The sequence below is a fragment of the Flavobacterium sediminilitoris genome (assembly GCF_023008245.1).
Lineage (GTDB): Bacteria > Bacteroidota > Bacteroidia > Flavobacteriales > Flavobacteriaceae > Flavobacterium > Flavobacterium sediminilitoris.
The window spans coordinates 1,730,145-1,960,830 of sequence record NZ_CP090145.1; the positions used below are offsets into that span (position 1 = coordinate 1,730,145).

Sequence of the window (230,686 nt, forward strand, 5' to 3'; positions counted from 1 at the left end):
AAATAGCACAATCAAATGTTGATATCGCGAAAAAAGATCTTTCTATTGCTCGTTCAGGATATTTACCAACGTTAAATGGATTTGTAGGATATAATACAAGATGGTCAGAAAGTACACCGTTTAGTTTTACAGATCAATTATCATTATTTGATGGTACTTCTATAGGACTACAATTAAGTGTGCCTATTTTAAGTGGATTCTCTACAAGAGGAAGAGTTCAACGCTCGAAAGTAAATAAAGAAAGAACAGAAATTCAATTAAAACAAGCCGAATTAGATTTAGAAAGAAATGTTTACCAAGCTTATAATGATGTTATTAATGCTAAGAAATCATTTGAAGCAGCTCAAAAAACATTAGAAGCAAGAAAGTTAGCATACGATTTTGCAAAAGAAAGATTTGAAGTCGGATTAATGAATTCATTTGATTTTTCGCAATCTTCAATTACATTAGAAAACGCACAATCAGAAGTATTAAGAACAAAATACGATTACATATTTAGAACCAAAATTTTAGAATTTTATTTCGGAATCCCATTAATTCAAAAATAATCAATCATGTCAAAGAAATCAATATATATATTATTAGCAACAGTAATAGGTTTAATTATAGTGTTGTTTGCTTTAAAGAAAGCAGGAGTTGTAGGAAATACTGATGACAGTAAAGAAGTTGAAATAGCTAAAGTAGACCAAATGGAAATTGTAGAAACAGTTTCTGCAACTGGGAAAATTCAACCAGAAATTGAAGTTAAAATATCTTCTGAAGTTTCAGGAGAAATTATTGAATTACCAATAAAAGAAGGTCAACAAGTTAAAAAAGGAGATTTATTAGTAAAAATAAATCCAGATATTTATGTTTCAGGTGTAAATAGAACAGCTGCTTCATTATCTACTACAAAAGCAGGTTTAAGCCAGGCAGAAGCTCAAGTAAAAGAGTCAAAAGCAAATTACGATAGAAATAAAAAATTATTTGATAAAGGAGTAATCTCAAAATCAGAATGGGATAAAATTGTTTCTGCTTATGAAGTAGCACTAGCAAATAAACAATCTGCTTACTTTAATGTCCAAAGCGCTTCTGCTACATTAACTGAAGCTAGAGATAATCTAGGAAGAACTACTATATATGCTCCAGCAGATGGAACTATTTCATTGCTATCTGTAGAGCTAGGAGAAAGAGTTTTAGGAACACAGCAAATGGCTGGAACAGAAATTTTACGTGTGGCTAATTTAAATAATATGGAAGTTGAAGTAGATGTTAACGAAAATGATATTGTAAAAGTTACAGTAGGAGATTCTGCAAAAATTGAAGTAGATGCCTATTTGAAAAAAGAATTTAAAGGAATTGTAACGAGTATTTCAAATTCTGCAAGTTCTGCATTAACAGCAGATCAGGTGACTAATTTTAAAGTGAAAATAAGAATTTTAAAAGAATCATATCAAGATTTACTAGAAGGAAAAGGACCAAATTACTCTCCTTTTCGTCCAGGAATGACTGCTACAGTCGATATTATTACAAATAAAAAAACAAATGTAATAGGTGTGCCAATTAGTGCCGTAGTGATTAAAGAAGATACTACTTCTGTAAAAAAAGATATAGTTGCTGAACTTGAAAAAGAAGACAAGCAAAACAAAGGAACATATAAACCAGATCAAAAATTTGAATGTGTTTTTGTAAAAGTTGGAGATAAAGCAAAATTAAGAGTAGTAAAAACAGGAATTCAAGATGATACTAATATTGAAATTAAAGAAGGACTGAAAAAAGGAGAAGAGATTATTACAGGACCTTATTTGATGGTTTCAAAAGAGTTAGAGACAAACGATAAAGTAAAAATAGCAGCAGAAGATAAAAAAGACAAAAAGAAATAAAAATACGTTAATTGGGTTATTTTTTTAAAAAGGGCGTGAATCTTATTCGCGTCTTTTTTTGTGGGATTAAGTTTTAAAACATTGTATTTTTGCAATCATATAATTTTATTCATGTCAGTATTATTAAACATAGAAACAGCAACTAAAAATTGTTCAGTTTCAATAGCAAGAGAAGGTAAAACTATTTTATGTAGAGAAATTGCTGAAGAAAATTTTTCTCATGCAGAAAAATTACATGTTTTCATTGAAGAAATTCTACAGGAAAGCAATTTGTCTTTTAAAGATTTAAAAGCAGTAGCTGTAAGTCAAGGTCCTGGTTCTTATACTGGATTGAGAATAGGAGTTTCTTCTGCAAAAGGCTTTTGTTATGCTTTAAATTTGCCAATGATTGCTATTGATACCTTAGAACTTTTAGCAAGAAAAATTTCTATAAATGAAGGGATTATTATTCCTATGATTGATGCTAGAAGAATGGAAGTGTATACTGCATTTTTTGATAAAAACTACATAAAAATAAGACAAATAGAAGCTGAAGTTATTAATGAAGAATCATATAAAGAAATTAATTCAACGATTCATTTAGTAGGTGATGGAATAATGAAATTCAAAGAAACATTAGTTCAGGATAAATTTATTTTTCATCATGATGTTGTATTTCCTTCGGCAAATGAAATGAGTTATTTGTCATTTGAAAAGTACAAAAAAAGCGACTTTGTAAATGTCGCTTATTTTGAACCTTATTATTTAAAAGATTTTGTCTTAAATAAATAAAAAAGTATTATTTCTTTTTAATTTCTACTTGATGTGGATATGGAATTTCAATACCAGCAGCATCAAAAGCAACTTTACAGTCTTCAAGTGTTTGACTATGAACAGAGAAATAGTTTTCTGAATTTGTCCATGGTCTTACAGCAAGATTTATAGAGCTATCTGCAAGTTCCCAAACTAAAATTGTAGGCGCAGGATTCTTTAAAACCATTGAGTTTTTATTTAAAACATCTAGAATAACATCTTTCACTTGTTTTAAATCTGAATTATAATCTACACCAATCATTAAATCAACTCTTCTAATTCCTTCTTGAGTGTAATTTTTAATAACACCATTTGATAAAGCTCCATTAGGAATATACACTGTTTGATTGTTTCCAGTTAATAACTTTGTGTTAAAAATTTGAATTTCTTTTACAGATCCTATTTCTCCTTGCGCTTCAATTACATCGTCTAGTTTAAATGGTTTAAAAAGGATAATTAAAATTCCTCCTGCAAAATTAGAAAGAGATCCTTGAAGTGCTAAACCAACAGCTAAACCTGCTGCTCCTAATATAGCAACAAAAGAAGATGTAGGGACTCCAAGATTTGAAATTACCGTTATAAAAACTAAAATACGTAATGTCCAAAAGACGAAATTACCTATGAAATTTGAAAGAGTAGTATCTATTTCTCGTTTAACTAATATACGTTTTAGGGTTTTTGTAATAATACTTGTCAGCCAAAGTCCTACAAATAATATGATAATGGCCGTAATTACTTTTGGAGAATATTCAATTATAATGTTTTTAATAATAGTTGCATATTCTTCTACTTTTTCGCTAGTCATTTTTACTTTATTTTTATGATTTTTATTGTATTCAAGAAAAGTTTTTTTTAAGAGTGTAAAGATAAAGAAGTCTTTTGCGTTATCAAACCTATTTCAATAAATGTAAAAGAAGTGTTTCTTGTTTGTTTGGTTTTTTATAAGAATAAATAGTAATTATGTTTAAAATAAAAAAGCGTTCAATCGAACGCTTAGGAATAATTAAATGATTAGCTAATTATTCAATTTCAAAAGTAACTTTCAAATTAACTCTAAATTCTGTTACTTCATTATTTTTTACACTTGCACTTTGATCTTGTACATACACGGATCTAATATTTTTTAAAGACTGAGAAGCTTTAGCTACAGCTTTTCTCGTTGCATCTTCCCAACTTTTTTCTGAACTTGATAAAACTTCAATAACTTTTAATACTGCCATAATATATTGTTTTTATGTTAGATTATAAAGTTAATTAAAAAATAGAGATATTCCAAGAAGAGATTGTTTGCCAAATATTTATTTAGTATTAAAATTTAAAGAAATTTTTAAAACACATTATTTAAATAAAAAAGAAAAGCTTAAAGAATAAGGGGTTTGTAACTTTGTTAATCCTTGTTAAAATCCAATTGATAACATTAAATTAACGTTGGGTTAGCTAAAATATGACAACTTTGCATCGTTTTAAAAGTTAAGAATATGGAACAAATTTATGTGATAATGCTTGTGGCATTAGGAATTCTTGCAATTATTGATTTAGCTGTAGGAGTTAGTAATGATGCGGTTAATTTTTTAAACTCTGCTATAGGTTCAAAAGCCGTTTCACTTAGAACAATTCTTATTGTCGCAAGTATTGGAATTGCTGTAGGAGCTGTGTTTTCAAGTGGAATGATGGAAGTGGCAAGAAAAGGAATATTTATGCCAAGTGAATTTTATTTTAATGAAATTATGATAATTTTCATGGCAGTTATGATAACAGATATCTTACTTTTAGATTTCTTTAATACGCTAGGAATGCCTACATCAACAACAGTATCGGTTGTTTTTGAATTATTAGGATCGGCAGTTGTTATTTCAGTAATTAAAATATTAAATAATGGAGATTCATTAGGTATAATTGGAAAATACATTAATACAGAGAAAGCAACAGAGATAATTATAGGAATTCTATTATCTGTTGTTATTTCTTTTTCAATAGGAGCCATTGTACAATATATTTCTCGTTTATTACTTACATTTAATTATGAAAAGAAAGCAAAATGGGTTGGAGCTATTTTTGGAGGAATAGCATTAGCGGCAATATCATATTTCATTATAATCAAAGGATTAAAAGGAACAGAATTTTACGAAAAAATTAAACCTATAATTAAAGATAAAACATTTTTAGTACTTTTAGTTAGTGCTGCTTTTTGGACACTTTTTTCTTTTGTTATTATTCAAGGATTCAAAAAAAATATCTACAAATTAGTAATTATAGTAGGAACATTTGCATTAGCATTAGCTTTTGCAGGAAACGACTTAGTTAATTTTATTGGTGTGCCTATTGCAGCTTGGCAGTCTTATGGAGCTTGGGTAGATTCAGGAGCTCCTGCAACTGGATTTGCAATGAGTGTTTTGGCAGAAAAGGTAGCAACTCCTACATTATTATTGATGATTGCAGGTGGAATAATGGTAATAACACTTTGGATTTCTAAAAAATCGATGAATGTTTTAGAAACAGAGCAAAATTTGTCACGTCAAGGAGAAGGTTCTGAAAAATATTCTTCAAATATAATATCTAGAGGTATAGTTAGAGGTGCAGTTATCTTAAGTAATGGTATCAGCTTTCTAATTCCTAAGTCAGTTCAAGCAACTATAGATGGAAGATTTCTAGCTGCTGAATATAAAGGAAAAAGAAGTGAACAACCTATGTTTGATATGGTTAGAGCATCTATTAATTTAGTTGTAGCAGCAGTTTTAATTTCTATAGCAACATCTATGAAATTACCATTATCTACTACATACGTAACTTTTATGGTAGCAATGGGAACTTCATTTGCAGATAGAGCTTGGGATAGAGAAAGTGCTGTTTATAGAATTGCAGGTGTCCTAAATGTTATAGGAGGTTGGTTTTTTACTGCATTTGCAGCATTTATTTCTGCAGGAATAGTAGCATATTTATTATATGTTGGAGAAATCTATGCATTTTTTGGGTTAATGATTCTTGTAGCGGTCTTGTTTTATAGAAGTAATCAAGTTCATAAAGCAAAAATGACTGAAAAAGAAGAAATTAAAAAACTGAATAAAGAAGATATCGTTAGTATTCATGAAGTAATAAATGAAAGTTCAGATCAAATTTCTAAAATTGTAAGTAAGACTAATAAGATTTATAGTGCAATTGTAGCAGGATTAAGTTTACAAGACTTACCATCTTTGAAAGAAAATAAAAAATCAGTTAAGAAATTAGAAAAGCAAGTAGATGAATTAAAGAATAATGTTTATTATTTCATTAAGAATTTAGATGAAACTTCAGTGGAAGCAAGTAAATTCTATGTATTGACATTAGGACATTTACAAGACATTGTGCAGTCTATTAGTTATATTTCTCAAAGTAGTCATTCACATATAAATAATAATCATAAACAATTAAAGTTTAATCAAATTAGAGATTTAAAAACAGTTGAATTAGAAATATTAGAATTGTTTAAGGATATTGAAGATATCTTTAACTCAAAAAACTTTAGTAGTATTGATAGAGCTTTAACAGAAAGAAAGAAAGTTTTAGAAACGATTTCTGATTTAATTCAAAAGCAAATAACAAGAATTAGAACAATTGAAAATAGTCCTAAAAACAGTAAATTATATTTCGGGTTATTATTAGAAACAAATGATTTAGTAAAAGCAACAATGAATTTATTAGAACTTTTTAAAGAGTTTAATGAATATGTTGAGAAAAAATAGAACTCGTTTAGAGACTAACAAAAAAGGGATTCAATTGAATCCCTTTTTTGTTAGTCTCAATTAAAATTATTATCTTTTACAATTATTTAACTTAACGTTAGCTTAACATTTTATTTAAGAAATTGTAACAAATTTGCCCGATTTTTAATTTACAATAATTATGGAACAAGTTTATGTTATTATGCTTATTGCATTAGCGCTTTTAGCTATTGTCGATTTGATGGTAGGAGTGAGTAATGATGCGGTAAATTTCTTAAATTCAGCAATTGGATCTAAAGCAGTTTCGTTTAAAACAATCATGATTGTCGCTAGTATTGGAGTTGCGGTTGGAGCGCTATATTCTAATGGAATGATGGAAGTAGCAAGAAGTGGAATTTTTACGCCAAGAATGTTTAGTTTTAATGATGTCATAATGATTTTCCTAGCAGTTATGATAACAGACGTATTATTACTCGATGTATTTAATACATTTGGATTGCCTACATCAACAACTGTTTCCATTATTTTCTCTTTATTAGGTGCTTCAGTTTTTATTGCAATATCAAAAATTTATGTAACAAATGGAGATATTAGTTCTTTAGGAAGCTATATAAATACAAAAAAGGCTACAGAAATAGTGTATAGTATATTATTATCTGTTCTACTTTCATTTGTTTTAGGAGCCATTGTACAGTATATTTCTCGTTTATTATTTACGTTTCATATAGAAAGAAGATATCGCTTTTTTGGAGCTATTTTCGGAGGGTTTGCATTGACCGCTATTTCTTTCTTTATCTTAATAAAAGGATTAAAATCGGTTACATTTATTTCTAGTGAAACAAAAGATTTTATAAAAGGGAATCAATTAATGATTATTGGGTATTGTTTTGTTTTTTGGACAATAATGTCTCAAATTGTTATGAGTGTCATAAAGTTTAATATTTTTAAACTTATTATAATAGTTGGGACTTTTGGTTTAGCATTAGCTTTTGCAGGAAATGATTTAGTAAATTTCATAGGAGTTCCGATTGCTGCTTTTCAATCGTATGAAATGTATGCTGAAGCGGGACAAGTTCTTAATGCCAAAGAATTTATGATGATAGGGTTAGAAGGAGAAAATCTTCCCGCTCCATTCATATTTTTAGCATTAGCAGGAGCAATTATGATTTATACATTATGGACTTCCAAAAAAGCAAGAAATGTAATTGAAACAGAACAAAACTTATCAAGACAAGGAGAAGGCTCAGAGAAATATAATGCCAATACATTGTCTAGATATATAGTTAGAGGAGCAATGTATATGGGAGGATTAATAAATTTTATTCTACCTAAAAGTATTCAAATTAGTATTGATAAACAGTTTGTTCTACCAGAATATACTGGGAAAAGAAATGAACAACCTATGTTTGATATGGTTAGAGCATCTGTGAATTTAATTGTCGCTGCCGTGCTTATCTCTTTAGGAACTTCAATGAAATTACCTCTTTCAACGACTTACGTAACCTTTATGGTGGCAATGGGTACTTCATTTGCAGATAGAGCTTGGGATAGAGAAAGTGCAGTTTATAGAATAGCAGGGGTTTTAAATGTTATTGGAGGATGGTTTTTTACTGCCATAGCAGCATTTATTGCATCAGGAATTATAGCATATATCTTATATGTAGGAGAAGTTTTTGCTTTTTTTGCTTTTATGATTATTGTTGCTTTGTTCTTTTATAGAAGTAATCAAAAACATAAGAAAAAAATAAAAGAAGAAGAGGTTATAAATGAATTGAAGCGAGAAGATATCGTTACAATTCATGAAGTAATAAACGAGAGTTCTTCTCAGATTTCTAAAATTATTTCAAAAACAAATACTGTTTATAGTAGTATTATTTCAGGACTTAGTTTACAAGATTTACCATCACTTAAAGAAAGTAAGAAAACAGTTAAAAAATTAGAAAAGCAAGTAGATGAACTAAAAAGTAATGTATACTACTTTATTAAAAACTTAGACGAAACGTCTGTTGAAGCTAGTAGATTTTATATTTTAACATTAGGATATCTACAAGATATTGTGCAATCTATTACTTACATTTCTCAAAGTAGCCATTCACATATAAATAACAATCATAAGCAATTGAAATTTAATCAGGTTAGAGATTTAAAAACGATTGAACTAGAGATATTAGAACTTTTTAAAGATATTGAAGGTATTTTTAATTCTAAAAACTTTAATAGTATCGATAGAGCGTTATCAGAAAGGAAAAAAGTTTTAGAAACAATTTCAGATCTAATTCAAAAGCAAATAACAAGAATTAGAACAATTGAAAATAGTCCTAAAAACAGTAAATTATATTTTGGGTTATTATTAGAAACAAATGATTTAGTAAAGGCAACGATGCAATTATTAGAATTGTTTAAGGAATTCAATTTATATGTTTCAGAGAAGAAATAATAGATTTTAAATAATAAAAAAGAGCTTTTTAAAGCTCTTTTTTATTTTGAATTGTAGCAGAATTATGCGTTTATTGCTTCAACTATGATTTCATTATCATTAAGCATTTGACGAAGCATATTTTCAATTCCATTTTTTAGTGTAAAAGTTGAAGAAGGGCAACCACTACATGCACCTTGTAAAATAACTTTAACTCTTTTAGAATTATCATCGTAAGATTCAAACATAATATTTCCTCCATCACCTTGAACAGCAGGCTTAATATATTCTTCAAGAATATTTATAATTTGTTGAGAAGTTACATCAAGTTTGTCAAAATAATCTTCTTGCTGTTTTGTATGAGTTTCTGTTTTTTTAATTAACGACTCGTCAACAACAATGTTTCCGTTTTCAATATATTCTTTTATGAAAGAACGCAATTCCATTGTTATTTCATTCCAATCTGCAATTTCATATTTAGAAACAGAGATATAATTTTCATCAATAAAGACTTCTTTAACGTATGAAAATTTAAATAATTCTTTTGCAAGTGGAGAGGCTAAAGTGTCATCAATATTTTTACATTCTAACAATGTTTTTGTTAGAAGTTTGTTGCATACAAATTTTTGTACAGCAGGATTTGGAGTTGTTTCTGCATAAATTGTAACAGGTGTTTTCTTAGTAGAATTTTCCTCAGCTTTAATAATTTCACCTCCATTATTAATAAATTCCTCAATTTGTTGAGCTACTTCATCTTGTACATCTGGCCATTCAACTATTGAGAATTTTTCTATTGCAATAAAATTGCCAGAAATGTAGACTGTTTTTACAAATGGTAAATAAAATAATTGCATTGCTAAAGGTGAATTTTTAGTTTCATCAATATTTTTGTATTCAAAATTTTGACCTCTAGTAATTTGATTTTCCAGTTCAAATTTAAGTATTGAAGGATTGTTGGTGTTTTTTATCGATATTTTTAACATTATAACGTGCTTTTTGCAAAGATACGAACAAATTATTTTTGATTATATATATTTGTTTTTTAACAAAAATTTAATTAGAAAACAGAACTTGAAAAAGAGTTGTCTTATTGATCTAAAGTTCATGTTTTTATAAATAATAATTGTTAATTTATTAAGTGTTTGATTTAGTGCTTTTAACCTGTTTTTTTATTTTAGTTTTAATTTTTTTAAAATTTAGCTTTTGGCAATTAAAGATGATTTTAAATAAGCTTTTGATAAAATTTTATTATACTAATTTCATTTTTTGCTTAGAATAACTATTGAAATAGAGATTCTTTGAATATTATATGCTTAGATGATAAAACTTTCGCAAAAATTTATATCTTTGGCCGGTATGGTAAAATAACAAGGTGAAGAAGTTCACTAACTTATACCGTAGTAATAAATATGTTATATCGGAGTAGTTTTAGATGATAATATATCATCCAGAATATGAAGAAAACTAACAAAACAAAATATTTAAAGCGCATTTTTCATTAAAACGATAACCTACAATGAATTTAAAAAAAAGTTATTTAATTATAGTGTTGTTTCTAACACAATTATCTTTCTCTCAAGAAGGAGTTGCAGTTTATTCAGATTATTTGTCTGATAATTATTATTTAATTCATCCATCAATGGCAGGAGCTGCTAATTGTGGAAAAATACGTTTGACTGGACGTCAACAATGGTTTGGACAAGATGATGCACCTTCTTTGCAAACTGTAAGTTTTAATACATCAGTCGATGAAGATGGTAAATCTGGTATTGGTGCCATAATTTTTAATGATAAAAATGGGTACCATTCACAAAGAGGAGCAAAACTAACTTATGCTCACCATTTAAGATTTTCTAGAGGAACTACAGATTTAAATCAATTATCTTTTGGTTTAAGTGCTGCTTTTGTTCAAAGTCAATTAGATGAAACAGAATTTGTAAATCAACCATTTGATCCGTTTGTTTTTGGAGGAATTTATCAAAAAGATTCATATTTCAATGTTGATTTAGGAGTTTCATATCACTATTTAGATTTCTTTACTCATTTTACAGTTAAAAATTTCTTAGCAAATAGAAGAGAGATTTATACTGAAGGAATTGAATCTGATAACTTAAGAAAGTTATTATGGAGTGCAGGAGCAGTTTTTGGAGATGAAGATAGGTTATTATGGGAACCATCTTTTATGTTTCAATATACACAAGAAACTACTGAAAAAGCAATTGACCTAAACTTAAAAGTTTATAAAGGAATGGATTTTGGTAGAATATGGGGTGGATTATCATATAGAAGAAGCTTTGATGGGGCTGAATATCTTAACGGAAGTGCTATTGATGAACAAAAATTACAATATATAACGCCAATTTTAGGGGTAAACTATAAACAATTTATGTTCTCATATACATATTCTCATATCATTGGAGATATTAAATTTGATACAGGAGGATTTCACCAGTTAACACTAGGTTTAGATATATTCTGTAAAGCTAAAGAGTGGGATTGTAATTGTCCTGCCGTTAACTAAGAAATTAGAAAAAAATTATACATTTGTGTCCCGATTATGTCGGGACATTTTTATATACAAAAGTTATGATAATAAAAGAAGTGAGAGGGAAATATCCTCAAATACCAGAAGATTGCTTTATTGCAGATAATGCAACTATTGTTGGAGATGTTATTTTAGGAGAGAAATGTAGTGTTTGGTTTAATGCAGTAATTAGAGGTGATGTAAATGCTATTACAATAGGGAATAAAGTTAATATTCAAGATGGGGCAGTTATTCATTGTACATATCAAAAACATCCTACAGTAATAGGAAATAATGTGTCAATTGGACACAATGCTATAGTTCATGGTTGTGAGGTTAAGGACAATGTTCTTATAGGTATGGGAGCAATTGTTATGGATAATTGTATAATTGAAAGTAATTCAATTGTAGCAGCAGGGTCAGTTGTAACACAAAATACAACTGTTGAATCAGGAACTATATATGCAGGAATTCCAGCAAAGAAGGTTAAGGATTTAAATAAAAGTGATTTTGCTGGAGAAATAGAACGTATTTCTAATAATTACGTAATGTATTCAGGTTGGTTTAAAGAAGATTAGAAAGCTTTTTTAGTTGTTGTCATCACAACTAATCATTTAAGAGTTAGAATGTATAAAGATTTGTACTAACAAGTTTTCTAGTTTAAAAATCTTTCTGAATAATATTTTTAGTGTCTTTTAAAATTTCTTTAAGAACATCTGGATTTGTATTCGTATAAAAAAAATGACTACTTTTTTTATTTCCAGTATTTAATAAGTTGTATTGGTTTAAAACATTTCTAGTTTGTTTTGCAACAGCTTCACCAGAATCAATGATTTTAATGTGGCTAGGGAGTATTTTTTTTATCTGTGGAATAAGATAAGGGTAGTGGCTACAACCTAGCACTAAATAGTCTATATTTTGCTCTATCATTGGATTTAAATAGCTTTCTAGTAGTTCTGTCATTTCAACAGAATCTATGGCTCCATTTTCAATGAGTTGGACTAATCCATGACCTATTTGCTCAATAATTTTTACATTAGGATAGCTTAGTAGTTTTTCATGGAATAATTCACTAGTTAATGTTCCTTTCGTAGCAAGAATACCAATTATATCTGTTTTAGACAGATTAGCAGCAGGCTTAATCGCAGGTTCTATTCCAATAAAAGGGACGTCATATTTTGCTCTTAATTCTTTAATTGCATTTGTTGTTGCAGTATTACAAGCTACAACAATTAATTTACAATCGTAATTAAGAAGGACTTCAGTGTTTTTATATGATAAATCTATGATTTCTTCCTTTGATTTAAAACCATAAGGAGCATTTTTGCTATCTGCTAAATAAATTGTGTTTTCATTAGGTAAAAGTAAATGAATCTCTTTCCAGATAGATGTTCCACCTATTCCAGAATCAAAAAGGCCTATAGCATTTTCGTTTATCATAAAACAAAAATATAAAAAAAACTGCTCAAAATTTCTAATTGAGCAGTTTAATGTTTTATTTATTTTAGGTTAATTAGAAACCTAATTCTTTTTTAACATCGTTTAATAAATCAGTTCCTTTAGCAACTAATAAACCACTACCTTCAGTAGCATCTAATACATATTCAAACCCTTTAGCTGTAGCTACTTTTTGAATAGCAGTTTGTGCTTTTTCCATAATAGGTTTTAATAAGTCTAGCTCTTTTTGTTGTAATTCTTTAGTAGCTGTTTGTTGATACTGTTGGATACGTTGCCCCATTTCTTGCATTTCTTTTGAGCGAGTTTCATTTACAGCCTCAGTTGCAGTTCCGTTTTCAGCTTCACGTTGGTATTTTTCAAGTTTTCCTTGGTATTCTTGTACCATAGTTTTATACTCTTTGTCGTATGTTTCCTGAATTTTTTGTAATTGCGTTTGAGCAGTTTTCATTTCAGGCATATTTGTCATTAAAGCTTTTACGTCAATATGTGCTAATTTTGACTGTGCAGATACTTGTGCTGAAATAAAAAGTACTAATGCAATAGCTAAAGTTTTTAAATGTTTCATTTTTAATTTTTAATTTAATTTTGGTTATTACTCTCCTTCGTTTTCTTTTTTATTTTCTTTTTTTCTTTGTTCTTCTAATTTGGCCTTTTTAGCAGCTTCTCTTTCTGCAATAATTTTTTTTCTTTTTTCTTCAATAGCTTTTCTGCGTTCTTCGGCAGTTGAAGCAGTTGTAGTCGTCGTTTTGGGTGTTTCTACTTTTTCTCCTGTTTTTGATTCTTCAGTTTTATCTTCTGTAGTATCCTTTTCAATTACTGTGCCACTTTTTTCAGCTTCTTTTTCATCAATCACTTTTTGCCTTTTTTCTTGGGCTGCTTTTTTACGATCTTCTATTAGTTTTTCTCTGGCTGCTTTTCTTTCTTCTAAAAGTTTTTCTCTAGCTGCTTTCTTCTCATCTAATACTTTTTGTCTTTCAGCAAGTGCAGGATTTTCATCTTGTAAATCTTCAATTGCTTCTTTTGCATCTTGAGCTTTCTGCTGTTTTTTAGTTAGTTGTTCTCTTTTTTCAGCACGCATAATTACTCTAACAACCTGATCGCTTATATCATGTCTTTTATTTGCAAATAGAATAGTTAAGTCTGATGATTTATCTAATATAAAATCGTAGTTTTTTTGCTCTGCAATGTCTTGAATAGCTGTGAAAACTTGATCTTGAATAGGTTTAACTAAAATTGATTTTTGAATGATTAAATCACCTCTTGCTCCAAAACGTTTTTCTTGATAGTCGAAAAGATCTTTTTCTTGAAATGCAATTTCTTCTTCACGTTCTTCAATAAGTTCTTTTGTCAATAAAACTTTTTCTGAGGCTAAGCTTTCTTTTAATTTATTAATTTCATTTTTTCGTGCTTCGATATCTTCTTTCCATTTTGAGGCCTTTTGTTCTAGTTGATTTTTAGCTTCTGCATAGTCAGGAGCTTTCTCTAGAATATATTCCATGTCGATATATCCAATTCTAACACTTGCCGTTTGTGAAAAACCGCTAAAGCAAGTAAATAATAATGTAACAAATAATAATTTTTTCATCTGTTTGTCTAATTTTAGTTTATATTTTCAGATGTAACCCAAAAAACTGTCCGAAAGATAAGAAATGTTTTTATAAGTTTGATTTTCATCTGTGTATTTTAAACTAAACGTTAAATGTACTAGAATTGTTGTCCAATAATAAAATGTGTTTGCCAACCACTCTTTGTTGATTGTCCTGGAACAGCATCAAACCCATGTGCAAAATCAATTCCTAATAAACCAAATGCAGGCATGAATACACGAAGGCCAAATCCTGCTGCACGTTGCATTTTAAAAGGGTTGTAGGCTTTGAAATCATCAAATGCAGCACCAGCTTCCAAGAATGTTAATCCGTAAATTGTGGCAGCTTGTTTTAATGTTATAGGGTATCTTAATTCTAATGAAAATTTATTATAAATTGTTCCTCCATCTACAGATGATAATGAGTTGTTAGGATAACCTCTTAATTGAATGGTTTCTCTACCATCTAATGAGTAATTTGCTAAACCATCTCCACCAAGGTAGAAACGCTCAAATGGAACTAATCCTCTTTCTTGGTTATATGCACCCATGTATCCAAATTCTCCTAATGAACGTAGTACTAATTTGTCATAAATACGAGTATACCAATCTGCTTTGAATTTTATTTTGTAATATTCTAACCAGTTATATCTTTTTTGATCATATTTTGCTACATCTAAATCAGCATCACTTGCACTAACTTTTTCATAAATTCCAGAATTAGCCGAAGTCTGCGCTATATAATCACCCTCTTGTACAATTTCACCATTTGAATTTGTTTGAGTTTGAATTCCACTTCCTGATTTGTATCTTAATTTGTATTCATCAGACTCTTTTAAGTCTCCATAATCGATTCCGTTAAATAGAGAATATGGAAGTGTAAATCTACCAGAAACACTAAATTCAGAACCATATGTTGGATAAATTGGGTTTAAACCTTTACTGTTTCTACTTAATCCAACTGTGTAAGCAAAGTTTCTTGAAGACCCATTTCCAAATGTAAATAATCCAGTGTTGTAATTGTTTAAGTCATAATATTGAAATGATAAACTTTGTGATAATACAAAATAATCATCCGGTACACTTAATTGTTTTGCAATTCCAACAGATAATGATGTAATATTGAAACTTTGATCACGAGTTACATCTCTTGTTTGGTAGTTGTATAAGAATTGTTTACTATGTGATAAGGAAGTAGAGAAACTTACTGGTTTTCTTCCTCCAAACCATGGCTCAGAAAAAGATAAACTATACGTTTGGAAATATGAACTACCTTGTAAACGTAATGCCATTTTTTGTCCATCTCCCATAGGAAGTGGTTTGTAAGAATCTTTTTTGAATATGTTTTTTGCTGAGAAGTTATTGAAAGACAATCCTAGTGTTCCAATAAATCCACCACCACCATAACCACCTTGTAATTCTATTTGGCTAGCTCCTTTTTCAACGACATTATATTCGATGTCTACGGTTCCTGATTGAGCATCAACATTTTTAAAATCGGGTCTTATTGCTTCAGGGTCAAAGAATCCAAGTTGACCAATCTCTCTCACAGAACGGATTAAATCTTCTTTGCTATATTTTTGACCTGGTTTTGTTCTTAATTCTCTGTAGATTACATGGTCATTTGTTCTATCATTACCAACAACTGTAATTTTATTGAAATAAGCTATAGGTCCTTCAGTAATTCTAATTTCAAAATCAATAGTATCATTTGAAGTTTTTACTTCAACTGGATTAATACTTGAAAATAAATAACCATTGTTTTGGTATAAGTTTGTTAAATCTTCGGCATCAGGATTACTATTGTCTGCTATTCTTTTTTGTAACAATACGCCATTATAAACATCACCTTTTTTAATTCCTAAAATTCTTGATAATTGTTGGTCTGTATAAACGGTGTTTCCTAAATATCTAATATTTCCAAAGTAATATTTTTTTCCTTCTTCGAGATTAACTTTTATGTTAATTAAATTATCTTCTTTATTATACGTTATACTGTCAGAAATTATTCGAGCATCTCTAAACCCTTTTTCTTTGTATTTATCAATTACAGTTACTAAGTCTTCTTTGTATTTTTCTTTGATGTATTTTGAAGCTTTAAAAATACGTATAGGGTTTTTCTGCTTGGTGTTTTTAAAGGCTTTTCTTAATTTAGAATCAGATAATTGTGAGTTTCCTTCAAAATCAATGCTCTTTATTTTTACTTTATCACCTTTATCAATATTAACAAGCATTTTTACTTCTGTTTCAGTTGAATCTGGAGTAGTGCTTATGAATACTTTAGTGTTGTAAAAACCGTCTTTTTTGTATTTATTTTCAATGTAATTTTTAGTTGTTGTTATAAGGTTTTCGTTAACGATTTTTCCTTTTTTAAGGTCAATTTCTTTGATTAAATCTTCCGATTTTCCTTTTTTAATCCCTTGTATTTTGATGTCAGATAATCTTGGAGATTCTATTAGATTTAATTCTAAGAAAATACTGTCTCCTTTAATGTTGTCTACATAGAAGTTCACATCATTGAAGAGACCAAGTTTCCATAGTTTTTTTATAGCAGAACTAATATCTTCTCCAGGAACTAATATTTTTTGACCTTTTTCAAGTCCTGAAAAAGTAACAACTGTTTGTTCGCTATATTTACTTTTTCCAGTTACGTTAACACCTCCTAAGATGTATTCTTTTCCGTTTTCTAATTTTGTTTCTTGAGCAACTAACTTTGTACTACTACCTATAATTATAAAGGTGAAAAGTAATTGTAAACCTTTTTTTAACATTGTTTTTTTATGAAATTTGTTCACTTGTTTTTCCAAATCGTCTTTCTCTACTTTGATAACTTTTAATGGCTTCCATTAGATCTTCATCTGTGAAATCAGGCCATAATACATCTGTAAAATAAAATTCTGCGTATGCAATTTGCCAAAGTAAGAAATTACTTATTCTATGTTCACCACTTGTACGTATTACCAAATCTACATCTGGTAAATTATGCGTGTAAAGATGCTCATTAATAATTGATTCGTCAATAGCGTCATTAGAAATTATATTATTTTTAACTTTATCTGAAATTTTTTTAACAGCCTGAATGAGTTCTTCTCTAGCTCCGTAACTTAAAGCTAAAGTCAATGTCATTCTAGTGTTTTCAGATGTTTTTTGTATTACTTCGTTTAATTCTTTTTGAACTTTGGATGGAAGATTTGTTAAATTTCCAACCGCATTTAAACGGATATTATTTTTCTCTAAAGTCTTTAATTCTTTCTTTAAAGAAGAAATTAAGAGTCTCATTAGAGTGTCAACTTCTAATTTTGGTCTGTTCCAGTTTTCTGTTGAAAAGGCATAAAGTGTTAAATGCTTAATACCTAGTTTGGCACAAGACTCAACGGTTGTTTTAACCGATTTTGTCCCATTTTCATGTCCTAATGAACGTAATAAACCTTTTTGTTTTGCCCATCTACCATTTCCATCCATTATAATAGCTAAATGGTTTGGTAGATTATTTATGTTTATTTTTGTTTCTATACTCATAGTTAATTTGCACAAAAACATGGGTTTTCCCCAAATGTATAAGTTAATGTTATTCCTGAAAAAACATACCAATCTTTACTGTTTAAGTTTCCGAATTGAAATGATCTTAAATTATTGTTTCTAGGGTTGCTCCCATCTAAATTGTCAGTAAAAGAGTATCGAGCTCCTATTTCTGCTCCAAGTATAAAATTTTGAAATAATCTGGTTTTTAAACCAACAATCATTGGAATAGCAAACTGACTATGTCTGTAGTCAAGTTTATCTGTTTTGTTAACGATGTAATTTTCGTTATATATAAAATAGTTTATACCTGTAGAAACATAGGGAGTCATTGCCCAATCAAGTTGGTGCAAATCAAAATCGAAGAAATTAAATTCTAACCCAATAGAAAATTCGTCTACATTATTTTCAAAGTCATTACCTCTTAAATTTCTACCAGGAACATCGCTGTCTAAATCATTTGATCCTAGTTCTCCATGTATATATGAAAAACGCCAAGAATGTCTAGGGCTTCTATTCCATTTATATATAATACCAAATGCCGGTTTGTTAGGCGATATATAATCCGTTGGACCAACATCTCCAATGTAATTAGATCCACTAACAAAAACACCTAATTCATTAATTTGTGCATTGATAGCTAATGAACTAAATAATAGGAATATGTATATAAAATTATGTCTCATTTTTGAAAATAGTTTGCAAATATAACAATATAGATTTCTTTACCATGTTTAAATAGAAATTTTATTCCTAAATATAATGGTTTAATACAAACGCAAAAAAAAGTTAAAAGTTATGTTTTGTAAATTAATTTCTTCTGTCTTCACCCCAAAGTAGTTTTTTTCTTATTGTTTTTAAAAAGCCTTCTTCAGAAAATTCAATCATATTTATTTCAAAAGGAGTTTTTTTAATTTTTAGAAGTGTTTCATTTGTTACTGATGTAATTCTAGAATCAAGAGAGACTAAATACTGTTCTTCTCTTCCAGAGACTTTTAATTCAATTTCAGTGTCATCGGGAATTACTAATGGTCTTGCGTTTAAGTTGTGTGGAGCAATAGGTGTAATAACAAGGCTTTTTACTTCAGGAGTTAATACAGGTCCACCGCAACTTAAAGAATAACCTGTTGATCCTGTTGGAGTTGATATGATTAATCCGTCTGCCCAATATGATGTTAAATATTCTCCATTTAAATATGTGTCAATTGTAATCATAGAAGTAGTATCTTTTCTGGAGACTGTAACCTCGTTTAAAGCAAAATTTAAATCAACTAAATCAGGATTTCTGGGTGTACATGTTAAACTTAGAAGGCTTCTTTTTGAAATAGTATATTCCTTAGATAATATTTTAAGTAGTAAAGGTTCAATGTTTTTAATTTGCACAGTTGCTAAAAAACCAAGCCTTCCAGTGTTGATTCCAACAATAGGTATTTTTTTGTTACGAACATATGTTACCGCTCTTAATATTGTTCCATCTCCACCAATGCTGATAAGTGCTTCAATATTATCTTCTAATTCGTCATGATTAGCATATGTATTGCATTTGTTCTTCAAAGAAGTTGTTATACTGTTGAAAAATTGTTCCTCAATGATAATGTCTACATTGTTGTCAATTAAGACTTGTAAAACTTTTTCAATAATCTCGTCTGTGGCGGATTGATAATATTGGCCAAATATTGCAATTTTCATAATGTTTCCTTTTTTGATGTTGACAATTTGGTTATATATTTAAATACTTATCAAGATAATCAGAACGGTCTTTTAAATTTTTTAAGTAAGTGTCTTCTTGATGCTCTGATATTATTTCATATTCATATCTACGAAATGTTTGTATAATATCGTTTAATCCGCCTAAGTTGATTTTTAAAGTAAATTCTATAAAGTTGTTGTCAATTTTAGAAATGAAAAGACCTAAAAGTTTTGCATTATTGCTTTCTACAATTTGAGCAATTTGACTCATAGAGAAATTATTTGCTTCTTTTCTTATTATTAAAAGGTTTCCTGTTTCTTTTAAAAATGGAGTTTCATGGAAAAATTTAATAACATCTTCCAATTCATAATAACCAATATATTTATTTTGATCATTTAAAACAGGTAGAATATTTGTTTCGTTTTTTGCAAATTCTTCTAATACATCTAGCCAAATCATCTCAGAACGCACATAAAAGCGTTTGAAATCATGACGGTTATCGCCTATTGAGGCGTTAGAGCTTAATGTTTCAGAATCATCTTTAGTTATGCATCCAATGTATATACTGTCTTCAGTTACAGGAAAATGAGTATATGGGAATTCAGAAAACAACTCTTGAGCATCGATAATCTTTTCTTCACTCTTTAACGGTTTTATGTCGTTGTTTAAAAAGTCAATTAATGAGTTCATTGTGTATATTAAGCTTATTTTTAATGCAAAATAATCAAAAATAGGTTATCAAAGCTATTTATACTTTGTATTTTTGTAAAGTTAATAAAAAAGAGAATGACAAAGTTATCAGTAAATATCAATAAAATAGCAACTCTAAGGAATTCTAGAGGAGGTAATGTGCCAAACTTGTTAGTGGTTGCAACCGATGTACAACGTTTTGGAGCAGAAGGAATAACAATACATCCAAGGCCAGACGAAAGACATATCCGTTATCAAGATGCTAGAGATTTAAAACCAATAGTTTATACAGAATATAATATTGAAGGAAATCCAGTGAAGAAATTTATGGATTTAGTTTTAGAAGTTAAGCCAACTCAAGTTACTTTAGTTCCAGATGCGGACGATGCATTAACTTCAAATGCAGGATGGAATACTATAAAACATAAAGATTTTTTGGTTGAAGTGATTTCGGAATTTAAAAGAAATAATATAAGAACGTCAATTTTTATTGATCCAGTTGTTGAGATGATTGATGGTGCAAAAAATACAGGAGCAGATAGAATTGAATTATATACAGAAGAATTTGCGCATCAATATTCATTAGGAAATGAAAAAGGTATTGAGGCTTATGTGAAAGCCGCTTTGAGGGCAAATGAATTAGGGTTAGGAATTAATGCAGGGCATGATTTGAGTTTGGATAATATTAAATTTTTTAAAGATAATATCCCAAATTTATTAGAAGTATCTATTGGTCATGCTTTAATTTCGGAATCTTTATATTTAGGTATTGAAAATGTAGTAAATATGTATCTTCAAAAATTGAAATAATGATTTTTTCTAAAATAGAAGGAGAAGGAAAACCGTTTTTGATAATTCACGGTTTTTTAGGAATGTCTGACAATTGGAAAACACTAGGTGTTCAGTTTGCAGAACAAGGTTTTCAGGTACATTTGTTAGATATGAGAAATCATGGAAGAAGCTTTCATTCAGATGATTTTAACTATCAGTTAATGGCAAAGGATGTATTGGAATATTGCAACTTTCATCAATTGAAAGATGCTGTTTTGTTAGGACATTCAATGGGAGGAAAAGTTGCTATGGAATTTGCCTGTTTGTATCCAGAATACGTTAATAAGTTTATTGTGGCAGATATAGGACCGAAATATTACGCACCACATCATCAAGATATCTTGGCAGGATTGAGTGCAATTGATTTTGAAACAAAACCAACAAGAGGTGAAGTAGATGAAATATTGTCAAAATATATATCCGATTTTGGAACAAGACAGTTTTTACTAAAAAATCTATATTGGAAAGAACAAGGACAGTTAGCATTTCGCTTTAATTTGAAAGCACTAATTGCTAATATTGTAGAAATTGGAAAGCCTCTTTTCGATGCTGCAAAATTTGAAAAAGAAGTGTTATTCATAAGAGGAGGGAATTCTAAATATATTTTAGATGAAGATGTTCCTTTGATTGAGAATCAGTTCCCAAGTATGAAATTAAGGACTATTGATAACGCAGGTCATTGGTTGCATGCTGAACAGCCAAAAGCATTTTATGATTATGTTATCGAATTTATTAAATAAAATAAAAATATTATGCATTCATAATATTTTTGGATAAAAAATTGTAGATTCCATATTTTATTATAATTTTGAAAGATAGATGATAATAAAATCAAAGAAAACTAACACATTTTAAATTATGAGAAAATTACTTTCTTTAACATTAATGGCTTTAGCGAGCTCAACTGCTTTTGCGGGCGGTTATAGAGTAAGTATTCAAGGTCAAAAGCAATTAGCTATGGGACATACAGGTGTTGCTGTAGTGAATAGTGCTGAGGTTGCTTTTTTTAACCCAGCAGGTATGGCATACTTAGACAAAAAGTTTAACTTGTCAGTAGGAGCAAATGCTTTGTTCTCAAAAACTAGATTTCAAAATTCAGAATATAATTGGACAGCTAGTAGTGATAATGTTGGAACTCCTTTTAATGTTTATGCAACATATAAATTAAACGATTGGTTAACGGCTGGTTTAGCAATTTATACACCTTATGGAAGTGCTGTAGAATGGGATCAAGATTGGCAAGGAGCACATTTAGTAAATAATATTGATTTACAAGCAATATTTATTCAACCTTCGATATCTATAAGAGTTGGAGAGCACTTTAGTATTGGTGGTGGACCAATTTATGCAACAGGATCGGTTAATTTTAATAGAAATCTTCAGCCTGCTGGTGGATTTTTAGGAAATGCAGATGTAACTATCGATGGTACAGGTATTTCTGCATGGGGATATAATGTTGGTATGATGTTTAACCCAACAGAAGATATTAGATTAGGATTAAACTACCGTTCAGAGATCACAATGGAAGCTCGTGATGGGGATGCTACTTTTGCAGATGTTCCAGCGGTGGCTCAAGGTATCTTTTCAAATACAAAATTTGATGCTGATTTACCTTTGCCTGCTGAATTAACAGTGGGATTCTCTTATAAAGTAACTGATAAGTGGTTGGTTGCATTTGATTATAATTACGCTTTATGGAGTGCTTATAAATCATTAGATGTTGATTTTGAAAAACCAGAAATTCCAGATTCACATAATCCTAGAAATTACAAAAATTCTAGTACATATAGATTTGGTACTCAGTATATGGCTAATGATAAATTTACTTTTAGAGCAGGGTATTATATAGATGAAAGTCCAGTTCAAGATGGTTATTTTGCTCCTGAAACACCAAGAAATGATTCAATGGGATTCACAGGTGGATTAACGTATCAGTTTACTAACAAATTAGGAGTTGATTTATCATTCTTATATTTACATTTTGACGAAATTGATAATTCTTACGATTATTATCCTGATGGAAGTACTTTTGGAGGTACTTATAAATCATCGGTTTTTTCTCCAGGAATAGGTGTAACATATAATTTCTAACCTTAAACAAAATGAAAATGAAAAATAAATTTATATATTTAGCTATTCTGGCGGTTGGTTTTACATCATGTGAACCAGAATTTGAAAATGATGTAGATGCAGATTATACTTCAGGTGAAGCAGATTTCTCTTCTTATGTTGCTATTGGAAATTCTTTAACTGCTGGTTATATGGATGGAACAGTTTATAAAAGTGGTCAAATGAACTCTTTTCCTAATTTATTGGCGCAAAAATTTGCTTTAGTAGGTGGTGGTGCTTTTACTCAACCGTCTTATGAAGATGATGTTAATAATTTAGGAGGATTTGTTTTAGGAGGAAATCCTATAGTTGTAGGTGGAGTTAATCAATTTAAAACAAGATTGGTTATCGATGCTTCTGAAGGAAGACCTGAAAATATAAACGGAACGTCTACTGTAGAAATTTCTGATTTGCAAGCAACGGCTTATAATAATATGGGAATTCCTGGAGCAAAATCGTTTCATTTAGGAGTTCCTGGATATGGAAATATCGCAGGTGTAGCCTTAGGTCAAGCTAATCCATATTTTGTTAGACATGCAACTTCTGCGAGTGCAACTGTTCTAGGAGATGCAATGACTAAAAATCCAACTTTCTTTACAAACTGGATTGGAGCAAATGATGTGTTATCTTATGCTACAAATGGTGGAGCACAAGCTGACGGAATGACTGCTGCAATTGATAATAATGAAACTAATAATACTAATCCAACAACTTATGGAGGAAATGATATTACACATGTAGGTGTTTTTGCAAGTGTATATACAGGGATAATAAATACTTTGACTTCAAGTGGAGCAAAAGGAGTGGTAGCAACAATTCCAAGTGTAACATCTATTCCTTATTTTACTACCGTACCTTACGCACCTTTGACAGCTCAAGGACTGGGTAAGCCTTTAGTTCCTCCTGGAAGTGATTTAGCAACTCAAATTGCAGCAGGGACAGCAGTAATAAATCAATTGAATGCTCAATTGTATGGACCTTTAGATGGAATTTTTACTGCATATGGAGAGCCAAATAGACTTAATCTTTTATCAACGACTTCTGCTAGTCCAATATTGATTTATGATGTTGATGCAACTGATAGATCAAATGAAATTACAGCAGCTTTGACTTCTACTTTTGGTCCTGCTCTTGCGGCTGAAATAGGGCAAGCTTTTGGAAAAGCACGTCAAACTACAGCTAATGATTTGCTTGTTTTGCCAGCTTCTTCTGTAATTGGTACTCCAAATACAAATGCTTCTGGAAATTTAGCAGGATTAAATTTAAATTTAAACGGTGTGTCATATCCGATTGCAAATAGATGGGTGTTAACAGCTAATGAAAAAGCAAAAGTAGCTAGTGCAATAACAGGATATAATAATGCAATTGTGTCTATTGCGGCTTCTAAAAATTTAGCAGTTGCAGATATGAATGCAATTTTAGGACAATTAGTTACAGGTCTTAGAGTAAGTTCAGGGCAAATTTATACAGCAAATTATTTCAGTGGTTCTGCAACTGAAGGTGGTGTTTTATTCTCGTTAGATGGAGTGCATCCTAATGCTCGTGGTTACGCAGTTATAACTAACGAAATTATTAAAGTAATAAACCAACATTATGGTTCAAGACTTCCGTTATATTATGTTTCTAGTTTTAATGGGATTAATATAGTTCCTGTGAATTAAATAAAGTATAAAATTAGAATTAAAAATATTTTATAAAAAGTTTATTTTTGATAATAATGAGCCCAATATTTTATTGGGTTCATTTTATTTGATTTAGATTCTAAAATTGTTGTTAAAATAATAATTTCATTCGGTAAGTTTTTTTTATATTTTTATTTTAGGACGAGTCAAAGACGGTGATACTCCCTATCAACCCCGTATATACCCCTTATCAAAGTCGTAGTTGTGGTACCCTATGGCTTATTTTCTTTTGAGGTTTTTAGTGAAAAATAAAAAAATCACAAAAATGAGATGAAAAGAATTTTACTTATGAAGAGGCTAATTTTTTTGTGAAATAGCATTGCTAATAATGAAACCACCAGTCCAAGCATTTTGAAAGTTGAAACCACCAGTAATGGCATCAATGTTTATAATTTCACCAGCAAAAAAAAGATTAGGAAATAATTTGCTTTCCATTGATTTAAAATTAACTTCTTTTAAATCAATTCCTCCAGCAGTTACAAACTCTTCTTTAAAAGTACTTTTTCCATTTACTTGAAATTGACCATTAGTTAATTGCTCAGCTAAAGAGATTAATTGTTTTTTGGAAATATCAGCCCATTTTTGTTCGTTCATTATTCCAGAAGCATGGGTTAAACTATCCCACAATCGTTTTGGAAAGTCAAAAGGACAAAATTTTGAAATTAGTTTTTTATTATGGGTTTCTTTTAATCCTTTTAGATCTTCTAAACATTCTTCAAATGTTATATCGTTTAACCAATTTACCTGAAGTATAAATTGATACTTTTTATCAAATAATGTTCTGGCTCCCCATGCAGAAAGTCTTAAAATACCAGGGCCACTCATGCCCCAATGTGTAATTAATAATGGGCCAGAGGATTTTAAATTAGTTCCTTTTACTTTTACAGAAGCTAGAGCAGAAACACCCATTAAATCCTTTATTCGTGAATCTTTAATGTTAAAAGTAAATAAAGAAGGTACAGGTGGAATAATAGTATGCCCCATTTGTTCTATTATGTCCCATATTTTAGGATTACTTCCAGTTGTCATCACAATTTTTTCACATAGAAATACATCATGATTCGTTTCAACTTTCCAATAATCATCATGCTTGAAAATAGATTGCATACTTTGATTTGTAAGTATATCAATGTTTAATGTTTTGGTTGCATTTAAAAAACAATCAATTATAGTCTGAGAAGAATCTGTAATAGGGAACATTCTTCCATCTTCTTCAATTTTTAATGACACTCCATGCTTTTCAAACCATTCTATTGTGTCGCCAGAACAAAATTGATGAAATGGTCCTTTTAATTCTCGCTCTCCTCTAGGGTAAAACTTTACTAACTCATTGGGAATAAAACAAGCATGGGTTACATTACATCGTCCTCCACCAGAAACGCGAACTTTAGAAAGAACCTCTTTTCCTCTTTCTAAAATGGCTATTTTTAAAAAAGGATTTTTCTCAGCAATGTTTATGGCTGTAAAGAATCCTGCTGCACCACCACCAACAATTATAATATCGTATTTTGTATTCATTTGAGCAAAAGTTATTTTGAAAAGGAAATGGTTCGTTATATTCTATCTGGAAAATCAGAAATGATACCGTCAATGTTGTATTTTTTAACATGTTCAATATCTTCAATTTCATTAACCGTCCAAGTATTAATTTTTAATCCTTTTTCTTTTGCAAAATTACAATTATCTAGGGTTAATAATGAAAAATGAGGATGAATATAATCAGCTTTAAATTCAATTGCCCAGTCTATTGCTTGCTCTACACTAGTTTGCGTTAAAATAGCAAGTGGTATGTTTTTATTTTGAGTACTAAATTTTGAGAGTTCATCATATTGAAAACTTGAAATAATGAAATTCGAATAGTGCCAATTTTTGTTTTTTGTATATAATTCAACTAAATTTAAAACAGCTTTAGCAGTATCGTGTCCTTTTAATTCAATATTGACATTGCATCGTCGATCTATAAAATCTAATACCTCTATTAGCGTTGGAATTTTAAATTTTTCATTAATTCTTAGCTTTTTGAGTTCTTCTAGCGATGATTTAGAAATTTCACCTTTTCCATTTGTTAATCGTTCTAATGTAAAATCGTGAAAGACGATTAATTCTCCTGTTTTGCATACATGTACATCGAGCTCAATAGCATCAACATTTAAATCGATTGCTTTTTGAAATGATTCTAATGTGTTTTCAACAGTGTATCCTTTTGCACCTCTATGTCCTATTTTTTGCATATTCAAATGTATAAAAAAAGCACGAAAACTATTAAATAGGATTCGTGCCTTATTAAAATAAAATAAGTTTTACTCTAAAATCAAGAATTGCCATGGCTCTAGCTTTATCTTTCCTCCCTTATTAATTGTTATTGTATTGTTGTGATATAGATCTTTAAAAGCACCATTAATATCTATTGTAAATTCCTGAATATTATTTGATAGATTACCAATAAATAGTATTTTTTCATTGTTTTTTTCGCGCTCAAAGGCTAAAATTTCTTCACTTAAAGAGGCGTTTATTTTTTTATATGAAGCGCTCTTTTTTCCTCCATTGAGTGCTGTTTTTTCAGTTTTTATTTTCCCTAATTTCGTAAAAATGTCCCAATTTTTTCCTTTTATTTTTGGAATGGAATCTTTTTCAAAGAATTTTAAACGATGATTTAAATCATATTCGTCACCACTATAAATTAAAGGCATTCCTGGTGTTAGATAAGAAAGTGCAATCATAAGTTCTGAAGCATCTCCTAATCGCTCATTTAGAGTTCCGTTCCAAGAATTTTCATCATGATTGTCTACAAAATTCATTAAAATGTCATCAGATTCATAGTCATTCACTCTTTTTTCAATATAAGCATCCCAATTTTTCACGTTGTTTTCTCCTTGCGCTATTTTATTCATAACATGATGTCCGTCCCAAGCATAACACATATCAAATAAATTGTCTTTTAATAATTCTGGTTCCCAAGCTTCGGCTAACATAAAAATTGACTTTTCTTTACGCAATTGAGGAATGGATTTTTGCCAAAAAGAGGTAGGAACCGAACCTGCAACATCGCAACGAAATCCATCTATGTTTTCATTTTTCAACCAATATTTCATGTCTTCTGTCATTGCTTTTTGTAGCCCTTCATTTGAATAATCTAAATCGGCAACATCAGTCCAATCTGTTCCTTCAGGGTGTGTGATTTCACCTTTATTATTTTTGGTGTAAAATTCGGGATGCTCTTTTAACCAAATATGATCCCAACCAGTGTGATTAGGAACCCAGTCTAATATTACATAAATCCCGTTTTCATGTGCGGTTTTGACTAATTCTCTAAAATCTTCTATGGTTCCAAATTCAGGATTAATAGCTTTGAAATCGGATACGGCATAATAGCTTCCTAAATATTTTTTTTGTTCATTTTCTGGCATTTCTGATGCAAACTTGCTGTTTTCTCCACCTGTAGCTTTTCTTTTTGTTTCAGAAATTGGAAAAATAGGCATAAGCCAAATAATTTTTACACCTAATTCTTTTAATTGAGGAATGTCTTTTGTGAATTGTGTAAAAGTTCCTTCAGGAGAATATTGTCGAATATTTGCTTCATATATTATTGCATTTTCAGTTATTTCTGGCGAAAATTGGGCAAACTCTTTAACTTCTTCGATTATTGGTTTTTCAACTACTTTATTGTCTTTCTTGCAACTAAATAAAAAAGCAAGAAAGAATGTTGATACAATTATTTTTTTCATTTGGTTCTATTTTATGGTTCTATTTTTTCTAGTAATACGATATTGAAATCAGTGTTTAATAGTGCTTTTCCATTTTTTATTTTGGTAACCTTACCTGAATAGGCATCTTTTACTGTTTCTCCATTTTTAAATATTGATCCTACAGAAATTTCTTTTTCTCCTTTTGGGATATCTAAAACAATAATTACCTCATCTTTAAAATTTTCTTTAACGTAAATTCTGCTAAATGTATAAGGAATTACTGTTATTAGTTCATGTTTTCCTGCTCCAATTGATGGGTGATTCTTTCTAAATTGACCTAGTTTTTGATAATGTGTTAGAATTTCTTTTGTTTTAAGATTAGTCTCAATATCATTCCAATTCATAAAAGAACGTAATGTTGCGTCTCCTGTAGTACCTAATATTTCTAGTGAGCGAGCTGTTTCATCTCCATAATAGATTTGAGAAATTCCTGGAGTTAATAAGAGTTTTGTTCCAGCTTCAATACTTTTTTCTCTTTTTTTGTCAAACGGTTCTCCATCATCATGAGAGCTGGTGTAATTCATTATACTAAACCCTTTTAAGTCAGAATGCAAAATGTTAGAATAGTTTGAAAAAATTTCTTCATAGGGTTTTTGAGCATCTGTTTTAAAATCAAAATTGATTAAGCTGTTAAAACCATTCGAAAAATAATCTACTTTTTTATCTCCAAAATCATAAAGTTTTTTGCCTTTTATTCCGTAACCATATACTTCACCAACTAAAAAAAAGGAGTTATTATCTAGTACTTTTGTTGGGTTTTTTTGTTTAAATAAATCAAATTTAGATTGACATACTTTAGAAAAATCAGTCCAAACATCTTCATAAGTATGTTTTACAGTATCTACCCTGTAACCATCAATTCCAAAATCTACAATGTAATCAGAAAGCCATTTCATGATGTAATATTTTGGCGCTCTTGGATAACCTGTTTCGTTGAAAAAAGCATCTAATTCTGCCATTTCTTGCTCGTATCGTCCTTCCTTTTTCCATTTTTCCATTAATATAGAAGGCAATGCTACAGATTCGGTATTTTCTGTTAAAACATCAGGTAAGTTTTCAACCAAAGTGCAATTAATATAGTTGTTATATGAATCATAAGTACATTTTGGAATTGTTCGTACCCAATCGTTCGGATAAACTTCATCTATGTCGGTTACAGGACCAGTATGGTTGATAACAGCATCTAATACTATTCGAATTCCTTTGGCGTGTGCTTTTTCTACTAATTCAGATAAATCATCTTTTGTGCCAAAATTAGGATCTAAAGCAGTCCAGTCTTTTGTCCAATAGCCATGAAACCCATAAGTATCTCCAGAACCTTCATTAACGGAACCGTGGATTTGTTCTACTATTGGAGTCATCCAAATAGCATTAATTCCTAAATCGGTAAAGTAGCCTTCTTCTATTTTTTGTATTATTCCGCGAATGTCACCTCCTTCAAAACCACGTAATTTGCTAGTAGGTTTATTTCTATTTAAAGTGTTGTCATTTAATGTATCACCGTTATTGAATCTATCTGTTAAAAGAAAATAGACATTAGCAGCTTCCCAAACAAATGGAGTTTCTGTTTTTGGAACTACTTTTTTATCAATACAGCTTAAAAAAGAGATGAATAAAGTTAATAATAGAATGTTCTTTTTCATTTTAAAATTGTATTTCAATTTGAACTTTTTTATCGTGTTTTAGTTTTGTTCTGATTTCTAAAATATCAAGAGTAGAATTCCATTTGTATTTTGCTTTTTTTCCGTTTATTCTTAAGCTTTTAGGTTTTTTGAAAATAGCATGAATTTTTAAAGAAATTTCTTTGCTTGTATTTGGAATAAATTCGTAATCCGATTCTAGTTTAATGTCTAGTTTTTCTTCTTTAAACTTACTTCTAAAGGTTATTTTTTCAAATTCTCTATTTTCAATTGTATTTGCAGAATTGCCATTATCATTAAATAGTTTTCCCGAAGAACCTTTCATCGTGTCATCAAAATAGAAATGTAAATCAAATTGATTTAAGCTGTAATCATTTGTGGTTTGAACCAGTTTTGCCATTGGAATAAAACTACCACCACGAACAAATGTTGGAATATTATTTTCATTCAGTTCTACGGTTTGTGTTGTTCCGCCTTCATATTTTTTTCCTGTGTAGAAATCATACCAATTAGCTGTTTTAGGAAAATAAATGTCTTTTGTTTTTTGACTTGCTTCTATGATAGGGTAAATAAGGAAGTCATTTCCCCATAGATAACCATCAGATTTAGTTAATAAGCTAGTATTATCTTCTTCTTCAAAGAATAATGGGCGCATTAAAGGTTTTCCAGTTTGTGTATTTTCAAATGCTAAATTGTAATTATAAGGAAGTAATTGATAGCGTAACTCAATAGCTTGTTTTGCTAAATTTTTTGTTTTATCACTTCTAAAAACAGGTTCAGAAGGAACATCTTCTTGTGCATGTGGACGAAAAATAGGATTGAAAACACCATATTGTAGCCAACGAATATATAATTCATCATCTAAATTAGCCCCCGCAAAACCACCTAAGTCAGAATGCATATAAGCTAAACCTTGCATTCCCATTTGTAATGCAATTTCAGTTTGACCAGATAAACCGCCCCAAGTTCGATTAACGTCTCCGCTCCACGGAATCATGCCATAACGTTGAGAACCTGCTGCACCAGCTCTCATTAAAATAAAAGGTCTTTCATTAGGGAAATCTTTTTGATAACCTTCATAAATAAGTTTTGCCCATTCGTGTCCATAAATATTATGCACCTCATCTGCTTTTCCTGCAATTGTATTAGCATAAGAAGGAAAAACTTCGGGTTCACCTAAATCGCCCCAAATTCCAACTATACCTTTATGATGTAGATCTTTGTAAATATTCCAAAACCACTCTTTTCCTTCAGGTTTAAAAACATCAATAAGACTAGTATTCCCAAAATAAAAGTCCCAAATTGCTGGAGAACCATCTGAATTTATGGTTAGAATGTTTTTGTTTTTAGTCTCTTCCCATTTTTTAGAAGTTGTTAAAATAAAAGGTTCTGTTACAGTAATAGTTTTGATACCTCGTTTATGAAAATCGGATACCATTTTTTCAAAGTTTGGGAAGCTATCTCTAAAAACTTCCAAATTTCCCATAGTTCCTTTAATTTCTTTTCCAAACCAGTATAAATCTAGTATTATAGCATCTACAGGAATTTTTTCGTCTTTGAATTTTTGAATGACTTTTTTTGCTTCTGTTTCAGAATGATAACCAAATCGTGAAGAGAAATTTCCTAATGCCCAGCGAGGTGGCAAAGGTTGTCTACCTGTTAGTAAAGTGTAATTAGAAATTAAGTCTTCCCAATTGTCGCCTACAATGATTTGATAAGTCTTTTTGCCAGAAATGGCTTCATAAGTTAAAGTGTTATTTTTTTGACTATCTAAATCAAGATAACCAATAGGAGCATTGTCAAAATGAACCATGTATTTTTTTGATGAAATAACAATTGGTAAGGTAAAATTCATTAATTCAGACTTACTTTCATAACCATAATGAGCTCTATTGTATAATTGTAAACGATTTCCTCTTCGGTTCATGCCCAAAACACGTGCTCCACCACCATATAAAATTTCATCAGAAGTCAGGTTAAAATCGAGTGTTTCTACCGAATCTTTTTTAATGTAACCGTTTTTTTCAGAAAGGATAAGCTGTTTGTTGTTGTAATAAAAAATTTGAAAAGGTGATTTATGAACTTGAATTTGAATGTTTTTTGTAGTTAGCTCAAATGATTCTTGAGATTCGGAAACTTTTGAATGTGTATTTTCTGGTTTAAGAATTACACTATGAGAAATAGGATTGTATTTTTCGTTTTTAGGTATAAATGAGGTTTCAATTGTTGAATTGTTTAGTATGGTAATTTTATATTCTCCATCAGATACTTCAATGTTTAATCCGTTTTTTGTCCATTCATGATTTAAGTATTCTCTATTTTTATTTTGACTAAAAATGTAGGTTGTGAAAAGTAAAAAGAAAACTATTTTTTTCATGGTGTTAATTTTAAAAAACCTGTCTGATTGCCCAATCAGACAGGTTGATTATTATATTTTAACTAAATTATTAGGCTCAACTAAAATTTCTTTGTCAAAAACAAACACTTTAATTGGAGTTTTACCTTCTAATGAAAATTGAGTTTCATGTTGAGTAACTTCAACTTTAATAATTTGGTTTCTAAAGTTAATTTTGAATGAATAGGCTTTCCATTGTGAAGGAATTCTTGGTTCAAAATGAAGCGTATTATTTTTAATTCTCATTCCTCCAAAACCTTCAACAATACTCATCCAGGTTCCAGCCATAGAAGTTATATGTAATCCTTCATGAACTTCTTTGTTATAATCATCTAAATCTAAACGTGATGTTCTTAAATAAAATGTATAGGCTTGTTCCATTCTTCCTAGAACAGCAGCTTGAATAGAGTGAACACAAGGAGAAAGTGAACTTTCATGAACAGTGAATGGTTCGTAAAAATCAAAATGTTTTTCTAATTGCTCTTTAGTAAAATGATCTTCAAAGAAATAAAATCCTTGTAAAGTATCTGCTTGTTTTATATATGGAGAACGCAAAATTCTATCCCAAGACCATTTTTGATTAATCGGTCGTTGTGTTTTGTCTAAATCAGCAACTTTAACAAGTTCTTTATCTAAGAAACCATCTTGTTGTAAAAACACATTGTGCTCCTCGGAGTATGGAAAATACATGTTGTTTGCAACTTGTTTCCAAGAGTCTAATTCGGTTTTAGTTAGATTTACTTTATTAACAATTCGATTGTAATCTGAATTATAATCTGAATTTACTTTTTCAATTTGTTCGTAAGTATAATCAATACACCATTTTGCAATATAGTTTGTGTACCAATTATTATTTACGTTGTTTTCATATTCATTTGGTCCAGTAACACCTAAAATTACATACTGATTTTTTTGAGTTGAGAAAGTAGCTCTTTGATGCCAAAAACGAGCAATCCCAATTAGCACTTCAAGTCCTTTTTCTGGAATATAAGAGTAATCTCCTGTGAAACGATAGTAGTTGAATATTGCAAATGCAATGGCTCCATTTCTATGAATCTCTTCAAAAGTAATTTCCCATTCGTTATGACATTCTTCTCCATTCATTGTTACCATTGGATATAGAGCAGCACCGTTTTTAAAACCTAGGTTTTTTTCAGCATTTTCAATTGCTTTATCTAATTGATTGTAACGATATTCTAATAAATTTCTAGCTACGGTTTGATCTTTGGTAGCCATATAGAACGGAATACAATAAGCCTCTGTGTCCCAATAAGTAGAACCACCATATTTTTCTCCTGTGAATCCTTTTGGACCAATATTTAAACGAGAATCTTTTCCTAAATAAGTTTGATTTAATTGGAAGATATTAAAGCGAATGCCTTGTTGAGCTTTTACATCACCATCAATAGTAATGTCGCTCATTTCCCATATTTTTGCCCAAGCTTCTTTTTGCAGTTCTAGTAATGCATTAAAACCTAATGTTGTTCCTTTTTCTAAAACTTGCTTTGCTGCCTTGATTAATTCGTTTTCATTATGGTTTGTTGAAACAGTATATCCTCCTAGTTTTTCAATAGCAACCGTCTGATTTTTTGGAGCAGCTATTTCGTATATAAATGAAATGTCTGATTCTCCTTTTTTAACATTAGTTGGTTCTATGTTTGCTTTTATATTGTCTATTAGGATATTATTTTTCATAAATGTAGCAACACTAAACTTTGTTTTTAGAGTTCGTGCTACAATAAAAGCTTCATTATTTTCACTCTCAATATCTAATGTTTCCCAGAATTTTTCTTCCCAGTTGGTGTCTTCATTTTCAATTCCAGCATCGAGATAAGGTTTAAATATTATTTTAGCATCTGAATTTATAGGCGTAACCTCATATTTTATAGCACCTAATTCATCAATGTCTAAAGAAAGAAAGCGAAGTGTTTTTACTTTTATTTCAGTTTTGTTTTTTAGAATTACATTGAAAGTTCGGCTATACCAACCTTCTTTCATGTTTAATTCTCTACGGAAATTTTTAATTTCGCAAGTTGCTAAATCTAAATCTTCACCATTTATTACTACATTAATTCCAATCCAGTTTGGAGCATTTAATACTTTAGCAAAATATTGAGGATATCCGTTTTTCCACCAACCTACTTTTGTTTTGTCAGGATAATATACTCCTGCAATATAACTACCTTGAAAGGTGTTACCAGAATATTGTTCTTCAAAATTGGCACGTTGTCCCATAGCACCATTACCAATACTAAATAAACTTTCTGATGATTTTACTTTATCGATTTCAAATCCTTCTTCAATAATCGACCAATTATTTGGCACAATATAATCCTGATTCATTTTTATCTATTCACTAAGTTGTCTATAAAATTTATATCTATATGAGTAAAATCGGGAAACACAAATTGTGCTTCGTGTAATACTCTTTTGTCTCCAATCCCTATGCTAATCATGTTTGCAATATTTGCAGCTTGAATTCCAGCTAAAGAATCTTCAAAGACGATGCAGTTTATAGGATTGTTATTCATTTTTTTTGCTCCTTGAAGAAAAACTTCAGGATCTGGTTTTGCATTGGAAACATCATTTCCATCTACAATAGCATCAAAATAATGAATGATGTTTGTTTTTTCTAAAATAGGTCGTGCGTTTTTGCTTGCACTTCCTAATACGATATCTTGGTTGTTTTCTTTTAAAAAATTAAGAACCGATATAACGCCGGGTAATATTTCACTTTCATCTATTTCATTGATATAGGATAGATATTCGGTGTTTTTTTGAACAAGCCAAATGTCTTTCTCTTCCTGAGATGCTTTGATGTTTCCTAAATTTAAAATCAATTCTAATGATTTTACTCGGCTTACACCTTTTAGTTCTTCGTTATGTTCGGGCGTAAATTCAATTCCTAATTGACTTGCTAATCGTTGCCAAGCTAAAAAATGATATTTTGCAGTATCAACAATAACACCATCTAGGTCGAATATGAATGTTTTTTTATTCATTTTTTTATTCAATTTGAAAACTAATTGCTTTTTTTTCTGTAATTAAAAAGTTGCATAATCCTGCAAGTATTAATGAAGCTCCTGCTAATGTCATAGGTGCTATTGCAGTATTTCCAAATATTTTGGATACATAGTTTATTCCTCCTAAGGCTGCAATAATTTGTGGTATTACAATAAACATATTAAATAACCCCATCATCATTCCCATTTTCTTTTCATTAACAGAACTTGAAAGCATAGCGTAAGGCATGGATAAAATACTTCCCCATGAAATTCCAATAAGTATAAATGATATATTTAAGTAGAAAGGGTTTTCAATATATTTCATTATAATAAAACCAATTCCTCCAAGTATTAAGGAAAACATGTGAATGTATTTTCTGTTTATCCTAAATCTGGAAGTATAAAAAGTTAGTAATAATGCAAACCCCATAGAAGAAAGACCATAAATTCCCATAGCAGAACCTACTGAATCAGCTGCTGTTTGATATTTGGCTCCAGCTTCATTAAATTGTGCTAATTGAGAAGAATCTTCTAAATTGTAGTTTTTTTCTATTGGTGCTGGTGCTTTAAAAACATGTTCTGTTAATGAAGGAGTAGCTAAACTCCACATTGTAAAGAAAGCAAACCAACTGAAGAATTGTATGATGCCTAGTTTCTTCATTGTAGATGGCATTTCTTTAATAGAGACGAACAAATCTTTAATAAAACGAGAATCTTCTTTTTCTTTTTTAAATTCTTCTAAGTCTTCGGGAGGATATTCTTTGGTGGTAAAAATAGTGTACAAAATACTGACCAAAAAAACAAAACCTCCAATGGCAAATGCAATTTTAACGGACATGGGAATAATTCCTGGAGCAGCTTCATTGCTAATACCTAATGTTGTCATTAACCAAGGTAGATTACTTGCAATCCATGTTCCAATTCCTATAATTAAGGTTTGCATTACAAAACCATAAGATCTTTGAGAATCGGGAAGTTTATCAGCGACTAAAGCTCTAAATGGTTCCATACTTATATTGATAGAAGCATCTAAAATCCATAGAAAGCCTGCTGCAATCCATAGTGCGGGAGAATAGGGAACAAAAAATAGTGTTATGGAAGATAAAATTGCCCCTAGCAAAAAATAAGGTTTTCTTCTTCCTAATCTAGAATGCCAAGTATTATCACTTAAATAGCCAATGATTGGTTGAACAATTAGCCCTGTTAAAGGTGCAGCAATCCATAAAAGAGGAATCGCATCTTTCTCAGCTCCAAGTGTTTGAAAAATTCTAGACATAAACCCTCCTTGAAGGGCAAAACCAAATTGTATTCCTAAAAAACCGAAACTCATGTTCCAAATTTCCCAGAAACTTAATTTACGCTTTTCCATGTATCGTAATGTGTTAATTTAGTACTTACGATAAGCGTTTAGCTTATCAAAACTTTGTTTTTTAGAAGTGAAATACAAGCTTTGATATAGTACAAATATAGTTTTTATTTTAAATTAAAAATTTTTTATTCCACTTTTTTTATGTTGAAATATATTTTTTTAAAATTTTAAAATATTGATTTTAAGGTGTTTATGGTAAACTATTACGTTTTCGTAGATTCTCTTTTTATAAGATTAGTTTCTATTACTTCAGTACGATAACGCTCGTCTTCTTCCTCATTTTCTAATCTTTCAATAAGCATTTCTGCTGCTTTTCTTCCCATTTTAACACCGTTTTGACTAACTGTTGTTATGGTTGGAGTTGAAAATTTAGAAATAATTCCATCTGTAAATGCAATAACCGACATGTCTTCAGGAATTTTAATTCCTTTTTTCAAAGCTGCTTTTATAGCAACTACAGCAAACAATTCATTTACTGCAAAAATGGCATCTATTTTATTTTCATTAAGTAATGGGTCAATTATATTAGAACAGTTTTCTATATCTTCAATTTTTACAATTAAATCATTATTAATTTCAATTGCATTATCTTCTAAAGCCTTTAAATAGCCATCTGTTCTTAATTTTCCAACACTTACATAATCTACAGTAGTAATTAAGGCTATTTTTTTTCTCTTTTCTTCAATTAAGAAACTTACAGCTTGATAAGCAGCAAGTGAATCATCAATAATAACTTTGTCTGTAAGTATTTCGTTTGCAATTCTATCAAACATAACAATAGGCATTCCTTGGTTGATTACCTCTTGTAAGTGATGAAAATCTTTTTTTTGTTGCGTTTCTTTTGATAAAGACATAATAAAGCCATCAGTACTTCCATTTGCTAGCATTTCTAAATTGATAACTTCCTTGTCAAAAGACTCATCAGATAAGCAAACAATTACATTGTATCCTTGTTCGTTTGCGACTTGTTCAATTCCACTAATAACAGTAGCAAAAAAATGATGTACAATTTCAGGAATTATAATTCCAATAGTTTTTGTTTTTCTATTTTTTAAACTTAATGCAATATTATTGGGTTTGTAATTATATAATTTTGCAAATGCTTGAACTTTTAACCTTGTGTCTTCACTTATTTCAGAGCTGTTTTTCAAAGATTTAGAGACTGTTGAAATGGAAACATCTAATTCTTTTGCTATTTGTTTTAAGGTTACTTTTCGTTTCATGCAATTTTAACTAAAATTCAATATTTTTAATAAAAGTACTTTTATTTTTCTAGTATCGCAATTTTAACACTAATTTCTGCTTGTTTTAATAAAGTTTTCAACACGAAAACGTTTTCGGTAAGTGTTTGGGAAAGGTTTATTTTTTTAAACCACTTTTTTACATAAATTTAACATTAGAAGTGATTTATAAGCATAATAATTTTAAAGTTTAACCTAAATAAAATGTATGAAAACATTACAAAAAAAGTTATTATTTTTCATGCTTATCTTACCCATAGGAATGTTTGCACAAAACATTTTAAAAGGAACTGTAATAGAAAGTACGACACAGCAGCCATTGCCTAGTGTGAATATAGCAGTAGAAGGTAATAGTACTGGAACGGCTACAGATTTTGACGGAAATTTTACACTATCTAATCTAAACAAAGGAGATAAAATAATTTTTACTTATCTCGGTTTTGTAAAACAGACTATACTATATAACGGACAAAAAGAGATTACAGTATATTTAGTTGAGGATACAAATCAACTAGAAGGGATAGTAGTAATTGGTTATGGAACTGTTAAGAAAAAAGATGCTACAGGAGCTGTAACTACATTAAAAGCCAGTGAGTTTAATAAAGGAACAGTAGTTACTGCTGAAAATTTATTAAATGGTCGTGTAGCTGGTTTAACGGTGAATACAAGTGGTGCACCAGGATCAGGTTCGGAAATTAGAATTAGAGGAGGATCTTCTTTATTTGCTTCAAATGATCCATTAATTGTGATAGACGGATTGCCAATTGAGAATAGTTCAAATACAGGTTCTACATCAATATTAGCAGGATTAAATCCAAGCGATATTGAATCGTTTACCGTTTTAAAAGATGCTTCTGCAACTGCCATATACGGATCAAGAGCATCAAATGGAGTTATTATTATTACAACTAAAAAAGGAGGAAAAGAACTGAATGTTGATTATAACGTTCAATATGCCACAGGAAAATTAGTGAAAAAAGTAAGTGTTTTTTCTGCTGATGAGTTTAGAGATGTTGTAACTGCTCAATTTCCAGAAGGAGTAGGACTATTAGGAAATGCAAATACAGATTGGCAGGAAGAGATTTATAGAAAGACAGATTTTATAGATAATAATATTTCTGTGAGAGGAAATCTTTTTAATAAAATTCCTTCAAGATTATCATTGGGAAATACATATCAAGAAGGATTAAGGCTTACAAATGAGTTTAATAGAAATACCATAGGAGTTGCTTTAAACCCAAGCTTTTTAGATAATCATTTAAAAATTAATGTTTCTGCAAATTATGCAAATGAAAGAAATCGATTTGCTGAGGGTGTTGAGGGTGCAGCATTACGATTTGATCCTACACAACCAGTATATGATGCTAATTCGTATTATGGTGGTTTTTTTGAATATTGGAATCAGGCAACCAATCCTTCTAATGCTGAATTAACACCAAGTGTAGTAAGAAATCCAGTTTCTCAATTGCTGCAAACAAATGATAGAGGAATTAATAATAGATTATTCGGAAATTTTGAAATAGATTATAAATTTCATTTTCTACCAGATTTAAGAGCTGTAATAAATCTTGGATTTGATGAATCAAAAGGAGAGAGAACTAAAATTGTTTCCCGTTTCACAGGATCATCACCAAATAATGATAATAGAACATATGGCGCAAATGAGTTTACTGACGAAAACAGAAAAAATAAATCTTTAGATACTTATTTTAATTATAAAAAACAGTTTAATTCATTGGAAGTTGATGCTACTGCGGGATATTCATATCAAAAATTTGAAGGAAGTAAGTTTACAACTGGAAACATTAATCAACCTAATTATACTAGTGCAATTGCAGATGTTGATACTTTTGCTGATATCGTTTTAATAGGCTTTTTTGGAAGAACAAACTTTACATATAATGATAAATATATTTTAACACTATCTTATAGAAGAGATGGATCTTCTCGTTTCTCTAAAGAAAATAGATGGGGTAATTTTCCAGCCGCAGCTTTTGCATGGAAGTTAAAAGAAGAATTTTTACAAAATTCTAAGTTTGTAACCGATTTAAAATTAAGGTTAGGGTATGGAATTACAGGCCAACAAGATATTAATGACAGGCTTTCTTACCTGCAGCAATATGTGACAGGAAATAATCAATCTCAATATTTCTTTGGTAATCTTCCAAATCCAATAGCTGTTTCAACTCCATATAATCCTAATTTAAAATGGGAAGAAACCACAACATATAATGTTGGGTTTGATTATGGATTATTTAATAATAGAATCACAGGAACAATAGATGCTTTTTATAAAAAATCAGAAGACTTATTAGTAAGATCGGCTTTGCCAGATGGAGGGAATTTTTCAAATAGAGGATTCCAAAATATAGGAGATATGACTATAAAAGGAATTGAATTTGCGATAAACGCTGTTGTTGTTGAAAAAGATAATTTTAAGTGGGATGTTAATTTTAATGCTACAAAATTCGAAAGAAGAATTGATGAATTAGCATTAGATGCAGATATATTTATTGGAGGTATAGGTTCAGGTACTGGTGGAACAGCACAAATATATAGAGAAGGGTTTACTCCATATTCTTATTATGTGTATAAACAATTATATAACACAAATGGACAACCAATTGAAGGAGCTTATGCTGATTTAAATGGAGATGGTATTGTAAATGGAGACGATAGATATATCTATAAAAATCCAGATCCAGATGCTACTTTTGGTTTCGCTTCTTATTTAAATTATAAAAATTTAGATTTCTCATTTAATATGAGAGCAAGTGTAGGAAATAGGATCTATAATGCAGTTAATGCAGGAAGAGCTCAATATGATTTGTTAAACCAACAATCATCTGCATTAGGAAATATTCCTACATCAGTTTACGATACAGGATTTAATACATCAGCCGATGTTATTTTATCAGATATATATATTGAAAACGCATCATTTTTAAGATTAGACAACGTTACAATAGGCTATACTTTTCCTAAATGGTTAGAAGGAAAAGCATCATTAAGATTTTTCACAGGTGTTCAAAATGCATTTGTGATAACGAAATATTCAGGACTAGATCCTGAAATAACGAATAACGGAATAGATAATACCATTTATCCTAGACAAAGATCTTTCTTATTTGGTGCAAACATTAAGTTTTAAAAAAATGATTATGAAAAATAGTAAGTATAATTTAATAACATTAATCTGTTTTTTGTTCCTGTTTATTTCATGTACAAACGACTTAAATGTTACTCCAGAAGATGATGATGTATTTACTGCTGACGAATTTTATTCTCAGCCAGGAGCTTATAAGCAAGCATTAGCAGGTGTTTATGGGAATTTATCTTTAACAGGAACTGGTGGCGCAGAATCTTCTTTTCTAGAAGGGGTTGATGCAGGGACAAGTCAGTATGGAAGATGTCTTTGGTATATGCAAGACTTAACAGCTGATCAAATAATTTGGAGCTATGAAAATGATCCAGGTACAAGAGAACTACAACGAAATATATGGTCTGCGGATAATCCTATTATTTTAGGAATGTTTAGTAGAACAATGGTTGAAGTAGCAATTGCAAATGAGTTTTTAAGACAATCATCTTCAGAAAAATTAAATTCAAGAGGTATAACTGACGGTGTTGAGGTTGCTAATATTAATTTATATAGAAATGAAGTTAGAGTGTTAAGAGCTTTAGCATATTATAATTTAATGGATCTATATGGAAAAGCACCTTTTATTACAGAAGACGATCCTATTAATTTTCAAGGACCAGAATATAATAGACAGCAACTTTTTGATTTTATTGAATCTGAAATTAATGCTGTTTTACCAAATCTAAAAGATCCAAGAACTAATGAATATGGAAGACTAGATAAAGCAGTCGCAAACATGATTTTGGCAAAAATGTATCTTAATGCAGAAGTATATATAGGGCAAAATAGATATGTAGATTGTGTCACAAAATGTAATGACATTATAAACGGAGGATATACCTTAAATACAAATTATTTAAATAATTTTAAAAAAGATAATGATACTTCTCCAGAATTAATTTTTACACTTCAATCTGATGCTATAAATACTCAAAACTATGGGCCAACTACTGTTTTGTGTAATGGACAAGTAGGTTCTATTGAATCAAATGGAGACGACTTCGGAGTAGGTGGTTGGGGAGGAGCAATACGATTAAGAAAACAATTTTCCTTAATTTTTAGTGATCCAATTTTTGATAATGATACTAGAAACACAATTATTTCTGCTAATAGAAGTATTGAAATAACAAATATTGCAGATAAAGACCAAGGATTTGTATTTGGGAAATATTCGAATATCTCGTCAACAGGTGTGTCAGGATCAAATACAACTTTTGTAGATACCGATTTTCCTTTATTTAGATTAGCAGATGTATATTTAATGTATGCTGAATGTGCTGTTAGAGGAGCTTCAAATGCAACAATGACAGATGCAGTTACTTATGTGAATTTGTTAAGAGAAAGAGCAAATAACGGTGCAACTAATGCTAATATTACCAATGCAGATTTGAATTTAGACTTTATTATTGATGAAAGAGCCAGAGAATTATATATGGAATCTCACAGAAGACAAGATTTAATCCGATTTGGAAAATATACAGGAGGAAGTTATAACTGGGTGTGGAAAGGAAATGGTTCTAATGGAATTGCACTTCCAACTCATTTAAAAGTTTTTCCAATTCCTACTGCTTCTTTAGCTTCAAATCCTAATTTGACTCAGAATACAGGGTATTAAAATATCAATTAAAATTATTAAAAATGAAAAATATATTTAAAACATTTATAGCTTTAAGCTTAATTTTAAGTTTGAATGCTTGTGAAGATGAACAAGATTTATTAATTGTAAGTTCTCAATCTGAATCATTTAGAATTGTAACTCCAATTAATAATGAATCTGTAATTTTAAATGAAGGAACTCCTACAAATCCAGGAATTTCTTTGACTTGGGAAGCGGCTACTTTTGGAGTGCCAACTGAAGTTACATATACCGTTCAATTAGCACCAAATGGCTCTGATTTTAGTGATGCTCAAGACTTAGGAACAACAAATAATAAATTTATTTCAATTCCTACTAATCAGCTAAACTTAGCAGCTTTAATTGCAGGAGCAACACCATTTGTTCAAAGTGCTATTGATATTAGAGTTAAGGCATCTGTTGGTACAACTGATGCTGAAACAGTATATTCAGATGCTATTACTTATTTAGTTACAGCTTATGGCTGTTTAGGTCAGTATGCCGTAGGTACTGCAATAACATCAACAACAGGATGGAACTGGTCTTCTCCTTTAAATTTAATATGTAATGACAATGTACTTTCTTCAAGAACTAATTTAGAGAATGGGGCATTTAGATTTTTTACTGTTTCAGGAGATTGGAATTCAGGAAGAAATTATCCATATTATACAGGTTTAGGGTATAAAATTGTGAGTGTACTTGAAAATGCAAATGATAGTGATTCAAATTTTAGTTTTACTGGAACACCTGGAACATATAGAATAAAAATTGATGAAAATCAAAAAACTATATCGATAGCAAACAGTACAGTTAGCTCTGGTATAGAGCCAACATCTCACTGGTTAGTAGGAGCAGCTACACCAGGAGGTTGGAGTTGGGCAGATGATAGTGAAACTGAATTCCCAATTGTTTCAGATGGAATATATGAAGTTCCTGTTGCTCTTACTAATAATGAGACATTCAGAATCTTTTTAGGAAATAATGGTGGAGATAGTTGGGGAGAAGGAAGTAGAAATTTTCCTTGGTATGTTTCAAACGGATATACTATAGATTCAGAATTAGAAAATGCATTTGATGGAGATAGTAATTTTAAATACACAGGACCTACAGAGTTACGTTTGTTTAAAATTAACTCAAATACAAAAACGATCACAATTGAATAATTAGAATAAAAAGAATAGAGCTATATGAATAATATGGCTCTATTTTTAATTATAAGAAATATGAAAAAAATTTACTTACTACTATTTATTGTTGCTAGCTTTTCAGGGTTTTCTCAGATTTCTTGGCAAGGTGGAATTACACCCGAATCAGATCAAGTGGCAACCATTCTTTTCGATAAAGCAGGGACAGGCTTGGCAAGTTATTCAGGAACTATATATGCTCATACAGGAGTTACAGTTGATGATACCCCTTGGCAAAATGTTATTGGAAACTGGGGAGATAATGGAGCTCAACCTTCGTTAACATTAGTGTCAGGAACGATTTATAAATTAGAGATTACACCTTCTATTCAAGATTTTTATAGTGTTGTTTCTGGAACAATTTCAAAAATTAATATTGTTTTTAGAAGCGATTCAGGAACTCAGCAAACAGGAGATTTAGAATTGAATGTTGGAGCTTTTATGTCTAATTTAACAGCGCCAGTACTTAATTCAACAACAATTATAAATTCAGGAGAAAGCTTATTTATAGAAGCTAATAATAATAACGGGAATGCTAATTATAACTTAAAAGCAAATGGTATTTCTATAGATATGGTTAATAATGTTGCTACCTATTCATTTAATCACATTAATATCTTAGAAAATCAAAGTTATGACTTAGAAATTACACAAGGAGCTATTACACAAACAAAATCATTTTCTGTCATCGTAAATCCTTCAACGATTACTGAAGCAATGGCATCTGGATTAGAAAATGGGATTAATTATAATATAACAGACTTTACAAAGGCGACTTTAGTGTTAGAAGCACCAGGAAAAGATTTTATTTATGTAGCAGGAAGTTTTAATAATTGGCAGCCTGATGCATCTTATGCAATGAAAAAAGATCCTGTTTCAGAGAAGTTTTGGTTAGAAATAACAGGATTAATTTCAGAACAAATAGAGACATATCAATATTGGGTAGTAGATGAAACTCCTATTGCGAATTCTCCTGCTTTGGTTAAAGTTGCGGATCCATGTTCAACATTAGTACTATCACCTTATGATGATCCTTGGATTTCATCAACTTCTTTTCCTAATTTACCAACATATCCAGTTGGGCAAGAACGAGAAGTAACAGTTCTTCAAACAGGACAAACTCCTTATAATTGGCAAGTAACAAACTTCAATAAACCAAATAAAGATAATTTGGTAGTTTATGAATTATTGGTTCGTGATTTTGATGCAAATAGAAACTTTCAAGATGTAATCGATAGGATAGATTATCTTAAAAATCTAGGTATTAATGCCATTGAATTAATGCCTGTGATGGAATTTGAAGGCAATGAAAGTTGGGGATACAATACTTCTTTTCATATGGCATTAGATAAATTTTATGGAACAAAAGATAAATTAAAAGAATTAATTGATTTATGCCATCAAAATGATATTGCCGTTATTCTAGATATTGCTTTTAATCATGCATTTGGAAGAAATCCTATGGTTAGAATGTGGATGAATGATCCAGATGGTGATGGTTGGGGAAATCCAAGCACAGAAAATCCTTATTTTAATACAATTGCAACACATAGTTATAGTGTAGGTGAAGACTTTGATCATTCCTCTACATTTACTAGGGATTATGTAAAACAAACACTTAAATATTGGATAAATGAATTTAAAATTGATGGTTTTAGATGGGATTTAACTAAAGGGTTTACTCAGAATGCTACAGGAAGTGATGCTTTAACAAATCAATTTCAACAAGATAGAGTAGATGTATTGAAAGAGTATGTAGATTATTCTTGGAGTATAGATGATACTCATTATGCTATTTTTGAACATTTAGGGTCAGATGGAGAAGAACAAGAATGGGCAAACTATAGAATAGCAGAAGATAAAGGTATTATGATGTGGGGAGAACTATTTAGTTCTTATAAACAATTAGCAATGGGATATGCTTCAAATGCAAGTATTTCTAGAATGGGACATGTGAGTAGAGGATTCACAGGAAAAAGATTAATCGGATACTCAGAAAGTCACGACAAAGATAGATTAATGTATGAAGCTGTTACTTATGGTGAAGCAAGTGGAAATGCTCCTGTAAATGGGAATCTAAATAATGCATTAAATAGAATGGGAGCAATAGGAGCTACTAGTATTTTAATTCCTGGGCCAAAAATGCTTTGGCATTTTCAAGAATTAGGAATGGATGATTCTATTTATACTTGTTCAAATGGTAGTGTTAATTCCGAATCCGATGCTATTTCAGGAAATTGTAAATTGGATACAAAACCGCAACCACAATGGGCGGAAGATTGGTTAGCAGATCCAATTAGGAGTACTATTTATCAAAAATATGCTAGACTAATTAATTTGAAAAAAAGTGAAGCTGTGTTTAATGGGGAATATGCTATAAGTCCTGAAGCGGGTGATAATTTAAAACAACGAATTTATATTTATGACAATTCAATTCCTGCAACTGAATTAAAAAATGTTGTTATTTTGGCTAATTTTTCAGTATCAGACGCTAGTATAATTCCAGACTTTCCTTTTACAGGGACTTGGTATGATTTAATGGATGATACTCCTTATGTTGTAACAAATGCAACAACTCCAATTACAATTCCTGCGGGACAGTTTCGAATATTTGGGAATCAGTCTAGCGTTTTGTCATCAAGTAATTTCGAAGTAGAACAAAGTTTAGTGATTTATCCTAATCCTACTAAAAACACAGTTTCAGTATCATCTGAAATTGAGAAAATGGAAGTTTATACTCTTTCAGGACAATTAATAAAACGTTTTGAAAATATTTCGGTAAATAAAGAGTTGAATATCCAAGAATTACAACAAGGAATGTATTTAATAAAAGCTTTTTATAATGCCACTAATTTTGTAACAAGAAAAATAGTAAAAGAATAAACTTAAGTTTAGTACTTTTAAAAAAAGTAGAGTTCTGTTATACTATAAAAGCTTTTTTAAAGTTATAATAAAATGAAGAAGTATATTTTAATTTTAATAAGTATAGCCTTTGTAGCTTGTAAATCAGGGGTAAATACAGACTTTAGAGATGACTTTAGAGGAGTAAATGATGCAGAAAAAAAAGAATTCTTAAAAAAGAATAACGGATTATCGGAAGAGAGAAGTATTCTCTTATTGACTCAAGGATTTAAAGGTGAAAAGATTATAGTAAAACAAAAAGATAAAAACATTTATTCATCTTATCCTATAACAAACCTTAATACTCGAATTGCTGATTATCTTAGTTTTAATAATCAAAGCGATATAATAGTTTATGATAACTATACGAAACAGGAAATAGTAATAGGAACTAAAAATGCAAAAAAATATAAATTTATCTATTTAAAAAAAGAGTATAAAGGAGAAGTAGTAAAATTTAAAATTACATTTAGTAATACATTACGTCCTCTAGAGTAAGTGTTTATTTTGTAAATAAGTACTATCTTTTTATAAAAAACGATTTCAATTTAGAAATGCGTAAAAAAAAACAGACAGTTACAGAATCTCTAGGATTATTTCTTAGAGATTTTTTTATTTAAAAAATCAATTATTATGAGCTTTTGTATAAATAAAAAAAGCTGAACAGTGTTCAGCTTTTTGTGCGGGTAAAAGGACTCGAACCTTCACACCTTTCGGCACCAGATCCTAAGTCTGGCGTGTCTACCAATTTCACCATACCCGCATGGGTTATAATGTGGGTGCAAATATAATTATTTTTTAATACAATCAAAAAGGTTAGAAGTAATTTATTTATTTTTTTTGAAAGATTTTTTCTGGTATTACAGATAAATAAAAAGAGCTAGTAATTTACTAGCTCTTTTTATTTATCTAACGTCTTGATTAAGAATTAAATCTAAATATAAATTGATCTTGTTTTTAAGTTCTTTTCTATGTGAAATAAAATCTAAGAATCCATGTTCTAAAAGAAATTCAGATGTTTGAAAACCATCTGGCAGGTCTTTTCCTGTTGTGTCTTTTACAACACGTGGTCCAGCAAATCCAATAAGGGCTCCTGGTTCTGCAATATTGATGTCGCCTAACATTGCATAAGATGCAGTTGTTCCTCCTGTTGTAGGATCAGTACATAAAGAAATGTAAGGAATTTGTGCATCTGCTAATTGTGCTAGTTTTACAGATGTTTTGGCTAATTGCATTAATGAATATGCAGCTTCCATCATACGTGCTCCACCAGATTTTGAAATCATTACAAAAGGTATCTTATTTTGAATAGCATAATCAACACCTCTAGCTATTTTTTCACCAACAACAGCTCCCATTGAACCACCAATAAAGGCAAAATCCATACAAGAAACAACTAAGTCTTTTCCTTTTGATTTTCCAACAGCAGTTCTAACAGCATCTTTTAATTTCGTTTTTTCCATAGCATCTTTTAAACGATCGCTATATTTTTTAGTATCTTGAAATTTAAGAGGGTCTTTAGATGTCATTTTTGCATCTAGTTCTTTGAATTCATTATTGTCAAACAAAATTTCGAAGTACTCTGCACTACCAATTCTTACATGGAAATCATCTTCAGGACTTACCCAAAGATTTTTAGCTAATTCTTCAGTGTCAATAATTTTCCCAGTTGGAGATTTATACCATAATCCTTTTGGTACATCTTTTTTATCTTCCGTTGGGGTTTGTATCCCTTTTTCTTTTCTTTTAAACCAAGCCATATTTTTAATGTTAGCAGTAAAAAAACCAGAAATTAAATTTAGAATTAAATTTAATTTCTGGTTTTTAAATTATTATAAAGTATTTACGTTATTTAGGTCTTCGAATGCTTTTTCTAAGCGTTTATTGAAAGTCATTTCACCTTCTCTAATCCATTTTCTAGGATCATAATATTTTTTATTAGGTATTTCAGATCCTTCTGGATTTCCTATTTGGGTTTTTAAATAATCAACTTTTGATACTACATATTCCCTAACTCCTTCTGTAAATGCAAATTGTAAATCAGTGTCGATGTTCATTTTTATTACACCATAAGTAATAGCTTCTCTTATTTCTTCAATTGTAGAACCACTTCCTCCATGAAAAACAAAATCAACTGGGTTGGCTTCTGTTTTGTATTTATTTTGAACAAACTCTTGTGAGTTTTTTAATATTTTTGGAGTTAATTTTACATTTCCTGGCTTGTATACACCATGAACATTTCCGAATGCAGCAGCTATGGTGAAACGAGGACTAACTTTCATTAATTCTTCATAAGCATAAGCTACTTCTTCAGGTTGGGTATATAATTTTGAACTATCTACATCAGAATTATCTACACCATCTTCTTCTCCACCAGTAATTCCTAATTCTATTTCTAATGTCATACCCATTCTACTCATTCGCTCTAGGTATTTCTTAGAAATTTCTATGTTTTCTTCAATTGGTTCTTCAGATAAATCAATCATGTGAGAACTGAATAAAGGTTTTCCAGTTTCTGCAAAATGTTTTTCAGAGGCATCTAATAATCCATCAATCCACGGTAATAGATTTTTTGCACAATGATCAGTATGAAGTATTACAGTTGCTCCATAAGCTTCTGCTAATTCGTGTATGTGTTTTGCTCCAGCTACGCCTCCTAAAATAGCCGCTTTTTGATTTTCGTTCGAAAGTCCTTTTCCTGCATTGAATAATGCACCTCCGTTAGAAAACTGGATAATTACAGGTGCTTTTAATTTTGCAGCGGTTTCAAGAACACCGTTAATAGTACTTGATCCTGTAACGTTTACAGCAGGTAGTGCAAATCCTTTTTCTTTCGCAAAACGAAATATTTCTTGTACCTGATCTCCAGTTGCGACACCAGGTTTTATGTTGTGGCTCATAGTTGGTTATTTTTTAATAATGCTACAAAAATAATAATTTAAAAAATTAGAATGGATAATTAATTCCAAAATTTAAAACTGTTCTGCTAAAGTTGATGTCTCTAAACCATCTTTGACTCATTTCTTTTGCAGGATTGTATGTTTTATAGCCTAAGTCAATTCTAAAAACAAAAAAATCAAAATCATAACGAAACCCGATTCCTGTGCCTAAAGCTATGTCTTGAAGTGATTTTATCCCATTAAATGTGTATGATTTATCTTCTACGTTGTCAAAAATGTTCCAAATATTACCAGCATCAGCAAATAAAGCACCATTTACTTTTCCAAAGATATTAAAACGATATTCTACACTTGCTGCAATTTTTAGGTTAGCTTCATTGAAATCATTTATACCACCACTGCTTCCAGGACCAAGACTGTAAGCTTGCCAACCTCTATTGTCATTTGAACCTCCAGCAAAATAACTTCTTGAGAAAGGAATTGAGTTTGCATTTCCATAAGGAACAGCTAGTCCGCCAAAAGTTCTAAAAGCAATAATATTTTTTTTGCCTAAGCTCCAGTGTTTTATAAGATCAAATTCTCCTTTTACATATTGAGCATATTCAATTCCAAAAACAGTATTATTTCCATTATCATTTAAAGGTTCATTTTTCCTTTTTGCTAATAATGATATAGCATTTCCAGCGGTTTCTAATTTTGCTTTGAATGCATAAAATGTGTTGTCTAGAAATCCTTTTCGAGTATTTTTACTAAAAGTGAAAGCACTTGAGACAATAAGGTTGTTTTCAATTAAACGTTTTCTTCTTTCTCCAATACTTCTTATAGATTGATAATCTTGTTGGTCACTCGTTAATGCTGTTTGGTTGTTAACTACTTCATCGATAAATGTAATGGCTCCTGGGAAAGTAAGATCGCCATATTCATCTAAGTTATTAGGATTAGTATTATAGATTTGAGCTAGATTATTTAATCGATTGTAAGAAGAGTTGTAAACATTAAAATAATTGTCGATATTTAAATTTCGTACAAATTGTATATTGATCAAATCAAAACGAATAGTTGTGTTGTCTTTTGGTAGCCAATTATAATTGATTATACCAGTGAAATTTTCTTTGTCTAAACCGATATTTTTCTGATTTGTTAATCCAAAACTCATTTGAGTAGTAGGTAACATTTCCTTTTTTATCAGTCTTGTGGTGTTTATAGGAAAGAAAATTCTAGGAAAAGTAAGTTTAGCATCTACACCGTATTCAGAGATGTTGAAAAAAGTATCGTTAGGATTTGCTAAATCTTTTGAAGATCCAATGTTTCCACGTGTTGTAATTTCAAGTGTTTCTGCTCTTCTGAATAAATTTCTGAATGTAAGTGAAAGATTTCCTGTAATACCAAAATCTTGTATGTTTGAATGAGTAAAATCTATAGATGCATTTAAGTTTTTCTTTTTTAAAGGAGATAAATAAATGTTAGCAATTAGTTTGTTTGAACCACCAGATAAAGTATCTTCTATGTATTCAATATTAGGAAAGTTAAATACTTTTAAGTTACTTAATGATCGTGATGTTAATGATCGGTCAAGATCACTAAAAAGTTTTCCTTTTTCAATGAAAATAGCATCAGTAATCGCTTTTGGTTTATAGTTTAGTTTGCCGTTACTGTAAATGTTGTAATTGTTATAAGAAACACTATCGGTTATTTTATTAGTTTCTCTGGAATTGTTATTAGTGTATATATTAACCTGATTTATTTTGTAAATTTTAAAAGGTGTTTTAGCAAGCGTGTCTTCTCTTTTTATTTTTCTATCTTCAATATCATATACAACATCTACTTTTTTATCTCTTTCATTTGTAATAATGTCATATCTTACATGATTGATTTGAAAATGATAAACACCATTATTTCTGAAATAGTTAGTAAGTCTTGCTCTTTCTAGATCAAAGTTGTTTCCGTTAAATTTATCTCCAGATTTTAAAAAAGAACTAGACTGAATATTAGTAAATAAACTGTCGATTTCAGGAGTTTCTATTCGTCTTGAAATGCTATCTATATATGATGGTTCTCCAGTGATAATATTATAGGTTACTTTTGCCTTTTTTACACCAACAGAATCAATTTTTGCACTTATTTCAGTATTAAAAAAGCCTTGATTTTCATAGTATCCTTTGAGTTTGTTTTTTGTACTATTGATTTTTATTTTATTTATAATTACTGGAGCTTCACCTGTTTTTTTTAAAAATCTACTTAATCCAGAAACAAGAAATGATTGACTTAGTCGATCTACTTGTTTGTTTGAGATAAGTTTGGCTAAATTTTCTCTACGATTGGGTTTTCGGTTTAACCAGTCATAATATAAAGAGTCAGGATTGTCTTTCGCTAAATTGTAAAGGCCAAGTCTAAGTGGAAAACCAAGAAGCTTCCCATTTGGTTTTTGACTTAAAAGATTTTCTATTCTTTCATTTTTTACAATTGTATCATTGGCTAAAATGATGTTTTTAGTCAATAATTGTCCATCTTCAGGAACTTTTTTTACTATAGAACAAGAGTAAAAAATGGTTCCAGTTAAGAATATTAGTGTTATTTTTGGAAAAAGTTTTTTCAAGGTAATAAAAAATAGTTAGTCAAAAATACAATTTTTATGGTTAGTAAAAACCAAATTAAACTTATTACAAGTTTACAGCAAAAAAAATATAGAAAACAGCATCAATTATTCTTTGCAGAAGGTAAAAAAGTAATTCAAGAACTACTAGAAGCTAATTATGAATTGGAAGCTTTGTTTTCTACAGATGATATATTTTCATACGTTGATAAAAGCAAAAGTCATACCATTACAGATGCTGAATTAAAAAAAATTAGTGCATTAACAACTCCAAATAATTGTTTGGCACTTTTCAGAATTCCATTAGAGAAAAAAGGTACACTTTCAGGATTAATTGTTGCATTAGATGATATTCGAGATCCAGGTAATTTAGGTACAATTATTAGGCTTTGTGATTGGTTTGGAATTGAAACTTTAATTTGTTCTGAAGAAACAGTAGATATTTATAATCCTAAAGTTGTACAGGCTACTATGGGCTCTATAAGTAGAGTTAAAGTTGTTTATACTGATTTAGAGAGTGTTTTGAAAACAACGGAACTTCCTGTTTTTGGAACTTTTATGGATGGAGATGTTATTTATAATGAACAATTGCCTAATGAAGGTATTATTGTTATGGGTAATGAAGCTAATGGAATAAGTGATTCGATTGAAAAGTTAATAAGCAAAAGAATATCTATTCCAAGATTTGGAAAACTGAAACAAACAGAAAGCTTAAATGTTGCTACCGCTACTGGAATAATTTTAAGCGAATTTAAAAGATGATTTAATGGAAAGTGAAATTAATAAAAATACCTCTTGTTTTCATTTCTTGAATGTTTCCTGTCCACGGACTATCTGGTGTATTGTCTCTTATTAATTCATCATTCATACTAAATACACCTCTTATTGAAGGTGAAAACTTAAAATATTCAAGATAAAGGTCGATTCCAAAGCCTATTTCATAGTTATTAGTCCATTTTTTAACTCTAAAACGGTCATTGAAATTATCATCAGGAGCTTTTGAATTACTACTTAAATTTAAAGAGGCAGAAACACCTCCTAATAAATAGGGTCTGATGTTTCCAGTGCGTTTTGAAGAAAATTTTAAAAGTAAAGGGAAATGGATATAAGTAGATTTTACTTCTCTTAATCGGTCAACTGGGTCTTCAATATTTGGATATATTAAATTTCTTTGAGTGATGTTTAACCCTGGTTCAAAACGTAAATCAATATATTCCATTAAACGAAGGTTTCCTACAAGGCCAACATTGAATCCAATAGTCGTTTCAGATTCAATATCCTTAGTAGGACTTAAATAATCAAATTTGTAATCAAGACTATTGAAACCTAAGTAATATCCCCAATGGATTTTTTGTTTGTCAAAATTTTCAAGATTTATGATCGGATCTTTTCCAAACAAGCCTCCTTGGGCATAACCTAATGTTGTGGTTATTAAGAATAAAATTATATTTTTCTTCATACTATTTTTTAGTGGCATGATAAATTGTTGCAACACCTAATGTTTGAGGTAAGTGTGTTACTTCTATAAACCCAATTTTTCTTAAAATATTGTTTAAAGCTTCTCCAAAAGGAAAAATATTTGCAGAATCAGATAAATATCTATAAGCGGATTTGTCTTTAGAGAAGAGTTTACCTACAAGAGGTAATATGAATTTTGAGTGAAAGGCATATCCCTGTTTGTAAGGGAATTTTGTAGGAACAGAAGTTTCAAGTATTACAAAAATACCATTAGGTTTTAAGACTCTTAAAATTTCAGCTAATCCTTTTTCTAAATTTTCAAAATTTCGAATACCAAAAGCAACAGTGATAGCATCAAAATAATTATCTTCATAAGGAATAGTTTCGCTATCTCCTAAAATCATCTCTATTTTATGATTTAATTTTTTTGCGTCTATTTTCTTTTTTCCTACTTCAAGCATTCCTGCTGAAATATCTAAACCGATAATTTTTTCAGCAGTAGTTTCTGTCATTAAGATCGCTAAGTCACCTGTTCCTGTCGCTATGTCTAAAACAGTTTTTGGGTTTTTATTAGAAACTAGTTTTAAAACTTTTTTGCGCCATTTAATATCTATTCCAAATGAAATTACACGATTCAATCCATCATAATTTTCAGAAATAGAGTCAAACATTTGAGCTACTTGTTCTTTTTTTCCTAGTTCTGAGTCTTTGTATGGAGTTATATTTTTTGGCATTTTTTTTATTTTATGAAGTGCAAAAATACGAATAAAATTCTCATTTTTTAATATACGTTAAATATGTAAAATCAAATGCATGTTTTTCATCTTTTGGATGGGATTCTGTAGCAATAAGATTCCATTCGTTTTTGTCAATTTCTGGAAAGAAAGTATCAGCATCTACTTTGGTGTGAACTCTTGTTAGTTCTATTTTGTCAGCTATTTCCATTGATTGCTTGTAAATCTCTCCACCACCAATTATGAAATTCTCTTGATTTTTTGGGCAGAGATTGATTGCTTTTTTTAGATTATCAACAATTATACATCCTTCTGGAGCGCTATAGTTTTTTTGTCTAGTTATAATAATATGTGTTCTGTTTGGTAATGGTTTAGGGAAACTTTCAAAAGTTTTTCTACCCATAATAATATAATGATTTGTTGTTAAGGCTTTAAATCGTTTGAAATCGTTTGGTAAGTGCCAAACTAATTCATTGTTTTTACCTAAAGCATTATTTTCAGAAGCAGCTGCTATAATAGTGAACATTTTTCTTTGTAATAAATTATGGCTAAAATAGGTTTTTTATTGATATAAGGAAATCTTTATCGTTAAAAAGTGATTCTTTTAAGGGTTTAGTGTTTGATGAATTTTTAAAGATGAGATTTACTGTTTTTATATGATTGAATAAATAATAATGCCTATTTGATTTTCAAAATCAAATAGGCATTATTTATAATTTAGTATAATCTTTTGCTTGATTAACGGTGAAGATTCCAGTTGTATTCTAAAAACGTTAATTTTGTAGAAGAGCTAATATGTGTTGTTGAGTACTTATTTATAAAATCAACAATTGTTACATTTCCAATAAAATCAGTAAAGTACCATTCAAATACTTTAGATAATTGAGAAGTCGCAGTTCCTAAAATATTTTTAGATTGATCGTTTATAAAAAGACTAGTAGCAACGTCTAAATCATATTCAATACTATTCGAAGAATAAGCGCTATTTTTTAAAACTGGAGAAGATATCGCAGTTGAGTATAAAGAAAAATGAATTCTAGGGTCGTTTAAAGGTCTTAATATTTCATGTTCTATATGATCTAGAGAAATTTTTTCGCCATCAAAGTCAATGAAATCCATTTTAAAAGGATCTCTAATGTAATTTATACTTTTAATAGGATAATTTTCGGCTAACAATTTTATAACATTTGCATTGTAAACGTTAATCCAATATGTTTTTACTTCTGCTTCTGACCAACTTTTATTTGGAGAAATTTTAGAAAAATTATAGGTAATATTATTTATGTCTTTAATGTTTTTTAATACTTTGTCGTAGTCTACAACACCTTTAGTAGATACATGTTTTTTTAGGAATTCATCATACTCTGAAAAAGTAATAATTTGACTAAATGCTGTTGAGTTGATAATCAGTAATAACAATAAAATAATTTTCTTCATGGGATTTCTTTAAATATTTTTTTTAATTTAGAAAAACGATTGCAAAAATAGTAAAACTATTTTAGTTTCTACATATCTTTCAATTAAAAATGATTTTCTTTTTTTTAATAAAAGCTTGAAAACCATTTGAGTAAAGTTTTTTTGACAATCAATAAACGGATTAATCAAAAAACGAGCCAGATTTTTTTCAAAGAATAAAAGTATTTTTAAATACTGGAATTTTAAATTTATGTGTATATAGAGAAGTGGTTATTTTTTTTACGTATGTATTTTTATCTTTTGCTTTAAATTAATAATTGATAATTTTTTAACTTTAAAATTATATGTTTTTAAAATAATGATTTTGTTTTTTATTTGATAATTTAGAAGAGAAATATTTTTTAAACAAAACACACAATAGTACTTACTATAAAATACTATTGTGTGAATTAAAAAAGTAGATGTTTAAGAAAGATGCTTTTAATTTATTTGTTTTCAAAGCATTTTTCAATTCTGCTTATACATTCTAGATAGTGATACTTGGTTTCGGTATCTCTTGTTAGGTTTTTTTCAATAGTTAAGTCTGATTTTAGCTGTAATAACTCTCCATATATTAATGATTTTATATCAGATGAAGAAACATTGTAGCTGTGTTTAGCATCATCATTGTATAATGAAATCATTCTTTCTAAATGTAATTTTTGGATGTTTCTTTCTGTGATTGATACTGTTTTTGCGTTGTTTTTCCAAATTCCTTTTCTTATATCAGATAATAAATCTAAGGCTTTATAATTTTCTTTATTAATAAATTCGGCATCCAATAATCTTCCAAGTCTTTCAATGCTAATTAGATTGAATAAATGTCTTGATTGGTAAGAAAGTAATTTTTGATGATATCCGTCAGGAGTAATCTTATTTAAGATAGTAGAGTCAACTAACCAACCTTGGTCTGAAAAAGCATTTTTTAACAACCAATTGACAGCTTCTTTTTGTTTTGCTTTAGGTGTTATTGTGTATACATTTCCATTCTGATTTGGTTTTTTTTCTGTTTCGTTAACTCCTCCAACATAGGTAACAACATGGCCTATATATCTACTCCAAGCAGATAATAATTCTCCGTAAAGTTCCTCTAAGTCTTCATAATTATTTGATATGTCACTAGTCCATTCAGGTAATTTTTTTGCAACAATTTTTAAGTTTTTAATAGCGTAATTACTTGCTAACATAGCATTGTTTCCAATATCCTCTGTTTGGGAATAAGGATCAAAATTACTAGATTGTTTTCCAAACTCATATATTGGATTTCCTGCTTTTTCAAGAATCCATTTGTCTAATGTTTTGATTTCATCTTCTGGTGTTTTTGCATTTGGAATAATTCGATATCCCCAATTTACAGCATAGGTATCATAAGGTCCCATTTGTCTTATATAGCGAACATCTTTGTCACCAGGCTGTGCGATATAATTGAATCTTGCATAATCCATTATACTAGCAGAAATTCCATTGAATTTTGTAAAAGCAGGTTTTCTGTAATCTTCAACATTATATGCGCAACTTGCACTCATATTATGAGGAAACCCTAAAGCATGACCAACTTCATGAGCAATTACCATTTGCATCATTTCGCCCATTTCTTCTTCACTTGTGTGTAATGTTCGTGCAGTTGGGTTTGCGGCACCAGTTTCAATTAAATATCGATTTCTGTATGAACGTAAATGATTGTGATACCAAATAATATCACTTTCTATTATTTCACCAGTTCTTGGGTCTGAAATACTAGGTCCAACAGCATTTCTTGTTGTACTAGCTACATATCGTATTACAGAGTATCTAATATCTTCGGGACTAAAATCAGGATCTTCTTCTTTTGTAGGAGGATCTTTTGCAATAATTGCATTTTTGAAACCAGCAGCTTCAAAAGATTTTTGCCATTCTTCAACTCCTTTTTTTATGTAAGGTCTCAGCTTTTCAGGAGTTGCAGGATCTAAATAATAAATTATGGGTTTAATAGGTTCAACTAATTCTCCTCTTGCATAGGCTTCAGCGTCTTTTGGCTCCAATCTCCATCTTCTAATGTATGTTTTTTTGTCTGATTTTAATTCTTCACTACTATAATCGTATTTGTTTAAAGTGAACCAGCCAACTCGTGAATCAAATAATCGAGGGCGCATAGGTTCTTCTGGTAATAGAATCATAGATTGACTCATTTGAACACTAATGGTTTCTGTATTTGCTAATGTTGAAGGTTTTGAAGCGTTATAAGTAAAGTCTTGTAGAATCTCTATGTTTAAAGGAAATGCTTTAATGTAATTGATAAAACTTCTACTCTCATCTAAATTTTTTACTTTATATGCTTCTCTTATTCCTGAAGATAATCCACTAATGGCTTTTACATCGCTTGAGAAAAATTTAGTTACATCAATTACTATTGCCGTTGAGTCTTTAGAAAAAGACGCAATGTCAAAAGCATATAAAGTGGCGTCGTTATTGTTTGCTTTTACTGAGATATTTATTGGAAGACTATCGTTTGCAATGCTATTTGTTGATTTTACTTTGATTAAAAGTTTATCTTCAAATTTATCCCAAACAATCATTTGAGTGTTCATCTCTGTTCCAGCATTTACATATCCACCACCTAGACCACTAGGAACTTTAGCAAACTTACTGACTAAAAGCATGTCTTTATTTAGTAGGTTATTTGGGATTTCAAAATAATATTTGTCGGTTACTTTGTGAACTTTGAATAGGCCAGAAGTGGTTTTAGCTTCTTTTGTGATAATGTTGTTATAGTCTTTTATTTTTCCTTCTTTTTTCTTTTCAACAGGAACAATCGTTTCTGTTTTTTTGGCTTTTTTCTTTTTCCAAAATTGAGAATAACTGTTATTAAAGGATAATACTATTAAAATTAGAAGTGTAATTTTTTTCATTATAAATAAATAGGTTGTTGATTAGACAGATTTTAGCTAAAAATAGTGTAATTACAAATAATGAGAAAAAGGTTTTACTTTTTTTAAGAAAATAATAACAAGATTTATTGAAGTTTGAAAGTTAAAGGAAGGCTAAATGATACTTGAACAGGTTCATTGTTTATATAGCCAGGGTTAAATTGTGGTAGTTTTTTAATTATAGAGATGCTCTCTAATTGTAAAGAAGGATGAGAATCATAGCAAATGATTGTTTTAATGTTTCCTTCTTTTTCAATGATAAAATAAATAGTTACTTGTCCAGATATATTGTTTTTTAAAGCATAAGATGGATATCTGAAGTTTTTTTTAATATGAGTTAAGATATTTGTGTTGAAGTTTTTTATTGGATCAGTTTCTTGAATAGTGGAATTTTTGAAACTGGGTATTTTTTCAAGACTATTAAAATTGTTAATATTATTTTCTTTTTTGCTAAATAAATCTTCTCTCCATTTAGGAATATCTATATTGTTTTCTAATGTTAAATATAATGTGAATGTTTGATTTTGCATTCCTTCAATAAAAAATGGAGGAATTTTTTTGTAAAGAGCAATAATAGACTTTTTTATATCTTTATTCTGAGTGCTTTCTTTGGTGTGTACTAAGTTCAGTTTTCCTAATGAATCTATTTTTGTGATTATTAAAATTTCACTAGATTTCTCCTTTTTTTGTTTAGCATAGTCGTAAATAATTAAATTTACTATTCGATTTATGTGTGATTGAAAACTTCCTTTTTGAATACTATCAAAATTTGAAAATATTTTTGAATAATCGTCTTCTTGTGAAAATCCAAATGTTGAAACTAATAAAAATAAAAATACAATTTTCTTCATGTTATTAATTTAAATGGCAACAGCTCCTTTGATATGCGGATGCGGATCGTAGCCTTCTAAAGTAAAATCTTCAAAGTTGAAATCGAAAATGTTTTTAATTTCTGGATTTAATTTCATTGTTGGTAAAGGACGACAATCACGAGATAATTGTAATTCTAATTGCTCGATGTGATTGTTGTAAATATGAGCATCTCCAAATGTATGAATGAAATCACCAACTTGTAAGTCGCAAACTTGTGCAACCATCATAGTGAATAAAGCATAAGAAGCAATATTGAAAGGAACTCCTAAGAATATATCAGCACTTCTTTGATATAATTGACAGCTTAATTTTCCATCAGCAACATAAAATTGGAAAAAGGCATGACAAGGTGGTAAGGCTGCTTTTCCATTAGCAACATTTTCTGAGAAAGAGACGGAAGTATTTGGTAAAACACTAGGATTCCATGCAGAAACTAACATTCTTCTGCTGTTTGGATTGTTTTTTAAGGTTTCGATTAATTCGGTAATTTGATCAATTTCTTCACTGTTCCAATTTCTCCATTGATGACCATAAACAGGTCCTAAATCTCCATTTTCATCAGCCCATTCGTCCCAAATTTTAACTCCATTTTCTTTAAGGTAAGAAATGTTAGTGTCTCCTTTTAAAAACCACAATAATTCGTAAATAATTGATTTTAAGTGTAGTTTTTTAGTGGTAACCATTGGAAAACCTTTACTTAAATCGAAACGCATTTGATAACCAAAAACACTAATAGTTCCAGTTCCTGTGCGATCACCTTTTTGATTGCCATTTGTTAATACATGCTTTACTAGGTCGTGATATTGTTGCATTTGAAATTTATAATTTTTTAGAAAGATTACTTTTTCTACTTTGTTTTTATCCTGTATGAATTAAAGTATTTTGCTTGTCCTTGTTGAAATAGATAAAATAACATTGGTAAGCCAAATGAAAGTGTTGCAAGTAAACCAAAAAATAGAATCAATACAATTGATATTAAAATACTTATTAATGAAACAAAAGCAAAGACAGTCATTGAAGGTGTTGCTCTTATTTTATTGATATGTATTTTGTCTTTTTTGTGGCATTCCAAACAAGAATAAGGAATTTCATCTCCTTTTTTCATTTGTAAAGCTCCTCTATCATCTTCCGCTATTTTAATTTTGTTTTCTTTATTGCAGAAATTGCATTTGAAATAATGAATTATAAGCATAATGAAACATTTTATATTTTATCCAATAATCATTCCTGCAATAGTTGCTGATAATAGTGACGCTATACTTCCACCAATTACAGCTTTTAAGCCAAATTCGGATAAAGTTTTTCTTTGGTTAGGAGCTAGCGAACCAATTCCTCCAATTTGAATTCCAATTGAAGCAAAGTTAGCAAAACCGCATAACATATATGTTGCCATGATTACCGATTTTTGATAGGTGAAATGGATGTCATTTGTCACATTTTTTAGTTCTGCTAGTTGAATATATCCTACAAATTCTGAAGCTGCTAATTTAATACCTAATAATTGTCCCATTAACATCATATCTTCTTTTGCGACACCAATTAGCCACATTAAAGGTGAAAAAATTAACCCTAAGATAGTTTCAAGTGAAAATTTAGAATATGGAGTGTTATCAGCAATAACGTTGTTTAGACCAGACCAATCTCCAATCCAGCCAAGCGTATGGTTAATCATAGCAATAAAAGCAATGAAGACTAAAAGCATTGCGGCTACATTTGCAGCTAGTTTTAATCCTTCAGTTGTCCCTGTTGAAATAGCATCTAATATGTTTGATCCAATTTTTTCTTTAGAAACTTCTACATTTGTATTTATACTTTCTGTTTGCGGGTATAATATTTTTGAAATTACTATTGCTCCTGGGGCAGCCATTACAGAAGCGGCAAGTAGGTGTTTTGCAAATTCTAAACGAAGCACAGGATCATTTCCTCCTAAAAATCCAATATATGCAGCTAAAACACCACCAGCAACTGTTGCCATTCCGCCAACCATTACTAATAATATTTCACTTTTATTCATTTTTTCTAAGTAAGCTTTAATCATTAAAGGAGCTTCTGTTTGTCCTAAAAAGATGTTTCCTGCTACCGATAAACTTTCTGCACCTGAAATGTGAAGTAATTTTGTTAGTATTTTAGCTAGTCCTTTTACAACAATTTGAATTATTCCTAGATAAAATAATAAAGATGTTAATGCAGAGAAGAAAATAATTGTTGGTAACACTTGAAATAAGAAGATGAAACCGAAACTTTCAACGTTCATCATTCCTCCCAATAAAAACTCACTACCAGCTCTGGTAAAATCTAGTACTAGTACAAACAAATTTCCGACAAATTCAAAGGCAGATTTAACAAAAGAAACTTTTAATACACCAATTGCTAATATTAATTGTGCAGCTAAGCCTAGACCAACAGTTCTCCAGTTTATAGCCTTTCTGTTTGCGCTAAACAATGCTGCAATACCTAATAATGCTAGCATTCCTAAGACTCCTCTTCCAATACCTGTAGCAGTTAATCCGCTACTTTCAATTAAAGTAGTGCTATTGTTTACAATAGGTGTTTTTACTTTGTTTGATGAAAAGAACGAATAGGCTTTTTCTCCTTTTTTAAGAATAAGAGTAGAGTCGGTTTTTGTATCAATAAGAAATCTCTTCGTTGGTGAATCGGATCCGTTTTCGAAAAGAAATAAAAATTTATCTTGTACTAAATAATCTCCTTTTTGATTAATACTATCAGTAGATAAGTTGAAGTTGTATGTTCCGTTTTTTAATTCAAGGAAATCATTTTTAGAGGTATTTAATTGCCATTTTTTTTCAATTTCTTGAGCATTAACTGTTGAAAATGAAAAAGCAAGTGCAATTAATAAAAATATTCTTTTTAACATTTTTTGCGTGATTAGTTTAAGTTTTAGGATTCTTTCTTAGAGATTTCATCTCTTATTTTAGCTGCTTTTTCATAGTCTTCGTTTTGTACAGCTTCTTCTAATTTGTTGTATAATTCTTGTAAAGAGTAATCAGAATAACTTTCAGTTATAGGCAATGATTGTTCTACGTTTCCAAAAGTTTCTGGAGTTGAAAGAACATCGTCATTAGAATCTTTATTGTCTTCTGTTTCTGCAGGATTGATTTTAAGATATATTCCAGCCTTGTCTAAAATATTTTTATAAGTAAAAATAGGAGCGCTAAATCTTAGAGCTAAAGCTATTGCATCAGATGTTCTAGCGTCAATTATTTCTTCAATTTTGTCTCTCTCGCATATTATACTAGAGAAAAATACGCCATCAACAAGTTTGTGAATGATTACTTGTTTTACTATAATATCAAATCGATCTGCAAAATTTTTGAATAAATCATGAGTTAGCGGACGTGGTGGTTTAATTTCTTTTTCAAGAGCAATAGCTATTGATTGTGCTTCAAATGCACCAATTACTATAGGAAGTTTTCTTTCTCCATCAACCTCGTTTAATATTAGAGCATAAGCTCCATTTTGTGTTTGGCTATATGAAATGCCCTTTATTGTTAATTTTACTAAACTCATTATCTAATTTATATTAAATATCGAGTAAAAAACTCAATACTTAAAGATTATTGTTATATATGGGTCTTTTCTATCTAACCTGATGAAATTAAAATCTAAATAGGAACATCAGATTATACTGAACAACAGGGAAATGGATAGTAGAAAAGTACAATCCATATCGCCCCAAAAATAAAAAAAAGAGCCATCTTAACAAAGATAACTCTAATTTAAATATAATATATTTTTAAACCACTAAAAATTAAGCATTATTTGCTTTGAATTCTTTTAGTTTTTCGATTAGTTTTGGTACAACTTCAAATGCATCACCAACTACTCCGTAATCTGCTACTTTAAAGAAAGGAGCCTCTGCATCAGTGTTGATAACTACTTTTACTTTTGAAGAGTTTATTCCAGCGATATGTTGAATAGCTCCAGAAATACCAACTGCAATATATAAATTTGCGGCTACTGGTTTTCCAGTTTGTCCTACGTGTTCACTATGAGGTCTCCATCCAATATCTGAAACAGGTTTAGAACAAGCAGTTGCTGCTCCTAAAACTGAAGCTAATTCTTCAATCATTCCCCAGTTTTCAGGTCCTTTCATTCCGCGACCAGCAGAAACTACAATTTCAGCATCTGCAATTGTTACCTTGCCAGTAACTTTTTCAATATTTTCTACTTTAATATTAAAATCAGTATCATTTAATGTAGGAGTAAAATCTTCTTCAGAAAGAGATGTTTCAGATTCTACTAGTCCAAAAGAATTTTTTGCAATAGCAATTACTTTAACGTCTGTTGTGATTTCTGTTATATTGAATGCTTTGTTTGAGAAAGCTGTTCTTTTAACTTGAAAAGGTGCTGTACTTAAAGGTAATGCAACAACATTTGATGCGTAACCTGCATCTAATGCTACTGAAACTAGTGGGGCTAAATATAAACTATCTGTTGTAGAACTTAAGATGATTAATTTTGAAGCTTCTTTTTCAGCGGCTTGTTTTATAGTGTCTGAATATGCTTTTGCATTAAATTTTGATAAATTATCATTTGTAACTTTTAACACTTTTGAGACACCGTATTTAGCTAGCTCAGAAGTATTGTTATTATTTATAGTTACTGCTGTTACTGTTGTTCCTAATGAATCTGCTACTTTCTTTGCGTATGAAGCAGCTTCGTATGCTACTTTTTTGAATTTTCCTTCTGCTGATTCAGCATATATTAAAATTGACATTTCTTTAAATTTAAGAGTTAATGATTAAGCTATTAGATTACCTTAGCTTCGTTATGAAGTAAATTTACTAATTCGTCTAAATTATCAGCGCTAACTAGTTTTACTGCCGATTTTGGAGCAGGCTTTTCAAATTTTACAGCTTTAGTTGCGTTGTTGTCATTTGTTGGCTCATTTACTGTTAATGCTTTTGAACGAGCCATCATAATTCCTCTCATGTTAGGAATTCGTAAATCTTTTTCTTCGACTAATCCTTTTTGTCCACCTATAATTAATGGTAGAGAAGTTGAAAGAGTTTCTTTTCCGCCATCAATTTCTCTAATTACCTTAGCATTTGAACCATCAATCTCAAGTCCTGTGCAAGAATTTACAAAATTGTAATTAAGGATTCCTGCCAACATACCTGGAACCATTCCTCCGTTATAGTCTAAAGACTCTTTTCCTGCAATGATAAGATCATAACCTCCTTGCTTTACAACTTCTGCAAGTTGTTTTGCTACAAACATACCGTCTGTTGGGTTTGCGTTTATTCTTATCGCTTCGTCAGCACCTATTGCAAGAGCTTTTCTTAATGTGGCTTCAGCGTCTGTTCCTCCTACATTAACTACGGTTACACTTGCTCCTTGTTGTTCTTTTAATATAACAGCTTTTGTTAAACCGAATTCATCATTAGGATTTATAACGAATTGAACACCATTAGTATCAAATTCTGTATCGTTATTTGTGAAGTTAATTTTTGATGTAGTATCAGGTACATGACTGATGCAAACTAATATTTTCATTATTTATAAATTAAATAGGGTTTATAATTCAAGGTTACGAATTTACTAAAAAAAAAGAATAAATTACTATGCATGCATAATAAATTTAATTTTTTTGTAAATTATGATAAATTGTTAATTTTTATGATTATGAACTAATTATTTTTTTTATATATTTGGAGAGTTCTTAATTAAGAAATTTAGATAACTATAATTTACAAATGAATACTCAAAGCCAAATAAAAACACATTTTGATTTTAAGGTAATCGTCTTTTTTATATTAATTTTTATTTTTTCTTGCGCTCTTTTAGCTTTTCAGAAAGCTAATGAGGTGACTTGTGAAATAACAGATTTTAAAATTGATGCGAATGAATATACTGTAGGAGAATTGATAACTTTTTCTGATGATTCTAAAGGTTCGTTTTCTTGGAGATGGTATTTTGGAGACGGAACAGAGATATCCTATAAATCTAAAATAGGACATGTGTTTACAAAAGCAGGAGCTTATAAAGTGAAGTTGTTAGTTAATAATGTGTGTACTGTTGAGAAAACAATAAAAATTTCTCCAAAAGTTTTAGTTATAAAAGAAAAATTAGAAGTTGATTTTGAAGTGCCAAGTAGAGTGAAACAAGGAGATGTTGTTCAGTTTTCAGATAAAACAATGAATTCTAATAGTTGGGAATGGAGATTTGGAGAAACTGAAACGGTTGATAGCAGAGAAAAAAATCCTAAATATACATTTAATACTATAGGAGTAAAAACAGTATCTCTTGTTGTTAATGATGATAAGAAAAATATTGTATTTAAAGATGTTGTTGTAGTTTCTAGAGACATTAAAAAAACAGAAAAGAAAACAAAAAGGACTGAAGTTAAAAAAATAGATAATTTAGTTAAGCCTTTTACAGAAATAGAAGATGTAAAACCTATTCCTGTAGTTATAAAAACAGTAACAGAAAGTGAATTTACAGAGTTGATGTATTCGATTTCAGAAGATAAAATTTCATTAAGTAATTTTAAAAATAATTTTTGTTTTGATTCACCTCCTTTAATTAAAGTGAATAGTGACAAGAGGTATATGTCTTTAGATCAGTTGTATAAGATGATAAAAAGCAAAGGAATAAAAGTGAGAAAAGTAGTAATAAATAAAGAGAAAGATAAATGTATTGAAACAATACATGTGAGTTTCAAGTTTAGAACATTCTTTTAAAAATAAATAAATAAATCTATATCATAAAAATTATATTATGGCAAACACATTTTCAAATAGCTACGGAATCGGTGGGAACGAGGTAAAAGTAGAAGGACAAGAAAGTATTCTTGAAATTCCACAAAATAGAACATTAATAGCTCAGAAATTAACATTAAATACTCCTGTTAAACCAGAAGTAGTTACAGGGTTAAAAAATATGGATGAAGTTTTTGAACATTTTGACCCAAAAGTAAAAGTTGGGTTTGAGGACGAAAACGGACAAACTATAAGAGAAGAATTGAAATTTAGAAATGTGGGGGATTTTTCAATTAATGGAATTTCACAACAAAGTTCAATTTTGACTGATTTAAAAACAAAGAACGAACAGTATAAAAAAATGATCAAACAATTGAAAACAAATAAAGTTCTAAAATTAGCATTGCAAGATCCAGATGCGAAGAAAGCTATAATAGATACTTTAGAAAATTTAATTTCAGAAATTGATCAATCAGACAAATAAGAAAAGCTATGGCAAATAATGAAAACAATAGTGCTGCATCAAGCATAAATCAAGAGCATAAGGAATTAGAATTACGTTCATTAGAACAGAACCTTGAATCATTTATTCAGTTTGGAGGATTTGATTTATTAGAAGGTTCAATTGAAGGTGTTCAAAATTTAAATCCAGATAGAAAAGCAAGAAAAAATATATTTCTTACAGAGTCAAATAAAAAAGGAGAGCGAGAAACATTAAAAAAGATTTTAAGATTGTGGGCGGATTCTCTAAAAACTTCAGATAATCTAGTAGATTTAGTAAATGATTGTACTGAAAAAGCAGAAGAAGCTGAAAAAACATTAAAGAAAAACCTTAAAATAGCAATTGAAGAAACAAAAGAACTTGAGGAAAACTATAGAAGTATAGCTTTATTTTATAAGAATACAGAAGAAACCAAGTTGAAAAATATTTCAATTGTTAATGCTGAATTAGATCAATTAAGCGATTTAGATAACACAAGGTTTATTGATAATATACAAGAAGAATTAGTGAATGGATTTGATCGTTTAGATTTAAGACAAAATTATTCTTTATTAGTAATTCCAGGGTACTTAGGTTCAAATAAAGTAATTGAAAAGTGGGCTAAGATAGCTTATGATAATAAAGTAATGTTAATTACTGATTTTCAACACTTAGATGAACCGGATGATGTTATGGAAATGTTTGAATCGGCAAATCTATCAGGAGGTGACACGTATCGTTCAAATGTTATGATGGCATGTAACTGGTTAGTAGGTAGAGGAAAACATGATGAAATTGAAGAAGAGGATAACTTATATATTCCACCTTCAATGGCATTAGCAGGAAAGGTATATAATACATTAATGTCTCAAATTACTGCGGGTAAGAAATTTGGAGGTATAAATGAAGTTGATGGTGTTAAATTCGACTTAAAGAAAAGTGAAATTGCTAATTTGGAAAACTTAGGACTTATTCCTATGGTTAATGAATATGGCAAAGTCATGGCATTCTCAGGGAAAACATTATTTAATGGCGATAATTTAGGACTTCAGACTTATTCGGTTGTTCGTGTATTCGATTACATAACGAAGGTTTTAATGGACTTCTTAAATAGAAGAGCTTTTGAAAACTTTAACGCAAAAACAAGAAAAGAAATTTTAAATCAAATTGTGAAATTTCTAGATAATGTTGCTGGTCCAGATAAATTAATTGAAGATTTCGATATTAAAAGATTTGAACAAGATCCAAATCAAAAGGATAGAATTTTCTTAGATATTCGATTAAAACCATACTTTCCTGCTAAGAACTTTTTGATTAAAATGGATGGTCAAAAAGGAGATGAAGGTAATGATTGGGATACTGATTATGCGGAATCTTAAAAAAATCTTAAAAAAATCTTAAAAAATATATATTTACAAAAGTTTTTTTGATATATTTGAAAAAACAAAACAAATAAACATAATAAACATTAATTTTTAATCTTTAAATATTACACTATGTCATTTAAATCAAAACTAAAAGTTGGCGGAAAAGAATTAAACATTTTAGACGCGTCTTATGACTTATTCCAAGAAGTTGATGCTAGCGGAAGACCATCTTCTGTTACTCGTGGAGGAACAATCAATTTAACAGTTGAATCAACAGGTGATTCATTCTTCTTTGAATGGATGACAAATAACTTCGAAAGAAAAGATGGTTCAATTCAGTATGTAAAACGTGATACTGATGCTAAGTTAAAAGAATTAAACTTCAAAGAAGGTTATTTAATTAAATATAAAGAATCTTTTGATGCTACAGGTACTAATCCATTAGTGGAAACTTTCACAATTTCTGCAAAAGAAATTTCTATGGGTGGTGGTGAGCATATTAACGAGTGGGTATAATCCTTTCTTTATAATAATGTAATTTAAAGGGTTAGTAATGCTAACCCTTTATTGTCATTTTTTTTTAATTAATCAAACTTAATAGATATGTCTTTTTTAGCAAAACTTGAGATTGACGGAGAGGTAATGAATGTCTTAGAGTTTCAATTTACTATCGGTCAAGAAATCGATAAAAGTGGGAAACCGTCTGCAGACCCTAATGGAGGAAGATTTAGGGTTATTATAGAATCTACCAAAAGTACAATGTTATTTGATTGGATGGTTAGTAATAATCAAACAAAAAACGGTAAAGTAACTTTTTTTAGAAGAGATGCAGTTTCTAAGATGAGAGAACTTCAATTTAATGATGGATATTGTATAGGTTATGATGAGGTGTTTTTATCTCAAAGTAATTCATCAATGAGCGTTGAAATAATTGTTTCTGCAAAAGAAATAATTATGAACGGATCTAAATTTAGTCGTAATTGGCCATTAAAATTCTAACTGTATAATGGACGAATTAGAAGCTAACTTTTTTTTAGGATTAAGTATCCACTTTGGAGGACCTAAAACTTATATGTCTGGAACAGCTGGAGTAGGAGTAAGTAAGAAATTCGATTTTGTAACACCAGGGATAAATTTAGGAGTTAATTTTTATAATGGCGGTTTAGGTTCTTTACCTAATAGTTCAAATTTTAATATTGATACCGTTATTACTGCTAAACTTACTGCTGGAGGCGGAAAAGGTGATCCAATGACAATTTATCCACTACATCTAAATAGTGGTTCAGGTCTAGAAGATCATTATAAATATTCTGCTACTTTAGGAACTAATTTTATATTTAATAATAATAATAGAAATCAACAAGTAGGTTTTTTACAAGTTAGAGCATATGATTTTAGCTTTCAAACTTATAACGATTTTCAAGGATTCAAAAAAATAGGAATTAGTGATGGGTATGACAGATGGTGGACAGGAGGAGGAAATCTTACTTTTGGAGCAAAAAACAGTGATTATCAATTTGTTATTGCTAGTGATGTTTTTACTGCTGACACTGATGTTGAACCACGCTCAAAATTTATGAGAGATGGTAAATTAGTTAATTCTGATGAGATGAAATTAGATGTGTTTGATAAAAATGTTGCAGCACCTGAAGGTAGTAGTTTTTATCATAAATATTTTGTGCACAAACCTAATATTGCTTCAGAGTTAACACAAGACTATCTAAATGATTATAGAGATGGGGTTACATGGAATAACCAAATGCATGACTTTGAATTGAATCAAGGGAGAACATCATTTAAATTAAGAACACCTCAAGGAGAGTTCGGAGTTAATGGTCTTGGATCAAGTCACATGTGGTCTCAAAATAGTATTCATAACAAGATAAATTTCCATGTTATACCTTCTAGCGCACCAAATTATTGGGAATTTCAATACACACCATTAAATCAACAATTTTAATTGAAAAAATATTCATTCTTACTTTTTCTTATTTTATTGAGTTGTGAGAAGTCATTTTATAACTCTAAAAAGGTAATACCCAAAGAAGAATATAAATATTATAATAAAGATTTTGTTTTACCAAAGTCATCATTGTTGAAAACGAATGGAATTTATATTTCTATTTCAGAAGAAAAATTTGAATATAAAGTTGATAGTTATAAAATAAATTATCCAGATAGGGATCATCCAGCATTAAAAGGAAATATTCCAAATAAGGATACAATAATTTTTTTTGACAGATATTTCTATTACCAATTTACAGATAATGGCTTGTGGAAAGAGTCAGGGGGATATTATAATTTAGAAGATTTAACCGAAAGCATTAAAAAAATAAACACAAGTTTAGACTATAGTGTTTATAAAGTTAAAGGGGATAGTTTATTCTTAGAATCCTATAATTGGTATAGGAAAAAATTCACTTATAGAGATGCAGTAATTATTGCAGATACAATTTTTTCAAGAGATAGAGAGAGTAATAATAAAGAAAATACTGTAAAGTATATTTACTATCCTATTAATCTTTAATGTCTTACTTAGAATATTTTAAAATATTCTGTTTAATCGTTATTAGGTATTTTAAAATAGGTCTTAGTGTTAGAATTACACTGAATGATATTATTAAAATTAATACCAAATGAAAAAAAATGGTTTACAATATTTAATAGTTTTTTTACTTTTTCTTAATTCACATAACTTATCAAGTCAATCTTTAAATGATACATTTGATAATATTTATTTAAAAGAATTGAATTTTGAAAATATAGCACTGAAAGAAAGAATAAAAAACTTTCCTGATGATGCTAAAATGCTTAACTCCAGAATTGCTCAGGAACTTAGAGATAAAGATTACACTTCTGCGTTGCAGCTAACAATCACTTTGGATAGTATTCTTCCAAATAATGCAGATGTTAAAAATTTTAAAGGGAAGATGTATTATAAACTAAATAATATAGATTCAGCACTAACATCTTTTGATGAAGCAATACAATTAGATGGAACAAATAAGTGGTTTTATTTAAATAAAGCAGGTTTGTTATCTGATACAAATATGTATTATAAAGCATTGCAAACTATTGAAGATTTATTAAAAATTGCTCCAAACTGGGGCATTGCATATAATTCAAAGGCTATTTTGTTGTTGTCTTTTAACCAAGATGAAGAAGCAATGTTAAATTATAATATTGCTTTAGAGAAAGAGCCTAAAAGCGCTCAAATTTTAACAAATAGAGGTGATTTATTTCTTAAAATGAGAAATAAAAAACAAGCAATTTTAGATTATAAAAAGGCATTAGAAGTTCAACCAGATTATATACATGCAAAAGAACAGTTAGAGTTACTTTCAAAATAGTTATTACATAAAAGCCTATTCCCTAAAATTTATTAATACATAATTGAATATTATTAACAAAAAATAAGTTAAATCATGGCAATAAGTACACGAATAGTCATCCAAATAGGAGGAGAAACCCTTACGCGATTTTCAAAATTAGTTATTCATCAAAAAGTACATACGCATCATACTTTTTCTTTGTTGCAACCTTTACCCAAAGAGTTTGTAAGTCAGGCAATAGATAAATCACAGAGTTATATAGGTCAATCTATTAAGATAGAGATTCAGCCTACGAGTTTAAAAACGACTTCACCTTTAGTTTTTCATGGTATTATTACAGAATCTCAAATGATTCGTACCTCAGGAGCTTCTGGAGGTATTATAATAAATGGATATAGTCCTACCATTGTTATGGAAGGTACACCAAAAACACAATCTTTTTCAGATGAATCTTTATCAGATATCATCAAAAAAATAACGAGTAGTTATAGTCAAAAAGAACTCCAACCTACAGTTGACGTTAAGAATGATGCTTCGATGCCTTATACAGTTCAATATAGAGAGAGCGATTTTGGATTTGCCTGTAGATTAGCCCAAAAGAGAGGACAATGGTTCTATTATAATGGAGAAGAATTACTATTTGGTTCTCCAAAATCTAAGAATTTCACTTTAGAATATGGAAGATCATTGCATAGTTTTAATATAGAGATGCGTGCAAAGCCATTAGGATTAGAGTATTTAGGATACGATCCAAGTAATGCAGAAACCCAAAAAGCCAATACAACGGAAGTCAATTATCAACCTGAAGGCTATTCAAAAGTAATGTATGAGAGTTCAAAGAAATTGTTTCCAGAGAGTGCAACGATGCTTTATACTCATTCAATAGAAGAAGGAAGTGCTAGAACTCATTTGGTTGATCGAGTAACTACACAGTTACAATCTAGAGCTGCTGATTTAGTAACCGCAAAAGGCGATAGTGATGAAACAGGTTTACGAATAGGAGATGTTATTTCTATCCAAGAGCCTTCATTTTCTATGACTGGTAATTTAATAGATGGATTACAAGAGCAAAATTTCGGAAGTTATATTATAACAGATATTACCCATGTTTGTGAAGAATCAGGTACTTATCACAATAGTTTTCAAGCGGTTCCAGACAGCGTTTTGTCACCACCATATGGTAATGTTCACCATCATCCAACAGCCGATACACAACCCGCAGTAGTAACAGACAACAATGATCCATTAGGGTTAGGTCGTATTCAAGTTAGCTTTGCATGGCAAAAGGAACAAGGGACAACTACACCATGGGTTCGAATGATAAACCCACATGCAGGAGGCGGAAAAGGGATGTATTTCATACCGGAAATAGGAGAAGAGGTTTTAGTAGGATTTGAAGCAGGAAATGCAGAGAAGCCTTTTATACTAGGTGCGATGTATAATGGAAATGAATCGAGTAGTTATGCCACATCAGGGAATGATCAGAAAGTTATTCAAACACGAAGTGGGACTAAGATTATCATGAATGATGCAGAAGGAAGTGTTTTTGTAGAAGACCCAAGTGGTAATACATGGATGATGGATGGTAAAGGTAATATCAGTGTTAATGCTCCTAATGAAATAACATTAAATGCAGGAACAAATATAAATATGACTGCTGGTCAAAATATAGTTTCTTCAGCAGGTGTTAATATGATTGAAACAGTTGGTGTAGATAAATCTTCAACTATAGGAATGATGAACAATACTTTTGTTGGAGGAAGCAGCATGTTAAATGTAGTAGGTGATTTAATGGAATTCATAACAGGTAATTTACAATCAAGCACAGAAAAAGATAGAGTTGTCAGTAGTAAACAAGGTATAACTCAATCGACCGAAGGAGAAGTTGCAAAACATTCTCAAAAAGAGGTGAAGTTAAATAGTACAAAGAAATCGAAATTATACTAAGAAATGGGAAGAATCCGACATGTGGAGGAGCAATAACTAAAGAACAGGAGGAAACGAAATTTACTTCGCTGAAAGTGATATTGTGATTAATGCAGTCGGGAATATAAATATTATGTCAACTAATGGAGTAAGTTTTGGTGAGCCTGATTAAATGAATAAAATTGTCAAAATAATTTATTTTTAGTTACACTAGTTGTTTTTAAGGGTGCTAATATTTGCTATTAATAAAATTGAAGCCAATAAAAATATTGAAACTTACAAGACAGAAATATTTTGAACACAATAAAATTAGATATGAAGTAGGAAAATATAGAGAATTTCCTATGTGAAAATTTTAAATAATGCTGCCTATGAATGGGAAGTAATTAATTTAAGAGGATTATAAAAAGATATTTTTCTTTTAAATACACACTATTAAGGTTTTAAACCTATTAAGAATAAGCCTTGTTGGAAAACATATTTTTACTTATCAATAGGGATGAGTGATATATCAATAGATCAATGTGCGCAATTCAAAAAAAAGACAATTAATGTATGATGAATTTGTTTCTCATCGGTTATTCTCTTTTTCGATTTGGTAATTAATTCAAGTTGTTAGTTGCGAAATAAAAAATTAAAAAAAGATGTTTATTCATATACAATTTATAACGGTTATGTCGATTTACAGGGTTTTCCTGTTGGAGCAGGAATGAAAGTAGTTGAGATTAATAGTTATAGAGAAGATTTATCTTTTTCAAGCAAGTTTGGTTATGTAGATGACGATATAGACGGTGTTAATGATTCTGGTAATACTACTGAAACTTTTGGAGGTAATTATAGAGCATCAGGAACAGAATGTAGAGAAGGGCGTTTGCAATATTGTGAATTAACCTACACAGCAAATGGCGCATTGGAATATTTGAAAGTAGGATATGAATCATTGTCAGAATTTAATAGTAGAAAAGAAAGAGAGAAAAAAATAGTTAAGTAAATTATTGAAAATTAAATATTTTAAAGTGCTTTTAAGTAATTGGATTTATTATTATCAATTAAAACGGGATTAAAATGACACGCACAAGATTAGTAAAAGGGAAAATAACAGAAAGAACAGGTGGTAATGAAATTTACTATGCTGAAGGCGATATTGTTATCAATGCAGGTGAAATGATTAGTATAACTTCTGCTAAAGGAGTGATTTTTGATAATCCAGAGAAAGCACCTAATAATGAACAAACCGAAGTAAGTTTGAAAATTATAAAAGATACTTTTCTCCCACTAGGACTTAAAAATTTTAAAGGAGAAACAGAGAATGATAAAATTAAATTTGAAATTCTGTCAAGAAAAGGAACAGCAAAAGGATTAACTTTCCTTATTAAGCATAATGGAAATACTTTGGTTACAAAAAATATAGATGCGATTGCAGTAGGAGAAAAAGCATTAATTGAGTGGAATGGTTTTTCAGATGCCAAAATATATGATAGTACAGTTTTCAATGAAGGAGAGTTAATAGTTGAGGTAACTGGTGCAGATAATGAAGTAAAAGAAACTATAAACGCGAAGTATAAAAAAGTAAAATGGGTTGATATAAAAATTGATGATAACTCAAAAAATATTGACGTTACATTGAGAGTGAATCTTAAAGATGGTGGAGTTATTGGTGATGGTGTTCCAAAATATACTTTTTCAGACTTAGAGTCAATGGCTCTAGAAGGATTGAAAACATATTGGAGTAGAAATAGAACTAGAACAAGTTTAATTCCTCCAACAGATTTTGTAACAATTAATAATGAAGAATACTTGGTTACAGTAAATGCTCTAAATTCTCAAGAAAATGCAATGGATGATATTAACCTAACATACAATAGTGAAACTAAAAGGATAAGATCAAGCAACCCAGGAAGCGTAACAGGCGTGTTGTCGTTTTTTGCAAATATTTTTGTACCAGAAAGAGTTGTTTTTAATTCCCAGTCTTTTAGTGAAGAACGAGATTTTAAGCTTACAGCAGCTCATGAAATAGGACATGAATTAATAAAAACATTTGGAGGAGAAGGTTATTCTTATGCTCATGAAGGAAGTTCAACGTTATTAACACAACAACAAAAAAATAACCCTCTACCACTTACAGGAGAAAATAATTTAATGGAATATTATAGTGATAGTTACTATGATTTTGATAGAACATTAGCTGCAGAAAAAGATGTGTTAGGACTATTGTGGTGTTCAATTATTAAAATAAAATAGATGAAAAAGATTCCGTTTTTAATGATTATAATATTTTTAACCTCTTCTTGTGTTACAAGATTAAAAACACCTAAAATTGAAGGAAGAGTTTATAATGTAAAAAATGAACCATTGAAAGAAGTAAAAGTATGTTTGAATGATGAATGCGTAAACACAAATGAAAAAGGATATTTCTCTTTTAATAAAAAAACATATAAAGAGTTTGTAATGATTGGAGGAGAAGCACCAGCCGTAATCTATAACCTAAAATTCTCAAAACAAACATATAAAGACACAATAATTAATTATAAAAATTTATTTGGAGGATCAAATGTTGACCTGTTAATAAAATATGATTCAATTATCCTTCATGAAGAATAAACGTGATACGATATAAAAAGAGAGTAATTGCTTTTAAGAACATTAATAAACACTTGTATTTAATAATTTTTTTTAAAAATGACAAGAATTAGACGTGTAGGAGGAACAATAACCGAGAGAACAAGAGGAAACGAAATTTATTATGCCGAAAATGACATTGCTATCAATGCAGTCGGAAATATAAGTGTAACTTCTGGAAAAGGAGTAGTTTTTGGAGAGCCAGAAACTCCACCTGTTTTAAATCAATATTTTGTTAAAGGTTGGTGGTCTTTGGATATAGAGGGAAATAAAAAAATAAAAAGTGCAATTCCAGGAATGACCGTTTATTTTCATCTTGAAACTAAAAATATTCCAAACGATAGTTCCGTTTTTATGACATTATTTGAAGAAGATAATAGTGAAAATGAAGAAACACAAAATGAAGATGATAAAATTACTTTAATTAATTCTTTAACAAAAAAAGAAAGTTTTTCAGAAAAAGTATCGAATAATAAAATTGTAAAAACGATAACATTAAAAAATATAGATTCTTTTATTCAAGATGAAGTTGATAAAGTTTTAGAACTCTATTTTAAATGTAGTTACTTTAATGAAGCAGGGCAATTTCCAATTAGTAATGATGAATACTTAAAAGTGGGGCAAATTATCGTTGATAGATATAAAATACCAGGATTAAATGAAAATGGAACAGATTCTGCCGATGATTTGTGTTACGGGTTTGGAATAAAAAAAGGAGGAAGTATATTTGAAAGTAGTGAAGTAAGTGACTACGTATCAAGATATGAAGAAAATGGATTCGACGAAATTCTAGATGAAAAAATCTCGAATAAAGCAATATTATCGGATAAAAATGGAAAAGCAAAATATAGTGAAGCAGAATGCTATAGTGCTGCATACAATGCAAGAATACCATTTACAAATATTGATATACCTATATCTACAGGATTAGACATAAGAGTTTTTAATAATTTGTCTGATGATGTTTTGTTTTGGGACTTTGAACAAACAGCTTCTTTATATTTTGCTACAGGACTATTAGAAACAAATCTGAAACAGATGATTGCAAAATTTAAAGCTAATGAAGGAGGAATTTATGAAAATGAAATATTAACAAATGCAATAATAGAAAGTGAAGTCACAAAAAAATATTGCAATGATGTAGAAGAATATTTAAAAACTAAAATAAAAGAAAATAGTACAGAATTACAAAAAATAGAAGATAAAAAACCATATCTGGGTAATTATGGTGATATACAGGCAGATAGAGGGAATGAAAATAAAACTTTTACACGACCAATATATAATGTTAATAAAATGGAAGGTTTGACAATTGCATTAAATGACATTTGGGCAACTCAAATAACCATTAAAGAAATGGAAAATGATAATAACAATTATACTTGTAAATATGAAGTTATACTTTGGGATCATTTTGGGTTAGATTTACCAGATATGGAAAAAATATTTAATATTATACCAAGTGTTGGGGAAGCATTTGTAACATGGTTTATTTTACAACATTTAAGAGGATATAAACCATTTATAACAAAAATTAAATTTGAAAAAGAGTTTGAAGGAACTTTCTAACCCTAATTTTATATAATTTGAAAAATGAATAAATTAATAATCATAATAAGTTTTTTTATAATGTCATGTAATCATCAAGAAACATTTATCGATTTAAAAAATCATTCAAGAAAAGGTACTTTTAGTAGAGGAGAAGATAAAGGGAAATTTTTTTATTATCAAAGCGTATTAGTTTCTGGTATTTCGGAGGATTTAGAATCTTTTAAAAATGAATTATTAACGTACCATTCAAAGAAAATAGATTCTGTATTTCAAGATAATAAAACAATACAATTCAGTTCAATTTTTTATAAAAAGAATAGTAAAACATCCTATTTTATTGATAACAGTGATGATCCTGGAGGATTTTCAAGTGAGATTCTGTCAGATTATTATGAAGAATATGGAATAGCAGAAATAATAACCAAAAAAATAGACAATTCGGATAGCTATAAAACAGAAATCAAACTTTCAAAAATGTAGAAATAGTCAAAACGTATAATTTTTAAAACCCAAATTGTTTTTTATATAAATTCCTAAACTTTATATGAAGTCAAAATACAATATTTATAAGCTAAAAGAAAATGACACTTTAATTAATGTTGCAAAAAGATTAGAAAAAACGCCACAAGAAGTAGCTCATTTTCACAATGTTTTTGCTAACCAAGAAAGCTTAATTGGAGTCACTTTTCCAAAAGATTTGCAAGAGTTATATATACCACGTTCAATAAATGAAAAAGAATTAGAACATTTACCAAAAGTAAAATTTAATGGAGGAACTAAATTGGGAATTAAATCATTTAAGAATGTTTTACTATATCAAGTAAAAAATCAAGTATTTTCCCAAAAAAAAATATATAAATATAACTATCAAATAGAAGTTAAATACATAAAAAAAGTAAAAGAGAATTATTGGTTTGAAATAAATAAATTAAACAAGGTAAAAGACAATAAACTAGACGGGAACTTATATAATGTTATCGAAAAAACAGAGGAAGTTTTTTATCCATTGCAACTTTTAATTTCAGAGGAAGGAAATCTAATCGAGATTTATAAACATGAAGAAATAGTAGAAAGATGGCCAAAATTAAAAACATCAATTTTAGAAGAATTTGAAGGAATAGTAATTGAAAATTATCTTTTGTATTATGAGAAAAACATATTTGATAAAGAAAAATTGCAAACATTACTTTTTAAAGACGTTTTTTTAAATACATATTTTAGTCAAGTTTACATTGATTATTCGTCACAGTATAATGTTAAAAGACCATTATATTTTCCTTTAATTTCAAGGATTAAAGACGTTGAATATGAAGTTGAACAAAAGATTGATCCTTATGTCAGTAAAGAAAAACAAATTCATATAGAAATAAATGGACATGTCAATGATAAAAGAGTAAAATTGGATTTCGAATCAAATTTAGACATGCCATTTTTCTCTCGATTTGAAAATTCAAATGAAAAAGTAGAAGGGAAATTTAAAGCAAAATTCAATTTAAATTCAAATAAGTTTTTCATTGAAAAAGCAGAATTAACAAGCGAATTAGAACTAGATAGTATTCAGAAAAATGAAATTTCAATAGAATTAATAAACAATTCTTTAGTTACTAAAACGCCAAAAGAATCATTAAACACGATCGTCAATAAGACATAATATAATAAATTATGAGTCATGAGTGATAAACATATACTAGTACAAGGAGCTACTGTTAAATGCAAATTTAGTGTAGAGCCCAAAACAGATAAATTAAAAGTCTTATCGCATAGTAAACATTATGCTAATGATCAAGATGGTTCCGAGAAATTAATTGGAACAACAAAAGAAATTGGTCAAACTTTGGAAAAGAACACTTTTGGAAAATGTAAATTACAACCTACAAGTAGTGATTATTTACCTTGTAAAGCAGTTATTACAAAATGGAGTAATTTTTATAAAAATGTAACACTGTCTAATAAAGGTCAAATTCTTATAGAAGATAGTAAAGCGACTTGTCCAATAGGAGGTGCAGATTGTATTAGTGTAGTGAATCACGGACAAAAAGGGAATGCCAGTAAGCAAGAAGCAAGAAAAACAGATGATCAAGCTGCAAGTAGTATAAATCCTGTTGCTGATACTAGTGGTTTTAAACAGGAGCAAGAACAAAATCCGGGAACCTACGTAGAGTAATATTTTAAATTATGAAAGGAATCAAGGCAATACAAGGGAAAACACAAGTAGTGACAGGACAATGGGAAAGCTATACTGTTTCAGAATGGCATAGTCAAACACCATTGGCAAGTAGAGTAACATCATCAGTAAAATGGGATATATACTATTTGGAACCTGGAAAACCACCACTTTTAGTCTTGCAAAAATCGGAAGGAAGAGTAAGATTTAGAGAAGAAGCAATAGGAAGAAAATTTCTTATAGTTGCTTATATGTATGAGCCTACATTAAATGATTCAAGTTCAATAGAAATTACAATAATTGGAACAGAGAAAGCAGAAATATTAAAAATAGACCTTACCGATGTTAACGATCAACCAATAAGTGGTCCTTTGGCTTATGGTCAAACAATAAATGCGCATGTTCATACAACAGGAATGCAAGGTGTTTCTTTAATGTTGTCATTATATGAAGATGATGCACAAGGTAGTGGACATAGTTCAGAGAATGATCAAAATCATCTCAAAACAATTACGGCTGAGGTTGGAAGTAACGGTATTGCTTTTGCTCAATTTATGTTAGAACCCGATTTTCAAAGAATTGCAAATGCTTATTTAGCAAAAGGCGATAGTGATGAAGGAGCTTATCATGAATTTTATGTAACAGCTCGTGGTATGGGAGAAATACCAGGATTAACATCTAGTGGTAATGTAAATGTAGCAAATCCACCACAAGAATCACCAGTACCTTCAGAAGATAATACTTCTACGGAAGAGTCAAATAGCGCTGAAACACCAGTAGAAGCAGAACCAGTTAAAAGTGAGCCTGTAACTGTTGATCCAGGAGCTATTGATGTAGAAGTACCAGAAAATAAAACACCAACTACAATAGAAGAAGTAGAAGAGCCAAAATGTGGTGAAGTATATTGTATTAAAAAAGGAGATAAAAATGAACTAATACGAGAGGTAAATATTCGTTTAGCAGGTTTTGGAGGAAATGTTCCTACAGATGAATTTACAGATAGAACCGAGAAAATGATAAAACAGTTTCAAAAGGACTATATGAAAATACCCGAAACAGGTAAGATTTGCGGAAATGTTTTAAGAGCAATTGACGAATTTCAGTCTAAATATAATTTTACTTTTGACGAAATAAAATGCAAATGTGGAACTTGTACTGGTTTTGGAAAAGGGCTGTATTCTGAAGAAAAACAAGATAGTGCTATAGCTGAAAGAAGTAGAAAATATGAATATCCTGGAATACACAGAAGTATGTTGTCTTCAATGAGGTCAGTGATTTTTTATTTAGCTAAAGATGGAAGGTTTTCGCTCAATAAAATTAGCTCAGGATATCGTTGTCATGAAGATAATAAGAATAATAATAGAAGTTCTACAAATCATATGGGAAAAGCACTAGACTTACATTTTAATAAGTCAGGAGTTCGAACTAGAGATAATGATGATGTAGAAACTATTAGGAAAGATATTTTTAATAAATACTTAGGAGCAAAATGGGATTGGAAAGAAAAAAATATCTTTAATTTAGAATCAACTGCAATTGGTGCAACCACATGGGTACATTATGATGTAAGAGAATTTGATTTAGTATATTTAGAAGATACATTTTTTGCTAAAGATATCGCAGGACTTAATGGTAAAAGTATAGTTTTGCTAGCAAATGAATTAGGGTATCAAAATACTTGTATGTGTAATGCAGATGGAAATAATTCTGACAAAGCAGCAGATGGATCTTCTGAAAGGGTTGATCCTAAAGAGTTAACAACATCTGAAGAAGGTATACAGTTTATTAAGGATTGGGAGGATTTTAAAGATATGCCTTATAATGACTCTGAAGGTTATTGTACTATCGGATATGGGCATTTAATAGAGAAAAAGAAATGTGAAGAAATAACAATTCCCGATGAATTTAAAAATGGAATAACTGAAGAAAAAGCTGTTGAATTATTTGAATCAAGACTTGCTGAATTTGAAGAGTCAATACAAAGAGACATCACAGTCCCTCTGTATCAGTATGAATTTGATGCCTTAGTTAGTCTTGTTTTTAATACAGGATCAAATTTTCTAAATATTGGAGGTGCTAATGATGGGGAAACTAAGATAAAGAAAAATATAAATAATAAAGAATATGAAGCTGGTGCAGATGAAATGGCTGATGTGACTAATGGAGGAACATCTGGATTGGTAAAAAGAAGAAATGCGGAAATTAATATGTTTAAAAATAATGTTTATGATTCAACTCATTAATAAAATAAGAATTAGTAGTGTGCTTTTTTTATTACTTTTAGGTTATAGTTGTAAAGAAAAGAAAATTTCAACCAATGAAAATAGTGCAGATTTTGTCACTAAAGATTCTTTTGTAGAGAATGATACGACATCAATAAATAAGATCAATAAAGAAAATAAATATGAGAAATATATTTATTATGATTCTCATTTTCAAAGTGGAGGGAAAACAGATTTTTCGGAAATCTCGAAGGAAGAAGTTATAGAAAAATTTAAAAAAGTTGAGGTGTTAGTATCAGAAGATACAATTTCTATTAATAACTCAAAATCTTTCTATAAGATTGAAGAAATGGACGCAAAGAAATTTTTTGGAAAGGAATATCTCTATAGTTATTATACTAAAGTATATAAGGATTTTTTTGATATAGATATAAAAAATACAGTTAGTTATATAAATTTAGATATAAATAATAATAATGTTTCTCCATTTAAAGATTACTTTATGGAAGGAGGAGATGCTATTTGTTCAAATAATTTGATTTTTTTAAACTACAAAAGATATATTATTTGTTTCAAAAAAGAAGATAATCTTAAAATAATAAATAATCCATCTAACTGCATTGCTAAAAGCAATTTTAAATTGCCATATAGTGTAAAAACTAATATCAAGAATGTAAAATATAATATTCTTAAATGTGATAATATTTTAGGAGTTGAAGACTTTTTATGTAATGAAAAGAACTTACGATATATTGCCTTACCAAATTTAGAGGATGTACAAATAGTTTTAGTTCCAATGGATTGTTCAGATTTTAATTATCGCTATTATTTACTTACAATATTTAATAGTAAGGTTGTTGCTAATGAATATGTTGAAGGAGAATGGTATGAGCCTGGAGATGATAGTTATAAAGAAATTACAAGTTTTAGTATTGATGAAAATTATAATGTAGAAGTGAAAACGAATGCAGTTGAAAATGGTAAGATCACTCTAAAAAATAAAAATAAATTTAAGATTACAAACAAAGGGTTTTTAGAAAAAATGAACTAGTTCTTAAAATCATACATAATGAATGATACAAATATTTTGCAATGACTATTCTACTAAATTGCAATATTTCGTATTTCTAAGGTACTAATTCGGATATGCTATCTGTGTGCTAAGTAATATTTTTTTTAAACTTTAAGCAGCAACAAATCCAAGAACCTACTTAGAATAATATTTTAAATTATGAAAGGAATCAAGGCAATACAAGGGAAAACACAAGTAGTGGCAGGACAATGGGAAAACTATACTGTTTCAGAATGGCATAGTCAAACACCATTGGCAAGTAGAGTAACATCATCAGTAAAATGGGATATATACTATTTGGAACCTGGAAAACCACCACTTTTAGTCTTGCAAAAATCGGAAGGAAGAGTAAGATTTAGAGAAGAAGCAATAGGAAGAAAATTTCTTATAGTTGCTTATATGTATGAGCCTACATTAAATGATTCAAGTTCAATAGAAATTACAATAATTGGAACAGAGAAAGCAGAAATATTAAAAATAGACCTTACCGATGTTAACGATCAACCAATAAGTGGTCCTTTGGCTTATGGTCAAACAATAAATGCGCATGTTCATACAACAGGAATGCAAGGTGTTTCTTTAATGTTGTCATTATATGAAGATGATGCACAAGGTAGTGGACATAGTTCAGAGAATGATCAAAATCATCTCAAAACAATTACGGCTGAGGTTGGAAGTAACGGTATTGCTTTTGCTCAATTTATGTTAGAACCCGATTTTCAAAGAATTGCAAATGCTTATTTAGCAAAAGGCGATAGTGATGAAGGAGCTTATCATGAATTTTATGTAACAGCTCGTGGTATGGGAGAAATACCAGGATTAACATCTAGTGGTAATGTAAATGTAGCAAATCCACCACAAGAATCACCAGTACCTTCAGAAGATAATACTTCTACGGAAGAGTCAAATAGCGCTGAAACACCAGTAGAAGCAGAACCAGTTAAAAGTGAGCCTGTAACTGTTGATCCAGGAGCTATTGATGTAGAAGTACCAGAAAACAAAACACCAACAGTTATTGGAGCGGAAGATGGCTTACTTAATGCTTATTTTGCTAAAAAAGAATATATTGAAAAGACAGATGAAGATGCAGGAACTTATAAGTACACTTTTGGAGGAAATAAAGCAGCTAACAAAACTTCAACTCCACAGGAAAAGGAATCTGTTGCAGATGCTATTTTAAACAAAGCAAAAATAAATGATAAGTTAAAGGCTGAAAAACGATATACCACAAAAGAAGCCATTATTCAGTCTTTAGCAGCAGAAGAATATGGTAAAGATACTCAGGATAATAAAACAGTTGAACTTAAAACGTTTAAATTAGGACCAAAATTAATTCCTATTAATTCAGCACCTTTAGAAGGAAAAGTTTATTTAGTAGTAGAAACAGCAGGATTAGACGGGAAACAAGCTACAATAACAATAAAAGAGAAAGACGGTGTTATAAAAGGGTCACCAGATGCAATTTTACCTGTTTTAGAAATTACAGAAGAGCAAATGGAGGAAACTGAAACTTCAGAAGAAGTACAAGGAACCGAAAAAAATCAATTTACAGTTACTGTAGAAAATGGCATTGGAAAAGTACCAATACAATTACGACCAAAATCAGATGAAGATTTAGAACAATGGAAAGAAAAAATTGCTAAAGGGAAAGAAGATGGAAATTATACTTATACATTTAACAATGAAAACGGAACCGCAATAAATGCAGAAAATAAGGCCAAAATAGCAGAAATTATAGTTGTTAATGCAAAAGAAGGAAAATTTGGAAACCCAAAAATGGAAAGTGGTAAAACAGCTTATAAAGAAGATGTGGAAGCAGTATTAGAGGAGAAAACGTATAATAAAGGAGATACTATAACTTTCTCAACATATAAAAAAGAAACAGAGCAATTATGGTTGGAAGCAGAATGTGCAGGCGAAAATAAAAACCATAAAGGCGAATTTTTGAAAAAAGATGGAGCTTATTTTGTAATAGGTAAAATAAAAGAAATTATTTTTCCTTTATTGATAAAGCCTGAAAATGATACAGGAAAAAAATGGGGAAATAATTATTATTGGGCAGCTAGTCAAGGGGCAAATCAAGCAGCATTTAATTCTAACAGATCAAGAGGAACTAGGAAGCATGCGGGGAGAGATTTGTATACTCTTCCTGAGACACCAGTAGTCGCAATATGTAAAGGTAAGGTGTTAGAAGTAAAAAATTTTTATGCGCAAACACATCAAGTAACTGTACTTCACGAAACAAATGATGGAAGGAAATTCATTATTAGATATGGGGAATTAGCTCCAAGTAGTATAACGGTTAAAGAAGGTGATTCTATAACCCAAGGAAAACAAATTGGAGTAACAGGACATCTTGTAGGTATAACTGTTATAAGTGGAGAAACAGTATATATGCTACATTTTGAACATTATACAGGAGAAAAAGGATATGACTTAACTACTGCTTTATCTACAGGAGATAAACCATTTATGAGAAGAACAGATTTAGTAGATTCTATTGCAATTTTAGAAGAAGGGTATAAAAATACATTTGGAGAAAATTCAGAAAATCAGTTGTTTACAGAAGAAGATGGTAAGGAAGCTATAACAGAATTATATAATAAGTATAAAGATAAAACATGGAGTTGGAAGTGGGAAGGTTCTGAGGAAGAAATTGAAGTATCAGGAAAAGATTTGATAACAATTGTTGAAAAAATGTATAGATTAGAAACTAGTCATTTTAAATCAAAACAATATCAAAATTGTGGTACAGGAGGAATGGAAGCTTTCGGATCTCCTCCTTATTATGGTTGGGACTCAAGTCTTTTTATAGAACAGCCAGTAGGAACTTGGAGTGCTTATGAAGGAAAAGGTTTGAGTGGAGTAGGTGGAAATGCCCAAATTACAACTACTCAAAAAGAGTTTGTTAAATTACCATCAGTATTGGCAGGAATGGAATATAAAGTGAAATACATTATAAAATATAATGGAAATTATGCTCGCTGGTTTAATAAAAATAGTGAAACGGCTCAAAAAGCTTATGTAACGTCACTTAGGGGAATAAGAGCAAGATTTGTTGAAGGATTGTAGAGAGTAATAATAAAAATAAAATAAGATATGGCAAGAATACTTATACTAATCTTTTTAGTTTTTTCTTTTAGTTGTAAAAAAAGAGTTGATAATATTGAGCAAAGCGTTATTAAAAACGGAAGTATTAATAATAAGGTTGATGTTTCAGTAGAAAATGATTCTGTTACATGCGATGAAGTTGTTCGTAAAATTGTTTTTTCAAGTAATTTAAAAAGCATTAAAAATTTTGATGATATTTTTATCAGACTTGAAGAAATTTCAGATGAAAAAATTATAATTAAATTATATATAGAAAACAACCTTTCAGACAATCCAAATGAAAAACAGATTGTAGAAAATGCTATTTCTTGGCTTGAACTGCAACCAAAAACGAATAAACTCTATGATGTTACATTTGATCCTGAGAATCCTGTAGAAATCAATTTTGATACAAAAATCATAAATAAATATAGTTTAGATAAAATCTGTGGAACTAAAACAAGTAAAAGTATCATAATTGATAATAAAGAAGTACAATGTGAAAGCATACAAGGAGACATGATGACTGGAGAAGAATGTGTTTTTTTAAATAGTGATATTAAAGATATATATAAAGGTATTATTGGTAAAAAACTTATAACAGATTGGAAATATCTTTTAAAAGAAATCCCACAACAAAATAAATCTTTAAAAATAAATGAAAATGGACTTATTGAAATAAACTATGAGATTAGTGAAAATAAAGTGGATATTAATTTAGAGTATGAAGGAGGGGTTACTAGTATTATTTTAGAAAAAAAAGGGAAAAATATTAATAGAATTATAATGCAAAGTGCAGATTGAGTTATATTTATTAATTCAAAAAAAAAGAATGTCATAAGAAAGTGTTATTTTCTGCATTTTTGTAGATGAAAGTGAAGAAATATCAGTTTTAATTATGAATTTTACTTTTTATTGAAGCAAATAGTTTAAAATTTAATATTTTTTTTATTAAATTTACCTACTTATACATTTTACAAACAAACAAACAAAATCATGGCAATAAGTACACGAATAGTCATCCAAATAGGAGGAGAAACCCTTACGCGATTTTCAAAATTAGTTATTCATCAAAAAGTACATACGCATCATACTTTTTCTTTGTTGCAACCTTTACCCAAAGAGTTTGTAAGTCAGGCAATAGATAAATCACAGAGTTATATAGGTCAATCTATTAAGATAGAGATTCAGCCTACGAGTTTAAAAACGACTTCACCTTTAGTTTTTCATGGTATTATTACAGAATCTCAAATGATTCGTACCTCAGGAGCTTCTGGAGGTATTATAATAAATGGATATAGTCCTACCATTGTTATGGAAGGTACACCAAAAACACAATCTTTTTCAGATGAATCTTTATCAGATATCATCAAAAAAATAACGAGTAGTTATAGTCAAAAAGAACTCCAACCTACAGTTGACGTTAAGAATGATGCTTCGATGCCTTATACAGTTCAATATAGAGAGAGCGATTTTGGATTTGCCTGTAGATTAGCCCAAAAGAGAGGACAATGGTTCTATTATAATGGAGAAGAATTACTATTTGGTTCTCCAAAATCTAAGAATTTCACTTTAGAATATGGAAGATCATTGCATAGTTTTAATATAGAGATGCGTGCAAAGCCATTAGGATTAGAGTATTTAGGATACGATCCAAGTAATGCAGAAACCCAAAAAGCCAATACAACGGAAGTCAATTATCAACCTGAAGGCTATTCAAAAGTAATGTATGAGAGTTCAAAGAAATTGTTTCCAGAGAGTGCAACGATGCTTTATACTCATTCAATAGAAGAAGGAAGTGCTAGAACTCATTTGGTTGATCGAGTAACTACACAGTTACAATCTAGAGCTGCTGATTTAGTAACCGCAAAAGGCGATAGTGATGAAACAGGTTTACGAATAGGAGATGTTATTTCTATCCAAGAGCCTTCATTTTCTATGACTGGTAATTTAATAGATGGATTACAAGAGCAAAATTTCGGAAGTTATATTATAACAGATATTACCCATGTTTGTGAAGAATCAGGTACTTATCACAATAGTTTTCAAGCGGTTCCAGACAGCGTTTTGTCACCACCATATGGTAATGTTCACCATCATCCAACAGCCGATACACAACCCGCAGTAGTAACAGACAACAATGATCCATTAGGGTTAGGTCGTATTCAAGTTAGCTTTGCATGGCAAAAGGAACAAGGGACAACTACACCATGGGTTCGAATGATAAACCCACATGCAGGAGGCGGAAAAGGGATGTATTTCATACCGGAAATAGGAGAAGAGGTTTTAGTAGGATTTGAAGCAGGAAATGCAGAGAAGCCTTTTATACTAGGTGCGATGTATAATGGAAATGAATCGAGTAGTTATGCCACATCAGGGAATGATCAGAAAGTTATTCAAACACGAAGTGGGACTAAGATTATCATGAATGATGCAGAAGGAAGTGTTTTTGTAGAAGACCCAAGTGGTAATACATGGATGATGGATGGTAAAGGTAATATTAGTGTTAATGCTCCTAAGAATTTTAGTATTGCAGCAGGTGACAATATAAGTATTTCTGCAGGGAAAAACATATCGGTTAGCGCAGGAGAAAATATAGATAATTCAGCTAATGAAAATATAACTACTGTTGCAGGAACTGATATTATTCAAAATGCTACAGGGAATATTGTAGAGTCATCAGATAAGCGAACAGAAATTATAGATAAGAACTTTATACGTCAAGCAGATATTTCTAATGAAATTGCGACAGAAGTTTCTATTTATAGTGAAAAAGAAAATATGACTTTACAGAGTGGCAAAACTGTTGAGTTTAATAGTGCAGAAAAGTCTAAATTATTTTAACAAAACACTATGGCAATTCACAAAAAAGCAAAAAATATAGAAATCATAGTTAAGTCTGATTATAATTTGACTGTAGGAGGAAAGTTAGAAAAGATTACCAGTAAATTTAATGTAGAAGCTACAATTGGAAATTTAAATTTAATCTCTAATAAAAAAATAGTTTCAGATGGTAATAAAGGATAATTTCATAAAATTAATATGTATCGTTCTACTTACTAATGCACTAACTATTTCATGTCAAAATATAAAAATGGAACAAAAATTTGATTGGTCAGCAACATTATCTGCACCAGAGGAATACCCCGTTCAAGTCTATAAAGGGGAAATAATAGCAAAAGATTACTCACAATCTTTAAGCGGTTTTGGAGATATCGATTATGGTTGGGGAGAAGAAGGAGGTACTGTTGTTATGGGGCCAGATTTTAAAAATATTCCAGATAGTTTAGAAATTGCTTGGCATTCATTTGTAGATCAAAAAAATTTTGAAGGAAAATGGGCTTTGCCAAAAGAAGAGATAACTAAACTTTTTGAAGAAGGATTTATAGATGATTTTGCAAATAAAAAATTGACATACACGACATTTGTCGTTGGCTTAGCTCCAAATGGGTTAGTTGTTGTTTGGTTGTCTGGTGCGGGTAATCAAATAGAAGTAGCGCATTTTAAAGCACAAGAGGTATTCGTTAACATAGAAAATATTTCAGATCGAAGTAAACCTATTTTTTCAAAGAAATATAATGATATCGTTTTATCTGAATTAAACGAAAAACACAATACTTTCGAAAGAATTAAGCAAAAAGATTACCCAAAAATAGAGGTGTATGAAAAATACAGAAAAAAGTATTTATGGAAACCATCAATTGTACTACCTCAGGATTGTAAACTAAATAATTTAATATTTCATTTCTATAATGGTGAAATAAATAATACGATTAAAGAAAACTTAGCTTCATTAGACTATAATGAAAAGGCAGTTTTTAAAAAATGTTATTTTCATTGGATAGATAAAAATCAAAAAAGAAGAGGCGCATGGATTGAAGAATTTAATCAGGAAGAACTTTATGATGCTTATGAAGCATTAGGGGAAGAAGCTCAAATAGATCTGATTATAAAAATTATTGAACCAAATACAGTTGTTATTCTTTTGAAAAATAATGATAAAGAGATAGAGATAAAAAAATATAAAAAAACAATTGAATAGTTTTTTTGATACAAACAATTAAAGTAAAAGCATATGTCTATAAATGTAAGTTTTAGTAACTATTCACCACCAGAACCATCTAAAGAGGCTATTAGCTTAAAAATCGGAATTTTTTTTGATGGAACACTTAATAATAAGAATAATACAGAAGAAAGAAAAAATAATTCAGAAGATTTTAAAAAGAATGGAACTAGTAAAAAACAAGATACAAGTTATTACAATGACTGGTCAAATGTAGCTAGATTATGGGAGTTTTTAGATGATCCTAATAAGATTTATATTGAAGGAATAGGAACTGATGACAAAGAAGAAGATTCCACTATGGGATTTGCTTTTGGAACAGGAGCTACTGGAATTAGAGGAAAAGTAAAAAAAGGTTGTGAGAAAATTGTAGAAAAGGTAAAAAAAGAGAAGAATAAAGTAAATGCTCCAAAAATAAACACCTTAACTTTTGATGTTTATGGTTTTAGTAGAGGTGCTGCTGCTGCTAGAAATTTTGTACATGAAATAAGTAAAGCAAAATATAAAGCAAGAAAAAGAATAGTAGGTTCACGTGGTGGTGGATCTGTTCAAAAATTAAATGATGATGGAGAGGTAACAAATAGAGATGATTTTCCTAGAAGAGGACATTTAGGACTTAAATTAGAAGAAGCTGGAATTGAAGTGGATGTTGTACGAGTTCGTTTTTTAGGGATTTATGATACTGTTTCGTCATATTCTAAGAATTTCTCAATTTCTCCAGATTTTGATGATGTAGATGAATTAGGATTAAACAATATTGGTTCAGCAAGTACAGTTGTCCATTATGTTGCAGAAAATGAACACAGAGAGAATTTTTCATTAACAAATACACATGTTGGTGTTCAAAAAACATTTCCAGGTGTACATTCTGATATTGGAGGAAGTTATAATGATGGAGAAGAAATAATTGAAGAAATTGAAACTTCATGGGGTTCAAGAAACAATCTTAATCCTTTAATAGAGCGTTTAATAGATGAAGGTTGGTATAAAAGAAAACAACTCGAAATTACTGGAGGAAATATCTATTGGGCACTTAAAGGAACAAGAGACTTAAAGAAAACATATAGTTACATTCCTTTACATTTTATGGGAGAAAGTAGTAAAAATAAAGAAGTTAATATCAAGACTGATAAACTAGAAAGTTTCTATGATATATCAGAAAGTGAATTGCTTAAAAGAGTAAAAGAAAAGTTGAGAAGCTATGTCTTTGGAAGCGGGAAACAGTATTTATTAGATGATTCTCTTACTCCTCAAGAAAAAACAGATTTGTTACAATTAAGAAATGAATATCTTCACTGGTCAGCAAGAAGAGAAGGTATTGGTATGGATCCTAATAGTAATAGAAAAAGAGTCTATTATTAAAAAATAACATGAAATAATTGAAACCAAAATATAAAAAGTATAAAATAAAAAAAGGAGATACATTACAAAGTATTTCGAAAATATTAGAAAAATCAGAACACGAAGTTAAAAGTTTTCATAATGTATTTTGTGATAATGATAGTTATATAGGAAATCAATTTCCTAGTAATTTAGAAGAACTATATATCTATCCAGAATATAATGAAAAGCAATTGTCTTTAATTCCAAAAGTAACTTTTGAAGGAGCATACAAATTAGGATTAAAACCATCGCAAATAAAAAGCAATTATGGAGTTATGTATACAATAACTTCAGGAGAAGAAACAAATACAGTTAAGTTTGAAACAAGTGTAATCTTTAAAGAACGAACAGCAAAAAACACATATATATATGAAATTGATCGAGTATCAGAAACCTATATAAATGATGAAGAAGCAACAAACTTAGCCGATGAATTAGCAGAAAAAACAAGCAAAGTATTATATCCATTAAAAATAGAAGTAGACAATGAAGGAAAATGGATAGAAATTAATAATTACAATGAAATATATAACAGATGGGAAAAAACAAAAGAAAAAATCCTGTCAGAATATGAAGGAGAATGGGTAGAAAAATACCTAAAAGAGAATCAAGAAACTATTGAAAGTGAAGGGAGATTGCAAACTGCACTATCAAAAGATTGGTTCTTGAATAGTTATTTTGCTTCAATATATGTTTATTACACACATAAATATCAATTTGAAGTAATAAAGCCATTTCCAATATTAGTAAATTGTAATTCAGTTAATTATAAAGTAAAACAAAAAATAAATGAATATTTAGACGAACATAATTTAATCAAAATTGAACAAAATGGGAATCTAGAAGATGAAAGATCAAAAACAGATTTACAAAATGAAATGAATATACCTTATTATGCAACATTATATCCTAATCAAGATATTGCAGAAGGCACATTTAGATCACTCTATTTTTTAAATGGAAAATCAAATTTGATAGAATCATTATTTTTAGAATGTTCAATAAACTTAGATATAGAAAAAAAAATACAAGTAGTTGTATCTCTTTTATAAAGCAATAGTGTGATATAAAAATTGCCTAAATATTTAGAGTTTTGTATATTTAATATTCAAAAAACAAACAAACATGAGCGAAAAACATATTGTGGTGCAAGGAGCCGAATGTCAATGTAAATTCAGCGTAGAACCTAAAATAGATAAACTAAAAGTTCTATCTCAAACCAAGGACTATGCGAATGATAAAGATGCTTCAAAAAAGCTTATTGCAACCGATAAAGAAATTGGTCAAACACTAGAAAAAAATACTTTTGGAAAATGTAAGCTACAACCCACACCTAGTGATTATTTGCCATGTCAAGCCGTAATTACAAAATGGAGCGGTTTCTATGAAAAAGTAACTATGTCTAATCAAGGTAAAATTCTATTAGAAGATAGCAAAGCCACTTGTCCAATTGGAGGACCAGATTGTATTTCTATTACAAAACATGGACAAAAAGCAGAAGGGTCTTCACAAAATGCTAAAAATGCAAATGAAGATGTACAAAGTCAATTAAACCCTATGGTCGACATTAAAAAAATGGATGAGAAACCATTGAAACATGATAATATTGAATACAATTCCAAATAAATATGGCAAAAGGTGTAAAAAAAATTAAATGGACAGGGGAAGGAAAGGTGTTTCAAAAAAAGTCAGATTTATCTTCGAGAATGGTTATACCACCAGATGAGTTTGTTTGGTTTAAAGTAAGTGAATGGATATCTGGAACAACAGAAGAAGATAAGAAAAAAGATATTTCTTGGATATGGCAAGAAAATAATAGAAAAGTGATTATTTGGAAAAGAGTTATACCTTCAAATAAAATTTATGCAATAAAATTACCCAAAAAATTATGTGGGTCTTATAGTTATTATCTTGAAGCAAGCTTGTCAGGTAAGACAGATTCTAATTTAACAGGCTTGTATATAAATGGATTATGTGATAAGAAAGTTATTTCTAGTAAATGGTGTACTTCAAATGATGGTAAAGATGTTAGGAAAACTTATATCTTTTCATATGGAAATATTATTCATTTAAATTTAGAAACAGAAGGTTTAAATGGAGATAAATTAGTAGTTGAAATTTATAATATTCAGAAGCTTAGAAGTAATAAATTAATTTTTACATACACTAATGTAAAAGTTAAGGATGGAGAAATTAATTTAGAAATAAAAAACACCTCAACTTGGCAAGGCTTAATAAGTAATATTCAAGACGAAGAAAAATTTTATATAAAGGTTAAAGATCAAGCATCTGGAAAGTATATTTTAGATAATAGTGGAGATGAAGAACATGCCCGTTTTTTAAGAATTAAAAATAAGTTGGTTGCTAATAATCCTCAACCACCTCAAAATAATACAGCAGTAAAAACGGGTCAACCCAATGTAAAAGCAGTTCGTTATGAACCTTGTAAGTTTGAAACCATTTCCATTACAGAAACACAGAAAAAAGATGGAAAAATAGAACAAATGAAAACTTTAGTTTTCGATAATGGTAAAGGACTCAAAAATGTTATCAATCCAGAAAGAGCAATATCAAAGACAATATTTTTTGGCTTTGATAGCGATGTAATTACAAAAGAAGGAAATGAAAAATTAAACAATACCTTAAATTTTCTATTAGAACATGATCATTCTATAATAACAATTGATGGTTATGCTTGTGTTATTGGAAAAATGCAATATAATAAATCGCTTTCTCAACGAAGAAGTGATGCTGTTAGAAAGTTTTTTATAGATGGAAAACTAGATGAAAGAAGAATTTTTTCAAGTGGGAAAGGAGAAATAAGTGCATCCGATAATAAAAGCGGTGCAGATAATATAAAATACAAAGACGAAAAAATATATCAAGAAGCACGAAGAGTTGATATTTCTTTTAAATATTTTGGACATAGTGCGCAAACAATAATTTATGAAACCATAGCTCCTAGTCATGATAAAGACGTGCTTATAGATATTACTGCTTTCCAAACGAATGCATGCTTCAGAGAAAAAGACAAGCATAAAAAACAAATAAAAGTAACATCTTCCGAATATAAAAATCCATTAGTAAAAGAAGGTAGTTCATTAGCCGTTCCAGTACATTCCGCATTGGCTACATGGAACGTTTCTCCATTGCAATATATTTGGCCAAAATGGAATTTAGTTAAAGGAGCTTCAGGAAACGGTATAGATGCTGCCGAAAACTATAATGTTTTTATACACTCTTGTCGCTATTTTTCAGATGCTAGTCATTCAACTATACAAATTAATGCATATCCAGATATAAAGTGGAAGCTCGAATTCTTTTTAAATTTAACAAATGATTTGAGTGTTAAATGGATGAATATGGATCCTTACGAACACAAGAAACTACAAGAAAGATCAGGAAAAATAGGAGCAGAAAAAAGATGGAAACAAAAAGATGTTTCTTTAGGTTTTAGTCTAAAAGCGAAATGGGATGAAGATAAACAAGAGAAAGAATTCAAGTATGAATATGAAGCAAAGTTCAAAAAAATTTATGACTTATTTGCTTCAATTGGTGCTTTGTCTGATGGTATAACAAATAAAACTAAAGGTAAAGCTAGATCGATTTCTCCTAAAGGAATACCAGTAAGTTTTGCTGTTAAACCACCTAATTTATCACTAACAGGAGATTGGTTTTTAAGTCATCCTAAAGGTGATAATAAAATTGTTGGTACTGATGTAACAATTGGCTTAAATGCAAATCCTTTGATAGGTTTAGAAATTACAATAGATTTATTAGGAGCTATTGTCTTTGCGGCTGGTGCCATAGTTGGTGCTTCACCAGGAGTTACAGAATTATACAAAAAAATTCAAGGTCAGTTAAAAAAAGGTGTAGATTTTGGAGATGATGAAGCAGGTTTTAAAGCGAATGTAGATATTTACATGGATTTGATTATTACAAATGAAATTATAATTGGAACAGAATTTAAATTTAATACAGCTGGAAAAGCCAAAGATTCAAAGTTTAAAATTGAAGCTAAAAACAAGTTAAAAGTTGAATTAAAGGTTGGAATTAAAATTAAAGGAGAAGCGGCAATTGTAATTGTAAAAGTTCAAGCCTACTTTGAAGCATCTGCTAGTGCTGATGCATCTGTCACTTTTGGTCATGGAATCAATTACGATGACAAAGGTTTGTACTATAGGCCTGAATTAGGATTTGACGGTTTAAACGCTAAATATATTGTTTATGTTAGTGCTTCGTTAGCTTTAAAAATAGCCAAAGACAAACATAAAGTTGACGCTAGCAGAGAAGGTAAATACGAAATTGCAAGTGGTGAATATCCAAATGTTATTCCTCCATTTGATGTTATTAAAGAACTAGAGCAACTATTTAAAATGACCGCAAATATTCCATTAATAAAAAATGATTAGTACTATGAACAAATTTTTTTTCATGACCTTTTTTTTTACATTATTATCTTGCAATTCAGAATTAAATCTTGACAATTTAAAATTTGACAGTGATATTTCCACACAAATTAAACAATTAGATAACCTACAAAAAGATAATGACTTAATATATGGTTTAGTTGCATATAGAACTAACGATGTAACTACTATTAATTATTCGGAGATTAAAATTGAAAATAATAAAATCAATAATAATTCTGACAATAGTCTAATAGATTATGAAAGTGAAATCTCTTTTTTAGTTGATAATTTCACCGCTAATAGCCTAAAAGGTTTTATTATTAAAACAGTAGATGAAAACGAAGGTATTCAATTAATTCAAAGTATGAATTCCACATTGGGAAAACCTGTTTTACAAGATGTTTTCAATAACAAAAAGCAAATTCAAAATAAATTTTTATGGGATAATGTAAAAGATAATAAATTGATTTTAATTAAACAGCATACGGAATATTATGATGGTTTTGAAAAGTCCTTTATTTTAACAGAAATGACAGTTGTAAAGAGAGATCTAAAGTTAACACCAGATGATGATAATAATCCAGAAGATATAAAAAAAATTCTAGATGAAAACCCAAAAGCGTTTGAAGTAATTGAAATAATTAAATCAAGTTTTAATAGTAATTAACGATGAAGCAAATATATTATGAAATAGATTGCAGTGCATTAATGTGTTATTTTCAAGTACGCATTAATGATGTTGAAGTCTTCGCGCTAAATGTTGATGGACAAGCCACTATGGATATCCCAATTAATCATGGTATTTTAGAAAGTGGTATTCAAGAAATAGAAGTTAGAGTTACACCTTTAGAAGGTGCTAAAGAATTAGATAAAGAAGCTTATGTTAGATATAGAGTAAATGAATTTGATGTAAGTTCCGGTGATTTTAAATTTATTAAACAGTTTGATAATCATCAAACTACACCTGTTGTTAAAGGAGTTCCGGTGCTTATACATAAAAGTAAATTTGAAGCTAATGTAAACTATAAAATAGATGCTTGGCAAAACGGACAAGATCTTAAAGAGGTTAAGTTTGATTTAAAGAAAAAACTTATGTTTGCTTATAATGCTATTATTTCTGATATTAACAGAGGAGACTATAAAAAATTCCTTAATGCTATTACTAAGCGAGAAACTAATTTTGCAGAAATGATGTATTTAAATGATAGCGAAAAGAATACCAGAATAAAAAAACTTACTGATGATTTTTCTTCGGGTTTTAAAGCCATTCCTGTAAATGAAACAACTGTAGTAGAATATTCAGGTTATGGAAAATTAGTTTCTTTAAAAAGAATTAATGGAATGTCGGTCTTATATTTAATAAATCCTGAAACGGAAGAAGAATTAGTATTACCTATTACATTTTACATCCCTGAAGGTAAAACAGAATTTGAAGTTATTTAATTGTATTATATTACAAATTAAGCAAATAATAAAAATGACTGATTTTAAAAATAAGCTATATTCAATTTATTCGAGAATTTATTGTTGAGGCTCTATATATGTTATATGTTAATGATGTACCACAGTAGTATTGGTATGGAGATGAAACTGCAAATGGAGGCAATGTATTAATTAATGATGCATTGCTTGGGTCTGATAAATATTTTGATATTATAATCAGGTTAATAAATTTATTAGATTAATAGTGATTTGAAACAGCAAAGCTTATTTTTATTTTAGGAAGGTAAAGTTTTGTATATTTAATATTCAAAAAACAAACATGAGCGAAAAACATATTGTGGTGCAAGGAGCCGAATGTCAATGTAAATTCAGCGTAGAACCTAAAATAGATAAACTAAAAGTTCTATCTCAAACCAAGGACTATGCGAATGACAAAGATGCTTCAAAAAAACTTATTGCAACCGATAAAGAAATTGGTCAAACACTAGAAAAAAATACTTTTGGGAAATGTAAACTCCAACCCACACCTAGTGATTATTTACCATGTCAAGCCGTAATTACAAAATGGAGCGGTTTCTATGAAAAAGTAACAATGTCTAATCAAGGTAAAATTCTATTAGAAGATAGCAAAGCCACTTGCCCAATAGGAGGACCAGATTGTATTTCTATTACAAAACATGGACAAAAAGCTGAAGGATCTTCACAAAATGCTAAAAATGCAAATGAAGATGTGCAAAGTCAATTAAACCCCATGGTCGACATTAAAAAAATGGATGAAAAAAAACCCGAAAACCCTAATTTAATAATGAACTAGATTATGAAAGGTATTCAGAAAATTAAATGGTCAGGAAAAGGGAAAATAGAAGTGTCAAAATCTAAACCTAACGTTTCTTTATGTATAGTAGGAAAAAATGATGTTGGTTTTGTAGTTGATAAATGGTTTAGTGAAACAACCGAAGAAGATAAGAAGAAAAATGTTACGTGGATCTTACAAGACAATAAACGTAAAGAAATAAGAAGAATTCAAAAAAGTGCTAAAGAGGAATTTACATTAAACATTCCTAATGCATTATGTGGACCTTATAATTATTATCTTGAAGCTAGTTTTTCTGGTAAAATAGATACTAAAAACAATGTAGGATTACATGTAAACGGATATTGTACACCAAAAATCCTTTCGAGTAAATGGTCTACTTCAAATGACGGAGCAGATGTTCGTAAACAACAATTCAAATACGGGCATTTAGTATATTTAGGGTTAGTAACAGAAGGATTAAATGGGGAAAAAAGTCTTGTTGTAGAAATATATAAAACTATCCAAGGCGGAAATGGATCAAAAGACGATAAATTAGTTACAACTATTACAAGTGTTGATGTAGTTGATGGAGAAATTAATTTAAAAATAGGAAACACAGCAAACTGGTTTGTTCATGCAAAAAAAGATGTTGAAGAGTTTTATATTAAAATTAAAAATACACGAGGTAATTATATATCAGATGGGAAAAGTGACATTCATGCTCGCTTTTTAAGAATGAAAAAAGATCAAGTGACTAAAGCAGTTGAACCATCTACAAATAATACTCCTTTAAAAGTAGGAGAAACAAGCACAGATTTCTTGAAATATGACCCATGTAGATTTGATTCTGTAACTGTCATAGAAAATAAAAAAGATAAAATAATTTTTGATAGCGGTAAAAGTAAAGGATCCAAAAAACCAAGTGACTACTTAATTAAAACTAATGGATATTCTGCAAATACAATAATTTATGAAGTAGTTGGACCTTCCAGTAAAGAAGATTTTAAAATTAATTTAGCTAATTACACAAATAAAGGATGTAGTACTAATCACGCAAAATCAATAAAAGTAAAACACAATAATAATACTTTAAAAAGTATTGAAGGGGATTCTGTTACTTTTCCTATGCAATCTAAATTGGAAAAATTTCATCCACTACCATTTGATTATATTTGGCCAGAAAGTAATAATCCAAATGTGTATCCCGTTTTTTTTAATTCATGTGCTTATTTCTCAAACCTAAATCAAGCAGCGTTATTTGTTACAGTTTATCCAGATATTAAATGGACATTAGAATTTAAATGGAATCATAAACAATCATTTGCTTATACTTATGGTCGCGAGATGCATCCTTATAATATAAAAACGGGTAGAAAGAAGGCGATAGGAGCTATAATGGATGCGGAATTAGCTCGTGAATTTGGCGAAATGGATCAGTCTTTTGAATTATCTTTAGAGGCTGAATGGGATAAAAAGTCAAGAAAATTAGAGATTGGAACTGAATTTGGTGAAAAAATCGCAAAAACTTTAAATGCTTTTGTCAAATTAAAAAAAATTGCTGACTCAATAACAAATTCTCCAGTGAATGGAGGAAAAGTTAGCTTTGAGGTGAAAGCTCCAGTTATAGCTGTTTCTATTCAATGGTTTTTAGAAAAAATAGATGAGGATATAAATAAGATAGGAACAAATATAAAATTAGGAATAGAGACTAAGCCTTTGATTGAGGCGGATTTTAAGATAGATTTATGGCAAATTGTTACAGAGTTTGGAGCAAATGCAGTTTGTCCAGGAGCAGGTAAAGTGATTAATTTTATTTCAAAACACTTAGAAGGTAATATAGGAATTAAATTTGACGTTGTATTTAATGGAAGTATTAATGTGAGTGGAGAAATTAGTGGAAATACTTTAGTTCCCAAAAATACAAAAGGAAAAATTGGAATTGATGGAAAAATACAAGTTACATTAGAACTTAAAGCTTGGGCAAAAGCAGAATATGGAATTGCAGGATTTGACGGGTCTGCAAAAGCAAATGCTAATACATATTTAAGTGCCGGTGTTAAAGCAGAAATAGCAAAAGATGGTGTTGTGGGTTATCCAGAATTAGAATTTGGTGGAATTGTAGCCAAATATGTAGTTATAGCTTCAATTAAATTTGGAGTTTTTAAAGAAACATTTGAAGATAATGGCGAATATGTTATTGTCAAAAAATGCCCTGTTGAATTTAAAAAAGCTTACTTATTAGGCCCTTATTAGTTGATTTTATGAAAAATTTGTTTTTAATGATTTTACTTGTTATGATGAGTTGCCAAGAAGGTGATAAATTTGATTTGTCTAAAATAGATGATAAAACAGAAGTTAGCAAAACTTTAAATAGCTTGAATATTTCGGATGTTCAAACTCAAAATGGATATTGGGAATTAGTAAAAAAAGGAGAGAAAGTAGAAGCAATACTTCAAGATAATGGAAATATATCTACAGTTTATTCTTTAAAAGACGAGCAAGATCAGAAATTATTTAATTTCGATAATTTTAATATTGAAAAAAATACTGGTGGTAAAATAGTAGAAAATAGCAACAAAATAGTATTTGTAAATATAGTATTAGAAAATATAGAAACATTTAATGTGTTAAAGAAACTAAAAGAGAAATTAGGTAATCCAGATCAGATTATTAATGATAGCGTTTTTTATAATGAAGAAGACGATAAAGTAAAATTGGTTTTAAAAAACTATGAAAAAAACGATATAAAGATAAAGAAAGACGAATTTGAAGACGAGTATTTAATTTATCCATTACATTATGTTTGGAACATAAACGGTTATATATATAAATACACATTGTTTATTAATGAAGCGTCATTTAGTAATGATTTAGTAATCATATCAAATAAAGCCTTTAATGAAAAACTAATTTTTGGTTATCATAACCCAAAAGAAGATTCTATATTTAAAAAATATTATAATGAATAATTTTAAAAGCCCATTATATTTAGTTAGTTTTAAATCTGCTATATGTAATTATGAAATTTATATAAATAACTTACCCGCTTATATTCACAAGGAAGGTGGGTCTGTTTCTTCTCAAATACCTATTAATCATTGGATATTAGAGAGCGGTGAACAAGAAATTAAAATAAGAGTTTTACCTTTAAAAGGAGAAATAGCTTTTAGAGAAGATTCTTTTGTTGAAATCAGAGTCTTTTCTTATGATTCATCCACAACTAATTATGAAGATACTGTTGAATCTTTTAATTTCAGCGTAGAAAGTTTATATGATTTAAAAATTCCAGTTGTTGAAAAAAGAGATTTTTTCATTGCAGAAGTACCATTTATATTAAAAAAATGGAATGATTTTGATGAAATTAAGGAAAAAAAAGGAGAAATAATTTCATTTTATAAAGCAATGTATGAATTGTTTAAGGAAAAAGACATTCAAAAGATTTATAACCTTTTAAAGTTTAGATTTGATCAAATTGATGAAGCTACTTATTCAAAAGAATCAGACAATCTTGAAGGACTTTCAAAAATGTTATTTCGTTTGAAAGAAGGTGATTTTGAATTAATAGATTTCCCAATTGAACCTATGTTAACCATATATGATAATAAAAAAGTCTGTAATTTGACAAGAGAAAATAGCGAACCAATATTACTATTTAAAAACAAAAATAACAATGAGTTTTCTTTCCCTTTATTAGTAGGCTTTGAAAAATCAAAACCTATTGTTGTTAGGTAATTAAAGTATATTTATTATGATAACCCCTTTTGGTTATGTTGCTATTGGAGTTTTTTTAATTGCTATTTTTCTAACAATAAAAACAGTAAAAAGAGTCAAAGATACTGGTTGCCTTGCTTATGGCTACAACTTCTTGCTAATTTTTAGTGTGATTTCTATTTTTTTTAGCACTTCATATACAACACTACAGTCTTTAAATGTTTATATTACAGGGACAAGTTATATAGGAAAAATAGTAGATTATAAATCCTATGAAAAAGAATATAAAGATAAGAATGATGATTATAGAATAAAAACATCAACTTTATACATACCAATCATTGAGTTTTTAGATGAGAATAATCAAAAGATGCAATTAGAATCAAGTACACATAGTGGCGATATTCCAAAAATCGGAGAAACCATTACAATTTCACATAATGTAGGTGAAAATTTTGTTCTAGAGCATAGTTTGACAACTTTTCTTTTGTTGATAGCAGGTTTTGCATTTGCATTTGTTTTTGGGTTTCTAACAATTGGAATAATAAAATATGCTTTTGGTTATTCTATGGATAGTTATAAGCAACAATTTGTAAAAGGCTTTTTTATTGGGATTAAAATATGTTTATTGTTATTTACAATAGCTTTTATTCTACCTATTTATAATTATTTAATAGGAAAATCAAATATGCCATTATGGGCTTTTGCTATCTGTGTTATTTCTTTTATTGGGTTAACTATAGTTTGCTATCTTTTCTTTATTAAGAATGGAAGAAATTTAACTATTAGTGATAAAAGGAAAAGCAAACCTGTTCAATAAATCATTCTTGGGAGTCTATAGTCTTATTTTTGGTGATGTATATAAATAGAATGATTAAAAATGTTAAATAAAGTATTTTGAAAATAGTTAATTTATTTTGTTAAAAAAGTAAAAATTAACCATATTTTTTTTATGTATTTGTAGATGAAATTGTTATATTTGAAAGAACAAACAAAGTGAAATTTTGAGTTTCAATAATAACAATTTATTTAAAGATAGATATGGTTTTTGAAATAATAGAAGAAACAAACATTTTAATGAATGGTTTTCAAAAAAAACTGAAAACTAGGTTTAACATAGATTTTTCATTACATAATAAAACGGAAGACGAACGTATTTATATTATCAATAAAGAAAGGATAAATACAATACCAGTTCAAGATAATGCGTTTTTAAAAATACTTGAAGAATTTGAGACCCTCAATTATCCTATAAAAATAAAAACAGATTACAAAGGTCATTTTATGGAAATATATGATCATGAAAACTGGACAATAGAATGGGATAAAAAAGCAGATGAACTAATAGAAGAATTAGGAGATTTAGAGAATGCAAAAGAAATTAAAGCAAATTATTTTGAAATAATCAAAGATCAAGAATTATTTACTAAAAATAAGTTCAAAGAAGCATATTGGAACTTGTTCTTTTTTAATCCACCAATAGATAATGTAAATGTATCCGATATTGGAACAACTTTAGACTGGAATATTAAAGCAATCGGTTCAATTCCATGTGTTGGAAGAACAGCAATATTAAATCCTGGATCCAAAGTAACCATTATAGCTTTTGATTCTACTCAAAGAGTAACACCAAATATTATTGAAGTTTTAAAGCCAAAAATTAAAACAGATGTAAGATGGGATGAACAAAGAGTAAAACTACACACAGAATTACATTTTGATACCATTGAGAAAAAAGTAAAAAAGAAAACTGCTTATTTTAATTTCTCTATTAAAGATGTTGTTTCCTATACAGAGGAAATTATAATTAATTTGAAAAACTAAAATAAAGCAGAAATAAATTAAACATATACAATTCTAAAAGGTACAATGTTTAAGGCTCTTCTTTCAATCATTAATTTTAAGTCTTCACTTAAAAAGCTCCATTCTTCTTCGGTATAATGTTCTTTTTCGGTACGAGTTAAACAAATATCGATAGTAGGAGTGTAGCCAATATTACTATCTAAGCCAGTTTGGATGCCATTTTTTACTTCAATATTATCAATAGCATCACCATAATGGTTTTTACATAAAATAATAATATCTTGTCTTGTAACTACTCGTTGGTTTGAGATAAGATTTTCTCTATATGCATATATTTTTTCAGAATTTGTTAACTCATTTCTACCACCTTGTGTTGTAGAAAGAAGTGTAATAGAATCCTTTTCAAAGTCTGCTCCTTTGAAAACATTAAACTTGCTAAAAGTGCTTATTTTATTTGTCTCTTCACCGTTTGTTGTCCAATATTTAATAAATAATGTTCCTTTTTCTTTTGTTTTCTTTGTATTTAAAACCAAATACGGATTGTTAAGGTTTTGCATGCCTATTTTAGACATTTTAGACTTAAAACGAGCAATAATCTGATTGATTTCTTTTAAATTATTATCAGTAAAATCTTGACCTAATCTTGAAAAAGCAGCAGCTTCATCACGAATCAAATCAATTAAATAATTAATTTCTTCTGCTGCATTTCGCTCATCAAAACGAGCAACTCCTCCAAAACGTAGGTAAGCATAGTTTTCATCTTCTGGCTCTACATTATTAGAAATAACATCAAATTCTTTGTTTCGGTCATTTAATACTGAAAATAACTCAAGAAAGTAATCATTATTTAACTTTAAAGGATAAATGTCTAACAACTCTTTTATATTACCTTGTGTTTCATTTAGTTTTTTGTTAATTACTGGAAAGCAATTGTTTGAACAAAATATATTAGATAATATTTCAGGACCTATAACATTTGGAAATTCTAGGCGTATCCAGATTAGTTCAGGATCAATTTTTATTTTTTCAAGATCTTTTTCTGAAAATAAAGTTTCAAATTCTTTTGGAAAATTGTAGCTATCTTCATCAATAGTAATAGTATCTTTTATTGTGATGAAATTTTTTCGATAAAAATCATTCGTATGCTCCTCTATTTTTTGAATGTGATAGATGTCATGCTGTTTTAAATCATAAACAGTGTTTTTATGTTCCTCCGCTTCATTATAACCTTGAACAGGTGTTAAGAGAGAATCATTAATAAACCACTTAGCTCTAGGTAAAAAATGGAAAAACTTAGTACGTTCTTCAATATTTTTAAGGTAAAAATAAAGCATTAAATCTTTTATAGTTCCTTCTCCTTCATGTTTTAATGCAATCCAAATAGTTCCGTGAGGTGTTTTCTTTTTAAAATCTTTACCTGAAATTATTTCCTTAAATTGATCTTTTATAATTTGATTTACCCCATTAGGTAACACTACGTAAGAAATTTTATTCCTGTTTAATTTTACAGGAATTGTAGGTCCAAAATGATAATTTTTTATAATACTCTCAACAGGATTATACGGATTAACAATTTTCTTTTGATAAAAAAATTGATGATGATTATGAAGCGTTGTTTCGCTTTCTACAGGATAAGCTCTTAAAATCCCTCTAGAAGGAGTCGCTTTTGCAGATGCTGTAGGAGTTAAAATATCAACCAATCTTTCGGTCATTCTTCTTCTACTCGAAAATATTTCATTTGATATTTTTTCAAGCTCTTTTGCACATACATCAAAAAGAAGGTTAACTATTGGATCAAATACATTTTCAAGTTCAACATCATTGTACCCCCATTTTTTGGCAGCACGTTTTAACATTCTATCTTTAATCTGATCTTTTGATAATTGGTTCATTTAGTTGAATTTTATTTAAATGAAAATGGAGCTAAATAATAAGAACTTTTGTAGTAATATGGTTGATTTGTTTGTTTTATAACGCCATATACAACTATGTCTAGTCTTTTCTTTACTCTGATTTTTGTTTCGTAACTTAATGTGTTTTCGTTTACTCCAAGCGTAACTTCAGTAACAATTAATCTTTTCTCGTATTTGCTTACTTTCTCATGAACAGATTCCTTGATTAAATCTTTTAACCTATTTGGATTTGCTAATAAATTGAAGTCAGTTTCCCAAATAATGGTGCCAAACTCCTCGTCATATTTATATTCTCCAAAAATAGTAGAGATAACTACAGAAATAAACTGCGCTAAAGACTCTTCAATAGTTACTTTTGTTGCATCGTCACCATTGCTAAGTTTTTTATAATCGAAAGGTATTTTATAGTAAAGATCCTTCATTAGTTATAGTAAAATTTATTTCTTCATCACTATTTAATGCTACTGTAACGGTATTTCCTTTCACCACTTCGTTTGCAATAATCATTCTAGAAAGAGGTCTTTTTAGCTTGTTTCTTATAGTTCCTTTAATTGGTCTTGCTCCATATTCTGGACTAAAACCTAATAATGCAATCTTTTCCTTGTCTTCTTCTGTTATTTCTAGAGTTATATCTAACTTTTCTAATAGTTGTAGTAACTCTTTTTTAAGATGAATATCAAATATTTTGGCAACGCTTTTCACGTTGATAGGAGCAAAAGGAATTATTTCTGTTAAACGACCTAAAAACTCAGGTCTGAAATATCCAGTCATTAATTGTATTAAATCATTCGATTTTGGAATCACTTCTTTTTCAAATGATTTTACAATATAATCCGATCCTATATTTGAAGTAAATAAAACAACTGAATTTGAGAAATCACCTTCTTTTCCTAATCTATCGTGTAGTTTTCCTTCATCTAAAATTTGCAAGAAAACATCAAAAACAGATTTGTGCGCTTTCTCAATTTCATCAAACAAAACTATTGAATATGGTTTTTGTCTAATTTTATTTACTAATAAACCACCTTCTTCATAACCTACATATCCTGGAGGAGCTCCATATAATAAAGCGGCTGAATGCTCTTCTTTAAATTCAGACATGTCAAGTCTAATAATAGCATTTTCATCACCGAAAAGAAAATCAGCAAGTGATTTCGCTAACTCTGTTTTACCTGTTCCTGTTGGTCCAAGGAAGAAAAAAGATCCAATTGGCTGACCTGGTTTTGTTAAACCAGAGCGAGATTCCATTATAGCATCAGCGACTACTTTTACAGCATGATCTTGACCAATTACTCGTTGCTTTAATGTTTTTTCAATATCTAATAATCGTTCTCTCTCATCTGATTTTACTTTTCCAGCAGGAATTCCTGTTATATCAGAAACAACAATTGATAGATGAGAACCAAGAACTGTGTTTTCTTGTTCTTCCAGTTTTACTAAATCTTTTAGTAAATTATCAATAAAAGAGATTTTTTCTTCACTGTCTTCAATAGTTTTGAAAATGGTGCTGCTCTGATCGGTTTCATTTAATAATTTACCTGTTTTTTGTAATATATCAGTTAGTAGCCACTGTGTTTTTTCTTCTTTTTCTTCAACTTCTGTTATTTCGCTTAGAGTAGCTAGTTGATTTTTTAATTCTGGAATCTCTTTCTTGATTGTTTCTTTAGCAACTTTCAAAGAAGACATCGTTCTATCTATTAAATCTAAAGCAGAATCAGGTAAAGATTTTTCTTTTAAATAGCGTTTAGCTAATCGAATTGCTTCTTTTTGATTTTCATCATCAATATTAAAATTATGATGATCTTGATAAGAGTGAATAATACTAGAAATCATTCTAAAAGCTAAATCTTCATTTGGCTCACTAATTTCTAATGTTTCAAATCGTCTTGATAAAGCATCGTCTTTTGCAAGTGTTTTTCTGAATTTTTCCTGAGTAGTTGCTCCAATAAAAGTAATTACCCCTTTAGATAATTCAGATTTTACAATACTTGCTATTCCAGAACCTTGGTTTGAATCAAAAATTTCGTGAATATCATCAATAAATAATATTGGTTTTTCAAAGTCTTTTAATTCATTAAATATTTTTTGAAGGCGATCTTCTACTTCACCTTTATATGATGCACCAGCAAATAGAGAGCCTATGTTTATTTCATAAATACTGGCATTGTCAAATGCATTTAAAATTGTTTTTGATGCTATTTTTTTGCAAAAGCCATCAATAAGAGCTGTTTTTCCTACACCAGGTTCACCTGTAATAATTACATGTGGTTTTAATTTACGGTTAAGAATCTCAGTTATAGTTTTTAATTCTTCATCTCTTCCTATTATTGCATGACTATCTTTTTTTGTAATCGTTTTTAATCTGTCAACACAATATTTAGAAATAGCATTAGTGTTACTTTTTTGTGTTGAAGATGTTGCTCCTGGTAAATTAATTTCAGCAGTTTTGATTGTTGCTCCAGATTGGTATAAATCAATAATGCTTGATGAACTAATTGGTAAAGATTTTAATTGATCATGTGAAAAACCTACGCCAGGTGTTAATAACGCACTTAAAAGGCAAACAAAATCGGAATTTATTCCTGTTTTTCTTTCAATGTTTTCTGCTTCATCTAGGACAATTGTAGCACTAGAATCTGCTTCAGGAGAATCGGAAGGTTTGTTTGCTTTTGGATATTCACTTATTCTTATATCAGCCCATTCGTCTAGATAAAAAACATCTACACCTTTAGAGTCTAATTCTTTTAAAAAATCAAATTGTTGATTTAAAATTGCTTTCAATAAATGCGCAGCAAAATATCTTGGGTTGAAATTTTCTTTTGCATATTGTTTAGCAACATGTATTATTTGAGAAATTACTTCTGTTGACATTTGATGAGATTTTATTTATTTACTTCTACTAACGATTTCACACATTTCTAATTTTCGTGCTAAATCTTTGTTTTCTTCTTCTAAATCTTTTAAATCATCAGTTAAGTCGTCAATCTCTTTTTTAGAATCATTTATAAGAAATAATTTTTTCTTTGTATTTACGTATGATTTTATTGTAAGAATTACGTTTTCATATAGTTTTGGGTTTACTATTGAATCATTCGGGATTTTTTCTTTTAAATCAACCAATTCATAATTGATAGATTGTTCAATAAATTGGAAACTTTCAGGTGATACATCTAATGAATCTACGAGTTTTCCTATATCCTCAATTCTTTCAGAAAACATTCTGTTAAACGTGAATTGAGTATTCATTTTATCATTTTCATTTTTTAACACGTCATTTTCTTTAAGAGGTAATTTGAAATTAAAGAAAATGGCAGCAATTAAAACGCCAGTTGTTATAAAAAACATTAATAAGAATAACATAAACGCATTGAAACGTTCTTTTTTATTTAAAATATCCATAATATCATATAATTTATTAGTCTGCTAAGAATGTTGGTGAAGAAGGTGCTTCTCTGTCATCATCACTATCACTGCCAAATAAGCCACTTGTTTTTCGATCGTTTTTAAGAATATTTTCGTTAACAAATATTCCTGCATCACGTTTTTTGCCTATATAGTCTAATTGATTCAGTATAGAAAAAAGTTGATCTAACTTAGTCATGAAGTCTTTCGCTTGTTCAATAATAGGATCAATATCGTATGCTTTGTATTTAACATTAATAGTGTCTGTAAACAACCTTTCATAATCTCCACTAGTTATATCTGTCCATTCTGAAAAATAGTTGAATAGCATTTCTTTTCCATCTCCAGAAAAATAATCAAAGCTGTTTTTTATTGTTCTACTTAATGTGATAACATTGTCTAATAACTCAATAGGTTTTAGATTATAATTTATCCATTTGTTTTTACTTATTTGAAGCTCTACAAAGCGTAAGGCTTTATCACAAACATCAAAAACCATATTTGCAATTAAGTTTTCATCTTCATTATTTGTTCTGAATTTTATCTTTCTATTTATTTGAATTGCATAAAATTCAAGTTGTTTGAAGAATAAATCATAGTTTTCAAACAAACTGATTAGACTAGGATGGTTGTTTAAAGTTAAACTAGGAGGAATATAATTTGTGATTATTTCATAGCCACCATCTGTAGATGCTTTAAACTTTGCAATTGGAAATTGTAATGCACCTATATTATTATGGTTTACTTCACTTTCTGCTACACTTGTTAAGTGATATTTAGATAATGCATGAGGAAATCTTGGAGGAACTTCTTCCATGTTTTGCTCGCCTGAAGGAACCCTTGTATATGGATCTACATTTAATAATAAGAAATAATTATTTTCCTTATTGTCAAGATCTTTTAATTCTATTTTTTCTGAAAATTCACCTGTAAAATCTGTGATTTCAATTCGCCCACCAGCAGGAGTTATTGCTTTTAACATTTTAATATTAACACTTAATTCATTATGAGTGTCAATAGAAATGGAATAATTAAAAGGTCTGCTTAAAGGTGTTGATAGTAACCCATAATTAAGCTCATTAACTTCTAGGTTTCTTGCGTCTCTAATTAAATCTTCTACGTTGTCTTGTAATTCAATGAAATGTTTTTTATTGATTTTCATTCCATCAATCCAATTCACTGGGAAATGTTTGATATTTTCTGCCATAATTTGTTTATATACGTTGACAAATGATTGTTGCTCCGTCTTTTATATTGTTTGTATCTATTGCTAATTCTGGGTCAATATATTCTGATGAACTAAACCATTTTGGTTTAGTGTAGAAATACCATCCATAAGGTTGGTTTTTTTCATCCACGAAATTAATTTGACTATTAGGGTTCTTTTCGTTGTAGTCATTTATAAAATAATAGAATAATCTACCGAAATCAATTGCTCTTGGAGCTTTAACCTTAAAATTTATGATTTGATTATCATTGGCTCTTTTTTGGAAAACCAAATTTAGAATAATGATGTTTCTCATTTCAGATATTTTAGGTGAAGGATATTTATCGTTTAAAGGATAAAACCATCGTTTGTGTAATTTTACAGGAATTGATATTGCATATTCGAATAATTTGTAACACAAAGTAGGTAGTATAAAGAATAGTAGTGTGCTTACTATGAAAAAAATGTAGTCACCATCATTGAAATATTTCGAAATAACAACCATAAATGCAGCAATAAATACTGTTGTGTTTATGGAAATTAGTACATCACCTATGAATTTTTTAACTTCAAATTTTTTAAAGTAATCATGGAATACTTTTAAATGTACTATTCCTGCGATACTCATATATACCTGAAAAGAAATGAATCTTTGGTTAAGTGTTGTGTCTTTTAGATTGTAAAGTATAACAGAAAAAATCACAAACACCAAAACTTGTAAAAGAACATATAAAAAGTATTTCTTTTTGCTTTGTCTGAATTTTGGGATTTTCGATCCAATTAATATCATTAAAATTAAACCGAATGATATTATTAGCAATAAATATAATAATTCTGCACCTCCGTTTACGTAATTTAAGTACTTTCTCATTTATAATATAGTTGATATTCCTAGTCTTGATTTATATTGTTTGTCGTCCATTAAGAAAAGTTGATCTTCTTTGTTTAAAATTAAATCAAAATCATATTGAACATGAAAGGGTAAAAATAAATTAAAAAAGTTATTTAAAAAAGAATCCATAACTTCATTTTTAAAGTAATGGTTTAAATTTTCAGAATTTTTTAATGGTCCAATAGTGAAACTATACTTTTTTAAATAGATTTCTTCATTGCTTTCGAGTGTTGTGTTAATTCCCATGATAAAATCATTCGATTCTTCAATATTATCAATAAGACTTTCTAATTGTATGTTCTTAGTTTTATAGGTTACCTTTTCTTCAAGAATTTGTTCCAAAGTATTTACAATTCCATCAATATTTTGATTAGAATTGTCTTTTTGTTGTAAAATAGCATAAAACATTTTTACAACTAAATCATCTGGAATATTTTGTTTGAATACTAATATTGTTTTTATAATATCAACAATTCCATTTGCACTTAAATTAGAAAAAAAATGAGATTCATTTTTTTCTATTGAATGTCTAAATCTGAAAAGCTCATTTTCAATCGGATTAAAAAAGTGTCTAGCTTCTTTCTCTTCTCTTTTTCTGGCTTTAAATTCTTCAACAGGATTGTTCCCTTTATTTGAATTTCTGAAATTATGAGATATACTTTCAGGTAAAACATCATAAAATCCATCTCTACTAATGTCAATATTTAGAATTTCTTTATCGATTAAATCATAAGAAATTGACATTTTGTCTTTACTGAATTTTCGATAAAATAAACCATTTGATCTTAATACGATATTAAGATCATCAACATTATTCTCTAACAATGATTCTAGAAGTAATTCTGCTCTTAGATCAAAAGGGGTTAGTTTTTTCTGGTTGTCTATAAAAGTTTGTTCTTCTGTCATTTTTCGTCTGGAGTTTTTAATCTGCCTGATACTACATAAAATTTTTTCCAGTAATTGCTCTTTAAATCAGAAATAGAAGCTCCTCCTGATAGATTGGCATTAAAAAACTTATTGTTTTTCAAGTAAACTCCAACATGAGTAATGATTCTTTCATCTGTTATTCTAAAGAATACTAAATCACCTTCTTTTAAATGTTTTGTAGACTTAAATAAATGGAATTTTTCATCTAAGCCCATTTCTTCAGCTGTTCTTGGGAGTGAACAGTTGTAGACTTTTTTGAATAAGCGTTGCATTAGCGCAGAACAATCAATTCCAGCTTTTGTTTCGCCACCATATATGTATTTGGTTCCTTCCCATTCTTTTACAAATGAATAAAGTTTCCCATCTAATATTTCATCTTTATTAACGCCTAATTTGTTGGCAAAGTATACTTTATCTTCTTCTGGAAGAGGTTCGTATACAATGTAATTATTCTTGTTTTCTGTGGGTTCATTGTATATGTTATCATCATTATAAGATGAAGAGTTTTTCTTTGAACCACAATTAATTAATAAAGATGAAAAAAAAAGTAAAGCAATTAGTCTCATTTTCATTGTTTGTATTGTTGTTTGTATTTTAGTTTAAAACTAACTACAATAGTATGGGTTTTTATTAAAAAAAACAAGGATTTCGTTATAAATATATTCTGAATAAAAGAATGCTAAGATGATAATTTTAAATAATTAAAAAACTAATAAAAACAAAAAAGTTGCTGGGTGCTATTATGAAAAAGAAAATTCCTATTTTTGAAAAAAAAACATTAAAAAAGCAATTTTAATGTAATTTATTTAGATAATTAATTTAGGAAAGTTTGGTTTTGAACGGATGAAGAAATATTTTGATTTAAAAGTACCCATATTATTTTTGTCAATTTTTTTACTATCTAGTATTGTTCTCATTATTAAAATGAATAGTGGTGATGAGTGTAATATTAAAGAGTTTCAAGTTGATGCGCCTTCATTTAAAGTAGGTGAGTTAATTATTTTTTCAGATGCTTCTAAGAAATCTCATTCTTGGAGATGGTATTTTGGAGATAATACTCAGATTTCTTTTAGATCGAAAGTTGCACACTCATTTATGGAGGAAGGAGAATATTTAGTTAAGCTAATTGTGAATAATGAGTGCACAATTCAAAAAGTAATTACCATTCTGCCTAAAGAAAATTCTTTAGATAAGTCAAAGTTTCCTAAGTTTAGAGTGCCAGGAAATGTTATGCAGGATGAAGAAGTTGAGTTTGTTGATAGAACAGATGGAGCTAAATCATGGGAATGGAGATTTGGAGAAAGTGGGAAAGTAGATTCTTTTGATGAAAAGTGTACTTATGTATTTACTACTCCAGGTAAAAAAGTGGTTTCTTTAGTCGTTAATAACGATTATAAGCATGTTACAATAAAAGAATTGTTTGTTATTCCGAAGAAAAAGGAAGTAGTTAAAGTAGAAAAGTATAAAAGTGTAATACCGTGGAATCCATTTAAAAATGTTCCAGATGCACCACCAGAGGAAGAGAAAGATGATGTTGTAAAAGTAGTAAAAGGTCCAGAAATAGGAGGGACAGATGCTCGTAAATTAGAAGATATCTTAGAGTCAGTAGCTAAAGGGAAAACAAATTATGAGAGTTTCTTGAAACATTTCTGTAAGTACAATTTACCAATAGTAATATATAAGGATGCGAAAACAAGTTCCTTGAAAGAATTTTTCTATGCTGTAAAAAAGAAAGGTGATAAAGTGAAAAATGTTACAATTCAAAAAGATGGAGAAGATTGTATTAGAGTGATTAATATTGATAAAAAACATAAATCATATTTTTAATTTCTTCAGAAAAAATAATGTGTGGTATGCATAGTGAAGAGTGAAATTTAATTATTGATAATAACAATGTATTAATTTTAATTTTTTGCTATTTTTGCCTTTTAATAACGAATATTAAGTAGAATTTCGAAATGGTTGTTTTTAAACGTAAAACATGCATTTTGATTTTAAAGGAAATAGAATGAAAACAATTCAATTTAGAGAAGCAGTTTGTGAAGCAATGAGCGAAGAAATGCGTCGTGATGAATCTATTTATTTAATAGGTGAAGAAGTTGCTGAGTATAATGGAGCATATAAAGCTTCAAAAGGTATGTTAGATGAATTCGGTGCAAAAAGAGTAATTGATGCTCCAATTGCTGAATTAGGTTTTGCGGGTATTGCAGTAGGTTCTGCAATGAATGGAAATAGACCTATTGTTGAATTTATGACATTTAATTTTTCTTTAGTAGGGATTGATCAAATAATCAATAACGCTGCGAAAATGCGTCAAATGTCAGGTGGGCAATTTAATATTCCTATCGTTTTTCGTGGACCAACAGCTTCTGCGGGTCAATTAGCAGCAACACATTCACAAGCTTTTGAAAGTTGGTATGCGAACTGTCCAGGATTAAAAGTAGTTGTTCCGTCAAATGTTTATGATGCAAAAGGGCTTTTAAAATCAGCAATTCGCGATAATGATCCGGTGATTTTCATGGAATCAGAGCAAATGTATGGAGATAAAGGAGAAGTGCCAGAAGGAGAATATACTTTACCTTTAGGTGTTGCAGATGTTAAAAGAGAAGGTACTGATGTAACAATTGTTTCGTTTGGTAAAATTTTAAAAGAAGCATTTATTGCTGCTGATGAATTAGCAAAAGATGGTATTTCTTGTGAAATTATAGATTTAAGAACGGTTAGACCTTTAGATTATGATACTGTTTTAGCTTCAGTTAAGAAGACAAATAGACTAGTGGTTCTAGAAGAGGCATGGCCATTTGCAAGTGTAGCTTCAGAAATCACTTATATGGTTCAGGAAAAGGCATTTGATTACTTAGATGCTCCAATTCAGAGAATTACTACGGCTGATACTCCTGCTCCATATTCACCAGCATTATTGAAAGAATGGTTGCCAAATGCAAACGATGTAGTTAAAGCAGTAAAAAAAGTTATGTATAAATAAATAGAAACTCACTATATTTGAAACTTCATCACTAAATGATGAAGTTTTTTTTGTTTTATAGAATTATTAAATATGTATATTAAAAAAATATTTTATCTGTTTGTTTTTTTTTCCTTTTTAGGAGTAGCTCAAACGAAAGTTGGTGGAAAAGTTGTAGATGAGTTTAATGAACCTATTCCTTTTGCAAACGTAATATTTAAAGACTCAAGAGAAGGAGTTATTACAGATGAAAATGGAAATTTTTATTTTGAATCTAAAGAAAATTATAGCGCTTTAATAGTTTCTTTTATAGGTTTTGAAAAAAAGGAAGTTCCTTTGAAAGCTGGATTAAACTCAAACTTGAAAATAATTCTAAAAGAGGGAACTCAATTAAAAGAAGTGGTTGTTTATTCAGGAAAAACTTCGAAAAAAGACAACCCTGCTTTAGATATACTTCGAAAAATTTGGGAAAGAAGGAGGAAGAATGGGCTTAGAATGTTTGATCAATATCAATATAATAAATATGAAAAAGTAGAATTCGATATGAATACTATTGATAGTGCTTTTATGAATAGTAAAATATTCAAAGGCATGGAGTTTGTTTTTGATAATATGGATACTTCAAGAATTACAGGAAAATCATACTTGCCTATTTTTATAAATGAAGAATTAAGCGAGGTTTATGGTGATAATGTAACTAAAAAAGAAAAAGAAGTTCTAAAAGCAAATAAAAATTCTGGTTTTGGAGATGGGGATGGAGTTAATACTTTTATTAAAGATCTATACGCAGAATACGATATCTATAATAATTATTTAAAATTCTTTGATAAAGACTTCGTAAGTCCGCTTTCAAGAACAGGGATTAATGTTTATAATTATGTACTAAACGATAGTATGTATATTGATAATAAATGGTGTTATAATATTGTTTATTATCCGAGAAGAAAAAATGAATTGACTTTTAAAGGAGATTTTTGGGTTAATGATAGCACCTTTGCTATTAAAAAAATTAATTTAGAAGCAAGTAAGAGTGCGAATATTAACTGGGTTAAAGAAATATACATCGAACAAGAGTTTGATGTTTTAAATGATTCCGTGTTTTTGTTGAAGAGAGACTATATGATGTCTGATTTTAGTTTTTCTAAAAAAGAAGAATCAAAAGGAGTTTATGGAAAGAGAACAACCGTTTTTAAAGATCATAAATTTAATATTCCAAAAGAAGATAAGTTTTATCGAGAGGAAGTGAATTTTTATGATAATACTGTTTTTAATCAAACTGATGAATTTTGGCAAGAAAATAGATTTGAAAGATTGAATGATAATGAGTTGGGGATCTATAAAATGTTAGATACTTTGCAAACGGTTCCTAAATTTAAACGGATTTATAATCTGGCATCTATTTTGGGAAGTGGTTATATACAGTATGGGAATTTCGATTTTGGACCAATATTTTCAACCTTCGGATATAATGATGTAGAAGGAGCGAGAATACGAATAGGAGGAAGAACATATTTTGGACCAAATGATAAATGGAGGATTCAAGGATATACAGCATACGGTTTTAGAGATGATAAAGTAAAATATGGTATTTCAGGAAGATGGATGATTAATCCGAGAAATCGATTTATTTTGTCATTAGGCAATAGAAGGGATGTTGAGCAGATAGGAGTGAGTTTAACTACTTCAAATGATGTTTTAGGAAGGAGTTTTGCCTCGTCTTCTTTGTTTTCTAGTGGAACGAATAATAAGCTTACAAATGTGAATTTGACAACATTAGGAGCAGAAATGGAAATGCTAAAGAATTTTAGTATTCAAACAAATTTCTCTTATAGAACATTGTCTTCTGCTTCAAATGAATTTAGTTTAGATTATTATACCGATTTAACGCAAACTCAGGTTAAAAGTGAAGTTAAGCAAGCAGAACTTAACTTACAGTTAGAATATACACCAGGTAGAAAAACAGTAGGATATGGAGTTGATAGGTTAGAAGTTGATAGTAATTATGCTCGTTTTTTTATAAGTTATAGTAGTGGAATGAAAGGTGTTTTTGATAGTGATTTTGATTATCAAAAACTTCAACTTTACTATAGGCAGCCTGTATTAATAGGTGGTTTCGGAAGATTATTTACTACTTTTGAAACAGGTAAAATTTTTGGAACAGTGCCATTAGGATTGATGGGAGTCGTTCCTGGTAATCAGTCTTATTTTATTATAGAAAATACATATAATCTTTTAGATTATTATGACTTTGTTGCAGATGAGTATGCATCACTTCATTTTGAACATCATTTTAATGGACGATTATTTTCAAGAGTGCCTCTTTTAAGAAAATTAAACCTCAGGGAAATAGTTGGAATTAAAGGAGTTTATGGTAATGTTTCTCAAAACAATAGAACTATTAATGCTTCAGGTTTAAATTATATAGCACCAGAAAATTTATATTGGGAATATCATGCAGGAATAGGAAATATATTTAAAGTACTTCGTATTGATTTTGCATGGAGAGGAAGTTATTTGAATATGCCAGATGCTAGAAAATTTGGAGTTAGAGCTTCGTTTGGTTTTTATTTCTAAAAAAATGGAAGAGTCAATTCAATATCTAATTTCGGTTGATAAGGTCTTGAATCAGCTTTATAAAAAATATGGAGTTCCTTATATTCCTAGTAGACCACAAGGTTTTGTTACGCTATGTAAATTAATTTTAGAGCAGCAAGTTTCTTTATCTTCTGCAAAAGCATGTTTCCTAAAATTGGAATCGTTTTTAGTAGAAATTACACCTAGTACAATTTTTGAGGCAAATGAAGAAGATTTAAAAGCTAATGGGATAAGTCGACAAAAAGTAGTATATCTTAAAGAATTATCAAAAGCAGTTTTAAATAAGCAGTTAAATCTAGATAGTTTTGAATTGAAATCAGCAGATGAAATTCGAAAAGAGTTAATCAAGATTAAAGGAATTGGAAATTGGACAATTGATGTTTACCTTATGTTTTCTCTTCAAAAACAAGATATAATTCCATTGGGAGATATCGCAATTATAAATACAATAAAAGAGTTATATAATTGTTGCTCTTCAGATGATATTTTGATAATCTCACAAAAATGGAAGCCGTATAGAACAATGGCATCTTATTTTTTATGGCATTATTATTTGGAGAAAAGAAATAGAAAGCCATTGGTGTATTAAAAAAATGTTTCTAGTCTTAAAAATAAGGTAATGTTTATTATCTTTGCACTCCCTTATAAAAATAAATAAAAATGACTGCAGATAAAGTTACTACATTTGATGTACTGATTGAAATTCCAAGAGGGAGTAGAAATAAATATGAGTACGATTTCGAGTTAAAAAGAATGCGTTTTGATAGAATGTTATTTTCTTCAATGATGTATCCAGCAGATTATGGATTTATTCCTGAAACATTAGCATTAGATGGAGACCCATTAGATGTTTTAGTTTTAGTTAATGAGCCAACTTTTCCTGGTTGTGTAATGGAAGTTAAACCAATTGGAGTTTTTCATATGGCAGATGATAAAGGACCAGATGAAAAAGTAATTTGTGTTCCAGTTTCTGATCCTATTTGGAATAAATTAAATGATTTAAGTGATGTAAATTCACACTTAATAAAAGAAATTGAACATTTTTTTCAAGTTTATAAAGATTTAGAAAATAAACAAGTTGATGTTGAAGGATGGGGAGATGTTAATGAAGCAAAAGAAATTTTTGTAAAATGTACAAAGCGTTTTCAAGAAATAGAAAATAAACCAGAAGGATTGTTTAGTATTAAATAGTTTTTAAAGAATTTCATAAAAAAGGCAATATTGTTAATCAATATTGCCTTTTTTGTTTATTTTTGTTAAGAACGACAAATTATTTTTAACTAAAACAACCAAAAAATTTTATGGATTCAATAATGATTTACGTGCCAATTATTATGGCAATTATTGGGCTTCTTTTTATGATGTATAAAAGGGCTTGGGTTTTAAAGCAAGATGCAGGAGATGGTAAAATGAAAGAAATTTCAGATTATATATATGAGGGAGCGCTAGCATTTTTAAAGGCAGAATATAGATTATTAACTTTTTTTGTAATTGGAGCAAGTATTGCGTTAGCAGGTATTTCATATATTGTTCCTACAACGCATATATTAATAGTGGTTGCATTTATTTTTGGAGCTATTTTCTCAGCTTTGGCCGGAAATATGGGGATGAAGATAGCAACAAAGACTAATGTTCGTACAACACAAGCAGCCCGTACTAGCTTGCCTCAAGCATTAAAAGTTTCTTTTGGTGGTGGAACAGTTATGGGATTAGGAGTTGCGGGTTTAGCCGTCCTTGGTTTAACAGCATTTTTTATTATTCTTTTTCATGTATTTATGAAAGGAACTTGGACTTCTACTGAAGATATGACAATTGTTTTAGAAACTTTAGCAGGATTCTCTTTAGGAGCAGAGTCAATTGCGTTGTTCGCTCGTGTTGGTGGAGGTATTTACACTAAGGCTGCAGATGTTGGAGCAGATTTAGTTGGTAAAGTAGAGGCTGGTATTCCAGAAGACGATCCTCGTAATCCTGCTACAATTGCAGATAACGTAGGTGATAACGTAGGTGATGTTGCGGGTATGGGAGCTGATTTATTTGGTTCTTATGTAGCAACAGTTTTAGCGGCAATGGTTTTAGGAAATTATGTAATTAAAGATATGGGAGGAAGTATTCAAGATGCTTTTGGAGGAATTGGTCCCATTTTATTACCAATGGCAATTGCAGGTTTCGGAATTTTATTTTCGATTATCGGAACCATGTTAGTCAAAATTAAAAGTGATGATGCTAAAGAAAAACAAGTACAAGGAGCTTTAAATATTGGAAACTGGGTTTCTATTGTTTTAACGCTAATATCGTGTTTTTTCTTGGTGAAATATATGTTGCCTGAAACTATGAAAATGGATTTTTTTGGTGAAGGGTTAAAGGATATTTCTTCAATGCGTGTATTTTATGCAACTATTGTAGGGTTAGTAGTTGGTGGAGTTATTTCTTCAGTTACAGAATATTATACAGGATTAGGGACAAAACCAGTTCTAGCAATCGTGCAAAAATCATCAACTGGTGCAGGAACAAATGTAATAGCAGGTTTAGCAACAGGAATGATTTCTACCTTTCCGACAGTATTGATTTTTGCTGGAGCAATTTGGGCTTCTTATGCATTGGCAGGATTTTATGGAGTTGCTTTAGCTGCTTCTGCAATGATGGCAACTACCGCAATGCAATTAGCAATTGATGCTTTTGGGCCAATCTCGGATAACGCTGGAGGAATTGCTGAAATGAGTGAATTACCAAAAGAAGTTAGAACAAGAACAGATATTTTAGATTCTGTAGGAAATACAACTGCAGCAACAGGGAAAGGATTTGCAATTGCTTCGGCTGCTTTAACTTCATTAGCCTTATTCGCTGCGTATGTAACTTTTACAGGAATTGATGGAATTAACATATTTAAAGCACCGGTTTTAGCTATGTTATTTGTGGGTGGAATGATTCCTGTAGTCTTCTCTGCATTGGCAATGAACTCTGTTGGAAAAGCAGCTATGGATATGGTATATGAAGTACGTCGTCAATTTAAAGAAATTCCAGGAATTATGGAAGGAACTGGAAAACCTGAATATGGTAAATGTGTAGAGATTTCTACAAAGGCAGCTTTACGAGAGATGATGTTACCAGGGATTTTAACAATTGGTTTCCCAATTGCAATTGTATTGTTAGGGAAATTAGTTTATACTGATAACAATCAGTTAATTGCAGAAATGTTAGGAGGATATATGGCAGGTGTTACTGTTTCAGGAGTACTTTGGGCTGTGTTTCAAAATAATGCTGGTGGAGCGTGGGATAATGCTAAAAAATCATTTGAAGCAGGTGTTGAAATTAATGGAGAAATGACATATAAAGGTTCTGATGCTCATAAAGCAGCAGTTACGGGAGATACTGTTGGAGATCCATTTAAAGATACTTCAGGACCATCTATGAATATATTAATTAAATTAACATGTTTAATAGGTTTGGTTATTGCACCTATTTTAGGAGGGCATTCTGTAACTACAGAATTAGGATCATGTTGTCATAAGCACGGTTCAACTGTTGAATGTCATTCTAAAAATGTTGAAGAATGTGAAGCTAAAGGCTGCCTTAACCCTAATTGTAAACACCTACAAGGAGGAGATGCTACTCATGTACATGGACCAAATTGTAATCATAATGTAGAGAAAACTATTATAGATATTGATGTTGTTAAAGAGAAAGATGAAAATGGGATTGTAAAAGCAACAGTAATCGTTAAAAGTAATGTGAATGGAAAAGAACTTATAGAAGAAAAAGTTTTTGAAGGAAGTGAAATAGAAGTTGAAGCCAAGATTGCTGAGCTAGGGAAATAAGAATATTAAAAAGACCGTGTTTTTAAATAAATACGGTCTTTTTAAAAATAATATAGTAAGACTGTAAAAAAAATATTTTTATTTAAATCGCTTATATTTAGTTTGTTGTGTTTTTTATTGATAAAAAAATATTTTTTTATTGTATTTTATTTTTGAAATTTAAAAAAGCTTTCTATATTTGCACTCGCAATCACGAAATGATTGTGACTTACTGGAGAAATGGCAGAGTGGTCGAATGCGGCAGTCTTGAAAACTGTTGACTGTAACAGGTCCGGGGGTTCGAATCCCTCTTTCTCCGCTGAAAAAATCCTAAACGGTAGCAAAACCCTGTAAATCTTATGATTTACGGGTTTTTTTTTTGCAACCATATCAAATTATTCATTAAATCTTATTCTAATCGAGATAAAATCGAGACCCTAAAAAAACCAAAAATTAGGGTCTCGCTAAACTCTCGGAAGTATTGAAAATAGGCGGTTTAATGACTTGTTCAATAGCTTGTTCACTCATCAAACATCTTGTTTGTTTTCAATTAGGAAATTAAATTGAGTAATAATTAATTGGTCACCACAATGAAAACAAAAATTACACTTCACTTTTATGCCAAAAGCACAAAATCCAATGCAAAGGGACTACTTCCTATACCTCCATTACACAAATGATAATAGATAAATATGCAAATAAAAATGCGCCATTAAATCACAAAGCAAATTTATTTTAACATTTTTTTGATAAAAAATAATTTGTTTTGGTTAACTTTGTCATATCATTATTATCAATTAATGAGAAAATCATACTTCATATTACTTTTGTTTTTAGGAATATTTTTAATTCCTTATACTTCTTTTGCATGTGGTAGTGAAAAATATACTTGTGAAAAAGAAGTTTCTTCAATTAAAGTAAAAGAACAAAGCTGTTGTGATAGCAACAGTGATTCTGATGATAACGGATGTGAAGGAAATTGCGGCCATTCAAAATGTGGTTGTTCTTCAACTTGTACAAGTAGCTCTACATCAATAATACTTGCATTCAAAACAAATACTATTTTTAGATTTATAACTTCAAATAAAGTTAATTTTTTCTATAAAATACCTTCTGTTTTAAAGGGTTATTCTTCTATATGGCTTATACCTAAAATAAGCTAAATTCAGAGTTTGACATCCATACTTGTGTCAAATTTATAGTAGTAGCACTACTACTTTTTATAACGTTTATTGATGTTTAAACTATTCATGTTAAACATGTTTGTTTAATTCAATATATCTGTTATTCAATTTAAATTTATTTCAAAAATTAATTCAAAAAATCTTTTTGAACACTAAAATCATATAGAATGAAAAAATCATTATTAAAAATAATAATAGCAATTACGGTATTGTTATCAACCACAATTAATGCACAAACAGAGAACACAAAAACAGAAGAAATAAAAGTTTCTGGAAATTGTGGAATGTGCAAAAAAACAATAGAAAAAGCAGGAAATATCAAAGATGTTGCAACCGTAGTATGGAACAAAGAAACCCAAATGGCAACATTAACTTATGATGAATCTAAAATAAATAAAGAAGAAATTGCAAAACGTATAGCCAAAGCTGGTTATGATACTGAACTTGTTAAAGCAAAAGACGAAGATTATAACAATCTTCCAGGATGTTGTCAATATGACCGCGAGTAATTTTATTTTAGTAAGTTGTAATTAACCTAATTCCTCCAAAGTTCTTCTTTGGAGGAATATTCAAAAAAATGTTTACCAAAATCTTTGATAAATAATTTTTTGTTGGTTGTAAATTTTATATTCATATGTTAAATAAAATAATAAAATATTTCCTAGAAAATAGATTAGTAACTGTACTTATTTTTATAGTTCTAATTTTATGGGGTATTTCTACAGCACCGTTTAATTGGAAAATACCATTTCTTCCTTCTGATTCGGTTGCGGTTGATGCTATTCCTGATATTGGTGAAAATCAGCAAATTGTTTTTACGCAATGGCAAGGTAGGTCGCCTCAAGATATTGAAGACCAAATCTCTTATCCATTAACAACCTATTTATTAGGAATTCCAGGTGTAAAATCAATTAGAAGTAATTCTATTTTTGGTTTTTCAAGTATCTATATCATTTTTGATGATGATATCGAATTTTACTGGTCCAGATCCAGAATATTGGAAAAATTAAACTCACTACCAAATAGTTTATTACCCGAAAATGTAAAACCATCATTAGGTCCAGATGCAACAGCACTAGGGCAAGTATATTGGTACACAATTGAAGGAAGAGATAAAGACGGTAATCCTACTGGTGGATGGGATTTACAAGAAATAAGAACAGCACAAGATTTTTACATTAAATACGGACTAAATGCCGTGCAAGGAGTTTCAGAAGTAGCATCCATTGGTGGTTTTGTAAAAGAGTATCAAATTGATGTTAACCCTGATGCATTGAAAGCATACAATATCAGTTTAATGCAGGTAATGACTGCTGTACAAAAATCGAATAAAGATGTTGGTGCCAAAACAATTGAAATTAACCAAGCCGAGTATTTAGTTAGAGGTTTAGGTTATGTTAAAAAAGTAGAAGATATTGAATTGGCCGTTGTAGCAGTTAAAGACAATGTTCCAATTCGTATAAAAGATATAGGTGTAGTTGCATTAGGACCTGAAACAAGAAGAGGGATTTTAGATAAAGGAGGTGCTGAAGCCGTAGGTGGTGTTGTTATTGCACGATATGGCTCTAATCCATTAGAAGTAATTAATGGTGTAAAATCTAAAATCAATGAAATTGCACCAGGTTTACCTAAAAAAACATTAGCTAATGGTGTTGTAAGCCAATTAACAATTGTTCCTTTTTATGATCGAACAGAATTAATTCAGGAAACAATTGGAACCTTAGAAACAGCTCTTTCGCATGAAGTATTAATCAGTATTATTGTGGTTTTACTTTTAGTTTTAAATTTAAGAGCTTCTTTAATCATTTCCAGCTTATTACCCGTTGGAGTATTAATGACTTTCATTGTAATGCGTTATGCTGGTGTAGATGCTAACGTAGTGGCTTTATCAGGAATTGCTATTGCAATTGGAGTAATGGTAGATGTAGGCGTCGTGTTTGTCGAAAATATTATTCGACATCTCGAAATGCCAGAAAACCATGGTGCAAAAGGCAAAAAATTAATGCAGGTAATTTATGAAGCAACTACCGAAGTTGTTTCAGCTATTACAACTGCCTTAGCAACTACGGTTGTAAGTTTTATTCCTGTATTTGCTATGGAATCTGCCGAAGGAAAATTATTTAGACCTTTAGCATTTACTAAAACATTTGCTTTATTAGGTGCTTTTGTTTTAGGATTAATTATTCTTCCATCTTTAGCTCATTATATTTTTGGGATTGACTACGACAAAAAAAGAGTAAAACGTTTTTGGGCGTATGTATTTATTTCAGGAGGTATATTATTGAGTATTTATTTTAAAATTTGGCTTCCATTAGCTTTAACGTTAATGGGGTTATATGATCTCTTAAATCACAAAATACCTCAAAAATTCCAACGCTATACAAAGCATTTCAATTTAATTATAGTATTATTTATTGTATCCTTTTTCCTTACTGAAGAATGGATGCCTTTAGGTCCTCAGATAAGTGTAATTGGTAATTACCTATTTGTAATCATTTTGTTAGGAATAATATTAGGTGTTCTTTTGTATATAGTAAGTTCCTATGAAAAAGTACTGCGTTGGTGTTTAGAAAATAAAGGTAAATTCATGTTATTACCAATGATAACATTGTTTTTTGGAGTTTTAGTTTGGATAGGATTCGACAGCACTTTTGGCTTTGTTGCTAATGGGTTAGACAAATTAGGTTGGAATATTAGATCCTCTAAAATTTGGTCAGTACCAGCGCATACATTTCCTGGAATTGGTTCCGAATTCATGCCAACACTTAATGAAGGGAGCTATCTTTTAATGCCAACATCTATGCCACATGCTGGTGTAGAACAAAACAGAAAAGTAGTTGGACAACTCGATATGATTCTAAACCACATTCCCGAAGTTGATATGGCAGTTGGGAAATTAGGACGTGTAGAAAGTGCTTTAGACCCTGCTCCAATTTCAATGTATGAAAACGTTATCAATTATAAGCCAGAATATATTTTGGATGCTAACGGACATCGAATGCGATTTAAAACCGATAATAAAGGTCGTTACATTACAAAATCTGGTGATACACTTTCACATGATGAAGCACTAAAACAGGCAATTACTGTAAAAAATTTAATACATGACGAAGATGGTTCTTTCTATAGAAATTGGCGCGATATAATTCAGTCACCCGATGATATCTGGAATGAAATTGTAAAAGCTTCTAAAATACCAGGTGTTACGTCTGCTCCGAAATTACAACCTATCGAAACACGTTTGGTTATGCTTCAAACAGGAATGAGAGCACCTATGGGAATAAAAGTTTTTGGACCCGATTTAAAAACTATTGAAGAATTTGGATTAGAATTAGAAGCCATTATTAAAGAAGTTCCTTCTGTAAAAAGCGAAGCTGTTTTTGCCGATAGAATCGTAGGAAAACCTTATTTACATTTAAATATTGATAGAGAAAGAATTGCTCGATTTGGCTTAAATATAGAAGATGTTCAACAAGCTATTGAAACAGCAATTGGAGGAATGAAAATTTCTTCAACTGTTGAAGGAAGAGAACGCTATCCTATAAGAGTTCGCTATCCTAGAGAATTAAGAGATAGCCCTGAAGCATTAGGAAAAATATTAATAGCTACTCCTACTGGCGCACAGATTCCGTTAGGTCAATTAGTTCAGTTTGAATATAAAAAAGGACCTCAAGCCATTAAAAGTGAAGATACTTTTCTGGTTGGTTTTGTATTATTCGATAAAAATGATGGCTATGCCGAAGTTGATGTAGTAAATGATGCTCAAAAAGCAATTCAAGCTAAAATTGATTCAGGCGAATTGGTAGTGCCTCAAGGTGTAAATTATAAATTTTCAGGAAGTTATGAAAATCAAATAAGAGCAATGAAAAGACTTTCAATTGTAATTCCTATTTGTTTAATCGTTATCTTTTTATTACTTTATTTTCAATTCAAGACTGTTATTGCATCGTCAATCCATTTCTCTGGAGTATTTGTTGCATTTGCAGGAGGATTTATTATGCTCTGGTTATATGGACAAGATTGGTTTATGAATTTTGACGTTGCTGGTGTAAACATGCGGAATTTATTCCAGATGCATCCCATAAATCTAAGTGTAGCTGTTTGGGTAGGTTTCATAGCCTTATTTGGAATTGCTACTGATGATGGAGTAATCATGGGTTCTTATATCCACCAAGTTTTTGAAGAAAAAAATCCACAAACAATACCTGAAGTTCGGGACGCTGTAGTAGAAGCCGGAAAAATGAGAGTTAGACCAGCAGTTATGACAGCTGCAACAACAATTATTGCTTTACTACCCGTTTTAACTTCAACTGGTAAAGGTTCAGATATTATGATTCCTATGGCAATCCCTACATTTGGAGGAATGACTATTCAAATTATGACCATGTTTGTAGTACCTGTATTACAAGCGTTTTGGAGAGAAACAGTAATTAAAAATAAAGAAAAGAGAAATGCGTAAACTAATAATTATATTCATTTTATTTTTTGCTTATAATGCTAAAGGACAATCTTTAAACGATTATTATACTATTGCTGCGGAAAATAATCCAGAATTAAAAGCAAAGTATAAAGAGTTTGAAGCAGCCATGCAAAAAATACCACAAGTTAGCTCTTTGCCCGATCCTAATCTTTCAATGGGGTATTTTATTTCTCCCGTGGAAACAAGACTTGGACCGCAAAATGTTCGATTATCTCTTTCGCAAATGTTTCCTTGGTTTGGTACTTTAAAAGCACAAAAAAATGCAGCAACTTTACTTGCAGAAAGTAAATATCAAGCATTCTTAAATGCTAAAAACCAATTGTTTTCACAAGTAGCCGCTGTATATTATCCATTATATGAATTGCACGGTTTAAAAGAAATTGAACAAGAAAACATTAGAATTTTAGAATCGTACAAAAGCATAACCAATACAAAATTTCAAAATGCTAAAGGAAGTTTAGTAGATGTTCTACGTGTGGATATTATGATAAAAGATGCTCAAACTAATTTAGAAATTTTAAATAAAAAAGAACCAGCATTAACATCTTGGTTCAACAGTATTCTAAATAGAAAGTATGATGAAAAAGTTGTTGTTTCTAAAAAGATAGAAACAATAGAATTACCCATCGAATATCGTAAAGATTCAATAGTTACTAATCCAATACTACAAGAAATTGAATTAAAAAAGCAAGCTTCGGAAGCTACAATTGAAGTAGCTAGAAAACAAGGTTTGCCAAAATTAGGAGTTGGTTTAGATTATGTTTTTGTAGGTACTGGAATGAATAATTTTCCAGATTCGGGTAAAGATGTTATCATGCCTATGGTTACAGTTAGTTTGCCCATTTTTAGAAAAAAATATGACGCAGCAGTTACTGAAGCAAAATTAATGCAGGAAAATTATTCTTTTCAAAAAGAAGCTTATGAAAACAAATTGAACGGAACCTATTACAAACTTGTTTTTGAATTGCAAAAAGAAAGAGACTTGTTAAAATTATATGAAGGACAAGTAATAACACTATCCAAAAGTTTAAGTCTATTATTTGCCTACTACAGTAATGCCAATAAAGATTTTGAAGAAGTATTACGTATGCAACAAGAGCTTTTAAAATATCAAAAATTGCAATTGTCAAGTATAAGTACTTTTCATGTAAAATTAGCAGAATTAGATTATTTAACCGCAAAACAATTTTAATCATGAATATAGATAAAAAAACAAAAATCTTATTAGCAATAACCTTATTAGTTGGGCTACTATTAGGAGCTTTGTTATTTGGTGGAAGCTCTGAAGAAAAAGATGAAAATAAAACAGATGCTTCATCAAAAGCAGAAACATGGACCTGTTCTATGCATCCACAAATTAGACAGCCAGAACCAGGTGATTGTCCTATATGTGGAATGGATTTAATCCCTTTGGAAGCAGGAGATGATGATATAGATCCTGATGCAATTAGCATGTCGGAATCTGCCATGATTATTGCTGGAATCTCTACTTACAAAGTTGGAAATACCGATGGTGTTAAAGAAATTTCACTTAATGGAAAAGTTGAAGTTAATGAAAGAACCGTTTATAGCCAATCATCACATATACCAGGTCGTATCGAAAAAATTCAAGTTTCGTTTGTGGGCGAATATGTAAAAAAAGGTCAAGTAGTTGCGTATATCTATTCTCCTGAATTAGCCAGCACACAACAAGAATTAATTGAAGCATATACCGTAAAAGACATTCAACCTGAATTATTTGAATCGGTAAAAATGAAATTGAAAAATTGGAAAGTTTCTGATGCTACTATTAATACTATTATCTCATCAGGTAAAACCCAAGATAGATTTCCTGTTTATGCCGATGTTTCAGGATATATTATCAAGAAAAATGTTGAGTTAGGCGATTATCTTCAAAAAGGACAAACATTATATGATGTTGCCGATTTATCAACCGTTTGGGTGCTTTTTGAAATTTACGAATCAGACATGAATTGGGTAAAAAAAGGAAATAAAATAGACTATACAATTGCATCATTTCCAGGAGAAAAATTTTCGGGAACAATAACATTTATAGATCCATTTATAAACCCAATAACACGAATTGCAAAAGCAAGAGTTGAGGTAGCTAATTCAGGATTAAAATTCAAACCCGAAATGTTTGCAACAGGTACTTTAAAAACTCAAATAAGTGCAAATAAATCAACATTAAGTGTCCCAAAATCTGCTGTAATGTGGACAGGAAAACGCTCAATTGTATATGTAAAAAATGAAACTGACAAAGGAATAACATTCAAATTACGTGAAGTTACCTTAGGGCCATTATTAGGAAACGATTATATAATTGAAAACGGTTTAGAAATTGGCGAAGAAATAGTAGCAAATGGTACTTTTAATGTTGACGCTGCTGCACAATTAGCTGGAAAACCAAGTATGATGAATATTGAAGGTGGCAAAGTAAATACAGGACACAATCATGGAGATTCACAAATGTCTATGAATGGTGATAAAAAAGTAGTGCTAAAAGAAGATAAAACAGCAATTAGTGCAGAAGCCAAAAAGAGCTTACAACCATTATATAAAGATTATTTTCAATTTAAAGATGCTTTAACAAAAGATGATTTTAATTCGGCTAAAAAAGCTCTTTTAGAATTTGAAAAATCGTTTAATAAAATAAACATGAGCGTATTTAAAGGAGATGCTCATAAAATATGGATGAGTTACCAAGCAGAGTTAAAAAAACAAACATTACACGCTACACACATAAAAAACATTAAAGAATTAAGAATGTCTTTAGAACCAATTTCAAATGTAATGGTAGCAATGACAAAAGCTTTTAACCCTTTAAACGAAACTACTTATGTTCAGTTTTGTCCTATGGCAAATAACGATAAAGGTGCGTTTTGGTTAAGTAAAGAAAATAAAGTAATTAACCCATATTTTGGGGCTTCCATGTTAAAATGTGGAGAAGTAAAAGAAACAATTAATAACAAATAAATTTTAAAAATAATGAAAAAAGTAATAGGAGTTTTAGCAGTAGCTTTATTAAGCTTAACAATTTCTTGTAAAGACAACAAAGGAGAACAAAAAGACGAAATACATAATGAAATGAGTGATAATCATACAACATATGCTTGTCCAATGAAGTGCGAAGGCGATAAAACCTATGATGAAGTAGGTTCATGTCCAAAATGTGGAATGGATTTAGAAGCAGTTGAAGCACACAACCACTCTGAAGCAAATCACGAAGACGGACACGGCCATGGTAATAACGAAAGTACAGAAAGAGCAATTACTCAAAACAGTACAAAAAACACTGCTACATCAGCCATACTTGATGCTTATTTTGAAATCAAAAATGGTTTAGTTGCTGATAGTAAAGAAAAAACAGCAACAGGAGGAAATTCTCTTTTAGATGCTATTTCTAAATTCGATATGTCAAAATTATCGCAAGAAACACATAAAGAATATATGGAAATTCAAGAAAGTGCAAAAGAACATGCAGAGCATATCGTAAAAAGCCCTATTGATCACCAAAGAGAACACTTTGAAGCTTTAAGTACAGATATTACTGATTTAGTAGCACTTCTTGGAACCGATAAAGTTATTTATCAAGATTTTTGTCCTATGGCAAACAACAACAAAGGAGCACATTGGTTAAGCGAAGTAAAAGAAATTAAAAACCCATATTTTGGTTCAAAAATGCTAAAATGTGGAAGTGTAAAAAAGCAAATAAACTAAATGAAAAAATTTAAAATCATAGTATTGATTTTATTGATTGTGTTTGTGGGAATTCAATTTTTTCCCACAAAACGCAATCAAAGTGATAGTGTACCCAATACAGATTTTATGATAGTTAATACTGTGCCAAAAAATATTGATAACCTATTGAAAACAGCTTGTTATGATTGTCACAGTAATAATACATCATATCCGTGGTATAATAAAGTACAACCAGTTGCTTGGTTTTTAGAAAATCATATTGATGAAGGTAAAGCAGAATTAAATTTTAACGAATGGGATAATTATTCAAACAGAAGAAAAAAAAGTAAATTAAAATCAATAGTTAGTCAAATTGAGGAAAACAAAATGCCTCCTAACTCATATAGCTTTATTCACAAAGACGCTGTCCTTTCAAACGAACAAAAACAAGAAATTATAGATTGGATAAATAGTATGTAAAATTATAATTGAATTTATTAAAAAATTTAATAACATGGAAAATCATAAACACCACTAAAAAAACGAACCATTCTAGAATGAAACACGTTCCTATAGGAATGGCAGGTTATAATTACTATCAAATGATGATTAACGATTTTTAAGAAATGCTTTTGGGAAATTTTATTAACCATTCCAATAGCATTTCTATCTCCAATCACACAAGATTTTTTGGGTATGAATTTTTATTTCTCAGAAATTCTTAATGTACTATTTGGTTTAGCAACAATCGTATATTTTTATGGAGAATGACCTTTTCTAAAAGGGTTTTCAGCAGAAATAAAAAATAGTTCTCCTGTATGCAACTAATTTAAAGTTCCTTTGTTGTATTTATTTCTATATTCAATAGGAGTTAATCCTGTTATCTTTTTAAAAATAGTTCGAAAAGCCTTTGAATCAGTATAACCAACATCATACATAACTTCATTTATGTTTTTTCGATTTGTTTCAAAATTTCGTTTCGCAAATTCTATCTTAACTCTATTTATGTATTCTAAAACAGAATTATTAGTAGCTAGTTTAAATCGTCTTTCAAAACTTCGTCTCCCTAATGAAACTAAATGTGCCAGTTCATCAATTGTTATTCTTTCTTGAATATTATTTTCAATAAAATCCTGAGTTTGTTTTATAGCCTCATCAGTATGGTTTTTTTGACCTTGAAACATTGCAAAAGCAGATTGATTTTTTCTATCAATATCAATGGCAAAATATTTAGAGGCTAAAATAGCGGTTTGTCTATCAGTATATTTTTCAACTAAATGCAATAATAAATTCCAATATGAATTAGCTCCTCCACTAGAATAAATACGATGTTCTTCTGTAATAATATTACCATCAACAACTTCTGTTTTTGGAAACATTTCTCGAAACTCGTTTTGAAATCCCCAATGTGTAGAGCATTTTTTACCATCAAGTAATCCTGTTGATGCTAATAAAAAAGCACCTACACATAATGAAGCTATTTCTGCTCCATTTTCATATTGCTCATTTATCCATGGCAATGCTTTTTTATTCATTTTAATAGCACTTTTCATATCACCAAACAATGCAGGAATTACTATTAAATCTGTTTTTTTTACATCTTTTAGTAGTTGAGTAGTTTTCACAGAATAAAGACCATCATTTAATTTAATTTCTTTTTTAAATCCTACAAGTTCTATATTGAATAAAGGTTTTTTACCAGAAACCATCATGAATTGATTTACAGCAGAAAATAAATATTGTGGATCAGCAATGGCTTGTAATACTGACGATTCTGGAACTAAAATACTTACACTTTTCATATAAAATACTTGGAATAAAGGTCTAAAGTACAAATTATATTGACGTAAATATACCTTAAGTTGTCATTTTTGCACATTTTAAAAGTCTTGTTTTTGTTGCAATTTTGTAATGTTACTTAATCCGATATACGATTGCATTTTTGTTTAATTTCATATGAAATGAATATGACACAAATTAATTCTTATTTGACCTTTAATGGAAATTGTCTTGAAGCAATGCAGTTTTATAAAGAATGTTTAGGAGGGAAACTTTTGTATCAGACTATTGGAGATTCTCCTATATCAGAAAAAATACCTAAGCAGATGAAACATTATATTATGCATGCTTCACTTTCAAAAGAAAGATTGTTATTAATGGCTTCAGATATAGTAGATAATGATAAATTAATTAAAGGAAATACTATTTCTCTTTTTTTGAATTGTAGTAGTGAAAAAGAAATTAGAGAGTATTACGAAAAACTTTCTCAAGGTGGAAAATCTAATTATCAGCTAGAATACAATTATTGGGGTGTATTGTTTGGAACTCTTATAGATAAATTTGGAACACATTGGGTACTAAATTATAATAAAAATAGAAGTGAATCTTTTAATTTATAACTTTAATATTAATTTAAAAAACAGAAAAAATGAAATCAAAAAAAACAAACAAAATTATTTTTTGGACAGCAACAATTGTTATTTTCTTATTTGAAGGAGTAATGCCAGCATTAACTTATCAAACAGAATTAGCAAAAGAAGGAATCAGACATTTGGGATATCCTGAATATTTTGGAAGCGCTTTAGTATTGTTTAAAATTTTAGGAGTAATCGCATTAATTATTCCAAAAATACCAAGAAGATTGAAAGAATGGGCTTATGCAGGATTTGTCTTCGATTTTATATTTGCATCAATTAGTCATACTGCTGTAGAAGGTTTTGGATTTGGAACTGTTTTTCCGTTAATTATCTTAGCCGTTTTAATGGTATCTTATGTTTATTATTATAAGATAAATTCTTTTAACTTTAAATCATAAATGTTATGTCATTTCAAACATATTAAAAAAATATTGAGGCTAAAACAGGAAAAATCACCTTCGAGTTATTAAAAATAAAGCAATAGTTCTTTTGGTATTTAATGATTTAAGGTGAAAATATTAAGATCTAATTATCATTTGTGACAATTTGTTTTTATAAATCTTATAAAAAGCACAAGCAAAAAATGAAGCTTTGGCTAATGTTAAAAACACTTTTTACCCAAAATAAATCTATAAAAACCATCATTTTTACTAGGTTGGTTTCATAGTCAATGAATATATTTTTATCTATTAAAATTACAAATTATACTATTCAGACAATAGGTTTTGCTGTCATAATTGGATTGAGGTTGTTCTTCTTTTTTTTTAAAAAAGGAAATAGTATTATTTAGAAACTCTTTTTTTATTTTTTTAATGAAACAAGAAATTATTTTTCTATTTTTAGAATATTAAAAATGACTGTATGAAAAAGTGTTTTTTTTTAGTTTTATTGTATTCTATTTCTTTTTTTTCACAACATAATGACTTAAAAAAAACAGTAAAATTATCAGATAGTTTAGAACATGTTGAAGATTTTACAAAAGCAATCCAACTTTGGCAAAATAATGTAAAAGGAAACCCAACATTAGCTACAAATTATATAAAATACTTCGTATATCTAAAAGAAAAAAAATCCATTTTATCTCTTGATAAATTGCAAAATAACCTTTTAAAGAGTAGTAAAAGAGATACTTTTCAGTCCGATTTATTAATTAAAACATATGTTTTATATTATAATTATTTGTCAGAAAAAGAGAGCTGGGAAAAAGCACTAGAAAAAGCTTTGGAAGGAGTAGAATTAAAAGATTTCAATCTAGCAAGTACAAAAACCAGAATAGAGTATTTATCAAATTTAGGATATATCTATAGACAATGTAAAAACCCATATGAAGCCATTTCTTTTTACAAAAAATCTTTAGACTTAAATATGGCAACTAATGGAGAAAATGCAAACATAGCTAATGATTATAATAATTTAGGAGATGCTTATATAGAGAATTATAATCCTACAAAAGCGAATGAATGTTATAAAAAAGCAATTTCAATCTTAGAAAAAATTACTACAAACAAACCAGAAGATATAGATCAATTACTTATTGGTTATAGAAACCTGATTAGTAATTTGTTAGAATATGGAGCACAAGACGAAGCAAAAAAATACGTAAATAAGATAAATACTCTTTTTTTTAAAAATAAAAAGCAGTTGAATATTCATTCAAAAGAATTGTGTTTTCATGCTAGACAAATGCAAATAGATGGCAATGTTTCTTTTTTTGCAGCAACAGGTAATTTTGAAATGGCCACCAAATATTGTGATAGTTTAAAGACTGAAACATCATTTAAAAAAGAAAATGAAGAAGCAATAGCGTTTCTAACCATGCGATATTACGATGTTGCAGACTTTATGTATGAGTTTGAAGAATATGCTCAAACCGCAGAACGACTTCATCAATTAGAACCCATTATAAATAAATTTAATTTAATCGTTCCTAAAATGTTAGTTAATGCTAAATTAGGTACTTCTTATGAAAAACTAAAGGAGTATAAAAAAGCATTGCATCATATAGAAATTGCAGAACAAATAGTAGATCAACAGCATTTTAATTCTAGTAAATTTTCAATCCAAATTATTAAAGCTATTATCTTAGGTGGAATGAATAAAAATCAAGAAGCAATTGCTATTAGCAAAAACACATTAGAACAATTAGTTTATGAGAAAACAAAGACAAAAATTGCGATTGATCAAATAAAGTTTGAAAATGTATCTGAACTTGCAGATGCTTATTTTATTAATATTTTTGAAAAAGTAGCAGATTTATATGTGAAAAAATTCAAACTATCTAAACAAAAAAAAGACATAGAAATTGCTGAAAACTTATACCAAATTGCTGGAAAATTATTTCAAGAATATTATTTAAAAGGAGAATTTAATGATTATTTAAGTTATTATCATCAAGAAATTGTTGAAGGTATTTTAGAATGTACACTTTTAAATCAAGCTAGTTTTCAACAAAAAATAAAAAACATAAATCTTATAGAACGTAATGCTTCTCAGCATTTACTAAAAGAGTTTGATAAAAAAATAAAAAGAAGAACATCTGAAAATACAACTTCTGTAAATCAAATTAATAATTTAAAGATAGAACTTGAATTTTATAAAAAACAAAATACAACGGTAAAAAGAGAAAAAGATTTTAATTCAAGAAAAATAATAACATTACAAAAAGAAATTGATAAACTAAGTAATAAACTAAGTGAAACGGAGAAAAATTATTCCAAATTTAATACAGCTACATTTGATGTAAATAAAGTGATTTCTAGATTAAAAAAAGAGGAACAATTGCTTAAATATTATGTTTGTAGCAATGTTGTTTATGCGATTATGTTTTCCAACAATTCAATTGAAATAAAGAAAATTGGTGATAAAAAAACAATTGAAAATCAAGTCAAAAAGTATAGTAAAGAAATACACACTATTCAAACCAATTTTAAAAAAAATAGTAATACATTGTATACTCTTTTAATGCCTTTTACTTTTAAAAAGACCATTACTATAATTCCTGATAGTTTCCTAAACTATCTTCCATTTGAAACACTATATAATTATAAAAAAGAGGCTTATGTTATAGAAAATCACTTAGTGTCTTATAATTATTCGTTACCTATGTGGTTGTTGCACCAACAAAATAGGCAAAAAAACTATAATCAGAGTTTGGCTGCGTTCGCTCCATTTTATGATAAACCTTCAAGCAATAATAAAAGAAGTGACTTTAAAGAATTAAAATTTACTACTGTTGAATCTCAACAAATAGCAAATCTTTTTGGAGGTACATTGTTTACAAAAGAAAAGGCTACAAAAGATAATTTCATAAAAGAAATTGAAAATTTTGATATTTTTCATTTATCCATGCATTCTCAACTGTTTGAAGACGATTTTAATAAATCATGTTTAGTGTTCTCTAATGAGGAAAAACTTTATTTTTCAGATTTATACGGCATGCATATTCCAGCTTCAATGGTGGTTTTAAGTGCTTGTGATACTGGAAGTGGTACTTTGAAAAATGGAGAAGGTATTATGAGTATGTCTAGAGCTTTAACGTATGCAGGAGTTAAAAGTGCAGTAGTCAGTTTATGGCAAGTTCCTGATAAAGAAACTTCAGAAATAATGATTTCTTTTTATGAAAATCTTAAAAAAGGACAGGCAAAAGACCAAGCCTTGGCTAATGCAAAAAACACTTTTATTAAAAATAATCCCATGAAAAACCATCCTTTTTATTGGGCAGGTTTCATAGTAAATGGAGATGTTTCACCTATTGTAAACAATTCTTATAATTGGATAATTTACATAAGTATCGGAATACTATTAGTAGCACTACTTTTTATTTTTAGAAAAAAATTATTGCAATTCAGAAAGTAATCTCGTAGCCGCTTCTTTTTGCGGATTATCTGTTTGAGTAAGTTTTTCTAAAAGTTGAGTAGCATCCTTTTTATTTTTTAATTTGAGGTTTGTTAAAGCAGCATACCATCTAAAAAAAGGTGTAAACGTATTTTCTTTAGTATAATCGTGTAAATTTAAAGTAGTAAGAGCTTCCTGGTATTTCTGAGTCTCCATTAAAGACAACGCTTTATAAAATAAAGCATAATCGTCACCATCTTTAGTATAAATTTCCGAAAATAAAACAATCGCTTCTTTATAATCTCCAGAATCATAAGCATAAAATGCATCCGATTTTAGATCTGTATTATTTTCACCTCTTACTGTTGGAGCAATAGTATTAGGATAAGTCTGATAATATTCATTGTAAAGAGAATCGTAATTTGTATTTAAGAAAATAGTCCATATAAAAAAGCCTAATAGAACAGCAAAACTAGCTGCTATATATAACCATTTATAAGATTTTTTAGATTTTTCAAAAGATTGTATTTTTTGTTTTAAAGCCTTTCTTTCATTCAGCGTTATTGCTTTTTTTACATTTTTTTCATACTCAAATACCATAGCAAAATCGTTGTCTTCTGCCAGTAAATTTTGAAAAATAATTTCTTCTTCAGACGACAAAGTGCCTTCAAAATATTTTTCTATGTAACTATACTTTTCCATTTTAATTTTCTTTTGTTAAGTCTTTCAGTTGTTTGAGACATCTAGATTTCTGACTTTTTAATACATCCTTACTACTATAACCAAGTTCTTCTTGAATTTCATCTAAATTTTTTTCTTCATAATAAAAAAGTTGTAATACCTTTTTACATTGTCCTCCTATTTTATTTAGAGCCTTTTGCAATAAAATAATTTGAATGTTATTTTCCTCTTCATTATAATCTTCATCAACATATTCTAGATTTGAAAAATCATCTTTTGAAAACGTTTTTTTCTCTTTTTTTAATTTTTGAAAAATCATAAACTTCCCAATACCAAATAAATAGGTTGAAATACTACTTTGTAGCGCATCAATTTTTCCTTTTTTTGCATTTTCAATTAAAGCAATAACAGCATCTTGATAAATATCAAGAACATCTTCCGAGTTTAAATTATAACGATTAGCGAAAATTAAAAACCCTTTCTTATTCTCATCATAAAGTTTCCGAACTGTTCTTTCGTCTTCCTTTTTTAATAATGCAATTACATGTTCAGGGTTATTCATTGGTGTACTTTTTTTATAGAAGTAAACAAAACTAACTAAAAAAAAGATTTTTTATATACCATGTTTACCTTTTTTAATTCTAAACACTAAATAGAAAATAAAATTTAAAACTATAGAATTATGAAAACAATTATTACAACATTTCTTTTCATACTTACACTATCATTACAAGCTCAAGAAACAGTAGGTGGTAAAGTAGTGAAAAATGCAAAAGATAAAACCTATCAAAAGGGAGAACAAAAAGGAGATGAAACAGTTGATAAAGCATTAAATAAAATAGAAGACGGAATAAGTAATCTTTTTAAAAAGAAAGATAAAAAAGCAAAAAAGAAAAAATCGAAAGATGATTCAGAAGAAATGAGTGAAAATGATAATTCTTCAAGCAGTGGATCAATATCCAAAACGAATCTAAAAAACATAAAAGTGTATTCAAAATTTGATTTTATTCCAGGAGAAAAAATTATTGGATATGACGATTTTTCAACAACTAATATAGGAGATTTTCCTCTAGGTTGGAATACAAATTCATCCGCTGAAGTAGTAACAATAGATGATAGTAATCAAAGATGGTTATTCATTTCAAAAGATGGTTATTTTCAACCTGATTTTGTTAAAGATATGCCAGAAAACTTCACATTAGAGTTTGATGTTTTTACACGTTACCGAAGTAATAATATTTTAGAATATCAATTCTACATTTTACCATCAACAAATCCAAAGAGAGATTTATCAGAAGAGTATTTAAATGACTATTTTCAATTCAAATGGTTAGCATGTGAAGGATCTTCTAGTTTTTATGTAGTGGAAAATGGAGAAACAGTTGGTAAAAATGAAGGCTTCACAGTTAAAGATTTTATTTGTGGTGGAAATGATAAAGAAGAACCTACTCAAGTAAAAATTTCTATTTGGCGACAAAATTCTCGATTAAGAATATATGCAAATGAAAACAAAATATTAGATATTCCTCAAGCCTTTAATTCAAAATCAAAATATAATGTTTTTAAAATAGGAGCCAAATACATGAATTTTTCTGAAAATGAAAATAAAGATGAATTTATGGTCTCAAACATTCGTTATGCAGTAGGTTCACCAGATACTCGTAGCAAATTAATTACAGAAGGGAAATTAGTAACAAGAGGTATTTTATTTGATGTTAATTCAGATGTTATTAAACCTTCTTCTTATGGAGTTCTAAAAGATATAGCTTCTGTTTTAAAAGAAAACCCAACAGTAAATATCAATATTATAGGTCATACAGATAGCGATGGAGATGCCACTTCAAATCTTACACTATCTCAAAATAGAGCTTTGGCAGTGAAAAACATTCTTACATCAGAATTCAAAATTGAAGAAAATAGAATGCAAACAGAAGGAAAAGGAGAAGCAGAACCATCAGATTCTAATAAGACAGCAATGGGAAAAGCAAATAATAGGAGAGTGGAATTTATAAAACTATAAAACATGAAAAAATTAATTTTAGCACTTATTCTAATAAGCGGATTACAAACACAAGGACAATCACCATTGTATTATGGAATGTATACTTCAAAATATGGAGATATGAATTTCTTTGAAGAATATGGACCTGAATATCCAAATAAAAATATCATTTATGGAGATTATGGAACAAAAGGAACAACAGTAGGATTTCTTTTAGGCAATGAGAATATTGGTAAATTTTATAACGGAACTAAAGACGGACAATTTAGGCTAAATATGAGCACGTTAGGTAGTTTGCCAAGTTTTATAGGAACATGGGGTTATACTTCAAATAATGCTAACACGGCTGATAAAAACTATTGGTGGGACGGAAATGCAAAATCTAAAGGAATGCCTTCATGTATTGTAAATGCAGTTTGGAGCGGTAAATGGAATACAAATCACGGATTTATAATCTTAGAGCAAGTAGGTAATAAAGTAACAGGAAAATACGATAATGTTGGAACTATAGATGCTACTTATAATCCTACTACAAGAATATTAAAAGGGACTTTCGTAAACAATGGTAAAAATGGTTTTTTTGAATATTCTTTTGAAGGAAATTCTTTCAAAGGAAAATGGGGATGGACAAATGCATTTACAGGAGGTCAATGGAACGGAACAAAAGCATATAAAACAAATAAAGAAATATTTGAAATAGACTTCATAAAACAATCTTTAGGAGAATGGACTTTCAATTCTATATTAACAGGAGAAAAAATAGCTGCAAAAATTAAAATTGAAGATAGAGGTACAGTTTGTGAACCAAAATTTGTTGCTATTATATCAATGCCTACCCAAGTTTTTTTAGATTTTTCTGTTGAAAACACCTTTACAACCAAAGAATACAATCTTACATTACAAAGAAATAAAGACACAAGTTTACCTAATTATTTCTTTGCAGAAATATCAAGTCCTATTACTCTTCTTGACAAAGGAAAACCTTCTACAACTACAAACACTTATTTGTCGCTTATTCCATTATTCGATAGCAATAATAAAATTATAAACCTAGGAGTAACATTAAATACGAGAACCAAAAATTTAAAAACAAATAATGAAACATCTAGTGTGCCTCATATAAACGTTTTTTTAAAAACAATGAGCAACATAAAGGTTTTAGACTATAGTCAGATTAACAATCAACTATTAAAACAACTACAACTCCCAATTAACAAATAAAAAACATCATGAAAAAAATAGTATTTACATTAATAATTATTTCTTTTTTCTCTTGTAATAAGGCAAAAGAAAGTATGCAAGATGCTGTAACCGGAGCAGTGGAAAAAACTATTGAAAACCAAACAGGAACACAAGTTGAATTACCAGATGCTGAAGATATGGACAACAATGCAGGATTTGTAAATTATAAATCTGAAAAGAAAATATATTTGAAAGGAGATGAGAAAATGCAAGCTACAGTAATCTTTCAAAAAGACAATGATTATTTGGCTATTGCTCTACAACTAACAGGAGAAAAAGGAAAATCATTTATAGCAACTATAAACCATATATCAGAAAGTTTTTCACTTCCATTAAAAGGGAAATTTGCTGTAAGTAACAGATATGATGGCATAAATCCATCCGCAACAATAATGTTTATGGATGTCTCTGAAAATGGAATGATGACATCTGAGTTGCCTTATGAAGGAGAAATCACCATTACAAAACTAACAAAAGATGCTGTAGAATTTAAAATCGAAGGAAAAGGTGGAGACCCATCTGATGTAGATAGTCCAAGCAATTGGAAAGCTATTTCTGGAAATGGGAAAATTACAAATCCAATTATTTTAAGTTACGGAATCGATAAAAACAATGTTTTAAAATAAAATGAAAACAATACTAATAGCATTAACAAGTATTTTTCTGTTTGCCTTTTCGTGCGAAGGCGACAAAAAAACAGAACAATTAAACGGTTTAGAAACTGAAGTAATCGAATCTTTAGAAGCAACAGGTTTAAAAGCCGAAGACTTTAAGGGTAAAATAGATGAATTATTAACATTGGAAATAGCTGCACAAGTTTCAGGTTTACCAGCGACAGAAGCAGAGAAAAAATATTCTAAATTTTCATCTTTAGAAAACTTAAAATACGAATGGAATTCTAATAGAACTAAGAAAGTAGAGTTCATGAAAGGGAAATTTATAGAAGCACCTATAAAAAACACCATCGAATTGAGTTGGGTAAAAAACACCACTTTAGAACAATTTAAACACGATTATCATAATCCAACTGCTGAAGAAATTAAAAAAGCAGAAGAAGCAATGAATAAAAAAATGACAGAGCTAAATGCAGAAGGAAAAACTACAGAAGAACAAGCAGAAACAGCTTCAAATGTTGCAAAAGAATCAATCTCTAAGTTTAAGGTGGAAGAAGTGCCAAATCTTGGTACGTATTCTGTTTTTGTAGATAGTGGTATTATGGGTGTAACAACAAGAGATTTGAAGGTTTTTTACAAAGGATTGTCATTTACAATTAGAGTGGATTTATCTGATGATGTTCAATCTAACGATAAAAAAGCGATTGAAACCGCAAAAATGGTCATTGATCAAAAATTAAAATAGTATGAAGAAAGTAACCTTGTTTTTATTCTTATTCATTGGATTTTATACCAATGCACAATTAGTATTTGAAAACAATAAAACCAATAGTAATACACCTAAGTTTATTGTAAATACTAGTAATAGCACCACACAGTTTTATACTAAAGTAGGAGGAATTCCCAAATTATATTATACTTGGAATAAGGTACCTCAACTTTTCGATGACGCAGACAGAACCAATCGTTACAAAATGACAGTTGTAGAAAATGATAAAATAGCCAAACGCACTTTTGAAATCTATTATTCATTATATAGAGAAACACAAGGATATATAGGATACATTAAACAAACAATTGACTTTCACGATTCCCGACCTACTAAAATTATAGAAGATAATTTTAAATTAAAAAACTAAAGATGAAAAAAACAATTTTAATATTGCTTTTGGTTTTCGCAATAAAATCACAAGCACAATTAGTACAAGGCGAATTAAAAATTAATAACCAAGCAAAAGCAGAACTAATAATAAAAGGAAATAAAGCAGTTAATTTATATGCCGATTTTCGAGAAAATAAATATAAGATCAACTTCATTTTCACAGGAACCGATATTCCATTAAATTCAGATAAAAAAGAAGTAGTTCAGTTTGTTTTCAATACAACAATCAAAAAAGATGGAAAAGTACTAGGAAGTATGAAAAGAACACCAATTCCTTTTTTTCCAGGTGATATGCTTATGCCAGTGGAAACCTTTGATTTTATTTCAATGCTAGCCAATTTACAAACAAATTCTAATGAAAAGGTTTCCGAAATACAATCAGGAAACTATGAGATTATTTTAGAAGCAAAAGGGTTAGGAGTAAAAGGAGAAATTACTCCAGCTAGATTTTTTATAAAGTTATAATGAGAGAATAGTAGTTAAGTTCTTTTTTTTAAAAGCCGTTAAACGTAAAAAAATTAACGGTTTTTTTATATCCCATGTTTACCTTTTTTAAAAAAAGACACTAACAAGAAATTTAAATAAATAATTATGAAAAAATTAGTTTTAATATTCGCGTTAGCAATACTTAACTTTTCTTGTAGCAAAGATGATGAACCAAACGAAGCACCTTCAAAACCTAAACTAGCCACTTTTACACAAAATGATGGAATTGATTATGCGATAACTTACAATGGAGAAACACCTACAGGTATTGAAACTGACGGAGTTAATGGCAATATAATTAACCCAATTATATTTAATACTCTGGGTAATGTCACAAACGTTGGTGCTGAATCCTACTTATACAATGCTAATAATTTAATTAATAGAGTTGTAACAGGAGATAATAACCAAAATTGTGTTTTAGAATATAATGGACAAAACCAATTGGTAAGACAATCAATTAATATTAACGATACAAATAATGATGGAATATACAATTGTATAAGGAATTTTACTTATACAGGAAATAGAGTAACAACAATAACAGAATCATCCACTTTGTATTATTCAGGAGGGCCAACCTATTCTTCAGATAACAAATTTGATTTAAGTTACGATGCTAAAGGAAACATTGTACAACTATTAAAATATGAAAAAAATCTTTCTGGTAATTATGTCGTAACAAGTACTACTTCGTATACCTATGATGACAAACCAAACCCTTGGAAAGAACTTTTGGCAGATAAAATATATAAGAATCAATTTGTCATTTCAAATGCTGCAATTGTTGAAAGTAAGCCTGTAATTGCAATCAGCAATTTTGCCTATTTCAAAATCTTTTACATTAATAACAACAACTTTATTAAAGTAAAGACAGAAAGTAATTTTGGCTCAATATTAGAAAATAATTATGAAAACACTTACAATTCAGAAAACTATATTACTAATATTACAACTGTTACATTATTTAATTCTCAGATAGAAAGGACATTATACAATTCATACTCGTACAATTAAAATTATAAAATTACTAAAATCTTAAAAAATGAAAAAAATAATCACAATTCTTGCTTTATCAATCGTTTTGTTTTCGTGCAGTAAAGATGATGAACCAACTTCTCAACCATTAGTTAAAGTGATTGATAAAATAGACGTCAAAATTACAGCTGGTAATTTTCCTTCCAATACTTATACCACTCAGTTTTCATATAATGAATCTAAAGAAATTTCTAAAATAGAATATCTGCCTAATGGAAATTTACAATATAGTTATACCTATAATTATCAAAATAATATTCCAGTTTCATCAATGTATGAGTTTCCTGGTGGAGGTGATCCAATTTATGAAGTTACTTATGGTTATACAAATGATAAATACACAAGTTATTATGATACGTATTATGATACTACCATTGCTTTTTCTTATAATCAGTCGTTTAATGCATATACAAACACAGAATCAAATAACAGGTATATTTTAAACGAGAATGACGATATTATTTCTAAAACATTAAGTAATATTGGAAATGAGTTTGCGTATAGTTTTGATACTGTAAAGAAAGGTCCTCTTTACAATGTGAAAAATAAAAAATTTATTCCAATACTATGGAATGGAACTTCAAATTCAAAGATGAATGAGCTAACTACTTATCCTATCATTGCAATTTTTGATGATAATTTAGCACAAAACAATCCTTTTGTTAATACTTATGATTCCGATGGATTTGTAACAAAATCTGTTTTTACATTAAGTAATGGAAGCCAAGCCTATGAAATAACATATATCTATAAATCAATATAAAATGGAAAACAAAGAAATTCAAGGAAAAGACATTGCCCTGATAAGTTATTTAACCATTATTGGTTTGGTTATCGCATTTGTAATGAATAATGACAAGAAGTTTGAATTTGCCAAATTTCATATTCGTCAAAGTCTAGGCTTGTTTTTAACCGCAATTGTGTTAAGTTTTATTGCTATAATTCCAATTTTAGGTTGGTTAGTATGGATTTGTGGCATTTTTATTTTGCTTTATATGTGGATAAAAGGTTTGATGAACGCTATTAATGGTAAAGAAGAAGTCATGCCCATTTTAGGAGAAAAATATGCCGAAATATTTAAAAATTTATAAAATGAAAAAATTATTATTTACAATAATAATACTAATTAGTTTGATTGGAAATGCACAAGAAAAAATGTGTGATTCTATAATGAAACAAATGGATTTTGAAATTGAAAATGCTAAAAAAAACAAATTAGATGCAACCATAATACAAGCATTGGAACAATCTAAAAAAGCATTTTACGATCAATATTGTAAAGACAATGTTTTTTACAATCATGGTGGTGCATCCAATGGAAACAACAATAACAATAATGATACTAATAATTCAAATATTTCCATTACTGAAATTAATAATGAGTATGTAAAAACAAAACCTTATAAAGGTGAGCCTTTTTATGGAAAACATAAGATTACTGTAAAAGTAAGTTCTACTGATGCAGAAGGCACTGTTAATACTAATTACAGTTATTATATCAATAAAGAAGGATCACTTATTTTACTAGATAAAAAATGTTTACAAAATGCAGGCATGGATATGATTCCTAATACTGAAGGAGGTACTTTTGAATATTGGTGTATTCGAAACGATGGCATAAGTACTGTTTTTGCCCTTTCCAATACTGGTGAAAAAATGGCAGTAACCACACATATCAAAAATTTTCTTATATCACCTCAAAATAATACTAAACCCACAATAAAAAATCTTAATAAATCGAAAATGATAGCTGGAAATCTATGCAAAGCTTATGAAGTCATTTTTAAAGAATTAGATGCTCCAAAAATGACCTTGTGGATTACTGTAAAACCCATGCTGTTGCAACATGATATTTTACCTTTTACAACTATGTTTACAGCAGATAAATTTGGTTTAACAAATTTTAAAAATCATGGTGTTTTAGAAATAGATATGAAACATAATAACGAAGCCACGTTTTTAAGTGTTACCGAAATAATTCCTTCAAATAAAGCAATATCGTTTAACGGATATACAGAATTCTTTATTGAGTATTAACATTCTAGATGCTTACTTATTAAAAAATGGATACTAATTAAAAAAACTACTATCATGAAAAAAATTACCATATTACTTTTCTTGTTCATTATAAGTAATAACTATAGTCAAGTTGTACCTATTCCAGACCTAGAATTTAAAGGAATTTTATTATCTGCAAACGGACCACTTAATAATATTGCCAAAGATTTAGCTGGAAATCCAGCCACAATTGATACTAATGGCGATAACGAAATTCAGGTTTCAGAAGCCTTACAAATTTCTTTTATATCTACTGTAGGTTTAGGAAATAATATTTTAAGTTTTCAAGGAATTGAATATTTTACAAATTTAGTTGAGTTTCAATCCATTCAAAGTCAAATAACCACAATAGATTTGTCATCAAATGTCAATTTAACAAAACTTGATTTGAGAAGTAATGGATTAACAGCTATAAATCTTGCAAATAATAACAATCTAAATTTTTTAGACTTATCATATACCCAAATTTCTAGTTTAAACATTAGTAACTTAACACAGCTTCGATATTTATATTTTTACAATTTGCCAATATCAACGTTTGATTTTTCATTTTTCCCTCTTTTACAAGAAGTATATTGTACAGGAGTACCTATTGCTGAATTAGATTTTAGTAACAACCCCATTTTCAACTCTCTTATTTGTGGAAGTCCAAGTTTAACATATTTAAACATAAAAAATGGATTCACTAACGCCTCACAAGACATTCAAGTTTCTAATAGTCCAAACTACAAGTATTTATGCTGCGATGAAAATGAGCAATCAAATTTTATAAATAGTTATGCCGTTTTATTTCCTAATTGTAATATAGGAAGCTATTGTTCATTCACCCCAGGCGGAACTTTTTATACTATTACAGGAGAAACCAAATTTGATGCTGATGAAAACGGTTGTGACATTAATGACATAATACTCCCTAATTTAAAATTTGATATAAATAGTAGTAATTCAAATGGCTCTTTTTATGCTAATGCTACAGGTAATTATTCCATTCCACTTCAAGAAGGAAATTATTTTGTGTATCCAAAATTAGAAAATCCTACCTATTACAACATTTCACCATCATCTTTCAATGTTCAATTTCCTTTTGAAGCAAGTCCGTACAATCAAAATTTCTGTATAACACCGAATGGAGTTCACAATGATTTAGAAGTCTCAATTACTAGACTAAAAGCTCCAATTCCAGGTACCGATGTACCTTACAGAATCATTTTTAAGAACAAAGGAAATCAAATACAATCAGGAACCATTACCTTAAACTTTGACGATGCTATTATGGATTTTGTTTCTTCAAACCCTGCCGAAACATCAATTATCACAAATCAATTAACGTGGAATTATACTAATTTAAAACCATTTGAAACAAGAACCATTACATTTATCATGAATCTAAATTCTCCAATGGAAACACCACCAGTTAATACAGGAGACAGAATCGAGTTTAGTGGAAGTATTCAACCAACTAATAATGCTATCAGTGATGATTTTCCAGATGATAATAATATTAATGTAAGTTTTGGAGTCGTAAACTCTGCTGATCCAAATGACATCACATGCTTAGAAGGAAACATAGTTGGTTCAGACAAAATAGGACAATACGTTCATTATATGGTTCGTTTTGAAAACATTGGAACTGCAAATGCAATGAATGTTGTAATTAAAAATCATATTGATACCAATAAATTCGATATTACAACGTTAATACCACTATATAGCAATTATGATTTTATTACGAATCAAAAAAACAATCAATTTGAATTCATTTTTGAAAATATAAATTTACCATTTGACGATGAAAATAATGATGGATATTTAGTATATAAAATAAAACTAAAAAACAATCTTGTGGTAGGAGATACTTTTACAAATCAAGCCAATATCTATTTCGATTTTAATTTTCCAATTGCTACAAATACAGAGTCAACAACAATACAAACCTTAGAAACAGAATCGTTCTTAAACAATAACGAAATAACAATTTATCCAAATCCAACTTCTGGAATGTTAACAATTCAAACAGAAAAAAATATCAATTTCAACATTGAAATATTTGATGTAATGGGTAAAAAAATAGCTCAATTACAAAATCAAGCTATTATTGATATTTCAAACATCAATTCAGGAATGTATATCTTAAAAATGACTGATTTAGAAACAAATCAAGTTATTTCAAAAAAGATTATAAAAAAATAGTGTATGTTTTTTGAAAAAATCCTCATTTGTAGCTTTTACACTTGAGGATTTTTATTTTAAACAGCCCTAAAAACACTTAAAATATAGTTTAAAAATAGAGCACTTAAATAAAGGCCAATATCAAAAATTCCTTTTATGAATAATATTTTTGCACCATATACTAAAGAACAAAAAAAAATGAACGAAAAAATTAATGAGTTAAGGGCTAGATTCTATATAACTACCTTAGAAAACGATACTTTAAAGAAAGAATATGAAGAAAAATATGGCTTTAAATTATTTTGGGGTTTTTGGAATTGTAGATAAAATCAATCACTCAATTTCTCTTTCAATGCTTTAATCTCTTCTTCTAACTTAGCAATATATTTTCGTTGACTTTCTAGCAAATGATCAGGAATAGAATAGATATGGTTTGTTCCTAGATATGTCCCTTTTGAATTATCACGAAAAACAAAAAAATTTGCATCTTCATTTTCATAAATTTCCTCAACAGGCACTTCTAATAGAGTAGCTATTTTTTCCCATTCATTAGTGTTTATTCTTATTTGACCCTTTTCTCTGCGATTGTAGTTCGAAACATCTATACATAAATGTTCAGCCATTTGCTGTTGTGAAAAACCTTTTTGCTTTCTCGACTCAATTAATTTTGTTTTTCCATGAATCAAAATCTATATTGTGAAAATACGCAAAAAAAGCAATACAAATAATCTCTTTTTTTAAAATATCCGAGTACTTCGCAAAGAAGAAAACAAACGGAAAACAAGAAAGGATTTGTTTTTTTTAACATTTATTACAGTTTTAATGTAATAAATCATAAATTTTAACTAAATCCGTTAATTTTCTATCTAACATATAAAATAATCTATAAGTTTGCGCGTTTACAAAATTATAACAAAAATAAAATGAAAGAAAAATCTTTAGTTCTATTGTTTCTATTAATAATTCTATTCTCTTGCAAAAGTACTTATACCAAAATAGGAGATAAAGACGCCAATTATATACCCTATTATCTAAAAGTATATGAAGCGGATAGTTTGTTTATTGTTAAAGATTATAAACGTTCTTATGAGATTTTAGATAGTTTGTTTAAAAAGTACGAACCTATTAATATTTCAGGCTACAAAGAATATGAAACGTATTTAATGGCTTCTTATTTAGTTGAAAAAAATAAAGCGAAAATTGATAAAATTATTCAAAAATCATTTCAAAGATATGGTAGTAATTATATCTTTTTTGAAAATGATACATTATTAAATAAAATTTTAAAAGATTCTAAATTTAATAAAAACGACCTTTCATTATTTTCAGAGAAATATGTTTTAAGTTTAGATTTAAAATTAAGAGATACGGTAGAATTAATGGTTGCTCAAGACAAAGATGTAAGAGGGAAAGGACCAGTTATCGAAGAGAATATTGAAAAGATAAATAGACAAGAAAAGATAAATAGACAAAATGAAAATAGAATTATAACTATTTTCAATAAACATGGCTATCCTAGCGTAAAAAAAATTGGATATTATGAATATAATCAGAAAAATATTGAACTATTAGCTGTTTATTTACATTGTTCACCAACATTTATGGATAGTATTTTATTGCCTAAGTTATATGAATCCTTACGTAAAGGAGAAGCTAATCCCTATAATTATGCAACTGTCTATGATAAATTAAAAATTTATCAAACAGATGAACAATTATATGGAACCTTTCTTGATTATCAAGGACATTCTACACCTTTAATTAATCCTAAAAAAATAGATTCAATTAGAAAAAGTGTTGGTTTAAATAATTTAAATTATCCAAAATGGCGATTGAAAGCCAAATATAATTATGATATGAATATTAACTAAATTTAATATATTATGCAAAAATTAAAATCAATTAAAGAATTTCAGGCAGAAAATCCTGAAGCAACAATGTCTAATTCACAATTAACCTATGGAGGTAGAAATGATGTTTCATTAACTCATCAAGATACGCCAACAGCTGCTAACGACAGTAACTGGAATTGCGGTGATATTACTAGACAAATGATGTGGGATGGTACTCCGTCTGGCGCGCCTTTTACTTTTAATTTAACTCAAGCAATTGATTAAAGTTTTCAAAGACTGTCAAATAAAATGACAGTCTTTTTTAAATTATTTCAACAAATGTTTCATAGAATTAAAATTTTATTAAAAGTTTTAATTCTACAAAATAAAAACCTCTCATGATATTAATCTTATCAAATAGATTTGACACTTCTACAACTATTGTTACTGAGTGGTTAGATTTAGAAAAGATGGACTGGATAAGAATTAATGAAGAAGATCCATTAAATATTCATTTTTTAGGAAGTGACATCAAATTTGAATTAATAAATAATAAATCTTTTTTTCTAAGTGAAATAAAATCATATTGGTATAGAAGAGGTCTATTTAATTTAGCAAATTTTAAACTTTCATCTATAAAGCAGTTTAATAGTTTCCAACAATTTGAAACTAAAAAAATAATAGAATTTATAATGTATAAACTTGATTGTTTGAATAAAATAAACTCATTTAATAATTCTGATGTTAATAAGCTTATTATTTCTGATAAAGCTAGAAAAGTAGGCTTAATAACACCTATAGATTATTTAATATCATTGAAAGATTCTTTTAAAAATTTAGAATCCTATAATAATTCTTTAATTACAAAGTCTGTAAGTGGAGATTGTATGCAAGATTTTCAAAATTTCACAATCTATAACTACACTAAAAAGATCACTCTTAAAGACGTTTCTTCAGATCTTTTTTTTCCTTCTTTAGTTCAGAATTATATAGAAAAAAAGTATGAGATCCGCTCATTCTTTCTTAATAATGAATTCTATTCAATGGCTATTCTTTCTCAAAACAGCAAACAAACTGAAATAGACTTTAGAGATTATAATAAAGAGAAACCAAATAGAACAATACCTTTTAAATTACCTAATTATATTGAGAATAAAATAAAACAACTAATGGACGAATTATCTTTAAATTCAGGATCTATTGATATGATTGTTACTCCTCAAAATGACTTTGTATTTCTAGAAGTAAATCCAATTGGTCAATTTGGAATGACATCTTATCCCTGTAATTATAATATTGAAAAACTTATTGCAAAAACACTAAAATATGACTAAAGAAGAAATTAAAAAATATCTTAAAGATAATAAAGAACTATTTCCCTTGTCATTTTTCGAATTAAAATATAGAGAAAGGTCAATCGAAAATATTAGCAAATATAAAATTGCTGTTTCTGAAAAATATTTTACTGATAATTTTCCAATTTATAAATTCTATAAGCCAATAACTAGATTTTAGATATGTTATTTTTTAAGACTCACACTAACTGCAAAATTTTTAGAGGTTCCAATAGATCAATAATCTTAGATATTCAAAGACAAGATTATACATTAATTCCAAACTCAATGTTTGATATTATTGAATTATTAAATAAAAGAAAATCTATTAATGATATAAAAATGATTTATGGATTAGAAAACGAACAAATAATTGATGAGTACATAGAATTTCTAAATTCAAAAGAATTTGGATTGTATGTTGATTATGAAGAGTTCGATTTTTTTCCTGAAATGAATAATACTTTTGAAATACCATCTAATTTATCAAATTTTGTTATTGAAATAAGTGCATTTAATATTACTAATTTGAAGAAAATTATTAATAGTCTTGAAAATTTGATGTGCAGAAATATTCAATTTATCGCATACGAGGAGTTAGAAATTAATCAAATTAAGAATATTTTAACTTTGACTAAAAATTCAGATTTTATGTCAATTGAACTAATTGTTCATTATTCAGAAGAAATCATTAAATTCATAAAAGATATTGATAAATATAATTTTAGAGTGACTGAATTATTGATACATAATTCGAAAAACAGAAATAAAATTATTGATTTAGCTAGTTTTCCAATAACTTTTTTGGATTATAAAATAAATAACTTTAGTCATTGTGGGAAAATTGGAAATGATTATTTTTCAGTAAACAAAGAAAAAGTTCTAGAATCACTTAACCACAACTCCTGCCTAAACAAAAAAATAGCCATAGATAAAGACGGTAACATAAAAAATTGTCCAGCAATTTCTCAAAGCTTTGGTAACATAAAAAACACCACACTAGAAGAAGCATTGCAACACAAAGACTTTAAAAAATATTGGAACATTACCAAAGATCAAATAGACATTTGCAAAGATTGTGAATTTCGTCATATCTGCACCGATTGCCGTGCTTATATAGAAGATCCCGAAAACCAATATTCCAAACCCCTAAAATGTGGCTATGATCCATATACTAATCAGTGGGAAGAATGGAGTACTAATCCATTAAAACAAAAAGCAATTCAATACTATGGAATGCAAGAACTAATCAGTAAAACAGACTAAAAGAGAAATGTATTTTCTATTTTCTTTGAATGATCTATTTTGTTTATTATAAATTAAATTAGGCTTAATAGTAACTAAGTTTGGTTTAATACGAATTAGATTATGTTTAATAGTAACTAAGTTTGGTTTAATACTAATTAAATTATGTTTAATAGTAATTGAGTTTGGTTTAATGCTAATTAGATTATGTTTAATAGTAATTGAGTTTGGTTTAATGCTAATTAGATTATGCTTAATAGTAATTAAGTTTGATTTAATACTAATTCATTTTTGTTAGTTATTAATCTAATTATGTTTAATAATCTTAGATTAATTAATAAAAATGATATTTTTTTGTAAAAAAATTAACATATATAATCATTTTTGTCAAATTTTTATTTCAAAATGGCACAACATTTGTTTTAATTATTTCGAATGAATTAAATGAATAATAATTTAAAACTGAAAGTTATGGCAAGAAGAAAATTAGCCAGAATATTAGACCTTGAGAAGGCTAATATTCGTTTAGCAGCGGTAAAAAGTATTGATAGCGCATTAGATTTAGGAAGTGACATTACTGTTCCCAATTATGAAGCTGTAATTAATACGTTATCAACAAAATTAAATACTTACAATACTGCTTTAAGTACAATTGATGATTTATATAATGAATGCATCAGTCAAATAGAGATAGTAAAGGACTGGAATGAACGTATTTTAACTGGTGTAGCCACAAAGTATGGAAAAAACAGTTCTCAATATGAGATGGCAGGTGGTAAGAAAAAAAGTGAGCGAAAAAAACCTACTCCCAAAAAATAATTTCTTAAATAACTAAAAGAGACTATTTTAAAAGTAACTGCTTTGTTAGGCTTGTTTTAATTTTTTAAATTATGACACAAGCATAATGAGTTGACAAAGCAAATAAATTATCTTTTTTGAATCTTTAATTTCAAAAAGATAATTTTAATACTTTTAGAATAGTCTCTTGATAATTTTTAGTCTATATCAAAAAAAACATTCATCAAGGCATAGCTTTAGCAGCTTCCATTCGCAAAGCTAATAAATGCTCGCAAGGCCCTTTTCTCAATCCGTTTGCAATAAAATAATCACACTGACAAGAACCACTAATCATACGATTGTCTTTGTCAATTTGGGCTTCCACTGCATAAGTTTGTCTACCGTCTTTAATTTTTGAAGACAGGTGTAGCATATCGCCTTTTACTTCGCCTTTTGCTATGATATTTTGTTGTTTTAGTAATAAATCTGCTTTTTCTTCTTGCGGACTTCCAAAACGGAAAGCATCTACAGATAAAGGCTCTTGCGATAATTCACGTACACGATAAACACCTTTATGCAAATCATAAACCACTCTTCCTGCTTGTGTATAAGCAGCTAAAGAAGAAGATACAATATGAGAATCGAGACCTAATGTTTTGGATAATTGTTCTGGTTGAGCAAACCAATCTTTTTTTAATGCAGTAAAAACTAATTCTTGGGTTTGTTTGTCAACTGTACTACGAGGAGCCATTAAATCAAAATTTCCAGAATGACTCCAGTCATTTGCTGTCCAACCAGATAATCCTAATGTAAAAGTCATATCACCTAAATTGGCAATGAAGAAAGAAGGTAATCCATTTCCTAGAAGATGCACTGTAAAAGTTTTAGCAATAGGTAACAAACGTTCTAAAATATGTAAACGACGTCTTCCCCATATTCTAATGGTTTGATCTTGCGAACCTGTGTAAGGCGAACGGTAAAAAGTGAAAATCTCATTCCAGGGTTCAAACATTACCTGTATAGGCTGTCCAGGTTTCAATATAAAACGAAGCGCACGAGGTCCTTTTTGTTCTTTAAAACGCCTTAAATAAGAACATAAAAGATACATATCTTGCGGATGTAAGTCGAAAGTAACAGCAGGCAAAGTCATAGCCGAGCTTACTTGTAGAAAACCTCTTACCCAAGAATCAGGTAAGTCTATTTTTACTTCTTTGTAAGTTTCTTCATTAGTAGTACTTGCTTCAAATCCGCTAGGATCTATAGAGAATGAAGTTTCTTTATAGTCTCTTATTTTTTGAAATTCATTATAAAGTGATTGTGAATAATCAATATTAGTAGTTCCACAAGCAAACGTATCAATTTGGGTAAACACATTGTAATTACAACTTAGTTTGCCATAAGAAGATTCATCTTGACTAAAACATTCAAAAAAGACTTCATCTGGATGCACCGTAATTACAGGATCTAATACAAACCAAGCATCTCTGTCCTTTTGGTATAAATAGTCAAAATAAGCTTTTTTTGCTTTGTTAAAAGGACCTAACACTTTGTTTTTTTCTTTGTAAACTTCTTGTAATTCTTCTCGTAAAGCAGTTATTCTTTGGCGAGTAGCTTCAATTTGGTTTTCAGCCATATATTCAGAAAGCCAAAGCGATTCTTGTTCTTTTAACCAAGTTTTATATTCCTCACGATCTTTAGGAACAAAACGTAAATCGGAAACCACCACATCATGCAAAGCAGATATAGCTTCACGAAAAGCTATTTTTTTATGTAATTTCCCCACAAAAAAAGTAGGATCGCGTTGTACATCAGGAGCAAAATTCATCCCTACTGAATTAGCATCGGTGTTTACTTTTGAATTTCCTTTGTATTTATAATCAAAAATCATGATGAGTCTAAGAATTAAGAATTAAACAAGAATCCATTTGCGGATAGCAATCTTGTATTTGACTTAAAGCCAATATAAATCGTGCTTTATCTTGCAAAGCAGAAGTAGCTGATAAATAAGAAAACAAACCATTTACATAATGTGCTGCTTTTTCATTTTTTAAAGCTTCTGCTATAAGAAAATCAAGTACACGTTCTTTGGTAATTCTACCTTTGTGTACACGGAATAATACTGAACGGAAATAGAAATCGAGTTGTTCTAATTTTTCAGGAGAATCGGTAGCATATTCTTTTAATAAGTTGGAAACATATAATTGAATTACTTCACTAGGATGTTGAGATAAAGCAATTAGATATTGATGACCCTGCGCTTCTGTAAAATAGCGCATGATTAATTCTTTACCAAACTGCATAACATCGTCACGAACAGAATCTACTAAACTAATAAGTGTTTCTGTAGTCCAATCAGAAGCTTCAAACTGTGTACGGAAAAACTGGAAAGCAAAAGTTCTTGTGTCTTCCCATTTTGAATCAACTAAAGATAAAGCTCTTTCTTTTTCTTTTTTAATTCGTTCAATATTATTTTCATAGTATTGCCATACCCATTGACGAACGGCTAAAAGCTCGCTTTCTGCTAGAGCAATAATTTGTCTTAAAGTAAATGTATTTGTTTTTGGATAAGCATATAACCACAAAGATGCTTCTATTTGTACATCTCTATAATTAGCAAATAAAACCTGAAGTAGATAATTAGGTTCTAAGTATTGTAAATAAACCTTATATGCTTCTAGTTGATTGATAATAAAAGAATGACTGCCTTCAAATGCAGGTTTGCTTATTAATGTTTGCACAATTTGTATCCACGTGCTTTGCAATTGAGAAGCTAAACTAGGTCGTAATCCTAAATTTAAAACGGTTTGAACTACCATTGCAGTATCATGTTGAAGCAATGTTAAAACAGTATTCCAATGCGTTTGTATATCTGTTTCAGAAGCTTTTTGTAATAAATCAAGTCCTATATAACGTACTTCTTGTAGCGGATTTTGGATAAATTCAACACAAAGTGAAATAGGAATGTTTTCATTCGCTTGTGCTTTAAGTGCAATAATTTCACTAGCTAATAAAGCATTCATACCCAATGGAGCTTCAAGTAAATAACTGATGATTTTTGGGTGAAGTGAAGCTAATTGATCTTTAGCTACTATTTTTAAGCGTTGAATGGTTTTTTTAGCTAAAATATTATGTGCAGGAGTATCTGTTAAGAGAATAAGTTTTTGAATGGTTTGCTCTACAATTTCTTTAGTTGTTGCTTCATTGAATCGAATTGCTTCTAACTGTTCTATAATCCAAGTATCTAAGAACTCCTGATTATTAAAAAGTAATGCAATTAGTGCTTCTGCATTTTCTAAATAGAAAGAACGATTAAAACTAATTGTTCTACTTGCCCAAGTTAATGTAGGCTGATGTGATACATTAAGCAACAAAAGCATGTAATTAGGCAGTTTTTCAAATTCCTGTTTTCGATTTTCTAGTGTTTGATATCCTAATTTTTGAGGAATTTCAAAAGGATTTTGTAAAAGCTGAATGATATCTTCAAGAGAAAATCTTTTTTTTATGGCATCATAGTTAGCATGAGCTTGTAATCTATCAAAAGCAAATTGATGGATGAGGTTCATTTTTCCCATCATTAACAATTGAATGTAAGCTTCAGGGTAAGCATCCCAATGTTCTGGATAGAGTTCTGTTCTTTGTGATACTTCTGTTAAAGTAGATTCAGGTTGTGATATGGTTTCAGGAACAATAGTTTCTTTTTTAGAAAAGAAGTTTTTCAATGTACTTAAGAGCCCTTTTTCTTCTTTAGATTCCTTTTTTGTAGCTTTATTTTCTGGATTATAAGGGCGAACATTGTTGACGTTATAATACCATTTGTCACTTATTTCATAAGTTTTGCTATGAATTAATTCTAATTTTGGAGTCAACATTCTAGTAGAGTCATTCCCAAAAAGAATACTCGATAATAAATAAGCTTTTGAGCATTCAGCATATTCAATAGAGGTAAAAAGATATTGTCTTAATTCATAAGAATACATTCCATATTGCTGTGGAGGTTGTTTTATTTTAGCGGTATAATCTGCTTCTGTATATTGAAGAAGTTGATTAATGGCTAGTTTTATATAATCTTTTCCATCTTTTTGTGTTCCTAATTGTATAAGATGAGTTACACTATTTTGTTGGAAATAATATTTTGTATTGTGTGAAAAAGCAACTCTACTATTTTTGCCTCTTAATTCTTTTCCTATATTTAAATATTCACCTATACTATTAATATATTGATGAGTAGGATAACCGTCTGGGTCTAATGATGCCCGACGAGTGTACATAGGTTTTTCTTTTTCTAATCGATAAGAGAGTAGTGCTAGTATTGTATAATCTTTGCGTATTTGAGCTAGTTTATACAATGATCGTATTGTTTTAAAATAAGGAGGAATAAAAGGAATTTGCTCAATAATAGCTTGTATTCCTTTGTTCCATTGCGGATTAAATAGACTTAATAAATAAAAAGCAGAAAAGCCTTCTAAAGCAAGTTTTTGTTCTATTTGCAAGGAATAAAAATGGAATGTAGCATCTGTTTCGCCTTCTTTAATAACTTCTTGTAAGGTTTCAGGTAATAAAGTAAAACATTTTCTTTTTATCTCATTTAAATCTTCACCTTCTTCCATTAATTGAAATAAGCCTTCGTAAGCTAACCAACGAACATGATCCTTTTGTTTAATTTGGAGTGCTGCGGTTTTTAAAAAAGGAATTGCTTCAACTGTTTTTAACTGAATAAAAGCCCATATTGAAGCATATAATTGAAAATCATCACCTTTTGAAGCTAATTTCAAAATATAAGGAGCCGCTTTAGTAATGCCTAATTCTCCTGCTTTCCAAATAACGCGTGACGTTTTCCAAGTGGTTTTGAATGATTGTGTATTTTCAACAGCATCTTGTAAACGAAGTAATATTCGACCTTCTAGTGTATTTTTGTCTAAATGATTTAATACAGGAAGTGGAATATTAATTTCTTCTTCAGTTTGATAACCTTTTGTTCTTTTTTCTTGTTCTAGCTTATTAAATATTTTTTCCGCTTCTTGCTGGTTTACACTTGCGGGTGTTTTAGTTCCTTCTTTTAAGGATGCTCCTCTTCTGCCATATCTGAAGTTAACGAGATATTCACCGTTTGTTAATTTACAAAGGTCTATTTCATATACTTTATCTGAATTTCCTTCTCGGAAGAATAATTTACATTGTTGAATCAGTTTCATAAAATAGAGTATTAAAAATTAGACCACCAATTAGAAGGTGAAGAGGAATTTTCTTTTTCGCTTAGTGTTTCTTCTTTTTTTTGTGTTTCCACAGGTAAAGGAGTTGAACATTTAGTAATAGGTTTGCCATGCTTTACAACAATTTCTTCTAATTTTTTGCGAAAAACAATTGCTTTTTCAGGTTGAACCATGTGAATAAATAAAATATATCCATCAATGGCATTATAAATATTTTTAGCTTTTCCCCATTTTTGATCTTTCCAACCATTGCATGAAATATTATGTAATAATGCTCTAAATTGTCGTAGTCGATTGCGATCTATATTAGGTTTTTCATTGACAACAATTCCTGTTACTTTTTGTTGACGTGATTTTTTCATCAGATGTATTTTATCTGGATGCACTGTGAAATCTTCACTAGTAATAATTTTTTTAGCAAAATAGAGTAGTGCTGCACTATTTTTAGCATTGTTTTCTTCCGATGAAAAAGTTAAATCATCAGCATATCGCGTGTAAGTAAAACCATATCGTTGTGCTAGTCCCTTTAAACGCTTGTCTAATTTATAAGCAATAAGGTTGCTTATAGCTGGACTTGCAGGAGAGCCTTGTGGTAAAATTCTATTTCCAGATTGAACATAATATTTTACACCATCTAATAGTACTTCTTTTGTTTCAGCTTGAGTGCTAATAAGCGCAAAAATACTTGCGATTTGCTCAGAATAACCTAAGGCTTTGAATAATCCTTTTACTCTTTTAAAATGAATGCTAGGGAAAAAATCTTTTAAGTCTATATTGATTACAACTTCTTTGCCTATATGTGATTTTGCATTACTCACTATAGAACGATTGGCAGTGAAACCATGAACTTCTTCTGCCATTGTAATTTTTGACAAAAGAGTATCCAATAACCATTTTTGAAGGTTTTTTAAACCTGTTTTAGGAGCTGATATTTTTCTTTTTCCACCTGATTTTTTTGGAATTTCAAAAGTATAATAGTGACTATTTGTACTTACTTTTCTATGATAGCACCAGTAAGTTAATTTTTTAGTACTAGTTCCTATACTTTCTGCTAAATGCAAAACATTTTCAAAAAAAGGAAGGTTATTTTGAAGAAGTAAATCTTTGTTTGATTCGGTTTGTTGTAGTCCTTTTGAAACGTCATCACCTAAATAAATGATTTCTTTTTCTTGAATTTCTTGCCAACGAGCTGCTTGATCTTGTTTTTTTTGTTCTCTCTTTTGCTTTGTTTCTTCACGTTTCGCTTTTGCTTTTTGCATGCGTTGTTTGTGAATTTCTTTGAGTAACATTTCTTGGTTTTGAAATTTACGTTCTTTTGCAACTAAAGCAGTAAGTTCTTTGTTGAGATTGGCTTCTCTTTGAATAAGAGTTTCTTCTAATGTAGGCTCTCCTTGAGATTTCCAAAATCCCAATCGTTTCATTTCTTCTAGAATATATCCATCTTTTGAACTCTCTTTTATTCGATCATAAAGCTGTTGTCGCGTAAGTTGTTCTGACATATTTATTGTTTTAAAATGAAAAGTCCTATTTTTAAGAGGATTAAAAATAGGACTTAGTTAAAACCTTCGTATTCTCTTAGGACTATATCTATCAACTCCAGAGAAAACGTACTAGTAGTGCATTTTATCTCTCGGAGAAGGCACCGAAAATGCACTACTAGTACGTTTTCTCACCCTAAAGATAGTATGTAGTGATGTGTGAAATACAATTTCTACTTGATGACGAAACATCATCTTTTTCTTTTTAAAAGAAAAGCAAGGTACTTAACCTGTCACAAATATGGTAAGAATTTTTTTATTTTCCAAATAGATAATCGAGATATTTTTCACGATTTTAATACTTTTTTATAATGATATTGAGGAAAATAAGTTATGCCTTTTATAGAATTTAATTTAAAAAAATATTATTACAATATGTTTTTAGTTTCGTGTTCTATCAGCCATTTTTTTCGTTCAATTCCACCACCATATCCTGTCATTTTTCCATCTTTTCCAATTACTCTATGACAAGGAATAATAATAGAAATTCTATTAAAACCATTAGCTGAAGCAACGGCTCTTATTGCTTTTGGATTATTGATTTTCTCGGCTTGTTGCTGATATGTTGTAGTTGTTCCGTATTTAATTTCTTTTAAACAATTCCAAACAGAATTTTGAAAGTCAGTTCCAGGAGTTTCGAGTTTTAGACTGAAAACTTTCCTTTTTCCATCAAAATATTCCGTAATTTCTTTTTTAGCCTGTTTTATATGTTCGTTTTCTCCTGTAATAATAGTAGCATTTAATAATTTTTGTAAATCTTTAAATTCTGTTTCCAGCATTCGCCTATCTACAAATTCTAGGAGACAGATTCCGTTTTCAGTAGCGCAAACAAACATTGGTCCTAAAGGAGTTGTTAATCGGTTAATTAAAATAACATTTTTATGTGTACTTTTTTGAGGTGATTTACCTATTATTTTTTTAAAGGTATAACCAAACCCGCTTAAAGATTCATACCCTGAATCAAAAGCTGTGTTTGTTGTGTTTTTACCTTTTTTTAATTCTTGGTAAGCGTTGTTAATTCTATACATTCTTTGATAAGCCTGAAATGTTATGCCATAATTTTGATTAAACCATCTGCGTATTACTTCTGGACTTATGTTTTTTTGACGAAGTTGATCGTCTGTTATTTTTTCTTTAGGATTTTCTTGAACTAATTTAATAGCTAATGCAATCTGTTCTGGTGCTTCATTCGCATTTTCAGTAGGCTTGCAAATTTTGCAAGGTCTATATCCGTTATCTAGTGCTTCTTTAAATGACGTGTAAAATTCTACATTTTCTAATTTTGGTTTTCTTGCTCTACAAGTAGCAATACAAAAAACAGAAGTAGTTTTTACACCTACAAAAAAGATGCCTACAAAGCGTTGTTCTCTTTTTAACAAAGCATTGTAATATGTTTCTATTTTTTCATTGTCTGTAATTAGCATTTAACAAACGGATTTAAATGATTTCTGGTTGATTACTTCTTGTAATGTTTGCTCAAATTGAGTGTACATTTTATCAAATAAGAAATTACCCATGCTTATTCTTTTTACTCCTAATTGAGTTAGTGTATCAAAATTTGGAAGATTTGGCACACACATTACATTGATTGGTAACTTAGTGTAAGTTACAATTTCTTTTATATCTGCTATGTTTTTAATGCAAGGTATAAAAATTCCATTTGCACCTGCATTTTCATATAATTGAATTCGTTTTTTTGTTTCTTCAATTGCGTTTGAATAATTTAATAAGAAAGTATCGATTCTTACATTGATAAATATTTCAAAATTTTCTTTATGAAGTATTTTTTTTATTTCTGAAAGTGTTCTTGCAAATTCATCTGCATTTAGTAATACTCTGTTGTCTTTAACAATGCTATCTTCTATGTTAATTCCAACAACTCCTATAGCTGCTAATTGTTTAATGTGATTGGCAATTTCTATAGGATTGCGACTGTAACCCGATTCTAAATCTACAGATAGAGGGAGCTTTGTGTTTAGGGCTATTCGTTTTACAAAATATTTTAATTCTGAAAATTCCATTTCTTCTCCATCGTTATATCCTAAGAGTGCTGCAATTGCTGAACTTGAAGTTCCAATGGCTTGAAGGTTTAATCTTTCAGCAATTTTTGCGCTAGATACATCCCAAACATTTCCAATTAATAAAGGTTTGTCTTGATTGTGTAAGTCTTTAAATTTCATCGTATAATTGTTTGAAGCAAAGTTCCGATGATAGTGTTTATTCAGCAACCGAAAAATGGACGAGTATTTTTTTTGCACACAATAATTTGTGCAGGAGTAGTATTTATTTAAGCTGTTTTATATTTCAGTCATTAATTTTTCTAAGCTCCATACTGTTGCAAATTCTTCATTTAGGTTTGCAAGTGTTGTTAAATGGATAATTTCTGAATCATATTTTTCTCCGTTAATTCCTATTCGATCAAATGTAGCTGTTGCATCTGAAATTAAATACGTTTCGTATCCGAAGTTTCCAGCCATTCTGGTTGTTGTTGATACGCAATGATTTGTTGTTATTCCAACAATGACTAAAGTATTAATGTTTAGATTGTCTAATTGTTCTTTTAAATCGGTTCCGATAAAAGCACTATTTACGTTTTTTGTGATTATAGGTTCGTTTTTTAGTGGAGTTACGTGTTCATTGAATTGAAATCCTTCATTTGAGATATGTAATTTAGAATTTAAATTTGTTGAACTATGTCTGATGTGAAATACGGGTAAGTTTAATTTTCGCCATTGATTTAAAATTTGACCGCAAATGGCTTCTGCATTTTTATTATTTCTATTTCCACCCCAATATTCTTCATCTAAGAAAGCTTTTTGTACATCGATTAAGATTAAAGCAGGATTTTTTTTTCGAAGATTCATGTATAGTTTAGCTAGATTAATAATTACACTATGCTTTTAAGTGTATTTTTATTTTCAAATATAGAGAAAATAAACAAAAAACTATGGGAAAGGATTTTAGTTTTGATGTAATGAAAATGAATCATGAAGTATAGTGTTCCTACTACTTTGGTATTGTTAATTTGAATTTTTCGAAGGTTTCTCCGTTGTATTTATATGTGCCATCATTATGTGTTGCAATCCACAGATTCCCTTGATTATCATTATAAATTGCAAATAACAGAATTTCTTTTTCTTCATTTTTAATAGGATACTGAATAAGTTCTTTTCCGTTGTTTTTCCAAATGCCATCATTATAACTAATCATCCATAAATCATTATGATTGTCAATTGTCATTGACATAAAATATAGATTCTTTTTTCTATTGTTTTCAATCCCTTTTTCTCTTTTATAGTTAATTAGATTAGTTTCATTATCTACTGTTTTATCAGGTAAGATTTTGTATTTATAAGTTGAATTGCAAATCCAGAAGTATCCTTCTTTATCTTCTATAATGGAACGAATACCAAATGAACCGCCTTCTGGTGTTTCTGTTAAAAGCTTTTCATACATCCAACTTATTTTTTCTCCGTCAAAACGATAAATGCCTAAACTTGAAGTGCCAAACCAAAGTGTTCCTTTGTGATCTTTGTAGATTGAATAAATGCCATAAGGGTTATAAGAAATATTTGGATATTTTGAATGAAACTCATCTTCAAGCTGGCTTTTAGGAAATTTTAAATGGAATAAATTTTTACCATCATATCGATAAGGACCGTTATTATTCCATCCTATTCTAAACCATAAATCATTTGGTTCAAGTTTCCATTCGTTTTCACCTTCTATTATTTTTAATATTGTAAATTGTTGTCTGTCAAATTTGTTAACACCATCTGGTGTATCAAAAAAGAGATTGCCCCTCTTATCTTCTTGATTTCCTAAAATAGAATAGCTAATTAATCCATCTTTTGAAGTATATAGAATAAGATTTTTTCCATTGTATTTATAAACGCCTTTTTCTTTGCTGCTAAACCAATAGTTGTTGTTTTTGTCTTGATAAATCAGAGTAGCTTTTGAATCGAGTTCATAAACTGTTTTTCCAATGGATTTTTTTTCAAGTTTTAAAGGAGTGGCATTGGTGTTTTTTTGTTCATTACAAGAAGAAAATACTGTTAGAATTGTAAAAAGTATTGACAAGATAAAAGGAGTGTTTATTAAAGTCATTTTAATAAGATTTAAGTTGAACTTAATCATTCCATGGTCCATTTCTAGTTATATTTATGAATGATTTTCCATTGTAACGATAAGCTCCCATAAATCCTACACTCCAAATGCGTCCTTGATTGTCTTCTAAGATTTTAAAAGTAGCATTGTTTGAAAGTCCTTGCTCTGCGTGGAAATGAGTAAAGTTTTCTCCATCATAACGATAAATACCTTCTCCTTTTACATTGAACCAAATGTTTTTGTTTTTATCTTCTGATATGTTCCAGATTTCTTTTCCAGTGATATTTCCTTTTTCTGTTATATTTATAAAAGAATTACCGTTGAAATAACACAATCCATTATGAGTAGTAGCAAACCAAATATTTCCACTTGAATCTTCTATAATAGAATTCACATTATTATTGCACAAACCATCTTTTTCAGAAATATTAGTTAATTTCTCACCATTATATATGTAAGCACCTCCATTAGTACCAAACCATAGTTGCCCTTTACTATCTTCCATGATAGAGTGTACTATTTTACTACTTGTAACACCTCTTGTGTTGTCTGGTTTAGCTTCAGGAATGTAAAAAGGAGTGAATTTTTCTCCATCAAAACGGCTAACTCCTTGTAAAGTGCCTATCCAAATAATTCCATTAGTATCTATTGCCATACTCCTAACATTATTGCTAATTAGTTCTTGTTTCTCTGTGAAATTGGTAAAATAAGTGCCGTCATATTGAGTTATTCCTCCATCATGACCAATCCATAGGTTTCCTAATTGGTCTTCTATTATTACTGTTACAACAATTCTTTTTCCAAGATCATTTTTTATGTCGAAATAAATCAATTCCTCCCCGTTATAACGACAAAGACCGTTTTGAGTACCAAACCAGAAGAAATTATTTTTATCTTGAAATATGGTACGGACTACTCCGCTAATTTGATTTCCTTGTGACTCTTTAACGTGAGGATCTGTTTTGAATTCAGGTAGGGTTTTTGCGGATAAACTAATGCTATTAGCTAATACTTTAGTCTTTTCGGGAAATATTTTCGTTTCTTTTTGCCCATTGCATGATGATGAAATTGAAAAGATTAAAATAAATATAAATGATTTACTTGTTAAAAGGCATTTTTTTATCATACTGCTATATTTTTTATTTATAGTAATTTTTGTGTTTAACTTTACTGTAAATTTAAATAGCGAGATGGGGTAAAATGTAAAAGAAGTGTAAATAATTGTAATTTTTTATAAATTTAAGGCTATTTGTATCTATTTTGTAGTGTCCAATAAATCATCTCATGGTCTCTTTTTGCTTCTATAAAGTTCAACTTTTTTATTAGATTGATAGAACCTGTGTTTTCAATTAAACATTTTGCTGTTATTTCTTTTATGAGTCCTGTTGAAAAAGCCCATTTTATAAGTTCTTTTGTTGCTTCTTCTGCATAACCATTTCTTCTTTCTTCTTCTATTATGCCATATCCAATGTCGATATTTTCTTCTTTATGGTTATATCCTTTAAATCCTAGATCTCCAATTATTTCTAATGTTTCTTTTTTTATAATCATCCAAGATTCAAATCCAGTAGGCGATTCAACTTGTGATAAGTTATTAATTATTTTAGGTAAAGTCTCTATAACATCATTATCGGGCCAACTTTTTCCTCTTTTTAATCCCATGTCAAATAAATTGCTAAAATTTTTATTGATGATGTTTTCGCAAATTTGTATTGTATATGGAATTAAGATTAATCGTTCAGTTGTAAGTTTATCGATTTGTAAGGTTTGTATTTTCAATGTTTTTATACTATTTGTTCTTTCATATAAAGCTAATATTTTTTTTATAGAATGGATAATTTTATATTTAATTTTTTATATTCGTCTTTTAGGTAATCATAGCTCCAAATAAATCAACCATTGCAGTATATTTTATTATTTTTAGGTTTAGCCTTTCTGGTTTTCTTTACTTATAATGTGGCTATAGAGCCTATTTATGCTTTCTTCTTTAGAAGACCTATTTATGTGCATTTTTATCCTTTTCCAAAGAAGTTAAAATTGAGTCAAGTACAAATTTTGCACAATCAATTTGAATTTTATAAAAAATTATCGCCAAAAGAGAAAGTTTACTTTGAGCATAGAGTGGCTACTTTTATAACGCGATATTCTTTTCACGGAAATGAAGGATTAGTTGTGACTGATGAAATGAGAGTTTTAATAGCTGCAACGGCTATTATGCTAACTTTTGGAATGAGAAAGTATCTTTTTTCTGTAATAGATAAAATAGTTATATATCCAGATATTTATTATTCTAAAATGAATGATGCCTATCATAAAGGAGAATTTAACCCTAGAATGAAAGCAATAGTATTTTCATGGAAAGATTTTATGGAAGGATATAATATAAGTAATGATAATTTAAATTTAGGATTACATGAATTTGGGCATGTATTGCATCATCAAGGATTGAAAAATACGGACACTTCTGCTACTATTTTTACTGTTACTTATGAGGAAATAATGGAACAGGTAAAACATCCGCCAAACTATAAAAAACTTATCGCTTCTAATTATTTTAGGATTTATGCCTATACAAATGAGTTTGAATTTATTGCAGTAATATTAGAACACTTTTTTGAAACACCAGATCAATTTAAACAAGAGTTTCCAGAGTTATATGACAAAGTCAAAATAATGATTAATTTTAAAGGCTAAATAATTCTTCCATATTTAGATATAATGATTGTTATTTGAAGTTTTGATATTTAGTATAACAAGGGAAAGTTTACAAAAGAGAAGTGTTGTTATAATTTCATGATTATATTTTTAAATACTAAAATATAACCTTAACTTTATATTCTAGTAAAATTTTGAAATCATGAGAAAGAAAGAACCGATAACAACAATTATGACAAAAGAAGTCATTACGTTAACTGTAACTGATGATTTAACTAAGGCAGAAAACTTATTTAAAAAATATCATATCCGTCATATTCCTGTGGTAAATGGAAATAAGATAATCGGGATATTGAGTTATACAGATTTACTGAGAATTTCATTTGTTGATGCAATAGATGATGAAAGTGGAATTATTGATGCAACAGTTTATAATATGTTTACTGTGGAGCAAGTAATGGCTAAGAATGTGGTTACTATAACGCCAACAACGACTATAAAAGAAGCCGCAGAAATATTAGCTAGTAAAGAATTTCATGCATTACCAGTTGTTGAAGGAAAATTATTAGTAGGAATTGTTACCACAACCGATTTAATAAAGTATTTAATAGAACAATATTAAAAAGTCTGCTAGATATAATTACCTAACAGACTTGATATTTATTATTTACTGATTTCTTTTAAATTTGCTATAGTAGCGATAGGATCATTTGCTCCAAAAACATAACTACCTGCTACTAATACATCAGCACCTGCGTCAGCTAGTTGTTTTGCATTCTGATTTGTTACACCACCATCAATTTCTATTAAGGTATTAGCACCATTTCTAGTGATAATCTCTTTTAATTGTTTAACTTTTTTATATGTATTTTCAATAAATGATTGTCCTCCAAAACCTGGATTTACACTCATAATACATACTAAATCTATATCATTAATAGTATCTTCTAATAGAGAAACATTAGTATGAGGATTAATAGCAACACCTGCTTTCATTCCTTCTGCTTTTATAGCTTGTAATGAACGATGTAAGTGAGTACAAGCTTCATAATGTACGGTTAAGATATCTGCACCTAATTTTTTAAATGTAGAAATATAACGATCAGGATCTACAATCATTAAATGAACGTCAATAGTTTTTTTAGCATGTTTTGTAATAGCTCCTAAAACAGGCATACCAAATGATATATTTGGTACAAAAACACCATCCATAATATCTATATGAAACCAGTCGGCTTCACTTTTGTTAATCATTTCAATGTCACGTTGTAAATTAGCAAAGTCAGCCGCTAAAACTGAAGGAGCAATAAGTGTATTTTTCATTGTGTGTGTTGTTTAATCTGAATTTATTACAGATACTTTTAATTAGTTGTGATGCAAAGATACTTTTTCCTTTAATTGTTTAAAAGTTTATTCTGTATAAAAGTAAAACCTCGGTAATCAGCCGAGGTTTCAATCATCAATCAAAAAACGAACAGTTATTGAAACTGTTGTTGCTTTAAATATTGTTAATTTTAAATTCTTTTTTGTTTCGTAAATTCAAATTTTCAATTTTCTTGAATATAAGAATGAAATTAAAAAAAGATATTGAAAACTATCCTAAATAGGTTTTTAGTATTTTACTTCTAGAAGTATGTTTCAATCTTCTGATTGCTTTTTCTTTAATTTGGCGAACACGTTCACGCGTTAAATCAAAAGTTTCACCAATTTCTTCTAAAGTCATAGGATGTTGATCACCTAATCCGAAATATAAACGAACCACATCAGCTTCTCTAGGAGTTAATGTTTCTAAAGCTCTTTCAATTTCAGTTTGTAATGATTCATGGATTAACTCTCTATCAGGATTTGGAGATTCTCCAGAACGTAAAACGTCATAAAGGTTAGAATCTTCACCTTCAACAAGAGGAGCATCCATTGATAAATGACGACCAGAGTTTTTCATAGACTCTTTTACATCATTTACGGTCATATCTAGTTCTTTTGCAATTTCTTCAGCAGAAGGTGCGCGCTCACTAGATTGCTCTAATAAGGCATACATTTTGTTAATTTTATTGATAGAACCAATTTTATTTAATGGTAAACGTACAATACGTGATTGTTCAGCAAGAGCTTGAAGAATTGATTGACGAATCCACCAAACTGCGTACGAGATGAACTTGAAACCACGAGTTTCATCAAAACGTTGAGCCGCTTTAATTAGACCAAGATTTCCTTCGTTAATTAAATCGGGTAGAGTAAGTCCTTGATTTTGGTATTGCTTAGCAACAGAAACCACGAAACGTAAATTAGCTTTTGTTAATTTTTCAAGTGCTCTTTGATCACCTGCTTTTATACGTTGTGCTAATTCTACTTCTTCATCCGCAGTAATAAGGTCAACTTTTCCAATTTCTTGTAGATATTTGTCTAAGGAAGCAGTTTCACGATTCGTTACCTGCTTGGTAATTTTGAGTTGTCTCATCTATATTATCCCTCTTGATTTTAAGTGTTCTGTTTGTTATACGTAAGAGGTTGTAAAAAAGTTACAAAAAAAATGATTTTTTTTATTCGATAATATAATTTTCAACTTTGTTCTTGTAGAACTCAATTTTTTGATGCATTCTGTTAAAGAAAATTTTTTGATCTTTTTTGCCCGCTTTAGAAATTGACATGGAGTTTTTTAATTGATTTTGAATGAATTCTTTTTCTTCTTGACAAATTTTCACATCTGATGTAACATAATAACTTAGCATGTTATGAGGTATAAAAAAAGATGAATGATATTCATTAGCAAACAAAACAGTATTATTTAAAACTAATAATTCATTATAGAATATTTCAAAATTAGTAGTATCTTTTTTTATTTCAATTTCTATAGATGCGATTATGTTTTTGATATCATTAATAATTAAGAGGGCATTTTCATAACTTAACAAACCAGCTTCATAGAAATAATACATTTGTTGTAAGGAACTATTAATGGTTGTATCATTCCAGATTTCTGTTCGTTTTACATTTTCAAATATAGCGACTAAGTTAGTAGATTCTTGTAACATGGATTCTTCTATGACAAAATTTTCGAAGCTTAAGTTTTGGTCAGATGTTAAGATGTTTAACCAAACATATATTTTAAATTTTGACAATAAACTACCTCCAATGGTGTAATGCAAAGGAATATCTTTAGCAGAATAATAAACATAAGAATCAGATGATTTGTATTGGCTCAATAAAGAAGCTGATTTTTCTAAGTATAACTTAAAATCGGAAATAGATTTTATAGTTTTTGTTTTTTCTAGTACATATTTATTTCCATTTCTGAATAAAGTATCCATAGAAATGTCATAATGATTACAAAGTGCTATAGTTTCATCAATTGAAAATTTGCTTTTTAGAGATATTCTTCTGTGTGAAGCATCGTAACTTATACCTAATACTTTTGCTAATTCGTCTAAGAGCGATACGTTTTTTACTTTCTGTTGAATTGCTTTTAATAATAAGTCTTGATTTTTCATTTTGTGATTTTCGCAAATACAAATATAATTAATATTGTTTACTGCAAATTAATTTGTGATTAATAAAATAGTTTTGAATTAGAAATTAAAGTTTAATTTATGAAAGCAAAATATTTTAATAAATCAGAATCAGAGAAACTCTTTTTTTTAGTTTTAAAACAAAGAGTTTACAATAAGTTGGGAGATGGTCTAATTCATCATGGTAATTTTAAATTTTGGGCTAAAGGTATTTTTTGGTTTTCGTTATGTTACTTGTCTTATTCATTGCTTTTTTTAGATGGTATAACAGGAATAGAATTTTGGCTTAGTTATTTAGTATTTCAATTGTCGGGACTTTTAATTGGTTTTAGTTTAGGTCACGATGCAAGTCATAATACAGCATTTAAGAATAAAAAATTAAATAGCATATTGCATTTTATTAGTTTTTTAACTGTAGGAATAGATCCTATGTTGTGGGGATTACGGCATATTCGTTCACATCATCTTTATGCGAATGTAGAAGGAAGTGATGTTGATATAGATAAAAATCCACTTTTAAGGCTAAGTCCGACGCATCCTTGGGGATCAAAGCATAAATATCAAGTTTATTACGCTCCTTTTGTGTATATGTTGACTTTATTGCATTCTGTTTTTGTTAGTGATTGGATATATTTGTTTTCAAAAGAGTATGATTGGATGAAAAAAGGATTTTCAAAACGAGAGTTATATACAAGATTTTTCCTTTATAAGGTTTTATATTTTTCTATAGTATTGATCTTTCCAATGTTTTATTCTTCTTTAGGGTGGTTATTTGTTTTATTTGCTTTTTTGTCTTCAAGTGCTTTTACATCACTAATTTTTATAATCATGTTGGTTGGGACTCATTTTTTTGAAGAAGCTGATTATCCCTTGCCTAAAGATGAAAACTTAGAACATTCATGGGCAGTTCATCAACTTTATACTAGTTGTGATTGGAATGCAAACAAAAGTTGGGCAAGATTTTTTAGTGGAGGATCTAATTGTCATGCAGCACATCATTTATTTCCAAATATATGTCATGTAAACTATAAAGAAATTAATGACATTATTAAAGAAACTACCACAGAATATGACTTACCTTATCATCATAAAACATTATTAGAGATGATACATTCACATTTTAAACATCTTAATAAAATGGGTAAATTAAATTAAAAGAAAATTAATGAAGACTTTACTTAAAAGAATAGGAGAGAAGTTCTATGAGAATTTTGATAATGTTAATTCTTTAGATTTGATACTTTATTCGGCAACTGTAAATATGTTGCAAAAGAAGCGCCATTTAATAATCAATAACTGTGTTGTTTGTAAGAAATGTAAAGTGAAAGGTTAAAAAGAGTGATGGTGTTTTTTAAAATTTATATGATGATACAGATTGTATAGTATTACAATCTGTATCCATTGTTATAATAGATTGATTCATCAAATATTTGTTCGTCTTTATCACATGAACAAGCAAATATTATGTGTGTTCCTAAAAATAGAAGCGCTAATTTTTTCATTTTTATATTTTTATAAAATTTGTTTATTTAGTAGTCTTGTAAAATAAAAAAGGTTGCGCGATGAATGCAAAAACAAAAACTCCACAATCAAATGTATGAAAGTGGAGTTTTATATGAATTAAATAATTGAACTAACCTTGTGGGTTATCTTTTTTCTCGATTTTCTTTTCCTCTCTTGGAGGACGAGGTAATAATTGTTTACGAGATACTTTTTCTTTACGTGTTTTAGGGTCAATTCCTAAATATTTTACTTCAAAAACATCTCCCATCTTAACTACATCAGCAACATTTTCTGTTCTTTCCCAAGCTAGTTCAGATACATGTAATAAAACTTCATTTCCTGGTGCTTTAGTGTATTCTACAACAGCTCCAAAATCTAACATTTTTATTACTTTTACTTCGTATGCTTCTCCCATTTCTGGTTTGAAAATAATAGAATCAATTTTAGCTAATACAGTAGCAATTCCTTCTGGACTTGTACCTAGAATTTCTACAACTCCTTGCTCATCTACTTCATTAATAACAATAGTAGTTCCAGTTGCTTTTTGTAATTCTTGGATTACTTTTCCACCAGGACCAATTAATGCTCCAATGAATGCTCCAGGAATAGTACGAGTGATAATTTTAGGAGCTTTTGGTTTAACCTCTACTCTTGGTTGAGCAAGAGTTTCTGTTAATTTTCCTAAAATATGCAAACGACCTTCACGGGCTTGTTCTAAAGCTTGTTCCATGATATCATAACGTAACCCGTCAATTTTGATATCCATTTGACACGCTGTAATACCGTCAGCAGTACCTGTAACTTTGAAATCCATGTCTCCTAAGTGATCTTCATCTCCTAAGATGTCAGATAATACAGCGAAATTGTTGCCATCTGTAATTAATCCCATTGCAATACCAGAAACTGGTTTTACCATTTGTACACCTGCATCCATTAAAGCTAATGTTCCAGAACATACAGTTGCCATAGAAGAAGAACCGTTAGATTCTAATACTTCAGATACTACACGAATAGTATAAGGGCAATCCGCAGGAATCATATTTTTTAACGCTCTTTGAGCTAAATTTCCGTGTCCTACTTCTCTACGTGATGTTCCTCTTAATGGTTTTGCTTCGCCAGTGGAGAAAGGAGGAAAATTATAGTGTAAATAGAAAGTTTCTTCTCCTTGTTCAGATGGTAAATCAATTTGATTTGCTTCTCTAGATGTACCTAAAGTTACTGTAGCTAATGCTTGAGTTTCTCCACGAGTAAAGATAGCAGAACCATGTGTTGATGGTAGATAATCTACTTCACACCAAATAGGTCTAATTTCTGTAGTTTTTCTTCCGTCTAAACGAGTTCCTTTTTCTAAAACAACATTTCTAACAGCTTCTTTATTTGTTTTGTAAAAGTATTTACTAACTAAATCACCATTCTCTTCTAATTCTTCTTCAGTGAATAATGCTTTTACTTCTTCTTTTACTTCTGCAAATTTTTCACCTCTTTCGCTTTTTGCTGATGCTTCTTGAGCAATAGCATAAATTTTATCGTAGGCAGCAGTTCTTACTTTTTCGTAAATAGCTTCATCTTCTTTTTCTCCTTCATACTCACGAATTTCTTTTTTACCAAAAGCTTCTTGTAAACGTAATTGTGCTTGAATTTGAACTTTAATTGCTTCGTGAGCAACTTTAATTGCTTCTACCATTTCGGCTTCTGAAATTTCTTTCATTTCACCTTCGACCATTGCTACAGAATCCATAGAAGCACCAATCATCATATCAATATCTGATTGTACTAATTGTTCTCTACTAGGGTTAATGATAAAATTTCCGTCAATACGTGCAACACGTACTTCTGAAATTAAATTGTAAAAAGGAATGTCAGAAACAGCAAGTGCAGCTGAGGCAGCTAAACCAGCTAATGCATCTGGCATTACTTCATCATCATGAGACATCAACTGAATCATGATTTGCGTTTCAGCATGATAATCATCTGGAAATAGAGGACGTAAAACACGATCCACTAAACGCATTGTTAATACTTCACTATCACTAGGACGTGCTTCTCTTTTGAAAAATCCACCAGGAAAACGTCCGGCTGCAGCAAATTTTTCACGATAATCTACTGTTAATGGTAGAAAATCAATACCAGGATTTGCAGTCCTTGCAGATACAGCAGTTGCTAATAACATAGCATCTCCCATACGCACTACTACAGATCCATCAGCTTGTTTGGCTAATTTTCCAGTTTCGATAGAAATGGTTCTACCATCTCCTAAATCGATTACTTCTTGGAATACTTTTGGAATCATAATTGTAATTCTTAATTAAACAAAGGGTTTAGTTGTGTTGTTGTTGTGTGTGTAGTTGTTTGAAACCCAATGAAAAACCAAACTTTTTCTCTAAAATATATAAAACAAAAAGGGGCGCGAAGCCCCTTTAGTTGATTATTTTCTAATTCCTAATTCTTTAATAATCTCACGATATCTGTTGATATCTTTTTTCTTTAAGTAGTCAAGAAGACTTCTTCTTTTACCTACTAGTTTCACTAACGAACGCTCAGTGTTGTAATCATGACGATTTTGTTTCAAGTGTCCTGTTAAGTGATTAATTCTAAATGTAAACAAAGCGATTTGCCCTTCAGCAGATCCAGTGTTTTCAGCTTTTCCTCCGTGTTTTGCGAAGATTTCAGCTTTAACTTCATTAGTTAAGTACATGCCAATATTATTTAAATGATTATTATGTATGAATTGTATGGTAGCAATTCGGCTGCAAATATAAGTTTAATTTTAGTATTAACAATCATTATAGTGTTGATTTTTTTATATTTGTTTTTCATATTTTTTTAAATGAGACTTATATTTTTCTTTTTTTTTATAATTCATCTAACTTTCTCTCAATCAGTCTATGAGTTAGATAAAAAAGCTGATTCACTTCATAAAGTGGAAAAATATGAAGAATCTATTCAGGTAAGAACGTTTTGTCTGAATAGCTTTGTAAATAAAAACTCCAATCAATATGCTACTAATGAGATTAAATTGACCTTATCAAGTTATTATTTAATGAATGATTGGAAACAAAAATTACAATTACTGGAAAATTTGAAAAGAAAAATAGAATCAGATAAACTTCTTTCTGATTTTTTTCTCTTGGAGTTTTATAAAAACTATTGTTTTACTGTAGGTAATGCAACAGGTGATTGGGTTGAAGCTTTGGAAATTGCTTTACAGTTTTTATATGATGTTGAAAATAAAAAGGTAATATTAAATATTGAAGAACAGGTGGAGCTTTTTATAGATATAGCTTTTATTTATAAAAAATTAAACAATGAAAATAAGACAATAGAATATTATAGAAAGGCTGAGGAAATCTATTTTAAAAATGGGAAGGTAGAATCTGAAGAGGCTGCCTTATTGTATAACTATCTTGGTGCTTCATATTATAAAGTTTCAGATTTTAAAAACTCTCAAAATTATTATATACGAGCAACTTCAATTTGGGAAAGGAGTACAAACGGTAATACTATTAATTTAATATCATCATATAATAGTTTAATAAGTAATTTATTAGAATATGGTGATTTAGACAATGCAAAGTTTTATTTTACTAAGCTTAAAAAAAATATTCCTGCTGTTAATCGAATTGCACCTTCTTTTATTGACAAAGAGATTTTAAGTTATTTTCATAATCAATTAAAAATAAATATAGCAGAAAGAAAAGCTAATGAAGCTTTAGTAACGTATCATCAATTATATAACTACTTCATTAATTTGATTGATAAAGAAGCTGTTTTAGTGATTTTTTCCGATGCAACAAGTATTTATGCAGAATATTCATATAGAAAAAAAGAATATGAAAAAGCGTTTTCATTACTAGATAAGGCTGAAAAAATATTAATTCCATTTTCCGATAAAAAGGCATTGATAGACATGTATTCTTTTTACAGTTATTTTTGGAGAGAATTAAAAAGATTTGACAAAGCTCATTTTTATATTGATGAAGCAATAAAACTATGTCCTAAAAATGAGTATAGAGATTTAGCAGGTTTGTATACGAGTAAAGCTATGATTTTTTTTCAAGAAAAATCTTTTCATAAATCTGAAAAAAATTTTGATAAAGCAGTTTTCTACATAAAGAAAAGTAATAATGCAGATTTTTATTTACTCTCTTATAATAATGAGATTGCGAAAGAATATTTCGATATTTTTAGAGAAACCAAAAGAAGATCTTGCTTAGAAAAATCTTATGAAGGCTATAAGTTATCGGTTAGTTTGTTTAATAATATTTATGAAAGTGGACTGTTTAATACAGGCTTAGAAGAATATGTAATAAATATAAGAAAAGGTCTTTTGGAAATTGCTTTACTTAATGAAGAAAACAATGTTGAAATAGTGGAAATGATTGAAAATACTCAATCGAAATATCTATGTAAAAATTTTTTAATAAATAAAAAGCTTAAAAGTTTTGTAGAAGGGACAAACTATTTATCTGAAATTAATGCTTTAAAATCTAAAATGACATTTTATTTAAAGAATAGTTCAGTAGATAATAAGTTTAAAGCAAATCAATTGAAAAATAAAATTGATTTATTAGAAAGGAAATTGAAAAATGATTTTCCTTTTTTGAATACTTTTTTAAATCCGAATTTCAATTTTAATCAATTTCTATTAAAGTTTAAAAGTCCAGTATTAATATATTATAAAACCGATACAAGTGTTTACGGTGTTTATGTTGATGAATCTAATAGAGTAACAGTAAAAAGAGTTTGTGATATAAATGATTTAAAAGCAAGAGTAAAAGAATATCTTTTAAAAATTGATAATAGAAAACCTATGGAAAATATTTCTAACGAACTGTATACTATTTTAATAAAACCATTTAATATTACAAACAATAATTTAACTATTGTAACAAATACCTTTTTGAATGGTATGCCTTTTGAAACTTTAGTAGATAATGAGCGTAAATTTCTAATTCAAAATTTTAGAATTAATTATTCTAATTCATTATCTCTATTAGAATTACAAAATCAAAAGCATCAAAAAAGGAAAGATATTACAATGTCTGTTTTTCAGCCAGATTATACAGAAAGTCCTTATAGTATTTTACCTTTTGCAGAAAAAGAAGCTTTGTTTCTACATGAAAAATTTAATGCTAATTATTTTACAAAGGATCAAGCTACAATAAATAATTTTTTGAAGTATAAAGAAAACACGGTTTATCATTTAGCAATGCATGCAAAAATAGATTATGAAAATGAATTTAAATCAAAACTTATTTTTCAAGATAAAGATTTATATTTTTCTGATTTGTATGCGATGAATTTACCTTTAGATTTAGTTGTACTTAGTGCTTGTGAAACAGGTTTAGGGAAAAATCATGCAGGAGAAGGAGTAATGAGTTTATCTAGAGCTTTTACATTTAGTGGAGTATCTTCAACTATTCATAGTCTTTGGGAAACTCCAGACAAACAAGGTTTTGAAATCATGCAATATTTTTATGAATATTTGAATGATGGTTTGCCCAAAAATGAAGCCTTACAAAAAGCAAAAATTAAATTTTTATCTACAGTAAAAGCACCCGAACTGAAGCATCCATATTACTGGTCTGGATTTGTTTTAAATGGAAATTCTGATGCTTTGTTTTCTAAACCTAATAATTATATCATGATATATGTGTTTTTAAGTTTAGTAATTATTGCTTTTTTACTTATCTATTTTTTAAAGTTTAGAAAGTAATTCTTTAGCTTCTTTATTTTTGAAAGAGTATTTTTTTGAAAGTATTGATAACATTGTTTTAGCTTCTTTCGTTTGGTTTAATTTCAAATAGCAAAGTGACTGAAACCACATAGATTTTTCCTTATAACTTGTGGTCCAATTTGTAACTTCAAATAATTTCAAAGCTTCTTTGTGTTGATTAAGTTTCATTAAAGAAATAGCCTTATAAAATTGAATATAATCTGTATTTGAAATTTTTAAAGCCAAATCAAACAACTCGTTTGCTTTTTTAAAATCTTCAGTATCATAAGCTATAAAAGCATCATCAATGACTGATTTTTGATTAGGCTCACTTCTTGTGTTTGAAATTTCTATATTTGGATATGCTTCAAAATAAGTAAGGTATAAATTATCATTATTTGGTCGGTTTATAACAAAGTAAACCCAAAATGAAACCATTATCAATAAAATAGCTGCATAAGGAAAATAGCGTTTTAATGTAAAAACAGGCTTGTCTTCAATAGCTTCAAATTGTTGAATCTCTTTCTTTATTTTTTGTCTCTCTGAAACTGTCACAGCATTTTTTAATTCCGAATAGAATTCAAATTCATTTTTGAAATCGACATCTTCAATTAGCATTTTATCAAAACGAATTTTCTCTTCTTCAGAAAGATTTTTTTCAAAATATTTTTCAATTAACTCATGCATCATTTCTTTGGATTTAGGGATTTTTTTAAATGAGAAATACATCTCGATTTTTGACTTTTTAAAACATCTTTATTCTCATATTTTAAAATCACTTGTATTTCTTCTAATTTTTTATTTTCAAAATAAAATAGATTTAAAATTTTCTGGCATTGTTCTCCTAATTTTTCATAGGCATTTTTTAGTAATAATTCTCGTTCGTTTAATAAATCGTTATTTGTAGTAAAATCTTCTATGGTTTCAATCTCTTCTAACTCACTCAAATTAACCGATTTTTTTGTTTTTAGATAATTAAAAATCATAAATTTTCCTATTCCAATTAAATAAGTACTAACACTACTTTTTAGATTATCTATGCTATTTTTTCTTGCATTTTCAACTAAAGCAACAATACTATCTTGATAAATATCTAAAGCAACTTCATTAGGAATAGCATAACGGTTTGCCAACTTAAAAAAAGCCAATTTATTTTCTACATAAATCTTCTTTATTATGGCAGTGTCATTTTGTTTTATTCTTTCAACTATGTTGTTCTCATTCATTAGTAGCAGATATTTTGTAAAGTAAACTTTAAAACAAAAATAATATTTATGGGTTTACCTTTTTGTTTTTTTTCTACAAATGAACAATAAACATTTAAAATCTATAACTCATGAAACATTTTTGTTTGACATTATTAATGACTTTATTTTTTAGTCATACCATTAATGCTCAGTTTTTTAAAAAACTACAAGATAAAGCGCAACAGTCTATGGAACATGCTTTGGAAAGGAAAACGGATGAAAAAATTAATCAAACTACAGAAGCGACTGTTGATACCATTTTTGAAACTCCAAAAAAAATAAAAAAGAAATCTAAAAAAAAGAAATCAGCAACCCAAAATGGCAATCAGACTGAATTTCCAGGCAATATATTTAGTGGAAATGACGATGCAATAAAATATGAATCTAAATATGTTTTCCCAGTTACCGCTACAATTGAAGTGGAAGATCTTACTTCTAATCTTCAAAAAACAACTATGAAACAGAGTTATGGTAAAATGGCTTTACTCACAGAAATGGAAAAAAATGGAGATCCATTTATTATTGATATGAAAAATGAATCAGCCATTATGTTAGATATTTCTAATGGAACTGCTCAGGTAATGTCTTTAGAATGGATGGAAAAAATGATGGGTAATCAAGACATTTCTAGTCAAGAAGCCTCAGATGTTGTACCATCAGTTAAGAAAACAGGGAAAACTAAAATGATGAATGGATATACATGTCATGAATACAATATTACTTATGATGAAGGCCGAATTAATGCTTGGTATGCTCCAGATGTTAAATTTGAATACCAAGATTATTTAAGAGGAATGTCTAAGTTATTCTCTAAAAAGAAAGAAGAAAACCCAATGCAACTGTTAAATACAGACTATGGTTATGTGATGGAAATGACTTTTTTTAATAAACAATCTAAAAAACAAAGTTCCATGAAGGTAATTGCTTTAGAGGAAAAAGTAAGAATGATAAATATGAGTTTGTTTACTATCCAAAAATTATAATAATGAAAAAAATCAGTTTACTACTAATTGCAATGCAATTTAATATAAGTTGTCAAGACGCTAAAGACAAAGCGACTGAAAGTGTTACTAATTCTGTAATAGAAAAAACTTTAAATCAAGTAGGTGTCGCTTCTGAGAATATTGAAAGAGCTAATCAGAATCAAGCTAAAATTGAAATTACCTATGATGATAAGCCTCTTTTTACTACTGAAGAAAATTTTAAAGCCATTATGAATACAGCGGGAAAACAGATGATGGTTTTTTCTATAGATAGTGATGATGCTAAAATTAACATCTCTTTTTCAGGTTTAAAAAATATGCTTGATGTAAAGCCTATTTCAGGCAAAAACGAAGAAGGAAAACTAGATCCTAGAGATGCTAATGGAACGGTAGTAAGTGTTACTATGGCAAAGGAAAATGGATTTGCATACACTTTATTAGAAGGAGAAGCAACTATAGCAAAATTAAATCAAGATGAAGTTATAATTGAATTTTCTGGAAAGGCAGGGAATTTTTTAGATACTAATAAACCTGAAAATTGGAAACCTATACAAGGAAAAATTGTTTGTAAATATCCTGTTATGAATTTTATTCAAGTGAAAAAAGAAGATTTATTTTATTAAAAATTTAAAAAAATAAAAATGAAAAATAATATTTTAACCTTATTAGTTGTGTCTGTTTTTTCTTTGATTTCTTGTTCTAAAGATGATGATGCTACTCCACAACAAGAAACCTTAGGAAATGCTAAAAAAGTAATACTTAATACATATTCAGAGCAAGGCAACATAACAACAACTACTTTGTATGAGTTTAGTTATAATGAAAATAGTTTACTATCAGCTATGAAAATAACCGATGTTGATGGTGTTAAGAACAGAACAATCAATTACAATGCAGATAAAAAAGTTTCTCAAATTACTCAAACATTTGGTAATGTTGCTAAAATTATTACTGTTACTTATAATGGAGAGAACGCTACTGTTTCAATATCTGGACAAAATGAACCATATGTTTTAACTTTTGATAGTACTAATAATACTTATGACTATTCCAATGGAACAGATTCAGGAACCCTCATCTATGGAGAAAATCAGAATTTGATAGGAGTTTCTTCAAATAATGTCTCTGTATTTTCTAAAAACATAGTGCCAAGTATTAGAGGTATCTACGCAAATCAAGATAAATTATTCGCATTTATTTCATCTTTTTTATCCAATGGAGATTTTTTGTTTTTCGATAGAAATGCTGCATCATCACTATTTTTTAGTGGTGAAAATTATACTATTACGAATGAGTCAGAAAACGGTAGTCTAACGTATTATGCTATGATAAATACTAGTACTCAGCTAAAAATTGCTGATGTAATAATCATTTATTAATTTATTTCATACTGAAAGCAAAATGAAAAAAATCACAACAATAATTACTTTTTTGTTTGTAATACTAGTACAAGCACAAAATTTTACAGGAACTTGGAATACTTCCTTTGGAGAAGTAAAACTTATTCATGAAGGACCAATAGTTTACGGAGATTACTCTTCAATAGGTATAATTGATGCCATACAATCAGGTTATACCATTAATGGGAAGTTTACCAATAATGGAAAAGTAGGGGAGTTTTACTTCAAATTGGCTTCAGATAATAAATCCTTCACAGGAGAATGGAGATGGCAAGGAGAAACTACCAATAGAGGCAATTGGACAGGAACATTAAAATCGGATGCATTTCCAAGTCTGAAAATGGACAAATGGTCTGGGCAGTATGAGTTTAAATCGTATCCTAACGGATTTACCAAAAAACTTAATTTGCAGCAAAAAGGATTCAATTTAGAAGGCAAGTTTGAAGATGGAAAATCGTTTACAGCCAAGCTCGATACTGATTTGAAAACGGTAGCTTATGGTTCTTTTTATAATGGAAATACACAATACAATCTTTATAAAAGTTATATAAAATCGGAAAATAGTGAGAATATAACCGTTTGGTATGGTGAAATAGGAAAAGTGAATACTGCTGAAAAAACTAAGTTTTCTGTCAAATTCTTAAAACCAATGACGGTAGCAGAATTTAAGTCTTTGACAGGTGTAAGTGCTTCTTTAACTACAACTTATAAAACGGCTACAGGGGGGCTAACAACAACATCTCAAGGATTAAGTAATCCAACTAGCAGTATAAAAACGGAAAAAGATTATAAAGGAAGATATAGAGTAACACTAACACATTTAAAAGCTGATATTGACACTTTTTTTTATGATTTAGATAATCCTTTAACATCAAATGTAGATGTTTTTGGTACAGCTGGTGTTCGAATGTATGGAAAATCAACATCAAGTAATGTTGAAATTAAAGCTATTGGAAATAAGAAACCAAGACTATGGGATATTTCTTCCTCAGATCCTGTTAAACTGAAACAAAATAGTGCTCTGAATAATGAAGATAGCAGTAATAAAAATTCTGAAAGCATATATGAATTGATAAAAGTTTCAGATTCTAATATGTATTACAATATCGATAGAATTATTGAATTTGATATAAAAGGGGACTTAGCCAATGAAAATTTAGAAGTGAATGTCCAAATGGATGTTACACAAAAATTAACAGGTAGACCAGATTATAAATTTGGTTGGAAACAAAGAAGTATAAAAATAAAAGACATTGAGTTCGGTAAGCAATATTATTTAGCAAATAAAAAAGACAAAGATAATTGGATAGCAATAGGTTTTAAAATTGAAAAAAACTAATCCTATGAGAAATTTAAAAATAGTGATTGCATTTTTTCTAATTCAATGCTGTTATGCTCAAATTGATGGTACCTATAGGACAAATTATGGTATTGTAAAATTAATTCAAGAGGATTCGATTGTCTATGGCGATTATGGAGAAAGAGGAACAGTAGTAGGGAAATTTGTTGCAGATAAATTTACGGGTCATGGGTATTTAGTTGGAACTTTTGCACATGGGGATAACAAATGGGGTTCTTTCAAATGGAATTTTCTGGATACTAAAATTTTTGGTAAATGGGGTTGGAACACTTCTTTATCAGGAGGTGATTGGAATGGTGAAATCATATATGATAAACCTTCTACAACATTGAAATCTGCTGTTTGGAGCGGTACTTGGCAAACCACTTTTGGAACTGTTGTTTTGGAACAAACTGGCAATAAAGTAAAAGGGAAATACAAAAATGTAGGATACATTGAAGCAACTATAGTGGGTGATAAATTAATAGGAACCTTTACCAATAATGGCAGGACAGGAAACTTTGAATTCACCATGGAATGTAATGCGTTCAAAGGCAAATGGAGTTGGAACAATGCTTTGAATGAAATATGGAATGGTACAAAAGCCACAAAAACAAATTTATGTGATGATTCCCCTTATGCTGGACTTTACAGAATTACTGTTGTTGATATTCAAACTTCTTTTAGAAAGTCGGTATTGGCTTCAACTGTCCAACTGTATGGTTCCATTGGTGTTAGGATTTATGGTAAAAGTAAATCGGGAACTGTTGAAGTTAGTTCGGTAAATAATATACCACCAAGAATTTGGGATGTTTCAAGTTCCAATACTTTTGATATTAAGCAAGATTCGGGAAATCGATATCAAGATGAGAATGGTACTACTATTTTCTATTTAGGTAAAAGAGATATCAATAAAGAAAGGCTATTCTTGATAAAAGGAGAATTGGCAAATCAAGATCTTCAAGTAAACCTGCAGTGCAACATATCAGAGGAATTGAATTTAAGGACTGATACTGATTTTGGATTCCAACAGAAATCAACGCTTTTAAAGGATTTGAAAATGGGAAAACCCAACTATTTAGTGATTAAAAAAGGGGATGATACTATCCGTATTACTTATAAAGTAGATAAATTATAATAAGATGAAAAACATTTTAAGTATAGTATTAGTAGCAATATTTTTCAGTTGTACTGAGAAAAAAGAAAATGCCAATTCCAATATTGAGATAAATAAACAGGAGAACTTAGATGAAGTAGTGCTAATAAATCCATGTGATTTAGTTTCTATTGAGGATATTGCTACAACATTTGGAGCAGATGTAACAACAATGGAAAGCTACACAAGAAATCCTTATCCAGATACGAATAGATGTGAGTTTACTTGGAATGTTCCTCAAGATGTTACCAAAGCTAGTCAAATCATGATTACCATTTCTTCTAATTTAGAAATGGAGGATATGCCTCGAAAGTTTTCAAATATCTTACGGATGGATAAGGAGAAAGGAGTTTTGGGAAGTCAACAACAAATCATCAAACCAACTCCTATTGACGGCTTTGGAACGAATGGATATCATTGGGTTGAACCCGATTTTCAAAATGTACAAAAAATCAAATTTCAATTAAATGAAGCCTATTTAGTTGAGGTACTTTTTAATTCTTCAGGAACAGTTAATTCAGAAGAAATAAAAGAAAAGCTACTACAAATTGGTAAAAACATAAAACAAAAAATATAATGATGAAGAATAGATTAAAATCAATAGTAATTTTCTGCTTTGTAATTTTAGCATCATGTTCAAAAGATGATGATAATACACCAGTTGAAATACCTGAAAAAAAACTAAAAAGTATAACTTCTTCTCAAGGAGTAACAAATAATATTGTAACTTTTAACTATGACAATTCTGGTAAATGGATAGCTGGGCAAACTTTTGGAAACGATTATTTTGTATCCTATAATGCTAATGGACAAATTCAAAATGTTACCGATACATTTCCTTATCTAGAGTTCCAATACACAAATGATTCTGATGCATTTCTAAATAAAATTTTATATGATACTTATCAGATAGATGTGATATATAATAATTATAGAATATCAGACTTTGAATTTTATAATCCCACTTTAGAAAATACTATTAATGTTACTTATGATGGTGTTGGAAGAATAGCAACAATTACGGACAATGACGAATTAACTCGTTTTTCTTATACTTATGATGCTGCTAATAGAATTACTAGAGTTGATAAATTAGGCACAGGAAATCCACTAGATCCATATGTTTTAACGTCGTATGCTATTTACGAATATGAATCGCATAAAAATCCTGTGTATAAATTCTTTAAAAAACAAATGGGTTTTGACCAATTTATATTTTCACCTGTAGAAATATATCCTTTCTTTTCTCGAATCTATTCTTATAATGAGTATGGTATAAATATTTATATTTTATCAGAATATAATATTAAGTCCATTAAAGAGTATAACGCGAATAATACGACCCAACCTATTTTTGATGTAACAATGAATTATACTTTAGAAGACAACAAAGTAATGTCGTTTACTACAACCACAATATACAATGGTAGTACTACATCTGAATCAACAAGCTACACTTATGAAAACTAAATTTTTACTATTACTGTTCTTATCTTGTTTTACGGTATTTGGACAAGATATTGAAAAAGCAAATGATCATGAATTGGTGACACGTTATCCTGGTTCTAAGATTGTATATTATTTCCAAAAAGACTATAACGAATTAAAATTTGCCATAAAACCTGCAAAACCAGAAAAAGAACCCCAAAAATGGTTAGAGGTTGCAGGGCATCAAACTTCAATTGTTTATGAAATTCCTTTGGGTAAATCTACAGTTGAGGTAATGAAAAATTATCAAGATGCTTTTAAAGCTAGTAATGCTGAAATTTTGTTCCAATGTAAAGGAGGTGAATGCGATGGTACAACTGCATGGTATAGTGCTAAGTTTTTTGAGAAAGTCTACGGTAAAGAGAATCGTCAAAGTAATGGAGAAATTTCACACTATTATGATTTTGGAACCTATCATGTATCACAACGGTATATAGTAGGCAAAATAACTACCTCAGATAAAGTTTATTATGTTGAAATCGGAATGACACCTACTTATGATGGTAAACCAGTTAAAGTGTGTGTGGAAGTAATTGAGCAAGAAGTACTTCAAAGTGGTTTAATTACAATTAATGCGGATGTGATTAAGGATAAATTAGAAAAAGAAGGAAAATTAATATTAGATGGGATTTTATTTGACACAGGAAAAGCAACATTAAAGCAAAGTTCTTTTACGGTAATTGAAAAGGTTGGAGACTATCTAAATCAGAATCCGAAAGCTAGAATATATATTGTTGGGCATACCGACGATGTAGGTTCTTTAGATGTTAATTTACAATTGTCAGAAGATAGAGCAGGAGCAGTTGTAAGTGCATTGATGAATAATTATGGTGATTTTGGTACACGTTTAACACCTTTAGGAGTTGGACCAGTATGTCCTATAGCTTCTAATGAAACAGAAGAAGGAAGAATGAAAAATAGAAGGGTAGAAATCGTACTAAAAAAGAAATAAAATAGATTTTTTTGTTTTTGGGTTTACTTTTTAATTGGTTTTCTACCAACGAATAAAGTGAACCCATTTTTTATGTCAAAAAGTGGATTAAAACAATTAAAATCTTTATATATGAAAATTAAAAAAATTACTTTATTACATGTTTTTCTTTTATTAACCAGTTATCTGTTAAATGCTCAGGATAATTTCGAAATGATAATGGAAGAGAAATCCTCTCTTATAAAATTGTAAAAAAATAAAGATTAACTAGAAATAGTCATAAAACAAAAAAAATCATGAATAAAAAGACATACATACTAATTGTTGTTATTTGGTTTTGTCAATTTAGTATTGCGCAATATCAATTTACTCAGGTTGCTGAAATTAATATGGGAAGTAATGGTAGTAGTCCTAGGTATTTTATGGAATATAATGGAGAATTATTTTTCAATGCTTCTATTAGTTTTCAACAAAGATTATATAAAACCACTGGATCAGGAGCTACTCTAGTGTCTGACTTAAATGGAAATGGAGTGGGTTATAATCCAAAACCGTTAAAAGTTATTAATAACAAATTAGTATTTCATGCTTCATCTCAAGTACACGGTATGGAACTTTTTATTACAGATGGAACAGCTGGTGGTACAACAGTATTATTGGATATTTATCCTGGTCCGAATGGCTCTGATGTTTCCGATAATCCAGATTTTTATGCAGAATTGAATGGTGAATTATACTTTTGGGCGAGAGAAGCTTCTGGACCATCTTCACTTTGGAAAACTAATGGAACACCTGCTGGAACTGTAAAGATAATAGATCCAATTTTTGCAGGTGGTGGAACTCCTATGGTAACCTATAATGATAAAATTTATTTTTTAGCGTATAGTACAGCTGGACAAAATCCAGAATTATACGTAACAGATGGAACCTCTTCTGGAACGGGGTTGTTTTTAGAAATTAATCCTTCAACAGCGGCTAACTTGGCTGCTGGTTCTAGTCCAAATAATCTTTTTGTTTATGATGGCTATTTGTTTTTTTCGGCTGATGATGGAACAAATGGTAGAGAACTTTGGAGAACTGATGGTACAGCTGTAGGTACAACAATGGTGGCTGATATTTTTCCTAATACTTTAAATCCTTCTTTTGGAAAAGGAAGCAATCCAGATTATTTTATCGAATTTAATAATGAATTGTATTTTGCTGCAAGAGGGTATGATGTGGGTTTAAATCAGATAACAGGAAACGAATTGTATAAATATTCAAATACTAATGGTTGGGATAGAATAAAAGATATTTATCCAGGAAATTTGAATAGTGGCATTGGTTCAAATAATCCTTTTTTTATGCTAAATAATGAATTATACTTGGCAGCTCAAGATGGCACAGCTGGTGCAAATCAATTTGAAATATGGAAAACGGATGGCACAGAAAATGGAACTATAAAAGTAATTAATACCAGTTCTCTTAATAATGAATCTCCTAATTTTTCTGTTCAAGATAAAAAATTCACAGTGTTAAGTAACAAACTTATTTTTGAACATAATGTTCAGCAAATTTGGGTAACTGATGGCACAAATTCGGGTACTCAACAACTGACAAATACTGGAGCATTAAATGTACCAACAGGAGTTACAGCTTTTCAACCTATAGTTTATAATAATGAAATTTATTTTGGTGGAAATTACCCTACACAAGGTGTTGAACTTTGGAAAATTACAGACAGCATTTTATCAAGTGAAGATTTTACTTCAGAGGATAAAATTACTATTTATCCAAATCCAACAACTGATTTTATTACTTTTAGTACTGATTTGGATGATTTTCAAATACAATTATTTGATATTTCAGGGAAAGAATTGTTGAATTTGAAAAACCAAAAAAGAATAAGCTTTGAAGAATATGCTTCGGGTATTTATATTTTAAAGATGACAGCAAGTGCAAGTCAGAAGGTATATGTGAAAAAGATTATAAAAGAATAGTTTAAAAAACAAATCCTGCTTTTTAGCAGGATTTGTTTTTTAATATAAAGTAGCTACTTGCTCATTCACAAATTCTAAAAAACGCTCGTCAGCTTCAGTAAAAGGATCAATAACGTGAGAGTCAATATCTATTTGTCCTATGTTTTGTCCGTTTACAAATAAAGGTACCACAATTTCAGACTTTACTGTAAAACTACAAGCTATATAATTGTCTTGTGCAGCAACATCTGGTACAACAAAATTAGCATTTGATTCAGCAACTTGTCCGCATATTCCTTTTCCGAAAGGAATTACAGTATGATCTGTTTCTGCTCCAACATATGGTCCAAGATGTAATGTTTTAGTATCATGATTGGCAAAGTAAAAACCAACCCAGTTGTAATAAGATATATTATCCTGAAGAAGTTGGCAAATACGCTTTAATTTATCATCGCGAGAAAAATCGGAATTCTCTATTATATTAATTACTTGAGGTTTTAAAGTTTCAAATGACATAATTTATTTTTTTACAAAAGTATTTAATCTTCGCTATCAAAAAATACATATTTTTGTTAAAAATTACTCCTTTGAAGTTACTTTTTTCGCAATATCGATTTTTCTTTATTTTTTTAATAAAGTTTTTACTCTTCTATGTAGTTTCTGCTTTTTTGTATGCACTTTATTTAAATCAATTTAACGTAGATTTAAATGAAGTAGACGGATTTACTAAAAGTGTAGCTAAACAAGTGTATGCTTTAATGCATTTTTTTAACTTTGATTGTCAAATTATAGAAAAACAACAAGAATCATTTGTAAGATTAATATACAACGGAAAATTTGTTGCAAGGGTTGTTGAAGGTTGTAATGCAATAAGTGTAATGATATTGTTTGTTTCTTTTGTTTTTGCATTTTCTACAAGTTTTATTAGAACAATTACTTATATTATAATTGGACTTGTACTTCTTCATGTTTTAAACATTATAAGAATTGCTTTTTTAGTTTATGCATTATATCATTATCCAGAATATAAAGAATTTCTTCATGGAACAATATTTCCACTTATAATCTATGGTATCATGTTTTTATTATGGTTTTTTTGGGTAACAAAATTTTCAGAAAATGGTAAAAGAACTGTTTAAAGATAAGAAAAAAATATTGTGGTTATTTATTTTGTTACTTTTCATAGTGATGATTAGAACATTTGAAAGAACACTATTTTACGATCCCTTTTTGTCATTTTTTAAATCGGAATATCATAAAAAAGAATTACCTGAATTTAATACTTTAAAATTGTTTTTAAATCTATTAATTAGATATACGCTTAATACAATACTTTCACTATCAATTCTCTATTTATTATTTAAACAGAAAAAAATAGTTGTTTTTTCTTCGTGGTTATACTTTTGGTTATTTGTAGTTTTAATACTCATCTTTTTTAGTATTTTAATGTTTGATGCAAAACCCAATTATCTAATGTTGTTTTATGTAAGACGATTTTTAATCCAACCTTTATTTTTAATACTTTTTATTCCTGCATTTTACTATAACAAAGTAATCAAATAAATCACTACCTTAGTGTTTTATCCTTTCGATTATGAGAATTAAAAAGAAGTCTGGAGAAATAGTACAATTCGATACAGAAAAATTAATTCGTTCGCTAATTGCTTCTGGAGCTACAAAAGAAACTGCAAATCATATAATTGACGATATAAAACCGCAATTATATGATGGTATTTCGTCTCAAAAAGTTTTCCGTTTAGCATATTTAAAATTAAAAAATTATTCAAAGGGACATGCAGCGCGCTATAATTTAAAAAATGGAATTATGGCATTAGGACCTGCTGGATTTTATTTTGAAAAATTTATAGCTAGGATTTTTGAGTTGCAAGGATATCAAACCAAAACCAATGTAGAGGTTGAAGGAGCTTGTATATCTCATGAACTTGATGTTGTGGTTAAAAAAAATAATCATGTGGCAATGGTTGAATGTAAGTTTCATGGCAGTAAGGAAGTGAAAACAGATGTTAAAGTTCCAATGTATATTTTATCCCGATTTAATGATTTAAAAAGTGTTAATCATAGTTTTTTTTCTGAAGATGAAAAAATTACAAAATGTTGGATTGTTACCAATAATAGGTTTACATCTGAAGCTATAAAATTTGGAGAGTGTTCGGGGTTAAATCTTTTAAGTTGGGATTATCCAATGGGAAATGGATTGAAAGAATTGGTTACTCAATTTAAAGTCTACCCAATTACATGTTTAACTACGCTAACAATAGCTGAGAAAGAAATTTTATTGTTACAGGAAATTCTAACAGTATATAATTTAGTCCATCATGAAAACGGATTTGCTAAATTAAAATTGAGTCAATCAAGAATAAAAAAGGTGTTAAATGAGTGTCAACAACTTTTAAGTTAATAATTTATGAAAGTACATTTTTTAGGAGCGGCCGGAACGGTTACAGGTTCCAAAATTATAATCGAATCTGAAAAGGGTACCGTTTTAATAGATTGCGGTCTTTTTCAAGGATTAAAAGAATTGCGTAATTTAAATAGAGAACCATTATCATTTAATCCTGAATCCATTGATTTTGTAATTCTAACGCACGGGCATTTGGATCATTGCGGATGGTTACCAAAATTAGTTGCCGATGGTTTTAGCGGTAAAATATTTTGTACAGCCCCAACTAAAGAAATTACAAAACTGATTTTATTGGATAGCGCTAAAATTCAAGAAGAAGAAGCCGAGAAAGCAAATGAGGAGCTTTATTCGAAACATAATCCAGCACTTCCGTTGTATACCGTTAAAGATGCAGAGCTCGTTTTTCCATTGCTTCGAGTTGTTGAAAAAGATATCACAGTAGTTTTAAAGGAAGGTTTTTCGTTTTCTTTTTTTTATGCGTCTCATATTTTAGGAGCCTGTTCCGTTTCGCTTCAAGTTGAAGAAAAAACACTTGTATTTTCGGGAGATATTGGTCAAGACGATGATGTTTTACTCTATCCGCCTGTAAAACCTAAAAAAGCAGATTATGTTTTTTTAGAAAGTACTTATGGTAATCGTTTGCATACTAATAGTAATCCGCTTTTTGATTTGGAAATTTTTATCAATAACACTTTCGTAAGGGGCGGAAATGTTATAATACCAAGTTTTGCAGTGGAACGTGTTCAAACAGTAATGTACTTGCTTTGGCAACTTAAAAAACAGGATCGAATTCCAGATATTCCTTATATTATTGATACGCCTATGGGAATAAGTGTGTTGCAGGTTTTTCAAGAATATAGAAATTGGCATAAGTTAAATTATGAAGAGTGTGTTGAAATGAGCAAAATGTTTACACTTATTTCCAATTTTAAAGATACGATAGAAACAATTTATGATAAGCAACCTAAAGTTGTTATTGCAGCTAGTGGCATGATAACAGGAGGAAGGGTGCTTTCGTATTTAGAACGTTACATTGGGAAACCAGAGAATTTAGTTGCCTTGGTTGGATATCAGGCAGAAGGAACACGAGGGCGAAAATTATTAGAAGGAGCAAAGGAAATAAAAATGTATGGTAAGTATTATCCAGTTGAAGCGGCAATTCATTTAATCGACGGATTGTCTGCGCATGGCGATCAAAGTGATTTGTTGAATTGGCTATCCGATTTGGAAGCAAAACCTCAAAAAATATTTTTGGTTCACGGAGAATCCGATGCAGCTGAAGGACTTCAATCGAAAATTGAGGAAAAACAAAAGATAGATTGTATGATTCCGTATTTGGGTCAAATTATAGAAATTTAGTAACAATTTAACCTTTTAAATTAAAAACTTTTATACTTTTGCACCATGCAATTTAGAAAAAGCACATCAATATTTTTAGCCTTTTTTATCCTGTTTTCTAATTTAGGATTGGCTTTTAATGTACATTATTGTAAAAACAAAATTGCAGGAATTTCATTAAGCACTCAAGAAAAAGAATCATGTGTTGAAGTAGTAAAATCATGCTGCATTACAAGTGAAGCTTCTAAAAATTGTTGCTTAGATGAAATTGTAAAAGTTGAAAAAAAATCAGATGATATTCTGACTAAAATTTTTCAATTTGATGTGCAACAATATTATACCCTAAACACTACTGAAGTTTTTGAGAATCTTAAAGGTGTTTATTTTGTTAAAAAAGAATCTCCTTCTTCTTATTGCAATTCGAATGCACCACCTTTCTATAAACTATATTGTCAACTAGTGTTCTACGCATAATTTTAATGTTTTTTTAGCTTTAAAAGAGAATAAAAAATATTAAAATAAAATGAATGTATAATAAAATAACAGCTTTACTATTGTTTTTTGTTTCATTTGTTCAAGCACAAGATGAAATTAAAGGAAAAATAATAGATGAGAATAATGAAGAATTATTAGGAGCCAATGTATTTTGGATCAACACATCAGTTGGAACAACAACTGATATAAACGGAAATTTTACACTTAAAAAAGTAGATGAAACAACAAGTTTAGTAGTTAGTTATATTGGATATAAAACACAAAAAGTTGAAATTACTTCAACTGAAAATATAACTATAAAGCTAGAAGCTGTAACAACATTGAATGAAGTAACCGTTTCAAAAACTAAAAAAAGCACAGAGCATTCAAAATTTCAAGTAGCTAATGTTCATACAATGGAGCAAAAAGAGTTACTAAAAGCGGCTTGTTGTAATCTTTCAGAAAGCTTTAGTACAAACCCATCTATCGATGTGAATTTTTCTGATGCAGTAACAGGAAATAAACAAATTAAGATGTTAGGATTAACAAGTCCTTATATTTTAATTGCAGAAGAAAATATTCCTTCAGTTCGTGGAGCTTCACAAGCTTATGGATTATCATTCGTTCCTGGAACATGGGTAGAAAGTATTCAAATAACAAAGGGCGCTGGAAGCGTTATTAATGGCTATGAAAGTATTTCGGGACAAATTAATTATGAAATTTTAAAACCATCCAACGATATTCCTTTTTTCTTAAATGTCTACGGTTCGCAAGATAGTAGGTTTGAATTGAACACGCATTTTAATCAAAAATATTCAGATAAATTAAGTTCTACTTTATTTGTTCATGGAAATACTCGTCAGAGTAAGAATGATATGAATAATGATGGTTTCTTGGACAATCCTATTGGGAAACAGATTAATATTTTAAATCGTTGGCAATATAATGATGTAGAAAATGGTTTTGTAAGTTTTCTTAATTTGCGTTATATGAAAGACGAAAAACAATCAGGGCAAGTTAATTTTAATCCAAAATTAGACAGATTAACAACAAATGCATGGGGAAGTGAAATTAATACAGAAAAAATTGAACTTTCAAATAAAATAGGATATGTTTTTCCAGATATGCCTTATCAAAGTATTGGTTTCCAAAATTCATTTCAATCACATAAACAAGATTCTTATTTTGGTTTAAATCAATATAATATTCATCAAAAAAGTTATTATTCGAATTTAATATTTAATTCAATAATCAGCAATACCAGAAATAAATTTGCTACAGGAGTAAATTTTAATTACGATTCTTATGATGAATTAGTAGCTGTTAATTTTACTAAAGATTTTTCAAGGATTGATAATTCAGTAGGTGCTTTTTTTGAATATACTTATGACAATTTGGATAACTTTAGTTTGGTAGCTGGAGCACGTGTAGATAATCATAATAGATTAGGAACTTTTGTTACACCTAGATTACATATAAGATATAATCCGTGGAAAGAAGCTGTTGTAAGAGCTTCAGTAGGAAGAGGGAAGAGAGCTGCAAATATTTTTGCAGAAAATCAACAACTATTTGCATCATCTCGTAATTTTTCAATTTTAAATAATGATGGAAAATTATATGGATTAAACCCAGAGATTGCATGGAATTATGGATTAAGTTTTATTCAATCTTTTAAATTATTTGGAGCTGATTCTGAAATTGTTTTAGATTACTATAGATCAGATTTTGAAAACCAAGCAGTAGTAGATTTAGATTTTAGTCCGCAACAAGTCTTATTTTTTAATTTGAACGGAAAAAGTTTTGCAAATTCGTTTCAAGCAGAATTTAATATTGAGCCTTTTAAACATTTCAATATAAAATCAGCTTATAAATATTATAATGTTCAAACTCAATTTGCAGCAGGTCAATTGCAGAGAGCTTTGCAAGCAAAACATCGTTTTTTTACAAATGTATCTTTTGAAACTCATATTAAAGAAAAAGGACAACAATGGAAATTTGATGCAACATATAACTTATTAGGAAAACAAAGATTACCAAATACGTCAAGTAATATTCCAGAATATCGTTTAGTAGAATATGCTCCTTCATTTGCAGTAGTAAATGCACAAATTACAAGAACATTTTCAAGTACTTTTGAAGTATATATTGGTGGAGAAAATTTAGGAAATTATAAGCAAAATAATGCAATTGTAAGTGCTGAAAACCCTTTTGGTACATATTTTGACAGTAGTATGATATATGGACCTGTTTTCGGACAAATGTATTATGCAGGATTACGATTTAAAATAAAATAAGTAACTTAAAAATAAAAAGAATGAAAAAAATAGTTATGCTTTTGCTAGTAGGATTGGTTTCATTAGCAAGTTTTTCTCAAGAGAAGAAAAGCAAAAATAAAAAAGTAATATTAAAAGTTGCAGGTAATTGTGAAATGTGCGAAAAGCGTATTGAGAAAGCAGCATTTTCTATTAAAGGAGTAAAAAGTGCCGAATGGCATTCTGATTGTCAAGATATTCATTTAATTCTTGATGAAAACAAATGTACAAAAGAAGATGTAGCAACAGCTATTGCAAAAGTAGGACACGACACAGATTTAGTTAAAACAACTGATGCAATGTATGAAGAATTACACGGCTGTTGTCAATATAAAAGAGAATAACAGAAATTACAGATGATTTAACTGCTTCCAAATAGTACTCAGCTTTTTGGAGGCAGTGTTTTTTATAGGAGACATTTATGCTAATAGTAATGTTGATAATAAACTATTGTAATCTAAAACTTACTTTTTTTTATAATTTAACTATAGATGTCAAGGTAATTTTTTAATTTTGTAAAGCTAGAGAATTTTTAAATCGGTTTTAAAAATATCCACTTTCAGGAAAAGTTAGAAAAGATTAATCAAAAGTTTAATTAAAATTTTTAGTTGGTAACCATTTGCTTATCAATAGGGATTTTTTATGTAAAAAAAATAATATAAAAGATGGGAAAAGTTAATAAAATAACCATTTTAACAATCTTGTTTTGTTCAAGTTTAGTAACCTCTGCACAAGAAATAATACATCATGATGATGTGAATACATGGTTTACTATACTAAATAGATTGAGTTTAAATTCGAAATGGAGTGTTTCAAATGAACTGCATGAGCGTACAGGTGCTTTTTTAGATGAACATGGTACTTTTTTATGGCGTCCATCTGTAGATTACCATTTGAATAAAAATATTGAATTTAGCGTTGGATATTCTTATATTAATAATAAACCAAACGATCCAAATCCAAGTCCAAAAATTGGAGCAATAGAGAATAATATGTGGGAGCAAGTTTTATTAAAGCACGATATAGGAAAGGTTTTTTTTCAACACCGTTTAAGACAAGAACATAGATGGTTTGATAAAGTAGGAGTAGACGCAGAAAGATCTTACTATAAAACGGGCACAGATTATGCTAATAGATTTAGATATAGAATAACTATAAGTACACCAATTAAAACTTTTGAAAATGGGAAAGAGTTATTTTTTAATGGTTTTGATGAGCTTTGGTTGCCACAAACGGATGGATTAGCATTAAAAAGTTTATCGCGAAATTGGTTGTATTTAGGTTTTGGATATAAATTCAATTCAAAGACAAATTTACAAATAGGATATATGAATCAATGGGATGCTATTGGAAATAATATTTATATTTCAACACCTATTTTACAGACTACATTTGTAAGGAATTTTGATTTATAAATCTCTTATTAGTTGTTTGTTAAAAAAACCGATTAGAATTTCTAATCGGTTTTTTTGATTTATAGACATCAGTTATGATATTATTACATCATTCCAGGCATTCCTCCGCCCATTGGCATTGCAGGAGTATCTTCTTTAATATCAATTAAAGCACATTCTGTGGTTAAAATCATTCCAGCAACAGAAGCAGCGTTTTCAAGAGCTACACGCGTTACTTTCTTAGGATCAATAATTCCTGCTTTTAGCATTTGAACATATTCTCCAGTTTTAGCATTAAACCCAAAATCATCTTTACCTTCTAATACTTTTGCAATAACAACAGAGCCTTCTCCACCAGCATTTTCAACAATTGTTCTTAGCGGTGCTTCAATTGCTCTATTTACAATTTGGATTCCAGTTGTTTCATCTGCGTTTTCAGCTTTGATATTTTTTAAAGCATCTTTAGCTCTAACTAATGCAACTCCACCACCAGCAACAATTCCTTCTTCAACTGCTGCACGAGTAGCATGTAATGCATCGTCAACTCTGTCTTTTTTCTCTTTCATTTCTACCTCAGAAGCAGCGCCAACATATAATACAGCAACTCCACCTGCTAGTTTAGCTAAACGTTCTTGTAATTTTTCTTTATCGTAATCAGATGTAGTAGTCTCAATTTGAGCTTTAATTTGGTTTACTCTTGCTTTAATGTTTTCTGGATTACCAGAGCCATTAACAATTGTAGTGTTGTCTTTATCGATTGTTACATTTTCAGCAGTACCTAGCATGTCTAGAGTAGTTGCTTCTAATGAGTATCCACTTTCCTCAGCAATAACTGTTCCTCCAGTTAAAATAGCAATATCTTCTAACATTGCTTTTCTTCTGTCTCCAAATCCAGGTGCTTTTACAGCAGCAATCTTTAAGCCTCCTCTTAATTTATTTACTACTAATGTAGCTAATGCTTGTCCATCAACATCTTCCGCAATAATTAATAAAGGACGACCTGATTGAGCAACTGGTTCTAATATTGGTAGTAATTCTTGTAGATTTGATATTTTTTTGTCAAATAATAAGATGTAAGGATTTTCTAATTCTGCAATCATTTTATCTGCATTTGTAACAAAATATGGAGAAAGAAAACCTCTATCAAATTGCATTCCTTCTACAACATCAACGTAAGTATCAGTTCCTTTTGCTTCTTCAACAGTGATAACACCTTCTTTCCCTACTTTTCCAAAAGCAGTAGCAATTAATTCTCCTATTGTTTCATCGTTATTTGCAGAAATTGAAGCTACTTGTTTGATTTTTTCTGAAGAATCTCCAACAGCAACAGTTTGTTTTCCTAAGTCAGCTACTAGTGCTTCAACAGCTTTGTCAATTCCTCTTTTTAAATCCATAGGGTTAGCACCTGAAGCAACGTTTTTTAATCCTTCTTTTACGATAGCTTGAGCTAGTACAGTTGCAGTTGTTGTTCCATCTCCAGCTAAATCATTTGTTTTTGAAGCAACTTCCTTAACCATTTGAGCACCCATGTTCTCTAATGGATCTTGCAGTTCTATTTCTTTTGCAACTGAAACACCATCTTTAGTTACTGTTGGCCCACCAAATGATTTGCTAATTATAACATTTCTTCCTTTTGGACCTAATGTTACTTTTACTGCGTTTGCTAATGCATCTACTCCACGTTTTAATCCATCACGTGCTTCTATATCAAATTTTATATCTTTTGCCATTTTTCTTTTTATTTAAATTGTTTTTTAAAGTTTTTCTTAGAAGTGATTAAAGAATTGCAAAAATTTCATCTTCTCTCATAATAAGGAAATCTTTTCCTTCATATTTAAATTCTGTGCCAGAATACTTTCCATAAAGTACTACATCTCCCGTTTTAACAGTCATAGTATAGTCTTTTTTACCATTACCCACTGCTACAACAATTCCTTTTTGCGGTTTTTCTTTTGCAGTATCTGGAATAATAATTCCTGAGGCAGTTGTTGTTTCTGCTGCCATAGGTTCAATCACGACACGATCTGAAATTGGTTTAATGTTTAATGACATATTTAATGTTTTTTTAATTAGTTATTTCTTGTAATATGATTTCAGAAATTATGCCAAATCGTATTTGTGCCATTTTTTCTTAAAGTAAAAATGCCAGCACTGACAGGCTGGCATTTTGTAATGTAATATAGTTTTGTAACCTATTTAGTTTTTTCTTCTGTTTTAGCAGGAGCTGTTCCTTCTGTAGCTGGTTGTGTAGTTGCTTCAGGAGTAACAGGGACAGTTGTAGTAGGGATGCTTATTTCATCGTCACCTAATATTTTTGAATCATTTGTACTACCTCCATTAAATGCTAATGTAGATAATAAAATAAGTGCAATTAAAATTCCACCTAAAGTCCATGTACTTTTATCTAAAAAGTCTGTTGTTTTTTGTACACCACCTAATTGTTGTGAACCACCAAATGAAGAAGATAAACCTCCTCCTTTAGGATTCTGTACCATGATAGCTAAAATTAGTAAAAAGCAAACAATTGTTATTGCAATTAAAAAACCTGTAAATCCCATAATCTAATTATTATTTTGTTGTAAATCTTTAATATCATTTATTCGGTCTGCAAAGAAACTACTTTTTTCTGGATATTTCAAAATTAAAATTTCATATGCTTGTATTGCTTTTAGATATTTTTTTTGTTCTAAGTATACCTTGGCAAGTGTTTCAGTCATTAAATGTGTTGGTTCTTCTATACTTTTCTTTATATTTGAAGGTATAGGAGTTGTCGTTTTAACAGGTGAAATTTTAGGATTTAATTCTATAAAACGATCAATAATGTCTATTTTTTTTAATTTTTCAGGATCTAAAATTTCATTTTCTTCAACATTTTCTCTTTCAATAGGACTAAATTTAGTTAATTGTAACCATTCTTGAAAAGAGTGTTTTTCATTTTGATTAAATTCGAGAGGTTTTCCTATTTCTAATTTTTCTTCAGTTTGAGATAAAAATTGCTCTACATTTTCAACCTCTTCAGTATTTTCAATTTTCTTTAGATCAACATTTGTAAGATTAACTTCAGGTTGATGTTGTAGTAATTCTTCTTTTTTTGAATCTTTATCTAGAACTGGAAACTCTTTTATAGGCTCACTTTGTTCTTCAATGTTGTTTTTTTGTAATGTTGTAAAATGATTAGAAGTTATAAAATCAAAAAGGATACTCCTATCATTTGTGTGCGCAGCCGTTTTTTTTAATTCGTAATTATACCTAAAACTATTTTGATTAAATAGACCTTTCAGATGTAATGCTCTTATACTTTGAAAGTATGGAAATTGCTGTAAAGCAATTTCTAATGCCATTGTTTGTTTTTCATCAATTAATTGTGGCTTATTTAATAAATATGTTAGGATGCTTGTGTTCAATTTATTTTTTGTTTTTTATAGAAATTTACCACTTTGCTAGTGATTCATTGAAAATATCTTGAGTAATTCGTTCAAAAATTTCATCTAATGCTGTTGTTAATCTGCTTCCTGTCATTTGTTCATTAGCAGGATAATCATGATAGAATGAGAAACGTTTTTCGAAATCGTCTTCTTCATTATTTTTGTTAGAAAAACGAACTAAGATAGTTATATTTAGTCTGTTTTGAGCAGCACGTTGATCTGCAGTTGCAGTCATTGGAGAAATTCTATAATCAACAATTTCACCTTCATATAGTAAATCACCACCTTGTGGAACTAAATTTAAATTAGTTTGACTTTGAATTATATCTTGAAGTTCTAGTGTGAATGTTCTTTCAATTCCAGGTTCAACTAGTTCTGCATTATTCTGAAAATAATTCACCTGAAATGTCTCTGCATTTATCGGCTTCGCTCCTGTGAAATTATAATATTTACAACTATTTATTGAAAATAACGTTAGTAGAGCAAATATTTTTAAAAATGACCTCATTTATAAATCGTATTGTTTAATTTTTCTATATAATGTTCGTTCAGATATTCCTAATTCGTCAGCAGCAGCTTTACGTTTTCCTTTGTTTCGTTCTAATGATTTTTTAATTAGCTCAATTTCTTTAGCTTCAAGACTTAATGTTTCTTCAACTTCTTCAACTGTTTCTGCAAAAAGATAGTCTTCGTCATCTAAATCGTCTTCATAAACTTCAGAATCAATAGGGTTTTGTAAAGGGATTAATTCATTTTTAGATTCTTTTTCAAAATGTACAGTATCATCGTTTTGACCATAAATTCGTTGAATCAAATTTTTGTTTGTTTCTTGTACTTTAGTAGTGCCATTTTGCATTAATTCTAGTGTCAATTTCTTCAGATCATTTAAATCTGCTTTCATGTCAAAAAGAACTTTATATAAAATTTCTCGTTCATTACTAAAATCATTTTCATTTTTTTTAGTATTGATAACTGAAGGTAAATTACTTCCTTCAGTTGGTAGATAATGCTGTAATGTTTGTAAATTAATATCTCTATTTGTTTCTAAAACTGAAATTTGTTCAGCAATATTTCTTAATTGACGAATGTTTCCATTCCATCTATATTTCAATAGATGTTGCACGGCTTCGCTTGTTAGTTTAATAGGTGGCATTTTGTATTTATGTGCAAAATCCGAACAAAATTTACGAAATAGAATATGAATATCATCTTTTCTTTCACGTAAAGGAGGGAGTAATATTTCTACTGTACTTAATCTATAATATAAGTCTTCACGAAATTTTCCTTTTTCAATAGCATCAAACATGTTAACATTTGTAGCCGCAACAATTCTTACATTTGTTTTCTGTACTTGTGAAGAACCTACTTTTATAAATTCACCATTCTCAAGTACACGTAATAATCTAACTTGTGTAGTTAATGGTAATTCTCCTACTTCATCAAGGAAAATAGTTCCGCCATCTGCTACTTCAAAATATCCTTCTCGAGTTGATGTAGCTCCTGTAAAAGCTCCTTTTTCATGCCCGAAAAGTTCACTATCAATAGTTCCTTCTGGAATAGCTCCACAATTGACCGCAATGTATTTTCCATGCTTTCTATGTGATAGTGAGTGAATGATTTTAGGAATACTTTCCTTACCAACACCACTTTCTCCTGTTACTAATACAGAAATATCTGTAGGTGCAACTTGAATAGCTTTTTCTATGGAACGATTGAGTTTTGGGTCATTTCCAATGATTTCAAATCGTTGTTTTATGGCTTGTACTGTTTCCATTAATTTGATAATTATATTGAGGTCGTTTCGTTATTGCATAATTGTTGAATATTCAACTGCTTCTCCTATTAATGTAGCAGCCGTACAATCAGTAATTTTTACATTTACAAAATCTCCCGGTTTGTAATTCTCTTTTGGGAAAACAACAACTGTATTTTGAGAGTTTCTTCCAGACCAATGTTCACTAGAGCGTTTTGAATCTTTTTCTACTAATACCTCTACAATTTGACCTACAAACCTTTTTGTTTTTTCTAATGCATGGACTTGTTGCAAATCTACAATCTCAGTTAATCTTCGTTTTTTTACTTCGTCAGGAACATCATCTTCCATTTTTCTAGCAGCCATCGTTCCAGGTCTTTCAGAATAAGCAAACATAAAACCAAAATCATACTTTACATATTCCATTAAAGAAAGAGTATCTTTGTGATCTTCTTCTGTTTCTGTTGGGAAACCAGTAATCATATCTTGTGACAAAGAAATATCTGGAATTATTCTTTTAATGTTATCAATTAAAGTCATATATTCTTCACGAGTGTGTTGACGATTCATTTCGTTTAGAATTCTAGTACTTCCAGATTGTACAGGTAAGTGAATATAATTACAAATATTATGATGTTTTGCCATAATTTCAATTACTTCAACATGCATATCTTGAGGATTAGATGTTGAAAAACGAAAACGCATTTTTGGAAACTGTGAAGCGCACATATCTAATAATTGTGCAAAATCTACTGAAGTTGCTTTTTGCATTTCGGTTGCTTTTACAAAATCTTTTTTCAAACCACCTCCATACCATAAATAGCTATCAACATTTTGTCCTAATAATGTGATTTCTTTAAATCCTCTCAACCATAGATCTTGAATTTCTTCTATAATGCTTTGTGGTTCACGACTACGTTCACGACCACGGGTAAAAGGAACAACACAAAAAGTACACATATTATCACAACCTCTTGTAATGGATACAAATGCTGTTACTCCGTTAGAATTTAATCGAACAGGAGCAATGTCTCCGTAGGTTTCTTCTTTGGATAAGATTACATTTATGGCATCTCTACCATCTTCCACTTCTTTTAAAAGATTAGGAATGTCTTTGTAAGCATCTGGTCCTACAACCATGTCTACAATTTTCTCTTCTTCTAAAAATTTGTCTTTTAATCGTTCTGCCATACAGCCAAGAACTCCTACTTTCATGTTAGGGTTAATCTTTTTGACAGCATTATATTTTTCTAAGCGTTTTCTAATGGTTTGTTCCGCTTTATCTCGAATAGAACAAGTGTTAACTAATACTAAATCAGCTTCTTCTAGATTTTGAGTAGTATTGTAACCTTGGTTTGCTAATATTGAAGCAACAATTTCGCTATCAGAAAAATTCATTTGACAGCCATAACTTTCTATAAAAAGTTTTTTTGCGTTTTCTTCTTTTTGTTCTAAAACAAGACTTGTACCTTGTTTGTTTTCTTCGATAATCTTTTCCATAATACTAATTCGTGTATTTTCAGTCAGCAAAGATAATACTAAATTATAAATTATGACAAGATGTCAGATAATGTTTAACATAAGTTTTTTATTATTGCAAAAAAGTAAAATGGAATTCTTAGATATAAAAAATAAAATTGACGCTAGTAATAGTGCTGATTTTGGTAATGTGTTTAATAGGTCTGTAGAGTTGTTTAAAAAAACGTGGTCTCAAGGTTTTTTATTGTTGATTTTTTTTATACTTACATATTTTAGCCTTGGAGTCATACTTGTTTTTCCTTTTGTAATAATTTCAGAATTCAATGATGGAATAAACATTACGAATAATTTTGGTTTTTCTCTTTTTGGTATATTGTGCTTTTTTGTGATTATTATATTTCTATTGTTTTTGATGACTTTTTTTACAGGATTATTAGGAGGTTTGTATGTTATTTATGAAAAAGCAGATAAGAATGAAAATTATAGCACTAGTGATTTTTTTGTTTTGTTAAGGAAAAACACTTTTGTGAAGACTTTTAAAATTTCAACTATCACTTTAGGAATTGTTTTGGTTTCTTATATGATGTGTTTCTTCCCAATTTTATATACAATAATACCTATAAGTTATATTGTTATAGTGTACGCTTTTAACCAAAATATGAATACGACAGAAGTAGTGAAAATAGCTTTTGCAATTGGAAATAAAAACTGGGTTGTTACTTTTTTATTAAGAATTGTTATGAGTTTTATTGCCTATTTTGGGCTCTTCCTTTGTGGTATAGGTTTCTTTTTCACGTTTGCAATAATTTTAATCCCACAATACTTTATTTATAAAGATGCAACGGGTTATAAAGGATATGATGAGCTAGATAAAATTCGAGGTTATGAACAGGATAAAATTTAATTATTGTTATTTCAAGAATGTTTAATTTAAAAAAAAGCATACTTTTGTTCCAAATAAAAAATGGATAATGGCAAAGAATTTAGTTATTGTAGAGTCACCTGCAAAGGCAAAAACGATCGAAAAATTTTTAGGAAAGGATTATCAAGTTGAGTCTAGCTTTGGGCACATTGCAGACTTACCTTCAAAAGAAATAGGGGTAGATGTTGAAAATGGCTTTAAACCAAAGTATGAAGTATCAAGCGATAAAAAAGCATTGGTTAAGAAACTAAAAGACTTGTCTAAATCAGCTGAAATGGTTTGGCTTGCTTCCGATGAAGACCGTGAAGGAGAAGCAATTGCTTGGCATTTATCAGAAGAATTGAAATTAGACCAAAATAAGACAAAAAGAATTGTTTTTCATGAGATTACTAAAACAGCTATACAAAAGGCAATTGAAAATCCTAGAAGTATAGATTATAATTTAGTAAATGCGCAACAAGCAAGAAGAGTTTTAGATAGGTTAGTAGGATATGAATTGTCTCCTGTTCTGTGGAAAAAAGTAAAAGGAGGTTTGTCAGCGGGTAGAGTTCAGTCAGTATCTGTTAGATTAATTGTAGAAAAAGAAAGAGATATTCAAAACTTCAAATCTGTAGCGTCATATAGTATAGCTGCGGAATTTACTAATGAAGCAGGAAAATCATTCAAAGCGAAATTGCCTAAAAATTTTGAAACAAGAAAAGAAGCAGAAGATTTTCTTAAACAAAATATAGAATCAAAATATAAAGTTGCAGATTTAGAAACGAAACCAACTAAAAAATCTCCTGCAGCTCCATTTACTACATCCACATTACAACAAGAAGCAGCAAGAAAATTGTATTTACCTGTTGGAATTACAATGCAAATTGCTCAACGTTTGTATGAAGCCGGTTTAATTACTTACATGAGAACGGATAGTGTTAATTTGTCTAATGAGGCAATGAATGCTACTCAAGCTGAGATTGAAGGATACTACGGAAAAGAATACAGTAAGCCAAGAAATTATAATACAAAATCTAAAGGAGCGCAAGAAGCTCACGAAGCAATTCGTCCTACAGATATGTCTCGTCATACCGTTAATATAGATAGAGATCAAGCAAGATTATATGATTTAATTTGGAAACGTACGATTGCATCACAGATGAGTGATGCGCAATTAGAACGTACAAATGTTAAAATAGAAGCAAATAACCATTCAGAGTATTTTACAGCTACTGGTGAGGTTATAAAATTTGAAGGATTTTTAAAAGTCTATCTTGAAGGGCATGATGATGACGAAGAAGAGCAAGAAGGAATGCTTCCTGCAATGAAAATTAATGAAAAGCTGTTGAATAATTATATTACAGCTACGGAGCGTTTTTCAAGACCACCAAGTCGTTATACGGAAGCTTCTTTGGTGAAAAAATTAGAAGAATTAGGAATCGGTCGTCCATCAACATATGCACCAACTATTTCTACGATTATTAATCGTAATTATGTGGAAAAAGGAACTTTTGAAGGGCAGGAAAGAAATTATAATCAATTAGTTCTAGAAGGAGGAAAGGTTGTTTCAAAGGATTTGACTGAGAATACTGGTTCAGATAAAGGAAAATTAGTACCTACAGATATTGGAATGATTGTAAATGACTTTCTAGTAGCTAATTTTAAAACTATTTTAGATTATAATTTTACAGCAAAAGTAGAGCAAGATTTTGATGAAATTGCTTCAGGAAATGAAGATTGGGTAAAAATGATGAGTGATTTTTATAATCATTTTCATCCTACTGTTATAGATGTTGAAAAAAATGCTGAAAGAGAAACAGGAGAGAGAATATTGGGAAAACATCCTGATAGTGGAAGACAAGTTTCGGTTAGATTAGGGAAATTTGGACCAATGGTTCAAATAGGAGAACAAGAAGATGAGGAAAAGCAGTTTGCTAGTTTATTGCCAGAACAAAACATTGGAACAATTACATTAGAAGAAGCCTTGACGTTGTTTTTATTACCGAAGTCATTAGGAAGTTATGAAGATGAAGAAGTTGAGGTAAATAATGGGCGTTTCGGACCTTATGTTAGGTTTGGTAAGGTTTTTATTTCGCTTCCTAAAGGAGAAGAGCCATTAGATGTTACAATAGGTAGAGCTATTGAGTTAATTGAGGAGAAAAAACAAGCAGACGCTCCTATAGGAACTTATGATAACTTACCTGTTCAAAAAGGAGTAGGGCGTTTTGGTCCATTTATAAAATGGAACGGAATGTTTATCAATGTTAATAAAAAATATGATTTTGATAATTTATCTCAAGAAGATATCAATGAATTAGTTGCAGATAAAATTCAAAAGGAAATAGATAAAGTAATCCACGATTGGTCAGAAGAAGGAATTAGAGTTGAAAAAGCTAGATGGGGAAGATCGGTCATTTTAAAAGGGAAGGTGAAAATCGAATTAGGTAAAGATTTCGATGCTTCTAAATTAACTTTAGAAAAAGCGAAAGAAATGATTGAAGCAAAAGCACCTGCTAAGAAAACGGCTAAAAAACCAGCAAAGAAAGCAACTACAAAAAAGAAATAGTGAATGGTTTTTGATTTTTTACAACCTGTAAGCTCAAATTATCTTGAATTTAATGAAACACTTTCAAGTCAGACATTAGGGAAAAAGACATTGTTTCATACTGAAACGAATTTTCCAGATATAGACAATGTAAATATTGCTATTATATGTGTGAATGAAAATAGAGGAAGAGGAATTGATAACAATAATAGTAATAACTTTGATGCGTTTAGAAGAAAATTTTATTCGTTATTTCCTGGAAATTGGAATGTTTCACTTGTCGACTTAGGAAATGTTATTGCTGGAGAAACAATAGAGGATACTTATTTTTTAGTTAAAACGATTAATGAAGACTTATTAAGGAAAAATATTTTACCTATTATTATAGGAGGAACTCAAGATTTAACATATGCACTTTATAGGGCTTATGATAATTTAGATCAAATGGTAAATTTAGTAGCAATTGATAGTAAATTTGATTTTGAGAAAGAGAATGTTTACCTTTATGAATCCTATTTAACAAAAATTATTGTCGAAGAGCCAAATAATTTATTTAATTTTAGTAATATTGGCTATCAAACATATTATAATTCTCAAGAAGAAATTGACTTAATTGAAAAACTATTTTTCGAAGCGTATCGATTAGGAGAGGTTTCAAATAAGATAGCAATAGCAGAACCTGTTTTCAGAGACGCAGATATTGTTAGTATTGATATGAATGCGGTTCAATCTTCCTTTTCGGGAAAGCTTCAAGAGTTTAACTCAAATGGGTTTGATGGTAAAGAAATTTGTACATTGGCTAGATATTCAGGAATTAGCGATAAAGTATCTAGTTTTGGAATATTTAACTTTGAGCCTAATGATAGTGAATCATTACTGGTAGCGCAAAGTGTATGGTATTTTATTGAAGGATATTGTTTTCGTTCAAAAGAATATCCATTTGGAAGTAAGGAAGATTATTTGAAATATATTGTATTGATTGATGAAGATGAATTAATCTTTTTTAAGAGTAATAAAACAGAAAGATGGTGGATTGAAATACCATTTTTAGATAATGTAAATAATAAATTAAAAAGAAATACGTTATTACCTTGCACTCATGATGATTATTTGTTAGCATGTGAGCAAGAAGTGCCTAATAGATGGTGGAAGGCATATCGACGTAATTTATTGTAGATCAAAGTAATTTTAAGAAATTATACCAGTTTTTTTATATTAATTTTAATATTTTTTTAAGAAATTATCTAAAATAATTGTTTTTTTCAAAATTATTGAATAGGTTTACGCCCTTAAAAGTAAAATTATATTAACCCAAATTTATATGAAGAAGTTAGTTGTATTTACAGCAATCTTATCATTGTTTATCAGTTGTGGTAAAGGAGATAGAGGTGAATTAGTAGGAGTAAAAGGAAAGAGATGGAATCCTGAGAAACCTTATGGGATGACATTAGTGCCAGGCGGCGCTTACATTATGGGTAAATCAGATGATGATTTAGCTGGTATTCAAGATGCCCCTACAAAAACAGTAACTGTTCGTTCGTTTTATATGGACGAAACGGAAGTCACAAACAGTGAATACCGTCAATTTGTGGAGTGGGTGAAAGACTCAACCATTAGAACTAGACTTGCGATGTTGGCTGACGAAGTTGGTCAAACCGCTACAGACGGAGCTGGTGGAATTGGAGATTATGCATTTGCAGATGCAAATGTGGAAGAAATGTCTCCATATGATAAATATATGTATGAGAATTACTACAGTATCGGTACTGATGATGATCCTTATGCTGGAAGAAAATTGAATAAAAAAGTGAAACTTTTAAATGATCCACAGAAGTATCCAGATGAGTACTATGTTGAAGTTATGGACTCAATGTATCTTCCTGAATCAGAATCATATAATGGGTTAAAAACAATTGATGTTTCTAAGCTTAAATTTAAGTTTAGAGAAGTAGATTGGAATAAAGCTGTAACTAAAAAAGGACGTAAAGGTTTATATGAAGAGAATAAACCAGTAGAAATATATCCTGATACAACAGTTTGGATTAAAGATTTTGCTTACTCATATAATGAGCCAATGCATAATGATTATTTTTGGCATCAAGCTTATGGGGAATATCCTGTAGTTGGTGTTACATGGAATCAAGCAAAAGCTTTTTGTGCATGGAGAACTTTATATAAAAATGCATATATCAAAAAGAAAAAAGGAAGAGATCAAGTAAACTCTTTCCGTTTGCCTACAGAAGCTGAATGGGAATATGCAGCTAGAGGCGGAATTGAGTCAGGAGCTTTCCCTTGGGGTGGTCCTTATGCTAAAAATGATAGAGGATGTTTTATGGCTAACTTTAAGCCAAATAGAGGTGATTACGCAGCTGATGGTGCTTTATATACTGTAGAAGCAAAATCGTACGAGCCAAACAATTTTAATCTTTACAATATGGCTGGAAACGTTTCAGAATGGACAGAATCATCTTATGATGTTACTGCTTATGAATTCGTTTCTACTATGAATCCAAATGTTCCAGATCGTAAAAACCAAAGAAAAGTTGTTCGTGGTGGATCATGGAAAGATGTTGCTTACTTCTTGCAAGTGTCAACTCGTGATTTCGAATATGCTGATTCAGCTAGAAGTTACATCGGATTTAGAACTGTACAAGATTACATGGGAACTGCAGCAACTGCAACAAGTCCTAAATAAATATTTAACCAATTTTTAATTATATTAACTTAACTAACTAAAATTTTATTATGGCAATTTTAAGTAAAAAAATGATGAACTTCCTTTATGGAATGGGTGCAGCAGTTGTAATTGTTGGAGCTTTATTCAAATTACAACACTGGGTATTTGCAAACGAAATGTTAATTATCGGACTTTTAACGGAAGCGTTTATTTTCGGTTTATCAGCATTTGAAGCACCTGAAAAAGACTTAGATTGGTCTTTAGTTTATCCTGAATTAGCTGGTGGCGAAGCTGCTGGAAAAAAGAAAGCAGAAAATCCTGCTGAAGCTCAAGGATTATTGTCTCAAAAATTAGATAGCATGTTAAAAGATGCTAAAATTGATGGAGCATTAATGGAAAGCTTAGGAAGTAGTATTAGAAACTTTGAAGGAGCTGCAAAAAGCATTTCTCCTACAGTAGATTCTATCGCTTCTCAAAAGAAATATTCTGAAGAAATGTCTCAAGCTGCTGCTCAAATGGAAGCATTAAATAGCTTATATAAAGTACAATTAGAAAGCGCTTCTAGAAATGCTGAAGCAAATAAAGAAATTGCTGATAATGCAGCTAAATTAAAAGAACAAATGCAATCTATGACATCAAACATTGCATCTTTAAATGCTGTTTATGGAGGTATGTTAACTGCTATGAATACAAGAGGATAATTAGTTTTATCATTTAAATTAACAAAATTTATTAATTAAAAAAACTAATTACAAAAATGGCAGGAGGAAAATTAACCCCTAGACAGAAGATGATTAACCTAATGTATTTGGTTTTCATCGCAATGTTGGCATTGAATATGTCAAAAGAAGTATTAACAGCATTTGGATTAATGAATGAAAAATTCACTTCTTCTAATGAATCAGCAACACAGTCTAATGAGAAATTATTATCTGTTCTTGATCAAAAGGCAAGTGAAGATGCTTCGAAATTTGCTGGTCCAAATAAGATGGCAAATGAAGTTTCTAAAATTTCAAATGATTTCTATGCATATCTTGAAACTTTAAAAAAAGATATAAATAGTAAATTTGAAGTTGATCCAAAAACAGGAAATCTTCCTTTTGAGGCAATGGATAAAAGTACAATTGATGAAGAGTGGTTTAAAGGTGATGGTTATTCTCCAAAAGGGACTGAAATTGTAGCTAAATTTGAAGCTTATATTAATTCAATGAAAAAAGTTTTTGGTTCTGATGTTAAGTATCAACCAATAATCAAAGAAATTGAGAATAAGTTTTCTACAAAAGATGTAAAAGATAGAGAAGGTGTTAAGAAAAAATATTTAGATTATCATTTTAAAGGTTTTCCTGCAATCGCTACAGTTTCAAAATTAACTGCATTACAGAATGATGTTAAGTCAACTGAAACAGGAGCTTATAATGTGTTTCTTGGAAATACTTTTAAAGAAGCTGCTTCTATGAAGAATTATCAAGGTATTGTTATCTTAGATAAAAGTGCATTTTTTGCAGGTGAAGCTGTAAAAGGTAAAATTGTATTAGGTAAATATGATAACAAAACAGTACCTTCTTCAGTTGTTGTTAATGGAACTGAATTAGATTTAGCTACTGCAATGGAAAATGGAGCTGCTAATTTTAGTATTCCTTCTGGGAATATTGGTGAACATAAAATTGAAGGTAAATTCACTTTCATGGAAGATGGTAAGCCAGTACCTGTTGATATTACTGGAAATTATGTAGTTGTTCCAAAACCAAACTCAGCTACAATTTCTGCAGATAAAATGAATGTTGTTTATCGTGGTGTTGTTAACCCAATGACAATTTCTTTTGCAGGAATTTCAGATGATAAAGTTTCAGCTTCTGCTCCTGGTTTATCAAAAGGTTCAGGTGTTGGAAAATATAATATGAGTCCAGGTCAAGGAAGAGAAGTTACTATCAATGTTACAGGAAAGTTACCTGATGGAACTCCAGTTTCAGATAAGAAAACTTTTCGTATTAAAGGTATTCCAGGTCCTTTAGGAACTGTTAGAGGTGAATATGCAGCTACAGGTGCTAAAAGTAATCTTGAAGTATGTACTGTAGGAGCAAAATTAGAAGATTTTGATTTTGAAGTTGGTCTAAATGTTACTGGATTTACAATTAAAGTTCCAGGTCAGCCAACAGTTAAAGTTTCTGGAAATAGAATGGACGGTAGAGCAAAAGCTGCTATCGCAAAAGCACAACGTGGAGATATGGTTATTATTAACAATATTGAAACAAGTTTAGTTGGCGCAAGTGGGTATAAATTACCTAAAACGGCTCCATGTACGTATGAAATAAAATAATTATTACTTTTTTGAGTTTATATATAAACTAAATAGAATAAAAAATGAATTGGAGAAAACTTATATTAGTAGTTGCATTAGGTTTAGGTTCAACTTATACTTTTGCACAGTCTAATCTTTTAAACGCAAAAACTCCTGATCAAATAGGAGAAAAAACAGAAGCTGAATTAATAGCTGATAATGATAAACCTCTTCCTTACGGATATGTTATGGATAGGGATATCCTTATGGGGAAACGTGTATGGGAATATATCGATTTAGATGAAAGAGTTAATTTTCCTTTATATTTTCCTGTAGAAGGAGATGTTATGTCAACTAAAGAGAGACAACCTCTTTATAACGTTTTAATTAATGGTATAAAAGATGGTAGAATTACTGAAGTTTATAGTGATAGTTATTTTCAAGATAAGAAAACGCTTTCAGACATAGAATCTTCTTTAGTTTTAATCGATACTTCTGATGTTGGTAGAGAGTATTATAACGCAGGTGAAGCAATTCCTGAAGAGTATATTACAAAAACACTTATTGAAGCGTATCATGTTGATGCATATAAAACTGTAGGATATTGGTATTTTGATAAACGTCAAGGTGAATTGAAATATCGTATGTTAGGAATTTGTCCTGTTGTACCAGATGTGTACACAATGAATTCTGAAGAAAAAGATTATATTGAATTATTTTGGGTATATTTCCCTGCTTCAAGAGATGTCTTACACGAAGCAAAATCTTTTAACAATAAGAATTCTGCAATGCCATTTTCTTTTGATCATTTGCTAAATTCAAGAAGATTTACAAGTGTTATTTATCTTGAAGAAAATGTTTACGGAGATCGTAAGATTAAAGATTACATGAAAGAAAATGCACAAATGCAATTGTTAGAGTCAGAGCGTGTTAAAGATAAAATACGCGATTTTGAACAAGATATGTGGAATTATTAATATAAATTTTCTCCAATTTAATATAAACTCTTATCATTTATTTGATAAGAGTTTATTTATTTTTGCACTATGATAGACTTAGATTATATTATTGTTGGTTCAGGAATAGCAGGAGTTTGTTTCTCAGAATTTGCATTAAAGAATGAGAAAAAAATTGTGGTATTTGAAAATGAATCTCAGCCTTCTTCTAGAGTTGCTGCTGGATTGTACAATCCAGTTGTCTTAAAGAGATTTAGTGAAGTTTGGAAAGCCAAAGAACAGTTAGAATTAGCTATGCTGTTCTATACTAAAATTGAACAAAACCTTTCAGCTAAAATAAATTTTAAGGTTCCAATATATAGAAAGTTAGCATCTATTGAAGAACAGAATAATTGGTTTCAAGCTGCTGATAAACCTAATTTATCTTCATTTTTATCTACCTCTATATTATCTAATTCGTTTCAATATGTTAATGCTCCTCTTGGTTATGGAGAAGTTCTTAATACAGGATATGTAGATATTAAATTATTAGTTTCTAGATATGCTGCTTTTTTAGAAGAAAAAAGAATACTTATCAAGGAATCATTTGATTATTCTAAAATTAAGTTTTTAGATAATGAAGTAGTATACAATCAGTATAAAACAAAACATATTATTTTTGCTGAAGGCTTTGGTATGCATTCAAATCCATTTTTTAATGAATTGCCATTAGATGGTACGAAGGGAGAACTTTTGTTGATTAAAGCAAAAGATTTGAAAGTTGATGTAACTATAAAATCAAGTGTTTTTATTTTGCCAATAGGGAATGATTTTTATAAGGTTGGGGCTACTTATGATTGGGTGGATAAAACGAATCTTCCAACCAAAGAAGGTAAAGATGAGCTTATTGAAAAATTAGAAGAAGTTATTAATTGTGAGTATGAAATTATTGAGCATTTAGCAGGTGTTCGTCCTACAGTCAAAGATAGAAGGCCATTAGTAGGAACTCATTTTGAAAACAAAAACCTTCATGTTTTAAATGGTTTAGGGACAAGAGGTGTTATGCTAGGACCATTTTTGGCAAAGCAACTTTTTGATAACATTGAAAATAATAAGCCATTAGAGAAAGAAATAGACGTAGATCGCTTTTATAAAAAAAGGGGTTAAAAGAGGCAATCGGGTTATTTCTTTTTCCAATCTTTATCATAATGTATAAAAATATTTATCCAAATATTTCTAGATAGTCTCATTATAATAGGCATGAAAACAATTAGAGTAATAATGATTACAATAAATGAAGTTTTTAAACCTGTTCCAAAGAATAAATACGAAATAATAAAAGCAGCAACAGAAAAAGCAATACCAAGTCCGTAACTCACATACATTGCACCATAAAAAAAGGAAGGTTCAATTTTATATTTGGTGTTACAATGACTGCATTTTTCATGCATTTTGTAAATATTCGATAAATTATAAGGATTTTTGTCTTCATACATGCTTTCTTCATGACATTTTGGACAACTTCCTGTTAAAATACTATTTAGTTTCAATCCTTTTTTTAACATTTGCAAAAAATTTATACAAAGATACTATTTACATAAAGTAAATGAGTAACAATTGTAACAAAACTACAATGCTAAATATACATAATTTATCGGTTTCTTTTGGTGGTACTTATCTTTTTGAAGAAGTAACATTTCGTTTAGGTTCAGGAGACAGAGTTGGACTTGTTGGTAAAAATGGTGCAGGAAAATCAACTATGCTAAAAATTTTAGCTGGTGATTTTAAACCAGATTCAGGTGTAATTGCAACAGAAAAAGAAGTAAGAATGGGATTTCTTCGTCAAGATATTGATTTTGAAGAAGGAAGAACAGTTTTGGAAGAAGCTTATCAAGCTTTTGAAGATATTAAAAGAGCTGAGCTTAGAATAGATGAAATTAATCATCAATTAGGCACAAGAACAGATTATGAAAGTGAAAGCTATTCTGCTTTAATAGAAGAATTAAGCGATGTAACGCATCATTATGAAGTATTAGGAGGTTATAATTACGTAGGTAATACTGAAAAAATATTATTAGGGCTTGGTTTTAAAAGAGAAGATTTTGGTAATTTAACTAATACATTTTCTGGTGGATGGAGAATGCGTATTGAATTAGCTAAATTGTTGTTACAGTCTAATGATATTCTACTTTTAGATGAGCCTACAAATCACTTGGATATCGAAAGTATCATTTGGTTAGAAGGATTTTTAAGAAATTTTCAAGGTGTTGTAGTTATTGTTTCGCATGATAAAATGTTTTTGGATAATGTTACTAATAGAACAATTGAAATTTCACTAGGTAAAGCATATGACTTCAATAAGCCGTATTCACAATATTTGGTTTTAAGAGAAGAAATTAGAGAAAAACAATTAGCCACTCAGAAAAATCAAGCTAAAAAAATTGAAGAAACAGAAAAGTTAATTGAAAAATTCAGAGCTAAAGCATCTAAAGCTTCAATGGCACAATCTTTAATTAAAAAATTAGATAAAGTAGAACGCATTGAAGTTGATGAAGATGATAATTCGGTTATGAATATTTCATTTCCAGTTTCTCAAGTTCCAGGAAGAGTTGTAATAGAAGCTGAACATGTAACTAAAGCTTATGGTCATAAAACTATTTTAAAAGATATTTCACTTTTAGTAGAAAGAGGAAGTAAAATAGCATTTGTAGGTCAAAACGGTCAAGGAAAATCAACATTTATAAAAGCAATAGTAAACGAATTTGAATATCAAGGATCAATAAAATTAGGCCACAATGTTCAAGTTGGATATTTTGCGCAAAATCAAGCGGAATATTTAGACGGTGAAAAAACATTGCTAGATACAATGCTTGAAGCAGCATTAGATTCAAATAGGTCAAAAGTTCGTGATATGTTAGGATCTTTTTTGTTTAGAGGAGATGATGTGGAGAAAAAGGTTAAAGTGCTTTCAGGAGGAGAAAGAAACCGTTTAGCGCTATGTAAATTGCTTTTACAGCCTATAAATGTGCTTTTAATGGATGAGCCAACAAATCACTTAGATATTAAATCTAAGAACGTTTTAAAGGCTGCTTTAAATAAATATGAAGGAACTTTGCTTTTAGTTTCGCATGATAGAGATTTTCTACAAGGTTTGGCGAATGTTACTTATGAATTTAAAGACCAAAAAATAAAAGAATATTTAGGTGATATTAATTTCTTTTTAGAACAGCGAAATGCTAATGATATGCGAGCTATTGAAAAGAAAGATGTTGAACCAAATAAAAAAGATTCTGCAATAATAGAGAAGAAAAATTTATCTTATGAAGAGCAAAAAAAGCAGAAATCACTTCAAAATAAATTAAGTAAAATTGAAAGCCAAATTCAAGAGTTAGAGAAAGGTATTCAAAAAGATGATAAAGAATTAGCATCTAACTATGACAAATTGATTGAAAATGCTTCATTTTTTACAGCTTATGAAAAGAAAAAGAAAGAATTAGATCAGCTACTTGAAGATTGGGAGGTAGTACAAGAAGAAATAGATGGTTTAAGCTAGGCTATTAAATAAGATAGATTTGTTCAAATTTGTTTTGTAGATTATTTAAATGGATGTCTTTGTTGCCAAGTGATTTCAGGTTCTAGCTTGCTAAATATTTTAGGCATTAATTTATTGATAATTTTATTAGTATGATAAATAAAACCAGTCATTACTACTGGTTTAGCGCCTATTGAGCTTTTTATTTCGAGTGCTGTTCTTCCAAAAACAATCTTTTTGAAATTATTTTCTATACCAAATTCTGTCATGTTGTATAACATATTTAAGTATAGCATATGCTCCTTTTGAAATGTCTCATCATAGCCTAAAAAATAAGTCTCGAGAGTTTCTTCATTTAATAAAACAGTATGAAAACCAACTAAAAGATCATCTTTAAAATATCCGAAAAGTTTAAAACGATTCCCACATTGTTTTTTAAAATAAGAAAAGTGATTTTTAGAAAGGAAAAAAGTATTAAAGGGAGCATTTAAAGCCACATGATAATATAAACTGTATATTCTTTCTTCATGTATAATAATTTCTTCTAAAGATAACTCTTGTGTATTTATTTTTTCAATTTTTTTATGTGCTCTTTTATACTGATCGCGATATTTTTTGGTAAACGAACCAATGTAATTTTCTTTATTTTCCCATTCTTTGGGTAAATTGAAAATCATATTAGGTTGAGTGTTAAATTCATAAATCGATTTAAAATCAAATTTTTTCAAATCTTGAGTAAAATCCTTATAAAAATCTTTATATGTTACAATGTGAATTTTTGTTTTTTTCTTTTTAAAATAATGAATTAGATACTCAGTGCAATCTATTAATATTTTACTGATTAATTTAGTTTCAACTTGCTTTTTGAAAGTAAAACTATTTTCACCAGTTATCATATTATTTCCTAAAAAGAGAACATGAGAACAGAAATTCTTAAAAATAAAATTCCTTATATACGTTTTTAAATAATTATCTCTTTCTCCAAACGATTCAAGTTTATTTACATTTAAATACTGAGCAATTGAAACTCCTATTAATTCAGAATTTTCAAAAACGCCAATGTAAAAGCATTCCATATTTAATGGTGCTGCATTCTGAAGAACCTGTAAGTAAGGTTTTTGTAAGAAATGATTTGATGAAGAAACAATGTCCCAGTTGCTTGGAAGAGTAGAAACTTCAGTATATATATTAAATGATATGTTTTCCAATGTAATAAAAATCGCCCTACAAAAATAGGACGACTAAAGTATAATTAAATGTTAAAATATAAACAAATGTAATATTTTATTTCCATGCGCAAATAATACCACCCATTATTGCAAGACTAACAATCCAATATCCAGCATTAACAAAAATATATTTCCATGAACGTTGTTCAAACAAAGCATTAGTTCCTAAAATAGGTAAAGCAATAAAAATACCTAAAATTGTACCATGTAAAACACCATGTTTAAAAGATCTAAACTTTCCAGCATGAGTTTTTAAAAATTCAATTACTAAAGGATCATTTTCATTTCCTCCTGCCGCCTGAATAACACCTGTTTCATGTATAACAATTGTAGGCATTAAAAAGGCAATTAGAAAAGCAAATAAAAAGGCAAAACCAAAAATTTTAATCATATTTCCTTTTTTTGCTTGTTCTTCAGTTATTCCAGATTCTTTCATCCAAATAGTTCCAAATACTTTTGGATTATACCAAATTGCACCTAGTGCAAAAGTGCTTAAAGCAGCTACTAAAATTGCTAAAAAATTCATGATACTAGATTTTAATGATTAGTTATATCAAATATAATTAAAAAAGAAAAGCAAAATAACACTAAAAATGGTTGAGTTTTTAAGTGCTATTTTTTTACAAAAAATCCGTTAAAAATAGAAAAGTACGTATTTATACGTATAAAAAACACCCAAAAATACGTATTTATACGTATTGATTTGTGTTTATATTGTGTTTAGCTTTGGAGAAACGTAATAGTGTTAAATTATAAAATGAATTTAATTTCAATAATAAAAGAATTACAAATTAGTAAGAAAACAATATTTTTTTCTGTACTAGGACAAACATATTATTTCCTTATAGCCTTTTTTCTTTTTAAAGGAGAATTAATAGATATGCTAGATGAACGACTTTTATATGATAAACATTTCTATTATATTTTTTGTATTAGTTTTATAATGTCATCATTTTGGTTCTTAATAAATGTGAGTATTTCTGCATTTGTATTGATGTTTCATCATTCAAATACAAAATATAATGATAATCCATCTGGAATCTTCATTAATTCGATGTTCTGTTCAATAGGATATCTTAGCTGTTCAATGTTATTGAATTTTTTATTAGATTATGATTTTGAGTATTTTATAATTTATTCATTTAGTTTTATCTCAATTCGTGTATTGTGGGTGATAATGAAATCTTTAATTTTAAAAAAAAATCATTTTAAATTTTACACATTGTTTACGGTTTTTTTTAAGATTTAAAAGATTATTACTTGCTTTTTAAAAAACTTAAAAAAATGTTAAAATTAATAAACTATTCTTTTAATAGCTTGTGAAAATTGAATATCTTAGTCGGGATTAATCCAAAACTTTTAAAAATATGTCGATTAGCCAAAGCTCAGGATCGGAAATTGCTTTAGATGAAGCAAAAAAATTAGTAGAAACTTTTAAATATAAGTTTCCAGAACAAATAAAAGCTTCTTTTGTAGGGTCAGAGAGTTTAAACTTAATTTTGAAGCAAGAAGGATGCATTGGAGTTCGTATTTATTACGGATATGATGCAGTTTCTGAAAGGTTAGCACCAGTCCTTGTTGGGGTTGATGAAAAAGGAGAAGATATGTCAGATGGCATTGTAATGGATAAACTAAAACCATGTCCGCAGTATTGTGATCCAACAAGTCCGTTTTTTCTTGAAAAATAATGGTAAAAAAAGAGAGTCATATGACTCTCTTTTTGTGTAACTCTTCTTATGCTATAAATCTATGAATAATGAGGTTTTTGTAAATTTTGTATGTGTTTTAGGAATTATTCCTTTTGTTATTTATTTATTAAATAGAAAAGTAAGTATTGAAACAAAGTGTTTTTTACCTTTTATTTTTTTATTAGCATTTGCTAGTTTTTATGAATTTTTAGGAACAGATATTTTTAAAATAAATACAAGCTATTGGTTTAGATTATATTCTTTGCTTGAGTTTTGCACAATTTGGTATTTTTATTTTAAATTTCTTCAATATAAAAAGACATATATCTTTTACGGTATAATTTATTTGGCTCTATTTTGTTTTTTACTTATAAATTGGTCTCCTTCGTCAAGAGAAATGAACGATTTACCTTTGAATATTGCGATTACTTTACTGGTTTTAGTTAGCAGTTTTTTGTGGTTTTTAGATGTCTTCAAAAAAGGGGATGATAAACCTTTGTATCTTCGACCTGAATTTTATTATGTTTCTGCTCTATTGATTTATTTTACAGGAACCTTTTGGGTTTTTCTCATGACTGATTATATTATAAATGATGATTCAATAAAATTGCTTGATTATTGGGTTTTAATCGTTATTTTTAACCTCATTCTTAGGGTTACATTAATTTTTGCAGTTTGGAAGGCACAAATCAAATCGATACATTAATATTTATAGGCACAGGATTAATTACATTATTAGTTCTAATTGTTTTATTTTTAGCGGTTTTCTATCAAACACATGTTATGAAAATGAAACGAAAAGAGGCTGAGTTATTACTTAAAACTTCATTAGAATCCGAAAAATTAGAACGAAAGAGAATTGCAGCAGATATTCATGATGGAGTTTCAGGTGATTTAAATGCAATTCGTAACTTTCTATCTGTTCTGTATAAAAGCGAGAAAGATGATGAAAAGAAAGCATTGTTTGAAGAAATTAAGATAGGAGTAGAAGCCGCTTTAGAAAACACACGATTAGTTTCATATAAATTAATGCCTCCGTTGTTAGAATCAGCAGGATTTATTGTTGCAATTCAAGATTATTTTGATAGAATAAATAAAAAAACAAGTGCTTGTTTCTTTATACATTCTGAAGTAAGTTTTTTTGAAATGTCTAATGAAGTATCATATGAACTTTTTAGAGTTATACAAGAGTTTACAACAAATATGATTAAATATGGAGATATTACAAAATGTAATGTTGAACTAAATTTAATAGATGATTTTTATAACCTTATAATTACAGAAGATGGTAAGCCTTATGATTTCAAAACACTTTATACTACTTCAAAAGGAACAGGATTAAAGAATATAAGTTCAAGGCTTAAAGTTATTGAGGCTAGTTTAAAACAGAGTAGTGTGAGTACAGGGAATCAATTTTTAATTTCCATAAAAAAGAAATAAAATGAAAGTAGCAATTGTAGACGATCACCAGCTTTTTAGGAAGAGTTTAGCACATTTGTTAAACTCATTTGAAGATATTCAAGTTGTCTTTCAGGCAAACAACGGGAAGGAATTCTTAGATAGTTTAAAAGATATTGATATTGATTTAGTATTACTCGATATACAAATGCCAGAAATGAATGGGTTTCAAACATGTAAAGTTTTGAGAGAGAAGTATCCAAATATCTATGTTCTCATTATTTCTCAATTAACAACAAAAGAAAGTATTCATAAAGTAATGGAATTAGGTGCTCATGGCTTTTTTACCAAAAATTCAGATCCAGATCAATTGCAAACCGCAATTATTAGTATTAAAGATAATGGCTATTATTTTGGACAAGAATTAGGAAGTATAATTAGAGAAATTATGCTTTGGGATAATAAAAAAATCAATGGAGAAGAAACGGATTTAGTAGAAATTGATGAAAATTGTTTAACAACAAGAGAAATTGAAATTATAAAGCTAGTTTCAAAGGGAAGTAGTAGTAAAGAAATTTCTAAAGTTTTAGGAATAAATGTGAGAACGGTTGAAACACATAGAAAACATATTATTGATAAAACATCTGCAAAAAATTTTATTGGAGTTGTAATTTTTGCTTTAAGACATCAGTTAATTACAATTGATGAAATTTGAAAAAAAGCGCCTTTTTGCTAAAAAGTACGTATTTATACGTACAAAAAAACACCAAAAATACGTATTTATACGTATTGCATAGTATAATAATACTACTTACCTTTGGAGTGATAGTTAAGTGTTTTTTAGCAGTGGTTTAAGATGTTTTATAAATACAAGCTGCTACAAAGTCCCAACTCATTTTTGAGTTGGGCTTTTTGTTTTTAATAGAAACGATTTCCTATACAAATAAAAAGCTTCATTTATAAAATGAAGCTTTTCTGTGTTAAAATTAAGGATAATTATTTTCTAGAATATTACTGCTGCTTTTTAGTAATATCATTTAATAATTTTATTTGTAATAAAGATTCAGTTGAATTTGAGTTTCCATTATTCCCATTTATAATCATATTTGTAGGAACTTGCATGTTAGACAATTCATGAGCAACACCAATGCGTGTTTCTTTTTCAATTTGAGCTCTTTCTTGAGGTGTTAAACCTGCATTAACTTTAAGTCGATTAGCATCTGCTTCTGCTTTTTCTTTAATCAATAATGCTTTAGCCTCTAATTCTGCGGTTTTTACTGCAATTTCAGCTAATTGTCTATTCGATTCTTCTTCTTTTACTCTCGTTTCAATTGCAATCAATGTGTTTACTTGCATTTTTTCTTGTTTTACACGTTCAGCAGCTTTGTCGCGTTCTCCTTCTGCTACAATACGTTGTTGAGCAGCTCTTGCGGTTTCAACTTTCTGAATTTCAATGATTTTTTCAGCAGAAATATCACGTTGTTGTTTTAATTTATCTTCAAAAGCTTTGTTTAAATCAACATCATCAATGATTACTTGAGCTGTGATAATTTTATTTACATTAATCTCATGTGGGATTCGTTTCGGAATACCATTTACAAAAATCTTTTCATTTCTGATAAACTTATTGATTTCCTTTATTCCTCTTTTCTTTTTAAGAATAGAATCAACACCGATTTCATTATATATCGTGTCTCTAACTTCTACTTTTTTAACAACAAACCCACCGTTCTTTAAAGCGTCTTCAATCGTCATTCTATAGTCAGTTGCAGAACCTGAAACATAATCTTCAGCAGAATACATGAATGTTACATTTTTTAATTGTTCTGAAACAGTAGGAAGTAGAGTGTTATTTATTAAATTTGAAGGTTGTCTATAAGTTTCAACAAGTTTAATAAAAGATTCATCATCACTAGGCATTTCAAATCGTACAGAAGCATAAACATTAGCATCTACTTTGTCAATAAAGCGTACATTAATTCCATTTGGAATTACACCTTCAATTCCTGTTACATCTTGTTTATAGTTCCCCTTTTTGTCTAAAGCAACGCACTTTATGTCAATAAATTTTTCCCATTCTTGAATTTTACTAAAAGGGACAATAAATTTAATACCTGGAGACATAATTGTCGATCTAGCACCAGTAGGACTTAAGATATAATATTGGTGACCTTCTTTTGCAAAAATAACAGATTCGCTTAATAATAACATGAATACACCAAAACCGAAAAGGCTAGCTCTTAACTTAAAATCCCATATTGTTAAGAAGGTTAAATGAGGAGGGATTTTCATATTATTCTTGCTTAACTCTTCATGTTTCTTACGGAAATAAGGATACATAAAAGTTAAAGTAATTGCAAAAATTACAAATAAAAAGCCTAAAAATGTTAGCATATAAAATAAATTAATTGGTTAATAAATGATTGTATTAAAATGTGTTAGTTGAAATTTTGATATTGGTTAATTTTGGACAATATAAAGCATGTCAAACTTATATTTGATTTTGTTTTTTTTATTGAGATTTTGGTATGATTTAGAAATTAATTTCTAGTGGTTAAGTATTTTTTGTGTTGAAAAAAAATTAAAGAATGGTTTGTATATATTGTACGTTAAGTTTTATAAAAAAGTTACAATAAGAGGTTAAATATTTTTGAATAATACATTAAGTATTTGTTTTTTAGTAATATATATAATGGTTGTTTAGTTGAAATAAATGATAAATAATAGTAGTAATATAGATATGTTGTATAAAAAAAGCTCCATAAAAATATGAAGCTTTATATTTATTTTAATTTTTTTGGTTAATTGAGCAGTAAAAAAATAAACTAAACATTATAGCAAGGAACCCAAATGTTGTTTTGACAACACAATGCAATTGAAGGAATACAATTAATTGGTCTAATTTCAGCATCATTAGGACAATAGTTTCCTTCTATTGGACAAATTGGACCATTTCCTCCAAGAATTGCTTTTTGTTCTACTCTGTTTAATGTAGTATCTAGTTTTGAAATTTTTTATAACATAAATTTAAAAAATTTAAGATTTATATTACATAATATATAATAAAAAAAAAATGAATTGTAAATTTATTCGTTCTTTTAATAATACGTTAAATTTTGTTAAAAACACAAAAAGAGTAGGGTTGAAGATATTTTTAAATAAAAAAAACTCCGATTTTTCAATTGGAGTTTCTTAGTAGCGGGAACAGGACTCGAACCTGTGACCTTCGGGTTATGAGCCCGACGAGCTGCCTACTGCTCTATCCCGCGATTTGTGAGTGCAAAAGTACAACGATTATATTTAAAAACAAATATTTGGCTATAAAAATTTAAAATTTCTTCTATTCAGTTGATATGACTACCTTTGTAAAATAAATTTTATCACATGGAACATAAAGCAGGATTTGTAAATATTATCGGGAATCCAAATGTTGGGAAATCTACATTGATGAATGCATTAGTAGGAGAGCGTTTGTCTATTATTACAAGTAAAGCACAGACAACTCGTCATAGAATCTTAGGAATTGTGAACGGAGATGATTTTCAAATGATATTATCTGATACTCCTGGAATAATAAAACCTGCTTATGAATTACAAAGTTCAATGATGGGGTTTGTGAAAAATGCATTTGAAGATGCAGATGTGTTAATCTATATGGTTGAAATAGGAGAGAAGGAACTTAAAGATGAAGCTTTTTTTAATAAAATAGTTCATTCTAAGATTCCAGTATTACTATTACTGAATAAAATTGATAAATCGAATCAAGAGCAATTAGAAGAACAAGTAGCATTGTGGACTGAAAAAGTACCGAATGCAGAAATTTTCCCTATCTCGGCACTTGAAAATTTCAATGTCCAAGGTGTTTTTGATAGAATAATAGCTTTGTTGCCTGTTTCACCACCTTTTTATCCAAAAGATACTTTAACAGATAAGCCAGAACGTTTTTTTGTTAATGAAACAATTCGTGAAAAAATCTTATTGAATTATGATAAAGAGATTCCCTATGCAGTTGAGATAGAAACAGAAGAGTTTAAAGAAGATGATAACATTATTAGAATTCGTGCTGTAATAATGGTAGAAAGAGAAACTCAAAAAGGAATTATAATTGGTCATAAAGGAGGAGCTTTGAAAAAAGTAGGAATTCAAGCTCGTGAAGATTTAGAGAAATTCTTTGGAAAACAAATTTTTCTTGAAACTTATGTTAAAGTGAATAAAGACTGGAGAAGTAGTGCATACCAATTACGTAGATTTGGCTACAATCAAAAATAATTTTAAGGAGTAATTACTTTTTCCATTAAAACTTTTAGCTTTTCCATTTGCGGAATCCCTTTTCTTCTATTTAATCTTGCGAAAAAATAAAGAAAAATCCATAAAATAATCATAGATGTCATTATTGTTATATCTAGAATAAATTTTTGGTTTAATTTCCATTTGGAATAAGCTATTATAGAAAAAATAATAAAAACACCTGCAATAATAAAATGTAAGAACATAAAGAAAGTCCATAAAACAGGATCAGGACCATATAGTCCAGTTATTGCAGTGTTTCCGTCTTCCATTTCTTCAAGTTCAAGATGTAGTTGTGGAGAATGTTTTTCTCGTTTTAAAACACCAATACTTAGCCAAATATGATTGTCTATTATTTTAATCTTAAAGTCAGGTTCAATAGTAGTTTTTAAATCCTCAAACTCTTTTTTAATGATATCGATAGACTTATTAGTTACATTGTAAAAACGAAAACGAAGTTTAAGGCTCTTATCCATAAATATGTTAATAGGATTAATCCATGATACTAAATTACAAAAATATTTTCTAAACTAATATTTCTTAGAATATTTTCAAGCGATCTTTTTAAAATCAAAAATAACCATCTACTTCTAATAATTATCAGAGTTATAATGTAAACTTATAATTCTAACATCAAATTTATAATTTCTAATCATTATCTTTGCACATTCAAAAATAAATATATGAACAATATTGTAGCCATAGTAGGAAGACCAAATGTGGGTAAATCAACATTTTTCAATCGTTTAATTAAACGAAGAGATGCTATTGTTGATTCTGTAAGTGGAGTTACTCGTGATAGAAATTATGGAAAAAGTGAGTGGAATGGAAAAGAGTTTTCTGTAATTGATACAGGTGGTTATATTAAAGGTTCTGATGACGTTTTTGAAGGAGAAATTCGCCGTCAAGTTGAATTAGCAATAGATGAAGCAGATGCAATTATCTTTGTCGTTGATGTTGAAGAAGGTGTAACTCCAATGGATGCAGAAGTAGCAAAGTTACTTCGTAAAGTAACAAAACCAATTATATTAGCAGTAAATAAAGTTGATAATGGAGCTCGTGAGAAAGATGCTGTAGAGTTTTATTCATTAGGGTTAGGTGAATATTTTACTATTGCAGGAATGAATGGTAGTGGAACAGGTGAGCTGTTAGATGAGTTAGTCAGAGTTTTACCAGAATTGCCAGAAGTAGTAGAAGAAGAAAATCCATTACCAAGATTCACAGTTGTAGGAAGACCAAACGCTGGAAAATCATCATTTATAAATGCTTTAATAGGTGAAGATCGTTTTGTAGTAACTGATATAGCAGGAACAACTCGTGATGCTATTGATACTACTTATAATCGTTTTGGGTTTGAATTTAAATTAGTTGATACTGCTGGAATTCGTAGAAAAGCAAAAGTAAAAGAAGATTTAGAGTTCTATTCTGTAATGCGATCAGTAAGAGCTATAGAACATAGCGATGTTTGTATTTTAATGATAGATGCCACAAGAGGATTTGAAGGGCAAGATCAAAGTATATTTTGGTTAGCTGAAAAAAACAGAAAAGGAATTGTTATCTTAGTTAATAAATGGGATTTAATTGAAAAAGATACTATGTCTACACGTGATTATGAAAGAAAAATTCGTGAAGAATTACAGCCTTTTACAGATGTTCCTATTTTATTTGTTTCAGCACTTACAAAACAACGTTTGTTGAAAGCATTAGAAGCAGCAGTTGAAGTATATGAAAATAGAAAACAACGTATTGCAACTTCTAAATTTAATGATTTAATGTTGCCAATTATTGAAGCGACTCCTCCTCCTGCACTAAAAGGGAAATATGTTAAAATTAAATATTGTATGCAATTACCAACTCCAACACCTCAATTTGTGTTTTTTGCTAATTTGCCTCAGTATGTAAAAGATCCATATAAAAGGTTTATTGAAAATAAATTGCGTGAAAATTATAATTTTTCAGGTGTACCAATTGATATTTATTTTAGACAAAAATAAAAGAAAGGGCTTCCAAATTTGGAAGCCCTTTCTTTTATTGGGAAATAATTAAGTTATTCAATAATTAATTTTTTTCTACTAGTTGTATTATCTTTTCTAGTAATATTAAGAGTGTAAATTCCTTTTTTAATAGTATCATCAATTAAGAAACTTATCGTTTTTTCATCATCAGTGTTGAAATTTATATTTTGCTTTTCTCCTGTGAAGTTAAATAATACAATCTCATTAATGGTTTTTGTATTTGTTAAAAAGCGAAGTGTTTGTCCTTTATGAATCGGATTTGGAAAAATAAAATCATTATTAGTATTAATAGTTATTTCTTGATTTTCATTAGTTTTAATCTCAATATTATCAATTTCCATTTGAGCTTTTATTTCTTCATTTAATTTAGTGTTGTTTTTAATAGAAGGAAAAAACCATAGTTGTGTATTGTTTTTTGTAGGTTTAAAAACAATTTCTATAATTTCCCAATTTTCTTTCCCGTTTGTAATAGCTTTAGACCAAATGATCTCACTATTTGAAGAAGCTATAGGCTTTTTTTCATTAGATGAAGCCACTAATTTATGTGTAGCAATTATGTTTGCCATAATATTGTTATTCTTTCTGTCGTATTCTTTAATATTTGAATAAGTTTTCATTTTTAAAGAAATATAATATGTTTTTCCAGCAATGAAGTTATAATTTGTAAATATTCCTTCACTTTTATTCTTATATGCACTTAATAATGCCCAAGTATTATTTTCTAAATTTCCTAAGACAGTAGGTGTTCCATGACTTGCAGACCAACCTTTAATACAACTAGGTATACTAAAGCCATTACCGGTACAAGTCCCACTAAGGGTTCCGTTTGTTAATTGTTGGGAATTACTTGTTATAAAGAAAATAAAGAGGATTGAAGTAAAGATTATTTTTTTCATTTTATTGGAATTTTAGTTTTTTCGTTTGACATTACAAATATTGTGACTTTTAATGAGAGAATACCAATGGAAATGACCTATTTAAAAGGGGAAAAACACCCTTTTTTTAATAGGATTGTCTTTATATGAAAGTATAAGAGCTGACTATTTAGCCAGCTCTTATTTTTGAAAGTTAATAAGAAGTAATTATTCTATAATCAATTTTTTAGTAGATACAGTATTATCTTTTTTAACCACTTTTATTACATAAATTCCTTTTGTAAAAGAATCGTTTAATGAAAATGTAATTGTATTTGAATCTTTAATAGAAAATTTTACTGAACTTGTTTTTCCTAATAAATCCATTATAATAACTTCATCTACATTTTTAGAGTCTGTTGTAAAAGAGCAAGTACTCCCTTTTGTAGTAGGATTAGGTGAAAGTTGTTCAATAATAGTATTATCTGATTTCTTGTTTAAATTTTCTATAGAAACTTCTTTTACATCTTTTGTTTCTACGACATAATTAGGTGTTCCATTTGTAGATAATTTTTGAACAACAATTCTAAAAGCTTTTCTTGTTTCTCCCCATTCAGCACAATCATTCCAAATGCCATGCTTAATATAATACCATTCATTTATAATTAAGTTTGTATTAAATGTAGCAGAAGAAGAGTTACAACATACAATAGGATTTCCTGGAACAGGGTTGTTTCCTGATGTATTCCCATTTGGAGCGTATGAAATAGACCAATGATGATTTACAAAAACAGGATTTGAATTAGCAATCGCTGTGACAGATACATTATTTCCAACATTTGATGCGTTAATTGTGAAATTAGTTGTATAACCAGACCAAGAAGCTGTTTTCGGTAGTGCTGTTCTAGATTCTCTCCAAGCAACACAACTATTATAGACACCATGTTTTATATAATAGTTTTTGTCTTTTGATAATCCTGTAAAAGTAGTTGTGTTTCCACTTTGTGTAGCACCTACTTGTGAACTGTTAGGATCAGTTGTAGAATTTGGAATTGATGTTTCAATTAATCCCCACCAGTGATTTAAACCTGCAGATGTATCACTTGCTGTTACTGTTACAGTAATCGTTCCGTCTGGTGCGCAAAATGAATTAAAAGTAAAGTTAGAAGAAGCATCTGAATTTAAAACTCTAAATTCATGAGTAGTAGGAACCCAACCTACACAAGGAGAAGAAGATGTTGCTACTTTTATTTGATATTCATATCCAGCCACAAAAGAATAACCTTGACCATTAAAAATAGAGGTTAAGTTTAAAGTGCCTAATTGCCCTTGTGTCCAACCATTTCCTCCTAATTGAGTTTGCCATTGAAAAGCGCCTGTTGAACCAATAGGTCTTCTCCATACATCTAAATAGTATTGATTTTCACCAAACGAAGCTGTTCCATCTAAAAAGATAGATTCCCCAAGACAAAAATCTGTTTTCATATTGTTATTAGCATCTTCAAAGTGAAATACAGAAGTTACAGGTGGTGTAATTGTAATATCATCTACTTCCATTTGAATTTGTGCTCTTCCGTTTGAACCAGAATTGGCTGTCATTAATGGATAGAAACAAAGTTGAGTGTTGTTTTGAGAAGGTGTGTAACTAATATTTACTGTAGACCAATTATTAATATTTGAGCCTATTGTGTTTTGCCATACAAGTTGTCCTCCGCTTAGCGCTCCAGGAATAGTTGTTGATGTAGTTGTTGTTAAACCACTTACAGCTCTTACATTTGCAGTAGAATTTAATACTGTGTTATTTGGATTGCTAACGTTAGTACTTGTCCTTACTCTAAAGGAAATTTGATACGTTCTACCAGCTACAAAGTTATAATTAGTAAAAATTCCTTCACCTATGTTTGAGTGAGACCATAACCAAGCCCAAGTGTTTGCATTTACAGTTCCAAAAACACTAGGGCTTCCATGACTAGCTTGCCAACCTTGAACACATGATGAGGAGTTGTATCCATCACCTTGACAAGTACTATTTAAAGTTCCATTTGTAATGCATTGCGCATTTGTAACTCCCCAAATGAGGAATAAAATTTTAGTAAATAGATTTTTCATCTTAAAATTGAATTAAATTATTTATTATTTGTTCTGTTGTGTACACAGTGCAAATTTTGGAAATATTTAAAAAACAATTCAAGATGAATTCCCCCTTTTTTTAGGGTTAAACGACCTTAATTAAAAGAATTTTAGGTTTATCGAATAGTATTTGCAGCTTTTTCTTTGATGATATTAATTAATGGTTTGTTGTCAATCTTACTTTCTAACCATGATATAATATCTAAGTAAAGGAAGGCTCTTCTTTCATAAGGATGATTTTCATATTGTTTTAAACAAGTATGAAGTTTTTTAAACTCACCTTTTAATTGATGTGGATAAATGGAGCCTAATCCTTTTAGAAATTTAATCATTTCTCGTTGAACTTCATGAAGATCATTCATTTTTATTAAAAATTTATAAGTACTTTTTAATTGAATTTCTAATTTATAATCTAAACAAGCTTCATAATGCGCAACAAGATTTAAAACCCTAGCAAAACACATCAAATCTTCTCTCATTGATAAATTTCGATTGTCAATAATTTTTTGAAGAAATTCAATACATTTTAAATTATTTCCTATTCCAAAATATAAACAAGCAATTTTATAGTAAAAAACCATAACATGATGTTCATCAATTTTATCTTGTTTGCTTTTCAGATCTTTTAAAACCTCATTTACCAAATATAAACCTTCTTCAAAATTGCCTTCTAAAAAGTGTAAATTAAACTTACTATTATAAATACATAAAAAAGTTAAGATGTTAATATTATCATTTTTAGGAAATGATTCATGATTGATGGTTTCTTCAAATTTTTCTAA

General features: G+C 29.3%; 203 protein-coding genes and 3 tRNA genes (2 of these 206 only partly in view). 125 read left to right on the plus strand and 81 right to left on the minus strand.

From position 1 onward, the window contains the following. From LXD69_RS07825 to tsaB, 3 genes are all read left to right on the plus strand, one after another. Positions 1-548, plus strand: partial view of a TolC family protein gene (locus LXD69_RS07825; RefSeq protein ID WP_045969437.1) — the end only. It extends 772 nt beyond the left edge of the window; 548 of the gene's 1,320 nt are visible here — the last part of the coding sequence; its start codon lies off the left edge, out of view; its stop codon occupies positions 546-548. A gap of 6 nt (positions 549-554) precedes the next feature. Beyond that, entirely contained in the window at positions 555-1,862 is a 1,308-nt protein-coding gene (locus LXD69_RS07830) for an efflux RND transporter periplasmic adaptor subunit (RefSeq protein ID WP_246918624.1), read from the plus strand. Positions 1,863-1,973: 111 nt separating this feature from the next. Then, positions 1,974-2,633 carry a tRNA (adenosine(37)-N6)-threonylcarbamoyltransferase complex dimerization subunit type 1 TsaB gene (tsaB, locus tag LXD69_RS07835; RefSeq protein WP_246918625.1) on the plus strand — a complete coding sequence of 220 codons (660 nt, stop codon included), beginning with the start codon at positions 1,974-1,976 and terminating at the stop codon, positions 2,631-2,633. A 7-nt stretch (positions 2,634-2,640) separates the two neighbouring features. Here the strand turns inward: tsaB and LXD69_RS07840 are convergent, their stop codons facing one another. Beyond that, on the minus strand, positions 2,641-3,459 hold the full coding sequence (locus tag LXD69_RS07840) for a mechanosensitive ion channel family protein (protein WP_246918626.1): 819 nt from the start codon (positions 3,457-3,459) through the stop codon (positions 2,641-2,643). 214 nt (positions 3,460-3,673) lie between these two features. Further along, positions 3,674-3,874, minus strand: a complete 201-nt coding sequence (locus LXD69_RS07845) for a dodecin family protein (protein ID WP_246918627.1) — start codon at positions 3,872-3,874, stop codon at positions 3,674-3,676. 258 nt (positions 3,875-4,132) lie between these two features. Here LXD69_RS07845 and LXD69_RS07850 point away from each other — a divergent pair, with 258 nt between their 5' ends. After that, complete coding sequence (locus LXD69_RS07850; RefSeq protein WP_246918628.1) at positions 4,133-6,373, plus strand: inorganic phosphate transporter; 2,241 nt, start codon at positions 4,133-4,135, stop codon at positions 6,371-6,373. A 160-nt stretch (positions 6,374-6,533) separates the two neighbouring features. Continuing rightward, positions 6,534-8,789 carry an inorganic phosphate transporter gene (locus tag LXD69_RS07855; RefSeq protein ID WP_246918629.1) on the plus strand — a complete coding sequence of 752 codons (2,256 nt, stop codon included), beginning with the start codon at positions 6,534-6,536 and terminating at the stop codon, positions 8,787-8,789. Between the two features lie 62 nt (positions 8,790-8,851). On the opposite strand, the gene LXD69_RS07860 is transcribed toward LXD69_RS07855, so the two are convergent. Continuing rightward, a complete protein-coding gene (locus LXD69_RS07860; RefSeq protein ID WP_246918631.1) occupies positions 8,852-9,751 on the minus strand; it encodes a NifU family protein in 900 nt (299 codons plus the stop codon). Between the two features lie 533 nt (positions 9,752-10,284). Here LXD69_RS07860 and LXD69_RS07865 point away from each other — a divergent pair. Together LXD69_RS07865 and LXD69_RS07870 are read left to right on the plus strand one after the other, a co-directional pair. Beyond that, the gene (locus LXD69_RS07865; RefSeq protein ID WP_246918632.1) at positions 10,285-11,289 is read left to right on the plus strand and encodes a PorP/SprF family type IX secretion system membrane protein; all 1,005 of its coding nucleotides are present in this window, start codon (positions 10,285-10,287) and stop codon (positions 11,287-11,289) included. A gap of 65 nt (positions 11,290-11,354) precedes the next feature. Further along, positions 11,355-11,870 carry a gamma carbonic anhydrase family protein gene (locus LXD69_RS07870; RefSeq protein ID WP_246918633.1) on the plus strand — a complete coding sequence of 172 codons (516 nt, stop codon included), beginning with the start codon at positions 11,355-11,357 and terminating at the stop codon, positions 11,868-11,870. Between the two features lie 82 nt (positions 11,871-11,952). Here LXD69_RS07870 and murI read toward each other — a convergent pair whose 3' ends face one another. The 8 genes from murI to LXD69_RS07910 all read right to left on the minus strand — a co-directional run bounded on the left by murI (position 11,953) and on the right by LXD69_RS07910 (position 20,234). After that, entirely contained in the window at positions 11,953-12,732 is a 780-nt protein-coding gene (murI, locus tag LXD69_RS07875; protein ID WP_246918634.1) for a glutamate racemase, read from the minus strand. A gap of 73 nt (positions 12,733-12,805) precedes the next feature. Continuing rightward, positions 12,806-13,315, minus strand: a complete 510-nt coding sequence (locus LXD69_RS07880; RefSeq protein ID WP_246918635.1) for an OmpH family outer membrane protein — start codon at positions 13,313-13,315, stop codon at positions 12,806-12,808. Between the two features lie 27 nt (positions 13,316-13,342). Beyond that, positions 13,343-14,335, minus strand: a complete 993-nt coding sequence (locus LXD69_RS07885) for an OmpH family outer membrane protein (RefSeq protein ID WP_246918636.1) — start codon at positions 14,333-14,335, stop codon at positions 13,343-13,345. A gap of 119 nt (positions 14,336-14,454) precedes the next feature. Further along, entirely contained in the window at positions 14,455-17,106 is a 2,652-nt protein-coding gene (gene bamA / locus LXD69_RS07890; protein ID WP_246918637.1) for an outer membrane protein assembly factor BamA, read from the minus strand. 7 nt (positions 17,107-17,113) lie between these two features. Then, a complete protein-coding gene (locus LXD69_RS07895; protein ID WP_045969412.1) occupies positions 17,114-17,854 on the minus strand; it encodes an isoprenyl transferase in 741 nt (246 codons plus the stop codon). Positions 17,855-17,856: 2 nt separating this feature from the next. Then, positions 17,857-18,540 carry a type IX secretion system protein PorG gene (gene porG, locus LXD69_RS07900; protein WP_246918639.1) on the minus strand — a complete coding sequence of 228 codons (684 nt, stop codon included), beginning with the start codon at positions 18,538-18,540 and terminating at the stop codon, positions 17,857-17,859. Between the two features lie 124 nt (positions 18,541-18,664). Then, positions 18,665-19,543, minus strand: a complete 879-nt coding sequence (locus LXD69_RS07905) for an NAD kinase (RefSeq protein ID WP_045969407.1) — start codon at positions 19,541-19,543, stop codon at positions 18,665-18,667. 31 nt (positions 19,544-19,574) lie between these two features. Next, entirely contained in the window at positions 19,575-20,234 is a 660-nt protein-coding gene (locus LXD69_RS07910) for a CBS domain-containing protein (RefSeq protein WP_246918641.1), read from the minus strand. A gap of 96 nt (positions 20,235-20,330) precedes the next feature. On the opposite strand from LXD69_RS07910, the gene LXD69_RS07915 reads away from it, so the two are divergent. The 4 genes from LXD69_RS07915 to LXD69_RS07930 all read left to right on the plus strand — a co-directional run bounded on the left by LXD69_RS07915 (position 20,331) and on the right by LXD69_RS07930 (position 24,835). Beyond that, positions 20,331-21,044, plus strand: coding sequence for a pyridoxine 5'-phosphate synthase (locus tag LXD69_RS07915; protein WP_246918643.1), 714 nt, complete (start codon positions 20,331-20,333; stop codon positions 21,042-21,044). After that, positions 21,044-21,805, plus strand: coding sequence for an alpha/beta fold hydrolase (locus LXD69_RS07920; RefSeq protein ID WP_246918645.1), 762 nt, complete (start codon positions 21,044-21,046; stop codon positions 21,803-21,805). Before LXD69_RS07915 ends, LXD69_RS07920 begins: the two co-directional genes overlap by 1 nt. Before the next feature lie 118 nt (positions 21,806-21,923). Further along, positions 21,924-23,156, plus strand: coding sequence for an OmpP1/FadL family transporter (locus tag LXD69_RS07925; RefSeq protein WP_246918647.1), 1,233 nt, complete (start codon positions 21,924-21,926; stop codon positions 23,154-23,156). Between the two features lie 17 nt (positions 23,157-23,173). Then, positions 23,174-24,835, plus strand: a complete 1,662-nt coding sequence (locus LXD69_RS07930; protein ID WP_246918649.1) for an SGNH/GDSL hydrolase family protein — start codon at positions 23,174-23,176, stop codon at positions 24,833-24,835. Positions 24,836-25,153: 318 nt separating this feature from the next. Here LXD69_RS07930 and LXD69_RS07935 read toward each other — a convergent pair whose 3' ends face one another. The 9 genes from LXD69_RS07935 to LXD69_RS07975 form a co-directional block, all read right to left on the minus strand. Then, positions 25,154-26,374, minus strand: coding sequence for a BaiN/RdsA family NAD(P)/FAD-dependent oxidoreductase (locus tag LXD69_RS07935; protein ID WP_246918650.1), 1,221 nt, complete (start codon positions 26,372-26,374; stop codon positions 25,154-25,156). 35 nt (positions 26,375-26,409) lie between these two features. After that, positions 26,410-27,087, minus strand: coding sequence for a glycerophosphodiester phosphodiesterase (locus LXD69_RS07940; RefSeq protein ID WP_246918651.1), 678 nt, complete (start codon positions 27,085-27,087; stop codon positions 26,410-26,412). A gap of 69 nt (positions 27,088-27,156) precedes the next feature. Then, entirely contained in the window at positions 27,157-28,581 is a 1,425-nt protein-coding gene (locus LXD69_RS07945) for an alpha-amylase family glycosyl hydrolase (RefSeq protein WP_246918652.1), read from the minus strand. 11 nt (positions 28,582-28,592) lie between these two features. Further along, on the minus strand, positions 28,593-30,245 hold the full coding sequence (locus LXD69_RS07950; RefSeq protein ID WP_246918654.1) for an alpha-amylase family glycosyl hydrolase: 1,653 nt from the start codon (positions 30,243-30,245) through the stop codon (positions 28,593-28,595). 1 nt (position 30,246) lies between these two features. Next, positions 30,247-32,619, minus strand: a complete 2,373-nt coding sequence (locus LXD69_RS07955) for a TIM-barrel domain-containing protein (RefSeq protein ID WP_246918656.1) — start codon at positions 32,617-32,619, stop codon at positions 30,247-30,249. A gap of 51 nt (positions 32,620-32,670) precedes the next feature. Further along, entirely contained in the window at positions 32,671-34,980 is a 2,310-nt protein-coding gene (locus LXD69_RS07960) for a glycoside hydrolase family 65 protein (RefSeq protein ID WP_246918658.1), read from the minus strand. A gap of 2 nt (positions 34,981-34,982) precedes the next feature. After that, on the minus strand, positions 34,983-35,639 hold the full coding sequence (pgmB, locus tag LXD69_RS07965; protein WP_045969095.1) for a beta-phosphoglucomutase: 657 nt from the start codon (positions 35,637-35,639) through the stop codon (positions 34,983-34,985). Positions 35,640-35,643: 4 nt separating this feature from the next. Then, positions 35,644-37,011: an MFS transporter gene (locus LXD69_RS07970; protein WP_045969093.1), complete on the minus strand. Its 1,368-nt coding sequence runs from the start codon at positions 37,009-37,011 to the stop codon at positions 35,644-35,646. Positions 37,012-37,214: 203 nt separating this feature from the next. Beyond that, entirely contained in the window at positions 37,215-38,234 is a 1,020-nt protein-coding gene (locus LXD69_RS07975; RefSeq protein WP_045969091.1) for a LacI family DNA-binding transcriptional regulator, read from the minus strand. Positions 38,235-38,460: 226 nt separating this feature from the next. Between LXD69_RS07975 and LXD69_RS07980 the strand changes: the two genes are divergently transcribed. The 5 genes from LXD69_RS07980 (at position 38,461) to LXD69_RS08000 (ending at position 47,592) form a co-directional block, all read left to right on the plus strand. Continuing rightward, positions 38,461-41,403 (plus strand): SusC/RagA family TonB-linked outer membrane protein, encoded by a 2,943-nt coding sequence (locus LXD69_RS07980; RefSeq protein ID WP_246918660.1) that lies wholly within the window; start codon positions 38,461-38,463, stop codon positions 41,401-41,403. A gap of 10 nt (positions 41,404-41,413) precedes the next feature. After that, on the plus strand, positions 41,414-43,009 hold the full coding sequence (locus LXD69_RS07985) for a RagB/SusD family nutrient uptake outer membrane protein (protein WP_045969325.1): 1,596 nt from the start codon (positions 41,414-41,416) through the stop codon (positions 43,007-43,009). A 23-nt stretch (positions 43,010-43,032) separates the two neighbouring features. Then, complete coding sequence (locus LXD69_RS07990) at positions 43,033-44,172, plus strand: SusE domain-containing protein (protein ID WP_246918662.1); 1,140 nt, start codon at positions 43,033-43,035, stop codon at positions 44,170-44,172. A gap of 60 nt (positions 44,173-44,232) precedes the next feature. Next, on the plus strand, positions 44,233-47,076 hold the full coding sequence (locus tag LXD69_RS07995) for an alpha-amylase family glycosyl hydrolase (protein WP_246918664.1): 2,844 nt from the start codon (positions 44,233-44,235) through the stop codon (positions 47,074-47,076). A gap of 72 nt (positions 47,077-47,148) precedes the next feature. Further along, a complete protein-coding gene (locus tag LXD69_RS08000; protein ID WP_052705230.1) occupies positions 47,149-47,592 on the plus strand; it encodes a hypothetical protein in 444 nt (147 codons plus the stop codon). Between the two features lie 183 nt (positions 47,593-47,775). Here the strand turns inward: LXD69_RS08000 and LXD69_RS08005 are convergent. The 4 genes from LXD69_RS08005 to tamL all read right to left on the minus strand — a co-directional run bounded on the left by LXD69_RS08005 (position 47,776) and on the right by tamL (position 52,590). Then, positions 47,776-47,857: transfer RNA gene (locus LXD69_RS08005), tRNA-Leu, on the minus strand. A gap of 142 nt (positions 47,858-47,999) precedes the next feature. Further along, positions 48,000-48,854: an acetyl-CoA carboxylase, carboxyltransferase subunit beta gene (accD, locus tag LXD69_RS08010; protein WP_045969083.1), complete on the minus strand. Its 855-nt coding sequence runs from the start codon at positions 48,852-48,854 to the stop codon at positions 48,000-48,002. A gap of 72 nt (positions 48,855-48,926) precedes the next feature. Next, positions 48,927-49,994: a class II fructose-bisphosphate aldolase gene (gene fbaA / locus LXD69_RS08015; protein ID WP_045969081.1), complete on the minus strand. Its 1,068-nt coding sequence runs from the start codon at positions 49,992-49,994 to the stop codon at positions 48,927-48,929. Between the two features lie 46 nt (positions 49,995-50,040). Further along, a complete protein-coding gene (gene tamL / locus LXD69_RS08020; protein WP_246918666.1) occupies positions 50,041-52,590 on the minus strand; it encodes a translocation and assembly module lipoprotein TamL in 2,550 nt (849 codons plus the stop codon). Between the two features lie 36 nt (positions 52,591-52,626). Between tamL and LXD69_RS08025 the strand changes: the two genes are divergently transcribed. Beyond that, positions 52,627-53,349, plus strand: a complete 723-nt coding sequence (locus LXD69_RS08025) for a TrmH family RNA methyltransferase (protein WP_246918668.1) — start codon at positions 52,627-52,629, stop codon at positions 53,347-53,349. Between the two features lies 1 nt (position 53,350). Here the strand turns inward: LXD69_RS08025 and porT are convergent, their stop codons facing one another. The 12 genes from porT to LXD69_RS08085 form a co-directional block, all read right to left on the minus strand. Beyond that, a complete protein-coding gene (gene porT, locus LXD69_RS08030; protein WP_045969319.1) occupies positions 53,351-54,046 on the minus strand; it encodes a type IX secretion/gliding motility protein PorT/SprT in 696 nt (231 codons plus the stop codon). Between the two features lies 1 nt (position 54,047). Then, the gene (gene ubiE, locus LXD69_RS08035; RefSeq protein ID WP_045969077.1) at positions 54,048-54,779 is read right to left on the minus strand and encodes a bifunctional demethylmenaquinone methyltransferase/2-methoxy-6-polyprenyl-1,4-benzoquinol methylase UbiE; all 732 of its coding nucleotides are present in this window, start codon (positions 54,777-54,779) and stop codon (positions 54,048-54,050) included. A gap of 40 nt (positions 54,780-54,819) precedes the next feature. Then, entirely contained in the window at positions 54,820-55,305 is a 486-nt protein-coding gene (locus LXD69_RS08040) for a dihydrofolate reductase (RefSeq protein WP_246918670.1), read from the minus strand. A gap of 212 nt (positions 55,306-55,517) precedes the next feature. Next, on the minus strand, positions 55,518-56,216 hold the full coding sequence (locus tag LXD69_RS08045) for a DUF547 domain-containing protein (RefSeq protein WP_045969073.1): 699 nt from the start codon (positions 56,214-56,216) through the stop codon (positions 55,518-55,520). A 464-nt stretch (positions 56,217-56,680) separates the two neighbouring features. Beyond that, entirely contained in the window at positions 56,681-59,122 is a 2,442-nt protein-coding gene (locus LXD69_RS08050; RefSeq protein WP_246918672.1) for a zinc-dependent metalloprotease, read from the minus strand. A 104-nt stretch (positions 59,123-59,226) separates the two neighbouring features. Then, positions 59,227-59,991, minus strand: a complete 765-nt coding sequence (locus LXD69_RS08055) for an energy transducer TonB (protein ID WP_246918674.1) — start codon at positions 59,989-59,991, stop codon at positions 59,227-59,229. 9 nt (positions 59,992-60,000) lie between these two features. Continuing rightward, positions 60,001-60,825, minus strand: a complete 825-nt coding sequence (locus LXD69_RS08060) for a thymidylate synthase (protein WP_045969069.1) — start codon at positions 60,823-60,825, stop codon at positions 60,001-60,003. Between the two features lie 35 nt (positions 60,826-60,860). Continuing rightward, complete coding sequence (locus LXD69_RS08065; protein ID WP_246918676.1) at positions 60,861-61,205, minus strand: hypothetical protein; 345 nt, start codon at positions 61,203-61,205, stop codon at positions 60,861-60,863. A gap of 18 nt (positions 61,206-61,223) precedes the next feature. Beyond that, positions 61,224-62,888, minus strand: a complete 1,665-nt coding sequence (locus LXD69_RS08070; RefSeq protein WP_246918678.1) for a NupC/NupG family nucleoside CNT transporter — start codon at positions 62,886-62,888, stop codon at positions 61,224-61,226. 23 nt (positions 62,889-62,911) lie between these two features. Continuing rightward, on the minus strand, positions 62,912-63,541 hold the full coding sequence (locus LXD69_RS08075; RefSeq protein ID WP_045969063.1) for a bifunctional nuclease family protein: 630 nt from the start codon (positions 63,539-63,541) through the stop codon (positions 62,912-62,914). A gap of 241 nt (positions 63,542-63,782) precedes the next feature. Beyond that, positions 63,783-64,751: an electron transfer flavoprotein subunit alpha/FixB family protein gene (locus tag LXD69_RS08080; RefSeq protein ID WP_246918680.1), complete on the minus strand. Its 969-nt coding sequence runs from the start codon at positions 64,749-64,751 to the stop codon at positions 63,783-63,785. A gap of 32 nt (positions 64,752-64,783) precedes the next feature. Continuing rightward, complete coding sequence (locus tag LXD69_RS08085; RefSeq protein ID WP_246918682.1) at positions 64,784-65,530, minus strand: electron transfer flavoprotein subunit beta/FixA family protein; 747 nt, start codon at positions 65,528-65,530, stop codon at positions 64,784-64,786. 200 nt (positions 65,531-65,730) lie between these two features. Here LXD69_RS08085 and LXD69_RS08090 point away from each other — a divergent pair, with 200 nt between their 5' ends. The 35 genes from LXD69_RS08090 (at position 65,731) to LXD69_RS08260 (ending at position 104,191) form a co-directional block, all read left to right on the plus strand. After that, on the plus strand, positions 65,731-66,717 hold the full coding sequence (locus tag LXD69_RS08090) for a PKD domain-containing protein (RefSeq protein ID WP_246918684.1): 987 nt from the start codon (positions 65,731-65,733) through the stop codon (positions 66,715-66,717). Positions 66,718-66,754: 37 nt separating this feature from the next. Beyond that, entirely contained in the window at positions 66,755-67,219 is a 465-nt protein-coding gene (locus tag LXD69_RS08095; RefSeq protein WP_045969055.1) for a hypothetical protein, read from the plus strand. An 8-nt stretch (positions 67,220-67,227) separates the two neighbouring features. Continuing rightward, positions 67,228-68,595, plus strand: coding sequence for a DUF5458 family protein (locus tag LXD69_RS08100; protein WP_246918686.1), 1,368 nt, complete (start codon positions 67,228-67,230; stop codon positions 68,593-68,595). A gap of 117 nt (positions 68,596-68,712) precedes the next feature. Continuing rightward, positions 68,713-69,099 (plus strand): type VI secretion system tube protein TssD, encoded by a 387-nt coding sequence (gene tssD, locus LXD69_RS08105; RefSeq protein ID WP_045969051.1) that lies wholly within the window; start codon positions 68,713-68,715, stop codon positions 69,097-69,099. 87 nt (positions 69,100-69,186) lie between these two features. Continuing rightward, entirely contained in the window at positions 69,187-69,582 is a 396-nt protein-coding gene (gene tssD, locus LXD69_RS08110; RefSeq protein ID WP_045969049.1) for a type VI secretion system tube protein TssD, read from the plus strand. Between the two features lie 7 nt (positions 69,583-69,589). Continuing rightward, entirely contained in the window at positions 69,590-70,543 is a 954-nt protein-coding gene (locus LXD69_RS08115) for a polymorphic toxin type 23 domain-containing protein (RefSeq protein WP_246918688.1), read from the plus strand. After that, the gene (locus LXD69_RS08120) at positions 70,544-71,110 is read left to right on the plus strand and encodes a hypothetical protein (protein ID WP_246918690.1); all 567 of its coding nucleotides are present in this window, start codon (positions 70,544-70,546) and stop codon (positions 71,108-71,110) included. It abuts the gene before it with no gap. Positions 71,111-71,219: 109 nt separating this feature from the next. Next, positions 71,220-71,933: a tetratricopeptide repeat protein gene (locus LXD69_RS08125; RefSeq protein WP_045969043.1), complete on the plus strand. Its 714-nt coding sequence runs from the start codon at positions 71,220-71,222 to the stop codon at positions 71,931-71,933. Positions 71,934-72,008: 75 nt separating this feature from the next. Continuing rightward, positions 72,009-73,862, plus strand: coding sequence for a type VI secretion system Vgr family protein (locus tag LXD69_RS08130; protein ID WP_246918691.1), 1,854 nt, complete (start codon positions 72,009-72,011; stop codon positions 73,860-73,862). Positions 73,863-74,460: 598 nt separating this feature from the next. Next, entirely contained in the window at positions 74,461-74,832 is a 372-nt protein-coding gene (locus LXD69_RS08135; protein ID WP_246918693.1) for a hypothetical protein, read from the plus strand. 74 nt (positions 74,833-74,906) lie between these two features. Next, positions 74,907-76,082, plus strand: coding sequence for a zinc metalloprotease (locus LXD69_RS08140; RefSeq protein ID WP_246918695.1), 1,176 nt, complete (start codon positions 74,907-74,909; stop codon positions 76,080-76,082). Next, positions 76,083-76,442 (plus strand): hypothetical protein, encoded by a 360-nt coding sequence (locus LXD69_RS08145; protein ID WP_246918697.1) that lies wholly within the window; start codon positions 76,083-76,085, stop codon positions 76,440-76,442. Between the two features lie 78 nt (positions 76,443-76,520). After that, positions 76,521-78,029, plus strand: coding sequence for a DUF3289 family protein (locus LXD69_RS08150; RefSeq protein WP_246918699.1), 1,509 nt, complete (start codon positions 76,521-76,523; stop codon positions 78,027-78,029). A gap of 24 nt (positions 78,030-78,053) precedes the next feature. Then, complete coding sequence (locus LXD69_RS08155; RefSeq protein ID WP_246918700.1) at positions 78,054-78,491, plus strand: hypothetical protein; 438 nt, start codon at positions 78,054-78,056, stop codon at positions 78,489-78,491. 64 nt (positions 78,492-78,555) lie between these two features. Continuing rightward, positions 78,556-79,662 (plus strand): hypothetical protein, encoded by a 1,107-nt coding sequence (locus tag LXD69_RS08160; protein WP_246918702.1) that lies wholly within the window; start codon positions 78,556-78,558, stop codon positions 79,660-79,662. 18 nt (positions 79,663-79,680) lie between these two features. Continuing rightward, positions 79,681-80,175 carry a DUF4280 domain-containing protein gene (locus LXD69_RS08165; RefSeq protein ID WP_045969027.1) on the plus strand — a complete coding sequence of 165 codons (495 nt, stop codon included), beginning with the start codon at positions 79,681-79,683 and terminating at the stop codon, positions 80,173-80,175. Between the two features lie 11 nt (positions 80,176-80,186). After that, positions 80,187-82,418 (plus strand): glycoside hydrolase family protein, encoded by a 2,232-nt coding sequence (locus tag LXD69_RS08170; RefSeq protein ID WP_246918704.1) that lies wholly within the window; start codon positions 80,187-80,189, stop codon positions 82,416-82,418. Beyond that, positions 82,402-83,448, plus strand: a complete 1,047-nt coding sequence (locus tag LXD69_RS08175; RefSeq protein ID WP_246918706.1) for a hypothetical protein — start codon at positions 82,402-82,404, stop codon at positions 83,446-83,448. Before LXD69_RS08170 ends, LXD69_RS08175 begins: the two co-directional genes overlap by 17 nt. Before the next feature lie 180 nt (positions 83,449-83,628). Then, positions 83,629-86,541, plus strand: a complete 2,913-nt coding sequence (locus LXD69_RS08180; protein WP_246918708.1) for a peptidoglycan DD-metalloendopeptidase family protein — start codon at positions 83,629-83,631, stop codon at positions 86,539-86,541. Positions 86,542-86,568: 27 nt separating this feature from the next. Then, positions 86,569-87,363, plus strand: coding sequence for a hypothetical protein (locus tag LXD69_RS08185; protein ID WP_246918710.1), 795 nt, complete (start codon positions 86,569-86,571; stop codon positions 87,361-87,363). Between the two features lie 192 nt (positions 87,364-87,555). Next, the gene (locus LXD69_RS08190; protein WP_246918711.1) at positions 87,556-89,403 is read left to right on the plus strand and encodes a type VI secretion system Vgr family protein; all 1,848 of its coding nucleotides are present in this window, start codon (positions 87,556-87,558) and stop codon (positions 89,401-89,403) included. Positions 89,404-89,412: 9 nt separating this feature from the next. Continuing rightward, on the plus strand, positions 89,413-89,586 hold the full coding sequence (locus tag LXD69_RS08195) for a hypothetical protein (protein WP_161794137.1): 174 nt from the start codon (positions 89,413-89,415) through the stop codon (positions 89,584-89,586). A 67-nt stretch (positions 89,587-89,653) separates the two neighbouring features. Next, positions 89,654-90,601 (plus strand): DUF2931 family protein, encoded by a 948-nt coding sequence (locus LXD69_RS08200; protein WP_246918713.1) that lies wholly within the window; start codon positions 89,654-89,656, stop codon positions 90,599-90,601. Between the two features lie 33 nt (positions 90,602-90,634). Further along, positions 90,635-91,984 (plus strand): phospholipase effector Tle1 domain-containing protein, encoded by a 1,350-nt coding sequence (locus tag LXD69_RS08205; protein WP_045969021.1) that lies wholly within the window; start codon positions 90,635-90,637, stop codon positions 91,982-91,984. Positions 91,985-92,001: 17 nt separating this feature from the next. Then, a complete protein-coding gene (locus LXD69_RS08210; protein ID WP_045969019.1) occupies positions 92,002-93,057 on the plus strand; it encodes a hypothetical protein in 1,056 nt (351 codons plus the stop codon). Positions 93,058-93,130: 73 nt separating this feature from the next. Then, entirely contained in the window at positions 93,131-93,631 is a 501-nt protein-coding gene (locus LXD69_RS08215; protein ID WP_246918715.1) for a DUF4280 domain-containing protein, read from the plus strand. Between the two features lie 2 nt (positions 93,632-93,633). After that, positions 93,634-96,417 (plus strand): OmpA family protein, encoded by a 2,784-nt coding sequence (locus LXD69_RS08220; protein ID WP_246918717.1) that lies wholly within the window; start codon positions 93,634-93,636, stop codon positions 96,415-96,417. A gap of 22 nt (positions 96,418-96,439) precedes the next feature. Then, positions 96,440-97,084 (plus strand): hypothetical protein, encoded by a 645-nt coding sequence (locus tag LXD69_RS08225; protein WP_246918719.1) that lies wholly within the window; start codon positions 96,440-96,442, stop codon positions 97,082-97,084. Between the two features lie 2 nt (positions 97,085-97,086). Continuing rightward, positions 97,087-97,860 (plus strand): hypothetical protein, encoded by a 774-nt coding sequence (locus tag LXD69_RS08230; protein ID WP_246918720.1) that lies wholly within the window; start codon positions 97,087-97,089, stop codon positions 97,858-97,860. 319 nt (positions 97,861-98,179) lie between these two features. Further along, positions 98,180-98,674, plus strand: coding sequence for a DUF4280 domain-containing protein (locus LXD69_RS08235; protein ID WP_246918722.1), 495 nt, complete (start codon positions 98,180-98,182; stop codon positions 98,672-98,674). A 3-nt stretch (positions 98,675-98,677) separates the two neighbouring features. Beyond that, entirely contained in the window at positions 98,678-100,909 is a 2,232-nt protein-coding gene (locus LXD69_RS08240; protein ID WP_246918724.1) for a hypothetical protein, read from the plus strand. Between the two features lie 26 nt (positions 100,910-100,935). Continuing rightward, positions 100,936-101,625, plus strand: a complete 690-nt coding sequence (locus tag LXD69_RS08245; protein ID WP_246918726.1) for a hypothetical protein — start codon at positions 100,936-100,938, stop codon at positions 101,623-101,625. Further along, positions 101,618-102,388: a hypothetical protein gene (locus tag LXD69_RS08250; RefSeq protein WP_246918728.1), complete on the plus strand. Its 771-nt coding sequence runs from the start codon at positions 101,618-101,620 to the stop codon at positions 102,386-102,388. The genes LXD69_RS08245 and LXD69_RS08250 overlap by 8 nt, the downstream gene beginning before the upstream one ends. Before the next feature lie 16 nt (positions 102,389-102,404). Next, on the plus strand, positions 102,405-103,187 hold the full coding sequence (locus LXD69_RS08255; protein WP_246918729.1) for a hypothetical protein: 783 nt from the start codon (positions 102,405-102,407) through the stop codon (positions 103,185-103,187). A 221-nt stretch (positions 103,188-103,408) separates the two neighbouring features. Next, positions 103,409-104,191, plus strand: a complete 783-nt coding sequence (locus LXD69_RS08260) for a hypothetical protein (RefSeq protein WP_045969000.1) — start codon at positions 103,409-103,411, stop codon at positions 104,189-104,191. A gap of 17 nt (positions 104,192-104,208) precedes the next feature. On the opposite strand, the gene LXD69_RS08265 is transcribed toward LXD69_RS08260, so the two are convergent. The 8 genes from LXD69_RS08265 to LXD69_RS08300 are packed head-to-tail and all read right to left on the minus strand — an operon-like array spanning position 104,209 to position 113,083. After that, the gene (locus tag LXD69_RS08265; protein WP_045968998.1) at positions 104,209-106,062 is read right to left on the minus strand and encodes a type VI secretion system baseplate subunit TssF; all 1,854 of its coding nucleotides are present in this window, start codon (positions 106,060-106,062) and stop codon (positions 104,209-104,211) included. An 11-nt stretch (positions 106,063-106,073) separates the two neighbouring features. Continuing rightward, entirely contained in the window at positions 106,074-106,505 is a 432-nt protein-coding gene (locus LXD69_RS08270; protein ID WP_045968996.1) for a GPW/gp25 family protein, read from the minus strand. Next, positions 106,486-108,954, minus strand: a complete 2,469-nt coding sequence (locus LXD69_RS08275; protein ID WP_246918731.1) for an AAA family ATPase — start codon at positions 108,952-108,954, stop codon at positions 106,486-106,488. The genes LXD69_RS08270 and LXD69_RS08275 overlap by 20 nt, the downstream gene beginning before the upstream one ends. A gap of 15 nt (positions 108,955-108,969) precedes the next feature. Next, positions 108,970-109,482, minus strand: a complete 513-nt coding sequence (gene tssO / locus LXD69_RS08280) for a type VI secretion system TssO (protein ID WP_045968992.1) — start codon at positions 109,480-109,482, stop codon at positions 108,970-108,972. A 16-nt stretch (positions 109,483-109,498) separates the two neighbouring features. Next, positions 109,499-110,692, minus strand: a complete 1,194-nt coding sequence (locus LXD69_RS08285; protein WP_045968990.1) for a hypothetical protein — start codon at positions 110,690-110,692, stop codon at positions 109,499-109,501. Between the two features lie 7 nt (positions 110,693-110,699). After that, a complete protein-coding gene (locus tag LXD69_RS08290; protein ID WP_045968988.1) occupies positions 110,700-111,563 on the minus strand; it encodes a TssN family type VI secretion system protein in 864 nt (287 codons plus the stop codon). After that, positions 111,564-112,490 (minus strand): hypothetical protein, encoded by a 927-nt coding sequence (locus LXD69_RS08295; RefSeq protein ID WP_045968986.1) that lies wholly within the window; start codon positions 112,488-112,490, stop codon positions 111,564-111,566. Next, positions 112,487-113,083 carry a C40 family peptidase gene (locus LXD69_RS08300; protein ID WP_052705215.1) on the minus strand — a complete coding sequence of 199 codons (597 nt, stop codon included), beginning with the start codon at positions 113,081-113,083 and terminating at the stop codon, positions 112,487-112,489. The genes LXD69_RS08295 and LXD69_RS08300 overlap by 4 nt, the downstream gene beginning before the upstream one ends. Before the next feature lie 271 nt (positions 113,084-113,354). On the opposite strand from LXD69_RS08300, the gene LXD69_RS08305 reads away from it, so the two are divergent. The 15 genes from LXD69_RS08305 to LXD69_RS18015 all read left to right on the plus strand — a co-directional run bounded on the left by LXD69_RS08305 (position 113,355) and on the right by LXD69_RS18015 (position 131,833). Continuing rightward, a complete protein-coding gene (locus LXD69_RS08305) occupies positions 113,355-114,338 on the plus strand; it encodes a PKD domain-containing protein (RefSeq protein WP_246918733.1) in 984 nt (327 codons plus the stop codon). 181 nt (positions 114,339-114,519) lie between these two features. Further along, a complete protein-coding gene (locus LXD69_RS08310; protein ID WP_045969306.1) occupies positions 114,520-115,497 on the plus strand; it encodes a pyruvate dehydrogenase complex E1 component subunit beta in 978 nt (325 codons plus the stop codon). A gap of 72 nt (positions 115,498-115,569) precedes the next feature. After that, positions 115,570-118,050, plus strand: a complete 2,481-nt coding sequence (locus LXD69_RS08315; protein ID WP_246918735.1) for a DUF5686 family protein — start codon at positions 115,570-115,572, stop codon at positions 118,048-118,050. Positions 118,051-118,054: 4 nt separating this feature from the next. Beyond that, positions 118,055-118,660, plus strand: coding sequence for a DNA-3-methyladenine glycosylase family protein (locus tag LXD69_RS08320; RefSeq protein ID WP_246918738.1), 606 nt, complete (start codon positions 118,055-118,057; stop codon positions 118,658-118,660). A gap of 71 nt (positions 118,661-118,731) precedes the next feature. Continuing rightward, positions 118,732-119,262 (plus strand): inorganic diphosphatase, encoded by a 531-nt coding sequence (locus LXD69_RS08325; protein WP_045968979.1) that lies wholly within the window; start codon positions 118,732-118,734, stop codon positions 119,260-119,262. A 110-nt stretch (positions 119,263-119,372) separates the two neighbouring features. Then, complete coding sequence (locus LXD69_RS08330; protein WP_246918740.1) at positions 119,373-121,886, plus strand: sodium-translocating pyrophosphatase; 2,514 nt, start codon at positions 119,373-119,375, stop codon at positions 121,884-121,886. Between the two features lie 213 nt (positions 121,887-122,099). Next, a tRNA-Ser gene (locus tag LXD69_RS08335) sits at positions 122,100-122,184 on the plus strand. Between the two features lie 481 nt (positions 122,185-122,665). Then, the gene (locus LXD69_RS08340; protein WP_246918742.1) at positions 122,666-123,028 is read left to right on the plus strand and encodes a hypothetical protein; all 363 of its coding nucleotides are present in this window, start codon (positions 122,666-122,668) and stop codon (positions 123,026-123,028) included. A 188-nt stretch (positions 123,029-123,216) separates the two neighbouring features. After that, positions 123,217-123,558, plus strand: a complete 342-nt coding sequence (locus LXD69_RS08345) for a heavy-metal-associated domain-containing protein (RefSeq protein ID WP_246918745.1) — start codon at positions 123,217-123,219, stop codon at positions 123,556-123,558. 125 nt (positions 123,559-123,683) lie between these two features. Beyond that, positions 123,684-127,508: an efflux RND transporter permease subunit gene (locus LXD69_RS08350; RefSeq protein ID WP_246918747.1), complete on the plus strand. Its 3,825-nt coding sequence runs from the start codon at positions 123,684-123,686 to the stop codon at positions 127,506-127,508. Continuing rightward, positions 127,501-128,721, plus strand: a complete 1,221-nt coding sequence (locus LXD69_RS08355) for a TolC family protein (RefSeq protein ID WP_246918749.1) — start codon at positions 127,501-127,503, stop codon at positions 128,719-128,721. The genes LXD69_RS08350 and LXD69_RS08355 overlap by 8 nt, the downstream gene beginning before the upstream one ends. 2 nt (positions 128,722-128,723) lie before the next feature. Next, the gene (locus LXD69_RS08360) at positions 128,724-130,505 is read left to right on the plus strand and encodes an efflux RND transporter periplasmic adaptor subunit (RefSeq protein ID WP_246918751.1); all 1,782 of its coding nucleotides are present in this window, start codon (positions 128,724-128,726) and stop codon (positions 130,503-130,505) included. A 12-nt stretch (positions 130,506-130,517) separates the two neighbouring features. After that, positions 130,518-131,249, plus strand: a complete 732-nt coding sequence (locus tag LXD69_RS08365; RefSeq protein ID WP_246918753.1) for a DUF3347 domain-containing protein — start codon at positions 130,518-130,520, stop codon at positions 131,247-131,249. Further along, entirely contained in the window at positions 131,250-131,690 is a 441-nt protein-coding gene (locus LXD69_RS08370) for a heme-binding domain-containing protein (RefSeq protein WP_246918755.1), read from the plus strand. An 8-nt stretch (positions 131,691-131,698) separates the two neighbouring features. Beyond that, on the plus strand, positions 131,699-131,833 hold the full coding sequence (locus LXD69_RS18015; RefSeq protein WP_262916264.1) for a hypothetical protein: 135 nt from the start codon (positions 131,699-131,701) through the stop codon (positions 131,831-131,833). A gap of 201 nt (positions 131,834-132,034) precedes the next feature. Here LXD69_RS18015 and LXD69_RS08375 read toward each other — a convergent pair whose 3' ends face one another. Continuing rightward, on the minus strand, positions 132,035-133,012 hold the full coding sequence (locus LXD69_RS08375; RefSeq protein WP_045968855.1) for a GlxA family transcriptional regulator: 978 nt from the start codon (positions 133,010-133,012) through the stop codon (positions 132,035-132,037). A gap of 159 nt (positions 133,013-133,171) precedes the next feature. Between LXD69_RS08375 and LXD69_RS08380 the strand changes: the two genes are divergently transcribed. From LXD69_RS08380 to LXD69_RS08390, 3 genes are all read left to right on the plus strand, one after another. Then, positions 133,172-133,609 (plus strand): VOC family protein, encoded by a 438-nt coding sequence (locus tag LXD69_RS08380; protein ID WP_246918757.1) that lies wholly within the window; start codon positions 133,172-133,174, stop codon positions 133,607-133,609. 29 nt (positions 133,610-133,638) lie between these two features. Then, a complete protein-coding gene (locus tag LXD69_RS08385; RefSeq protein ID WP_045968851.1) occupies positions 133,639-134,025 on the plus strand; it encodes a DoxX family protein in 387 nt (128 codons plus the stop codon). Between the two features lie 463 nt (positions 134,026-134,488). After that, the gene (locus tag LXD69_RS08390; RefSeq protein WP_246918759.1) at positions 134,489-137,482 is read left to right on the plus strand and encodes a CHAT domain-containing protein; all 2,994 of its coding nucleotides are present in this window, start codon (positions 134,489-134,491) and stop codon (positions 137,480-137,482) included. On the opposite strand, the gene LXD69_RS08395 is transcribed toward LXD69_RS08390, so the two are convergent. Together LXD69_RS08395 and LXD69_RS08400 are read right to left on the minus strand one after the other, a co-directional pair. After that, positions 137,462-138,163, minus strand: coding sequence for a tetratricopeptide repeat protein (locus tag LXD69_RS08395; protein ID WP_246918761.1), 702 nt, complete (start codon positions 138,161-138,163; stop codon positions 137,462-137,464). The two genes, LXD69_RS08390 and LXD69_RS08395, sit on opposite strands and share 21 nt — an antisense overlap. Position 138,164: 1 nt before the next feature. Continuing rightward, complete coding sequence (locus LXD69_RS08400) at positions 138,165-138,704, minus strand: RNA polymerase sigma factor (protein WP_045968845.1); 540 nt, start codon at positions 138,702-138,704, stop codon at positions 138,165-138,167. 120 nt (positions 138,705-138,824) lie between these two features. Here LXD69_RS08400 and LXD69_RS08405 point away from each other — a divergent pair, with 120 nt between their 5' ends. The 12 genes from LXD69_RS08405 to LXD69_RS08460 all read left to right on the plus strand — a co-directional run bounded on the left by LXD69_RS08405 (position 138,825) and on the right by LXD69_RS08460 (position 149,240). After that, positions 138,825-140,162 carry an OmpA family protein gene (locus LXD69_RS08405; protein WP_246918763.1) on the plus strand — a complete coding sequence of 446 codons (1,338 nt, stop codon included), beginning with the start codon at positions 138,825-138,827 and terminating at the stop codon, positions 140,160-140,162. Between the two features lie 3 nt (positions 140,163-140,165). Then, complete coding sequence (locus LXD69_RS08410; RefSeq protein ID WP_246918765.1) at positions 140,166-141,365, plus strand: hypothetical protein; 1,200 nt, start codon at positions 140,166-140,168, stop codon at positions 141,363-141,365. 8 nt (positions 141,366-141,373) lie between these two features. Continuing rightward, positions 141,374-142,012, plus strand: a complete 639-nt coding sequence (locus LXD69_RS08415; RefSeq protein WP_246918767.1) for a hypothetical protein — start codon at positions 141,374-141,376, stop codon at positions 142,010-142,012. A gap of 1 nt (position 142,013) precedes the next feature. Then, a complete protein-coding gene (locus tag LXD69_RS08420) occupies positions 142,014-142,745 on the plus strand; it encodes a hypothetical protein (RefSeq protein WP_246918769.1) in 732 nt (243 codons plus the stop codon). A gap of 1 nt (position 142,746) precedes the next feature. Then, positions 142,747-143,139: a hypothetical protein gene (locus tag LXD69_RS08425; protein ID WP_045968835.1), complete on the plus strand. Its 393-nt coding sequence runs from the start codon at positions 142,747-142,749 to the stop codon at positions 143,137-143,139. A gap of 2 nt (positions 143,140-143,141) precedes the next feature. Continuing rightward, a complete protein-coding gene (locus LXD69_RS08430) occupies positions 143,142-143,627 on the plus strand; it encodes a hypothetical protein (protein WP_246918771.1) in 486 nt (161 codons plus the stop codon). A gap of 126 nt (positions 143,628-143,753) precedes the next feature. Next, the gene (locus LXD69_RS08435; RefSeq protein WP_246918773.1) at positions 143,754-144,665 is read left to right on the plus strand and encodes a hypothetical protein; all 912 of its coding nucleotides are present in this window, start codon (positions 143,754-143,756) and stop codon (positions 144,663-144,665) included. 28 nt (positions 144,666-144,693) lie between these two features. Next, positions 144,694-145,449, plus strand: coding sequence for a hypothetical protein (locus LXD69_RS08440; protein ID WP_246918775.1), 756 nt, complete (start codon positions 144,694-144,696; stop codon positions 145,447-145,449). 1 nt (position 145,450) lies between these two features. After that, on the plus strand, positions 145,451-145,777 hold the full coding sequence (locus LXD69_RS08445; protein WP_246918777.1) for a DUF4870 domain-containing protein: 327 nt from the start codon (positions 145,451-145,453) through the stop codon (positions 145,775-145,777). Between the two features lies 1 nt (position 145,778). Next, a complete protein-coding gene (locus LXD69_RS08450; RefSeq protein WP_246918779.1) occupies positions 145,779-146,723 on the plus strand; it encodes a hypothetical protein in 945 nt (314 codons plus the stop codon). A gap of 54 nt (positions 146,724-146,777) precedes the next feature. Beyond that, positions 146,778-148,934, plus strand: coding sequence for a T9SS type A sorting domain-containing protein (locus tag LXD69_RS08455; RefSeq protein ID WP_246918781.1), 2,157 nt, complete (start codon positions 146,778-146,780; stop codon positions 148,932-148,934). Positions 148,935-149,069: 135 nt separating this feature from the next. Then, positions 149,070-149,240 carry a hypothetical protein gene (locus LXD69_RS08460; protein ID WP_246918783.1) on the plus strand — a complete coding sequence of 57 codons (171 nt, stop codon included), beginning with the start codon at positions 149,070-149,072 and terminating at the stop codon, positions 149,238-149,240. A gap of 2 nt (positions 149,241-149,242) precedes the next feature. Here the strand turns inward: LXD69_RS08460 and LXD69_RS08465 are convergent, their stop codons facing one another. Next, a complete protein-coding gene (locus LXD69_RS08465) occupies positions 149,243-149,599 on the minus strand; it encodes a helix-turn-helix transcriptional regulator (protein ID WP_262916265.1) in 357 nt (118 codons plus the stop codon). A gap of 237 nt (positions 149,600-149,836) precedes the next feature. Between LXD69_RS08465 and LXD69_RS08470 the strand changes: the two genes are divergently transcribed. The 6 genes from LXD69_RS08470 to LXD69_RS08495 all read left to right on the plus strand — a co-directional run bounded on the left by LXD69_RS08470 (position 149,837) and on the right by LXD69_RS08495 (position 154,143). Further along, on the plus strand, positions 149,837-150,784 hold the full coding sequence (locus LXD69_RS08470; protein ID WP_246918787.1) for a hypothetical protein: 948 nt from the start codon (positions 149,837-149,839) through the stop codon (positions 150,782-150,784). Positions 150,785-150,796: 12 nt separating this feature from the next. Continuing rightward, positions 150,797-151,030, plus strand: coding sequence for a hypothetical protein (locus tag LXD69_RS08475; protein WP_246918789.1), 234 nt, complete (start codon positions 150,797-150,799; stop codon positions 151,028-151,030). Between the two features lie 113 nt (positions 151,031-151,143). Beyond that, on the plus strand, positions 151,144-152,079 hold the full coding sequence (gene gwsG / locus LXD69_RS08480) for a grasp-with-spasm system ATP-grasp peptide maturase (RefSeq protein ID WP_246918790.1): 936 nt from the start codon (positions 151,144-151,146) through the stop codon (positions 152,077-152,079). After that, complete coding sequence (locus tag LXD69_RS08485; protein WP_045967543.1) at positions 152,072-152,260, plus strand: hypothetical protein; 189 nt, start codon at positions 152,072-152,074, stop codon at positions 152,258-152,260. The genes gwsG and LXD69_RS08485 overlap by 8 nt, the downstream gene beginning before the upstream one ends. Before the next feature lie 2 nt (positions 152,261-152,262). Further along, positions 152,263-153,345 (plus strand): grasp-with-spasm system SPASM domain peptide maturase, encoded by a 1,083-nt coding sequence (gene gwsS / locus LXD69_RS08490; RefSeq protein WP_246918792.1) that lies wholly within the window; start codon positions 152,263-152,265, stop codon positions 153,343-153,345. 450 nt (positions 153,346-153,795) lie between these two features. Continuing rightward, on the plus strand, positions 153,796-154,143 hold the full coding sequence (locus LXD69_RS08495; RefSeq protein WP_045968256.1) for a hypothetical protein: 348 nt from the start codon (positions 153,796-153,798) through the stop codon (positions 154,141-154,143). Positions 154,144-154,345: 202 nt separating this feature from the next. Here the strand turns inward: LXD69_RS08495 and LXD69_RS08500 are convergent, their stop codons facing one another. From LXD69_RS08500 to LXD69_RS08540, 9 genes are all read right to left on the minus strand, one after another. Continuing rightward, positions 154,346-155,989, minus strand: a complete 1,644-nt coding sequence (locus LXD69_RS08500) for an SWIM zinc finger family protein (protein WP_246918794.1) — start codon at positions 155,987-155,989, stop codon at positions 154,346-154,348. 7 nt (positions 155,990-155,996) lie between these two features. After that, complete coding sequence (locus LXD69_RS08505) at positions 155,997-159,293, minus strand: WGR domain-containing protein (RefSeq protein WP_246918796.1); 3,297 nt, start codon at positions 159,291-159,293, stop codon at positions 155,997-155,999. An 11-nt stretch (positions 159,294-159,304) separates the two neighbouring features. Next, on the minus strand, positions 159,305-160,810 hold the full coding sequence (locus LXD69_RS08510) for a reverse transcriptase family protein (protein WP_246918798.1): 1,506 nt from the start codon (positions 160,808-160,810) through the stop codon (positions 159,305-159,307). Positions 160,811-161,217: 407 nt separating this feature from the next. Then, positions 161,218-162,273, minus strand: a complete 1,056-nt coding sequence (locus tag LXD69_RS08515) for a bifunctional transcriptional activator/DNA repair enzyme AdaA (RefSeq protein ID WP_246918800.1) — start codon at positions 162,271-162,273, stop codon at positions 161,218-161,220. Continuing rightward, complete coding sequence (locus LXD69_RS08520; RefSeq protein ID WP_045967550.1) at positions 162,274-163,029, minus strand: isocitrate lyase/PEP mutase family protein; 756 nt, start codon at positions 163,027-163,029, stop codon at positions 162,274-162,276. Between the two features lie 117 nt (positions 163,030-163,146). Then, the gene (locus LXD69_RS08525) at positions 163,147-163,713 is read right to left on the minus strand and encodes a cysteine hydrolase family protein (protein WP_246918802.1); all 567 of its coding nucleotides are present in this window, start codon (positions 163,711-163,713) and stop codon (positions 163,147-163,149) included. Between the two features lie 142 nt (positions 163,714-163,855). Beyond that, complete coding sequence (locus LXD69_RS08530) at positions 163,856-164,956, minus strand: two-component regulator propeller domain-containing protein (protein ID WP_246918803.1); 1,101 nt, start codon at positions 164,954-164,956, stop codon at positions 163,856-163,858. A gap of 22 nt (positions 164,957-164,978) precedes the next feature. Then, entirely contained in the window at positions 164,979-166,082 is a 1,104-nt protein-coding gene (locus LXD69_RS08535; RefSeq protein WP_246918804.1) for a ligand-binding sensor domain-containing protein, read from the minus strand. Positions 166,083-166,201: 119 nt separating this feature from the next. Continuing rightward, positions 166,202-166,735 (minus strand): GNAT family N-acetyltransferase, encoded by a 534-nt coding sequence (locus LXD69_RS08540; protein WP_246918806.1) that lies wholly within the window; start codon positions 166,733-166,735, stop codon positions 166,202-166,204. 120 nt (positions 166,736-166,855) lie between these two features. On the opposite strand from LXD69_RS08540, the gene LXD69_RS08545 reads away from it, so the two are divergent. Next, complete coding sequence (locus LXD69_RS08545) at positions 166,856-167,650, plus strand: zinc-dependent peptidase (RefSeq protein ID WP_161794120.1); 795 nt, start codon at positions 166,856-166,858, stop codon at positions 167,648-167,650. A 163-nt stretch (positions 167,651-167,813) separates the two neighbouring features. Beyond that, entirely contained in the window at positions 167,814-168,233 is a 420-nt protein-coding gene (locus LXD69_RS08550; protein ID WP_045967556.1) for a CBS domain-containing protein, read from the plus strand. A 41-nt stretch (positions 168,234-168,274) separates the two neighbouring features. Here the strand turns inward: LXD69_RS08550 and rpe are convergent, their stop codons facing one another. The 3 genes from rpe to LXD69_RS08565 all read right to left on the minus strand — a co-directional run bounded on the left by rpe (position 168,275) and on the right by LXD69_RS08565 (position 171,099). Next, entirely contained in the window at positions 168,275-168,934 is a 660-nt protein-coding gene (rpe, locus tag LXD69_RS08555) for a ribulose-phosphate 3-epimerase (protein WP_045967557.1), read from the minus strand. Positions 168,935-169,205: 271 nt separating this feature from the next. Continuing rightward, positions 169,206-170,069 (minus strand): sigma-70 family RNA polymerase sigma factor, encoded by an 864-nt coding sequence (locus LXD69_RS08560; RefSeq protein WP_045967558.1) that lies wholly within the window; start codon positions 170,067-170,069, stop codon positions 169,206-169,208. A gap of 82 nt (positions 170,070-170,151) precedes the next feature. After that, positions 170,152-171,099: a hypothetical protein gene (locus LXD69_RS08565; protein ID WP_246918808.1), complete on the minus strand. Its 948-nt coding sequence runs from the start codon at positions 171,097-171,099 to the stop codon at positions 170,152-170,154. 99 nt (positions 171,100-171,198) lie between these two features. Here LXD69_RS08565 and LXD69_RS08570 point away from each other — a divergent pair, with 99 nt between their 5' ends. After that, positions 171,199-172,272, plus strand: coding sequence for a fatty acid desaturase family protein (locus tag LXD69_RS08570; RefSeq protein ID WP_246918810.1), 1,074 nt, complete (start codon positions 171,199-171,201; stop codon positions 172,270-172,272). 478 nt (positions 172,273-172,750) lie between these two features. On the opposite strand, the gene LXD69_RS08575 is transcribed toward LXD69_RS08570, so the two are convergent. Together LXD69_RS08575 and rpsO are read right to left on the minus strand one after the other, a co-directional pair. Continuing rightward, complete coding sequence (locus tag LXD69_RS08575) at positions 172,751-174,910, minus strand: polyribonucleotide nucleotidyltransferase (protein ID WP_045967564.1); 2,160 nt, start codon at positions 174,908-174,910, stop codon at positions 172,751-172,753. Positions 174,911-175,045: 135 nt separating this feature from the next. Further along, positions 175,046-175,315 (minus strand): 30S ribosomal protein S15, encoded by a 270-nt coding sequence (rpsO, locus tag LXD69_RS08580; RefSeq protein ID WP_045967565.1) that lies wholly within the window; start codon positions 175,313-175,315, stop codon positions 175,046-175,048. A gap of 132 nt (positions 175,316-175,447) precedes the next feature. Here rpsO and LXD69_RS08585 point away from each other — a divergent pair, with 132 nt between their 5' ends. Next, positions 175,448-178,336 carry a CHAT domain-containing protein gene (locus LXD69_RS08585; protein WP_246918812.1) on the plus strand — a complete coding sequence of 963 codons (2,889 nt, stop codon included), beginning with the start codon at positions 175,448-175,450 and terminating at the stop codon, positions 178,334-178,336. Here LXD69_RS08585 and LXD69_RS08590 read toward each other — a convergent pair. Together LXD69_RS08590 and LXD69_RS08595 are read right to left on the minus strand one after the other, a co-directional pair. After that, on the minus strand, positions 178,319-179,026 hold the full coding sequence (locus LXD69_RS08590) for a tetratricopeptide repeat protein (RefSeq protein ID WP_152640699.1): 708 nt from the start codon (positions 179,024-179,026) through the stop codon (positions 178,319-178,321). The two genes, LXD69_RS08585 and LXD69_RS08590, sit on opposite strands and share 18 nt — an antisense overlap. Further along, positions 179,023-179,562: an RNA polymerase sigma factor gene (locus tag LXD69_RS08595; RefSeq protein ID WP_246918814.1), complete on the minus strand. Its 540-nt coding sequence runs from the start codon at positions 179,560-179,562 to the stop codon at positions 179,023-179,025. The genes LXD69_RS08590 and LXD69_RS08595 overlap by 4 nt, the downstream gene beginning before the upstream one ends. Positions 179,563-179,672: 110 nt before the next feature. On the opposite strand from LXD69_RS08595, the gene LXD69_RS08600 reads away from it, so the two are divergent. From LXD69_RS08600 to LXD69_RS08640, 9 genes are all read left to right on the plus strand, one after another. Further along, entirely contained in the window at positions 179,673-180,566 is an 894-nt protein-coding gene (locus tag LXD69_RS08600; RefSeq protein WP_246918816.1) for a hypothetical protein, read from the plus strand. 2 nt (positions 180,567-180,568) lie between these two features. After that, on the plus strand, positions 180,569-181,189 hold the full coding sequence (locus LXD69_RS08605; protein ID WP_246918818.1) for a hypothetical protein: 621 nt from the start codon (positions 180,569-180,571) through the stop codon (positions 181,187-181,189). 18 nt (positions 181,190-181,207) lie between these two features. Continuing rightward, positions 181,208-181,945, plus strand: coding sequence for a hypothetical protein (locus LXD69_RS08610; RefSeq protein WP_246918820.1), 738 nt, complete (start codon positions 181,208-181,210; stop codon positions 181,943-181,945). A 22-nt stretch (positions 181,946-181,967) separates the two neighbouring features. Further along, positions 181,968-183,305 carry a hypothetical protein gene (locus LXD69_RS08615; protein WP_246918822.1) on the plus strand — a complete coding sequence of 446 codons (1,338 nt, stop codon included), beginning with the start codon at positions 181,968-181,970 and terminating at the stop codon, positions 183,303-183,305. A gap of 4 nt (positions 183,306-183,309) precedes the next feature. Continuing rightward, positions 183,310-184,443 carry a hypothetical protein gene (locus LXD69_RS08620; RefSeq protein ID WP_246918824.1) on the plus strand — a complete coding sequence of 378 codons (1,134 nt, stop codon included), beginning with the start codon at positions 183,310-183,312 and terminating at the stop codon, positions 184,441-184,443. 4 nt (positions 184,444-184,447) lie between these two features. Continuing rightward, complete coding sequence (locus LXD69_RS08625; RefSeq protein WP_246918826.1) at positions 184,448-185,038, plus strand: hypothetical protein; 591 nt, start codon at positions 184,448-184,450, stop codon at positions 185,036-185,038. Next, positions 185,038-185,931 carry an RHS repeat domain-containing protein gene (locus tag LXD69_RS08630; protein WP_246918828.1) on the plus strand — a complete coding sequence of 298 codons (894 nt, stop codon included), beginning with the start codon at positions 185,038-185,040 and terminating at the stop codon, positions 185,929-185,931. Before LXD69_RS08625 ends, LXD69_RS08630 begins: the two co-directional genes overlap by 1 nt. Beyond that, the gene (locus LXD69_RS08635) at positions 185,921-186,901 is read left to right on the plus strand and encodes an OmpA family protein (protein WP_246918830.1); all 981 of its coding nucleotides are present in this window, start codon (positions 185,921-185,923) and stop codon (positions 186,899-186,901) included. Before LXD69_RS08630 ends, LXD69_RS08635 begins: the two co-directional genes overlap by 11 nt. A gap of 275 nt (positions 186,902-187,176) precedes the next feature. After that, the gene (locus tag LXD69_RS08640) at positions 187,177-188,859 is read left to right on the plus strand and encodes a T9SS type A sorting domain-containing protein (RefSeq protein ID WP_246918832.1); all 1,683 of its coding nucleotides are present in this window, start codon (positions 187,177-187,179) and stop codon (positions 188,857-188,859) included. Between the two features lie 39 nt (positions 188,860-188,898). Here LXD69_RS08640 and LXD69_RS08645 read toward each other — a convergent pair whose 3' ends face one another. Next, the gene (locus LXD69_RS08645; protein WP_045967577.1) at positions 188,899-189,354 is read right to left on the minus strand and encodes a GAF domain-containing protein; all 456 of its coding nucleotides are present in this window, start codon (positions 189,352-189,354) and stop codon (positions 188,899-188,901) included. Between the two features lie 71 nt (positions 189,355-189,425). On the opposite strand from LXD69_RS08645, the gene xrtF reads away from it, so the two are divergent. The 8 genes from xrtF (at position 189,426) to LXD69_RS08685 (ending at position 196,799) form a co-directional block, all read left to right on the plus strand. Next, positions 189,426-189,977 carry an exosortase family protein XrtF gene (gene xrtF / locus LXD69_RS08650; RefSeq protein ID WP_246918834.1) on the plus strand — a complete coding sequence of 184 codons (552 nt, stop codon included), beginning with the start codon at positions 189,426-189,428 and terminating at the stop codon, positions 189,975-189,977. Then, a complete protein-coding gene (locus LXD69_RS08655) occupies positions 189,958-190,401 on the plus strand; it encodes an exosortase F system-associated membrane protein (protein ID WP_262916267.1) in 444 nt (147 codons plus the stop codon). Before xrtF ends, LXD69_RS08655 begins: the two co-directional genes overlap by 20 nt. Positions 190,402-190,432: 31 nt before the next feature. Continuing rightward, positions 190,433-191,257: a restriction endonuclease gene (locus LXD69_RS08660; protein WP_246918836.1), complete on the plus strand. Its 825-nt coding sequence runs from the start codon at positions 190,433-190,435 to the stop codon at positions 191,255-191,257. A gap of 6 nt (positions 191,258-191,263) precedes the next feature. After that, entirely contained in the window at positions 191,264-192,619 is a 1,356-nt protein-coding gene (locus LXD69_RS08665; protein WP_246918838.1) for an MBL fold metallo-hydrolase RNA specificity domain-containing protein, read from the plus strand. 45 nt (positions 192,620-192,664) lie between these two features. Beyond that, complete coding sequence (locus LXD69_RS08670; RefSeq protein ID WP_045967581.1) at positions 192,665-193,072, plus strand: HYC_CC_PP family protein; 408 nt, start codon at positions 192,665-192,667, stop codon at positions 193,070-193,072. A gap of 53 nt (positions 193,073-193,125) precedes the next feature. Then, a complete protein-coding gene (locus tag LXD69_RS08675) occupies positions 193,126-195,366 on the plus strand; it encodes a TonB-dependent receptor (RefSeq protein WP_246918840.1) in 2,241 nt (746 codons plus the stop codon). A 20-nt stretch (positions 195,367-195,386) separates the two neighbouring features. Beyond that, positions 195,387-195,728, plus strand: a complete 342-nt coding sequence (locus LXD69_RS08680) for a heavy-metal-associated domain-containing protein (RefSeq protein WP_045967583.1) — start codon at positions 195,387-195,389, stop codon at positions 195,726-195,728. 321 nt (positions 195,729-196,049) lie between these two features. After that, a complete protein-coding gene (locus LXD69_RS08685; protein WP_246918842.1) occupies positions 196,050-196,799 on the plus strand; it encodes a DUF2490 domain-containing protein in 750 nt (249 codons plus the stop codon). Between the two features lie 83 nt (positions 196,800-196,882). Here LXD69_RS08685 and groL read toward each other — a convergent pair whose 3' ends face one another. The 7 genes from groL to miaB form a co-directional block, all read right to left on the minus strand. Beyond that, positions 196,883-198,508 (minus strand): chaperonin GroEL, encoded by a 1,626-nt coding sequence (gene groL / locus LXD69_RS08690; RefSeq protein ID WP_045967585.1) that lies wholly within the window; start codon positions 198,506-198,508, stop codon positions 196,883-196,885. A gap of 46 nt (positions 198,509-198,554) precedes the next feature. Beyond that, positions 198,555-198,830 carry a co-chaperone GroES gene (locus LXD69_RS08695; protein ID WP_045967586.1) on the minus strand — a complete coding sequence of 92 codons (276 nt, stop codon included), beginning with the start codon at positions 198,828-198,830 and terminating at the stop codon, positions 198,555-198,557. Between the two features lie 140 nt (positions 198,831-198,970). After that, the gene (secG, locus tag LXD69_RS08700; RefSeq protein ID WP_161794127.1) at positions 198,971-199,339 is read right to left on the minus strand and encodes a preprotein translocase subunit SecG; all 369 of its coding nucleotides are present in this window, start codon (positions 199,337-199,339) and stop codon (positions 198,971-198,973) included. Further along, positions 199,340-200,182: a hypothetical protein gene (locus LXD69_RS08705; protein ID WP_246918844.1), complete on the minus strand. Its 843-nt coding sequence runs from the start codon at positions 200,180-200,182 to the stop codon at positions 199,340-199,342. Between the two features lie 25 nt (positions 200,183-200,207). Beyond that, positions 200,208-200,711 (minus strand): LPS assembly lipoprotein LptE, encoded by a 504-nt coding sequence (lptE, locus tag LXD69_RS08710; protein ID WP_045967588.1) that lies wholly within the window; start codon positions 200,709-200,711, stop codon positions 200,208-200,210. After that, a complete protein-coding gene (locus tag LXD69_RS08715) occupies positions 200,712-201,977 on the minus strand; it encodes a sigma-54 interaction domain-containing protein (RefSeq protein ID WP_045967589.1) in 1,266 nt (421 codons plus the stop codon). Between the two features lie 30 nt (positions 201,978-202,007). Further along, complete coding sequence (miaB, locus tag LXD69_RS08720; RefSeq protein WP_246918846.1) at positions 202,008-203,456, minus strand: tRNA (N6-isopentenyl adenosine(37)-C2)-methylthiotransferase MiaB; 1,449 nt, start codon at positions 203,454-203,456, stop codon at positions 202,008-202,010. 109 nt (positions 203,457-203,565) lie between these two features. Here miaB and LXD69_RS08725 point away from each other — a divergent pair, with 109 nt between their 5' ends. From LXD69_RS08725 to LXD69_RS08760, 8 genes are all read left to right on the plus strand, one after another. Next, the gene (locus LXD69_RS08725; RefSeq protein ID WP_246918848.1) at positions 203,566-204,339 is read left to right on the plus strand and encodes a hypothetical protein; all 774 of its coding nucleotides are present in this window, start codon (positions 203,566-203,568) and stop codon (positions 204,337-204,339) included. 67 nt (positions 204,340-204,406) lie between these two features. Continuing rightward, positions 204,407-206,902: a type I DNA topoisomerase gene (gene topA, locus LXD69_RS08730; protein WP_045967592.1), complete on the plus strand. Its 2,496-nt coding sequence runs from the start codon at positions 204,407-204,409 to the stop codon at positions 206,900-206,902. A 3-nt stretch (positions 206,903-206,905) separates the two neighbouring features. Further along, a complete protein-coding gene (locus LXD69_RS08735; protein WP_045967593.1) occupies positions 206,906-208,057 on the plus strand; it encodes a formimidoylglutamase in 1,152 nt (383 codons plus the stop codon). A 145-nt stretch (positions 208,058-208,202) separates the two neighbouring features. Beyond that, complete coding sequence (gene porK / locus LXD69_RS08740) at positions 208,203-209,576, plus strand: T9SS ring complex lipoprotein PorK/GldK (RefSeq protein WP_045967594.1); 1,374 nt, start codon at positions 208,203-208,205, stop codon at positions 209,574-209,576. Positions 209,577-209,626: 50 nt separating this feature from the next. After that, positions 209,627-210,259 carry a type IX secretion system motor protein PorL/GldL gene (porL, locus tag LXD69_RS08745; protein ID WP_045967595.1) on the plus strand — a complete coding sequence of 211 codons (633 nt, stop codon included), beginning with the start codon at positions 209,627-209,629 and terminating at the stop codon, positions 210,257-210,259. A gap of 56 nt (positions 210,260-210,315) precedes the next feature. Continuing rightward, complete coding sequence (gene porM / locus LXD69_RS08750; protein ID WP_045967596.1) at positions 210,316-211,875, plus strand: type IX secretion system motor protein PorM/GldM; 1,560 nt, start codon at positions 210,316-210,318, stop codon at positions 211,873-211,875. A 44-nt stretch (positions 211,876-211,919) separates the two neighbouring features. Further along, positions 211,920-212,813, plus strand: coding sequence for a type IX secretion system ring subunit PorN/GldN (gene porN, locus LXD69_RS08755; RefSeq protein ID WP_045967597.1), 894 nt, complete (start codon positions 211,920-211,922; stop codon positions 212,811-212,813). Between the two features lie 69 nt (positions 212,814-212,882). Beyond that, on the plus strand, positions 212,883-213,938 hold the full coding sequence (locus LXD69_RS08760; protein WP_246918850.1) for an NAD(P)/FAD-dependent oxidoreductase: 1,056 nt from the start codon (positions 212,883-212,885) through the stop codon (positions 213,936-213,938). A gap of 14 nt (positions 213,939-213,952) precedes the next feature. Here the strand turns inward: LXD69_RS08760 and LXD69_RS08765 are convergent, their stop codons facing one another. Continuing rightward, positions 213,953-214,336 carry a DUF983 domain-containing protein gene (locus tag LXD69_RS08765; protein WP_045967599.1) on the minus strand — a complete coding sequence of 128 codons (384 nt, stop codon included), beginning with the start codon at positions 214,334-214,336 and terminating at the stop codon, positions 213,953-213,955. 68 nt (positions 214,337-214,404) lie between these two features. On the opposite strand from LXD69_RS08765, the gene LXD69_RS08770 reads away from it, so the two are divergent. Continuing rightward, a complete protein-coding gene (locus LXD69_RS08770; protein WP_246918852.1) occupies positions 214,405-216,324 on the plus strand; it encodes an ABC-F family ATP-binding cassette domain-containing protein in 1,920 nt (639 codons plus the stop codon). A 41-nt stretch (positions 216,325-216,365) separates the two neighbouring features. Here LXD69_RS08770 and LXD69_RS08775 read toward each other — a convergent pair whose 3' ends face one another. Together LXD69_RS08775 and LXD69_RS08780 are read right to left on the minus strand one after the other, a co-directional pair. Next, positions 216,366-217,511: a GNAT family N-acetyltransferase gene (locus LXD69_RS08775; RefSeq protein WP_246918854.1), complete on the minus strand. Its 1,146-nt coding sequence runs from the start codon at positions 217,509-217,511 to the stop codon at positions 216,366-216,368. Between the two features lie 76 nt (positions 217,512-217,587). Beyond that, positions 217,588-218,058 carry a DUF1761 domain-containing protein gene (locus tag LXD69_RS08780; protein ID WP_246918855.1) on the minus strand — a complete coding sequence of 157 codons (471 nt, stop codon included), beginning with the start codon at positions 218,056-218,058 and terminating at the stop codon, positions 217,588-217,590. A gap of 231 nt (positions 218,059-218,289) precedes the next feature. Between LXD69_RS08780 and LXD69_RS08785 the strand changes: the two genes are divergently transcribed. The 5 genes from LXD69_RS08785 (at position 218,290) to LXD69_RS08805 (ending at position 221,333) form a co-directional block, all read left to right on the plus strand. Further along, positions 218,290-218,781, plus strand: a complete 492-nt coding sequence (locus LXD69_RS08785; protein WP_045967602.1) for a hypothetical protein — start codon at positions 218,290-218,292, stop codon at positions 218,779-218,781. Between the two features lie 118 nt (positions 218,782-218,899). Further along, complete coding sequence (locus LXD69_RS08790; RefSeq protein WP_045967603.1) at positions 218,900-219,220, plus strand: hypothetical protein; 321 nt, start codon at positions 218,900-218,902, stop codon at positions 219,218-219,220. 397 nt (positions 219,221-219,617) lie between these two features. Further along, on the plus strand, positions 219,618-219,926 hold the full coding sequence (locus tag LXD69_RS08795) for a hypothetical protein (protein ID WP_246918857.1): 309 nt from the start codon (positions 219,618-219,620) through the stop codon (positions 219,924-219,926). Continuing rightward, positions 219,896-220,660, plus strand: coding sequence for a sensor histidine kinase (locus tag LXD69_RS08800; RefSeq protein ID WP_246918859.1), 765 nt, complete (start codon positions 219,896-219,898; stop codon positions 220,658-220,660). Before LXD69_RS08795 ends, LXD69_RS08800 begins: the two co-directional genes overlap by 31 nt. 1 nt (position 220,661) lies before the next feature. Continuing rightward, positions 220,662-221,333 carry a response regulator transcription factor gene (locus LXD69_RS08805; RefSeq protein ID WP_045967606.1) on the plus strand — a complete coding sequence of 224 codons (672 nt, stop codon included), beginning with the start codon at positions 220,662-220,664 and terminating at the stop codon, positions 221,331-221,333. Positions 221,334-221,629: 296 nt separating this feature from the next. Here the strand turns inward: LXD69_RS08805 and LXD69_RS08810 are convergent, their stop codons facing one another. After that, the gene (locus LXD69_RS08810; RefSeq protein WP_045967607.1) at positions 221,630-223,012 is read right to left on the minus strand and encodes a flotillin family protein; all 1,383 of its coding nucleotides are present in this window, start codon (positions 223,010-223,012) and stop codon (positions 221,630-221,632) included. An 802-nt stretch (positions 223,013-223,814) separates the two neighbouring features. Next, positions 223,815-223,887, minus strand: a tRNA-Met gene (locus tag LXD69_RS08815). A gap of 115 nt (positions 223,888-224,002) precedes the next feature. Here LXD69_RS08815 and era point away from each other — a divergent pair. Then, positions 224,003-224,887: a GTPase Era gene (gene era / locus LXD69_RS08820; RefSeq protein ID WP_045967609.1), complete on the plus strand. Its 885-nt coding sequence runs from the start codon at positions 224,003-224,005 to the stop codon at positions 224,885-224,887. A gap of 2 nt (positions 224,888-224,889) precedes the next feature. On the opposite strand, the gene LXD69_RS08825 is transcribed toward era, so the two are convergent. Then, complete coding sequence (locus LXD69_RS08825; protein ID WP_246918861.1) at positions 224,890-225,381, minus strand: hypothetical protein; 492 nt, start codon at positions 225,379-225,381, stop codon at positions 224,890-224,892. 207 nt (positions 225,382-225,588) lie between these two features. Between LXD69_RS08825 and der the strand changes: the two genes are divergently transcribed. Next, positions 225,589-226,899 (plus strand): ribosome biogenesis GTPase Der, encoded by a 1,311-nt coding sequence (der, locus tag LXD69_RS08830; protein WP_045967611.1) that lies wholly within the window; start codon positions 225,589-225,591, stop codon positions 226,897-226,899. A gap of 53 nt (positions 226,900-226,952) precedes the next feature. Here the strand turns inward: der and LXD69_RS08835 are convergent, their stop codons facing one another. The 3 genes from LXD69_RS08835 to LXD69_RS08845 all read right to left on the minus strand — a co-directional run. Continuing rightward, positions 226,953-227,816 carry a T9SS type A sorting domain-containing protein gene (locus LXD69_RS08835; protein ID WP_246914635.1) on the minus strand — a complete coding sequence of 288 codons (864 nt, stop codon included), beginning with the start codon at positions 227,814-227,816 and terminating at the stop codon, positions 226,953-226,955. 186 nt (positions 227,817-228,002) lie between these two features. After that, entirely contained in the window at positions 228,003-229,883 is a 1,881-nt protein-coding gene (locus tag LXD69_RS08840; protein WP_246914637.1) for a T9SS type A sorting domain-containing protein, read from the minus strand. A gap of 137 nt (positions 229,884-230,020) precedes the next feature. Then, on the minus strand, positions 230,021-230,686 hold the 3' portion of the coding sequence (locus LXD69_RS08845; protein WP_246914639.1) for a hypothetical protein. The gene runs 879 nt beyond the window's last position; only the last 666 of its 1,545 coding nucleotides appear in the window; its start codon lies beyond the right edge, outside the window; its stop codon occupies positions 230,021-230,023.

Excerpts from the sequence above, each read along its gene's own strand:
- LXD69_RS07830 (WP_246918624.1), top strand. The coding sequence starts at position 555 with ATGTCAAAGAAATCAATATATATATTATTAGCAACAGTAATAGGTTTA.
- tsaB (WP_246918625.1), top strand. The coding sequence starts at position 1,974 with ATGTCAGTATTATTAAACATAGAAACAGCAACTAAAAATTGTTCAGTT.
- LXD69_RS07840 (WP_246918626.1), bottom strand. The coding sequence starts at position 3,459 with ATGACTAGCGAAAAAGTAGAAGAATATGCAACTATTATTAAAAACATT.
- LXD69_RS07845 (WP_246918627.1), bottom strand. The coding sequence starts at position 3,874 with ATGGCAGTATTAAAAGTTATTGAAGTTTTATCAAGTTCAGAAAAAAGT.
- LXD69_RS07850 (WP_246918628.1), top strand. The coding sequence starts at position 4,133 with ATGGAACAAATTTATGTGATAATGCTTGTGGCATTAGGAATTCTTGCA.
- LXD69_RS07855 (WP_246918629.1), top strand. The coding sequence starts at position 6,534 with ATGGAACAAGTTTATGTTATTATGCTTATTGCATTAGCGCTTTTAGCT.
- LXD69_RS07860 (WP_246918631.1), bottom strand. The coding sequence starts at position 9,751 with ATGTTAAAAATATCGATAAAAAACACCAACAATCCTTCAATACTTAAA.
- LXD69_RS07865 (WP_246918632.1), top strand. The coding sequence starts at position 10,285 with ATGAATTTAAAAAAAAGTTATTTAATTATAGTGTTGTTTCTAACACAA.
- LXD69_RS07870 (WP_246918633.1), top strand. The coding sequence starts at position 11,355 with ATGATAATAAAAGAAGTGAGAGGGAAATATCCTCAAATACCAGAAGAT.
- murI (WP_246918634.1), bottom strand. The coding sequence starts at position 12,732 with ATGATAAACGAAAATGCTATAGGCCTTTTTGATTCTGGAATAGGTGGA.
- LXD69_RS07880 (WP_246918635.1), bottom strand. The coding sequence starts at position 13,315 with ATGAAACATTTAAAAACTTTAGCTATTGCATTAGTACTTTTTATTTCA.
- LXD69_RS07885 (WP_246918636.1), bottom strand. The coding sequence starts at position 14,335 with ATGAAAAAATTATTATTTGTTACATTATTATTTACTTGCTTTAGCGGT.
- bamA (WP_246918637.1), bottom strand. The coding sequence starts at position 17,106 with ATGTTAAAAAAAGGTTTACAATTACTTTTCACCTTTATAATTATAGGT.
- LXD69_RS07895 (WP_045969412.1), bottom strand. The coding sequence starts at position 17,854 with ATGAGTATAGAAACAAAAATAAACATAAATAATCTACCAAACCATTTA.
- porG (WP_246918639.1), bottom strand. The coding sequence starts at position 18,540 with ATGAGACATAATTTTATATACATATTCCTATTATTTAGTTCATTAGCT.
- LXD69_RS07905 (WP_045969407.1), bottom strand. The coding sequence starts at position 19,543 with ATGAAAATTGCAATATTTGGCCAATATTATCAATCCGCCACAGACGAG.
- LXD69_RS07910 (WP_246918641.1), bottom strand. The coding sequence starts at position 20,234 with ATGAACTCATTAATTGACTTTTTAAACAACGACATAAAACCGTTAAAG.
- LXD69_RS07915 (WP_246918643.1), top strand. The coding sequence starts at position 20,331 with ATGACAAAGTTATCAGTAAATATCAATAAAATAGCAACTCTAAGGAAT.
- LXD69_RS07920 (WP_246918645.1), top strand. The coding sequence starts at position 21,044 with ATGATTTTTTCTAAAATAGAAGGAGAAGGAAAACCGTTTTTGATAATT.
- LXD69_RS07925 (WP_246918647.1), top strand. The coding sequence starts at position 21,924 with ATGAGAAAATTACTTTCTTTAACATTAATGGCTTTAGCGAGCTCAACT.
- LXD69_RS07930 (WP_246918649.1), top strand. The coding sequence starts at position 23,174 with ATGAAAAATAAATTTATATATTTAGCTATTCTGGCGGTTGGTTTTACA.
- LXD69_RS07935 (WP_246918650.1), bottom strand. The coding sequence starts at position 26,374 with ATGAATACAAAATACGATATTATAATTGTTGGTGGTGGTGCAGCAGGA.
- LXD69_RS07940 (WP_246918651.1), bottom strand. The coding sequence starts at position 27,087 with ATGCAAAAAATAGGACATAGAGGTGCAAAAGGATACACTGTTGAAAAC.
- LXD69_RS07945 (WP_246918652.1), bottom strand. The coding sequence starts at position 28,581 with ATGAAAAAAATAATTGTATCAACATTCTTTCTTGCTTTTTTATTTAGT.
- LXD69_RS07950 (WP_246918654.1), bottom strand. The coding sequence starts at position 30,245 with ATGAAAAAGAACATTCTATTATTAACTTTATTCATCTCTTTTTTAAGC.
- LXD69_RS07955 (WP_246918656.1), bottom strand. The coding sequence starts at position 32,619 with ATGAAAAAAATAGTTTTCTTTTTACTTTTCACAACCTACATTTTTAGT.
- LXD69_RS07960 (WP_246918658.1), bottom strand. The coding sequence starts at position 34,980 with ATGAATCAGGATTATATTGTGCCAAATAATTGGTCGATTATTGAAGAA.
- pgmB (WP_045969095.1), bottom strand. The coding sequence starts at position 35,639 with ATGAATAAAAAAACATTCATATTCGACCTAGATGGTGTTATTGTTGAT.
- LXD69_RS07970 (WP_045969093.1), bottom strand. The coding sequence starts at position 37,011 with ATGGAAAAGCGTAAATTAAGTTTCTGGGAAATTTGGAACATGAGTTTC.
- LXD69_RS07975 (WP_045969091.1), bottom strand. The coding sequence starts at position 38,234 with ATGAAACGAAAAGTAACCTTAAAACAAATAGCAAAAGAATTAGATGTT.
- LXD69_RS07980 (WP_246918660.1), top strand. The coding sequence starts at position 38,461 with ATGAAAACATTACAAAAAAAGTTATTATTTTTCATGCTTATCTTACCC.
- LXD69_RS07985 (WP_045969325.1), top strand. The coding sequence starts at position 41,414 with ATGAAAAATAGTAAGTATAATTTAATAACATTAATCTGTTTTTTGTTC.
- LXD69_RS07990 (WP_246918662.1), top strand. The coding sequence starts at position 43,033 with ATGAAAAATATATTTAAAACATTTATAGCTTTAAGCTTAATTTTAAGT.
- LXD69_RS07995 (WP_246918664.1), top strand. The coding sequence starts at position 44,233 with ATGAAAAAAATTTACTTACTACTATTTATTGTTGCTAGCTTTTCAGGG.
- LXD69_RS08000 (WP_052705230.1), top strand. The coding sequence starts at position 47,149 with ATGAAGAAGTATATTTTAATTTTAATAAGTATAGCCTTTGTAGCTTGT.
- accD (WP_045969083.1), bottom strand. The coding sequence starts at position 48,854 with ATGGCTTGGTTTAAAAGAAAAGAAAAAGGGATACAAACCCCAACGGAA.
- fbaA (WP_045969081.1), bottom strand. The coding sequence starts at position 49,994 with ATGAGCCACAACATAAAACCTGGTGTCGCAACTGGAGATCAGGTACAA.
- LXD69_RS08025 (WP_246918668.1), top strand. The coding sequence starts at position 52,627 with ATGGTTAGTAAAAACCAAATTAAACTTATTACAAGTTTACAGCAAAAA.
- porT (WP_045969319.1), bottom strand. The coding sequence starts at position 54,046 with ATGAAGAAAAATATAATTTTATTCTTAATAACCACAACATTAGGTTAT.
- ubiE (WP_045969077.1), bottom strand. The coding sequence starts at position 54,779 with ATGCCAAAAAATATAACTCCATACAAAGACTCAGAACTAGGAAAAAAA.
- LXD69_RS08040 (WP_246918670.1), bottom strand. The coding sequence starts at position 55,305 with ATGTTCACTATTATAGCAGCTGCTTCTGAAAATAATGCTTTAGGTAAA.
- LXD69_RS08045 (WP_045969073.1), bottom strand. The coding sequence starts at position 56,216 with ATGAAGAAAATTATTTTATTGTTATTACTGATTATCAACTCAACAGCA.
- LXD69_RS08050 (WP_246918672.1), bottom strand. The coding sequence starts at position 59,122 with ATGAAAAAAATTACACTTCTAATTTTAATAGTATTATCCTTTAATAAC.
- LXD69_RS08055 (WP_246918674.1), bottom strand. The coding sequence starts at position 59,991 with ATGAAGAAAATTGTATTTTTATTTTTATTAGTTTCAACATTTGGATTT.
- LXD69_RS08060 (WP_045969069.1), bottom strand. The coding sequence starts at position 60,825 with ATGCAACAATATCACGACCTAGTAAAGCATGTATTAACAAATGGCAAT.
- LXD69_RS08065 (WP_246918676.1), bottom strand. The coding sequence starts at position 61,205 with ATGCTTATAATTCATTATTTCAAATGCAATTTCTGCAATAAAGAAAAC.
- LXD69_RS08070 (WP_246918678.1), bottom strand. The coding sequence starts at position 62,888 with ATGTTAAAAAGAATATTTTTATTAATTGCACTTGCTTTTTCATTTTCA.
- LXD69_RS08075 (WP_045969063.1), bottom strand. The coding sequence starts at position 63,541 with ATGAGTTTAGTAAAATTAACAATAAAGGGCATTTCATATAGCCAAACA.
- LXD69_RS08080 (WP_246918680.1), bottom strand. The coding sequence starts at position 64,751 with ATGTCAATTTTAATATATGCTGAATCAGCAGAAGGAAAATTCAAAAAA.
- LXD69_RS08085 (WP_246918682.1), bottom strand. The coding sequence starts at position 65,530 with ATGAAAATATTAGTTTGCATCAGTCATGTACCTGATACTACATCAAAA.
- LXD69_RS08090 (WP_246918684.1), top strand. The coding sequence starts at position 65,731 with ATGAATACTCAAAGCCAAATAAAAACACATTTTGATTTTAAGGTAATC.
- LXD69_RS08095 (WP_045969055.1), top strand. The coding sequence starts at position 66,755 with ATGGCAAACACATTTTCAAATAGCTACGGAATCGGTGGGAACGAGGTA.
- LXD69_RS08100 (WP_246918686.1), top strand. The coding sequence starts at position 67,228 with ATGGCAAATAATGAAAACAATAGTGCTGCATCAAGCATAAATCAAGAG.
- tssD (WP_045969051.1), top strand. The coding sequence starts at position 68,713 with ATGTCATTTAAATCAAAACTAAAAGTTGGCGGAAAAGAATTAAACATT.
- tssD (WP_045969049.1), top strand. The coding sequence starts at position 69,187 with ATGTCTTTTTTAGCAAAACTTGAGATTGACGGAGAGGTAATGAATGTC.
- LXD69_RS08115 (WP_246918688.1), top strand. The coding sequence starts at position 69,590 with ATGGACGAATTAGAAGCTAACTTTTTTTTAGGATTAAGTATCCACTTT.
- LXD69_RS08125 (WP_045969043.1), top strand. The coding sequence starts at position 71,220 with ATGAAAAAAAATGGTTTACAATATTTAATAGTTTTTTTACTTTTTCTT.
- LXD69_RS08130 (WP_246918691.1), top strand. The coding sequence starts at position 72,009 with ATGGCAATAAGTACACGAATAGTCATCCAAATAGGAGGAGAAACCCTT.
- LXD69_RS08140 (WP_246918695.1), top strand. The coding sequence starts at position 74,907 with ATGACACGCACAAGATTAGTAAAAGGGAAAATAACAGAAAGAACAGGT.
- LXD69_RS08145 (WP_246918697.1), top strand. The coding sequence starts at position 76,083 with ATGAAAAAGATTCCGTTTTTAATGATTATAATATTTTTAACCTCTTCT.
- LXD69_RS08150 (WP_246918699.1), top strand. The coding sequence starts at position 76,521 with ATGACAAGAATTAGACGTGTAGGAGGAACAATAACCGAGAGAACAAGA.
- LXD69_RS08155 (WP_246918700.1), top strand. The coding sequence starts at position 78,054 with ATGAATAAATTAATAATCATAATAAGTTTTTTTATAATGTCATGTAAT.
- LXD69_RS08160 (WP_246918702.1), top strand. The coding sequence starts at position 78,556 with ATGAAGTCAAAATACAATATTTATAAGCTAAAAGAAAATGACACTTTA.
- LXD69_RS08165 (WP_045969027.1), top strand. The coding sequence starts at position 79,681 with ATGAGTGATAAACATATACTAGTACAAGGAGCTACTGTTAAATGCAAA.
- LXD69_RS08170 (WP_246918704.1), top strand. The coding sequence starts at position 80,187 with ATGAAAGGAATCAAGGCAATACAAGGGAAAACACAAGTAGTGACAGGA.
- LXD69_RS08175 (WP_246918706.1), top strand. The coding sequence starts at position 82,402 with ATGATTCAACTCATTAATAAAATAAGAATTAGTAGTGTGCTTTTTTTA.
- LXD69_RS08180 (WP_246918708.1), top strand. The coding sequence starts at position 83,629 with ATGAAAGGAATCAAGGCAATACAAGGGAAAACACAAGTAGTGGCAGGA.
- LXD69_RS08185 (WP_246918710.1), top strand. The coding sequence starts at position 86,569 with ATGGCAAGAATACTTATACTAATCTTTTTAGTTTTTTCTTTTAGTTGT.
- LXD69_RS08190 (WP_246918711.1), top strand. The coding sequence starts at position 87,556 with ATGGCAATAAGTACACGAATAGTCATCCAAATAGGAGGAGAAACCCTT.
- LXD69_RS08195 (WP_161794137.1), top strand. The coding sequence starts at position 89,413 with ATGGCAATTCACAAAAAAGCAAAAAATATAGAAATCATAGTTAAGTCT.
- LXD69_RS08200 (WP_246918713.1), top strand. The coding sequence starts at position 89,654 with ATGGAACAAAAATTTGATTGGTCAGCAACATTATCTGCACCAGAGGAA.
- LXD69_RS08205 (WP_045969021.1), top strand. The coding sequence starts at position 90,635 with ATGTCTATAAATGTAAGTTTTAGTAACTATTCACCACCAGAACCATCT.
- LXD69_RS08215 (WP_246918715.1), top strand. The coding sequence starts at position 93,131 with ATGAGCGAAAAACATATTGTGGTGCAAGGAGCCGAATGTCAATGTAAA.
- LXD69_RS08220 (WP_246918717.1), top strand. The coding sequence starts at position 93,634 with ATGGCAAAAGGTGTAAAAAAAATTAAATGGACAGGGGAAGGAAAGGTG.
- LXD69_RS08225 (WP_246918719.1), top strand. The coding sequence starts at position 96,440 with ATGACCTTTTTTTTTACATTATTATCTTGCAATTCAGAATTAAATCTT.
- LXD69_RS08230 (WP_246918720.1), top strand. The coding sequence starts at position 97,087 with ATGAAGCAAATATATTATGAAATAGATTGCAGTGCATTAATGTGTTAT.
- LXD69_RS08235 (WP_246918722.1), top strand. The coding sequence starts at position 98,180 with ATGAGCGAAAAACATATTGTGGTGCAAGGAGCCGAATGTCAATGTAAA.
- LXD69_RS08240 (WP_246918724.1), top strand. The coding sequence starts at position 98,678 with ATGAAAGGTATTCAGAAAATTAAATGGTCAGGAAAAGGGAAAATAGAA.
- LXD69_RS08245 (WP_246918726.1), top strand. The coding sequence starts at position 100,936 with ATGATTTTACTTGTTATGATGAGTTGCCAAGAAGGTGATAAATTTGAT.
- LXD69_RS08250 (WP_246918728.1), top strand. The coding sequence starts at position 101,618 with ATGAATAATTTTAAAAGCCCATTATATTTAGTTAGTTTTAAATCTGCT.
- LXD69_RS08255 (WP_246918729.1), top strand. The coding sequence starts at position 102,405 with ATGATAACCCCTTTTGGTTATGTTGCTATTGGAGTTTTTTTAATTGCT.
- LXD69_RS08260 (WP_045969000.1), top strand. The coding sequence starts at position 103,409 with ATGGTTTTTGAAATAATAGAAGAAACAAACATTTTAATGAATGGTTTT.
- LXD69_RS08265 (WP_045968998.1), bottom strand. The coding sequence starts at position 106,062 with ATGAACCAATTATCAAAAGATCAGATTAAAGATAGAATGTTAAAACGT.
- LXD69_RS08270 (WP_045968996.1), bottom strand. The coding sequence starts at position 106,505 with ATGAAGGATCTTTACTATAAAATACCTTTCGATTATAAAAAACTTAGC.
- LXD69_RS08275 (WP_246918731.1), bottom strand. The coding sequence starts at position 108,954 with ATGTCAACAGAAGTAATTTCTCAAATAATACATGTTGCTAAACAATAT.
- tssO (WP_045968992.1), bottom strand. The coding sequence starts at position 109,482 with ATGGATATTTTAAATAAAAAAGAACGTTTCAATGCGTTTATGTTATTC.
- LXD69_RS08285 (WP_045968990.1), bottom strand. The coding sequence starts at position 110,692 with ATGGCAGAAAATATCAAACATTTCCCAGTGAATTGGATTGATGGAATG.
- LXD69_RS08290 (WP_045968988.1), bottom strand. The coding sequence starts at position 111,563 with ATGAGAAAGTACTTAAATTACGTAAACGGAGGTGCAGAATTATTATAT.
- LXD69_RS08295 (WP_045968986.1), bottom strand. The coding sequence starts at position 112,490 with ATGACAGAAGAACAAACTTTTATAGACAACCAGAAAAAACTAACCCCT.
- LXD69_RS08300 (WP_052705215.1), bottom strand. The coding sequence starts at position 113,083 with ATGAAAATGAGACTAATTGCTTTACTTTTTTTTTCATCTTTATTAATT.
- LXD69_RS08305 (WP_246918733.1), top strand. The coding sequence starts at position 113,355 with ATGAAGAAATATTTTGATTTAAAAGTACCCATATTATTTTTGTCAATT.
- LXD69_RS08310 (WP_045969306.1), top strand. The coding sequence starts at position 114,520 with ATGAAAACAATTCAATTTAGAGAAGCAGTTTGTGAAGCAATGAGCGAA.
- LXD69_RS08315 (WP_246918735.1), top strand. The coding sequence starts at position 115,570 with ATGTATATTAAAAAAATATTTTATCTGTTTGTTTTTTTTTCCTTTTTA.
- LXD69_RS08320 (WP_246918738.1), top strand. The coding sequence starts at position 118,055 with ATGGAAGAGTCAATTCAATATCTAATTTCGGTTGATAAGGTCTTGAAT.
- LXD69_RS08325 (WP_045968979.1), top strand. The coding sequence starts at position 118,732 with ATGACTGCAGATAAAGTTACTACATTTGATGTACTGATTGAAATTCCA.
- LXD69_RS08330 (WP_246918740.1), top strand. The coding sequence starts at position 119,373 with ATGGATTCAATAATGATTTACGTGCCAATTATTATGGCAATTATTGGG.
- LXD69_RS08340 (WP_246918742.1), top strand. The coding sequence starts at position 122,666 with ATGAGAAAATCATACTTCATATTACTTTTGTTTTTAGGAATATTTTTA.
- LXD69_RS08345 (WP_246918745.1), top strand. The coding sequence starts at position 123,217 with ATGAAAAAATCATTATTAAAAATAATAATAGCAATTACGGTATTGTTA.
- LXD69_RS08350 (WP_246918747.1), top strand. The coding sequence starts at position 123,684 with ATGTTAAATAAAATAATAAAATATTTCCTAGAAAATAGATTAGTAACT.
- LXD69_RS08355 (WP_246918749.1), top strand. The coding sequence starts at position 127,501 with ATGCGTAAACTAATAATTATATTCATTTTATTTTTTGCTTATAATGCT.
- LXD69_RS08360 (WP_246918751.1), top strand. The coding sequence starts at position 128,724 with ATGAATATAGATAAAAAAACAAAAATCTTATTAGCAATAACCTTATTA.
- LXD69_RS08365 (WP_246918753.1), top strand. The coding sequence starts at position 130,518 with ATGAAAAAAGTAATAGGAGTTTTAGCAGTAGCTTTATTAAGCTTAACA.
- LXD69_RS08370 (WP_246918755.1), top strand. The coding sequence starts at position 131,250 with ATGAAAAAATTTAAAATCATAGTATTGATTTTATTGATTGTGTTTGTG.
- LXD69_RS08375 (WP_045968855.1), bottom strand. The coding sequence starts at position 133,012 with ATGAAAAGTGTAAGTATTTTAGTTCCAGAATCGTCAGTATTACAAGCC.
- LXD69_RS08380 (WP_246918757.1), top strand. The coding sequence starts at position 133,172 with ATGAATATGACACAAATTAATTCTTATTTGACCTTTAATGGAAATTGT.
- LXD69_RS08385 (WP_045968851.1), top strand. The coding sequence starts at position 133,639 with ATGAAATCAAAAAAAACAAACAAAATTATTTTTTGGACAGCAACAATT.
- LXD69_RS08390 (WP_246918759.1), top strand. The coding sequence starts at position 134,489 with ATGAAAAAGTGTTTTTTTTTAGTTTTATTGTATTCTATTTCTTTTTTT.
- LXD69_RS08395 (WP_246918761.1), bottom strand. The coding sequence starts at position 138,163 with ATGGAAAAGTATAGTTACATAGAAAAATATTTTGAAGGCACTTTGTCG.
- LXD69_RS08400 (WP_045968845.1), bottom strand. The coding sequence starts at position 138,704 with ATGAATAACCCTGAACATGTAATTGCATTATTAAAAAAGGAAGACGAA.
- LXD69_RS08405 (WP_246918763.1), top strand. The coding sequence starts at position 138,825 with ATGAAAACAATTATTACAACATTTCTTTTCATACTTACACTATCATTA.
- LXD69_RS08410 (WP_246918765.1), top strand. The coding sequence starts at position 140,166 with ATGAAAAAATTAATTTTAGCACTTATTCTAATAAGCGGATTACAAACA.
- LXD69_RS08415 (WP_246918767.1), top strand. The coding sequence starts at position 141,374 with ATGAAAAAAATAGTATTTACATTAATAATTATTTCTTTTTTCTCTTGT.
- LXD69_RS08420 (WP_246918769.1), top strand. The coding sequence starts at position 142,014 with ATGAAAACAATACTAATAGCATTAACAAGTATTTTTCTGTTTGCCTTT.
- LXD69_RS08425 (WP_045968835.1), top strand. The coding sequence starts at position 142,747 with ATGAAGAAAGTAACCTTGTTTTTATTCTTATTCATTGGATTTTATACC.
- LXD69_RS08430 (WP_246918771.1), top strand. The coding sequence starts at position 143,142 with ATGAAAAAAACAATTTTAATATTGCTTTTGGTTTTCGCAATAAAATCA.
- LXD69_RS08435 (WP_246918773.1), top strand. The coding sequence starts at position 143,754 with ATGAAAAAATTAGTTTTAATATTCGCGTTAGCAATACTTAACTTTTCT.
- LXD69_RS08440 (WP_246918775.1), top strand. The coding sequence starts at position 144,694 with ATGAAAAAAATAATCACAATTCTTGCTTTATCAATCGTTTTGTTTTCG.
- LXD69_RS08445 (WP_246918777.1), top strand. The coding sequence starts at position 145,451 with ATGGAAAACAAAGAAATTCAAGGAAAAGACATTGCCCTGATAAGTTAT.
- LXD69_RS08450 (WP_246918779.1), top strand. The coding sequence starts at position 145,779 with ATGAAAAAATTATTATTTACAATAATAATACTAATTAGTTTGATTGGA.
- LXD69_RS08455 (WP_246918781.1), top strand. The coding sequence starts at position 146,778 with ATGAAAAAAATTACCATATTACTTTTCTTGTTCATTATAAGTAATAAC.
- LXD69_RS08460 (WP_246918783.1), top strand. The coding sequence starts at position 149,070 with ATGAATAATATTTTTGCACCATATACTAAAGAACAAAAAAAAATGAAC.
- LXD69_RS08470 (WP_246918787.1), top strand. The coding sequence starts at position 149,837 with ATGAAAGAAAAATCTTTAGTTCTATTGTTTCTATTAATAATTCTATTC.
- LXD69_RS08475 (WP_246918789.1), top strand. The coding sequence starts at position 150,797 with ATGCAAAAATTAAAATCAATTAAAGAATTTCAGGCAGAAAATCCTGAA.
- gwsG (WP_246918790.1), top strand. The coding sequence starts at position 151,144 with ATGATATTAATCTTATCAAATAGATTTGACACTTCTACAACTATTGTT.
- LXD69_RS08485 (WP_045967543.1), top strand. The coding sequence starts at position 152,072 with ATGACTAAAGAAGAAATTAAAAAATATCTTAAAGATAATAAAGAACTA.
- gwsS (WP_246918792.1), top strand. The coding sequence starts at position 152,263 with ATGTTATTTTTTAAGACTCACACTAACTGCAAAATTTTTAGAGGTTCC.
- LXD69_RS08495 (WP_045968256.1), top strand. The coding sequence starts at position 153,796 with ATGGCAAGAAGAAAATTAGCCAGAATATTAGACCTTGAGAAGGCTAAT.
- LXD69_RS08500 (WP_246918794.1), bottom strand. The coding sequence starts at position 155,989 with ATGATTTTTGATTATAAATACAAAGGAAATTCAAAAGTAAACACCGAT.
- LXD69_RS08505 (WP_246918796.1), bottom strand. The coding sequence starts at position 159,293 with ATGAAACTGATTCAACAATGTAAATTATTCTTCCGAGAAGGAAATTCA.
- LXD69_RS08510 (WP_246918798.1), bottom strand. The coding sequence starts at position 160,810 with ATGTCAGAACAACTTACGCGACAACAGCTTTATGATCGAATAAAAGAG.
- LXD69_RS08515 (WP_246918800.1), bottom strand. The coding sequence starts at position 162,273 with ATGCTAATTACAGACAATGAAAAAATAGAAACATATTACAATGCTTTG.
- LXD69_RS08520 (WP_045967550.1), bottom strand. The coding sequence starts at position 163,029 with ATGAAATTTAAAGACTTACACAATCAAGACAAACCTTTATTAATTGGA.
- LXD69_RS08525 (WP_246918802.1), bottom strand. The coding sequence starts at position 163,713 with ATGAATCTTCGAAAAAAAAATCCTGCTTTAATCTTAATCGATGTACAA.
- LXD69_RS08530 (WP_246918803.1), bottom strand. The coding sequence starts at position 164,956 with ATGACTTTAATAAACACTCCTTTTATCTTGTCAATACTTTTTACAATT.
- LXD69_RS08535 (WP_246918804.1), bottom strand. The coding sequence starts at position 166,082 with ATGATAAAAAAATGCCTTTTAACAAGTAAATCATTTATATTTATTTTA.
- LXD69_RS08550 (WP_045967556.1), top strand. The coding sequence starts at position 167,814 with ATGAGAAAGAAAGAACCGATAACAACAATTATGACAAAAGAAGTCATT.
- rpe (WP_045967557.1), bottom strand. The coding sequence starts at position 168,934 with ATGAAAAATACACTTATTGCTCCTTCAGTTTTAGCGGCTGACTTTGCT.
- LXD69_RS08560 (WP_045967558.1), bottom strand. The coding sequence starts at position 170,069 with ATGAGACAACTCAAAATTACCAAGCAGGTAACGAATCGTGAAACTGCT.
- LXD69_RS08565 (WP_246918808.1), bottom strand. The coding sequence starts at position 171,099 with ATGAAAAATCAAGACTTATTATTAAAAGCAATTCAACAGAAAGTAAAA.
- LXD69_RS08570 (WP_246918810.1), top strand. The coding sequence starts at position 171,199 with ATGAAAGCAAAATATTTTAATAAATCAGAATCAGAGAAACTCTTTTTT.
- LXD69_RS08575 (WP_045967564.1), bottom strand. The coding sequence starts at position 174,910 with ATGATTCCAAAAGTATTCCAAGAAGTAATCGATTTAGGAGATGGTAGA.
- rpsO (WP_045967565.1), bottom strand. The coding sequence starts at position 175,315 with ATGTACTTAACTAATGAAGTTAAAGCTGAAATCTTCGCAAAACACGGA.
- LXD69_RS08585 (WP_246918812.1), top strand. The coding sequence starts at position 175,448 with ATGAGACTTATATTTTTCTTTTTTTTTATAATTCATCTAACTTTCTCT.
- LXD69_RS08590 (WP_152640699.1), bottom strand. The coding sequence starts at position 179,026 with ATGATGCATGAGTTAATTGAAAAATATTTTGAAAAAAATCTTTCTGAA.
- LXD69_RS08595 (WP_246918814.1), bottom strand. The coding sequence starts at position 179,562 with ATGAATGAGAACAACATAGTTGAAAGAATAAAACAAAATGACACTGCC.
- LXD69_RS08600 (WP_246918816.1), top strand. The coding sequence starts at position 179,673 with ATGAAACATTTTTGTTTGACATTATTAATGACTTTATTTTTTAGTCAT.
- LXD69_RS08605 (WP_246918818.1), top strand. The coding sequence starts at position 180,569 with ATGAAAAAAATCAGTTTACTACTAATTGCAATGCAATTTAATATAAGT.
- LXD69_RS08610 (WP_246918820.1), top strand. The coding sequence starts at position 181,208 with ATGAAAAATAATATTTTAACCTTATTAGTTGTGTCTGTTTTTTCTTTG.
- LXD69_RS08615 (WP_246918822.1), top strand. The coding sequence starts at position 181,968 with ATGAAAAAAATCACAACAATAATTACTTTTTTGTTTGTAATACTAGTA.
- LXD69_RS08620 (WP_246918824.1), top strand. The coding sequence starts at position 183,310 with ATGAGAAATTTAAAAATAGTGATTGCATTTTTTCTAATTCAATGCTGT.
- LXD69_RS08625 (WP_246918826.1), top strand. The coding sequence starts at position 184,448 with ATGAAAAACATTTTAAGTATAGTATTAGTAGCAATATTTTTCAGTTGT.
- LXD69_RS08630 (WP_246918828.1), top strand. The coding sequence starts at position 185,038 with ATGATGAAGAATAGATTAAAATCAATAGTAATTTTCTGCTTTGTAATT.
- LXD69_RS08635 (WP_246918830.1), top strand. The coding sequence starts at position 185,921 with ATGAAAACTAAATTTTTACTATTACTGTTCTTATCTTGTTTTACGGTA.
- LXD69_RS08640 (WP_246918832.1), top strand. The coding sequence starts at position 187,177 with ATGAATAAAAAGACATACATACTAATTGTTGTTATTTGGTTTTGTCAA.
- LXD69_RS08645 (WP_045967577.1), bottom strand. The coding sequence starts at position 189,354 with ATGTCATTTGAAACTTTAAAACCTCAAGTAATTAATATAATAGAGAAT.
- LXD69_RS08655 (WP_262916267.1), top strand. The coding sequence starts at position 189,958 with ATGGTAAAAGAACTGTTTAAAGATAAGAAAAAAATATTGTGGTTATTT.
- LXD69_RS08660 (WP_246918836.1), top strand. The coding sequence starts at position 190,433 with ATGAGAATTAAAAAGAAGTCTGGAGAAATAGTACAATTCGATACAGAA.
- LXD69_RS08665 (WP_246918838.1), top strand. The coding sequence starts at position 191,264 with ATGAAAGTACATTTTTTAGGAGCGGCCGGAACGGTTACAGGTTCCAAA.
- LXD69_RS08670 (WP_045967581.1), top strand. The coding sequence starts at position 192,665 with ATGCAATTTAGAAAAAGCACATCAATATTTTTAGCCTTTTTTATCCTG.
- LXD69_RS08675 (WP_246918840.1), top strand. The coding sequence starts at position 193,126 with ATGTATAATAAAATAACAGCTTTACTATTGTTTTTTGTTTCATTTGTT.
- LXD69_RS08680 (WP_045967583.1), top strand. The coding sequence starts at position 195,387 with ATGAAAAAAATAGTTATGCTTTTGCTAGTAGGATTGGTTTCATTAGCA.
- LXD69_RS08685 (WP_246918842.1), top strand. The coding sequence starts at position 196,050 with ATGGGAAAAGTTAATAAAATAACCATTTTAACAATCTTGTTTTGTTCA.
- groL (WP_045967585.1), bottom strand. The coding sequence starts at position 198,508 with ATGGCAAAAGATATAAAATTTGATATAGAAGCACGTGATGGATTAAAA.
- LXD69_RS08695 (WP_045967586.1), bottom strand. The coding sequence starts at position 198,830 with ATGTCATTAAACATTAAACCAATTTCAGATCGTGTCGTGATTGAACCT.
- lptE (WP_045967588.1), bottom strand. The coding sequence starts at position 200,711 with ATGAGGTCATTTTTAAAAATATTTGCTCTACTAACGTTATTTTCAATA.
- LXD69_RS08715 (WP_045967589.1), bottom strand. The coding sequence starts at position 201,977 with ATGGAAACAGTACAAGCCATAAAACAACGATTTGAAATCATTGGAAAT.
- miaB (WP_246918846.1), bottom strand. The coding sequence starts at position 203,456 with ATGGAAAAGATTATCGAAGAAAACAAACAAGGTACAAGTCTTGTTTTA.
- LXD69_RS08725 (WP_246918848.1), top strand. The coding sequence starts at position 203,566 with ATGGAATTCTTAGATATAAAAAATAAAATTGACGCTAGTAATAGTGCT.
- topA (WP_045967592.1), top strand. The coding sequence starts at position 204,407 with ATGGCAAAGAATTTAGTTATTGTAGAGTCACCTGCAAAGGCAAAAACG.
- LXD69_RS08735 (WP_045967593.1), top strand. The coding sequence starts at position 206,906 with ATGGTTTTTGATTTTTTACAACCTGTAAGCTCAAATTATCTTGAATTT.
- porK (WP_045967594.1), top strand. The coding sequence starts at position 208,203 with ATGAAGAAGTTAGTTGTATTTACAGCAATCTTATCATTGTTTATCAGT.
- porL (WP_045967595.1), top strand. The coding sequence starts at position 209,627 with ATGGCAATTTTAAGTAAAAAAATGATGAACTTCCTTTATGGAATGGGT.
- porM (WP_045967596.1), top strand. The coding sequence starts at position 210,316 with ATGGCAGGAGGAAAATTAACCCCTAGACAGAAGATGATTAACCTAATG.
- porN (WP_045967597.1), top strand. The coding sequence starts at position 211,920 with ATGAATTGGAGAAAACTTATATTAGTAGTTGCATTAGGTTTAGGTTCA.
- LXD69_RS08760 (WP_246918850.1), top strand. The coding sequence starts at position 212,883 with ATGATAGACTTAGATTATATTATTGTTGGTTCAGGAATAGCAGGAGTT.
- LXD69_RS08765 (WP_045967599.1), bottom strand. The coding sequence starts at position 214,336 with ATGTTAAAAAAAGGATTGAAACTAAATAGTATTTTAACAGGAAGTTGT.
- LXD69_RS08770 (WP_246918852.1), top strand. The coding sequence starts at position 214,405 with ATGCTAAATATACATAATTTATCGGTTTCTTTTGGTGGTACTTATCTT.
- LXD69_RS08780 (WP_246918855.1), bottom strand. The coding sequence starts at position 218,058 with ATGAATTTTTTAGCAATTTTAGTAGCTGCTTTAAGCACTTTTGCACTA.
- LXD69_RS08785 (WP_045967602.1), top strand. The coding sequence starts at position 218,290 with ATGAATTTAATTTCAATAATAAAAGAATTACAAATTAGTAAGAAAACA.
- LXD69_RS08790 (WP_045967603.1), top strand. The coding sequence starts at position 218,900 with ATGTCGATTAGCCAAAGCTCAGGATCGGAAATTGCTTTAGATGAAGCA.
- LXD69_RS08795 (WP_246918857.1), top strand. The coding sequence starts at position 219,618 with ATGAACGATTTACCTTTGAATATTGCGATTACTTTACTGGTTTTAGTT.
- LXD69_RS08805 (WP_045967606.1), top strand. The coding sequence starts at position 220,662 with ATGAAAGTAGCAATTGTAGACGATCACCAGCTTTTTAGGAAGAGTTTA.
- LXD69_RS08810 (WP_045967607.1), bottom strand. The coding sequence starts at position 223,012 with ATGCTAACATTTTTAGGCTTTTTATTTGTAATTTTTGCAATTACTTTA.
- era (WP_045967609.1), top strand. The coding sequence starts at position 224,003 with ATGGAACATAAAGCAGGATTTGTAAATATTATCGGGAATCCAAATGTT.
- LXD69_RS08825 (WP_246918861.1), bottom strand. The coding sequence starts at position 225,381 with ATGGATAAGAGCCTTAAACTTCGTTTTCGTTTTTACAATGTAACTAAT.
- der (WP_045967611.1), top strand. The coding sequence starts at position 225,589 with ATGAACAATATTGTAGCCATAGTAGGAAGACCAAATGTGGGTAAATCA.
- LXD69_RS08835 (WP_246914635.1), bottom strand. The coding sequence starts at position 227,816 with ATGAAAAAAATAATCTTTACTTCAATCCTCTTTATTTTCTTTATAACA.
- LXD69_RS08840 (WP_246914637.1), bottom strand. The coding sequence starts at position 229,883 with ATGAAAAATCTATTTACTAAAATTTTATTCCTCATTTGGGGAGTTACA.